At 63.1% G+C, this 219,662-nt stretch carries 227 protein-coding genes, 1 tRNA gene and 2 pseudogenes (1 of these 230 only partly in view); 92 read left to right on the top strand and 138 right to left on the bottom strand.

Annotated elements, in window-relative coordinates; translation table 11 throughout:
• From G6N74_RS17495 to G6N74_RS17480, 4 genes are all read right to left on the bottom strand, one after another.
• The coding region (locus G6N74_RS17495; RefSeq protein ID WP_165119208.1) for a hypothetical protein at positions 1-439 on the bottom strand (439 nt) is incomplete at its 3' end.
• Positions 440-702: 263 nt separating this feature from the next.
• Positions 703-1,329 carry a phosphonate metabolism protein/1,5-bisphosphokinase (PRPP-forming) PhnN gene (gene phnN / locus G6N74_RS17490; RefSeq protein ID WP_165119207.1) on the bottom strand — a complete coding sequence of 209 codons (627 nt, stop codon included), beginning with the start codon at positions 1,327-1,329 and terminating at the stop codon, positions 703-705.
• Entirely contained in the window at positions 1,326-2,465 is a 1,140-nt protein-coding gene (locus G6N74_RS17485) for an alpha-D-ribose 1-methylphosphonate 5-triphosphate diphosphatase (RefSeq protein WP_165119206.1), read from the bottom strand. Before G6N74_RS17485 ends, phnN begins: the two co-directional genes overlap by 4 nt.
• 1 nt (position 2,466) lies before the next feature.
• Positions 2,467-3,174: a DUF1045 domain-containing protein gene (locus G6N74_RS17480; RefSeq protein ID WP_165119240.1), complete on the bottom strand. Its 708-nt coding sequence runs from the start codon at positions 3,172-3,174 to the stop codon at positions 2,467-2,469.
• 246 nt (positions 3,175-3,420) lie between these two features.
• Between G6N74_RS17480 and G6N74_RS17475 the strand changes: the two genes are divergently transcribed.
• From G6N74_RS17475 to G6N74_RS17450, 6 genes are all read left to right on the top strand, one after another.
• Positions 3,421-4,641 (top strand): ABC transporter substrate-binding protein, encoded by a 1,221-nt coding sequence (locus tag G6N74_RS17475; protein ID WP_165119205.1) that lies wholly within the window; start codon positions 3,421-3,423, stop codon positions 4,639-4,641.
• A 313-nt stretch (positions 4,642-4,954) separates the two neighbouring features.
• On the top strand, positions 4,955-6,634 hold the full coding sequence (locus G6N74_RS17470) for an ABC transporter permease (protein WP_165119204.1): 1,680 nt from the start codon (positions 4,955-4,957) through the stop codon (positions 6,632-6,634).
• A gap of 16 nt (positions 6,635-6,650) precedes the next feature.
• Complete coding sequence (locus tag G6N74_RS17465; protein WP_165119203.1) at positions 6,651-7,298, top strand: ATP-binding cassette domain-containing protein; 648 nt, start codon at positions 6,651-6,653, stop codon at positions 7,296-7,298.
• Entirely contained in the window at positions 7,295-9,910 is a 2,616-nt protein-coding gene (gene hrpB, locus G6N74_RS17460; RefSeq protein WP_165119202.1) for an ATP-dependent helicase HrpB, read from the top strand. The genes G6N74_RS17465 and hrpB overlap by 4 nt, the downstream gene beginning before the upstream one ends.
• Positions 9,911-9,949: 39 nt before the next feature.
• A complete protein-coding gene (locus G6N74_RS17455; RefSeq protein WP_165119201.1) occupies positions 9,950-11,275 on the top strand; it encodes an ActS/PrrB/RegB family redox-sensitive histidine kinase in 1,326 nt (441 codons plus the stop codon).
• 113 nt (positions 11,276-11,388) lie between these two features.
• Positions 11,389-11,952: an ActR/PrrA/RegA family redox response regulator transcription factor gene (locus G6N74_RS17450; protein ID WP_091911768.1), complete on the top strand. Its 564-nt coding sequence runs from the start codon at positions 11,389-11,391 to the stop codon at positions 11,950-11,952.
• Between the two features lie 224 nt (positions 11,953-12,176).
• Here G6N74_RS17450 and G6N74_RS17445 read toward each other — a convergent pair whose 3' ends face one another.
• Positions 12,177-12,677 (bottom strand): MmcB family DNA repair protein, encoded by a 501-nt coding sequence (locus tag G6N74_RS17445; protein ID WP_091911657.1) that lies wholly within the window; start codon positions 12,675-12,677, stop codon positions 12,177-12,179.
• A gap of 280 nt (positions 12,678-12,957) precedes the next feature.
• Here G6N74_RS17445 and G6N74_RS17440 point away from each other — a divergent pair, with 280 nt between their 5' ends.
• Complete coding sequence (locus G6N74_RS17440; RefSeq protein ID WP_165119200.1) at positions 12,958-13,881, top strand: BstA C-terminal domain-containing protein; 924 nt, start codon at positions 12,958-12,960, stop codon at positions 13,879-13,881.
• Between the two features lie 167 nt (positions 13,882-14,048).
• Positions 14,049-14,669, top strand: coding sequence for a L,D-transpeptidase (locus tag G6N74_RS17435; protein WP_165119199.1), 621 nt, complete (start codon positions 14,049-14,051; stop codon positions 14,667-14,669).
• Positions 14,670-14,838: 169 nt separating this feature from the next.
• Here G6N74_RS17435 and G6N74_RS17430 read toward each other — a convergent pair whose 3' ends face one another.
• The 3 genes from G6N74_RS17430 to trpS all read right to left on the bottom strand — a co-directional run bounded on the left by G6N74_RS17430 (position 14,839) and on the right by trpS (position 17,224).
• Positions 14,839-15,414, bottom strand: a complete 576-nt coding sequence (locus tag G6N74_RS17430) for a NifU family protein (protein WP_165119198.1) — start codon at positions 15,412-15,414, stop codon at positions 14,839-14,841.
• 106 nt (positions 15,415-15,520) lie between these two features.
• Positions 15,521-16,012, bottom strand: a complete 492-nt coding sequence (locus G6N74_RS17425) for a universal stress protein (RefSeq protein ID WP_165119197.1) — start codon at positions 16,010-16,012, stop codon at positions 15,521-15,523.
• 144 nt (positions 16,013-16,156) lie between these two features.
• On the bottom strand, positions 16,157-17,224 hold the full coding sequence (gene trpS, locus G6N74_RS17420; protein WP_165119196.1) for a tryptophan--tRNA ligase: 1,068 nt from the start codon (positions 17,222-17,224) through the stop codon (positions 16,157-16,159).
• Between the two features lie 183 nt (positions 17,225-17,407).
• Here trpS and G6N74_RS17415 point away from each other — a divergent pair, with 183 nt between their 5' ends.
• The 4 genes and pseudogenes from G6N74_RS17415 (at position 17,408) to G6N74_RS17400 (ending at position 18,683) form a co-directional block, all read left to right on the top strand.
• Positions 17,408-17,653, top strand: a complete 246-nt coding sequence (locus tag G6N74_RS17415) for a type II toxin-antitoxin system VapB family antitoxin (RefSeq protein ID WP_165119195.1) — start codon at positions 17,408-17,410, stop codon at positions 17,651-17,653.
• Positions 17,650-18,057 carry a type II toxin-antitoxin system VapC family toxin gene (locus G6N74_RS17410; RefSeq protein ID WP_312857886.1) on the top strand — a complete coding sequence of 136 codons (408 nt, stop codon included), beginning with the start codon at positions 17,650-17,652 and terminating at the stop codon, positions 18,055-18,057. Before G6N74_RS17415 ends, G6N74_RS17410 begins: the two co-directional genes overlap by 4 nt.
• Positions 18,058-18,120: 63 nt before the next feature.
• Positions 18,121-18,394 (top strand): annotated as a pseudogene (locus tag G6N74_RS17405) (type II toxin-antitoxin system RelE/ParE family toxin).
• Entirely contained in the window at positions 18,369-18,683 is a 315-nt protein-coding gene (locus tag G6N74_RS17400; protein ID WP_165119194.1) for a HigA family addiction module antitoxin, read from the top strand. Before G6N74_RS17405 ends, G6N74_RS17400 begins: the two are co-directional and overlap by 26 nt.
• A gap of 338 nt (positions 18,684-19,021) precedes the next feature.
• On the opposite strand, the gene murJ is transcribed toward G6N74_RS17400, so the two are convergent.
• Together murJ and G6N74_RS17390 are read right to left on the bottom strand one after the other, a co-directional pair.
• Entirely contained in the window at positions 19,022-20,608 is a 1,587-nt protein-coding gene (murJ, locus tag G6N74_RS17395) for a murein biosynthesis integral membrane protein MurJ (RefSeq protein ID WP_165119193.1), read from the bottom strand.
• A 166-nt stretch (positions 20,609-20,774) separates the two neighbouring features.
• On the bottom strand, positions 20,775-23,579 hold the full coding sequence (locus tag G6N74_RS17390; protein ID WP_165119192.1) for a [protein-PII] uridylyltransferase: 2,805 nt from the start codon (positions 23,577-23,579) through the stop codon (positions 20,775-20,777).
• 185 nt (positions 23,580-23,764) lie between these two features.
• Between G6N74_RS17390 and G6N74_RS17385 the strand changes: the two genes are divergently transcribed.
• Together G6N74_RS17385 and G6N74_RS17380 are read left to right on the top strand one after the other, a co-directional pair.
• Complete coding sequence (locus tag G6N74_RS17385; RefSeq protein ID WP_165119191.1) at positions 23,765-25,027, top strand: Hsp70 family protein; 1,263 nt, start codon at positions 23,765-23,767, stop codon at positions 25,025-25,027.
• A gap of 9 nt (positions 25,028-25,036) precedes the next feature.
• Positions 25,037-26,008 (top strand): small ribosomal subunit Rsm22 family protein, encoded by a 972-nt coding sequence (locus G6N74_RS17380; protein ID WP_165119190.1) that lies wholly within the window; start codon positions 25,037-25,039, stop codon positions 26,006-26,008.
• A 334-nt stretch (positions 26,009-26,342) separates the two neighbouring features.
• Here the strand turns inward: G6N74_RS17380 and mutS are convergent, their stop codons facing one another.
• Positions 26,343-29,063 carry a DNA mismatch repair protein MutS gene (gene mutS, locus G6N74_RS17375; RefSeq protein ID WP_376767721.1) on the bottom strand — a complete coding sequence of 907 codons (2,721 nt, stop codon included), beginning with the start codon at positions 29,061-29,063 and terminating at the stop codon, positions 26,343-26,345.
• 115 nt (positions 29,064-29,178) lie between these two features.
• Here mutS and G6N74_RS17370 point away from each other — a divergent pair, with 115 nt between their 5' ends.
• The 4 genes and pseudogenes from G6N74_RS17370 to G6N74_RS17355 all read left to right on the top strand — a co-directional run bounded on the left by G6N74_RS17370 (position 29,179) and on the right by G6N74_RS17355 (position 32,846).
• The gene (locus G6N74_RS17370) at positions 29,179-31,467 is read left to right on the top strand and encodes an NADP-dependent malic enzyme (RefSeq protein WP_165119189.1); all 2,289 of its coding nucleotides are present in this window, start codon (positions 29,179-29,181) and stop codon (positions 31,465-31,467) included.
• A gap of 99 nt (positions 31,468-31,566) precedes the next feature.
• Complete coding sequence (locus G6N74_RS17365) at positions 31,567-32,244, top strand: isochorismatase family protein (protein ID WP_165119188.1); 678 nt, start codon at positions 31,567-31,569, stop codon at positions 32,242-32,244.
• 13 nt (positions 32,245-32,257) lie between these two features.
• A pseudogene (locus G6N74_RS17360) lies at positions 32,258-32,599 on the top strand (phosphate acyltransferase); the annotation flags it as partial.
• 16 nt (positions 32,600-32,615) lie between these two features.
• Positions 32,616-32,846: a hypothetical protein gene (locus G6N74_RS17355; protein WP_165119187.1), complete on the top strand. Its 231-nt coding sequence runs from the start codon at positions 32,616-32,618 to the stop codon at positions 32,844-32,846.
• A gap of 5 nt (positions 32,847-32,851) precedes the next feature.
• Here the strand turns inward: G6N74_RS17355 and G6N74_RS17350 are convergent, their stop codons facing one another.
• Positions 32,852-33,205 (bottom strand): hypothetical protein, encoded by a 354-nt coding sequence (locus tag G6N74_RS17350; protein WP_165119186.1) that lies wholly within the window; start codon positions 33,203-33,205, stop codon positions 32,852-32,854.
• 348 nt (positions 33,206-33,553) lie between these two features.
• Here G6N74_RS17350 and G6N74_RS17345 point away from each other — a divergent pair, with 348 nt between their 5' ends.
• Positions 33,554-34,432 carry an alpha/beta hydrolase family protein gene (locus G6N74_RS17345; protein ID WP_165119185.1) on the top strand — a complete coding sequence of 293 codons (879 nt, stop codon included), beginning with the start codon at positions 33,554-33,556 and terminating at the stop codon, positions 34,430-34,432.
• A 116-nt stretch (positions 34,433-34,548) separates the two neighbouring features.
• Positions 34,549-35,847 (top strand): PQQ-dependent sugar dehydrogenase, encoded by a 1,299-nt coding sequence (locus G6N74_RS17340; RefSeq protein ID WP_165119184.1) that lies wholly within the window; start codon positions 34,549-34,551, stop codon positions 35,845-35,847.
• Positions 35,848-35,870: 23 nt separating this feature from the next.
• Here G6N74_RS17340 and G6N74_RS17335 read toward each other — a convergent pair whose 3' ends face one another.
• Positions 35,871-36,863, bottom strand: a complete 993-nt coding sequence (locus G6N74_RS17335; protein WP_165119183.1) for an adenosine kinase — start codon at positions 36,861-36,863, stop codon at positions 35,871-35,873.
• Between the two features lie 237 nt (positions 36,864-37,100).
• Here G6N74_RS17335 and G6N74_RS17330 point away from each other — a divergent pair, with 237 nt between their 5' ends.
• Complete coding sequence (locus G6N74_RS17330) at positions 37,101-37,805, top strand: sulfate transporter family protein (RefSeq protein WP_165119182.1); 705 nt, start codon at positions 37,101-37,103, stop codon at positions 37,803-37,805.
• Between the two features lie 76 nt (positions 37,806-37,881).
• Here G6N74_RS17330 and tolA read toward each other — a convergent pair whose 3' ends face one another.
• From tolA to G6N74_RS17300, 6 genes are all read right to left on the bottom strand, one after another.
• The gene (tolA, locus tag G6N74_RS17325) at positions 37,882-38,262 is read right to left on the bottom strand and encodes a cell envelope integrity protein TolA (protein WP_165119181.1); all 381 of its coding nucleotides are present in this window, start codon (positions 38,260-38,262) and stop codon (positions 37,882-37,884) included.
• Positions 38,259-39,263 carry a proline racemase family protein gene (locus tag G6N74_RS17320; protein WP_165119180.1) on the bottom strand — a complete coding sequence of 335 codons (1,005 nt, stop codon included), beginning with the start codon at positions 39,261-39,263 and terminating at the stop codon, positions 38,259-38,261. The genes tolA and G6N74_RS17320 overlap by 4 nt, the downstream gene beginning before the upstream one ends.
• Positions 39,260-40,069: an isocitrate lyase/PEP mutase family protein gene (locus G6N74_RS17315; RefSeq protein ID WP_165119179.1), complete on the bottom strand. Its 810-nt coding sequence runs from the start codon at positions 40,067-40,069 to the stop codon at positions 39,260-39,262. The genes G6N74_RS17320 and G6N74_RS17315 overlap by 4 nt, the downstream gene beginning before the upstream one ends.
• Positions 40,070-40,139: 70 nt before the next feature.
• Positions 40,140-40,790, bottom strand: coding sequence for an HAD family hydrolase (locus G6N74_RS17310; RefSeq protein ID WP_165119178.1), 651 nt, complete (start codon positions 40,788-40,790; stop codon positions 40,140-40,142).
• Positions 40,787-41,260, bottom strand: a complete 474-nt coding sequence (dut, locus tag G6N74_RS17305) for a dUTP diphosphatase (RefSeq protein ID WP_165119177.1) — start codon at positions 41,258-41,260, stop codon at positions 40,787-40,789. The genes G6N74_RS17310 and dut overlap by 4 nt, the downstream gene beginning before the upstream one ends.
• 54 nt (positions 41,261-41,314) lie before the next feature.
• Positions 41,315-41,785: an Lrp/AsnC family transcriptional regulator gene (locus tag G6N74_RS17300; RefSeq protein ID WP_091911615.1), complete on the bottom strand. Its 471-nt coding sequence runs from the start codon at positions 41,783-41,785 to the stop codon at positions 41,315-41,317.
• A gap of 106 nt (positions 41,786-41,891) precedes the next feature.
• Here G6N74_RS17300 and G6N74_RS17295 point away from each other — a divergent pair, with 106 nt between their 5' ends.
• Positions 41,892-42,110, top strand: coding sequence for a DUF6356 family protein (locus tag G6N74_RS17295; protein WP_165119176.1), 219 nt, complete (start codon positions 41,892-41,894; stop codon positions 42,108-42,110).
• A gap of 57 nt (positions 42,111-42,167) precedes the next feature.
• Positions 42,168-42,986 (top strand): class II glutamine amidotransferase, encoded by an 819-nt coding sequence (locus G6N74_RS17290; protein WP_165119175.1) that lies wholly within the window; start codon positions 42,168-42,170, stop codon positions 42,984-42,986.
• Here G6N74_RS17290 and G6N74_RS17285 read toward each other — a convergent pair.
• Positions 42,983-43,969 carry an NAD-dependent epimerase/dehydratase family protein gene (locus G6N74_RS17285; RefSeq protein WP_165119174.1) on the bottom strand — a complete coding sequence of 329 codons (987 nt, stop codon included), beginning with the start codon at positions 43,967-43,969 and terminating at the stop codon, positions 42,983-42,985. The genes G6N74_RS17290 and G6N74_RS17285 overlap by 4 nt on opposite strands.
• Positions 43,970-44,138: 169 nt before the next feature.
• Here G6N74_RS17285 and G6N74_RS17280 point away from each other — a divergent pair, with 169 nt between their 5' ends.
• A complete protein-coding gene (locus tag G6N74_RS17280; protein WP_165119173.1) occupies positions 44,139-44,642 on the top strand; it encodes a hypothetical protein in 504 nt (167 codons plus the stop codon).
• Positions 44,643-44,716: 74 nt separating this feature from the next.
• Positions 44,717-46,309, top strand: a complete 1,593-nt coding sequence (locus G6N74_RS17275; protein WP_165119172.1) for a peptide chain release factor 3 — start codon at positions 44,717-44,719, stop codon at positions 46,307-46,309.
• Positions 46,310-46,325: 16 nt separating this feature from the next.
• Here the strand turns inward: G6N74_RS17275 and G6N74_RS17270 are convergent, their stop codons facing one another.
• Positions 46,326-47,375: a LacI family transcriptional regulator gene (locus G6N74_RS17270; protein ID WP_165119171.1), complete on the bottom strand. Its 1,050-nt coding sequence runs from the start codon at positions 47,373-47,375 to the stop codon at positions 46,326-46,328.
• A 395-nt stretch (positions 47,376-47,770) separates the two neighbouring features.
• On the opposite strand from G6N74_RS17270, the gene G6N74_RS17265 reads away from it, so the two are divergent.
• From G6N74_RS17265 to mgrA, 7 genes are all read left to right on the top strand, one after another.
• A complete protein-coding gene (locus G6N74_RS17265; RefSeq protein WP_165119170.1) occupies positions 47,771-49,009 on the top strand; it encodes an ABC transporter substrate-binding protein in 1,239 nt (412 codons plus the stop codon).
• Positions 49,010-49,084: 75 nt separating this feature from the next.
• Complete coding sequence (locus G6N74_RS17260) at positions 49,085-49,984, top strand: carbohydrate ABC transporter permease (RefSeq protein WP_312857885.1); 900 nt, start codon at positions 49,085-49,087, stop codon at positions 49,982-49,984.
• Between the two features lie 16 nt (positions 49,985-50,000).
• On the top strand, positions 50,001-50,912 hold the full coding sequence (locus G6N74_RS17255) for a carbohydrate ABC transporter permease (RefSeq protein WP_165119236.1): 912 nt from the start codon (positions 50,001-50,003) through the stop codon (positions 50,910-50,912).
• Positions 50,912-52,015: an ABC transporter ATP-binding protein gene (locus G6N74_RS17250; protein WP_376767720.1), complete on the top strand. Its 1,104-nt coding sequence runs from the start codon at positions 50,912-50,914 to the stop codon at positions 52,013-52,015. Before G6N74_RS17255 ends, G6N74_RS17250 begins: the two co-directional genes overlap by 1 nt.
• 29 nt (positions 52,016-52,044) lie before the next feature.
• On the top strand, positions 52,045-52,791 hold the full coding sequence (locus tag G6N74_RS17245; RefSeq protein WP_165119168.1) for a sugar phosphate isomerase/epimerase family protein: 747 nt from the start codon (positions 52,045-52,047) through the stop codon (positions 52,789-52,791).
• A 12-nt stretch (positions 52,792-52,803) separates the two neighbouring features.
• A complete protein-coding gene (locus tag G6N74_RS17240; protein WP_165119167.1) occupies positions 52,804-53,946 on the top strand; it encodes a Gfo/Idh/MocA family protein in 1,143 nt (380 codons plus the stop codon).
• 58 nt (positions 53,947-54,004) lie between these two features.
• Positions 54,005-55,054: an L-glyceraldehyde 3-phosphate reductase gene (gene mgrA / locus G6N74_RS17235; RefSeq protein ID WP_165119166.1), complete on the top strand. Its 1,050-nt coding sequence runs from the start codon at positions 54,005-54,007 to the stop codon at positions 55,052-55,054.
• Positions 55,055-55,395: 341 nt separating this feature from the next.
• Here the strand turns inward: mgrA and gnd are convergent, their stop codons facing one another.
• Together gnd and G6N74_RS17225 are read right to left on the bottom strand one after the other, a co-directional pair.
• Positions 55,396-56,817, bottom strand: coding sequence for an NADP-dependent phosphogluconate dehydrogenase (gnd, locus tag G6N74_RS17230; protein WP_165119165.1), 1,422 nt, complete (start codon positions 56,815-56,817; stop codon positions 55,396-55,398).
• Between the two features lie 174 nt (positions 56,818-56,991).
• Positions 56,992-57,423 (bottom strand): Fur family transcriptional regulator, encoded by a 432-nt coding sequence (locus G6N74_RS17225; protein ID WP_165119164.1) that lies wholly within the window; start codon positions 57,421-57,423, stop codon positions 56,992-56,994.
• A gap of 221 nt (positions 57,424-57,644) precedes the next feature.
• Here G6N74_RS17225 and deoC point away from each other — a divergent pair, with 221 nt between their 5' ends.
• The 4 genes from deoC to G6N74_RS17205 all read left to right on the top strand — a co-directional run bounded on the left by deoC (position 57,645) and on the right by G6N74_RS17205 (position 62,821).
• Positions 57,645-58,703, top strand: coding sequence for a deoxyribose-phosphate aldolase (gene deoC, locus G6N74_RS17220; protein ID WP_165119163.1), 1,059 nt, complete (start codon positions 57,645-57,647; stop codon positions 58,701-58,703).
• 26 nt (positions 58,704-58,729) lie between these two features.
• Positions 58,730-61,105, top strand: coding sequence for an aldehyde dehydrogenase family protein (locus G6N74_RS17215; RefSeq protein WP_165119162.1), 2,376 nt, complete (start codon positions 58,730-58,732; stop codon positions 61,103-61,105).
• Positions 61,106-61,218: 113 nt separating this feature from the next.
• A complete protein-coding gene (locus G6N74_RS17210; RefSeq protein WP_165119161.1) occupies positions 61,219-61,953 on the top strand; it encodes an SDR family oxidoreductase in 735 nt (244 codons plus the stop codon).
• Between the two features lie 22 nt (positions 61,954-61,975).
• Complete coding sequence (locus tag G6N74_RS17205) at positions 61,976-62,821, top strand: fumarylacetoacetate hydrolase family protein (protein WP_165119160.1); 846 nt, start codon at positions 61,976-61,978, stop codon at positions 62,819-62,821.
• Positions 62,822-62,842: 21 nt separating this feature from the next.
• Here the strand turns inward: G6N74_RS17205 and G6N74_RS17200 are convergent, their stop codons facing one another.
• The 7 genes from G6N74_RS17200 to G6N74_RS17170 all read right to left on the bottom strand — a co-directional run bounded on the left by G6N74_RS17200 (position 62,843) and on the right by G6N74_RS17170 (position 69,719).
• A complete protein-coding gene (locus G6N74_RS17200; protein ID WP_165119159.1) occupies positions 62,843-64,060 on the bottom strand; it encodes an adenylate/guanylate cyclase domain-containing protein in 1,218 nt (405 codons plus the stop codon).
• 50 nt (positions 64,061-64,110) lie between these two features.
• Positions 64,111-65,112, bottom strand: a complete 1,002-nt coding sequence (locus G6N74_RS17195) for an ABC transporter ATP-binding protein (RefSeq protein ID WP_165119158.1) — start codon at positions 65,110-65,112, stop codon at positions 64,111-64,113.
• Between the two features lie 21 nt (positions 65,113-65,133).
• Positions 65,134-66,201, bottom strand: a complete 1,068-nt coding sequence (locus tag G6N74_RS17190; protein WP_165119157.1) for a Gfo/Idh/MocA family protein — start codon at positions 66,199-66,201, stop codon at positions 65,134-65,136.
• Positions 66,198-67,037 (bottom strand): carbohydrate ABC transporter permease, encoded by an 840-nt coding sequence (locus tag G6N74_RS17185; RefSeq protein WP_119813917.1) that lies wholly within the window; start codon positions 67,035-67,037, stop codon positions 66,198-66,200. The genes G6N74_RS17190 and G6N74_RS17185 overlap by 4 nt, the downstream gene beginning before the upstream one ends.
• Before the next feature lie 10 nt (positions 67,038-67,047).
• Positions 67,048-67,980 carry a carbohydrate ABC transporter permease gene (locus tag G6N74_RS17180; protein ID WP_165119156.1) on the bottom strand — a complete coding sequence of 311 codons (933 nt, stop codon included), beginning with the start codon at positions 67,978-67,980 and terminating at the stop codon, positions 67,048-67,050.
• Positions 67,981-68,211: 231 nt separating this feature from the next.
• Positions 68,212-69,471 carry an ABC transporter substrate-binding protein gene (locus tag G6N74_RS17175; RefSeq protein WP_165119155.1) on the bottom strand — a complete coding sequence of 420 codons (1,260 nt, stop codon included), beginning with the start codon at positions 69,469-69,471 and terminating at the stop codon, positions 68,212-68,214.
• A gap of 107 nt (positions 69,472-69,578) precedes the next feature.
• Positions 69,579-69,719, bottom strand: a complete 141-nt coding sequence (locus G6N74_RS17170) for a hypothetical protein (RefSeq protein WP_165119154.1) — start codon at positions 69,717-69,719, stop codon at positions 69,579-69,581.
• 197 nt (positions 69,720-69,916) lie between these two features.
• Here G6N74_RS17170 and G6N74_RS17165 point away from each other — a divergent pair, with 197 nt between their 5' ends.
• The 4 genes from G6N74_RS17165 to nagA are packed head-to-tail and all read left to right on the top strand — an operon-like array spanning position 69,917 to position 73,779.
• Positions 69,917-70,801 (top strand): glucosamine kinase nucleotide-binding domain-containing protein, encoded by an 885-nt coding sequence (locus G6N74_RS17165; protein WP_165119153.1) that lies wholly within the window; start codon positions 69,917-69,919, stop codon positions 70,799-70,801.
• A complete protein-coding gene (locus tag G6N74_RS17160) occupies positions 70,794-71,561 on the top strand; it encodes a GntR family transcriptional regulator (protein ID WP_165119152.1) in 768 nt (255 codons plus the stop codon). Before G6N74_RS17165 ends, G6N74_RS17160 begins: the two co-directional genes overlap by 8 nt.
• Positions 71,562-71,596: 35 nt before the next feature.
• Positions 71,597-72,607 (top strand): SIS domain-containing protein, encoded by a 1,011-nt coding sequence (locus tag G6N74_RS17155; protein ID WP_165119235.1) that lies wholly within the window; start codon positions 71,597-71,599, stop codon positions 72,605-72,607.
• A complete protein-coding gene (nagA, locus tag G6N74_RS17150; RefSeq protein WP_165119151.1) occupies positions 72,604-73,779 on the top strand; it encodes an N-acetylglucosamine-6-phosphate deacetylase in 1,176 nt (391 codons plus the stop codon). The genes G6N74_RS17155 and nagA overlap by 4 nt, the downstream gene beginning before the upstream one ends.
• Positions 73,780-74,218: 439 nt before the next feature.
• Here nagA and G6N74_RS17145 read toward each other — a convergent pair whose 3' ends face one another.
• Positions 74,219-75,046, bottom strand: a complete 828-nt coding sequence (locus tag G6N74_RS17145; RefSeq protein ID WP_165119150.1) for a ferredoxin--NADP reductase — start codon at positions 75,044-75,046, stop codon at positions 74,219-74,221.
• Positions 75,047-75,256: 210 nt separating this feature from the next.
• Here G6N74_RS17145 and G6N74_RS17140 point away from each other — a divergent pair, with 210 nt between their 5' ends.
• The 3 genes from G6N74_RS17140 to G6N74_RS17130 all read left to right on the top strand — a co-directional run bounded on the left by G6N74_RS17140 (position 75,257) and on the right by G6N74_RS17130 (position 80,150).
• Positions 75,257-77,329 carry a hydantoinase/oxoprolinase family protein gene (locus G6N74_RS17140; RefSeq protein WP_165119149.1) on the top strand — a complete coding sequence of 691 codons (2,073 nt, stop codon included), beginning with the start codon at positions 75,257-75,259 and terminating at the stop codon, positions 77,327-77,329.
• A 199-nt stretch (positions 77,330-77,528) separates the two neighbouring features.
• The gene (locus tag G6N74_RS17135) at positions 77,529-79,271 is read left to right on the top strand and encodes a hydantoinase B/oxoprolinase family protein (protein ID WP_165119148.1); all 1,743 of its coding nucleotides are present in this window, start codon (positions 77,529-77,531) and stop codon (positions 79,269-79,271) included.
• A gap of 114 nt (positions 79,272-79,385) precedes the next feature.
• On the top strand, positions 79,386-80,150 hold the full coding sequence (locus tag G6N74_RS17130) for an ABC transporter substrate-binding protein (protein WP_165119147.1): 765 nt from the start codon (positions 79,386-79,388) through the stop codon (positions 80,148-80,150).
• Between the two features lie 4 nt (positions 80,151-80,154).
• Here the strand turns inward: G6N74_RS17130 and G6N74_RS17125 are convergent, their stop codons facing one another.
• From G6N74_RS17125 to G6N74_RS17095, 7 genes are all read right to left on the bottom strand, one after another.
• Complete coding sequence (locus G6N74_RS17125) at positions 80,155-80,385, bottom strand: hypothetical protein (protein ID WP_165119146.1); 231 nt, start codon at positions 80,383-80,385, stop codon at positions 80,155-80,157.
• A 219-nt stretch (positions 80,386-80,604) separates the two neighbouring features.
• A complete protein-coding gene (locus G6N74_RS17120; protein ID WP_165119145.1) occupies positions 80,605-81,063 on the bottom strand; it encodes a MarR family winged helix-turn-helix transcriptional regulator in 459 nt (152 codons plus the stop codon).
• A complete protein-coding gene (locus tag G6N74_RS17115) occupies positions 81,060-81,644 on the bottom strand; it encodes an amino acid synthesis family protein (protein WP_165119144.1) in 585 nt (194 codons plus the stop codon). The genes G6N74_RS17120 and G6N74_RS17115 overlap by 4 nt, the downstream gene beginning before the upstream one ends.
• Positions 81,637-82,581 (bottom strand): UPF0280 family protein, encoded by a 945-nt coding sequence (locus G6N74_RS17110; protein ID WP_165119143.1) that lies wholly within the window; start codon positions 82,579-82,581, stop codon positions 81,637-81,639. Before G6N74_RS17110 ends, G6N74_RS17115 begins: the two co-directional genes overlap by 8 nt.
• Positions 82,578-84,119, bottom strand: a complete 1,542-nt coding sequence (locus tag G6N74_RS17105) for a 6-hydroxynicotinate reductase (protein WP_165119142.1) — start codon at positions 84,117-84,119, stop codon at positions 82,578-82,580. The genes G6N74_RS17110 and G6N74_RS17105 overlap by 4 nt, the downstream gene beginning before the upstream one ends.
• 181 nt (positions 84,120-84,300) lie before the next feature.
• Positions 84,301-87,285, bottom strand: coding sequence for a molybdopterin-dependent oxidoreductase (locus tag G6N74_RS17100; protein WP_165119141.1), 2,985 nt, complete (start codon positions 87,283-87,285; stop codon positions 84,301-84,303).
• Complete coding sequence (locus tag G6N74_RS17095) at positions 87,282-88,142, bottom strand: FAD binding domain-containing protein (protein WP_165119140.1); 861 nt, start codon at positions 88,140-88,142, stop codon at positions 87,282-87,284. The genes G6N74_RS17100 and G6N74_RS17095 overlap by 4 nt, the downstream gene beginning before the upstream one ends.
• A 195-nt stretch (positions 88,143-88,337) precedes the next feature.
• On the opposite strand from G6N74_RS17095, the gene pncA reads away from it, so the two are divergent.
• From pncA to G6N74_RS17070, 5 genes are all read left to right on the top strand, one after another.
• Positions 88,338-88,937 (top strand): bifunctional nicotinamidase/pyrazinamidase, encoded by a 600-nt coding sequence (gene pncA / locus G6N74_RS17090; protein ID WP_165119139.1) that lies wholly within the window; start codon positions 88,338-88,340, stop codon positions 88,935-88,937.
• Positions 88,938-89,325: 388 nt separating this feature from the next.
• Complete coding sequence (locus G6N74_RS17085; protein ID WP_246245796.1) at positions 89,326-90,138, top strand: metal ABC transporter substrate-binding protein; 813 nt, start codon at positions 89,326-89,328, stop codon at positions 90,136-90,138.
• Positions 90,135-91,052, top strand: a complete 918-nt coding sequence (locus G6N74_RS17080) for a manganese/iron ABC transporter ATP-binding protein (protein ID WP_165119137.1) — start codon at positions 90,135-90,137, stop codon at positions 91,050-91,052. Before G6N74_RS17085 ends, G6N74_RS17080 begins: the two co-directional genes overlap by 4 nt.
• Positions 91,049-91,909: a metal ABC transporter permease gene (locus G6N74_RS17075; protein WP_165119136.1), complete on the top strand. Its 861-nt coding sequence runs from the start codon at positions 91,049-91,051 to the stop codon at positions 91,907-91,909. Before G6N74_RS17080 ends, G6N74_RS17075 begins: the two co-directional genes overlap by 4 nt.
• Positions 91,906-92,757, top strand: coding sequence for a metal ABC transporter permease (locus G6N74_RS17070; protein WP_165119135.1), 852 nt, complete (start codon positions 91,906-91,908; stop codon positions 92,755-92,757). The genes G6N74_RS17075 and G6N74_RS17070 overlap by 4 nt, the downstream gene beginning before the upstream one ends.
• 79 nt (positions 92,758-92,836) lie before the next feature.
• Here G6N74_RS17070 and G6N74_RS17065 read toward each other — a convergent pair whose 3' ends face one another.
• From G6N74_RS17065 to G6N74_RS17045, 5 genes are all read right to left on the bottom strand, one after another.
• A complete protein-coding gene (locus tag G6N74_RS17065; RefSeq protein ID WP_165119134.1) occupies positions 92,837-93,949 on the bottom strand; it encodes an ABC transporter ATP-binding protein in 1,113 nt (370 codons plus the stop codon).
• Positions 93,950-93,979: 30 nt separating this feature from the next.
• Complete coding sequence (bglA, locus tag G6N74_RS17060) at positions 93,980-95,644, bottom strand: beta-galactosidase BglA (protein ID WP_165119133.1); 1,665 nt, start codon at positions 95,642-95,644, stop codon at positions 93,980-93,982.
• Between the two features lie 6 nt (positions 95,645-95,650).
• A complete protein-coding gene (locus tag G6N74_RS17055; RefSeq protein WP_165119132.1) occupies positions 95,651-96,805 on the bottom strand; it encodes a carbohydrate ABC transporter permease in 1,155 nt (384 codons plus the stop codon).
• 1 nt (position 96,806) lies between these two features.
• A complete protein-coding gene (locus G6N74_RS17050) occupies positions 96,807-97,820 on the bottom strand; it encodes a carbohydrate ABC transporter permease (RefSeq protein WP_165119131.1) in 1,014 nt (337 codons plus the stop codon).
• Between the two features lie 100 nt (positions 97,821-97,920).
• Complete coding sequence (locus G6N74_RS17045) at positions 97,921-99,276, bottom strand: ABC transporter substrate-binding protein (RefSeq protein ID WP_165119130.1); 1,356 nt, start codon at positions 99,274-99,276, stop codon at positions 97,921-97,923.
• Positions 99,277-99,631: 355 nt separating this feature from the next.
• Between G6N74_RS17045 and G6N74_RS17040 the strand changes: the two genes are divergently transcribed.
• Both G6N74_RS17040 and rpe read left to right on the top strand, forming a co-directional pair.
• Positions 99,632-100,654 carry a substrate-binding domain-containing protein gene (locus G6N74_RS17040; protein WP_165119129.1) on the top strand — a complete coding sequence of 341 codons (1,023 nt, stop codon included), beginning with the start codon at positions 99,632-99,634 and terminating at the stop codon, positions 100,652-100,654.
• Positions 100,655-100,732: 78 nt separating this feature from the next.
• Positions 100,733-101,407 carry a ribulose-phosphate 3-epimerase gene (gene rpe / locus G6N74_RS17035; RefSeq protein ID WP_165119128.1) on the top strand — a complete coding sequence of 225 codons (675 nt, stop codon included), beginning with the start codon at positions 100,733-100,735 and terminating at the stop codon, positions 101,405-101,407.
• A gap of 35 nt (positions 101,408-101,442) precedes the next feature.
• On the opposite strand, the gene G6N74_RS17030 is transcribed toward rpe, so the two are convergent.
• The 10 genes from G6N74_RS17030 to gcvA (G6N74_RS16985) form a co-directional block, all read right to left on the bottom strand.
• Complete coding sequence (locus G6N74_RS17030) at positions 101,443-102,150, bottom strand: ABC transporter ATP-binding protein (protein WP_165119127.1); 708 nt, start codon at positions 102,148-102,150, stop codon at positions 101,443-101,445.
• Positions 102,147-102,875: an ABC transporter ATP-binding protein gene (locus G6N74_RS17025; RefSeq protein WP_165119126.1), complete on the bottom strand. Its 729-nt coding sequence runs from the start codon at positions 102,873-102,875 to the stop codon at positions 102,147-102,149. Before G6N74_RS17025 ends, G6N74_RS17030 begins: the two co-directional genes overlap by 4 nt.
• Positions 102,872-103,837: a branched-chain amino acid ABC transporter permease gene (locus tag G6N74_RS17020; RefSeq protein WP_165119125.1), complete on the bottom strand. Its 966-nt coding sequence runs from the start codon at positions 103,835-103,837 to the stop codon at positions 102,872-102,874. The genes G6N74_RS17025 and G6N74_RS17020 overlap by 4 nt, the downstream gene beginning before the upstream one ends.
• The gene (locus G6N74_RS17015) at positions 103,834-104,715 is read right to left on the bottom strand and encodes a branched-chain amino acid ABC transporter permease (RefSeq protein ID WP_165119124.1); all 882 of its coding nucleotides are present in this window, start codon (positions 104,713-104,715) and stop codon (positions 103,834-103,836) included. The genes G6N74_RS17020 and G6N74_RS17015 overlap by 4 nt, the downstream gene beginning before the upstream one ends.
• On the bottom strand, positions 104,715-105,011 hold the full coding sequence (locus G6N74_RS17010) for a type II toxin-antitoxin system RelE/ParE family toxin (RefSeq protein WP_165119123.1): 297 nt from the start codon (positions 105,009-105,011) through the stop codon (positions 104,715-104,717). Before G6N74_RS17010 ends, G6N74_RS17015 begins: the two co-directional genes overlap by 1 nt.
• A gap of 2 nt (positions 105,012-105,013) precedes the next feature.
• On the bottom strand, positions 105,014-105,304 hold the full coding sequence (locus G6N74_RS17005) for an antitoxin of toxin-antitoxin stability system (protein ID WP_205826718.1): 291 nt from the start codon (positions 105,302-105,304) through the stop codon (positions 105,014-105,016).
• 65 nt (positions 105,305-105,369) lie between these two features.
• Positions 105,370-106,674, bottom strand: coding sequence for an ABC transporter substrate-binding protein (locus G6N74_RS17000; RefSeq protein ID WP_165119122.1), 1,305 nt, complete (start codon positions 106,672-106,674; stop codon positions 105,370-105,372).
• Between the two features lie 168 nt (positions 106,675-106,842).
• A complete protein-coding gene (locus G6N74_RS16995) occupies positions 106,843-108,147 on the bottom strand; it encodes a hypothetical protein (protein WP_246245786.1) in 1,305 nt (434 codons plus the stop codon).
• Positions 108,148-108,605: 458 nt separating this feature from the next.
• Entirely contained in the window at positions 108,606-109,910 is a 1,305-nt protein-coding gene (gene pncB / locus G6N74_RS16990) for a nicotinate phosphoribosyltransferase (RefSeq protein WP_165119121.1), read from the bottom strand.
• Positions 109,911-110,033: 123 nt separating this feature from the next.
• Complete coding sequence (gcvA, locus tag G6N74_RS16985) at positions 110,034-111,002, bottom strand: transcriptional regulator GcvA (RefSeq protein ID WP_165119120.1); 969 nt, start codon at positions 111,000-111,002, stop codon at positions 110,034-110,036.
• Positions 111,003-111,211: 209 nt separating this feature from the next.
• Between gcvA (G6N74_RS16985) and speB the strand changes: the two genes are divergently transcribed.
• From speB to G6N74_RS16940, 9 genes are all read left to right on the top strand, one after another.
• Entirely contained in the window at positions 111,212-112,273 is a 1,062-nt protein-coding gene (gene speB / locus G6N74_RS16980) for an agmatinase (protein WP_165119119.1), read from the top strand.
• A gap of 89 nt (positions 112,274-112,362) precedes the next feature.
• The gene (locus G6N74_RS16975; RefSeq protein ID WP_165119118.1) at positions 112,363-113,166 is read left to right on the top strand and encodes a transporter substrate-binding domain-containing protein; all 804 of its coding nucleotides are present in this window, start codon (positions 112,363-112,365) and stop codon (positions 113,164-113,166) included.
• A 3-nt stretch (positions 113,167-113,169) separates the two neighbouring features.
• Complete coding sequence (locus G6N74_RS16970; protein ID WP_165119117.1) at positions 113,170-113,838, top strand: amino acid ABC transporter permease; 669 nt, start codon at positions 113,170-113,172, stop codon at positions 113,836-113,838.
• Positions 113,835-114,482: an amino acid ABC transporter permease gene (locus G6N74_RS16965; RefSeq protein ID WP_165119116.1), complete on the top strand. Its 648-nt coding sequence runs from the start codon at positions 113,835-113,837 to the stop codon at positions 114,480-114,482. The genes G6N74_RS16970 and G6N74_RS16965 overlap by 4 nt, the downstream gene beginning before the upstream one ends.
• A gap of 58 nt (positions 114,483-114,540) precedes the next feature.
• Complete coding sequence (locus tag G6N74_RS16960; protein ID WP_165119115.1) at positions 114,541-115,629, top strand: ABC transporter substrate-binding protein; 1,089 nt, start codon at positions 114,541-114,543, stop codon at positions 115,627-115,629.
• A gap of 303 nt (positions 115,630-115,932) precedes the next feature.
• Positions 115,933-116,970, top strand: coding sequence for an ABC transporter ATP-binding protein (locus G6N74_RS16955; RefSeq protein ID WP_165119114.1), 1,038 nt, complete (start codon positions 115,933-115,935; stop codon positions 116,968-116,970).
• Positions 116,967-117,821 (top strand): ABC transporter permease, encoded by an 855-nt coding sequence (locus G6N74_RS16950; protein WP_165119113.1) that lies wholly within the window; start codon positions 116,967-116,969, stop codon positions 117,819-117,821. The genes G6N74_RS16955 and G6N74_RS16950 overlap by 4 nt, the downstream gene beginning before the upstream one ends.
• The gene (locus G6N74_RS16945; RefSeq protein WP_165119112.1) at positions 117,818-118,621 is read left to right on the top strand and encodes an ABC transporter permease; all 804 of its coding nucleotides are present in this window, start codon (positions 117,818-117,820) and stop codon (positions 118,619-118,621) included. The genes G6N74_RS16950 and G6N74_RS16945 overlap by 4 nt, the downstream gene beginning before the upstream one ends.
• Entirely contained in the window at positions 118,618-119,394 is a 777-nt protein-coding gene (locus G6N74_RS16940) for a carbon-nitrogen hydrolase family protein (RefSeq protein WP_165119111.1), read from the top strand. The genes G6N74_RS16945 and G6N74_RS16940 overlap by 4 nt, the downstream gene beginning before the upstream one ends.
• Before the next feature lie 223 nt (positions 119,395-119,617).
• Here the strand turns inward: G6N74_RS16940 and G6N74_RS16935 are convergent, their stop codons facing one another.
• From G6N74_RS16935 to G6N74_RS16890, 10 genes are all read right to left on the bottom strand, one after another.
• A complete protein-coding gene (locus G6N74_RS16935; RefSeq protein ID WP_165119110.1) occupies positions 119,618-121,027 on the bottom strand; it encodes an MATE family efflux transporter in 1,410 nt (469 codons plus the stop codon).
• 11 nt (positions 121,028-121,038) lie between these two features.
• Entirely contained in the window at positions 121,039-121,230 is a 192-nt protein-coding gene (locus tag G6N74_RS16930; protein ID WP_165119109.1) for a hypothetical protein, read from the bottom strand.
• 218 nt (positions 121,231-121,448) lie between these two features.
• On the bottom strand, positions 121,449-123,029 hold the full coding sequence (locus G6N74_RS16925) for an FGGY-family carbohydrate kinase (RefSeq protein ID WP_205826715.1): 1,581 nt from the start codon (positions 123,027-123,029) through the stop codon (positions 121,449-121,451).
• Positions 123,030-123,135: 106 nt separating this feature from the next.
• The gene (locus G6N74_RS16920) at positions 123,136-123,927 is read right to left on the bottom strand and encodes an SDR family NAD(P)-dependent oxidoreductase (RefSeq protein ID WP_165119108.1); all 792 of its coding nucleotides are present in this window, start codon (positions 123,925-123,927) and stop codon (positions 123,136-123,138) included.
• 32 nt (positions 123,928-123,959) lie between these two features.
• Positions 123,960-125,438 (bottom strand): mannitol dehydrogenase family protein, encoded by a 1,479-nt coding sequence (locus tag G6N74_RS16915; protein ID WP_165119107.1) that lies wholly within the window; start codon positions 125,436-125,438, stop codon positions 123,960-123,962.
• Between the two features lie 192 nt (positions 125,439-125,630).
• Positions 125,631-126,407: an L-iditol 2-dehydrogenase gene (locus G6N74_RS16910; protein WP_165119106.1), complete on the bottom strand. Its 777-nt coding sequence runs from the start codon at positions 126,405-126,407 to the stop codon at positions 125,631-125,633.
• Positions 126,404-127,402, bottom strand: a complete 999-nt coding sequence (locus G6N74_RS16905) for an ABC transporter ATP-binding protein (protein ID WP_165119105.1) — start codon at positions 127,400-127,402, stop codon at positions 126,404-126,406. Before G6N74_RS16905 ends, G6N74_RS16910 begins: the two co-directional genes overlap by 4 nt.
• Before the next feature lie 31 nt (positions 127,403-127,433).
• A complete protein-coding gene (locus G6N74_RS16900) occupies positions 127,434-128,258 on the bottom strand; it encodes a carbohydrate ABC transporter permease (RefSeq protein ID WP_165119104.1) in 825 nt (274 codons plus the stop codon).
• A 9-nt stretch (positions 128,259-128,267) separates the two neighbouring features.
• Positions 128,268-129,140, bottom strand: a complete 873-nt coding sequence (locus G6N74_RS16895; RefSeq protein ID WP_165119103.1) for a carbohydrate ABC transporter permease — start codon at positions 129,138-129,140, stop codon at positions 128,268-128,270.
• 195 nt (positions 129,141-129,335) lie between these two features.
• The gene (locus G6N74_RS16890; protein WP_165119102.1) at positions 129,336-130,646 is read right to left on the bottom strand and encodes an ABC transporter substrate-binding protein; all 1,311 of its coding nucleotides are present in this window, start codon (positions 130,644-130,646) and stop codon (positions 129,336-129,338) included.
• A 368-nt stretch (positions 130,647-131,014) separates the two neighbouring features.
• Between G6N74_RS16890 and G6N74_RS16885 the strand changes: the two genes are divergently transcribed.
• On the top strand, positions 131,015-132,445 hold the full coding sequence (locus G6N74_RS16885) for an adenylate/guanylate cyclase domain-containing protein (RefSeq protein WP_165119101.1): 1,431 nt from the start codon (positions 131,015-131,017) through the stop codon (positions 132,443-132,445).
• A gap of 106 nt (positions 132,446-132,551) precedes the next feature.
• Here G6N74_RS16885 and gcvA (G6N74_RS16880) read toward each other — a convergent pair whose 3' ends face one another.
• The gene (gene gcvA / locus G6N74_RS16880) at positions 132,552-133,457 is read right to left on the bottom strand and encodes a transcriptional regulator GcvA (protein ID WP_165119100.1); all 906 of its coding nucleotides are present in this window, start codon (positions 133,455-133,457) and stop codon (positions 132,552-132,554) included.
• Between the two features lie 119 nt (positions 133,458-133,576).
• Here gcvA (G6N74_RS16880) and G6N74_RS16875 point away from each other — a divergent pair, with 119 nt between their 5' ends.
• Complete coding sequence (locus G6N74_RS16875) at positions 133,577-133,765, top strand: hypothetical protein (RefSeq protein WP_165119099.1); 189 nt, start codon at positions 133,577-133,579, stop codon at positions 133,763-133,765.
• Positions 133,766-133,797: 32 nt separating this feature from the next.
• Here G6N74_RS16875 and G6N74_RS16870 read toward each other — a convergent pair whose 3' ends face one another.
• Positions 133,798-134,433, bottom strand: coding sequence for a LysE family translocator (locus G6N74_RS16870; RefSeq protein WP_165119098.1), 636 nt, complete (start codon positions 134,431-134,433; stop codon positions 133,798-133,800).
• Positions 134,434-134,566: 133 nt separating this feature from the next.
• Here G6N74_RS16870 and G6N74_RS16865 point away from each other — a divergent pair, with 133 nt between their 5' ends.
• A complete protein-coding gene (locus G6N74_RS16865; RefSeq protein WP_165119097.1) occupies positions 134,567-135,268 on the top strand; it encodes a helix-turn-helix transcriptional regulator in 702 nt (233 codons plus the stop codon).
• Between the two features lie 14 nt (positions 135,269-135,282).
• On the opposite strand, the gene G6N74_RS16860 is transcribed toward G6N74_RS16865, so the two are convergent.
• On the bottom strand, positions 135,283-135,567 hold the full coding sequence (locus tag G6N74_RS16860; protein WP_165119096.1) for a hypothetical protein: 285 nt from the start codon (positions 135,565-135,567) through the stop codon (positions 135,283-135,285).
• A 5-nt stretch (positions 135,568-135,572) separates the two neighbouring features.
• Complete coding sequence (locus G6N74_RS16855) at positions 135,573-136,529, bottom strand: sugar-binding transcriptional regulator (protein WP_165119095.1); 957 nt, start codon at positions 136,527-136,529, stop codon at positions 135,573-135,575.
• 232 nt (positions 136,530-136,761) lie between these two features.
• On the opposite strand from G6N74_RS16855, the gene G6N74_RS16850 reads away from it, so the two are divergent.
• Positions 136,762-137,397: an HAD family hydrolase gene (locus tag G6N74_RS16850; protein ID WP_165119231.1), complete on the top strand. Its 636-nt coding sequence runs from the start codon at positions 136,762-136,764 to the stop codon at positions 137,395-137,397.
• Positions 137,398-137,401: 4 nt separating this feature from the next.
• On the opposite strand, the gene G6N74_RS16845 is transcribed toward G6N74_RS16850, so the two are convergent.
• The 9 genes from G6N74_RS16845 to ureC all read right to left on the bottom strand — a co-directional run bounded on the left by G6N74_RS16845 (position 137,402) and on the right by ureC (position 144,780).
• The gene (locus tag G6N74_RS16845; RefSeq protein ID WP_165119094.1) at positions 137,402-138,169 is read right to left on the bottom strand and encodes a class II aldolase and adducin N-terminal domain-containing protein; all 768 of its coding nucleotides are present in this window, start codon (positions 138,167-138,169) and stop codon (positions 137,402-137,404) included.
• Positions 138,170-138,243: 74 nt separating this feature from the next.
• On the bottom strand, positions 138,244-138,882 hold the full coding sequence (gene ureG, locus G6N74_RS16840; protein WP_165119093.1) for an urease accessory protein UreG: 639 nt from the start codon (positions 138,880-138,882) through the stop codon (positions 138,244-138,246).
• Positions 138,883-138,897: 15 nt separating this feature from the next.
• Positions 138,898-139,629, bottom strand: a complete 732-nt coding sequence (locus tag G6N74_RS16835) for an urease accessory protein UreF (RefSeq protein ID WP_376767725.1) — start codon at positions 139,627-139,629, stop codon at positions 138,898-138,900.
• Positions 139,562-140,113, bottom strand: coding sequence for an urease accessory protein UreE (locus G6N74_RS16830; RefSeq protein ID WP_165119092.1), 552 nt, complete (start codon positions 140,111-140,113; stop codon positions 139,562-139,564). The genes G6N74_RS16835 and G6N74_RS16830 overlap by 68 nt, the downstream gene beginning before the upstream one ends.
• A complete protein-coding gene (locus tag G6N74_RS16825) occupies positions 140,110-140,715 on the bottom strand; it encodes a glutathione S-transferase family protein (RefSeq protein WP_165119091.1) in 606 nt (201 codons plus the stop codon). Before G6N74_RS16825 ends, G6N74_RS16830 begins: the two co-directional genes overlap by 4 nt.
• A gap of 47 nt (positions 140,716-140,762) precedes the next feature.
• Complete coding sequence (locus tag G6N74_RS16820; RefSeq protein WP_165119090.1) at positions 140,763-141,356, bottom strand: hypothetical protein; 594 nt, start codon at positions 141,354-141,356, stop codon at positions 140,763-140,765.
• Between the two features lie 125 nt (positions 141,357-141,481).
• Positions 141,482-142,027: a peroxiredoxin gene (locus G6N74_RS16815; RefSeq protein ID WP_165119089.1), complete on the bottom strand. Its 546-nt coding sequence runs from the start codon at positions 142,025-142,027 to the stop codon at positions 141,482-141,484.
• 214 nt (positions 142,028-142,241) lie between these two features.
• On the bottom strand, positions 142,242-143,036 hold the full coding sequence (locus G6N74_RS16810; protein ID WP_165119088.1) for a PhzF family protein: 795 nt from the start codon (positions 143,034-143,036) through the stop codon (positions 142,242-142,244).
• 34 nt (positions 143,037-143,070) lie between these two features.
• Positions 143,071-144,780 carry an urease subunit alpha gene (gene ureC, locus G6N74_RS16805; RefSeq protein WP_165119087.1) on the bottom strand — a complete coding sequence of 570 codons (1,710 nt, stop codon included), beginning with the start codon at positions 144,778-144,780 and terminating at the stop codon, positions 143,071-143,073.
• 167 nt (positions 144,781-144,947) lie between these two features.
• Between ureC and G6N74_RS16800 the strand changes: the two genes are divergently transcribed.
• A complete protein-coding gene (locus G6N74_RS16800) occupies positions 144,948-145,325 on the top strand; it encodes a hypothetical protein (RefSeq protein WP_165119086.1) in 378 nt (125 codons plus the stop codon).
• A gap of 222 nt (positions 145,326-145,547) precedes the next feature.
• The gene (locus G6N74_RS16795) at positions 145,548-146,039 is read left to right on the top strand and encodes a hypothetical protein (protein WP_165119085.1); all 492 of its coding nucleotides are present in this window, start codon (positions 145,548-145,550) and stop codon (positions 146,037-146,039) included.
• Positions 146,040-146,091: 52 nt separating this feature from the next.
• Here the strand turns inward: G6N74_RS16795 and G6N74_RS16790 are convergent, their stop codons facing one another.
• The 5 genes from G6N74_RS16790 to G6N74_RS16770 are packed head-to-tail and all read right to left on the bottom strand — an operon-like array spanning position 146,092 to position 148,485.
• On the bottom strand, positions 146,092-146,397 hold the full coding sequence (locus tag G6N74_RS16790) for an urease subunit beta (protein WP_165119084.1): 306 nt from the start codon (positions 146,395-146,397) through the stop codon (positions 146,092-146,094).
• 11 nt (positions 146,398-146,408) lie between these two features.
• On the bottom strand, positions 146,409-147,014 hold the full coding sequence (locus G6N74_RS16785; RefSeq protein WP_165119229.1) for a HupE/UreJ family protein: 606 nt from the start codon (positions 147,012-147,014) through the stop codon (positions 146,409-146,411).
• 33 nt (positions 147,015-147,047) lie between these two features.
• On the bottom strand, positions 147,048-147,305 hold the full coding sequence (locus G6N74_RS16780; protein WP_165119083.1) for a DUF1272 domain-containing protein: 258 nt from the start codon (positions 147,303-147,305) through the stop codon (positions 147,048-147,050).
• Between the two features lie 21 nt (positions 147,306-147,326).
• The gene (locus G6N74_RS16775; RefSeq protein ID WP_165119082.1) at positions 147,327-147,629 is read right to left on the bottom strand and encodes an urease subunit gamma; all 303 of its coding nucleotides are present in this window, start codon (positions 147,627-147,629) and stop codon (positions 147,327-147,329) included.
• A gap of 16 nt (positions 147,630-147,645) precedes the next feature.
• Positions 147,646-148,485: an urease accessory protein UreD gene (locus tag G6N74_RS16770; RefSeq protein WP_165119081.1), complete on the bottom strand. Its 840-nt coding sequence runs from the start codon at positions 148,483-148,485 to the stop codon at positions 147,646-147,648.
• A gap of 219 nt (positions 148,486-148,704) precedes the next feature.
• Between G6N74_RS16770 and G6N74_RS16765 the strand changes: the two genes are divergently transcribed.
• The 3 genes from G6N74_RS16765 (at position 148,705) to G6N74_RS16755 (ending at position 150,979) form a co-directional block, all read left to right on the top strand.
• Complete coding sequence (locus G6N74_RS16765; protein ID WP_091911462.1) at positions 148,705-148,959, top strand: acyl carrier protein; 255 nt, start codon at positions 148,705-148,707, stop codon at positions 148,957-148,959.
• Between the two features lies 1 nt (position 148,960).
• Positions 148,961-150,172: a beta-ketoacyl-[acyl-carrier-protein] synthase family protein gene (locus G6N74_RS16760; protein ID WP_165119080.1), complete on the top strand. Its 1,212-nt coding sequence runs from the start codon at positions 148,961-148,963 to the stop codon at positions 150,170-150,172.
• 102 nt (positions 150,173-150,274) lie between these two features.
• Complete coding sequence (locus G6N74_RS16755; RefSeq protein WP_165119079.1) at positions 150,275-150,979, top strand: glutathione S-transferase N-terminal domain-containing protein; 705 nt, start codon at positions 150,275-150,277, stop codon at positions 150,977-150,979.
• A 94-nt stretch (positions 150,980-151,073) separates the two neighbouring features.
• Here the strand turns inward: G6N74_RS16755 and G6N74_RS16750 are convergent, their stop codons facing one another.
• Both G6N74_RS16750 and G6N74_RS16745 read right to left on the bottom strand, forming a co-directional pair.
• Complete coding sequence (locus G6N74_RS16750; protein WP_165118881.1) at positions 151,074-151,637, bottom strand: histone; 564 nt, start codon at positions 151,635-151,637, stop codon at positions 151,074-151,076.
• Positions 151,638-151,715: 78 nt separating this feature from the next.
• Positions 151,716-152,324, bottom strand: coding sequence for a nucleoside triphosphate hydrolase (locus G6N74_RS16745; protein WP_165119078.1), 609 nt, complete (start codon positions 152,322-152,324; stop codon positions 151,716-151,718).
• A gap of 200 nt (positions 152,325-152,524) precedes the next feature.
• Here G6N74_RS16745 and G6N74_RS16740 point away from each other — a divergent pair, with 200 nt between their 5' ends.
• Entirely contained in the window at positions 152,525-153,406 is an 882-nt protein-coding gene (locus tag G6N74_RS16740) for a D-alanyl-D-alanine carboxypeptidase family protein (RefSeq protein ID WP_246245784.1), read from the top strand.
• 17 nt (positions 153,407-153,423) lie between these two features.
• On the opposite strand, the gene G6N74_RS16735 is transcribed toward G6N74_RS16740, so the two are convergent.
• From G6N74_RS16735 to G6N74_RS16720, 4 genes are read right to left on the bottom strand one after another with little or no spacing between them, the layout of a single operon-like run.
• The gene (locus G6N74_RS16735) at positions 153,424-154,071 is read right to left on the bottom strand and encodes a CDP-alcohol phosphatidyltransferase family protein (protein WP_312857888.1); all 648 of its coding nucleotides are present in this window, start codon (positions 154,069-154,071) and stop codon (positions 153,424-153,426) included.
• A complete protein-coding gene (locus tag G6N74_RS16730; protein WP_165119227.1) occupies positions 154,055-154,453 on the bottom strand; it encodes a hypothetical protein in 399 nt (132 codons plus the stop codon). Before G6N74_RS16730 ends, G6N74_RS16735 begins: the two co-directional genes overlap by 17 nt.
• 2 nt (positions 154,454-154,455) lie before the next feature.
• On the bottom strand, positions 154,456-155,403 hold the full coding sequence (locus tag G6N74_RS16725) for a phosphatidate cytidylyltransferase (RefSeq protein WP_165119076.1): 948 nt from the start codon (positions 155,401-155,403) through the stop codon (positions 154,456-154,458).
• The gene (locus tag G6N74_RS16720; protein WP_165119075.1) at positions 155,400-156,044 is read right to left on the bottom strand and encodes a lysophospholipid acyltransferase family protein; all 645 of its coding nucleotides are present in this window, start codon (positions 156,042-156,044) and stop codon (positions 155,400-155,402) included. Before G6N74_RS16720 ends, G6N74_RS16725 begins: the two co-directional genes overlap by 4 nt.
• A 292-nt stretch (positions 156,045-156,336) precedes the next feature.
• On the opposite strand from G6N74_RS16720, the gene G6N74_RS16715 reads away from it, so the two are divergent.
• From G6N74_RS16715 to G6N74_RS16705, 3 genes are all read left to right on the top strand, one after another.
• A tRNA-Arg gene (locus G6N74_RS16715) sits at positions 156,337-156,413 on the top strand.
• Positions 156,414-156,785: 372 nt separating this feature from the next.
• Entirely contained in the window at positions 156,786-158,153 is a 1,368-nt protein-coding gene (gene hemN / locus G6N74_RS16710) for an oxygen-independent coproporphyrinogen III oxidase (protein ID WP_165119074.1), read from the top strand.
• 4 nt (positions 158,154-158,157) lie between these two features.
• Entirely contained in the window at positions 158,158-158,529 is a 372-nt protein-coding gene (locus G6N74_RS16705; RefSeq protein ID WP_165119073.1) for a YbaN family protein, read from the top strand.
• A 37-nt stretch (positions 158,530-158,566) separates the two neighbouring features.
• Here the strand turns inward: G6N74_RS16705 and G6N74_RS31185 are convergent, their stop codons facing one another.
• The 18 genes from G6N74_RS31185 to G6N74_RS16630 all read right to left on the bottom strand — a co-directional run bounded on the left by G6N74_RS31185 (position 158,567) and on the right by G6N74_RS16630 (position 170,452).
• A complete protein-coding gene (locus G6N74_RS31185; RefSeq protein ID WP_281353991.1) occupies positions 158,567-158,695 on the bottom strand; it encodes a hypothetical protein in 129 nt (42 codons plus the stop codon).
• A gap of 130 nt (positions 158,696-158,825) precedes the next feature.
• Positions 158,826-159,386 carry a cytochrome-c peroxidase gene (locus G6N74_RS16700; protein WP_281353990.1) on the bottom strand — a complete coding sequence of 187 codons (561 nt, stop codon included), beginning with the start codon at positions 159,384-159,386 and terminating at the stop codon, positions 158,826-158,828.
• A complete protein-coding gene (locus tag G6N74_RS31180) occupies positions 159,329-159,742 on the bottom strand; it encodes a cytochrome c peroxidase (protein ID WP_281353989.1) in 414 nt (137 codons plus the stop codon). Before G6N74_RS31180 ends, G6N74_RS16700 begins: the two co-directional genes overlap by 58 nt.
• A gap of 13 nt (positions 159,743-159,755) precedes the next feature.
• Positions 159,756-160,112, bottom strand: a complete 357-nt coding sequence (locus G6N74_RS16695) for a metal-sulfur cluster assembly factor (RefSeq protein ID WP_205826714.1) — start codon at positions 160,110-160,112, stop codon at positions 159,756-159,758.
• Entirely contained in the window at positions 160,109-160,615 is a 507-nt protein-coding gene (locus tag G6N74_RS16690; protein ID WP_165119226.1) for a DUF2249 domain-containing protein, read from the bottom strand. The genes G6N74_RS16695 and G6N74_RS16690 overlap by 4 nt, the downstream gene beginning before the upstream one ends.
• A gap of 10 nt (positions 160,616-160,625) precedes the next feature.
• A complete protein-coding gene (locus G6N74_RS16685) occupies positions 160,626-161,984 on the bottom strand; it encodes a hypothetical protein (protein WP_165119071.1) in 1,359 nt (452 codons plus the stop codon).
• Between the two features lie 19 nt (positions 161,985-162,003).
• The gene (locus tag G6N74_RS16680; protein ID WP_165119070.1) at positions 162,004-162,282 is read right to left on the bottom strand and encodes a DUF2249 domain-containing protein; all 279 of its coding nucleotides are present in this window, start codon (positions 162,280-162,282) and stop codon (positions 162,004-162,006) included.
• Between the two features lie 150 nt (positions 162,283-162,432).
• Positions 162,433-162,558, bottom strand: coding sequence for a hypothetical protein (locus G6N74_RS31175; RefSeq protein ID WP_281353988.1), 126 nt, complete (start codon positions 162,556-162,558; stop codon positions 162,433-162,435).
• 24 nt (positions 162,559-162,582) lie between these two features.
• Positions 162,583-162,771 (bottom strand): cbb3-type cytochrome oxidase assembly protein CcoS, encoded by a 189-nt coding sequence (gene ccoS / locus G6N74_RS16675; RefSeq protein ID WP_165119069.1) that lies wholly within the window; start codon positions 162,769-162,771, stop codon positions 162,583-162,585.
• The gene (locus tag G6N74_RS16670) at positions 162,768-164,933 is read right to left on the bottom strand and encodes a heavy metal translocating P-type ATPase (protein ID WP_246245782.1); all 2,166 of its coding nucleotides are present in this window, start codon (positions 164,931-164,933) and stop codon (positions 162,768-162,770) included. The genes ccoS and G6N74_RS16670 overlap by 4 nt, the downstream gene beginning before the upstream one ends.
• A gap of 82 nt (positions 164,934-165,015) precedes the next feature.
• The gene (locus G6N74_RS16665; RefSeq protein ID WP_165119068.1) at positions 165,016-165,834 is read right to left on the bottom strand and encodes a DUF2189 domain-containing protein; all 819 of its coding nucleotides are present in this window, start codon (positions 165,832-165,834) and stop codon (positions 165,016-165,018) included.
• Positions 165,835-165,847: 13 nt separating this feature from the next.
• Positions 165,848-166,042 (bottom strand): hypothetical protein, encoded by a 195-nt coding sequence (locus tag G6N74_RS16660; protein WP_165119067.1) that lies wholly within the window; start codon positions 166,040-166,042, stop codon positions 165,848-165,850.
• Positions 166,039-166,920: a cytochrome-c oxidase, cbb3-type subunit III gene (gene ccoP / locus G6N74_RS16655; RefSeq protein WP_165119066.1), complete on the bottom strand. Its 882-nt coding sequence runs from the start codon at positions 166,918-166,920 to the stop codon at positions 166,039-166,041. The genes G6N74_RS16660 and ccoP overlap by 4 nt, the downstream gene beginning before the upstream one ends.
• Positions 166,911-167,084, bottom strand: coding sequence for a cbb3-type cytochrome c oxidase subunit 3 (locus G6N74_RS16650; RefSeq protein WP_165119065.1), 174 nt, complete (start codon positions 167,082-167,084; stop codon positions 166,911-166,913). Before G6N74_RS16650 ends, ccoP begins: the two co-directional genes overlap by 10 nt.
• Before the next feature lie 3 nt (positions 167,085-167,087).
• Positions 167,088-167,840, bottom strand: coding sequence for a cytochrome-c oxidase, cbb3-type subunit II (ccoO, locus tag G6N74_RS16645; RefSeq protein ID WP_165119064.1), 753 nt, complete (start codon positions 167,838-167,840; stop codon positions 167,088-167,090).
• Between the two features lie 3 nt (positions 167,841-167,843).
• Complete coding sequence (gene ccoN, locus G6N74_RS16640) at positions 167,844-169,481, bottom strand: cytochrome-c oxidase, cbb3-type subunit I (protein WP_165119063.1); 1,638 nt, start codon at positions 169,479-169,481, stop codon at positions 167,844-167,846.
• A gap of 19 nt (positions 169,482-169,500) precedes the next feature.
• A complete protein-coding gene (locus G6N74_RS16635; RefSeq protein ID WP_165119062.1) occupies positions 169,501-169,956 on the bottom strand; it encodes an Rrf2 family transcriptional regulator in 456 nt (151 codons plus the stop codon).
• Positions 169,957-170,008: 52 nt separating this feature from the next.
• Entirely contained in the window at positions 170,009-170,452 is a 444-nt protein-coding gene (locus tag G6N74_RS16630; protein WP_165119061.1) for a group III truncated hemoglobin, read from the bottom strand.
• 149 nt (positions 170,453-170,601) lie between these two features.
• Here G6N74_RS16630 and G6N74_RS16625 point away from each other — a divergent pair, with 149 nt between their 5' ends.
• Genes G6N74_RS16625 through G6N74_RS31530 form a run of 3 tightly spaced genes read left to right on the top strand, consistent with a single transcriptional unit; the run spans position 170,602 to position 171,126 of the window.
• Complete coding sequence (locus G6N74_RS16625; protein ID WP_312857884.1) at positions 170,602-170,889, top strand: hybrid cluster protein-associated redox disulfide (seleno)protein; 288 nt, start codon at positions 170,602-170,604, stop codon at positions 170,887-170,889.
• Positions 170,880-171,032, top strand: a complete 153-nt coding sequence (locus G6N74_RS16620) for a hypothetical protein (protein ID WP_165119060.1) — start codon at positions 170,880-170,882, stop codon at positions 171,030-171,032. The genes G6N74_RS16625 and G6N74_RS16620 overlap by 10 nt, the downstream gene beginning before the upstream one ends.
• The gene (locus tag G6N74_RS31530; protein WP_376767724.1) at positions 170,968-171,126 is read left to right on the top strand and encodes a DUF6455 family protein; all 159 of its coding nucleotides are present in this window, start codon (positions 170,968-170,970) and stop codon (positions 171,124-171,126) included. The genes G6N74_RS16620 and G6N74_RS31530 overlap by 65 nt, the downstream gene beginning before the upstream one ends.
• A 22-nt stretch (positions 171,127-171,148) precedes the next feature.
• Here the strand turns inward: G6N74_RS31530 and G6N74_RS16615 are convergent, their stop codons facing one another.
• On the bottom strand, positions 171,149-171,847 hold the full coding sequence (locus G6N74_RS16615; RefSeq protein WP_165119223.1) for a Crp/Fnr family transcriptional regulator: 699 nt from the start codon (positions 171,845-171,847) through the stop codon (positions 171,149-171,151).
• A gap of 134 nt (positions 171,848-171,981) precedes the next feature.
• Here G6N74_RS16615 and G6N74_RS16610 point away from each other — a divergent pair, with 134 nt between their 5' ends.
• Positions 171,982-172,425: a pseudoazurin gene (locus G6N74_RS16610; protein WP_165119059.1), complete on the top strand. Its 444-nt coding sequence runs from the start codon at positions 171,982-171,984 to the stop codon at positions 172,423-172,425.
• Positions 172,426-172,642: 217 nt separating this feature from the next.
• Positions 172,643-174,724, top strand: coding sequence for a putative bifunctional diguanylate cyclase/phosphodiesterase (locus G6N74_RS16605; protein WP_165119058.1), 2,082 nt, complete (start codon positions 172,643-172,645; stop codon positions 174,722-174,724).
• On the opposite strand, the gene G6N74_RS16600 is transcribed toward G6N74_RS16605, so the two are convergent.
• From G6N74_RS16600 to nirK, 9 genes are all read right to left on the bottom strand, one after another.
• Positions 174,709-175,446, bottom strand: a complete 738-nt coding sequence (locus tag G6N74_RS16600; protein WP_165119057.1) for a NapC/NirT family cytochrome c — start codon at positions 175,444-175,446, stop codon at positions 174,709-174,711. The genes G6N74_RS16605 and G6N74_RS16600 overlap by 16 nt on opposite strands.
• The gene (locus G6N74_RS16595) at positions 175,447-175,944 is read right to left on the bottom strand and encodes a nitrate reductase cytochrome c-type subunit (RefSeq protein WP_165119056.1); all 498 of its coding nucleotides are present in this window, start codon (positions 175,942-175,944) and stop codon (positions 175,447-175,449) included. It abuts the gene before it with no gap.
• The gene (gene napA, locus G6N74_RS16590; protein ID WP_165119055.1) at positions 175,917-178,418 is read right to left on the bottom strand and encodes a periplasmic nitrate reductase subunit alpha; all 2,502 of its coding nucleotides are present in this window, start codon (positions 178,416-178,418) and stop codon (positions 175,917-175,919) included. The genes G6N74_RS16595 and napA overlap by 28 nt, the downstream gene beginning before the upstream one ends.
• A complete protein-coding gene (locus G6N74_RS16585) occupies positions 178,415-178,708 on the bottom strand; it encodes a chaperone NapD (protein ID WP_165119054.1) in 294 nt (97 codons plus the stop codon). Before G6N74_RS16585 ends, napA begins: the two co-directional genes overlap by 4 nt.
• A gap of 5 nt (positions 178,709-178,713) precedes the next feature.
• Positions 178,714-178,878 carry a periplasmic nitrate reductase, NapE protein gene (gene napE / locus G6N74_RS16580; protein WP_376767723.1) on the bottom strand — a complete coding sequence of 55 codons (165 nt, stop codon included), beginning with the start codon at positions 178,876-178,878 and terminating at the stop codon, positions 178,714-178,716.
• Positions 178,879-179,025: 147 nt separating this feature from the next.
• Positions 179,026-180,168 carry an NnrS family protein gene (locus G6N74_RS16575; protein WP_246245781.1) on the bottom strand — a complete coding sequence of 381 codons (1,143 nt, stop codon included), beginning with the start codon at positions 180,166-180,168 and terminating at the stop codon, positions 179,026-179,028.
• A gap of 92 nt (positions 180,169-180,260) precedes the next feature.
• Positions 180,261-180,623 (bottom strand): hypothetical protein, encoded by a 363-nt coding sequence (locus G6N74_RS16570; RefSeq protein ID WP_165119051.1) that lies wholly within the window; start codon positions 180,621-180,623, stop codon positions 180,261-180,263.
• Between the two features lie 23 nt (positions 180,624-180,646).
• The gene (locus tag G6N74_RS16565) at positions 180,647-181,540 is read right to left on the bottom strand and encodes an SUMF1/EgtB/PvdO family nonheme iron enzyme (protein WP_165119050.1); all 894 of its coding nucleotides are present in this window, start codon (positions 181,538-181,540) and stop codon (positions 180,647-180,649) included.
• A 67-nt stretch (positions 181,541-181,607) separates the two neighbouring features.
• Positions 181,608-182,711, bottom strand: a complete 1,104-nt coding sequence (gene nirK / locus G6N74_RS16560) for a copper-containing nitrite reductase (RefSeq protein WP_165119049.1) — start codon at positions 182,709-182,711, stop codon at positions 181,608-181,610.
• Positions 182,712-182,952: 241 nt separating this feature from the next.
• Between nirK and G6N74_RS16555 the strand changes: the two genes are divergently transcribed.
• Positions 182,953-183,480 (top strand): YcnI family copper-binding membrane protein, encoded by a 528-nt coding sequence (locus tag G6N74_RS16555; RefSeq protein WP_165119048.1) that lies wholly within the window; start codon positions 182,953-182,955, stop codon positions 183,478-183,480.
• A gap of 193 nt (positions 183,481-183,673) precedes the next feature.
• Here the strand turns inward: G6N74_RS16555 and G6N74_RS16550 are convergent, their stop codons facing one another.
• The 10 genes from G6N74_RS16550 to G6N74_RS16505 all read right to left on the bottom strand — a co-directional run bounded on the left by G6N74_RS16550 (position 183,674) and on the right by G6N74_RS16505 (position 192,058).
• Positions 183,674-184,318: a helix-turn-helix domain-containing protein gene (locus G6N74_RS16550; protein WP_165119047.1), complete on the bottom strand. Its 645-nt coding sequence runs from the start codon at positions 184,316-184,318 to the stop codon at positions 183,674-183,676.
• Between the two features lie 81 nt (positions 184,319-184,399).
• Entirely contained in the window at positions 184,400-184,756 is a 357-nt protein-coding gene (locus G6N74_RS16545) for a response regulator (protein ID WP_165119046.1), read from the bottom strand.
• 88 nt (positions 184,757-184,844) lie between these two features.
• A complete protein-coding gene (gene fixJ / locus G6N74_RS16540) occupies positions 184,845-185,462 on the bottom strand; it encodes a response regulator FixJ (protein WP_165119045.1) in 618 nt (205 codons plus the stop codon).
• Positions 185,452-186,945, bottom strand: coding sequence for a PAS domain-containing sensor histidine kinase (locus G6N74_RS16535; protein ID WP_165119044.1), 1,494 nt, complete (start codon positions 186,943-186,945; stop codon positions 185,452-185,454). Before G6N74_RS16535 ends, fixJ begins: the two co-directional genes overlap by 11 nt.
• Before the next feature lie 375 nt (positions 186,946-187,320).
• Positions 187,321-188,121: a class I SAM-dependent methyltransferase gene (locus G6N74_RS16530; protein ID WP_165119043.1), complete on the bottom strand. Its 801-nt coding sequence runs from the start codon at positions 188,119-188,121 to the stop codon at positions 187,321-187,323.
• Between the two features lie 110 nt (positions 188,122-188,231).
• Entirely contained in the window at positions 188,232-189,587 is a 1,356-nt protein-coding gene (locus G6N74_RS16525; RefSeq protein WP_165119042.1) for a tyrosine-type recombinase/integrase, read from the bottom strand.
• A gap of 104 nt (positions 189,588-189,691) precedes the next feature.
• Positions 189,692-190,021 (bottom strand): hypothetical protein, encoded by a 330-nt coding sequence (locus G6N74_RS16520; protein ID WP_165119041.1) that lies wholly within the window; start codon positions 190,019-190,021, stop codon positions 189,692-189,694.
• A gap of 141 nt (positions 190,022-190,162) precedes the next feature.
• Positions 190,163-190,426 carry a hypothetical protein gene (locus G6N74_RS16515; RefSeq protein WP_165119040.1) on the bottom strand — a complete coding sequence of 88 codons (264 nt, stop codon included), beginning with the start codon at positions 190,424-190,426 and terminating at the stop codon, positions 190,163-190,165.
• A gap of 31 nt (positions 190,427-190,457) precedes the next feature.
• Complete coding sequence (locus G6N74_RS16510) at positions 190,458-191,015, bottom strand: flavodoxin (RefSeq protein WP_246245780.1); 558 nt, start codon at positions 191,013-191,015, stop codon at positions 190,458-190,460.
• Between the two features lie 53 nt (positions 191,016-191,068).
• The gene (locus G6N74_RS16505; RefSeq protein ID WP_165119038.1) at positions 191,069-192,058 is read right to left on the bottom strand and encodes an aldo/keto reductase; all 990 of its coding nucleotides are present in this window, start codon (positions 192,056-192,058) and stop codon (positions 191,069-191,071) included.
• Positions 192,059-192,203: 145 nt separating this feature from the next.
• On the opposite strand from G6N74_RS16505, the gene G6N74_RS16500 reads away from it, so the two are divergent.
• Positions 192,204-193,094: a LysR family transcriptional regulator gene (locus G6N74_RS16500; protein WP_205826712.1), complete on the top strand. Its 891-nt coding sequence runs from the start codon at positions 192,204-192,206 to the stop codon at positions 193,092-193,094.
• Here the strand turns inward: G6N74_RS16500 and G6N74_RS16495 are convergent.
• From G6N74_RS16495 to G6N74_RS16470, 6 genes are all read right to left on the bottom strand, one after another.
• On the bottom strand, positions 193,059-193,772 hold the full coding sequence (locus tag G6N74_RS16495) for a DUF4405 domain-containing protein (protein WP_165119037.1): 714 nt from the start codon (positions 193,770-193,772) through the stop codon (positions 193,059-193,061). The two genes, G6N74_RS16500 and G6N74_RS16495, sit on opposite strands and share 36 nt — an antisense overlap.
• 17 nt (positions 193,773-193,789) lie before the next feature.
• Positions 193,790-194,278 carry a cytochrome P460 family protein gene (locus G6N74_RS16490; protein ID WP_165119036.1) on the bottom strand — a complete coding sequence of 163 codons (489 nt, stop codon included), beginning with the start codon at positions 194,276-194,278 and terminating at the stop codon, positions 193,790-193,792.
• An 84-nt stretch (positions 194,279-194,362) separates the two neighbouring features.
• Positions 194,363-194,833 (bottom strand): (R)-mandelonitrile lyase, encoded by a 471-nt coding sequence (locus G6N74_RS16485; RefSeq protein WP_165119035.1) that lies wholly within the window; start codon positions 194,831-194,833, stop codon positions 194,363-194,365.
• A gap of 38 nt (positions 194,834-194,871) precedes the next feature.
• Positions 194,872-195,300 carry a carboxymuconolactone decarboxylase family protein gene (locus G6N74_RS16480; RefSeq protein ID WP_205826711.1) on the bottom strand — a complete coding sequence of 143 codons (429 nt, stop codon included), beginning with the start codon at positions 195,298-195,300 and terminating at the stop codon, positions 194,872-194,874.
• A 98-nt stretch (positions 195,301-195,398) separates the two neighbouring features.
• Entirely contained in the window at positions 195,399-196,421 is a 1,023-nt protein-coding gene (locus tag G6N74_RS16475; protein WP_246245795.1) for an alpha/beta hydrolase, read from the bottom strand.
• Positions 196,422-196,581: 160 nt separating this feature from the next.
• Positions 196,582-197,613, bottom strand: coding sequence for an alpha/beta hydrolase (locus G6N74_RS16470; protein ID WP_246245779.1), 1,032 nt, complete (start codon positions 197,611-197,613; stop codon positions 196,582-196,584).
• A gap of 443 nt (positions 197,614-198,056) precedes the next feature.
• Between G6N74_RS16470 and G6N74_RS16465 the strand changes: the two genes are divergently transcribed.
• From G6N74_RS16465 to G6N74_RS16410, 12 genes are all read left to right on the top strand, one after another.
• Positions 198,057-198,656 carry an ANTAR domain-containing response regulator gene (locus tag G6N74_RS16465; RefSeq protein ID WP_165119033.1) on the top strand — a complete coding sequence of 200 codons (600 nt, stop codon included), beginning with the start codon at positions 198,057-198,059 and terminating at the stop codon, positions 198,654-198,656.
• A gap of 2 nt (positions 198,657-198,658) precedes the next feature.
• Entirely contained in the window at positions 198,659-199,897 is a 1,239-nt protein-coding gene (locus G6N74_RS16460) for a CmpA/NrtA family ABC transporter substrate-binding protein (RefSeq protein WP_165119032.1), read from the top strand.
• Positions 199,898-200,252: 355 nt separating this feature from the next.
• Positions 200,253-201,569, top strand: coding sequence for a CmpA/NrtA family ABC transporter substrate-binding protein (locus tag G6N74_RS16455; protein ID WP_165119031.1), 1,317 nt, complete (start codon positions 200,253-200,255; stop codon positions 201,567-201,569).
• A gap of 52 nt (positions 201,570-201,621) precedes the next feature.
• Positions 201,622-202,515 carry a nitrate ABC transporter permease gene (gene ntrB / locus G6N74_RS16450; RefSeq protein ID WP_165119030.1) on the top strand — a complete coding sequence of 298 codons (894 nt, stop codon included), beginning with the start codon at positions 201,622-201,624 and terminating at the stop codon, positions 202,513-202,515.
• A 9-nt stretch (positions 202,516-202,524) separates the two neighbouring features.
• Complete coding sequence (locus G6N74_RS16445; RefSeq protein ID WP_165119029.1) at positions 202,525-203,322, top strand: ABC transporter ATP-binding protein; 798 nt, start codon at positions 202,525-202,527, stop codon at positions 203,320-203,322.
• Between the two features lie 4 nt (positions 203,323-203,326).
• A complete protein-coding gene (nirB, locus tag G6N74_RS16440; protein WP_165119028.1) occupies positions 203,327-205,777 on the top strand; it encodes a nitrite reductase large subunit NirB in 2,451 nt (816 codons plus the stop codon).
• A 5-nt stretch (positions 205,778-205,782) separates the two neighbouring features.
• Positions 205,783-206,112 carry a nitrite reductase small subunit NirD gene (nirD, locus tag G6N74_RS16435; RefSeq protein WP_165119219.1) on the top strand — a complete coding sequence of 110 codons (330 nt, stop codon included), beginning with the start codon at positions 205,783-205,785 and terminating at the stop codon, positions 206,110-206,112.
• Between the two features lie 4 nt (positions 206,113-206,116).
• On the top strand, positions 206,117-208,933 hold the full coding sequence (locus G6N74_RS16430; RefSeq protein ID WP_165119027.1) for a nitrate reductase: 2,817 nt from the start codon (positions 206,117-206,119) through the stop codon (positions 208,931-208,933).
• Positions 208,905-210,011: a siroheme synthase domain-containing protein gene (locus G6N74_RS16425; RefSeq protein WP_165119026.1), complete on the top strand. Its 1,107-nt coding sequence runs from the start codon at positions 208,905-208,907 to the stop codon at positions 210,009-210,011. The genes G6N74_RS16430 and G6N74_RS16425 overlap by 29 nt, the downstream gene beginning before the upstream one ends.
• Before the next feature lie 121 nt (positions 210,012-210,132).
• On the top strand, positions 210,133-210,720 hold the full coding sequence (locus G6N74_RS16420; RefSeq protein ID WP_165119025.1) for a hypothetical protein: 588 nt from the start codon (positions 210,133-210,135) through the stop codon (positions 210,718-210,720).
• On the top strand, positions 210,717-211,295 hold the full coding sequence (locus G6N74_RS16415; RefSeq protein WP_165119024.1) for a hypothetical protein: 579 nt from the start codon (positions 210,717-210,719) through the stop codon (positions 211,293-211,295). Before G6N74_RS16420 ends, G6N74_RS16415 begins: the two co-directional genes overlap by 4 nt.
• Positions 211,296-211,307: 12 nt before the next feature.
• Positions 211,308-211,883 carry a hypothetical protein gene (locus G6N74_RS16410; protein ID WP_165119023.1) on the top strand — a complete coding sequence of 192 codons (576 nt, stop codon included), beginning with the start codon at positions 211,308-211,310 and terminating at the stop codon, positions 211,881-211,883.
• Here G6N74_RS16410 and G6N74_RS16405 read toward each other — a convergent pair whose 3' ends face one another.
• The 7 genes from G6N74_RS16405 to G6N74_RS16375 all read right to left on the bottom strand — a co-directional run bounded on the left by G6N74_RS16405 (position 211,884) and on the right by G6N74_RS16375 (position 218,662).
• A complete protein-coding gene (locus G6N74_RS16405) occupies positions 211,884-213,161 on the bottom strand; it encodes a hypothetical protein (RefSeq protein ID WP_165119022.1) in 1,278 nt (425 codons plus the stop codon). It abuts the gene before it with no gap.
• A gap of 74 nt (positions 213,162-213,235) precedes the next feature.
• The gene (locus G6N74_RS16400; protein ID WP_165119021.1) at positions 213,236-213,454 is read right to left on the bottom strand and encodes a hypothetical protein; all 219 of its coding nucleotides are present in this window, start codon (positions 213,452-213,454) and stop codon (positions 213,236-213,238) included.
• 299 nt (positions 213,455-213,753) lie between these two features.
• A complete protein-coding gene (locus G6N74_RS16395; RefSeq protein ID WP_091911425.1) occupies positions 213,754-214,536 on the bottom strand; it encodes an ABC transporter permease in 783 nt (260 codons plus the stop codon).
• A 1-nt stretch (position 214,537) separates the two neighbouring features.
• Complete coding sequence (locus G6N74_RS16390; RefSeq protein ID WP_165119020.1) at positions 214,538-215,398, bottom strand: ABC transporter permease; 861 nt, start codon at positions 215,396-215,398, stop codon at positions 214,538-214,540.
• Positions 215,395-216,453: an ABC transporter ATP-binding protein gene (locus tag G6N74_RS16385; RefSeq protein ID WP_165119019.1), complete on the bottom strand. Its 1,059-nt coding sequence runs from the start codon at positions 216,451-216,453 to the stop codon at positions 215,395-215,397. Before G6N74_RS16385 ends, G6N74_RS16390 begins: the two co-directional genes overlap by 4 nt.
• 115 nt (positions 216,454-216,568) lie before the next feature.
• Positions 216,569-217,606: an ABC transporter substrate-binding protein gene (locus G6N74_RS16380; protein WP_165119018.1), complete on the bottom strand. Its 1,038-nt coding sequence runs from the start codon at positions 217,604-217,606 to the stop codon at positions 216,569-216,571.
• A gap of 90 nt (positions 217,607-217,696) precedes the next feature.
• Positions 217,697-218,662, bottom strand: a complete 966-nt coding sequence (locus G6N74_RS16375) for an isopenicillin N synthase family dioxygenase (protein WP_165119017.1) — start codon at positions 218,660-218,662, stop codon at positions 217,697-217,699.
• A 283-nt stretch (positions 218,663-218,945) separates the two neighbouring features.
• Here G6N74_RS16375 and G6N74_RS16370 point away from each other — a divergent pair, with 283 nt between their 5' ends.
• A protein-coding gene (locus tag G6N74_RS16370; RefSeq protein WP_165119016.1) for a carbohydrate kinase crosses the window boundary here: on the top strand, positions 218,946-219,662 show its 5' portion. The gene runs 393 nt beyond the window's last position; the window shows 717 of its 1,110 coding nt (coding positions 1-717); it begins with the start codon at positions 218,946-218,948; the stop codon falls past the right edge of the window.

Here is a 219,662-nt window from a genome sequence, read left to right as displayed (position 1 = left end):
CCGTTGGTTGAGGCTGACTAGCCAAGGCTGGCGAACTGATTGCAGCGTCCTCGGCCGGCGACGTGGAAGAAGCATCGGAAGACGCTAAATGCGACTTCCGATTGGCGATGCGCGCGAGAGAATCGGCCATGTTGGCCAGCGGTGTCCAGAAGTCAGGGATCGGAATGAAGGCAAGCAACAATGCTGCGACCCAGAACGCGTTGTTGTGGGTGAACAGCGCAAGCAACGACAGAACCCCAACCAACTGGAACTGCAGATTGCTGGCGCCGTGAGCCATTCGCTCCGGCAACGCATGGAGCCAGAAATACAGGCTCCCGATCATGAGCACTATGATGACAAGGGCTACAACCGAGCCCACGAACAGAACGTCCGTTTCCCCGGGAGCGGTTATGAACCCCGGCAGATAGTGAGGTGCCAGCGGATGCATCGCCTCGGACATTTCCGGTAATCCCATAGCCGGTTACATCGATCTTGGTCGATTTACTCGTTTGGCGGGTGGATTTCCAAATAATGAACTACATTAGCACCGAAGTACAAATTTATACTAACTTTTTTTGACGTGCGTATTCCTGATACATTTAAGTATATTTTGCGAAATATTGCCTCTCGCGCCTGTTGTGAAAATCCAAACCACCGTCCGCCGCAGGGAACGCGTATGCGGTACCGGCGCGAGGCCGATCCCGATCAGCAAAAGGAGTTGTGCTAGAACCGCCCGACATCGGCGAAGGCGATCGCTTTGCGGATGATGGCGACGAACTGTTCGCCGGCGATCTCCTTGGGGCCGCTATTGTCGATGGTCGAGATGCCGGGGCCGGTGAGTTCGACCTTCACCGTGCGCGCCAGCCGCGCCATCACCTCGCCGCGCGATTCGCGGCCGCGTGCCGCCAGCCGCTCGGCCAGGATCTCGGGGGCCGCGGTGATCTCGACGACGGCGACATTCTCGTAGCGTTCGCGAAGGGCTGGTATGGCATTGCGCGAGCCGTTGGCGATGGCGATGTGGCCGTTGGCGATGGCCTCGTCGACGCTCGCCGGGATGCCGTATTTCAGCCCATGCGCTTCCCAGGAAAGCGCGAAGGCGCCCTCAGTCGCGGCTTCAACGAATGCCGCGTCTTCCAGCGTATCATGGTCTTCGGTCGCGCCGTCGCAGGGGCGGGTGATGACGCGGCGGACGAACGCAACCGTATCGTCTCCGGCGAAATGCTCGCGCGCATAGGCAATGACCGTGTCCTTGCCGGCGCCGCTCGGGCCGACCACGGCAATGAAGACGCCATGGCGAACCGGGAAAGCAGCGCTTGCCTGCTCACGCTCGATGAGGGCTGAGACCATCATGCGACGCGGCGCCCTTCGCGCCAAACCGTGCGGACCACTGGCACATGCTCGTCGACGCGCACGCGCACCAGGTCGGCGCGGCGGCCGATCTCGATGACGCCGCGGTCGCTCAGCCCGACGGCTTCGGCAGGTGTCTTCGACACCATGGCGACCGCCTGTGGCAGCGAGATCGTATCGACGACTTCGCCAAGGAAGAAGGCCGACTGGATCAGGCTGAACGGGATGTAGTCGGACGAGAGGATGTCGAGCAGCCCGTCCTCGGCCAGCGCGCGGGCCGAGACATTGCCCGAATGCGAGCCGCCGCGCATGACGTTGGGTGCGCCCATCAGCACGCCAAGGCCCGCACCTTTGGAGGCTTTCGCCGCCTCCATCGTGGTCGGGAATTCGGCGACGCGAATGCCTTGCGAGATCGCCTCGTCGACATGGGTGATTGTCGCATCGTCATGGCTGGCGAGGATGATGCCGCGCGCGTTGCAGGCCTCGGCGATTGCGGCGCGGTTGGGCGCGGAATTTTCGGCCGATTGCGCCATGCGCTTCTGGCAATAGGCGCGGAACTGTTCTTCGTTCATCTTCAGCTTGCCCATATAGTAGACTGCATAGGCGTCGAAGCTGGCGAACTGGCGCTGGCCCGGCGCATGATCCATCAGCGAGGCCATTTTCACCCGCTCGTCGCCGTCAAAAAGCGCGAAAGCCTCGCGGCAGTCGGGCGCCGAAACCTCGCAGCGCAGATGGATGAAGTGGTCGGCGCGCAGCCGGTCGTTGACGACGCTGTCTTCGATCGCGTCGGCGAGCTTGCGCATGTCGGCGGCGTTGATGTCGGAATCTGTATCCATGCCGACCCGCAGCGCGTCGAACACGGTGGTGATGCCGGCGGTGGCGACCTGCGCATCATGGGCAAGCACCGAGGCGATCGGGTTCCAGCGCACTTTCGGGCGCGGCGCATAGTGGCCTTCGAGATGGTCGGTGTGGAGTTCCACCAGCCCGGGAATGATGTAGTCGCCCTGCATGTCGTCGCCAGTGGCGCTCGGGCCGGCGGAGATGCCGGCGATCTTGCCGTCGCGGATCAGGATCGAGCCGTTGACGATTTCGTCGGCAAGCACGATGCGGGCATTTGTCAGTGTCGTTTCGGTGGTCATTTCAAGCAGTCTTTCTTTCGCGCATGCGGCCAAGCGCGTGATACGAATGCACCATGAAGGGTGCGCCGGGTTCGCGCTCTACGAACAGGGCCAGCCCGTCTATGGCAAAGGGTGCAGCAACGGCGTTGCTGAACAATTCTTCGATGGTCGCACGCAATTTTGGGCTTTCTTCGGCGCTGACGCGGCCCGTCAGCGTCATGTGGAAGCGGAACGTGTCGAACACGTAAGGGTAGCCCCACTGACAGAGGTTGCGGAACTCCGTCTGGCTCAGCGCGTCGGGGTTGCGGCGCTCGATCTCGGCGTCGGTCAATGGCGCGCGGAAGCGATCGAATTTTTCCACCACGTCGCCGGCAAAGCGGTTGAGTTCGGGCGATACTTCGCCCGGGACGAGCGCGAAGAAACGGTCGATCTGGCCCAGCACCAGACGCGGGATCAGGACTGGCTCGGTGGTTGCCGCGTAAGTGGCCAGTGCCTTGTCGAGCGAGGCTTCGCTCTCGCCCTCGGCGAGCCGGAACGGCGCCTTCAGCGTTGCGTGAAAACCGTAGCGGCGGGCGGCTGCGGTGTGGAAGGCGACTTCCGTCGGCGTCAGCAGCGACGTTGCCGGCGCGGTGCTGGCAGCACCCGTAAACGGGTTGCGGCCGAGCCAATTGGCAGCGATGCGGGTCAGCGCGTCGTCGGGTCCGGGGGTGAAGTAAATGGCGTAGCGCATCGTATGGTCCTGGTCAGCCTCGCTGCCATAGGCGATTTGCATGACGGATTGACGAAGCTTTTTGATTTGTCGGTAATATCAGACAAGTTTCTTTGCGTCATCAGCCAGAAGCTGTCGGCCGCTGGTGCTGTGGCGGCACCGTCTGTCACAGCGAAGTGACCGTTGGCCGGGCGAGCGTGCATTGACCCGGTTTGGCCAAGAATGCTCAATCGCGGCGACGAAAAGACCGGGGAGGATGGGGTGCCCATGAAAAGATTTTTGCTTGCTGCGGCCGCGCTCGCGGCCATGATCTTTCAGGTTTTCGCCCAGGATCCCGATCCGGCGAAGTGGGACGACGTGCTCAAGGAGGCCAGAGGCGAGACGGTCTATTTCAACGCCTGGGGTGGCGCCGAAAACATCAACGCCTATCTCGAATGGGCAGGCAGCGAGATTGCGAAGCGCTATGGCGTCAAGCTGGTGCATGTGAAGCTCGACGATACCGCCAATGCGGTGGCCAAGGTGGTGGCCGAAAAGGCCACCGGCCGCAATGACACCGGCACGGTCGATCTCATCTGGATCAATGGCGAGAACTTTTCGTCGATGAAGCGGCAGGACCTTTTGATGTCGCCGGGCTGGGCCGAAAAGCTGCCCAACTGGAAATATGTCGACGCCGATGACAAGCCGACGATCCGCACCGATTTCACCATTCCCGTCGATGGACTGGAAAGCCCATGGGGCATGGCCAAGCTGGTGTTCTTCTACGACCAGGCCAAAACCGATGCCGCGAGCCTGCCGAAATCGGCCAGGGAATTGCTGGAATGGGCCAGGAAAAACCCAGGCCGCTTCTCCTATCCGCAGCCGCCGGACTTCATCGGCTCATCCTTCCTCAAGCAGATATTGTCGGAATTGGTCACCGACCGCGCTGCGCTGCAGAAGCCGGTGGATGACGCTTCCTTCGAGGCGGTGACCGCGCCGCTGTTTGCCTATCTCGACGAGCTCAACCCGCTGCTGTGGCGCGGCGGAAAAGCCTTTCCGCAGAATTATCCGGCGATGAAGCAGCTTCTCGCCGATGGCGAGGTCGACATCATCTTCGCTTTCAACCCGGCGGAAGCCTCGGGCGCCATCGCCAATGGCGAACTGCCGGGCACCGTGCGCTCCTTCACCTTCCCGGCGGGCACGCTCGCCAACACCCATTTCGTCGCCATCCCCTACAACGCCGCCGCCAAGGCCGGCGCGCTGGTGCTGGCCGATTTCCTGATCTCGCCGGAAGCGCAGGCGCGCAAGCAGGACCCGAAGGTCTGGGGCGACCCGACCGTGCTGGCGGTGTCGAAGCTCGATGCGGAGGACAAGGCGCGTTTCGACGCGCTCGATCTTGGGGTTGCGACGCTGAAGCCGGATGAGCTTGGCCCCGCCATCGACGAGCCGCATCCAAGCTGGATGGAGCGGCTGGAACTGGAATGGAAGAAGCGCTACGGCGCGGCGAATTGAACAAGGTGATGAGGTTAGTGGTGACTGCGATTTGCAGTAATGGCGCTGCTGTCCTCTGTGAGGCTCCCGCTATTACCCCCTCTCCGTCGCGCTTCGCGCGCCACCTCTCCCCCATTTCATGGGGGCGAGGAACCTGGGTTCTGCGAGGCCGCGACATTTCAGGACTTGGGTTCCTCGCCCCTGCGAAGCGGGGGAGAGGTGGCTCGGCGAAGCCGAGACGGAGAGGGGGTTGCGTTCAAGGCGAAACCCTTCGCTCTCCAGAGGGCGTTTCTCCCGCGAAGCAGAGCGGAATGTTGCCGTCCGAACCTGTCCCATGCTCCCCCGCCTAGGCCCGCCGCTGGCGGTGATCCTCCTTACCGGCCCGATCCTCGCCGGCCTGCTCGGCACGCTGCTGCCGGCCTTCGGCTATCTGCCGGCGCTCGGCGGAACCGCATTCACGCTCGACCATTTTGCCGAACTGCTTGGCCGCCCCGGCATCATGATGTCGGCGCTGGTCAGCCTTGCCGCCGGGCTCGTCACAGCCGCCGTTTCGCTCGGCATCGTCGCGCTGTTCATCGCCGGCTGGGCAGGCACGAAAGCCCTCTCGCGCATCCAGCATCTCATCTCGCCGCTGCTGTCGGTGCCGCATGCAGCCGCCGCCTTCGGCTTCGCCTTCCTGATCGCCCCGTCGGGCATGATGTCGCGGCTGATCTCGCCCGAAATCACCGGCTGGCAGCGCCCGCCCGATCTGCTCATCGTCAACGATCCGATGGGCCTGTCGATGATGGCGGGGCTGATCGTCAAGGAAATACCCTTTCTTCTCCTGATCGCGCTGGCGGCACTGCCGCAGATCGACCTTACCCGCACGCGGGCGCTGTCGGCTTCGCTCGGCTATGGCCGCATTGCCGGCTTCGTGCATGGCGTGTGGCCGCCGCTTTACCGCCAGATCAGGTTGGCCGTATTCGCGGTCATCGCCTTCTCGTCGTCTGTAGTCGATGTCGCCGCCATCCTCGGCCCGACGACGCCGGCGCCGCTGGCGGTGCGGCTGGTCGGCTGGATGAGCGACCCGGAACTGTCGATGCGTTTCTTTGCGTCGGCCGGTGCGCTGCTGCAGCTGTGTATAACGGCGCTGGCGATCATCATCTGGATCGGGCTTGAGCACATCGGCGCGGCCCTGCGCGACCACATCCGCGATTGCGGCCTGCGTTTCCGGCGCGACAGATGGCTGGCACGAACGGCCTTGGCGGCAATGGTTGTCTCGGCACTGGCGATCTTCGCCGGCCTTGCCACGCTGGCCCTCTGGTCCTTCGCCGGGCTGTGGCAATTCCCCAACGCGCTGCCCGACAGTTTTACCGCCAACGCCTGGATGAAAACCGCGCCGCGCATTGCAGCACCGCTTGCGACGACGCTGCTTGTGGCGACACTCTCGACGCTGCTTGCCGTGGCGCTGACGCTGCTTTGCCTGATCCGCGAGGACGAGACCGGCAAAAGGGCGGGCCGGCGCGCGCTGTTCCTGATCTACCTGCCGCTGCTGGTGCCGCAGGCGGCGTTCCTGTTCGGACTGCAGCTGATCTTCGTCGGCACCGGCACGGTGGCGAGCCTGCCGGCGCTGGTGCTGGCGCATCTGGTCTTCGTCATGCCCTATGTCTTCCTGTCGCTGGGCGACCCATGGCGCGCCTTCGACCGGCGCTACGAGGCGGTGGCGGCGGGGCTTGGCAAATCGCGTGCTTCGACGCTCCTGCGCATCCGCCTGCCGATGATGCTGCGCGCCATTCTGGTTGGGGCGGCCGTCGGCTTCGCCGTCTCCATCGGCCAGTATCTGCCGACCGTGCTGATCGGCGCAGGCCGGCTCGAAACCATCACCACCGAGGCGGTGGCGCTGGCCTCCGGCGGCAACCGCCGCATCATCGGCGTTTACGCCTTTCTCCAGATGCTGCTGCCCGTGATCGGCTTTGCGGTTGCCACGCTCCTGCCGGCGCTGATATTCCGGCATCGCCGCGCCATGCGGGTGTGAAGCAAGCGGTTGGGTGATGGCCGAGAACGGGCTCTTTCTGGACGATGTGTCGATCGCGCTGAACGGGCACAGGCTCGTGGCGCTGGCGCATAGCGTCGCACCCGGCGAAGTGCTGACGGTGATGGGACCGTCCGGCTCGGGCAAGTCGACATTACTTGCCTATATCGGCGGTTTTCTTGCGCCGGCTTTCGAAGCCTCCGGCAAGGTGTTTTCAGACGGGCTGGAGCTGACGGCGCTGCCGGCAGAGGACCGTCATGTCGGCATATTGTTCCAGGACCCGCTGCTGTTTCCGCATATGTCGGTCGGCGGCAATCTCATCTTCGCCATTCCGGCAAGTGTGAAGGGCAAGGCGGCGCGCTACGCGCTTGCCGAGGCAGCGCTCGAGGGCGTCGGCCTTGCTGGCATGGCGGCACGCGATCCAGACACCCTGTCGGGCGGGCAGAAGGCGCGGGTGGCGCTGGCGCGCGCGCTTTTGTCGGCGCCGCGCATGCTGCTGCTCGACGAACCCTTTTCCAAGCTCGATGCCGAATTGCGCGGCCAAATGCGCGAACTGGTTTTTGCCAAGGCGCGCGATAGTGCGCTGCCGGTGGTGCTGGTGACGCATGATGCGGCCGACGCTGAAGCCGCTGGCGGGTCGATCGTCCGCATCGGGAATGCGCAATGACTGCCTTGCCCGAACTTCCCGTCACGGCAGTGCTGCCGGCGCTGCTTGATGCTCTGGACAAAGGTTCAAGCGCCGTGCTGGTCGCGCCGCCCGGTGCCGGCAAGACGACACTGGTGCCGCTGGCGCTGCTCGATGCGCCGTGGCGGGGCGGTGGAAAAATTCTGCTGCTGGAGCCGCGCCGGCTTGCCGCCCGCGCCGCCGCGCGGCGCATGGCGCAATTGCTCGGCGAGGAGCCGGGCGGCACGGTCGGCTACGCCATGCGCATGGAAAGCCGGCAGACGGCGCGGACAAAAATCCTCGTCGTCACCGAGGGCATTCTGGCGCGCATGATCCTCGACGATCCGGAACTGCCGGGTGTCTCGGCAGTGATTTTCGATGAGTTCCACGAACGCTCGCTCGACGGCGATTTCGGACTGGCGCTGGCGCTCGACGTGCAGGGCGCGCTGCGGCCGGAACTGCGGCTGCTGGTGATGTCGGCGACGCTGGACGGCGCGCGCGTCGCGCGGCTGCTTGGCGAGGCCCCGGTGATCGAAAGCGAGGGCCGCAGCTTTCCCGTCGATGTCCGCTATCAGGAGCGCGCCGCCGGCACGCCGGTCGAGGATGCCATGGCGAAAACGATCCGCGAGGCGCTGGTGGATGAGCCCGGCAGCGTGCTCGCCTTCCTGCCCGGCCAGCGCGAGCTCGAGCGCACGCGCGAACGGCTCGAGGGACGCATAGGAGCCGACACCGACATCGTGCCGCTCTACGGCATGCTCGACGGCAAGGCGCAGGACGCGGCGATCAAGCCCGCGCCGGCGGGCCGCCGCAAAGTGGTGCTGGCGACGGCGATTGCGGAAACTTCCATCACCATCGACGGCGTGCGCGTGGTGATCGACTCCGGCCTGTCGCGCCTGCCGAAATTCGAGCCGGCAAGCGGCTTGACGCGGCTGGAAACGGTGCGCGTTTCCCGCGCCTCCGCCGACCAGCGCGCCGGCCGCGCCGGGCGCACCCAGCCGGGCGTCGCGATCAGGTTGTGGCGGGCCGAGCAGACGGCGGCATTGCCTGCCTTCACGCCGCCGGAAATTCTTGAGGCCGATCTTTCCGGCCTCGTGCTGGATTGCGCTGCCTTCGGCGTTGCCGACCTCGCAAGCCTCGGCTTTCTCGACCCGCCGCCGGCGCCAGCACTGGCCGAGGCCAAGGCGCTGCTCTGCGCACTTGATGCCATCGATACGGACGGTCGCCTGACGTCGTCGGGCGAGGCGATGCGCAGGCTCGCTTTGCCGGTGCGGCTGGCGCATATGGTGGCGGAAGCGGCAAGCGACGGTCATGCCGGCGAGGCGGCCCAGCTCGCCGTGCTCCTGACCGAGCGCGGCCTTGGCGGCGATGGCGCTGATCTGGAGCGGCGGCTATCGCGGTTTCGCGGCGAGAGATCGCCGAGGGCGACTGCGGCGCGGCAATTGGCGGAGCGGCTGGCGCGGGCCGCGGCAAATGCAAAAGTCGCCCCTCACCCTTACCCTCTCCCCGTGAAGAACGGGGAGAGGGGGTCGTCAACGTTGGATCCGTCACCCCTCCCGCTTGCAGGGAAAAGAAGGACTGCCGCAACGCTGACGCCCCCCTCTCCCCGTACTTCACGGGGAGAGGGTAAGGGTGAGGGGCAATCAGGCGCAACTTCCGCCGGCGCTCTCCTCCTCCACGCCTGGCCCGATCGCGTCGCCAAGGCGCGCGGCGAGCGCGGGCGGTTTGTCCTTGCCAATGGCAGCGGCGCGGCGCTCGATGCCGCCGATCCGCTGGCCGGCGAAACCTTCCTTGTCGTCGCCGACCTGCAGGGCAAGGCCCAGAACGCGCGCATTGCCGCCGCCGCTCCGGTCTCGGAAGCCGATATTCGCGCCGCGCTCGGCCACCGCATCGAGAAGAGACTGGAGACGGCCTTCGACCGCGACAAACGCGCCGTGCGGGTGCGCGAGATCGTGCGGCTCGGCGCGATCCTTCTTTCGGAACGCATGCTGCCGCCACCAACGGGTGCGGATGCCGACCGCGCCATCATCGACGCGCTGCGCGAGCATGGGCTGTCGCTGCTCAACTGGGGCAAGGAAGCGGAAATCCTGCGCCATCGCCTGCAATGGCTGCATCAGGGCCTCGGCGCGCCTTGGCCGGATGTCTCCGACGAGGCGCTGATTGCCGCGCTGGACGACTGGCTGCTGCCCTTCCTGATCGGCGAGGCGAATTTCGCGCGCATCCCGTCGAGCGTGCTTCAGGCCGGACTGATGTCGCTGGTGCCACACGACCTGCAACGGAAAATCTCAGCACTTGCCCCGACGCATTTCGATGCGCCTTCGGGCAGCCATGTGCCGATCGACTATGAGGGCGAGTGGCCGGTTCTGGCGATCCGCGTGCAGGAACTGTTTGGGCTGGACAAGCACCCTTCCATCGCCAACGGCACGGTGCCGCTGACGCTGGAACTGCTGTCGCCGGCGCATCGGCCGATCCAGACGACGCGCGACCTGCCCGGCTTCTGGCGCGGCTCCTGGGCCGACGTACGCTCCGATATGCGCGGGCGCTATCCTAAGCATGTCTGGCCCGACGATCCGTTGACCACGGCAGCCACCGCGCGGGCAAAACCCCGCGTCAAATAGCGCTTGGCGCACAACGCCTCTCCAGCGCATAAAGCCGGCATGATCAAGAAGCTGCAAACGCCCGATTTCCAGCAGACCCATCGGCTGAGGCTGAACACACTGATCCGCCTGCGCTGGCTGGCGATCATCGGCCAGAGCGTCACCGTCGTCTTCGTCGCCTACTGGCTCGATTACCCGTTGGCGGTGAGCCTGTGCTTTGCGCTGATCGCCTGTTCGGCATGGCTCAATCTGCTGCTGACCTTCCGCTTTCCGTCCGCACACCGGCTGCAGCCGCTGGCAGCACTCGGCATCCTCACTTTCGACGCGCTCCAGCTTGCCGGCCTGCTCTACATGACAGGCGGCCTGACCAACCCGTTCTCGCTGCTGATGACGGTTCCGGTGGTCATTTCGGCGACTTCGCTGCCGCTGCGCATGACCGCGCTGCTTGGCGGCTTCGTCATGGCGATGGCGACGGCTCTCGTCTTCGTTCATCTGCCGCTGCCGTGGACGGCAGGTGCTGAACTGGCGATGCCCTTCGTCTATGTCGCCGGCATGTGGACGGCGGTCATGTCCAGCATCGCCTTCACCGCCATTTACGCCTGGCGCGTCGCCGAGGAGGCGCGGCTACTGGCCAACGCGCTCGCCGCCACCGAACTGGTGCTGCAGCGCGAGCAGCACCTGTCGGCGCTGGACGGGCTTGCCGCTGCTGCCGCGCACGAACTCGGCACGCCGCTGGCAACCATCGCGCTGGTGGCCAAGGAGATGGAACGCGCGCTCGGCAAGGATACGAAGTTCCATGAGGATGTGACGCTGCTGCGATCGCAGAGCGAGCGTTGCCGCCAGATCCTCAAGCGTCTAACAAGCCTGTCGTCGGAAAGCGAGGAGCATCTGGCGCGGCTGCCGCTGACCTCGCTGGTCGAGGAGGTGATCGCGCCGCATCGCGATTTTGGCATCTCGATAAAGCTGGAACCGGGCGAGCGCGTCGGCGCGGAGCCGGTCGGCCGCCGCAATGCGGGCGTCATTTACGGGCTCGGCAATCTGGTCGAGAACGCCGTCGATTTTGCCGCCAGCGCCGTCACCATCCGCTGGCGCTGGGATGACCGCAGCGTCGTTTTCGAGATCGTCGATGACGGGCCGGGCTTTCCGCCCGAGATCATAGACCGTATCGGCGAGCCCTATATGTCGACCCGCCAGGGGCCGGAGTCGGGCGGCGGCCTCGGGCTCGGCCTGTTCATCGCCAAGACGCTGCTGGAACGCTCCGGCGCCACGCTTGCCTTCTACAACGCCAATGAGCGCGGCAAGGGCGCTGTGGTACAGATCGACTGGCCGCGCGAGGTGTTTTTGAATCCCGGGTCGGCGTCGTCCTCGATGTTTGATACCGCTTAGAGACCGAGCGAAATAAGCCTGTTTCGAAGAGACGCAGGCGCAAAGCGGCTTCATGCTGGAAAAACAGGCATTTGACGCTTATATTCGCTGAAAAATAAGATGGATGGACGATGATGATCGCGGAAGAAACAGTTGATGGCAGCATTACCGGCGGCGACACCTCGCTGCTGATCGTGGATGACGACAAGCCGTTTCTGACCCGACTGGCCCGCGCGATGGAAACACGCGGTTTTCAGGTCGAGACCGCCGAGAGCGTCGAGGAAGCCGTCGCCAAGGCGCGCGCCCATGCCCCGGCCTATGCCGTGGTCGACATGCGGCTGGCCGACGGCAACGGCCTCGACGTGGTGGCGGCGATCCGCGAGAAGCGCGACGACGCCCGCACCATCATCCTCACCGGCTATGGTAATATCGCCACCGCCGTGACGGCGGTGAAGCTCGGCGCCATCGACTATCTGTCGAAGCCGGCCGATGCCGACGACGTCTTTGCAGCCCTCACCCGCACCGGCGGCGAGCGCGCCGCCCCGCCGGAAAATCCGATGTCGGCCGACCGCGTGCGCTGGGAACATATCCAGCGCGTCTACGAGATGTGCGAGCGCAACGTGTCTGAGACTGCACGGCGGCTCAACATGCACCGGCGTACGCTGCAGCGGATACTGGCCAAGCGCGCGCCGCGGTAGGCCGTTTAGCGCTTAGCAACTGACGGCCTCAAGAACCCCCTCTCCGTCGCGCTTCGCGCGCCACCTCTCCCCCGCTTCGCAGGGGCGAGGAACCGGCACTCGCCGAGGTCGCAACTTTGCAGGACTTGGGTTCCTCGCCCCCATGAAATGGGGGAGAGGTGGATCGGCGAAGCCGAGACGGAGAGGGGGGCGGCGGTGCAGAACCATCGCTCCCGCGAGAACTTCTACTCACTCTCACCCTCAAGCGCCGGCACCGAAACACCCGCAAGCTCCGCCGCCAGCAGCCGCGCCGCACCGGCCCGCGCAATGCGCAGCATCAACGCCTTGCGCGTCGCCGCCGCCATGCGGTGCTCGGGCGCGTCGCGCATGATCTCCGCGCCATAGCCGTCGGAGAGGATAAAGCCGCATTCCTCGGGAAAGATTTCGGCCGGCACGTCCGGATGCGTGGCGAAGAAGAAGCGGTCCGAATGCAGCCGGTAGTCCGGCCATTTGCGGTCGACGCGGAAATCCTCGATCGACGACTTGATCTCGATGATCCAGATATCGCCCTGCCGCGTCAGCGCGACGAGGTCGGCGCGCCGCCCGGTCGCCAGCGACAGTTCGGGCAGCACATGCATGCCCATCTGCATCAACAGCCGCTGCACACCCCGCCGCACGATCATCGCGCGCTCGGACTGGCGGCCATCGACAAGCGGATTGACGGGAATCGGCAGGACAATAGGCATGCGCCTAGCATGCCACCGAATGTTCTCGTTTTGAACCCATTTTAATGAAGCGACTATATGTTAACAAACCTAATCCCCCTTCATTATAAAAACGCCGCGACCAGAACGGCCTGCTTTCCATAAGGTTGGGTGTTCTCGTTTTGATCTGCGAAACTTGGGTACGGAAGCGCTCCCTACATTAGGAATCGCTGCGGTTGTGTTACCTTCGGGTAATGCGAATCATGGGTTGCTGATTCCTTAAAGTCCGGCCACCCAATTTGTTAAAAGGATCAATGGCTTAATGGTAAAGTCACCTCAAGTTCCGGCCGCCCACAAACAACTCAAACTCGACCTTGGAATCGAGATGGAGCGCGACGTAAACGGCATTGAAATGGGCGTGCTCGAAAACGGCATGACCTATCTCACGCAACGCGGACTTTCTGCAATCTGTGGTGCGGCCCGTTCTACGATCCAGGAAATTTCCAAAGAGTGGGAAGACAACTTCGGTCTCGACTTTCAGCGCGGACGGGCGCTCTATTTCTCTGATTATCTTAGGCAAGCGGGCTATGATGATCCGGCCCTCTACATGGAAATAGAGCACAATGGGTCCACTCATTATGCTTATCCCGAGATCGTCTGCATGGCCTTCATTGAGTTCTTCGCCTTCGAGGCTCAAAGAACGAACGACACCGCGCAACGGAATTTCCGCAAACTTGCTCGATATGGCCTAAATCAATTCATCTATGATGCCCTTGGATACAGGCCGGCCGACAAGTGGGTCTATTTCAATGACCGTGTGTCCATACTGCAAGACAGTTCGCCGGACGGCTATTTCATAGTCTTCAAGGAAACCACGGGCATGGTAGTTGATCTCATCCGAGCCGGGCTGCCCGTCAACGACAAGACAATCCCGGATATCAGCGTCGGCAAGTGCTGGAGCAAGCACTGGGACGACAGCGGTCTTAGCGAAGACCACGATGCTCGTATCAAGTTTGAGCATAACTATCCCAACTACTACCCGCAGTCGGTTAGCAATCCGCAACTGCCGTGGGCATATCCTGATAGCGCACTGGCCGAATTCAGGCGGTGGTTCAAGCATGAATATCTGCTGACTAAATACCCATCATACATATTGAGAAAGGCAAATGCCCTTTCGGGCGGCATGAATAACGCAGAACAGATTGCGGCGCTGTACGAGCCGAAGAAGATCGCTGGCAAAAAATAGGCGCCACTTCTGTTGCAAAAGCGCCACAGCCTCAACTTACCCGTGCGTCATGCCCACACTGGCAGGACCAGCCTCTTGGCAATGGTTAAAAACGCCCGTTAAGAATGAAGGCGAAAATGCGGCCCGAATCGGGCTGGCGTGGTCGGGTTGGAGCAGCGGATTTATTCATGCGCATGAAACCACTTTTCGTCGCGGCAGCCCTGGCGCTGACGACAGCTCTGGCAGGCTGTACTTTCGACGGCGGGCTCAGGACTTTCTCCGGCGACTATGGCACGCGCACCGACGCAGGCTACCAGCTTCCGACGATCCCGATCTACAAGGTTCCCAAGCAGTTCCATCGCCAGGTCGTGCGCTATGATACGGCGGAAACGCCCGGCACGATCGTCGTCGATACGAACAACAAGTTTCTTTACTTCGTGCTGCCGGAAGGCAAGGCGATGCGCTACGGCATCGGCGTCGGCCGCGAAGGGTTTGAATGGAAAGGCTCGGCGCGCGTGGCGCTGAAGCGCGAATGGCCGGTCTGGACGCCGCCCTCGCAGATGATCGGCCGCCAGCCTGAACTCGCCAAGTGGCGCCAGGGTATGCCGCCGGGGATTACCAATCCGCTCGGTGCGCGTGCGCTCTATCTGTTCAACAAGGGTGGCGACACCGGCTATCGGCTGCATGGCACGCCGGAATGGTTCTCCATCGGCAAGGCCATGTCATCGGGCTGCATTCGCCTGATGAACCAGGACATCATCGATCTCTACAACCGTGCCGAGGTCGGCGCGAAGGTGGTGGTGCTCTAATCTAGTTAGGGGGCCGTCCGGAAAGTTGCAGGCTTTTCGGATGGTGAAAGTGGCGACAGACTGCACACGGACCGTCTCGGCAACACGGACGTCCAAAAACAGGAAACCGGGCTTTTGGCCCGGTTTTTTGTTTGGTGCGTCAGAAATGCGTGCCCGAAGCGGCCAAAAATCAGCTGATCTGCTCGACCTGCTGAACCTCTGGCACGAAATGGCGTAGCAGGTTCTGGATGCCGTGCTTCAGCGTCGCGGTGGATGACGGGCAGCCGGCGCAGGCGCCCTTCATGTGCAGGAACACGGTGCCGTTCTCATAGCCGCGGAAGGTGATGTCACCGCCATCCTGCGCCACGGCCGGGCGAACCCGCGTGTCGAGCAGTTCCTTGATTGTCGCAACGATCTCTGTGTCTTCCTCGCCAAAAAACTCGCCGCTCTGGTCGGCCTTGTCGGTGGCCGCCTGGCCGCCGACGGCCATCACCGGCGCGCCAGACATGAAATGCTCCATGATTGCGCCGAGGATTGCCGGCTTCAGGTGCTGCCAGTCCGGGCCGTCCTTGGTGACGGTGACGAAGTCATAGCCGAAGAACACGCCGGTCACGCCCGGAATGTCGAACAGGCGGCCGGCCAGTGGCGAAGCCTCGCGCGCGGCGTCCGCATCGCGGAAATCGGCCGTGCCGTCGAGCAGGACTTCCTTGCCGGGCAGGAATTTCAGCGTGGCGGGATTGGGGGTCGCCTCGGTCTGGATGAACATGGCCGCATCTCCGTGCGTATAGTTTGGAATAATTCTAAATAGGCTTTATGCCGGCGACATTCAAGCAAAACCGGTCGGCGGCAGCCCTGCCGGACAGATGATTTGCTTAGGCCAGGCTTTCAAGGTCTTCGTCGGAAAGATTCTGCGGCACGACGGTGACCGGAATGGGGAAGGCCGCACCCTTGCCGGCGATCGACGCGACCAGCGGCCCCGGGCCTTCCTTGGCCGCACCCGCTGCCAGCACCAGAATGGCGATATCCTGGTCCTCTTCAATCAAAAGGTGGATCTCTTCGGCGGGCTTGCCCTCGCGCACCACCAGTTCCGGCTCGATGCCCAGCGTCTCGCGCACCTTCACCGCATAGGTGTCGAGCGCTGCCTTCGCCGTGGCCATCGCCTCGTCGCGCATGATCTTCTCGACGCCAAGCCAGTGCTGGAAATCGCCGGGCTCGATGACGTAGAGCAGCACGACCACGCCGCCGGTGCTTTTCGCGCGGCGCGAGGCGTAGGCCACGGCGCGCTCGCATTCGGGCGTGTCGTCGATGATCGCGAGGAATTTGCGCCGGTGTCCGGCTTCCCGGCTGAGACGTTTAGAGACCATTTTCCAACCCTATCGCGGGAAAGCCTGTTTCGGCGCAATCTGCCATTCGCGCCCGTTATCGGCAAGCGCCAGCATATGGCCCCGAAATGCTGCTGACATTTCGGGGATCACATGACGGTTTGGAAGCAAGGCGCAGGCGGCTCGTCAGCTGCTGACGAGCCCGATGATCTCGCGCACCGTCTTCATGGTGGTCTCGGCAAGCTTGCCGGCGCGCTCGCCGCCGTCTTTCAGGACACTGTCGATATAGGCGGTGTCGGCCGAAATGCGGCGCATCTCGGTGGCGATCGGCGCAAGCTTGGCCACCGCAAGATCGGCAAGTGCCGGCTTGAAAGCGGAAAACTGCTGGCCACCGAACTCGGCGAGCACCTGGTCCTTGCTGGTCTCGGCAAGGGCGGCGTAGAGCACGACGAGGTTTTCGGCTTCCGGCCGGCCCTTCAGCCCATCGGCTTCCGACGGCAGGCCCTCGGGATCGGTCTTGGCCTTGCGGATCTTCTTGGAGATCGTCTCGGCGTCGTCCGTCAGGTTGATGCGCGACAGGTCGGACGGGTCGGATTTCGACATCTTCTTCAGGCCGTCGCGCAGCGACATGACGCGCGGCGCCGGTCCCTCGATCAGCGGCTCGGTCAGCGGGAAGAAGCCGTTCACCTTCTCCTCGCCCGACATCATCTCCACGCCGACGCCGAGATCGGCGATGCGGTTGGAATAGTCGTTGTTGAACTTCTGGGCGATGTCGCGCGTCAGTTCCAGATGCTGCTTCTGGTCGTCGCCCACCGGCACATGGGTGGCGCGGTAGACGAGGATGTCGGCAGCCATCAGGCTCGGATAGACGAACAGGCCCGCCGAAGCGTTCTCGCGGTCCTTGCCGGCCTTTTCCTTGAACTGGGTCATTCGGTTCAGCCAGCCCATGCGGGCAACGCAGTTGAACACCCAGGCCAGCTCTGCATGCTGCATCACCCGGCTCTGGTTGAAGACGATGTGCTTCTTCGCGTCGATGCCGGCGGCGAGGAACGCCGCGGTCACTTCGCGCGTCGCCTTCATCAGCTCGACCGGATCGGGCGCGATGGTCAGCGCGTGCAGGTCGACGACGCAGTACATGCAGTCATGGCTGTCCTGCAGCATGACGAAGCGGCGAATGGCGCCGAGATAGTTGCCGAGATGGAGATTGCCCGTCGGCTGGACACCGGAAAAGACGAGCGGCTTGAAGGCGGTCATTATGTGTTCCTCGTGGCTTGTGGAGGGCCGTTTCGCGCGCGGCGAAAATCGATGCGCGCTTATGAACGAAGGCGCGGGCGCGATCAAGATGCGACTTCAAGAGCGCAGAACAGAAACGGCTCAAAACTTACCATGTTGGTAATTCCATATAGATTGAGCTATATAGAGAAAGAGGTGTGTAGCATGACGATCAACATCACCAACAAGGATGCCGACAAGCTGACGCGGACCTTCGCGCAGATGGAGGGCGTCGGCCTTACCGAAGCTATCGTCATCGCCATGACCGAGGCGCTGGCACGCCGGCGCAACAGCGAAAGCCCCCTCGACACAGCAGCAAGGCTTAGGGCCGAGTTCGGGATCGAACTGAGCGACGAGGCGCGAAAGCCGCTGCCGCGCTCGGTCTATGACGAATTGTCCGGCGAGGAATGATGTTCATCGATGCCGCCGCGATAGTGGCAATCCTCAGTGACGAGATGGAGGCTCGCCGTTGCGCGGACGCGATAGTCGGAGCAACCGACCCCTTCACCTCTGCGATTGCCGTCTGGGAAGCCGCGATGGCGCTTTCGCGCCCGGAGAAGCTTGCTGTGCCGGTCGATCAAAGCGCGAAGATCGTCACGCGGTTTCTGGAAGAGCGCGGGATTGCGGTTAGGGAGCTTCCGCCTGGCGAGGAGTCGATATCCTTGTCCGTCGAAGCGGCATCGCGCTTCCGCAGCAACGCCATTCGCCTCAACATGGCCGACTGCTTCCACTACGCCTGTGCCAGATATTACGCCGCCCCAATGCTATCCACGGCCGACGAGTTCCGGCTTACGGATCTGGAGACGGTTCCGTAGCGTCGCGGTCGAGTTTCCGCCTTTGCGTTGCACCTTATAACGTTATGCGTTATACATTGGGTGATGATTGCAAGCTTCGCTGATCCCGAGACAGAGAAGATATGGAATGGTCTGCGAAGCCGTAGGTTGCCGCCCGATATCCAGAACAAGGCGCTGATCAAACTGAGGCTCATCAATCAGGCGCGTCAGCTCGACGATCTGCGGGTGCCGCCAGGCAACCGGCTTGAAGCCCTGAAGGGAGATCGGAAAGGGCAGTTCTCGATCAGGATCAACGAGCAGTGGTTTCCACTGGAAGGAAGGGCAGCCGAGCGATGTCGAAATCACCGATTACCACTGACGAGCATCTGCACAATCCGCATGCCGGCGAGATCCTGCTGTCCGAGTTCCTGGAGCCTATGCATCTGAGCCAGAATGCGCTGGCGCGCGCCATCGGCGTTTCGCCGCGTCGGATCAACGAGATCGTCCTGGGCAAGCGGGCGGTGACTGCCGATACCGATCTGCGGCTGGCCCGCTATTTCGGCATGTCGGAAGGGTTTTTCCTCGGTCTTCAGCATGATTTCGAGCTCATGGAGCAAAAGCGCCGGCTCGGTGACGAACTTGCAAAGATCCAGCCGCGCGCTACGTGAGGCCTATCCAGCAAAACCCTTGCGGCTTATGACGAATTGCGCTTTCGTCTCTCGGTTATGAGGATGGCTATACCCATCCCAGCCCATACGCATCCATGCAACAAAGCTGCTAAATAAAACCATATGCCGTCGGCGACCTGTTCGGCACAGAGATATCCCCCGCGACGGCACATCTGATACGTTCCGGTCAGAACTTCAATCGAGGCGGTAGCTACGCCAATCGCAATAAAGAAAGCCCCGGCTAGGCTAATGCCATATATTGAAATCCAATCGTCTAATTTCTTCAGCCACCCCTTCATGCAAGAAGCATAACGGGGCTAGGTCGTAGTGGCGAGGTGTCAGTCGCGATTTTCTACCTTCTTCTGACCCCGTTTGATACTCCGCCGCAGCATGCCGATATCGGCGCCGCCGGTCCCGAAAGCGACGATGAAGTAGATGAGCGTGCCGACGCCGACCAGAACGGCAAGCGTCGCGGCTTGCGTGTAGACCGGCGAGGAGGAGGCGAGGTAGGGCGCGAGCCATTGTATGGCGAAATAAAGCGCAAAGCCCATCACGACCGCCGCCAGCACCAGCCTCGGGATGCGGGTCAACAGCGGAATGTCGGTGCCCCAGTGACCGCGCCTGATCAGCACGCCGAAGAGCATGGCCGCATTGACCCAGCCGGCAATTGCCGAGGCAACCGCGATACCGGGCGCCCCCATTTCGGGAAACAGCGTCAGCGCGACAGCGATGTTCACCGCCACCGAGATCGCCGCAAATATCATCGGCGTGCGTGTGTCCTCGCGAGCGAAATAGCCGGGCGTGAAGGCCTTGATCAGCACGAAGGCCGGCAGGCCGAGGCCGAAGATCGCAAGGATCGCCGCCACGGTCGGCGTGCTGTTGGTGGCGGCGAACTGGCCGCGCTCGTAGAGAACGCGCACGATGGGTTCCGACATGACCAGCAGGGCGGCCGTCGCCGGCAAGGTCAGGAACAGCGTGAACTCGACCGAGCGGTTCTGCAGGTTCGATGCCTCGTTGAGATTGCCCGACTTCAGGGCGCGCGCCAGTTCGGGCAGCAGCACGATGGCGACCGCGACGCCAACGACGCCGAGCGGCAGCTGGTAGACGCGGTCGGCCAGCGCCAGCGAGGAGACGGCGCTGTTCTGCCCGGAAGCGATGGCTGTGCCGATGAGCTGGTTGATCTGGGTGATGCCGCCGGTGATTGCGGCGGGCAGTGCGAGGATCAGCAGGCGCTTGACGTTGGGTGTCAGGCGCGGGCGGCGAAAGCCGATCGAGATGCCGGCATGGCGCACGGCGATCCAGACGATGGCGAGCTGCACCAGTCCTGCCGCCAGCACGCCCCAGGACAGCGCATAGCCGACGGTCAGGCCGTCATGGCCCTTGTGCCAGGCATTGGCCAGCACGCCGATGAGGATGAAATTGAGGAAGACCGGGGCGATCGCGGCAGCGAAATAGCGGCGCAGCGAATTCAGCATGCCGCTCATCATCGCCGCCAGCGACATGCAGATGAGATAGGGGAACATGATGGTGGCGAGCGCCACGGTGAGATCGTATTTCTGCGCGTCGTCAGCAAAGCCCGGCGCAATCACGAAACGCACCAGCAGCGGCATCGCCAGTTCCATGACGATGGTCAGCGCCAGCAATGCGGTGAACAGGACACCGAAGACTTCTTCCGAAAAGCGCTTGGCGCCTTCGGTTCCGTTGGCCTCGATCTCCTTGGCGAAGAGCGGCACGAAGGCTGCATTGAAAGCGCCTTCGGCAAACAGCCGGCGAAACGTGTTGGGAAACTGGAAGGCGGCATAGAAGGCATCGGCAATCGGCCCGGTGCCGATGGCGGCGGCCATCAGCATCTCGCGGATGAAGCCGAAAGCCCGGCTCATCAGCGTTCCAGACGCGACGGTGGCGAATTTCTTGATGAGGCTCATGGGGTGGTCACCCTCCCCCTCGCGGGGAGGGTGGCCGCGTAGCGGGCGGGTGGGGTCAGTGCGGCTGCGCTCGACGTTCCTTTGCGCCGGGCGCGGCATGAGCCGACCCCCTCTGTCGCCTTTGGCGACATCTCCCCCTCGAGGGGGGAGAATAGCGGCGCGGCCCTCATTCCGCTGCTGCCTTGGCCTTGGCGGCGCGCTGGACGGCAGCCTCGCCGCCGAGCGTGGCGATCAGCCTGGTGCGGATGGTCTGGAGCCGGGTCGGGTTATCGATCTTCTGGCCAGTCAGGTCGGTCACATAGAAGGTGTCGATCACCTTCTCGCCGAAAGTGGTGATGTGCGCCGACGCAATGTCCAGCGACAGGTCGGACAGCGCGCCTGTGATTTCCGACAGCAGGCCGGGGCGATCAAGTCCCGACACGTCGATGACGGTGAAGCGGTTCGAAAGCGTGTTGCGGATATCGACGCGCGGCTCGCGGCGGAAGGCCTTGGCGCCACGCTTCGGCTTGGTCCGCTTCTCGATCATTTCCGGCAGCCAGCTCTTGCCGGATAGCACGTCCTCGATCAGCCGGCCGACGCGCTCGGCGCGGCGGCGCTCATCCTCGTCACGGTCGAATTCGCGGGAAATAAGGATCGTGTCCAGCGCCCGCCCGTCGGAGGTGGTGAAGATCTGTGCGTCGACGATGTTGCCGCCGGCGGCAGCACATGCACCCGCAATCACCGAAAGCAGGCGGGGATGGTCCTGCGCCAGAACGGTGATTTCGGTCACCGCCTCGAATTCATGGGTTTTCACCATGGTAGAGAGCTTTTTCTGTGCCGCATCGGCCTCGCGGATGAACTGGGCGTGCCGCACCTGATCCTTGAGATCGACGGCCAGAAGGTAGTTCTCGTAAGGCAGCCCGACGATGCGCTTGCGCTCATTCTCCGGCCAGTCGGCAAGGGCCTCCGCAAGTCTTTCGCGCGCCTGTCCGGCGCGCTGCGCCCGCGACACTTCGGAAAATCCGCCGGTCAGAAGCAACTCGGTCTCGTAATAGAGCGTGCGCAGCAACTGGCCCTTCCAGCCGTTCCACACGCCCGGCCCGACGCCGCGAATGTCGCAAACCGTCAGGATCAGCAGCAGCTTCATGCGCTCGACCGATTGCACCAGGTCGGCGAAATCGGCGATCGTCTTGCGGTCGTTGAGGTCGCGGGTCTGCGCCGTCATCGACATGACGAGGTGGTTTTCCACCAGCCAGGCCACGGTCTCGGTGTCGGCGGCCGACAACCCCATATGCGGGCAGAGACGGCGGGCGATCCGTGCGCCGGCCTCGGAATGATCCTCGGGACGGCCCTTGGCGATGTCGTGCAGCAGCACGGCGACGTAGAGCGCCTCGCGCTTGTTCTTCAGCCCCGCCATCAGAGAGTGCGACAGCGGATGGATTTTCTCGCCGTCGCCGCGTTCGATTTCCGACAGCACGCCGATGCAGCGCAGCAGATGCTCGTCGACCGTGTAGTGATGATACATGTTGAACTGCATCATCGCGACGATGCGGCCGAAATCCGGGATCAGCTTGCCGAGCAGGCCGGCCTCGTTCATGCGGCGCAGATTGAGTTCGGGGTTGCGGTCCGAGGTCAGGATATCGAGGAACAGCCGGTTGGCTTCCTTGTTGCGGCGCAGGTTCTTGTCGACCAGCGACAGCGAGCGCGTCAGAAGCTTCAGCGCGTCGGGATGGAATTCCAGCCCGTGCCGGTCGGCGAACCAGAACAGGCGCAGCATGTTGACCGGGTCACGCTCGAAGACATGGTCGTCGGCGACGTTGATGCGGTGATTGTCGACGATGAAGTCGGTGGTGCCGGCAAGCTTGCGGCGCCGGCGCGAGAAGGTCAGGAAGATGCGGTTGAAGCCCGGCACATGCTTGGCCTGCTCCTCTTCCAGCCCGGCGCAGAAGATGCGCGTCAGGTCGCCGACGGTCTTGGCGATGAGGAAGTAGTGCTTCATGAAGCGCTCGACCGCCGACAGGCCGGGATGGCTTGTGTAGCCGAGCCGTTCGGCGATATCGCGCTGTATGTCGAAATGCAGCCTTTCCTCGGCCTTGCCGGTCAGGAAATGCATGTGGCAGCGCACCGCCCAGAGAAAATCCTCGGCCTTGAGGAACTGGTTGTATTCGGCACGGGTGAAGACGCCCTGATCGATCAGCTCGTCGCCATTGCGGACGCGATAAAAGTATTTGCCGATCCAGAACAGCGTCTGCAGGTCGCGCAGGCCGCCCTTGCCGTCCTTGACGTTGGGCTCGACGAGATAGCGGCTTTCGCCGGCCTTGGCATGGCGGTCGTCGCGCTCGGCAAGCTTGGCCTGGACGAATTCGGGGCCGGTGTCCTTCACCACTTCCTTGTCGAAGCGCGAAAGCAGTTCGTTGAACAGCTTTTCCTCGCCCCAGATGAAGCGGGCTTCGAGGATGGCGGTGCGGATGGTGATGTCGCCGCGCGACAGGCGCAGGCATTCCTCGATGTTGCGGGTGGCGTGGCCGACCTTCAGGCCGAGGTCCCACAGCATGTAGAGCATATACTCGACGATCTGCTCGCCCCACGGCGTCTGCTTGTAGGGGAGGAGAAACAGGAGATCGATGTCGGAGCCGGGCGCCAGCGTGCCGCGGCCATAGCCGCCGACGGCCACCACCGCCATGCGCTCGGCCGATGACGGGTTTTTGGCGCGGTAGACATGGGTGACGGCGAAATCGTAGAGCGCGCGGATGATCTCGTCCATGAGATGGGAAATCCGCGCCGCACAGGCCGTGCCGCCGCCATCCTCCATCAGCAGCTTTTCGGCGACCGCGCGCCCTGCAACGCTCGTCTCCTTCAGCAGCTGCAGCACCTTGCCGCGCACCGCCAGCGACGAGCCGTCGCCGCCGGTCTCGGCAGTCAAGGCCGTCAGGTTCCGACGCAGGGTTTCGCCGTCGACCATCTCTTCGAGCTTGAGGGGAATCTTTGCCATGTGTGAGTAGAAGACTCGCTTTCCGGGCGGCGTCTATACCGCGTTTTTCCTTATGTGGGTATGGGGTGCGAAATCGTGGCGGGGCAAGCAAAAAAACCGGCTTGCAGCCTCGACATTGTCGCCCGCCTTGTGTAACCGCCTGTCTCCCCGCGCCGCGGCCGCAATCAAAGACAAGGAAGCACCCCATGAAACCGATCAGCGGTGGCATCGACTTTGGCACGTCCAACTCGACGGTGGGCGTCATGGAGCAGGGCCGGCCGCGGCTCGTGCGGTTGGAGAACGAGCATGTGACGATGCCGAGCGCGGTCTTCTACAATTTCGAGGACAACGGCACCTATTTCGGCCGCCGCGCCATCGCGGACTATACCGAACATGCCGAAGGCCGCCTGCTGCGTGCGCTGAAAAGCGTGCTCGGCTCGTCCCTCATCCACGAAAAGACCCGCATCAAGGCACGCTATCTCGCGTTCTCCGACATCATCGGCACCTTCGTCGGCTATCTCAAACAGCGTCTGGAACACGCCGCCGATGGCGAAGTCGGCAGCGTCGTGCTCGGGCGGCCGGTGCATTTCGTCGATGACGACGAGGCAGCCGACCGTGACGCGCAGGGCCAGCTCGAAAAGGCCGCCCGCGCGCAAGGGTTCCAGCACATCGCCTTCCAGTTCGAGCCGATCGCAGCCGCCCTCGACTACGAGCAGAGCGTAACCCGCGAGGAACTGGCGCTGATTATCGACATCGGCGGCGGCACGTCGGACTTTTCCATCGTGCGCGTTTCGCCCGAGCGCGCTCGGGCGGCCGACCGCAAGGACGATATCCTGGCCAACACCGGCGTCCATATCGGCGGCACCGATTTCGACCGGCTCTTGTCCATGGCGCATCTGATGCCGGAGCTCGGCTACAAAACGCAGACCAAGGACGGCAAGCGCAACCTGCCCGCCGGCTATTTCTTCGACCTGGCCACCTGGCAGCGTATCAACCAGCTCTACACCGCCAAGGCTGCGACAGATCTGCGCCAGATCCGTTACGAGGCGGCGCGGCCCGAACTGGTCGAGCGCATGATCGACATCGTCAGCCACAGGCAGGGCCATGCTCTGGCCAGCAAGGTCGAGCGGGCCAAGATCGAACTGACCGACAGCGCTGAGACGATGATGGACATTCGCCTGACCCACGAGACGCTGAGCGTGCCGATGACGCGCATCGGGTTGGATCGCGCGATCGAGGAGGCAGTGGGCCGCGTCACCGACACGGTGTCGAGAACGCTCGAGGACGCCGGGGTGAGGGCGGAGCAGATCACCACGCTGTTCCTCACCGGCGGCTCGACCGGGATACCGCTGCTCAAGCAGAGCGTGCTTGCGCTTTTTCCGGGTGCAACGGTGGTGGAAGGCGATATGTTCGGCTCGGTCGGGCTCGGCCTCGCGCTCGACGCGACACGCAAATTCGGCACCGCCTGAGAGGCAAGTATGGAACTTCCCGCGCCGCTGCGGCAGGCGGTCGATCAGCTGCTGGAAGGCATCCCGCTGCCGAAGCTGAAGCAGGCGGCGGATACGCTGTCGCGCCGTTATCGCGCCGAGACGCGCGACGGCCGGCTGCACCTTTCCGACGATCTCGCGGCAAAAGCCTATCTGGCGACACGGCTGCCGGCGACTTTTGCCGCTGTCCGCGCCAGCATGGATATGGTGGCGCAAAGCCTGCCGAACTTTTCGCCCAAAACCCTGCTCGACGTCGGTGCCGGTCCCGGCACGGCATTCTGGGCGGCGCGCGACTGTTGGGACGGCCTGGAAGAGGCGGTTCTGGTCGAGACTAGCCCGGCCATTCGTGCCGTCGGTGCCGGGCTTGCCAGTCATGCTGCACCGACTGCCGCGCGCTATATCGCTGCCGATGTCGGCGGCGGTCTGCGCGATTTGAATGCCGCTGATCTGGTGACGCTCGCCTATGTGCTGGACGAGCTCGATCCGGCGAAGATCGATGCGCTTATCGACCGGCTGTGGAGCCTGACGATCGGCACGCTGATCATCGTCGAGCCGGGCACGCCAGCCGGCTGGCAGCGCATATTGCGCGTCCGCTCGCGGCTGATCGAAGCCGGTGCGTATCTGGCCGCCCCCTGTCCACATCAGGCCGCCTGTCCGCTGGTCGCGCCCGACTGGTGCCACTTCTCCCGCCGCGTCGCCCGCTCGCGTCTGCACCGCCTTGCCAAGGGCGGAGAGGTGCCGTGGGAGGACGAGAAGTATATTGTTGTCGCTGCATCGCGTGTGCCGGCTGATGCGCTGGAGGCGCGCGTGCTGGCTCCGCCGCAGGCGAGCAGCGGCATGGTTCGGCTGAAGCTGTGCGAGGCGGATGGGACGGTTGCGGATCGGGTGGTAACGCGCCGCGAGGGTGCAGCGTTCAAGGCGGCGCGGAAGTTGGACTGGGGCGATGGGATGTGGGGTGAGTAGGCTCGGACATCATAAGCCGAACCCTTGTCAGTTGTGTGCTTCCCCCTCTCCGTCGCGCTTCGCGCGCCACCTCTCCCCCACTTCGTAGGGGCGAGGAACCGCTGCCGCGATGCAGGCGCTCACCTTCCAAAGCTTGGGTTCCTCGCCCCGCTTGCGGGGGTCCGAAGGACGGGCGAGACCCGCGGCTCGCCCAGGCAAGGTGTCGAGCGCAGCGAGACGGAGAGGGGTTTACCGCGCAGGAAATCGGGAACGGGGATAACTGTCTATCTTTCGTCCCCACCCGCCACTTCGTAGCGAATTCCTTATCAGGGGGAAGTTGGCGCGCTGCACCGCCTCACCCCTTCCCCAGCATCTCCTTCAGCCGATACAACGCCTCCTGCGCCTGGCGCGGCGTCATCTCGTCGAGATTGAGCGCCGCCAGCGCGCCGCCCAGCGCGTCGTTCTTGGCCGGTGCGGGCGCTTCCTTTTTCACCACCGCTGAAAACAGCGGCAGGTCGTCGACGAGGCGGTCGGCCTTCCCGGATGTCTCGCCGGCTTCGAGCTGGTGCAGCACGTCCTTGGCCCGTTGCACCACGGCATCGGGCAGGCCGGCAAGGCGGGCCACCTGCACGCCGTAGGAACGGTCGGCGGCACCCTTGCCGACCTCGTGCAGGAAGACGACGTCGCCCTCCCATTCCTTGACCCGCATGGTGACGTTATGCAGCCGCTCGAGCTTGCCGGCGAGTGCGGTCATCTCGTGGAAATGGGTGGCGAAGATCGCACGGCATCGGTTCTTCTCGTGCAGGTATTCCACCGCCGCCCAGGCGATCGACAGGCCGTCGAAGGTCGCCGTGCCGCGCCCGATTTCGTCAAGGATGACCAGCGCGCGCTCGCCGGCCTGATTGAGGATCGCGGCGGTCTCGACCATCTCGACCATGAAGGTCGAGCGCCCGCGAGCCAGATCGTCGGATGCGCCGACGCGTGAGAACAGCCGGTCGACCACGCCGATGCTGGCCGATTTCGCCGGGACGTAGGAGCCCATCTGCGCGAGGATGGCGATGAGCGCATTCTGGCGCAGGAAGGTCGATTTACCGCCCATGTTCGGGCCGGTCAGCAGCCAGATCGCGCCGGCCTTGGCGCCGTCTTCCGGCGACAGGTCGCAGTCATTGGCGACGAATTCATTGGCCGCCGCGCGCCGCAGCGCCTGCTCGACCACGGGATGACGCCCGCCGACGATTTCGAAGGCAAGGCTGGCATCCACCACTGGCCGGCACCAGGCTTCAGCAAGCGCCAGCACGGCGAGTGCTGCCGACACGTCGAGCACGGCAAGAGCCGCAGCACCTGAACGGATCACTTGCGCCTGGCCGACCGATTCCGCCACCAGCACGTCGAACACGCCAAGCTCGATCGACAGCGCGCGCTCGGCGGCATTGGCGATCTTGGTTTCCATCTCTGCCAGTTCGGTGGTGGTGAAGCGCATGGCGTTGGCCATGGTCTGGCGATGGATGAAGCGGCCCTTGGCTTCGTCCGATCCCATCATGATCGCCTGATGGTTGGCGGTCACCTCGATGTAGTAGCCCAGCACATTGTTGTGCCGGATTTTCAGCGAGCGGATGCCGGTTTCCTCGATCAGGTCGCGCTCCATGCCGGCGATCACCCGGCGCGATTCGTCGCGCAGCGCTCGCATCTCGTCGAGTTCGGCATGATAGCCCGAGCGGACGAAGCCGCCGTCGCGCTTGAGCAGAGGCAGCTCGTCGCCAAGGGCAGCCGTCAGATGGTCGGCGAAGCGTATCGGCAGCGCCGAGATCGCCTCGAGTGCCGCAGTCACCTCGGCGGGGGCGATGACGTCGGTGAACAGCGTGCGCAGGGCAAGCGCTGCCTCGAAGCCGGAGCGCAGCGCGCCGAGATCGCGCGGGCTGCCGCGGTTGAGCGCCAGCCGCGTCAGCGCGCGCGGCATGTCGGCGACGCCCTTCAGGCAGGCGCGCAGGCTTTCGGAAAGGCGGCGCTCGGAGAGGAAGAAGGCGATGGAATCGAAGCGCTGGTTGATCGTCTTGGGGTCGGTCAGCGGGGACATCAGCCGGTCGGCCAGCATCCGCGCGCCGGCGCCTGTCACGGTGCGGTCGATCGCCTTGAACAGCGAGCCGTCGCGGCTGCCGCCCATGGTGCGCAGCAGTTCCAGATTGGCCCGCGTCGCCGGGTCGATGAACAGCGTCGAGCCCGACTGCTCGCGTTCGGGCCGCGACAGCGGCGGGCGCTCGGCCTTCTGCGTCTTCTCGACATAGGCGACGATGCCTGAAATCGCCGACAGCTCCGCGCGGGAAAACGTGCCGAAACTGTCCGGCGTCGCCACCTCGAAGAACCGGGCGATGCGGGCCGGTGCCGAGGCCGAATCGAACAGGCTCGGCGGCTGCGGGCTGGCGACACGGCCGACCAGATCGAAAACTGGCTTCAGCTCCTCGTCGTAGAAGACCGGCTCGGCGATGATCAGCTCGCGCGGATCGACGCGAAAGATGTCGGCGAGCAGATTGTCGGCTGAGGTTTCCGCCACACGAAAAATGCCGGTCGAAAGCTCGATCCAGGCCAGCGCGTAGGTGTTGTCGGCTCCACCCTTCACGCGCCCCAATGCCATCAGGAAACTCGATTCCGACGGCGCCAGCAGTTTTTCCTCGGTGATCGTGCCGGGAGTGACCAGCCGCACGACATCGCGCTTGACCACCGATTTCGAGCCGCGCTTCTTGGCTTCGGCCGGGTCCTCGATCTGCTCGCAGACGGCGACTCGAAAGCCGAGCCCGATCAGCTTCTGCAGATAGTCGTCGGCCGCATGTACCGGCACGCCGCACATCGGAATGTCGTGGCCCTGGTGCTTGCCGCGCTTGGTCAGAACGATGCCGAGCGCGCGCGAGGCAGCTTCCGCGTCGTCGAAGAACAGCTCGTAGAAATCGCCCATGCGATAAAACAGCAGCGAATCCGGGTTCGCCGCCTTTATCTCGATAAATTGCTCCATCATCGGCGTGGCGGCTGCCGCGTTCAAAGCGGGCGAGCTGCCTTCGATGCGGATCGGCGTTTCGTCGTTCACTGTGTCATCCAAAAAAGAGCTTTGTCCTGCTTGGCGGTTTACAGGGCGGAAGTGTAGCCTTAATCCCGAACACTCCACAAAAAGAAGCACGTTAGGGAAGGGACTGCGCTTAATCATGGCATCCGGCAAGAAATCCGACAACGCAGGCCCCTCCGTCAGCGCCGAGGAGGCGCTCGATTTCCACGCGTCCGGCCGACCCGGCAAGCTGGAGATCAATCCGACCAAGCCGATGGCCACCCAGCGCGATCTGTCGCTCGCCTATTCGCCGGGCGTCGCCGTGCCGGTTCTGGCCATCGCGGAAGACCCGAGCCGCGCCTTCGACTATACGACGCGCGGCAACATGGTCGCCGTCATCTCCAACGGCACCGCCATCCTCGGCCTCGGCAACCTCGGCGCGCTGGCCTCCAAGCCGGTGATGGAAGGCAAGGCGGTGCTATTCAAGCGTTTCGCCGACGTTGATTCCATCGATCTCGAGGTCGATACCGAGAATGTCGACGAGTTCATCAACTGCGTCCGCTTTCTCGGGCCGTCCTTCGGCGGCATCAATCTCGAGGACATCAAGGCGCCGGACTGCTTCATCATCGAGCAGCGCCTGCGCGAGCTGATGGATATCCCGGTCTTCCACGACGACCAGCATGGCACCGCGATCATCGCCGCCGCCGGCCTCATCAACGCGCTGGAGATCACCGGCCGCGACATGAAGACGGCCAAGCTCGTCTGCAACGGTGCCGGCTCGGCCGGCATCGCCTGCATCGAACTGATCAAGTCGATGGGCTTCACGCCGGAAAACGTCATCCTCTGCGACACCAAGGGCGTGGTCTATCAGGGCCGCACCGAAGGCATGAACCAGTGGAAGTCGGCGCATGCCGCCAAGACCGATGCGCGCACGCTGGCCGACGCGCTCGACGGCGCCGACATCGTCTTCGGCCTGTCGGCCAAGGGGGCGCTGACCACGCCGATGATCCAGTCGATGGCGAAAAACCCGATCATCTTCGCCATGGCCAATCCCGATCCGGAAATCACGCCGGAGGAAGTGGCGGAAATCCGCACCGATGCGATCATGGCGACCGGGCGCTCGGACTATCCGAACCAGGTCAACAATGTGCTGGGCTTCCCCTACATCTTCCGCGGCGCGCTCGATGTGCGGGCGACCACCATCAATGACGAGATGAAGGTTGCTGCCGCCCAGGCGCTTGCCGCGCTGGCACGGCAGGATGTGCCCGACGATGTCGCCGCCGCCTATCAGGGCATGCGGCCGAAATTCGGCCCCAACTACATCATTCCGGTGCCGTTCGACCCGCGCCTCATCTCGGCCATTCCGGTGGCTGTGGCCAAGGCTGCGATGGAAAGCGGCGTCGCCCGCCGTCCGATCCTTGATCTCGGCAAATATGCCAACGAGCTTTCGGCCCGACGCGACCCGATCGCTTCCACCCTCCAGCGCATCTACGACCGCGTGCGCCGCCAGCCCAAGCGCGTCGTCTTCGCCGAGGGCGAGGAGGAGCAGGTCATGCGCGCGGCGGTGTCCTACGCCAACCAGAAGCTCGGCACGGCGATCCTCGTCGGACGCGACGATGTCATCAAGGAAAACGCCCGCCATGCCGGCGTCGATCTCGACAAGCCGGGCATCGAGATCATCAATGCGCGTCTGTCGCGCCGTAACGCCGTCTATGCCGACTATCTCTACGAGCGGCTGCAGCGCAAAGGCTTCCTGTTCCGCGACTGCCAGCGCCTGATCAACAACGACCGCAATCACTTCGCCGCGACCATGGTGGCGCTGGGCGACGCGGACGCGGTGGTGACGGGCGTGACGCGCAACTATTCGACGGTGCTGGACGATATCCGCCACGTCATCGACGCCAAGCCGGGCCACCGCGTCATCGGCGTGTCGATCGCGCTGTGCCGTGGCCGCACGGTGATCGTCGCCGACACCGCCGTCCACGACATGCCCAATGCCGAGCAGATCGCCGACATCGCCGAGGAGGCGGCGGGCTTCGCGCGGCGCATGGGTTACGAGCCGCGCGTCGCCATGCTTGCCTACTCCACCTTCGGTCACCCGCAGGGTGAGCGCTCCGAGCGGGTGCAGGAGGCAGTAAAAATCCTCGACAAGCGCCGCGTCGATTTCGAATATGACGGCGAAATGGCCGCCGACGTCGCGCTGAACCACCGGCTGATGCAGCAGCAATATCCGTTCTGCCGCCTGTCGGGTGCTGCCAACGTCCTGGTCATGCCGGCGTTCCACTCGGCCTCGATCTCGACCAAGATGCTGCAGGAACTTGGCGGTTCCACCGTCATCGGGCCGCTGCTGGTCGGGTTGAACAAGCCGGTGCAGATCGTGCAGCTCAACGCCAAGGATTCCGACATCGTTAATATGGCCGCGATCGCGGCGTATAACGCGGGGGCGTGAGAGGCTAAAAACCGCTCGACAGCGTCGCTGCAGGGATAGCGGACAATAGCGGAGCAGGCTGTTAATCCGCAGCAGATATTGCTGCGGAGAATTGCCTGCATGAAAGCCTTCTTGTCCCTCGATCCGTCGAAGGCGGCGTTGCTCTGTATCGACCTGCAGGAGGAGCATCGCGGAGATCCACGCCTGCTCGCCGTGGACTACGACCGTGTGCTCGCCAATGTGGTGCGGTTGCAGGAGGCCGCGCGCGCTGCCGCCTTGCCGGTTCTGCATTTCGCCTATGTCGTCGATGCAGCGGCAAGCCGGCCGTTTCACCCGGTTCTTAGCGATGGCCGTTCCTATTTCAGCGACAAGGACGATCCGCTCACCGCGATCTGCCCCGAGGTTGCGCCGCTGGGCGATGAGCCGTTGCTGATAAAATCCGAGGCGAGCGCCTTTGGCGACGGCCGGCTGGCAGCGCTGCTTGGCGCGCGCGGTGTTGAATGGGTTTTCGTTGCCGGCGTCTGGACGGAAGCCTGCATCGACGCGACCGTCAAGCATGCGGTGGCAACCGGCCTGCGCGTCGTGCTGGTCAAGGATGCCTGCGGCAGCGGCAGCGTCGCCATGCACCAGACCGGTATTCTCAACCTCGCCAACCGGCTCTATGGCGGTGCGGTTGCCGATACCACCAACGCCTGCCGGCTGATGGCCGGCGAGACGGTTCAGGCGTGGATGGTCGAGGGCGCGGTGCCTCTGCGCTTCACCTACGAGAATGCGGCGGAGCTTTACGCCAGCCTTTGAAGCCGGGGCGCTCGAGCTCTCCGAGCGCGTGCAGGAGGCGGTGAAGATCCTCGACAAGCGCCGCGTCGATTTCGAATATGACGGTGAAATAGCCGCCGACGTTGCACTGAACCACCGGCTGACGCAGCAGCAATATCCGTTCTGCCGCCCGTTGGGCGCGGCCAACGTGCTGATCATGCCGGCGTTCCACTCGGCCTCGATCTCGACCAAGATGCTGCAGGAACTCGGCGGCTCCACCGTTATCGGGCCGCTGCTGGTCGGGCTGAACAAGCCGGTGCAGATCGTGCAGCTCAACGCCAAGGATAGCGACATCGTCAACATGGCGGCGATCGCCGCCTATAACGCGGGGGCGTGAGGGCGATTAGCAATTGATGATGAATTTGCAACGGCTAAAAGTCGATTTCAATGAGCGCGAAGATATCGACCTGATTGAGGTCAGAGAGGATTGGAACGCTGCTTATCAAGAACTTTCTCTCGGGGAGAAAGTAATATTGTTCGACGACGAAATGGAGGTGGCAGCGCTCCTCAATCGTGGAACATATTGCCATTATGTTGGGAAGATAGACAGGGAAACGATTAGAGATCTCTCGTTTGCTGATTGAGTATTTTAATTCTCGCTTTGCGGGCGATGGTAGATATTGATGTCGCTAAATAGGTTTTCGACGTATCCGCTCAGTTCGTGCGCTTCCCGATAAGGAGAAAGCTTCTTCGCCACCACATCGAGATCCAGCCGACCATGAAGCCTGACTACATGGCTTAGCCCGATGAGGCCTGCACGTTTAATGACAAAGTTCGCGTGGCCGAGTCCTTTCAGGCAAATATTCTGGGCCCACAACCAATCGTCATCGTGCAGAGCCGCACTTAATATGGCGAGAACTATGTTCTCTTCATTTTCATTCCCGCTCTTAAGTTGACGGAGTATTTCTTCGCGATCAAACTCGGGGATCGGTTCGTATTTCATAAAGCATTCCTTCTGACACAAATGAAACGCGACCTGTGATTGTTTTGCATCCACGGATGGCCACCTGAATAAGCGGCCTCGTTTCGAATCGTCAACATAGCGGCGATCGCGGCGTATGGCGTATAATGCGGGGGCGTGAAGGCTTTTAGGCGTCTGCCTTGCGGCGGACGCCATCCTTTGTCCCGCGCTTCTTCAATCCGAAGTAGCGACAATGTGAACGCCGTAGCCACCGCAACTGGCGTTGCAGGCAGTTGATTTCCGTCGCGTGGCGCTCAAGATTAGATAAAGCCGTGAAATTGGCTTATTAACCGGCGATGGCTTCGCTGGTCGAAACAGGACGCGCTCCTCATGAAGATGGACCGCCGGGCTTTTCTCTCCCATGCAGCCGCTGCCGGGTTGCTTCTTCCTGCAACCGCCGCCAGGGCCGAGCCGAAGCTTGTTCGCGAGGACTATGCGGTGGCGCGCGAGCGGTTTCGTACGCATTTGACCCAGACCGGCCCTTCGCCCGATCCGCCGCAGCCGCTTTCGCCGCCGCATGGCGCCCGGCGGGTGGACTACAGGTCCGGCCCGCTCAAGCTTGTCGCCTGGGTATCGGAGAACGCCGATGCGTCAAGGCCTCGGCCGGGCGTGCTCGTCCTGCATGGCGGCAATGCATTGTGGCCGGGCCATTGGGACGATCTTGCGCATCCCTTCGTGAAAGCGGGCTATGTGGCGATGATCCCCGCCATGCGCGGCGAGAACGGCTTGCCGGGCAGCTTTTCGGGCTTTTATGACGAGACGGCGGATGTTCTTGCGGTAGCCGACGTCCTGCGGGCCTATCCGGGGGTCGATCCGGCCCGCCTTTACATCGCGGGGCACAGCGTCGGCGGAACGCTCACCTTGCTTGCGGCCATGAGCAGGCATCCTTTCCGTGCCGCCGCCGCTTATGCGGGCAACCCGGACGCGCGGGCTTTCTTCCGCCATTTTCCCGAGGACATCCGCTTCGATGTCGACGATCCGCAGGAGTTCGACATGCGCTCGCCGGTCTGTTTTGCCGGCAGCTTCAAGTGCCCGGTGCTGATGCTCCATGGCAGCAAGGAGATGAACAGCGATCACGCCGTCCGCCTGACGGTATCGCGGGCGCGGGCGGCCGGCCTGGATGTGCGCCGCGCCATCGTCGAAGGCGATCACTCCTCGGCCATACCCGGCGAAAGTGCGGAAGCGCTTCGCTTTTTCGAGACCATCTGACGATCCTGGCGGCAGAACTACAGGGCTCTGTACGGCTGGCTTCGCGATGCCGGGTTTCAACCCGCGTTCGACTTGTGTATTCCTGCAGCCATCATTCATGAGCGGGAATATCATCAATGGCCTTTTCGGACATCTTCGCGCGGCTGGTTGCAATGGTTGGCGCGGGCGTGATCCTGTTGCGTCATCGGGGTGACCAGACCTTGCCGCAGGCGGTCGGCGACACACCCGCGATCCCGCCGGCAAGGCCGCAAGGCATTCCGACGCTGAAGATGCCGACGGCACGGGGCTGGGATGAGGGGCGGACGCCGGTTGCCGCGCCCGGCCTCAAGGTCAACGCCTTCGCACGGGGATTGCAGCATCCTCGCTGGATCGAGGTTCTGCCGAACGGCGACGTGCTGATCGCCGAGGCATTGAGCACGCCCGGCGGCATACGCTCGGCATTCGACTACGCGATGTACAGCACCATGAAGCGGGCCGCCGCCGTCGGCGTCAGCGCGAACCGCATCACGCTGCTGCGCGACGCGGATGGCGACGGTGTGGCCGAGACGCGGGAAATCTTTCTCTCCGGCCTCAACCAGCCTTTCGGCATGGCACTGGTCGGCGACACTTTCTACGTCGGCAACACCGACGGGCTGGTGGCCTTCCCCTATCGCTCCGGCGAGACACGGATTTCGGCTGCCGGCCAAAAAATCTTCGACTTCAAGCCGGGTGGCCACTGGACGCGCAGCATCCTTCCCAGCAACGACGGCACCAGGCTCTATGTCGGCGTCGGATCGCAGAGCAATATCGGCGATGAGGGCATGGAGGCCGAGGAAGGCCGCGCGGCGATCTACGAATATGACATCGCCACCGGTCAGGGCCGCATCTTCGGCGCTGGCCTGCGCAATCCGGTCGGGCTCGCCTGGGAGCCGCAGACGAACGCGCTCTGGACAGTCGTCAACGAGCGCGACGGCCTCGGCGACGAGACGCCGCCGGACTATCTCACCTCGGTGCAGGATGGTGGCTTCTACGGCTGGCCCTACTGCTACTGGGGCCAGACGGTGGATGATCGCGTGCCGCAGGATGCAGCTTTGGTCGCGCGCGCCATCCAGCCGGATTTCGCGCTCGGCGGCCACACGGCGTCGCTCGGCCTGTGCTGGATGCCGGCGGGCACGTTGCCGGGGTTCCCCGACGGCATGGCGATCGGCCAGCACGGCTCATGGAACCGCAGCAAACTCTCGGGCTATCGCGTGGTCTTCGTGCCGTTCGAGGGAGGAAAACCGTCTGGCCCGGCGCGGGATATCCTCACCGGCTTCCTCGCCCCGGACGAAAAGGTTTCCTATGGCCGCCCGGTGGGCGTCGCCATCGGGCCGGATGGCTCGCTACTGGTGGCCGACGACGCCGGCGATGCAATCTGGCGTGTGACGGGAGCCTGAGAGCTCCGGAACTTGGAGCGGCGTTAGATCAGCCCGACCTGCTCGGCTGCCTCGCGCAAATTCTTGCGCGGGCGCGGGCCGATCTGCTGGATGACCAGTCCTGCGGCGAGCGAGCCGAGCTTGCCGCAATCGGCGAGGCTGCGGCCTGCCGTGTAGCCGAACAGGAAACCGGCGGCGTAGAGGTCGCCGGCGCCGGTGGTGTCGACGAGTTTTTCAATCTCGATCGCATCGACAGCAACGGTCTCGTCGCCGCGCACGATCACCGAGCCGAGCTCGGAGCGGGTGACGGCAGCAATCTTGCAATCCTTGCGGATCAATTCCAGCGCCTGCTCGAAGGATTCGGTCTGATAGAGCGATTTCGCCTCGCTCTCATTGGCAAAGACGATATCGACCGTGCCGGTCCGCATCAGGTCGAGGAATTCGTCGCGGTAGCGGTCGACGCAGAAGGGATCGGACAGCGTCATCGATACTTCGCGGCCGGCGGCATGGGCGTGGGCCGCGGTCATGCGGATCGCCTCCTTGGCCAGTGGCGGATCCCAGAGGTAACCTTCGAAGTAGGTGACTTTTGCGCCGCTCGCCTTGTCGACCTCGACATCGTCCGGGCCGAGTTCGACGCAGGCGCCGAGATAGGTGTTCATCGAGCGCTCGCCGTCGGGCGTGACGAAGATCATCGAGCGCGCTGTCGGCGGAGTGCCCGTCAGCGGGCTGGTGTCGAAGGCGACGCCCTGGGCGTGGATATCATGGGTGAAGATCTGGCCGAGATGATCCCGCGAGACCTTGCCAAAATAGGCCGAGCGTCCGCCGAAGCTGGCAACGCCCGCCGCCGTGTTGCCGGCGCTGCCGCCCGAAGCCTCGATCGCCGGGCCCATGCGGCTGTAAAGCAGCTCGGCGCGTTCGGCGTCGATCAGGTTCATCGCCCCCTTGATGATGCGGTTTTCCGTGAGAAAGGCGTCGTCGCATTGGGCAATGATGTCCACGATGGCATTGCCGATGCAAAGCACGTCATACTGGCTCATGAAAAACTCCGCAGAACCGCGCAGGAAAGACCAATTCCTTTGGCACGCCGGCCGCGCGTGGGTCTAGACCATGATCTTGAAAAGTGGAACCCGGTTTTCGCAAAAGATCATGGTCAGGCAAGAAAACGGGGTGGTTTTGCAAACCGCGCCGAAAGCGCGTTCTTGCGGTCGGCTGAAAGCCTGCCTATCTCTCGGCGGTTGCAAGCGGCCCTTCGGACGCGAAAGGAACTGTTGCCGATGATCCTCGACGCCGCCCGCGCCGCAGCCAGCAAGCTCTTCACCGCCGAATTCCGCACGGTGTTTTTCAAGACGATCGGCATCACGCTGCTGGCGCTGGCCGCACTGTGGTTCGGCCTGCATCAGGCATTCGATGCGCTGGCCCTGCCGTGGATCGATGCGCTGCTGCCCGGATTTCCATCCTGGGCCGGCTGGCTCAGCCTGATCGCTGCGATCCTTGCTGGCATCGGGCTTGCGCTGGGGTTGGCGCTGCTGATCGCGCCTGTGACGGCGGTGATTGCGGGGCTGTTTCTTGACGATGTCGCCGAGCTTGTCGAGAGAAGCGACTATCCGAATGACAGGCCTGGCCGCGCCGTACCGACCATTCCGGCGCTGATCATGTCGCTGAAATTCTTCGGCATCGTCGTGCTGGGCAATCTGTTCGCCCTGCTTTTGCTGCTGGTGCCGGGGGTCAATATCGGCGCCTTCTTCGTCGTCAACGGCTACCTGCTCGGGCGCGAATTCTTCGAATTCGCCGCCATGCGCTTCCGGACGGAAACCGAGGCCAAGGCGCTGCGGCGCAAATATGCCGGCACGGTGTTCATGGCAGGTCTGGTGATAGCCGCGTTTCTGGCCGTGCCACTGCTAAACCTGCTGACGCCGCTCTTTGCCGCCGCCATGATGGTGCATCTGCACAAGATGGTGTCAGTGCGGGAAGGCGCCTGACAGGCCGGGTAGGTCTAGGGTATTGATTTTTAAGCATGATCTTGTCCGAAAGTCTGCAGCTTTTCGGGATCATGCTTTAAAACTCGGGCGCTACGAAACGCAGCTTCAGCTGGCGCCATTTGTCATAGGGAACATGGTTCTGCCGCACGCTTTCGAAAGGCGCGCAGCGCTCGATGGCGCGGATGGCGCTGTTGGCCATCACTTTGAAATTCTCGTTGCTGGAGCGATTGGCGAGCACTGGTGTGCCGTCGAGCGAGCCGTCGCGATTGAGGCGGACGGAAATCACGGCCGGTCTTGGCCGCTTGCCGGTAAGCATAGGTGGCGCCCAACAGCGTTGCACCTCGCCCCGAAGCGCGCTGACGAGATCGGAAACAGCGCTGTCCTGTGCCTGCGCATTGCTTGAAATGCCCACGAGGCAGAGAAGGAGCGCCAGAAAAATCTGATTTGCCAATTTCATAGAACCAGAAACCCTCGACCCAATTCGTCTTCCTCTTCGCGGAAGAACTCGCCTTTCCCAGAGTAAAAGGCCCTGCCGCCGACGCGTGCGACGATGGCGTCGTGCGCCCCAGTCTTCGTCGTCCGTGCCACCGAGCCGGAAAATTGCGAGCCGACGATGCTTTCGAACAGCCGTGTCTCGCCCACTGCCAATTCACCCTTGGCATGCATGGCGGCCAGCCGCGCAGTGACGCCCGAACCCGTTGGCGAGCGGTCGACTTCGGCCTCGGCAAAGACGCAGACGTTTTTTGTCGCTTGGCCCTTCGAGCCGTCGCCGCCATCCGTCAGGATCGTGCCGTAGAGAAAGGCGAGGTCTTTGTGGTCGGGGTGCGACAGCGGAAAATCACGCTTCAGCGTTTCGGTCAGGGCTGTGGCCGCATCGACGAAATCGCGGGCGCGGTTCCTGCCGAATTCCAGCCCGAACTGGCGGCAGTCGGCAAGCGCGTAAAAAGCGCCGCCATAGGCGATGTCGAAGGCGATACTGCCATGGCCGGGCAGGTCGATGCTCTGGTCGCGCGCAAACAGAAATGCCGGCACGCTTTCGAACGAAACAGCGCCCGACTTGCCGTCCTTCACCTCGACCGAGGCGAGGACCATGCCGCAGGGGCATTCGATGTTGACGGTGGTCACCGGTTCCTGCGCCGCGACGATGCCCTGATCGATCGCGTAACGGCCAAGCGCGATGATGGCGTGGCCGCACATGGTCGAATAGCCTTCATTGTGCATGAACAGCACGGCGAGGTCTGCGCCCGGCAGATCGGGCTCGACCAGCAGCGCGCCATACATGTCGTAATGGCCGCGCGGTTCGAACATCAACAGCTTGCGCAGATGATCGAGATTGTCGCGCACGTAAGCCCGCTTCTGCAGGATCGTTTCGGCGGGAATTCTGGGATAGCCGCCGGTGACGATCCGGAGCGGCTCGCCACCAGTGTGCATGTCGACGACGGTGATGTTTTCGATCATGCGTCGGCGGTCGAGAACATGGTCTGCAATGCGCCGAAGGCCATGCCGTCCCGCGAGAATTCGAAAGTGCCCTTGTCCAGCATTTCACGCGATGCCTTCTGCAGCATGCCGAAGGCATAGGTCGTCAGCTTCGAGCCGAGCGAGATGCGTTTCGCGCCGGCCTGGGCAAGCCCGTCCACGGTGAAGCCCGGAACGACCAGCACATTGACCGGCTTGGACACTGCCGAGCAGATCTTGCGGACCGTCTCGATGTCGGTGAGGCCCGGCGCGTAGAGAACGTCGGCACCTGCCCGCTCGAAGGCTTGCAGCCGCGCGATGGTGTCGTCGAGATCGGGGTTGTCGCGCAGGAAATTTTCTGCCCGCGCGGTGAAGACGAAATCGTGCCGCAGCGCGCGCGCCGCCTCGACGGCTGCCGTCACGCGCTCGACCGCATGCGAGAACTCGTACACCGGCTTGGCCGGATCGCCCGAAAAATCCTCGATCGAGCAGCCGGCAAGGCCTGCCGCTTCGGCGGCGAAGATGGTTTCGGCAGCACTTTCTGGGCTGTCGCCCTTGCCCTTTTCCAGGTCGGCCGAAACCGGCAGGTCGGTTGCGCCGGTCAGTTCCTTGCAGTGGGCGATCATGACGTCGAAGGGCACGCCGCCATCGGGCAGGCCGCGCGAAAAGGCAAAACCGGCGCTGGTCGTCGCCAGCGCCTTGAAGCCTGAGGCCGCCAGCAGCTTGGCCGTGCCGATATCCCACGGGTTGGGGATGACGAAGGCGCCCGGCGCCTCATGGAGCTTGCGAAAAACCGCGCCCTTGTCCATTGCAGATGACCTCGATCAGGGTGAATTGAAGCCAAGTCTACGCTGGAGATTGTGGCACCGCAAATCCGATTCAGGCGATCGGAATCAATCCTGACAGCGCGCGCATGTCGTCGAACAGGATGCCGCCGGCAGCCGCCATTCCGTCACGGTCGGAATGCGGGTCGCCATGATAGGCAAAGACGCGCATGCCAGCCGAGACTCCCGCCGTGACGCCGGCGACGGTATCCTCGATGACGATGCAATCAGCAGGCGCAAAGCCCATCTGTTTGGCCGCATGAAGGAACAGGTCGGGGAAAGGTTTGCCGCGCTCGACCATCGTTGCGCTGAACATGGCATGCTCGAAATATGGCAGAAGCCCGGTGCCGCCGAGCGTCATCTGCATCTTTTCCGGCTTGCCGGAGGAGGCCACGCAGAAGGGAATGCCTGCTGCTTCAACAGTCTGGATGAAAGTCTCGACATGGGGAATGGCCTGCACGCCGTCTAGAATGCGCGGCAGTTCGGCATAGATGTCATCGACGAAATTGCCGATCGTAATACCTGTCGCCTCGATCTCCTGCTGGACCGAGACGAGCGAGCGGCCGACGAAACGCCGCCGGCACTCCTCATAGGTGACCGGAAAGCCCCGTTGCGTGAGCACGGAAGCCATGAACTCGTTGGCCGGCCGCTCGGTGTCGACCAGAATGCCGTCGCAATCGAAGATGACGAGCTTTGGCGTCGTCACGCGCTGCCTGTCGAGCCAAAGCCACCCGCGCCGCGCTCGGTCGAACCGGCAAGGCTGCGTTCCTCGATCGCGGCCCGCGTCACCGGCGCAAAGACGATCTGCGCGATACGCATGGCGCGGGTCACGACAAAGTCCTCGTCGCCGAGATTGACCAGCAGCACCTTGACCTCGCCGCGATAGTCGCTGTCGATCGTGCCGGGCGTGTTGAGGCAGGTGATGCCGTGCTTGAAGGCAAGGCCGGAGCGCGGACGTATCTGCCCTTCGAAACCTTCCGGGATTTCGAGGATCAGCCCGGTTGGCACCAGCGCCCGCTTTCCGGGCAGGATCAGCAGCGGCCGGTCTTCAGGCACCGCCGCGCGCAAATCCATGCCGGCAGCACCTGCCGTCTCATAGGCCGGCAGGTCGAGGCCGTTGCTGTGGGGAAGCCGGACGACGCCGACGATGGGAGAATTTTGAGGAGCCGTTTTCATGGCGCGATCTATCGTCCGGCTTGAGCGTTTCGTCAATTATCGACGTGGTCTCATTCAACGGATTTCGACAGGAACGACCGTCGTTTCCTTGATCTCTTCCATGACGAAGGAGGCGGAGACATCGGACAGCGGCACCCGGGCGATCAGACGCTGATAGAGGCGGTCATAGGCTTTCACGTCCGAGACACGGGCGCGCAACACATAATCGAGGTCGCCCGACATGCGGTAGACGCCGGTGATTTCCGGGAATGCGGTGACCGCACTGCGAAACTTCACCAGCCATTCGGGATCGTGATTCGAGGTGCGCACGATGATGAAGACCGAGAGGCCGAGCCCGAGCTTTTCGGCGTCGACCAGCGCCACGCGCCCGGTGATGAAGCCGTCGTCCTCCAGCCGCTTGACCCGCCGCCAGCAGGCATTGCGCGAAAGGGCGACGCGTTCGGACAACTGATCGACCGAAAGCGTGCCGTCACGCTGCAGTTCGGCTAGCAATCTTCGATCAATCGTATCTATTTTATCGCTCATTTGGGATGAATGTCCCAAAATTATCTCTCAGGCAAGGACGAATTGGGACGAATCGCCATATTGGGCGGGTTAATCTTCACGTCACGGTCAAAAATGGGAGACAGACATGAACCGCGTCGCAAGGATTTTCACTGATCACCCGGCCTCCGTCGATGAGAGCTATCTCGAGCACATGGCCTTTGCCGGCAAGTTTTCGGGAAAACTGTTCCTGGCCGCCTTCGCAGCCCTCATTCACGCTTTGTTACCCTTCCTGTTCGAATCTACGGCGAGCGGAATCATTCGCCAGCTCTACGAGCGGACGCATAATCGCGCGAAGAACGCATGACCTTCATCCGAAAAGTCTGGAACTTTTCGGGGCTATGCTTGAGGGGCAAGTAAATCGATGTGCCGATGGGCGGCCTATCTCGGACCGGAAGTCTTTCTCGAAGACATCGTCGCCGCGCCCTGCCATTCGCTGATCGCCCAGAGTCATCATGCGCTCGAAGCCAAGTCGCCGACCAATGGCGACGGTTTTGGCGTTGCCTGGTATGGCGCGCGGCCTGAACCCGGCCTTTACCGCGACATCCTTCCGGCATGGTCCGACCCGAACCTGAAAAGCCTGTGCAGGCAGATCAGGTCCGGCTTGTTCCTCGCCCATGTCCGCGCCGCCACCGGCGGCGCCACCAGCCGCATGAACTGCCACCCCTTCGTGTCGGGCCGCTGGTCCTTCATGCATAACGGCCAGATTGGCGGCTTCGAGCGGGTGCGCCGCGGCCTCGAAAATTCGATCAGCGACGCGCTCTACGACCAACGCGAAGGCACGACCGATTCCGAATTGTTTTTCCTGATGATGCTTCAGGAGGGGTTGGCCGAAGACCCGCAAGGCGCGTCGGAGCGAGCGACCGTGCGGGTACTTGAAGCCTGCCGCCGTGCCGGGCTGGAACCGGCGCTGAAGTTGACCGCCGCCTTTTCCGACGGCGAGACGCTTTATGCGATCCGCTATTCCACCGACGCCCATGCGCCGACGCTCTATGCTGGGTCTTTTCGCGGTTCCGGTGGGCGCTGCCTCGTCTCGGAACCCTTCGACCGCGAAGGCCCGAACTGGCAGCCGATCCCGCCGTCGAGTTTCGTCACGATGACGACGGACGCGATGACGATTCGGCCGTTTGAGCCGGAAGCACCGGCAGTGGCCTCAGCACCTCGCCAGCGTATCCCGGCCTAATTCACCGGGTAGGGGCCGTCGGCAAAAACCTCGTCGTGATAACCTTTCGAGCCGATGGCCTGTGCCAGCGGGCTGCGCGGATCGTGCCCGGCCTTGAGGCGATCGAGGATCGAGGCGAAATCGTAGCGTGGCTGCCAGCCGAGGTCGCGCCGCGCGCGTTCGTTGACGTAGACGCGACCGATGCTCGGAAACATCGTCCAGCCCAGCCGCCGGTATTCGGCCTCGTAGCCCGGCACTCGCCGCCGCACGACGCTCGGCGCGTCGGTGCGCAGTTCGGCCAGGTCTTTTGGCAGGAAGGGCGTGGTTGCGCTGATGATGTATTTGCCGAAGCCGATCGCCGGCGCGCGCTCGATGGCGAGCAGATGCGCATCGACGATATCGCTGATGTCGACGCGCCGGTTCAGGAACTCGTTGACCTTGACATTGGCGTCATCTGGATAGGCTTCGCGCACATCGCTGTCATCGTCCTCCTCGGGAAAGAAGCGCGAGGTGCGCAGCACGATTGCCGGCAGCTTCTGGTTCCGCGAAAAGAGCTGGCACAGATCCTCCGCCGCTGCCTTGGTCACGCCGTATATGTTTTTGGGAACGGGCATAATGTCTTCGGTGATCCAGGCGGCGGGAGCACCTGCCGGCGGCACCAGAGCGTCGCCGAAGACGCTGGTCGTGCTGGTATAGACGAAGGCGCTCACGCCTGCAGTGGCAGCCTCTTCCAGCAGGTTCAGCGTGCCGCTGATATTGGTGTCGACGAAATCCTGCCGGCTGTGAGTGGCGACATGCGGCTTGTGCAGCGTAGCAGCATGGAGCACCGCCTGCACGCCGTACATGTGGCGCCGAACGAAGTTGCGGTCGGTGATTGAACCGACATCGTTGGTGGAGGGTGAAGCCAGAACGTCGAGCCCGATGGCCTCGTGCTCCTGCTCGTGCAGGCTGCGCACCAGCGCCTCGCCGAGATGGCCTGCACTTCCCGTCACCAGAACTTTCATCGCGGTTAGGCCTCAAGTTCGAACATCGCGCAGTGATTTCAGATTCGCCGTCGATGGCAAAGGGCCAGACGCTCTCTCTGGTTGGCCGCGGTTCTTTACTTAATGGAGGTCTTTACAAACTCACGGCACCGTAGTTCCGTAGGGGAAGTTTGTTTGAGGGAACAAAGCTATGCTGCTCGGTATGTCGCTTTCCACATTCACTCTTCTTCATGTCATAATCAGCCTGATTGGTATCGTAACAGGACTGGTCGTTCTCTACGGGCTTCTGAAGTCCCAGCGCATGGACAGCTGGACGTCTATCTTTCTGCTCACAACGGTGCTGACCAGCGTCACCGGTTTTCTCTTTCCGTTCAACGGGTTCACGCCGGCTATCGCTTTCGGGATCCTGTCGATGATCTTGCTGATTGCGGCAATAGCGGCGCGCTACGCCTATCACCTCGCCGGCTCGTGGCGCTGGATCTATGTCGTCACGGCGGTGATCTCGCTCTACCTCAATTGCTTCGTGCTGGTCGTGCAGTCGTTCCTGAAGGTACCGGCGCTCAATGCGCTGGCGCCCACCGGCTCCGAGCCACCCTTCGCGATCGTGCAGGGCATCGTGCTGCTGTTCTTCCTTATAACCGGCTTTCTCGCAGTCAGGCGGTTTCATCCGCTCGGCAGCCTGCAGCTGGCCTAGCTGCGTCGCCATTTCGCATTCGACAGCCTGTCGATGTGCTGCTAGAAGCCCGCGCATCAACAGGATCATCGTAAATGGCTGAAGACATAGCCAAGGCGGTTGCCAGGCGCCGCACATTCGCGATCATCGCGCACCCGGACGCCGGCAAGACGACGCTGACCGAAAAGCTGCTGCTGTTCGGCGGAGCCATTCAGCTTGCCGGTGAGGTCAAGGCCAAGAAGGACCGCATCCAGACCCGTTCGGACTGGATGAAGATCGAGCGCGAGCGCGGCATTTCAGTCGTCACCTCTGTGATGACCTTCGAATATGGCGACAACGTCTTCAACCTGCTCGACACGCCCGGCCATGAGGACTTTGCCGACGACACCTATCGCACGCTGTCGGCGGTCGACTCGGCCGTTATGGTCATCGACGCCGCCAAGGGCATCGAGCCGCGCACGCTGAAGCTTTTCGAAGTCTGCCGCATGCGCGACATCCCGATCGTCACTTTCGTCAACAAGATGGACCGCGAGGCCCGCGATACCTACGAGATCCTCGACGAGATCGAGCAGAAGCTGGCGCTCGACACCGCGCCGATCACCTGGCCGATCGGCCAGGGCAAGACCTTTGCCGGCACCTACCATCTCGCCCAGAATGCGGTGCGCCGCGGTGACGACGAGAAGGAACGGACGCCGGTCAGCGGGCCGGATTCCAACCGCGCCGCCGGCCTGTTGCCCGACAATGACCGGCCGGCCTTCATCGAGGAACTGGAACTGGCGCGCGAGGCTTGCCGGCCCTTCGATCTCAAGGCGTTCCGCGAGGGCCACCTGACGCCGGTCTATTTCGGCTCGGCGCTTCGCAATTTCGGCGTGCGTGACCTGATCGAGGCGCTGGGCGATTACGGTCCCGCGCCGCGCGCCCAGGAGGCAGACACGCGCAAGGTCGAGGCGACTGAGGAGAAGATGACCTCCTTCGTCTTCAAGATCCAGGCAAACATGGACCCGAACCACCGCGACCGCATCGCCTTTGTGCGCGTCTGCTCCGGCACGCTTCAGCGCGGCATGAAGGCCAAGCTGGTGCGCACGGGCAAGCAGATGAGCCTGTCTGCGCCGCAGTTCTTCTTCGCCCGTTCGCGCATCACCGCCGACGAGGCCTATGCCGGCGACGTGGTCGGCATTCCCAACCACGGCACGCTGCGCATCGGCGACACGCTGACCGAGGGCGAGGATATTCTGTTCCGGGGCGTGCCGAATTTTGCACCGGAAATCCTGCGCCGCGTCCGCCTCGGCGATGCGATGAAAGCCAAGAAGCTGAAGGAGGCGCTGCAGCAGATGGCCGAGGAGGGCGTCGTCCAGCTGTTTCAGCCGGAGGACGGCTCGCCGGCCATTGTCGGCGTCGTCGGTGCGCTGCAGATCGACGTGCTGAAGGAACGTCTGTCGGCGGAATATACGCTGCCGGTCGATTTCGAGATGGCGCGTTTTTCGATCTGCCGCTGGATCGATGCCGATGACAAGGAAGACCTGCTGCGCTTCATCGAATCGCATCGCGGCGACATTGCCCGCGACCTCGACGGCGACCCGGTGTTCCTCGCCCAGCACGAATTCTCGCTGAACTACGAGGCCGAGCGCTGGAAGGCGATCCACTTCGCCGCGATCAAGGATTATCAGGTCCGCGACAGGGCGGCTTGAATTCGAAGCTTTGCCGTCAGCAGGTTTCCACGGCCTCCGGCACGCTGAGGCTCTGCAATGAACTCACCGCCCTGCGGTCGATCGCCCCGATGACGGAGCGCGCCAGTTCGCGGCCGGCGAGCCGGACGTCTTCGTTGACGACGTAGATCTTCGGCCGCAGCAGATGCAGCAGCTTCGAAGACTGCTTCGAGACGATGTCGACATCGGCGCCGACCGCAAGCCCTGCATCTTCCGTGCCGGCGACCAGGGCGAAGGTCGCCGCGCCGCTGCCGCTGACGATGCCGTCGGGCGGCGTGCGCCGGCGCATCAGTTCCCTGGTGTGCTCGCGGATTTCGTCGATCGACTGATCCAGATTGGCCGTACCGAAGGAAATCTCGTCCAGCTCGCATTCGGCCAAAGCTGCCAGAAAGCCTTCGCGCATGTGCCGGTAATAGCTGAGGTTGGGCGTCGGAGCGAGCAGCGTGATGCGCTTGCGTCCCAGCGCCTTCAGCTTGCGCACGGCCTGAACGGCATAGGCGCGATTGTCGAAGTCGTGGAACGGATGCTCGATCCCCATATGGGTGCGGCCATGGGTGGTGAAGGGAAAGCCGTGCTCGACCATGTAGCGCACGCGGGCATCGTTGGGCTCGGTGCGTGAGATGATGATGCCGTCGGCCGAGCCTGTCTCGAGCACGTAGCGCACCGGCTCCAGCGGATCGTTGGTGCGCGAATAGGGCGTGACGATGAAGTGGTAGGGCGTCTGCGCCAGATGCTCGGAAATGCCGTAGATCATGTCGGAGACGAAGCCGCCAACCTGCTCCTCGGTGTTGAGCACCAGGCTGATGACGTTGGTCTTGCCGGTGCGCAGCCTGACGCCGGCGCGGTTCGGGCGGTAGCCGACCTGGCGGGCGACGAGCTGGACGCGCTTGCGCGTCTCCACGCCGATTTCCGGCGCATCCTTCAAGGCGCGCGAAACCGTGGTGACGCCGAGCCCGGTCATGAAGGCGATCGTCTTCAGCGTCGGCCGCTCGTCCGTTCTGGAAGAGGCCGGGCCTGCCGGATCGTCGGTTTGTGGTCTGTCATTCATTGCCGTTGCCTGCGGCTCCCCAGAGTGACCGCATATCGCACTCTAACATTGGACCTTGCAAGTGTTTCCCGCAATACCTGTAACGTTTCAGAAATTGTGCGGTGCGAAATCGATTGCCCCTGAACTGTGGGTTGAGGTTGGCCGCGCTGCGCATCGGAAGACTAGCCGGCTATCGGTGAAGGGAATAATCGAAACCTTGATTTTTAACGCAAATTTCTGCTGATTTATTGCAATGCAGCACGGATTTTTGCGCCTGCGATCCAGGCTTGGCGCTGCGTGATATTTATTCGGGGCGCGAAAAAATCATGGCGACAGGCCACTCTTCTGTTGCGAAGTCATTTTTCTTCGCATAGCGTGCCGGGCTGTAACGTTTCAGATTTCAGGGAGGAGTGACGATGCGTTATTGTCTCACGACCGCTGCGCTTGCAGCTGGGGTTGCATTCATGACTGCCGCCGCCGCTTCGGCGACCGATCTTGAAGTAACGCATTGGTGGACCTCCGGCGGCGAAGCAGCCGCGGTTGGCGAGCTCGCCAAGGCCTTCGACGCGACGGGCAATCACTGGGTCGACGGCGCCATTGCCGGTTCCGGCGGCACCGCCCGCCCGATCATGATCAGCCGTATTACTGGCGGCGATCCGATGGGCGCCACCCAGTTCAACCACGGCCGCCAGGCCGAGGAGCTCGTGCAGGCCGGGCTTATGCGCGACCTGACCGACATCGCCACCAAGGAAAAATGGACCGAGATCGTTCGGCCGAAGAGCCTGCTCGACAGCTGCACCATCGACGGCAAGATTTACTGCGTGCCGGTCAACATCCATTCATGGCAATGGCTGTGGCTGTCCAACGAAGCCTTCGAGAAGGCCGGCGTCGCCGTGCCGAAGGACTGGAACGAGTTCGTGGCTGCTGCTCCCGCCCTCGAGAAAGCCGGCATCGTGCCGCTGGCAGTCGGCGGCCAGCCCTGGCAGGCATCCGGCGCGTTCGACGTTCTGCTCGCCGCAGTTGGCGGCAAGGACACTTTCCTGAAAGTCTATCAGGACAAGGATGCGGCGTTTGCCGCCGGGCCAGAGATCGGCAAGGTCTTCAAGGCCGCCGACGACGCCCGCAAAATGTCGAAGGGCACCAATGTGCAGGACTGGAACCAGGCCACCAACATGGTCATCACCGGCAAGGCCGGCGGCCAGATCATGGGTGACTGGGCGCAGGGCGAGTTCCAGGTTGCCGGAAAGGTGGCCGGCAAGGATTATTCCTGCCTGCCCGGGCTCGGCCTCAATCCGATGATCGCGACCGGCGGCGACGCTTTCTATTTCCCGCTGCTGAAGGACGAAGCCAAGTCCAAGGCGCAGGAAGCGCTGGCGACGACGCTTCTCGATCCCAAGACGCAGGTTGCGTTCAACCTCAAGAAAGGCTCGCTGCCGGTACGTGGCGACGTCGACCTGAACGCCGCCAATGACTGCATGAAGAAAGGCCTCGACATCCTGGCCAAGGGCAATGTCATGCCCTGGACCGACCAGCTCATGTCGCAGGACACCCAGAAGCAGAAGGAGGATCTCTTCTCCGAGTTCTTCTCCAATCAGGGCCTGACCGTCGAAGACGCCCAGAAGCGTTTTGCCGACATCGTCTCGAGCGCCGACTGATCTTGCTGCCGATACTGCACACCGGCCCGTCTGAACGGGCCGGTGTGTTCCGGCCTCATATCCAAAAGGATTGCTGTGAGCGAAACCTATCCCAAGCGCCCCAGCCAGCTGTTCAGGAACCTGAGCGCCAAGATCGCCTCCGTACCGATGATCCTTACGGCGGTCGTGGTCTTCGCCGGCGGCACCGCCTGGACCGTGCTTTATTCCTTCACCAATTCGAAGCTTCTGCCGCGCTTCAGCTTCGTCGGGCTCGACCAGTATTACCGGCTCTGGGCGGCACCACGCTGGGGCGTGGCCGTCGAGAATCTTGCAATCTACGGCGTGCTCTCGCTCATCTTCTCGCTGGCGATCGGCTTTCTGCTTGCGGCCCTGCTCGACCAGAAGATTCGCTTCGAGGACACGTTCCGCACCATCTTCCTTTATCCCTTTGCCTTGTCCTTCATCGTCACCGGGCTGGTCTGGCAATGGCTGCTTAACCCGGATTTCGGCGTGCAGGCCGTGGTGCGCGGGCTGGGTTGGGAAAGCTTCACCTTCAACCCGCTCTATGATGCCAGCATCGTCATCTACGGCATCCTGATCGCGGCACTCTGGCAAGGCACCGGCCTTGTCATGTGCCTGATGCTGGCGGGCCTGCGCGGCATCGACGAGGACATCTGGAAGGCGGCGCGCGTCGACGGCATCCCTATGTGGAAGACCTATCTCTTCATCGTCATTCCGATGATGCGGCCCGTCTTCATCACCACCATCGTCATCATCGCCTCTGGCATCATCAAGGTCTACGATCTCGTCGTCGCGCAGACCAGCGGTGGCCCCGGCATCGCTTCCGAAGTGCCGGCGAAATATGTCTACGACTACATGTTCTTCGCCCAGAATCTCGGCCAGGGCTTTGCCGCCTCGACCATGATGCTGCTCAGTGTGATCATCGTCGTCGTGCCATGGGCCTATCTCGAATTCGGGAGGGCGCGGCGTGGCTGATACGGCAACCCTCGACATGGCGCCCGCCGCAACCGCAACCCGGATCGAAACCGGGCCGCGCGGAGCAAAGCCGCGAAAAACCTTTTCCCGCCGCAACATCTTTCTCTACGGCACGCTCATCGTGGTGGCGGTCTATTACCTGCTGCCGCTCTATGTGATGGTCGTAACGTCGCTGAAGGGCATGCCGGAAATCCGCCTCGGCAACATCTTCTCGCCGCCGGTGGAGATCACTTTCGAGCCCTGGGTAAAGGCCTGGTCGCAGGCCTGCACCGGCCTCAATTGCGACGGCCTTTCGCGCGGCTTCTGGAACTCGGTGCGCATCACCGTGCCGTCGGTAATCCTGTCGATCGCGCTCGCCTCGATCAACGGCTACGCGCTCGCCAACTGGCGCTTCAAGGGCGCCGATCTCTTCTTCACCATCCTCATCGTCGGCGCCTTCATCCCCTATCAGGTGATGATCTACCCGATCGTCATACTGCTCAGGGAAATCGGCCTCTATGGCAGCCTGTGGGGTCTCGTCATCGTTCATTCCATCTTCGGCATGCCGATCCTGACGCTGCTTTTCCGCAATTACTTTACCTCCGTTCCCGAAGAGCTGTTCAAGGCAGCCCGCGTCGACGGGGCAGGTTTCTGGGGCATCTACTTCCGCATCATGCTGCCTATGTCGCTGCCGATCTTCGTCGTCGCGATCATCCTGCAGGTCACCGGCATCTGGAACGATTTTCTCTTCGGCGTCGTCTACACGCGGCCGGACACCTATCCGATGACCGTACAGCTCAACAACATCGTCAATTCAGTGCAAGGCGTGAAGGAGTACAACGTCAACATGGCCGCAACCATCCTGACCGGCCTTGTGCCGCTGATCGTCTACTTCGCTTCCGGCAAGCTGTTCGTGCGCGGCATCGCCGCTGGCGCGGTCAAGGGTTGATGGTTATGGCGGCAGGCAAGCCCAGCGTCTCGATCAAGGATCTGTCGCTCAATTTCGGCAACGTGCAGGTGCTTCAGGCGCTGAACCTCGACATCGCCGAAGGCGAGTTCCTGGTGCTGCTCGGGCCGTCCGGTTGCGGCAAGTCGACCTTGCTCAACTGCATCGCCGGCCTGCTCGATATTTCTGACGGACAGATCTTCATCAACGGCAAGAACGTTACCTGGGAAGAGCCGAAAGACCGCGGCATCGGCATGGTGTTCCAGTCCTATGCGCTCTACCCGCAGATGACTGTCGAGGGAAATCTTTCGTTCGGCCTGAAGACGGCCGGACTGCCAAAGGACGAGATCGCCAAGCGCATCGCGCGGGCTTCGGAAATATTGCAGATCGAACCGTTGCTGAAACGAAAGCCTTCCGCGCTCTCCGGCGGCCAGCGCCAGCGTGTCGCCATCGGCCGGGCGCTGGTGCGTGACGTAGATGTGTTCCTGTTCGACGAGCCGTTGTCCAATCTCGATGCCAAGCTGCGCTCGGAACTGCGCGTCGAGATCAAGCGCCTGCATCAGCGGCTTGCCAACACCATGATCTATGTCACCCACGACCAGATCGAGGCGCTGACGCTCGCCGACCGCATCGCCGTGATGAAGGGTGGCGTCATCCAGCAGCTTGACGCGCCGCAGGCGATATACAATCGTCCGGTCAATCGCTTCGTCGCCGATTTCCTTGGTTCTCCGAGCATGAATTTCATAAGTGGCCAGCTCGAAGGCGGCGAGAAGCCACACTTCAAGGCGGACGGTGTTTCGGTGCCGCTCGACCGCTATGCCTTCGACAAATCCAGTGCCGCCACCGGCGCTTGCATATTCGGCATCAGGCCCGAGCATATCGCCCATGGCGAGCAGGCGGCGGCACTGCCTTTCTCCCGCGAAATCGAGGTCGAGATCATCGAACCGATGGGCTCCGACATGCTCGTCTGGACCAAGCTTGGCGGCAGCAATCTCACATTCCGCGCCGAGGCGGAAAAGCCCCTGAAAGTCGGCGACCGTGTGATCGTCGGCTTCGACCCGGCGCGCGCTTCGCTGTTCGACGCTCCCACCGGAAACCGCATCTGAACTCCCAACATCAAACACGGACAATCGGCATGAACTGGTCATTTCAACTTTACAGCGCCCGCAATTTTCAGCCCTGGAACGATGTCGTCAAAACACTCGGCTGGATCGGCTACCGGGAAGTCGAAGGCTTTGGCGGCGTCTATGACGATCCGGCCGGCCTGCGCGCCGAGCTCGACAAGAACGGCCTTGCCATGCCGACCGGGCATTTTTCCATCGACATGCTGGAGAACGATTTCGCAGCCGCGGAAAAAATCGCAACGGCGCTCGGCATGAAGGTTCTGGTTTGTCCCTATCTGGTGGCCGAGCAGCGTCCGACCGACAGCGCCGGCTGGCAGGCATTCGGCAAGCGCCTGGCTGCGGTTAGCGATAAGGCCAGGAAGGCCGGCTTCGGTTTCGCCTGGCACAATCACGATTTCGAATTCGCGGCCCTGTCCGACGGCTCGGTGCCACTGACGCATATTCTCGAAGCGGCTCCCGATATCGGCTGGGAGGCCGACATCGCCTGGATCGTTCGCGGCGGTGCCGATCCCATGGCCTGGATCGAGAAATACGGCTCGCGCATCATTGCTGTGCATGTGAAGGATATTGCCCGCAGCGGCGAGGGGCTGGACGAAGACGGCTGGTCGGATGTCGGCCACGGCACGATCGACTGGAGGGCGCTGACCGCCGTGCTGCGCGACCGGACGCCGGCGAAATACTTCATCATGGAACAGGACAATCCGAACAATTTCGAACGCTTCGCCCGGCGCTCGCTTGAAGCCGCCAAGAGCTTCTAGGAGACGACGATCATGGCAAAGAAACTCGGGATCGGCGTCATCGGCTGCGGCAACATCTCCAAGGCTTACTTCAAGCTATCGCCGCTGTTTCGCGGCATGGAAATGCGCGCCTGCGCCGACATAAACGAAGAAGCGGCAAAGGCGCGCGCCAAGGAGTTCTCCCTGCGCGCCGAGAGTGTCGACGGATTGCTCAAGTCCGACGACATCGACATCGTCGTCAACCTCACCATTCCGGCAGCGCATTATGAAGTGTCGAAGCAGGTGCTGGACGCCGGCAAGCATGTCTATTCGGAAAAGCCCTTCGTGCTTTCGGTCAAGGAAGGGCTCGACCTGAAGAAGCGGGCCGAAAAGAAGGGGCTGCGCATTGGTTCGGCGCCCGACACTTTCTTCGGCGGCTCGCACCAGCTTGCCCGCCACATGATCGACGACGGCAAGCTCGGCAAGATCACCAGCGGCACCTGCCATGTCATGAGCCACGGCATGGAGCACTGGCATCCCAACCCGGACTTTTTTTTCCTGCCCGGCGGCGGACCGATCCTCGATCTCGGGCCTTATTACATCACCAACCTGGTCCAACTCATCGGACCGGTGAAGCGGGTGGCCGCACTGACCGCGATCCCCGCCAGGGAGCGGACGATCAGTTCCAAGCCGCGTGCCGGCGAAAAAATCCCGGTCTCGACGCCGACGACCATCCATGCCCTACTGGAATTCGAGAACGGCGCGGTGATCACCTTCAATGCGAGCTGGGATGTCTGGCACAGCGGCCATGCCCCGATGGAACTCTACGGCGAGAACGGCACGCTCTACATGCCCGATCCCAACTTCTTCGGCGGCGACCTGCGCTACACCAAGGGCAGCAAGCCGGCCAAGAAGCTGCCGAAATGGGACCATCCTTTCCAGAAGGCCAATGAAGTCCATTCGCAAGGGCCGATGGCCAATTACCGTACGGCCGGCCTTGCCGATATGGCGATCGCCATCCGGGAGGGACGGCCGCATCGCTGCTCGCTCGACCTCGCGCTGCATGTCGTCGACATCATGACCGGCATCCTGAAATCCGGGGACAGCGGCAAGTTCGTTGACATGCGGACGACCTGCGAGCGGCCTGCCGCACTCGGCATAAAGGAAGCCAAGGCGCTTCTCGCCAAAACAAAATAGGTCTATCGGGAGGGAGCAAATCCAAATCCCTCCCGACAGATTCTTCGAGGAAATCACCATGGCCTGGCATCCCGCCGACAACCGTTACGAGACGATGCGCTACAACCGCTGCGGCCGCTCCGGCCTGAAGCTGCCGGCGATCTCGCTCGGGCTCTGGCACAATTTCGGCAACGATACGCCGCACCAGACCAAGCAGGCGATCTGCCGCAAGGCCTTCGACCTCGGCATCACCCATTTCGACCTCGCCAACAATTACGGTCCGCCGCCCGGTTCTGCCGAAACTGCCTTCGGCGAAATCCTGCGCGCCGACTTTGCCGGCCTGCGTGACGAGCTGATCATCTCCAGCAAGGCCGGCTACGACATGTGGCCGGGGCCGTATGGCGAATGGGGCAGCCGTAAATATGTGCTGGCAAGCCTCGACCAGAGTCTCAAGCGCATGGGGCTCGATTATGTCGACATCTTCTATTCGCACCGCTTCGATCCGGAAACTCCGCTGGAAGAAACGATGATGGCGCTCGACCATGCCGTGCGCTCGGGCAAGGCGCTCTATGTCGGCATCTCGTCCTACAATTCGCAGCGCACCCGCGAGGCCGCGGCGATCCTGCGCGAGCTTGGCACGCCCTGCCTTATCCACCAGCCGAGCTATTCCATGCTCAATCGCTGGGTCGAGGAAGACGGGCTGCTCGACACGCTGGACGAGCTCGGCGTCGGTTCGATCGTGTTCTCGCCGCTGGCGCAAGGCATGCTGACGACGAAATATCTGAAGGGCATTCCCGAGGACAGCCGCGCCGCGCAAGGCAAGTCGCTGCGCCAGGAATTCCTCAACGACAAGGCGCTCGCCAACATCAAGGCGCTGAACGCCATCGCCGAAAAGCGCGGCCAGACGCTGGCGCAGATGGCGCTTGCCTGGGTGCTGCGCGGCGGTCGGGTGACTTCTGCGCTGATTGGCGCCAGCCGGCCGGAGCAGGTGGAGGATTGCGTCGGTGCGCTGAAGAACCCGGATTTCTCGGATGCCGAGCTTGCCGAGATCGATCAGTACGCCCGCGAGGCCGACATCAATCTCTGGGCCCGCTCGGCCGAGCGGAAAGGGCCGGTGCGGAAGAAGTAATTTTCGGCGCATTCTGGTGTCTGTGCTCGAACCGCCTCTCACGTCCGCCAGGTTCAGGCATGGATTCCCGACACTCTCCGCTCGTTCCTCGCTCACGAGGTCGAGAATGACGAGTTGCGGTTTCGCCGCTTGCTAATCTCCAACGTCTCCGGTTGCAGAAGCGTTAAAATGAAGCTCGTCATTCTCGACCTCGTGAGCGAAGCGGAGAGTGTCGGGAATCCATGCCTCGACAGATCATGCAGTCAGAGGCGTTCAGAATAATATCCGCAACCACCGACCTGACGAACAACGCCCAGGTCGGTCAAGGCAACGATCAGATTGCGGAAACGGACCGAACGAGTTCAGCCGCCGCCGGCCCATGGACCGTGATGCGCGCCGGGTGCATCGATGCGCTCGAAGCCATGCGCGCCAAAATAATCGCGCTGCGCCTGGATCAGGTTTGAGGTGCCGCGTCCCTGGCGATAGCTGTCGAAATAGGCCAGTGCCGATGACAGCGCCGGCGTCGGCAGGCCGGCTTCGGCGGCCTGCGCCACGATGCGGCGCAGCGAGGGATGCGCCTCCTTCATCATCTCGATGAAGGCCGGCGCCATCAAAAGGTTTGCGAGCGCGCCGCTCTTCTCAAAAGCGTCGGCCAGCGTGCCGAGGAACTGCGAGCGGATGATACAGCCGGCGCGCCAGATCTTGGCGATGGTCGGCATCGGCAGGTTCCAGCCGAACTGTTTCGAGGCAGCATCCATCACTGCGAAACCTTGCGCATAGGCAGCGATCTTGCCGGCGAAGAGTGCGAGTTCCAGATCGTGCAGGACCTTGTCGCGGTTGCCCGAAAATTTCGAGACGCCGCCGGTGCCATAAGCCTTTTCCGCCGCCAGCCGCTCGTCCTTGAGCGATGAGAGAATGCGTGCCGAAACGGCAGCCTCGATCGCGGTGGCTGACACGCCGAGCGTCTGCGCCTCGATCACCGACCATTTGCCTGTGCCCTTCTGGCCGGCGCGGTCGAGGATCATCTCGACGATAGGCTTGCCGGTATCGAGATCGTCAGCAGCCAGAACGGTCGCGGTGATTTCGATGAGGTATGAATTCAGCCGGCCCTTGTTCCATTCGGCGAAAACCGCGCCGATTTCCTTGGGCTTCATGCCAAGCCCGTCGCGCAGCACGCCGTAGATCTCGGCGATCATCTGCATGTCGGCATATTCGATGCCGTTGTGGATGGTTTTCACGAAATGCCCGGCGCCACCGGTCCCGAGCCAGGCGGCACAAGGCTCGCCCTCGAACTTGGCCGAAATGTCGATGAGGATTTTTTCGACGCGCTTGTAGGAGTCTTCCGTGCCGCCGACCATGATCGAGGGGCCGTGCCGCGCGCCTTCCTCGCCGCCCGAAACGCCCATGCCGATGAAGGTCAGGCCGGAGCCGTCGAGTTCGGAAAAGCGCCGGATCGTGTCGCGGAAATTGGCGTTGCCGGCATCGATGATGATGTCGCCCGCCGAAAGCACCTCGCGAAGTGCTGCGATCTGCTCGTCCACCGGCTGGCCGGCCTGCACCATGATGATGACCGGGCGCGGCGGTTTGATCGCGTCGGCGAGTTCAGCCAGCGTCGTGCAGGGCACGATCATCTTGCGCAGGTCGCCCGCTGCCTCGAAGAATGTGCCGGTGCGGCTGGTGGTGCGGTTGAAGACGGCGATCGGGTGGCCGTTTTCGGCGATATTAAGGGCCAGGTTGGAGCCCATGACGCCAAGGCCAATCAGGCCGATTTCGGCTTTTTCCATTTTTGTATCCCGGATTGTTTTTGGTTTGAGAAGTGCCTCACCTAGATCCCGATGATCGACCGGCAGGCGGGCCGCGTCAACACGTCACGGCGCGGGTCTGCCCCTGCCATAATGCATGGCAGCGCAGTTTGCTCCCGGCGTCGCGCCGATGTGACTTTCGCAGACAGACAAGGTTCAGCGCCCGCGCCGCTTGCGGCCATAGAGTTCCAGACGGTGGTGGACGATGTCATAGCCCAGCGCCTCGGCGATTTCGTTCTGCAATTGCTCGATGCGGTCGGACTTGAATTCGATGACGTCGCCGGTGTCGAGATCGATCAAATGGTCGTGATGCTCGCCGCTGGCCTGTTCGAAGCGCGAGGGCCCGCCCTCGAAGGCATGGCGGTGAATGGCCCCCAGGCCTTCCAGCACTTTCATCGTGCGATAGACGGTCGACAGCGAAATGCCGGAATCGATCGCGGCCGCGCGCCGGAAGATTTCAAGCGCGTCGGGGTGATCATCCGTCGCCGTCAATATCTCCACGATGATGCGGCGCGGGCGGGTGATCCTGATCCCTGCCTTGCGCAGCATTTTCTCGTAGTCTGGTTTCTGATTCTTCTGCTTTGCCATGCCCGGAATATGCGCCAGATGACACCCAGTTGCAAAGAAGTAAGAGCCTTTCTCAACGGAAAGCCGACGTTGGACACCTCACGCGAGCCTCATGGTTTTGACCATACGGTCAAAAGTTAGCTGCATTGATGTGCTTTCTCCGCTATTACCGCTGACAGGACTCGTGAAGCGTCACTTCACGGGCTATCCTCCGCCAAAAGTGTGGAGTGAAAGGGGAGGTGATGAGCAGCAAGTTTCTTGAGGCCGGTCTCAGCACAGGAGAGGCGCGGGATTCCAGCGTGACCTCCCTGCCGACGCGCATTGCCGCCAATACGCCTGCCACGCATGGCATTGCCCGCAACCCCGGCATGGCGCTCGATCTCGGCTTTCTCGAATCGATGCGCAACGTCAACCGCTCGGCGCTTGAACGCCGCGTCGCCTCGCTCACCAAGCGCCGCTCGATCAAGGCCGACAACCAGGCGGCGTGGCTCCTGCGTTCCATCGCCTGCATGGACCTCACCACGTTGAACTCGAACGATACCGACGAGCGCGTGCGCCGGCTCTGCGCCAAGGCGATCAACCCGTTGCGCCGCGATATCGCGGAAGGCCTCGGCCTCGGTGACACGGTGATACGGCCCGCTGCCGTCTGCGTTTACCACCCCTTCGTCGCGACGGCTGTGGACGCCGTTAAGGGCACCGGCATTCATGTCGCCGCCGTCTCCACCGCCTTCCCGCATGGGCTGGCGCCGCTCGCCACCCGCCTTCAGGAGATCGAGGCCTCGGTGAAGGACGGCGCCGACGAGATCGACGTGGTCATCCCGCGCGGGCTGGTGTTCGGCGCCAAATGGCAGGAGCTCTATGACGAGATCGTCGCCATGCGCGCCGCCTGCGGCGAGGCGCATCTCAAGGTCATCCTCGGCACCGGCGATCTGGCGACCTTGCGCAATGTCATGCTCGCCTCGATGGTGGCGATGATGGCGGGCGCGGATTTCGTGAAGACTTCGACCGGCAAGGAAAGCGTCAATGCCACGCTGCCGGTCGGTCTCGCCATGGTACGCTCGATCCGCGCCTATTTCGAGCACACCGGCTATCTCATCGGCTTCAAGCCGGCGGGCGGCATTTCCACCGCCAAGGTCTCGCTCGACTGGCTGGTGCTGATGAAGGAAGAGCTTGGCCGGCCGTGGCTGGAGCCGGAGCTTTTCCGCTTCGGCGCATCCAGCCTGCTCACCGACATCGAGCGCCAGCTCGAGCACCATCTGACCGGCCGCTACTCGGCCAATCATCGCCACGCAATGGCGTGACGGCAAAGAATTCGGGAGATTTTTCAATGAACATTCTCGAACGCTACGCCGCGATGGAATATGACGCAGCCCCCGAGGCCCGCAACGAAGCCGACGCCTGGCTCGCTGGGCGCGATTTCGGCAAGGCGCTGTTCATCGGCGGCGAGTGGAAGGCGGCAGCCGGAGGAAAAACCTTCGAAACCAGCGAACCGGCGACCGGCAAGCTGCTGGCAAAAATCTCCGACGCGGGTGACGCCGATATCGATGCGGCAGTCGCAGCGGCGGCCAAGGCGCTGCCGAAATGGAGCGCGCAATCCGGCTACGCCAGAGCCAAGGTGCTCTACGCCATAGGCCGCGCCATGCAGCGCCACCAGCGTCTGTTCGCGGTGCTGGAATCGATCGACAACGGCAAGCCGATCCGCGAAAGCCGCGACATCGACGTGCCGCTGGCGATCCGCCATTTCATCCATCATGCCGGCTGGGCGCAGTCGCTGGACAAGGAATTCCCGGACCACAAGCCGGTCGGCGTCGTCGGCCAGATCATCCCGTGGAATTTTCCGCTGCTGATGCTGGCGTGGAAGATCGCGCCGGCTCTCGCTGCCGGCTGCACCGTGGTGCTGAAACCCGCCGAATACACGCCGCTGACGGCCATCCTATTCGCCGAAATCTGCGAGCGCGCCGGCGTGCCGAAGGGCGTCGTCAACATCGTGCCCGGCGGGCCGGAAGCCGGTGCGGCCATCGTCAATCATCCGGGCGTGCAGAAGATCGCCTTCACTGGTTCGTCGGAAGTCGGCAAGATCATCCGCAAGGCCACCGCCGGCTCGGGCAAGAAGCTGTCGCTGGAGCTCGGCGGCAAGTCGGCCTTCATCGTCTTCGAGGACGCGGATCTCGACAGCGCCGTGGAGGGGCTGGTCGATGGCATCTGGTTCAACCAGGGCCAGGTCTGCTGCGCGGGCTCGCGCCTGCTGGTGCAGGAGGGTGTTTCCGACGCCTTCATCGCCAAGGTCAAGACGCGCATGGGCCGTCTGCGCGTCGGTAGCCCGCTCGACAAGAATACCGATATCGGCCCGCTGGTCGACAAGACCCAGCTCGACCGGGTGAACGGGCTGGTCGCCGAGGGTGCAAAACAGGGCGCCGAATGCTGGCAGCCGGATTGCCCATTGCCTTCGACGGGCTATTTTTACCTCCCGACGCTGGCGATCGGTGTTTCGCCGGCTAATATCCTTGCTCAGGAAGAGGTATTCGGGCCGGTTCTGGCCGCCATGACCTTCCGTTCGACGGAAGAGGCGATCGAGCTTGCCAACAACACGCGCTACGGCCTCGCAGCTTCGGTGTGGAGCGAGAATATCAACCTCGCACTGCATGCAGCGCCGCAGCTCAAGGCCGGTGTGGTCTGGGTCAACGGCACCAACATGTTCGACGCCGCCTGTGGTTTCGGCGGCTACCGCGAAAGCGGCTTCGGCCGCGAGGGCGGCCGCGAAGGCATGCTCGAATATCTCTCGGTAAAGCTGCCGCTGGGCTCTGCGATCAAGCCGGCGACGGCAGAAAAGATCACCGAGCGCACTGAGACCGACGGCATCGGCATCGACCGCACGGCAAAACTGTTCATCGGCGGCAAGCAGGTTCGGCCAGACGGCAATTATTCGCTGCCTGTCGCTGATAGGAAAGGAAAACTTGCCGGCGAAGTCGGGCTGGGCAGCCGCAAGGACATTCGTGATGCGGTGTCGGCGGCGCGGGGCGCCAAGGCTTGGGCCGAGGCGACCGGCTACAACCGCAGCCAGGTGCTTTATTTCCTCGCCGAAAACCTCTCGGCGCGCGCCGACGAGTTCTCGGCGCGGCTGGTGCAGCTCACCGGTGTTAGCGCCAAGGCAGCGCGCGAGGAGGTCGAGCTTTCCATAGAGCGGCTGTTCTCCTTTGCCGGCATGGCCGACAAGTTCGAAGGCCGCGTGCATGCGCCGCCGGCACGGGCTGTGACGCTGGCGTTGCATGAGCCGGTCGGCGTCATCGGCATCGTCGCGCCAGACGAGGCGCCACTGCTCGGCCTGATCTCGCTGGCAGCACCCGCGCTTGCCATGGGCAACACGGTGGTGGCTGTGCCGAGCCAGAAGCATGCGCTGCTGGCAACCGATCTCTATCAGGTCATCGAATATTCCGACGTGCCGGCCGGCGCGATCAACATTGTCACCGGCAAGCATGCCGAACTGGCGGCCGTGCTGGCCAAGCATGACGATGTCGACGGACTGTGGTGCGTGGCTGATGCCGACACTTGCAAGCTGGTCGAAGCGGAATCGATCGGCAACCTCAAGCGTGTCTGGACCAGCAATGGCAGGAATGTCGACTGGCGCTCCGATCTGGTCGCCGGCGATGCCTTCCTGCGCCGCGCCGTCGAGGTCAAGAATGTCTGGGTTCCCTATGGCGATTGAGCGCTTTTCTCACACGGCAATCGGGCTTGACGCTTTCAGTCTTGTTCTTTACCGATAAATAAACATTTTGATAGGCTGGCCCGCCGAGGGCCAGCTTTGCGTCGGGAGGAAGCATGACGGGGACATTGGCGGGCAAGAGCGTGGTGATTACGGCTGCGGCGCAGGGCATCGGCCGTGCCACGGCTTTGGCCTTCGCGCGCGAAGGCGCGCTGGTGACGGCCACCGATATCAACGAGACGCTGCTCGCCGAACTCACTCGCGAAACCGGCATCGTGACGAGAAAACTCGACGTTCTCGACGATGTGGCGGTGGAAAAAGCCTTTGCCGAGATCGGGCCGGTCGATGTTCTGTTCAACTGCGCCGGCTTCGTGCATTCGGGCTCCATCCTCGAGATGAAGGACAGCGACCTTGACTTCGCCTTCAACCTCAATGTACGCGCCATGATCCGCACCATCCGCGCTGTGCTGCCCGGCATGATCGAGCGCGGTGGCGGCTCGATCATCAACATGTCGTCGGTCGCCTCGAGCATAAAGGGCGTGCCCAACCGCTTCGCCTACGGCACCACCAAGGCAGCGGTGATCGGGCTGACCAAGGCGGTTGCCGCCGACCATATCGGTCAGGGCATTCGCTGCAACGCCATCTGCCCCGGCACGGTGGAAAGCCCGTCGCTGGAAGGCCGCATGCGCGCCGGCGGCGATTATGAGGCGGCACGCGCTGCCTTCATCGCCCGCCAGCCGATGGGCCGGCTCGGCACGCCTGAAGAAATCGCCGCACTTGCCGTCTATCTCGCCGGCGCCACCTACACCACCGGCCAAGCCTATGCCATCGATGGCGGCTGGACAATCTGATTTTCACTAAGGGAGTTTTGACGTGAAATTGCTGCGCTATGGAGAAGCGGGACGCGAGCGCCCGGGCCTGATCGACAAGGATGGCGTGATCCGCGACCTGTCACAGCACATTGCCGACCTTGGCGGCGAGACCATCGATCCGAAGGAACTCGACCGGCTGGCGCGCATCGATCCGGCCTCGCTGCCCGTGGTCACCGGCAATCCGCGCATCGGCCCTTGCGTGCATGGCACAGGCAAATTCATCTGCATCGGCCTCAACTATTCCGACCATGCGGCCGAAACCGGCGCCACCGTACCGCCGGAGCCGATCATCTTCATGAAGGCCAGTTCGGCCATCGTCGGTCCCAACGATGACGTGCTGATCCCGCGCGGGTCCGAAAAGACCGACTGGGAAGTGGAACTCGGCGTCGTCATCGGGCGCAAGGCAAAATATGTCTCCGAGGCCGACGCGCTCGACTATGTCGCCGGCTACTGCACGGCCCATGACGTGTCCGAGCGTGCGTTCCAGACCGAGCGCTCGGGCCAGTGGACCAAGGGCAAGAGCTGCGACACGTTCGGACCGATCGGACCGTGGCTGGTGACCAAGGACGAGGTGCCGGACCCGCAGAATCTCAAGATGTGGCTCACCGTCAATGGCGAGAAGGTGCAGGATGGCTCGACCAGGACGATGGTCTATGGCGTGCGCTATCTCGTTTCCTATCTCAGCCAGTTCATGTCGCTGCATCCCGGCGACATCATCTCGACCGGCACCCCGCCCGGCGTCGGCATGGGCATGAAGCCGCCGCGCTATCTCAAAGCCGGCGACGTCGTCGAACTCGGCATCGAGGACCTTGGCCAGCAGCGGCAGGATGTGAAGGCCGACGCCTGAGGCAGGCCCGACCGGAAATCGTCAGCCGGCGATTTCCGGGTCGAGCGTGAACAGCTCCTGCGCCTTGCCGACGCCGCGCAGGGCGTAGCGTCCGACCGAGACGAGCTTTGCCCTTTCCGCGTCCGGCAAGGTGTCGCGAAATGCCGAAGAAAAGAGCGTGCCGCGCCCGGCCGAGCGGCACATCGTCTCGATGCGGCTCGCCTCGTTGACGGCCTGGCCGACCACGGTGAAGTCCAGCCGGTCCTTGCTGCCGATGTTCCCATAAAAGACATCGCCGATATGCAGCCCGAGACAAATGCCGGTGACCGGCTGGTTTTCGGCCGACCGCCGGCGATTGAGTGCTTCCAGCCTAAGCCGAAGATCGGCTTCGGCTTGAAGTGCGCAAACGCAGGCATTGGCAGGATCGTCGGCGGTGAAGATAGCCAATATGCCGTCGGCCATCAGCTTGAGCACGTCGCCGCCTGCACCCTGCACTGCCGTAATCACGATCTCCGCATAGTCGTCGAGAAGCGGAATGAGCTGGTCGGAATCGATCCTCTCCGACAGCGCAGTGTAGCCCTGCATGTCGGAAAACCAGATGACGGCGTTTATCCGCTCGACTATGCCGCGCGATATCCGGCCCTGCAGGACGCGCTGGCCGGCATCCCGTCCGAGATAGGCCTCCACCAGCGACTGAGCGATGCGCGCAAGGGATGTCGATTTGATCGCCAGGCAGAGCACCGGAACCAGACGCCGGAGCGCTGCGATGTCTTCTTCGCTGAACCCGCCGGCGCGCGCCGTCGTCCAGCGCGACAGGATGCAGTCCAGTTCGCCGATAACCGAGTCGCGGCTGAACCTGTGCACCATGGCCAGGTAATCGGTCTGACCTTCCTGCTGCAATTCGCTGAAAACGGAGAAGCCCTCGGTCTCGCCGTCGCAGAGCCGCCGCCGCATTTCGTTCTCGCCGCTTTGAAGCAGGTGATAGAACGGGCTCTTCTTCCACTCCTCCAGGCCTTCGCCCTGATTGCTCGGGCCGTATTCCACGAAAGGCGTTTCAAGCAGCTGGTCGCGCCGCCAGAAAAACGCCCTGCCCTCATAGACAGGGTGCAGCGTGTCGACGATGGCAACGCTGCGGGAGAGATCGAGCCCGGCCTCGACGCATCGATCGCAAAAGCCTTGCAGCAAATCGATCTCGCTGTCGCCCGCGAGACCCCGCTGGACGATCCAGTCTGCAAGGAGGTTCAGGCTTTCTTCGTTCATCGGCTCCGGCCTGTTCGCCAGTCACAGGATGCGACGGCCGGAGGCTGCTTTCAAGCCAGTGTCTTGCCGTCCGCGTCAAACCGATAGGTCTTCGCCGGGTTGGGCGTGGCATAGAGCGTGGCGCCCGGCTCGGCGTCATAAACGCCGAAGATACGGATGGTCAGCAGCCCGGCCTTTTCCGTGTCGATATAGAGATTGGTGTCGGCGCCGAGATGCTCGGCATGGATGACCGTGCCTTTCCAGGCGCCGGATTTGGCGTCGACAGTCAGATGTTCGGGGCGAACGCCGACGGTCTTGGCCTTTGGCTCGCCAAGATGCGCGCCGTCGATGAAGTTCATTTTGGGCGAACCGATAAAGCTGGCGACAAATTCATTAGCCGGCGAATTGTATAGCTCCATGGGCCTGCCGATCTGCTCGATGCGACCGCCATTCAACACGACGATCCTGTCGGCCAGCGTCATCGCCTCGACCTGGTCGTGGGTGACGTAGATCATTGTTGCCGACAGCCGACGGTGAAGCTGCGCAATCTCCAGCCGCGTGTTGACGCGCAGGGCTGCATCCAGATTCGACAAGGGTTCGTCGAAGAGAAAGAGTTTCGGTTCGCGCACCACGGCGCGGCCGATGGCGACGCGCTGGCGCTGGCCGCCGGAAAGCTCGGCCGGCCGCCGTTCGAGGTAGGGCTCCAGCGACAGCATCGACGACGCCGTGGCGACGCGGCGCGTGATCTCGTCAGTCGGCGTCTTGGCCTGCTTGAGGCCGAGGCTCATATTGTTGCGCACCGAGAGATGCGGATAGAGCGCATAGGTCTGGAAAACCATGGCAATGCCGCGATCGGACGGCGGCACGGCATCGACCTTGCGGCCGTCGATCAGCACATTTCCCGAGGTTGCGTCCTCCAGCCCTGCAATCACGCGCAGCAAGGTCGACTTGCCGCAGCCGGAGGGGCCGACGAAAACGACGAACTCGCCGTCGTTCACCTCCAGGTCGATGCCTTTCAGCACGTCGACACTGCCGAAGGATTTTTTGACGTTCTCGATTTTGAGCGAACCCAACTGGTCGTTCCCTTCCGTTTCCTACAGCGTAACAGCGCGGCCGGTGCGCACACTTTCATCCGCCGCAAGGCAGACGGCGAGCGATTTCACGGCGTCACTCATATGGCGGGTGAGGTCGATGTCCTCACGGACGGCCTTCAGCAGAAAGGCCTGCTCGAGGTCACACAAATCCTGATGGCCGGGCTCGCCGCTCATCGACAGGTTCTGGTCCGGCGCTGCAAAGCGGCCATCCTTGCCGGTGGCGGCGTGGTGCACGCGGATCATATTGGTCTTGGTATGGGCATCGACATCGTCGGATTTCGCCTTCTCGTCCATGACGATGGAGACGCAGCCATTGGGCGAGATGACATCCTTCACGAAGAAGGCGGTTTCGGAAATCATCGGGCCCCAGCCGGCCTCGTACCAGCCAACCGAACCGTCGTCGAACAGCACCTGCAGATGGCCGTAATTGTACATGTCGGAGGCGATCTCGTCGGACAGGCGAACGCCCATGCCGCGCACTTCGACCGGCCTGGCATCGGTGATCTGGCACATGACGTCGAGATAATGCACGCCGCAATCGACGATGGGCGAGATCGTCTTCATCAACTGCTTGTGCGTGTCCCAGGTATGGCCGCTCGACTGCTGGTTCAGGTTCATGCGGAAGACATAAGGCCCGCCAAGTTTACGCGCTTCGGCGATCAGCCTGATCCAGGACGGGTGATGGCGCAGGATGTAGCCGATCACCAGTTTTTTGCCATTGGCCTTCGCCGCCGCCACGACACGCTCGGCGTCGGCAACGGTTGTCGCCAGCGGCTTCTCGACGAAGACATGGCAGCCGGCTTCCAAAGCTGCGATCGCGTAGTCGGCATGGCTGTCGGAATAGGTGTTGATCGAGGCGACGTCCGGCTTCAGCTCGCGCAGCGCATCCTCGAAGGAGCGCCGGATTTCATAGCCGGACAGCTCAGCCGGAAGCGGAACGTCCGAGCGATTGACCAGCGATGCGATCTCGAAGCCGGGATTGTTGTGATAGGCCAGCGCATGGCTGCGGCCCATATTGCCGAGCCCGGCAACGACGACGCGCAGAGGCTTTTCACTGGACGCACTCACTTGACGGCTCCCGAGGTGATGCCGCGGATCAGTTGCCGCGAGAAGATGAGGTAGAGCACCAGCACCGGCAGGATCGCCAGCGAAAGCGCTGCCAGCACCGCGTTCCAGTTGGTGACGTACTGGCCGATGAAGAGCTGGGCGCCGAGCGTCACCGTCTTGGTCGCTTCGGACGGGGCGAGGATCAGCGGGAACCACAGGTCGTTCCATATCGGGATCATGGTGAAGACGGCAACCGTCGCCATGGCGGGGCGCACCAGCGGCAGCACGAGGCGGAAGAAAATGCGGTATTCGCTGAGCCCGTCGATGCGGCCGGCGTTCTTCAGATCGTCGGACACCTGCTTCATGAATTCGGACAGGATGAAGACGCAGAGCGGCAGGCCTTGCGCGGTGTAGACGAGGATCAGCGCTGTCAGCGTGTTGACCAGCCCGCTTGCCACCATCAACTGCAGGATGGCGACCGTTCCGAGCCGGATCGGGATCATGATGCCGAGCGCCAGATAGAGCCCCATCAGCGTGTTGCCCTTGAAGCGGTATTCGGCAAGCGCGAAGGCCGCCATCGCGCCGAACAGCAGCACGAAGAACAGCGAGGCGACGGTGACGATAAAACTGTTCTGGAAGTAGAGGAAGAAATCACCCTGCGCCAGAACCGTGGTGTAGCCGACGAGATCGAATGTCTCGGGCGTCGGCGGCGACAGCGGCGTGCGGAAGATCGCGTTGCGCGACTTCATCGAGTTGATGATGATCACCACGACCGGGAACAGCGCGATCACCGTATAGGCGATCAGCACCGCATGGGCGGCGATGGTGCGGGGGAGGGAGTGTGTTGCCTTGCTCATCGCGCCGCCCTCAGAATTGATACCGACGCAGACGCGTCTGGATGGCGAAGAGGTAGAGGCAGACGCCGGTGAGGATGATGAAGAACATCATCGAGGCGATGGTCGAGCCCATATAGGGATCGCCCGTCTGCAACTGGAAACCGAAGAAGGTGCGGTAGAGGAAAGTGCCGAGAATGTCGGTCGCATAGTTCGGGCCGGCGAGCGCGCCTTGCGCCGAATAGATCAGGTCGAAGGCATTGAAATTGCCGACGAAGGTCAGCACGGAGATGATGCCGATCGAAGGCAGGATCAGCGGCAGCTTTATCTTCCAGAACTGCGACATGCCAGTGATCCCATCGCATTCGGCGGCCTCGATCACCTCGTCCGGGATCGACAGCAGGGCGGCATAGATCAGCATCATCGGGATGCCGACAAACTGCCAGACCGAAATAAGACCGAGCGTGGTCAGCGCGTATTCCTCCTTGCCGAGCCATGGCACGAACAGGCTCTTCAGGCCGACGAGATCGAGCAGGTTCGGCGCCACGCCCCAGAGCGGGCTGAGGATCAGCTTCCAGGCAAAGCCGACGATGACGAAGGACAGCACCGTCGGAATGAAGATCGCCGTGCGGTAGAACGCCGAAAAGCGCAGTTTCGGGCTGGAAAGCAGGGCTGCCAGCGCGATGCCGATCGGGTTCTGCACCAGCATGTGGATGATGAAGAACCAGGTGTTGTTCCACAGCGCATTCCAGAAAGTGGCCGACCAGCGTGGGTCGAAGAACAGTCGGCGGAAATTGTCGAGGCCGGCAAAGATGCGCGACTGATGACCGTCGGCAGTGAACAGCGACAGCTGCAGCGTGCCGAACAGCGGCAGGATCATGATCGCCGTATAGACGAGCACCGCCGGCGCCAGGAAAACGGCGATATGCCAGCGGAATGGGCGCCTGTTTTCGGTGTCTCCGGCCATGGTCTAGCTTTCCAAACTTGGTGCTGGAATTGATAGGTGTGGTGCCGCCCCTCATCCCCCTGCCGGGACCTTCTCCCCGTATAGTGACGGGGAGAAGGGAGAAGCTCCAACGCTGACGCCTCCTCTCCCCGTCTTTCACGGGGAGAGGGTAAGGGTGAGGGGCAGCGCCAACAACTACAATTGTCTAAACCGGGCCGCGCATGACGCGCGACCCGGCCTGCTGCCTGAGCTTTATTTTGCCGGCTTGTACCAGCTGTCGAGGCCGTCCTGCAGCTTCTTGGCTGCAACGTCGGGCGTATCGGTGCCGTTGATGACGTTGGCCGATTCGACCCAGGTCTCGTTTTCGAGGTTCGGCGTGCCGCGCGACAGGATTTGATAGGTCGAGCGGATCGTCGGCTTGCACTTCTCGCGCCAGGACACGAATTCCTGCGCCAGCGGGTCTTCCATCTTCACCGGTGTCGAGGACAGGCTGAAGAAGCCCGGCAGCGCGTTCGCGTAGATGGTGGCGAACTCGGGCGAAGCGACCCAGGACAGGAATTTCTTCGCGGCCTCGGGGTTCTTGCTCTTGGCGTTCATGCCAATGCCGATGTCGTTATGGTCGGAGATGTAGCAGGTGTCGCCGGCCTTGCGCACCGGCGGCGGGAAGGCGCCCATCTTGAACTGGGCCTGCGTGTTGAACACCGAGATTTCCCACGAGCCGGCCGGATAGATCGCAGCGCGGCCGAGCGTGAACAGGTTCTGGCTGTCGGGGTAGCTCTGCGCCTCGAAGCCGTCGCCGAGATAGGGCTTCCACTTGGCAAGCGTTGCATAGGGCTCGACCCAATCCGGATCGGTCAGCTTCTGGTCGCCCTTGATGAGCGCCAGGCGACCTTCCTCACCCTTCCAGTAGGTCGGGCCGATGTTCTGGTAGCCCATGGTCGCGGCTTCCCAGAGATCCTTGGTGCCCATCGCCATCGGGACATAGGTGCCGTCGGCCTTGATCTTCTCAAGCGCTGCGAAGAATTCTTCCTCGGTTGCCGGCGGCTTGATGCCGAGCTTGTCGAAGGCTTCCTGGTTGTAGATGAAGCCGTGGATGACGGAGGCCATCGGCACGCAGAAGGTCGCCTTGCCGTCGTCGGTCGTCCAGGCAGACTTGGCGACGTCGGAGAAGTTTTCCATGCCGGGCAGGCTGGCGAGGTCGGCAAGCTGGCCCTTGTTGTAGAGTTCGAGCGAGGCGTCGAACGGGCGGCAGGTGATGAGGTCGCCGGCGGAACCGGCATCGAGCTTGGCGTTCAGCGCGGCGTTGTACTCGGTCGGCGCGGATGGCGCGAAGGTGACCTTGACGCCGGGGTTTGCCTTTTCGAAGGCGGGGATCAGCTTTTCCTGCCAGATGGCAAGATCGTCATTGCGCCAGCTTTCGACGGTAAGCGCGGCGTCCTGGGCGGCAGCGAACCCGGCCGAGCCGAGGATGCTGGTTGCCATCAGAAGCGTGGTTAGTGCCGTACGTTTCATTTTGGTTCTCCCTGTTGACCTGTTCAGGTTCGATTTTGATGAGAGCCCTCGCCCTCCTCCATTCTCGACAAGGCGGGCGAAATCTCGGCTCGCATTTTCGAGCAGTCTCAATGCTGCGCCGGCATTCGAATGCCGGTGGCAGGCAGGATCGCGTCCACGTCGGAGAAGAACTGATGCATGATCGCAGGCGGCTGCACTTGCAACGCGCCGGCCCTTTCGTGCACCATTCCGGTACGCGCTTCGACCATCAAATCTCCTCCCTGGATCGACAATACCAAAAAAATACCACTTGTCCAGCCGCGTTAACATTTTTGCTGGCTGCCGCAAGGTGAGGTCAGTAAAACGATTTAAATTCAATGATTTCGCAATTGCGACCCGGTGAAAAGAAATTAACCCTTGGCTATTGGTATTTTATTGGTATCATAGTCATTGAGGAGACTTCACAGTGAATCTGGTGCTCGGAATAGATGGCGGCGGCACAAGCTGCAGGGCCGCATTGGCGACGGCTTCCGGCGATGTCGTCGGCCGCGGCAAGAGCGGCCCGGCCAACATCATGACCGATCTGGACGGCGCCCGCCACAACATCGTCGAGGCGGCGCGGCTGGCCTTCGTCGAGGCGAGCATGGACCCCGGCCTCATCCCGGATACGTCTGCGGTACTCGGTCTCGCCGGCACCAATGTGGGCGGCTACAAGCAGCAGCTCGAGGCGATCCTGCCCTTCCGCCGCAGCTTCGTCGAAAGCGACGCGCTGATCGCCATGAACGGCGCGCTCGGCGACCATGACGGCGCCATCGCCATCATCGGCACCGGCTCTATCTTCATGTCGCGCAAGGGCAGCGCCATGCAGACCATCGGCGGCTGGGGTTTTCTGCTCGGCGATCTCGGCGGCGGGGCGCGCATCGGTCGCGACCTGCTGCAGGAAACGCTGCTCGCCCATGACGACATCCGCCCCGGCTCGGCGCTGACGCAGGCCGTGATGGAGAAATTCGCCGGCGATCCGCGCGACATCGTCAAGTTCGGCGCGGCTTCAAAACCGGCCGATTTTGGCACTTTCGCGCCGATGGTGTTCGACCATGCCGGCAAGGGCGACCCGGTTGCCGCGCGCGTGCTCCAGCGCGCCGTCGGCGATCTCGAGGAAGCGCTGGATGCGCTGAAGCTCGAGCCCGGCCAGCGGCTTTGCCTGCTCGGCGGGCTCGCCGGCCTCGTCGCGCCCTATATGTCGGCCCGCTATCAGGCGATGCTGCATACGCCGCTGCAGGATGCGCTGGGCGGCGCCGTGACGATGGCGGCGCGGCTGTTCGGCAATGCCGGAGCGCCTGCCCATGCCTGACGTCGCGGAACAGATTTTCTCGACCGTGAAGGCCTCGGCGCGCAACGGCGCGCCGCTCTACCTGCAACTGAAGAAGAGTATCGAGGACGCGGTGCAGCGCGGCGTCATCGGACCGGGCGATGCCTTGCCGTCCGAGCGCGATATCGCAGTGAAGGCTGATGTATCGCGCGTGACCGTGCGCAAGGCGGTGCAGGATCTGGTCAAGGGCGGCATTCTGGTGCAGCGCCACGGCTCCGGCACCTTCGTTGCGCCGCGCGTCGAGCGTGTCGAACAATCGCTGTCGCGGCTGACCTCGTTCACCGAGGACATGGCGCGGCGCGGCATGGCGGTCACGTCGACATGGCTCGATCGCGGCGTCTATCCACCGTCGCCCGACGAAATCATGGTGCTCGGCCTGTCGGCCAAGGAACTGGTCGCCCGCATCAGCCGCCTGCGCATCGCCAACGACACGCCGCTGGCGATCGAACGCGCTTCGCTTTCGGCGACCGTTCTGCCGGACCCGACCGCCATCGGCTCCTCGCTCTATGCGGTGCTGGAGCGCACGGGAAACCGTCCCGTTCGCGCCGTGCAGCGGATTTCCGCAGCCAATCTCGGCGACGCCGACGCAAAACTGCTCGACGTGCCGCCCGGTTCGGCCAGCTTGAACATCGAGCGGATTTCCTATCTGGCGACCGGCAAGGTCATCGAATTCACCCGCTCCATCTATCGCGGCGACGCCTACGACTTCGTCGCCGAACTGCGCCTGGCGGGTTCGGAATAGCATCTCGGAGACTGTAATTGACTGACACCACCCATATGCGGCGCGAAATCGTCGAAATACCCGACGCCGTGGCACGACTGCTCGACGGTTCGGGGCAGGCGCTGACCGAAGCCGGCCGCGACATCAGGGAGCGCGACCCGCGCTTCATCGTCACCGTCGCGCGCGGCTCTTCCGACCACGCTGCCTCGTTTCTCAAATATGCCATCGAACTCACCGCTGGTCTCGCCGTCGCTTCGGTTGGTCCCTCGGTTGCCTCGATCTATGGCGCGAAACTTCGCCTCGCCGGTTCCGCCTGCCTGGCAATCTCGCAGTCCGGCAAGAGCCCGGACATCGTCGCCATGGCCGACGCCGCCCGCAAGGCCGGTTCGCTGACAATTGCACTGACCAACACGCCGGACTCGCCACTGGCAAAAGCGTCCGACCACACGATCGACATTCTGGCCGGCGTCGAAAAGAGCGTTGCGGCGACCAAGACCTTCATGAATTCGGCTGTCGCCGGGCTGGCGTTGATGGCGCATTGCACCAATGACGACGCGCTGATGAATGCGCTGCGCGACCTGCCGGTGCATCTGGCAAAGGCGGTCGATTGCGACTGGATGGAACTGGCCGCAGCACTTGCCGATGAAAGCTCGCTGTTCATTCTCGGCCGCGGCCCGTCCTTCGCCATCGCCAACGAGGCGGCGCTGAAGTTCAAGGAAACCTGCGCCATGCATGCCGAATCCTACAGCGCGGCCGAGGTCATGCACGGCCCGCTGGCACTGGTGCGCCCCGGCTTTCCGGTGCTGGCGCTGGCGGCGCGGGATGCTTCCGAGCCGTCCATGGCCGATGTCGTCGGCCAGCTTGCCGAAAAACGCGCGGCGGTCTTCATGACATCGGAAAAAGCAGGTAAGGCAACGCGCCTGCCCTATGTCGCCACCGGCCACCCGCTGACCGACCCGCTGGCGCTGATCGTTTCCTTCTACGGCTTCGTCGAGGCCTTCGCCCGCCATCGCGGGCTGAACCCCGACGAACCGAGAAACCTGAGAAAAGTGACCGAGACCCTATGACCGACAGTTTTGCCATCGCCGGCGCACGCATTTTCGACGGACAGGCGTGGCATGAAGACTCCGCGCTTATCGTTCGCGACGGCAGTGTCGAGCGCATCGTGCCGCGCGGCAGCCTGCCTGCTGGCATCCGGCTGATCGAACTCGAAGGCGGCATGCTTGCGCCTGGTTTCATCGACCTTCAGGTCAATGGCGGCGGCGGGGTGATGCTGAATGACGGCCCCAGCGTGGAGGCGATCCGCACCATCTGCGCGGCCCACGTGCCTTTCGGCACCACGGCGCTGCTGCCGACGCTGATTACCGACACGCCGGAAATCACCGAGGCAGCAATTGCCGCCGGTGCGCAGGCAGCGTTGCAGAAAGTGCCGGGCTTCCTCGGCCTTCATCTCGAAGGCCCGCATCTTTCCAAGGCCCGCAAGGGGGCGCATGACCCGGCGCTGATCAGGCCGATGACGGACGGGGACGAAACCCGGCTGATCGCGGCACGCGAAAAAATGCCGGTGCTTCTGACCACGGTCGCGCCCGAATCGGTCGATGAACGCCGCGTTGCCGGGCTTACGAGTGCCGGCGTCATCGTCAGCCTCGGCCATTCCGACACCAGCTACTTGACGGCGCAATCCATGGCTGCCGCCGGCGCTACCATGGTCACGCATCTGTTCAACGCGATGAGCCAGATCGGCAATCGCGAACCGGGTCTCGCCGGCGCTACGATCGACACCGGCACGCTGTCGGCCGGATTGATCGCCGACGGCATCCATGTCGACCCCGCGACCATCAAAATTGCGCTGCGCGCCAAGCAGGGACCGGCGCGGATATTCCTCGTCACCGACGCCATGGCGACCATCGGCACAGACATGAAGTCATTCACGCTGAACGGCCGAACGATCCGCCGCGAGAATGGCCGGCTGACACTGGAGGACGGCACGCTGGCGGGCGCCGATCTCGACATGATTTCGGCGGTGCGTTTCATGCACGAGACCATCGGACTTGAGCTCGACGAGGCGCTGCGCATGGCCTCGCTTTACCCGGCCCAGAGTGTCGGGCAGGCCCATCGCCTCGGCCATCTCGGCGAAGGCACTGCCGCCAGCATCGTGCATCTGTCGGACGCGCTGGATGTGGAAGGCGTGTGGATCGAGGGCGAGAAGGTTTTCGGCGGCGCTTTCCCTCCCCGGTGAGGCGCGGTCGCCAAGGGCGGCAAATCGATAAATCGTTGTCGATTGGCCTGCTTTGATGGTTCTGCGCCCTTCCCTTTGCTCGTGCTGCGACCCGAGGATGACGAACTGGGTGTTTGGCTCTCGCTAATCGCCAACGCCTGAGATTGGCGGCAAGCCTAAATGCAATTCGTCATTCTCGACCTCGTGAGCGAGGAACGAGCGGAGAGTGTCGGGAATCCATGCCGGAATGGAGAAGAGCGTCGGCGGTGCAGAATTTAATACGAACAGAAACCGAGCCGTATTTGACGAGGCGCGGACCAATCGAGCCTACGCGGACTTCGCTCGCCTTAGGGACGACGACACCACGGACGTAACCGCCAGCTATCGATGCTTAAGCTTGCCGCCCAAGATTTTCGGAGGAAACGGGAAAAGCGAGCGACACCCGCCGCCCGCCAAAAACTCAGCCGACGAAAGCGCGTTCGACGACGAAGGTCGAGGGGTGGCTGAGGGAGCCTTCGTCGAAGCCGAGGCTTTCGGCGAGTTCCTTGACGTCCTTCAGCATATGCATCGAGCCGCAGATCATGATGCGGTCGGTTTCCGGGTTCAGCTTTTCGATGCCGAGATCGGAATAGAACTTGCCCGAGCCGATCAGCGCCGTGATGCGGCCCATGTGGGAGGATTCTTCGCGCGTCGTCGTCGAATAGAGCGTGACGCGGCCATGGGTGAGTTCGCCGATCAGCGGATCGTTCTCCAGCCCTTCGACCAGCTCCTTGCCATAGGCAAGCTCGGCCACATCGCGGCAGGTGTGGGTGAGGATGACCTGATCGAACTTTTCATAAGTGTCGGGATCGCGCAGCAGGCTGGCGAAGGGGGCCACGCCGGTGCCGGTCGAGATCATGAACAGGCGCTTGGCCGGGGTCAGCGCGTCGACCACCAGCGTGCCTGTCGACTTCTGGCGCATAAGCACGGTGTCGCCGGGCTGGATCTTCTGGAGATGCGAGGTCAGCGGGCCGTCCGGCACCTTGATCGAGAAGAATTCCAGTTCCTCGTCCCAGGCTGGGCTGGCGACCGAATAGGCGCGGAACACCGGCTTCTCGGCATTGGGCAGGCCGATCATGACGAACTCGCCCGAGCGGAAGCGCAGCGACTGCGGCCGGGTGATGCGGAAGGAGAACAGCCGGTCGGTATAGTGCTTGACCGAGACAACGGTCTCGGCGTGAACATTGGCCGGAATCGGGAAATCGAGCGGCTTGGCGCCGACGGTATTCAGGGCAGTCGCGGTGTTCATCGAAACCAAACCTTGTGCCTGCGGCGGCGCAAAAACATCGCCTTGCGAACCATGGCCTGACTGCCCGGCGCGCCACCACAAATCCCGAAACGGTATACTCTTGTGTCCGAAATTTATTAGTATACAAACGATATTGACGTCAAGATAGCGACGTGAAACACCTTTCCAATCTACTTCCCATCCTTAGGCCGTACATTTCGGGTTTCGAGCATGGTTGAGAATTATTCCTCAAATGCCGGAAGTGTGGTCGCCGGTATCGATGTCGGCGGGACCTTTACCGACCTGCTGATGATCGATGGCAGAAGCGGTGGCCGGGTGCACATCGCCAAGACGCCGACCACCGTCCACAACCAGGCTTTCGGCGTGGTTTCGGCCCTTGCCGACACCGGCTTTCCCATTCCCGAGATCGACCTGATCGTGCATGGCACGACCACCACCACCAATGCCGTGCTGGAGCGGCGGCTAGCGCGCACCGGCATGATCACCACGCGCGGCTTTCGCGACGTGATCGAGCTTGGCCGACGCACGCGGCCGCAGGCCTACGGCATGACAGGCGTGTTCGTGCCGGTCATTCCGCGCGACTTGCGGCTTGAAGTGTCGGAGCGCGTCGAGGCGTCCGGCGCGGTGCGGATCCCGCTCGACGAGGCTGAGATGCGAGAGGCCGTGCGGCGGCTGATCGAGGCCGGCTGCGAATCCCTCGTCATCCATTTTTTGCACGCCTACGCAAATCCAGAGCACGAGAAACGTGCAGCCGAGATCGCGAGGGAAAGCTGGCCGAACGGCTACATCACCACCGGCCACGCGCTGCTTTCGGAGGCGCGCGAATTCGAGCGCGGCGTGACAGCTGCCGTCAACGCCTCGGTGCAGCCGATCCTCGAGCGCTATGTCGAGCGGCTGCGCACGGAGCTGGAAGCGCGCGGCTATGGCCGCGATTTCCTGATCATGAACGGCAATGGCGGCATGATCTCGGCCCGCTTCGTCACACGTGAATCAGCCAAGACGGTGATGTCCGGTCCGGCCTCCGGCGTGATCGCGGCGGCATATACCGGCAAGCGCGCCGGCTATGAAAACCTCGTCACCTACGACATGGGCGGCACCTCGACCGACGTGGCGCTGATCCAGAACGCCGAGCCGGCGGTGTCGAACGAAACCGAGATCGAATATGCGATGCCGATCCATGTGCCGATGGTGGCGGTGCACACCGTGGGCGCCGGCGGGGGCTCGATCGCGCGCGTCGATGCGTCGGGACTGATCCAGGTCGGGCCGGAAAGTGCAGGGGCCAATCCCGGTCCGATCTGCTACGGGCGCGGCGGCACGGAACCGACTATCACCGACGCCAATCTTGTGCTGGGGCGGCTCGACCCGAAAAAGCTGCTGGCGGTGGAAAACCCGGTAACGGTCGAGCATGTGCGCGCGATCTTTGCTGACAAGATCGGGCGCGCGACCGGCCTTGACGGTGTGGCTGCGGCGGGTGCCGTCCTGCGGCTCGGCAACATGAAGATGGCGGGCGCGATCCGCATGGTTTCGGTGGCGCGCGGCCACGACCCGCGCGACTTCGCGCTGTTCGCTTTCGGCGGTGCAGGGCCCTTGCACGCAACAGCGCTTGCTCGCGAACTCGGCCTGCCGAAAGTGCTGGTGCCGGCGCGACCGGGCATCACCAATGCGCTCGGCTGCGTCGTTGCCGACCTGCGCCACGATTTCGTCAACACCGTCAACCAGCCGGTGGCGAGCGTGGACGAGGCCCGTATTGCGGAAATCCTGGAAAGGCATCGCGAGGAGGGTGCGGCGCTGATCGCCAAGGAGGCCGTGAAGCCGGAAAGCATTCGGGTGACGCATTCGGCCGACATGCAGTTCGTTGGCCAGACCCATATTCTCAACGTACCGCTGCCGTCGGCGCAAGTGGACCGCGCCACGCTGCAGAGCCTGTTTGAAAAAGCCTATTTTGCCCGCTTCAAGGTCGAGCTTCCGGAGATCCGCGCCAATCTCGTCAACCTCAACACCTCGGTCACCGGCGTGCGTCCGGCAGTCGATCTTTCGCGGCTGATCGACCCGGCGGGGCGGGCCGCGACATTGGAAGGCGCGCTGCGCGAGACGCGGCCGGTCTGGTATGATGGCGCATGGCACGACACGCCGGTCTACGCCCGCGAAAAGCTGCCGCTGGATGCTGAGATCGAGGGGCCGGCCATACTGGAGCAGATGGACGCGACGACGGTGCTGGAGCCTGGTGATAAGGCGCGGTCGGATGCGGATGGGAATATTGTGATCGAGGTGGGGAAGTTATGAAGCGGAACCCCCTCTTCGTCGCGCTTCGCGCGCCACCTCTCCCCCTTACAGGGGGCGAGGAACCCAAGCCTTGGCAGGTTCGAGAAAACGTTGCGGCAGCGGTTCCTCGCCCCCATGAAATGCGGGAGAGGTGGCGCGCGAAGCGCGACGGAGAGGGGGTGCTTGCCCCATCCTTGTTGTACTCGGCCGGAGCCTGATCATGTCGCTCGACGCCATCACCCTTTCCGTCATCCAGGCAGCGCTCCAACAAACCTGCGACGAGATGGACCTGACCTTCAGCCGTGCCGCCTTCTCGCCGGTCATCGCCGAGGCCAATGACCGTTCCGACGGCATCTATTCGGCCGAGGACGGCTCGCTGATCGCGCAGGGTTCGCAGGGCCTGCCGGTGTTCGTCGGCGTCATGCAGTATTCGACGCGCACGATCATCGAGATGATCCGCGACGGCAGATGCGCAGCCCCGGAAGAGGGCGACATCTATATCGTCAATGATCCTTATCTCGGCGGCACGCATCTGATGGATGTGCGCTTCGCCATGCCGGTGTGGCGCGGGGGCAAGATCTTCTGCTGGCTCTCCAACACCGGCCACTGGCCCGACATCGGCGGCTCGGTGCCGGGTGGGTTTTCGGCCTCGGCGACGGCGGTGGAGCAGGAGGGTCTGCGCCTGCCGCCGGTAAAACTGTTCAAGAAGAAGATGCTCGATCAGGAGATCTATTCGATCATCTGCTCCAACATCCGCGTTGCCGACCAGCGCATCGGCGATATTCGCGCCCAGGCAGCAGCGCTTTATGTCGGACAGGATCGGCTGTTTGCGATCCTGGATCGTTACGGTGACGAAACGGTGGTCGAGTCCATTGCCGAGCTGCGCAGGCGCGCTGCAGAGCAGATGCGCGCGTATATCGCGCCGATCCCGGATGGCACCTACCGCTCGAAGGCCTTCGTCGATTCCGACGGCGTGGTCGACCAGCCGCTGACGATCGCGCTGGCGATCGAGAAGAACGGCGATACGCTGACCTTCGATTTCGAGGGATCGAGCCCACCCTGCATCGGCCCGATGAACAGCGTGCTGGCGACAACCTTGTCGTCCGTCTATCTCGCCATGCGCCACATTTTCCCCGACGTGCCGATCAGCGCCGGGGCCTTCGAGCCGCTGGAGGTGAAGCGGCCGGAGGGAACGTTCCTCGACGCCAGATACCCGCGCCCGGTTTCCGGCTGTGCGGCAGAGGTGTCGCAGCGCATCGCCGAGGCGGTGTTTGCCGCCATGGTGCAGGCAGTGCCCGAAAAAGTGACGGCAGCACCCGCCGGCTCCAGCGGTAATTTCGCACTCGGCGGCAGCGACCCGGTGCGGGGCAGGGACTACGTCATGTACCAGATCTCCGGCGGCGGCTATGGCGGCAATCTTTCCCATGATGGCCTTTCCAATGGCTGCTCGACCATCGGCATTTCGAAATCGCCGCCGGTGGAAATCATGGAACAGGCCTATCCCGTGCTCTACCGCCACTATGCACTGCGCGAAGGCTCGGGCGGTGCGGGCGAGCATCGTGGCGGCTTCGGGCTGGCCTATGAGGTGGAACTGCTGCGCGGCGAGGCGCGCGCATCGTTCGTCATGGACCATGGCCGCGTCGGGCCGCAGGGCGCGCGCGGCGGCAGCGATGGCGCGGTCAATTCGGTGACTGTTTATCGTGGCGGCGAGGCGCATGTGCCGCCGCATCTGTCGAAGGAGCAGGACATTCCGCTGAAGGCCGGCGACCGCGTGCAGGTCGGCACGCCCGGCGGTGGCGGCTATGGCGATCCCTTCAGGCGCGATCCTGAACTGGTGCTGCGCGATGTCCGGCTTGGCTACTACACCGCCAAGCAGGCAGCGGCGATGTTCGGCGTTGCGGTGGTGGCAGATACGATCGACCGGGAGGCGACGCAGGAACTGCGGGAAACACCCGCTGCCTGACTTATCCTTGGCGGGGCACTGTCCCAAAAATCATAGCGAGCGTCGCATCCTTGCAGGCCCTGTTTCCTGTGTGGGATAAAATTCCCCGATAATCATAATGAGGGGAATTCAAGAATGCGCTGTCTTGTGCTTGCTGCTTCCGCCTTTGCGCTCATGCTCGGTTCTGCCGCCGCCGAAGGCGGAAAATTGAAGCTCGGCACCGAGGGCGCCTACCCGCCCTTCAACTACGCCACCGCCGACGGCAAGCTTGCCGGCTTCGATATAGATATCGGCAATGCGCTCTGCGAAGAAATGAAGGTCGAATGCGAATTCGTCGTCCAGGATTTCGACGGTTCGATTCCCGCACTTCAGGCCGGAAAATTCGACGCCATCATCAACATCACCATCACGCCGGAGCGGGCGGAGAAGGTCGATTTCACCCACAAATACTACCAGACGCCGCCGGCCATCGCCGTGCCGAAGGATTCGCCGCTTACAGGCGCCACGCCGGAAGACCTCAAAGGCAAGGTGCTGGGCGTGCAGAACGCCACCATTCACGCCAACTTCGCCGAGAAGGAATATGCCGGCTCCGAGGTCAAGTCCTACCCGACCGGCGATGATGCCCGCGCCGACATGGCCAATGGCCGCGTCGATGCGGTGATGGACGGCTCGATCATCCTGACCGAATGGCTGAAGACCGATGCCGGCGCCTGCTGCAAGCTGCTCGGCACGCTGACGCCCGACCCGGCTGTGCATGGCCCCGGTGTCGGCATCGCGCTGCAGAAGGGCAACAAGGAATTGACCGAAAAGCTGGACGCCGCAATCGACGCGCTGCGCGCCAACGGCAAATACAAGGAAATCAACGACCGGTATTTTTCCTTCGACGTCTACGGTGGCTAGAAGGCTAAATCTTCTGCGCCGTCTTCATGCCCTTCAGATGCGTGCATTTGATCTTCACATATTCGCCGGGACGCTGCCTGGCGAATGAGGTCGACGCGATCAGCGCCTGGCCCTGCATGCCGCAGGAAATGGCGCTGGCCGTTTGCGGGCCGCTGATGACGTCGAGGGCGGTTTCCATCTGGCAGTCGACCGGGGAAACATTGACCGAACAAACGAGGATCATGATCTGGAGCATGCATTCACGCCTTTCCGTGAAACGGTTGCTCCTCCCAGGGTTCTTACTCAGCCTATGCTGATTTTGTTGCGTTGCAACATAAAATATCGCACTGCAGCACACGCAAGTGTCGCATGCACCATACAGCGCATTAGCTATCTCTAATCTGGGCGCGGCGCTTTCAAAAATCGATTCCGATCTTTGGGGTATGCCTCAGCCTTTCGCGTGTCTGCAAGCGGCTCAAGCCATCTTGGCCAGCAGCTTCAGGAAGGTGCCGATTTCCTTCGGCGTCAGCGGCGCAAGCGTTTCCTCGGTTATTTTCTGCGCTAGGGGTATCAGCCGCTCCACCATGGCGCGGCCCTCCACCGTCAGGCTGACCAGCAGCCGGCGCTTGTCGACCTCGTGCCTGGAAAGCTCGACCAGCCCGCGCGCCTTCAGCCGGTCGATCACGCCCTTGACGGTCGCCGCATCCATGGCGATCAGCGTGCCGAGCTGGTTCTGCGAGGTCTCGCCGACGTCATGCAGCTTGGCGAGTGCCGCGAATTGCGGCGGCGTCAGGTCGCCGATATGCGCGGCAAAGATGGAGACATGGCGCTGATGCGCCTTGCGCAGGATGAAGCCGACCTGCTCCTGCAGATGATATTCGCCTTCTGTCTCGTCGGCTTCGACAAGCTTCAGGAGATTGTCTTCCCCGGTCATCGCTGCCCGTCCCAGACCTTGATGTCCTTGGCCTCAAGCCCGCCCATGCGGCTATGAATACGCGGACCGCAGGCCATGGCAAGGCAGAACAGGATTTCGTCCGGCCGTGGGCCGTCGGCGATGCCGACCTCCATGGCGTCGAAATGGCTGCGCACATAGGCGGCGTTGGTGTGGCCAAGCGGCAAGTCGAGGCGAGAGCCGAAAGCACCGACCTTCATCGCCGACGGCACGATGGCCTTCGCCTGGCCGAGCCGTTCGCGCATGGCATAGCCGCCCGGCACATGCCACAGCGCGCCATGCTCGATCTCGCCGGCGGTGCCGACGATGGCGCCCTTGCCGTAGCCGTCGATGGCCTTGATGTCGCGGCCCAGCGCCTCGATCATCCTGTCGGTCAGGAGCAGGCCGAGTGGCTTCAGATCGTCCATCGCGTTCTGCAGTTCCTCGGCATAGCGACCGGCGAAAGGGTTCTTCACGACGGCCAGCCCGGCCACGCGCCGGCGCGGTTCCTGGGAGACAGGGCCGCCCTCGTGAAAAATCTCTTCGGTCAGAATGGCGATCTTACGGATCGGGAATTCAGGCATGGTGGATGTCTTTCGATGTTTGTCGGGTGTGGCGATCGGGCAGTGTTTGCGGTCGTCCGGCAGGGTAGGGAGGGGCAACGTGGCGCGTCGATACTTCAGGATGAACTTCCCCGCAGAGGCGACTATCGCCACCCAGAAACAGCGCCGCCGCTTCGATCAATCCGCCGCGGCGAAAGTCTTCCGCAACATCAAGGCCGCGCGCAAGCGCAGCTTCCACCTCGGCAGAGTTGAGCGTCCCAACATCCACCGTCACAAGCCGGCCGCCAAGATCGCTGTCGGGAGCAAGCTCCCGCGCCGGTCGCCGCTCGATCGCGACATGCCCCGGCAAGTCGACTGCATTCGCGATCAGCGTCGCAGCCGCATCGGCTTCCGCCGCCGTGCGCGCCAGAACAGTCACCGCATCGGCGATGCCGAGCGAATGGCTGCGCCCGCGCCAGCCGGAGGTGGCGATGCCGCCTATCCCGTCTTCTGCGCAAATGGTGATGCGGTCGGCAAAGCCGTGGCCGGTACCGGCGATGGCCAGCGTCATCGTTTCGCCCGGGGCGAGATGCAGTGCAATGTCGCCGCCATTGTTGATATAGGCCTTTTGCAGCCTCCGCCCCGCAAGCATCGCGGCAAGGATTTCCTCGGCCACCGAGCCGGCGACGGCGGCCATCGGCGTGATGAAATTTTTCTCGGCAAGGCGGCTGACGGCGGCCTCCATGCGCCGGGCTACCGGGCTGGCAAAGGCGCGCGGCTGTGTGCTTGCAGGCCGGCGCAGCTCCGGCAGTTCGGCGACGAGTTCGGTCAGCACCGTCTGGAACCGAGAGACGGCCTGTTCATACGCGGCGCGCACCTCGGCCGCCTCACCAAACGCCTCGACGATCAGGTCGATCGGACCGTGATTGAGGTGAAGGCGCTTGCCGTCCACCAGCCAGGATGCCTGCGGACCGTTCATCGATCCGGGCTTTCGCCGGCGAGGCGCAGTTGCGCCAGCGGCGGCCATGGATTGTCAGTCGGCGCGTCTTTGCGGCCGCGGGCATTGAAATATTCGCCGCCCTTGGCGAGGACATCGTCGACGCTGCGGATTTCATCGGCATAGCCGCCAAGGCGAAGATAGTCGTCGCGCCGCAGCGTGAATTCGATCGGCGCGACGAGAGCTGGCGTCGGCACATAGCCGAAGGCGTTTTCCGGCACGCGCATGACATCGACCATCAGCGTGATGCCGCCGCCGGGCCAGACATAGACCGGCGCGCCACCGACCGTGACATAGGTTTTCAGGCCCTGCACCGAGCGGGTCAGGTTGACCGGATTTTCCACCACACCGGCGCGTAAGCTACCGCCGGCACCGCCGACGAACAGCACTGTGCACAGCGCCGGCTCGCAATTGTCCTCGATCAGCCCGACCGATTTGCGCAGCCGCTCGGGGAACGGTTTTTCGACTGGTTTCAAATCGTCGTTCAGTTCGAAATAGGCGAACTGCTCGCCGGTGGTCGAGACCATCAGCAGCGACAGGCCGGACCGCGCGCCCTTCTTCGGGTTCCATTCGCCGAGGATCGACAACGGGTCGGAAATCGTCGTGCCGCCCCAGCCGAGGCCGGGTTCCGAGACCTTGAAATAGCGGCCGGGCGTCGAGCGGCGGCCGAGGATTTTTATGCCCGTGTCCTCCCAGCCCAGCACCTTGCCGGCCTGATGCTCGGAGACGACGCCGGTGATGTGGTCGTCGACCACCACAACCTCGTCGACCAGCCCGCGCCACTGCGTGGCAAACATGCCGATGGTGGCCGAGCCGCAGCCGACGCGCATGCGGTGCTCGGCCTGGCCGTCGATCACCGGGGCCTTGCCGGCTTCGACAATGACGGTTGCGCCGCCGTCGATGGCAAGCTCCACCGGCTTGCGGTTGCAGAGGTCGAGCATGGTGGCGCAGGTGACGCGGCCTTCCGATTTGGAGCCGCCGGTCAGGTGGTGCACGCCGCCGAGCGATAGCATCTGCGAGCCATATTCGCCGGTGGTGACATGGCCGACCGCCTCGCCCTCGGCCCGCACAATCGCCGTTTCAGGGCCGAGGAAACGATCGGTGTCGATCTTTATCTTCACGCCGCAATAGGAAAAAATACCCTCAGTGACGACCGTCACCAGATCGACGCCCTCGACCTCCTGGCTGACGATGAAGGGGGCAGGCTTGTAGTCTGGATAGGTGGTGCCTGCGCCGATCGCCGTGACGAAGCGGCGGCCGCTATTGACCAGCTCGCCATTCCATTCTTCGCCTTCGCCAGCAAAGGGCACCACCGCGCCGCCGGTCCCGGCGCTGTGCTCGAGGATGGTCAACGGGTCGCAGCGCACGATGCGCCCGCCTGTATTACCGTAGCGGTCACACGCGCCGGTGCGACCCTCGGCGATGTAGCACATGACCGGGCAGGCATCGCAGCGGATCTTTTCCGCCACCTGCTTTTCGCCGGGATCATGGGTGTCGAAGCGTTCGGCAAGCTCGCTCATGGCGCGATGTTCCCGATTGTCGATAGACCCCCACCCCTAGCCCCTCCCCACAAGGGGGAGGGGGACTTTGTTGGGCTGCCGGCTGCCAGCAGATCACGAGTGAGATCGGCCTCGATATTCCCCTCCCCCTTGTGGGGAAGGGTTAGGGGTGGGGGTGCATCGCAGCGGTTGGATAAGACTTTCATGTCTCGGCCTCTGCCTCCCGGATCGCCGCGCGTATCCGGCTCGGCGTCGCCGGCACCTTGGTCACCAGAACGCCCGTTGCATGGCGGATGGCGTTGAGGATGGCCGGCGCGGTCGGGATCAGCACGTGCTCGCCCAAACCCTTGGCGCCAAACGGTCCTTCCGGGTCCGGAACTTCCACCAGGATGGTTTCGATCGGCGGCACGTCGCCGATGGTCGGGATGAGGTAGTCGTGCAGGTTCTCGGTGCGGCCGGGGATGTATTCCTCCATCAGCGCCATGCCGATGCCCTGGGCAATGCCGCCTTCGATCTGGCCTTCGACGAGCAGTGGGTTGATGGCGCGGCCGACATCGTGTGCGGCGGTGATCTTGATCAGCTTGACCGTGCCGAGCTTGAGGTCGACTTCGAGCTCGGCGATCTGCGCGCCATAGCCATATTGGGCGTAGGGCGTGCCCTGGCCTTTTTCGTCCAAGGGGAGCGTCGGCGGATCGTAGGTCTCCTGCGCGCCGAACACAAAACCGTCAGCGTCCGCGGGAAGGCTGGCGAGATCGATGCGGCGGGTGGCCTCGCCCTCGCGGATGACGAGTACCGCACCATCGAATTGCAGCGTCGCGCGCTCGGAAACATTGGCGAAACGCAGGATCTTTTCGCGCAAGCTCCGGCCCGACTTCTCCGCCGCCTTGCCCGAGACGAAGGTCTGGCGCGAGGCGGAGGTCTTGCCGGCGTCGGGCGTGATCGCGGTGTCGGCGCTGCGCAGCACGACCAGCGACAGCGGCACGCCGAGCGCATCGGCGGCGATCTGCGAGATCACGGTGTTGGAGCCCTGGCCGATATCGACAGCGCCCTGATGCAGCACGACCTTGCCGGCGGGCGAAATGCCGATCTTGATCGTCGAGGGGTTGGGCAGGGAAGTGTTGCCGCAGCCATACCAGCAGGAAGCAACGCCGACGCCGCGTTTTTTCGCGTCGTTTCCGGCGTTGAAGTTTTCGGCGTCGGCCAGCGCACGCGCCCAATGCAGCTTCAGGGCTTCGAGGCAATCGGCGATGCCGACGCCAGCCTTGAGGATCTGCCCCGTCACTGTTTCGGAACCGTTCCGAAGCGCATTTTTCAGGCGAAAATCCAGCCGATCCATGCCGAGTTTTTCCGCCAGCGCGTCGTAGAGTGTCTCCTGCATGATGGTCGCCTGCGGCACGCCGAAGCCGCGAAACGCGCCGGCAATCGGGCCGTTGGTGTGGATGGCGCGGCCAAGGGCGCGATAGTTCGGCGTGGCATAGGGGCCGGAAGCGTGGACGGGCACGCGGTTGGCCACCGTTGGGCCCCAACTCGCATAGGCACCGGTGTTGAAATCGCCGAAAAACACCATGCCGGTGACGCGGCCCTCGGCATTCGCGCCGATGGTCGCCTTCATCGAGGCGGGATGGCGTTTCGTGGTCGACATCATGGATTCGTTGCGGCTGTAGGCAAGGGCTGCCGGCCGGCCGGTCTTCATCGCGACGAGGCCGATCAGCGGCTGCAGCGACACGTCCAGTTTGGAGCCGAAACCGCCGCCGGTCGCAGTCGGCACGATGCGCACTTTTTCCGGCGCAAGGCCGAGCACTTTCGCCGTGTCGTCGCGGTCCATAAACGGCGCCTGCGTGCAGGCGGTGACGACCAATGTGTCGCCGTCCATGTACGCGAAACCGGCTTCCGGCTCGATATAGGCGTGCTCGACGAAGGAGGTTTCGATCTCGCCGGACACGGTATGCGCTGCCTTGGCGAGTGCAGCCTCCGGGTCGCCCCGTTCGACAAAACCTTGGGTGAGCAGATTGTGTTCGCGGTTCGGGTGGATCAGGTGCGCATGCTCCGCCTGCGCCTCGCAGGGCTGAAGCATGTGCGGCAGTTCGGTCCAGATGATGGGGAATTTCGTCAGGTCGAGCGAGGCGATTGCCTCCCGCTCGCCGGCAACCAGCGCCACCGCCTCGCCACGAAAGCGCGCGGTGGTCTCGGCAAGCGCGGGCTGGTCGGCAAAGGGCGGGATGACACCAAAGCAGTTTTTGCCGGGAATGTCCGCCGCCGTGAAGATCCCGACGATGCCGGGTTTTTTTGCCTTGTAGGCTTCGAGATCGCCGAAGGCGAAAGCAGCGTGGTAGTGTGGCGAGCGAATGACGGCGACGGCAAGTGCGTCGGCGGGAAAGCTGTCGCCGCCGAATTTTTCGGCCCCGGTTACCTTGGGGATGCCGTCGAGACGGATGGGGGAGGAACCGACGGCGTGGCCGGTTTCGGGGAGACGGCGGTTGAGGGTGCGCGGAAGCGCAATGTCTGCGGTAGCCTTCTGCGATGGCGCGCTCCGTGCACCACCCCCCTCTGGCCTGCCGGCCATCTCCCCCGCAAGGGGGGAGATCAGCAGCTCTGCGGTTTCACCCCCTCCTGCAATGTCGAAGATTGGCGAGGAGGCCGATGACCGAGTAATCTCCCCCCTTGCGGGGGAGATGGCCGGCAGGCCAGAGGGGGGTGGTTCAGAATCAGGTGAGGCGGGAATGAATCCCCCAGCCCCCATCACCGCCGCCACGATCTTCCGATACCCGGTGCAGCGGCAAAGAATGCCGCCGAGCGCATCCTGTACCTCCATCTCGGTTGGGTGCGGGTTCCTGTCCAGCAGCGCGGTGCCTGCCACCAGCAGCGCCGGCGTGCAGATGCCGCATTGGGCGGCGCCATGTTCGAGGAACGACGCCTGCAGCGCCGAGAGCTTTCCGTTGGCAAGCCCCTCGACGGTGCGCACGGACGCGCCCGCAACCGACGCCGCCGGCACGAGGCAGGCGCAGACCGGTTCGCCGTCGATGAGCACCGTGCAGGCGCCGCAATCGCCGGCATCGCAGCCGACCTTGGTGCCGGTCAGGCACAACTCGTCACGCAGCAGTGAGGACAGGCGCTGGACCGGCGGCGTCGAGACGGCGACGGCGGCGCCATTGACCTCGAAGGCGATGTCGATGCGCCCGGTGCTCATGCAGCCACCTTCGTCAGAGGATGGTGACCGGAAGCCGCAAGCACGGCGCGGGTAACGATTTCGCGCGCCGCCTCGCGCCGGTATTCGGCAGTGCCGCGCACGTCGTCGATGGGAGCGAGTTCGGGGAGCGACGTGGCAGCGACTGTCTCCGCCAGCGCCGGGCCAATGGGCAGGCCGCGCAAGGCGGCTTCAAGGCCGGTCAGCCGTTTGGCGACGAGCGAGCAGGAGCCGACCGCAACCGCTGCTTCCGCGACGATGCCGTCTTCCACGACGATGCGGGCGGCGGCCATGGCGATGGAGATGACGAGATAACGGCGCGCGCCGAGTTTTACGAAGGCGCTGGTGCCGGCAGTCGCGGATTTCGGGATGCGGATCGCCGTCACCATCTCGCCCGGCTGCAAGGCAGTGCGGCGGTTACCGAGAATGAAGTCCTCGAGCGGCAGGTGGCGCGTTAAACTGGCTGAGCGCAGTTCGACTTCCGCACCCAGCGTGAGCAATGGCGGCACGCCATCGGCGGCCGGCGAGGCGTTGCACAGATTGCCGGCGATGGATGCACGGTTCTGGATCTGCACCGAGCCGACTTCGCGTGCCGCAAGCTTCAGCCCGTCAAAGGCGGCGGGCAGGTCGCGTCGAATGATATCGGTCCAGGTCGTGCGCGCGCCGACGACGATATGCGAGCCAACCTCTGCTATGCCGCGAAGCTCGGATAGCCCATTGATATCAAGAACATTTTCGCTGAGCGGCCTGTTGCCGAGCGCCGGGTAAAAGTCCGTGCCGCCGGCCAGAATGCGCCATGGCCCATCGCTAAGCAGCGCCAGCGCCTCATCGACATTTTTGGGTTTCGCGTAACGGATCACGCAATGCCTCCCGGCGTGGCCGGCGCTCGAAAATTCATTCGCATGCAAATGATATCAAGGTCGCGGAAATTGTCAAAGCGGAGTTTGTAAGCCGTCGTACCGTGCCCGGAATTCGAGCTTTCAACACAATGCCGGTTGACGGCGCGGCAGCTTCCGGACAACGCTTAGCGCGATCATTTTCGGGCCGGAGGTCACATGAAGGAAGAAGCGCTTGTCGTCATCGACGTGCAGAACGATTTTTGCCCGGGCGGCAGCCTGGCGGTGGCAGGCGGCGACGAGATCGTGCCGCTGATCAACGAGATGATCGGCCGGTTCGAGCATGTCGTGCTGACGCAGGACTGGCACCCCGCCGGCCATTCGAGCTTCGCTTCGCAGCATCCCGGCAATCAGCCCTTCGAGACAACGAAAATGCCCTATGGTGACCAGACGCTGTGGCCGGACCACTGCATGCAGGGCACGGTCGGCGCGGCGTTCCACGGGGCGCTGGAATGGACCAGGGCCGAGATCGTCATCCGCAAGGGGTTCCGCAAGACGATCGACAGCTATTCGGCGTTTTTCGAGAACGACCATAAGACACCCACCGGCCTCGGCGGCTATCTGAAGGAACGCGGCATCGGAAGCATTACGCTGGTCGGCTTGGCGACCGACTTCTGCGTGGCCTATTCGGCGCTGGATGCGGTGAAACTGGGGTTCGACACGACCGTGCGGCTGGATGCTTGCCGCGCCATCGATCTCGGCGGCACGCTGGAGCTCATGACGGGGAAGATGCGGGATGCCGGGGTGAAGCTGATTTGAGCGCTGGCGCGCTTTGCCCACATCAGCGGCAGCAATAGCGTTGCGCTCGATCCTTACGACCGGTCTTGCGCAAATCCCGGCTCCGGCGACGTGGACATTCCATCCCTCGCGACAGGCATCAGAAGAATCCCAAAACAGTTGGATGTAAGCAATGCCCTCAAGGGGGAGCGTGACGCCTGTCATTTCACATTCTTCTTGCAAACGATTTGCAATTGCATTGACACCTGCGCAACGGTGCTTTATCTCGAGACATAAGGGCCGGGGCTTCCGCGCGCCCAAACTCCACCCGACAGGATTTTTCATGACAGGCATTCGAGCGTTTCTTGTTTCACTATCTCTCACGGTTCTTGCGGCTATCTCCGCCAGCAGCGCCCAGGCCGCCGACAAGATGAATGTCGTCACCACCTTCACCGTCATTGCCGATATGGCCCGCAACGTTGCCGGAGATGCCGCGACCGTCGAATCCATCACCAAGCCCGATGCCGAGATTCACAACTACCAGCCGACCCCCGGCGACATGATCAAGGCGCAGAAGGCCGACCTGATCCTGTGGAACGGCCTCAATCTCGAAATGTGGTTCGAAAAGTTCTTTGCCAATCTGAGCGAGGTGCCGAGCGTCGTGGTTTCGGAAGGCGTCGAGCCGATGGGCATTGCCGAAGGCCCCTACACCGGCAAGCCGAACCCGCATGCTTGGATGTCGCCCGAGGCAGCGCTGATCTATGTCGAGAACATCCGCAAGGCCTTTGCCGCGCAGGACCCGGACAATGCCGAGGCCTATGCGAAAAACGCTGCCGCCTATTCGGAAAAGATCAAGGCGACCGTCGAGCCGATCCGCGCCGAGATCGCCAGCATTCCGGAAGACCGCCGCTGGCTCGTCACCAGCGAGGGCGCGTTTTCCTACCTCGCCCGCGACTTCGGCCTGAAGGAGCTTTATCTCTGGCCGATCAATGCCGACCAGCAGGGCACGCCGCAGCAGGTTCGCAAGGTCATCGACGCCGTGCGCGCCAACAACATTCCGGCGGTGTTTTCCGAAAGCACCATCTCGGCCTCGCCCGCCGAGCAGGTCGCCCGCGAGACCGGCGCCAAATATGGCGGCGTGCTCTATGTCGACTCGCTGAGCAACGAAGACGGCCCGGTGCCGACCTATCTCGACCTTCTGCGCGTCACCACCGAGACGATCACGAAAGCACTCGTGAAATGAATGCTTTAGCCAGGGCGAACCCAGCCAACGGGACAGAAGACAGCAGCGGGCTTCGCGTCGACAACATCACCGTCACCTACCGCAACGGCCAAACCGCCCTGCGCAATGCGAGCTTCGCCATCCCGACCGGCACCATTACGGCGCTGGTCGGGGTCAATGGCAGCGGCAAGTCGACGCTTTTCAAGTCGATCATGGGCTTCGTGCCGCTGGCCGCCGGCACGGTCGAGATTTTTGGCCAGCCTGCCGCCTACGCCCTGAAGCGCAATGCCGTTGCCTATGTGCCGCAGAGCGAGGATGTCGACTGGAACTTTCCGGTTCTGGTCGAGGATGTCGTGATGATGGGCCGCTACGGCCACATGAACTTTCTGCGCATGACACGGCCGGTCGACCGGCAGGCCGTCGACGAGGCGCTGGAGCGGGTCGGCATGAGCGACTACCGCAAGCGCCAGATCGGCGAGCTTTCCGGCGGCCAGAAGAAGCGTGTCTTCCTTGCCCGCGCACTGGCGCAGGAAGGAAAAATCATCCTGCTCGATGAGCCGTTCACCGGTGTCGACGTGCGCACCGAAGAGGCGATCATCACGCTGTTGCAGGCGCTGCGCGATGAGGGCCGCGTGATGCTGGTTTCCACCCACAATCTCGGCAGCGTGCCACGCTTCTGCGACCGCGCCGTGCTGATCAACCGCACCGTGCTTGCCGCCGGACCGACTGCGGAGGTGTTCACGCAGGCCAATCTCGAAAAGACGTTCGGCGGCGTGCTGCGTCAGTTCATCCTCGGCGGCGCCGATCTCCATGACGATGCCGACAAGCGCCGCGTCACGGTGCTGACCGATGACGAGCGCCCCTTCGTCATCTATGGCGACGGCGAAGACCCGCGCGATGCTGCCGTTCCCGAAGAAACAGGTGCGGAGAAATGATCGCAACGCTCCTCGAACCCTTCGGCTATGGCTACATGGTCAATGCCATGTGGGTGTCGGCACTGGTTGGCGGCGTCTGCGCCTTTCTCTCGGCCTATCTCATGCTGAAAGGCTGGTCGCTGATCGGGGACGCGCTCTCGCACTCCATCGTGCCGGGCGTGGCCGGTGCTTATATGCTCGGCCTGCCCTTCGCGCTTGGCGCGTTTCTCTCCGGCGGGCTTGCGGCTGCAGCCATGCTGTTCCTCAACCAGCGTACCAAGCTGAAGGAGGACGCGATCATCGGCCTGATCTTCACCTCCTTCTTCGGCCTTGGCCTGTTCATGATCTCGCTGTCGCCGGCATCGGTGAACATCCAGACCATCGTGCTCGGCAACATCCTCGCCATCACGCCAAGCGATACGTTGCAGCTCGTCATCATCGGTGGCGTGTCGCTCGCGATCCTGCTGGCGAAATGGAAGGACCTGATGGTCGCCTTTTTCGACGAGAACCATGCCCGCTCCATCGGTCTCAACCCGGACTGGCTGAAGGTGCTGTTCTTCACGCTGCTTTCGGCCTCTACGGTTGCTGCCTTGCAGACGGTCGGCGCATTCCTCGTCATCGCCATGGTGGTGACGCCCGGTGCGACGGCCTATCTGCTCACCGACCGGTTTCCACGGCTGATCGCCACCAGCGTTGCCATAGGTGCTGCCACGAGCTTCGTCGGCGCCTATGCCAGCTATTTTCTCGACGGCGCGACCGGCGGCATCATCGTCGTGCTGCAGACGCTGATCTTCCTCACCGCCTTCGTCTTTGCCCCCAAACACGGCATGCTGGCGGCGCGGCGCAAGGCGCGCGAAGCGCTGGAGGCGGGGGTATGACCGAAACCCTTCTCATGCCCTTCGCATTCCCCTTCATGCAGCAGGCCTTCGTTATCGCCGTGCTCGTTGCCATCCCCATGGCCATGCTGTCGGCGTTTCTGGTGCTGAAGGGCTGGTCGCTGATGGGCGATGCCATCAGCCATGCGGTGCTGCCCGGCGTCGTACTGGCCTATATCGCTGGCATCCCGCTCGCCATCGGCGCTTTCGCCGCCGGCATGGTCTGCGCGCTCGCCACCGGCTTCCTGAAGGAGAACAGCCGGGTCAAGGAAGACACGGTCATGGGCATCGTCTTTTCCGGCATGTTCGGCCTCGGCATCGTGCTCTACACCAAGATCCAGACCGACGTTCACCTCGACCACATATTGTTCGGCGACATACTCGGCGTCACCTGGGGCGATGTCGTGCAAACCGGCATCATCGCGGTGATTACTGTAGGCACCATCGGCATATTCGGACGCGACCTGCTGCTGCACGCTTTCGACCCGCAGCATGCGCAGGCGATCGGCCTGCCGGTGAGATTACTGCATTACGGGCTGCTGGCGATCCTGTCGCTGACCATCGTCGGGGCGCTGAAGGCTGTCGGCATCATCCTAGCCATCGCCATGCTGATCGCGCCAGGCGCCATCGCTTTCCTGCTGACCGACAGGTTTTCGCGGATGATGCTCGTCTCCGTCATTATCGCGGTGACGGCGTCCTTCCTCGGCGTCTATCTCAGCTTCTTCATCGACAGCGCACCGGCCCCGACCATCGTGCTCCTGATGAGCATCGCCTTCGTTGCGGCCTTCATCTATTCGCGCTGGAAAACTGCCCGCGCCGAACGCAGGCAGGTGGATGCGGGAGCGGGATGAACTATCCGCCGCACAATCCAGTTTTGCTGACACAACAACGGCGGGGCAAAACCCCGCCGTTGCCATGCGCGTCTTGGGATCAGGCCGCTTTCGCAGCCAGGCGGTCGCGCGCGAAGGAGCGTCCATCGGCATCGAAGATATGCAGGTCGCCGGGATCGGCGGTCAGCCGCAAGACGCCGCCGCGCTGGATCTCGGCATTGCCGGGCAGCTTTGCCACCAATGGTTCGGTGACGCGGCCGACCTGGATATAGGCCATCTGCACCTCACCGAGCTGTTCGATGTAATCGACGACGCCCTCGAAGAGAAAATCCTTGCCTGTCGCGATGTTGAGGTCTTCCGGGCGCACGCCGAAACTGACCTTGGTGCCTGCGGCGTCTGCCGGCGTTGCCACGGGAACGGACACGTTGTGTCCGCCGACGTGGCTGACGATCGTCGGCTGGCCCGTCTTCTCGATCGTTGCCGGCAAGATGTTCATAGCCGGCGAGCCGATGAACTGGGCGACGAACAGGTTGCCGGGATGCCGGTAAAGCTCCATCGGCGAGCCGACCTGCTCGATGCGGCCGTCCTTCAGTACAACGATGCGATTGGCCAGCGTCATCGCCTCGACCTGATCGTGGGTGACGTAGATCATCGTCGTTTCCGGCATGCTCTCCTTGAGCTTTGCAATCTCGATGCGGGTCGCGACCCGGAGGGCTGCGTCGAGGTTGGACAGCGGCTCATCGAACAGGAACACCTTCGGATTGCGCACGATGGCGCGGCCGATGGCGACGCGCTGGCGTTGTCCGCCGGAAAGCGCCTTGGGCAGGCGTTCGAGATATTTGGTGAGCTGCAGGATTTCGGCTGCCTGCCGCACGCGCCGGTCGATCTCGGTCTTGTTTTCGCGGCCGATCCTCATGCTGAAAGCCATGTTGTCGTAGACGGTCATATGCGGATAGAGCGCATAGGACTGGAACACCATGGCGATGCCGCGCTTTGATGGCGGCACGTCGTTGACCTTCTCGCCGGCGATCTCAAGCGTGCCGCCGGTGATTTCCTCCAGCCCGGCGATGGTGCGCAGAAGCGTCGACTTTCCGCAGCCCGACGGTCCGACGAAGACGATGAACTCGCCGGACTTTATGTCGAGATCGATGCCGTGCAGGATGTTGAGGTTGCCATATGCTTTCTTGACGCTGGTCAATGTGAGATCGGCCATAATATCCTCCCGATTTCCTTTGTTCCCCGATCAGGCGAGACGCCCGAACCAGGCTTCATAAGCTCCAAGCCGGATCGCGCCGGCGCCGGCATTTCCCGAAAATCCATGACCCGACAGCGGCTGCGCCGTGCCGTTCCCACCAAGATCGATCACCGCAGGCGCCGAGCCGAGATTGAAGGCGCAGACGATCTCCTCGTTGCCCTCGCGGCGGGTAAAGGCAACCGCATCGCCATCTGCCGCAAGGAAGGAAATGTCGCCCTTGGTCAAAGCAGGATGCGTGCGGCGGAAGTCGAGGAAGCGCCGGTAGTGCTCAAGCAGGGATGCTTCGTCGCCCTGCTGGTTGCTAACCGACAGCGGCAGATGGTCCTTCGACACCGGCAGCCATGGCTTCGCGGTCGAGAACCCGCCATTGGCAGCACTTCCGTCCCACACCATCGGCGTGCGGCAACCGTCGCGGCCCTTGAATTCAGGCCAGAAGCGGATGCCGTAGGGGTCCTGCAGATCCTCGAAAGCGAGATCGGCTTCGCCAAGGCCCAGCTCCTCGCCCTGATAGATGCAGACCGAGCCGCGCAGCGACATAAGCAGAGCCGAGAGCACTTTCAGATAGGCGGTGCGGTCGGCCTCGCCCCCGCCCCAGCGCGAGGCATGGCGCATCACGTCGTGGTTGGAGAAGGCCCAGCACGACCAGCCGTCGCTGGCGACGTCGCCGAATGTTTCCAGCACGGTCCGCACGCGGGCAGCGGTGATCTTTTCCGGTGCGAGGAAGTCAAAGGCGTAGCACATCTGCACGCGGTTATCGCCGGCGGTGTAGGCGGCAACGATGTCGAGGCCGCGCTGTGCATCGCCCACTTCGCCGACTGCGGCAGCCGCCGGATATTCGTCCAGCAGAGCTCGGAAACGCTCAAGGAAGCCGAGATTGTCGGACTGGCTCTTGTCGTAGAGATGGTCCTGGTAGTTGTAGGGATTGACTGCCGGCGCGATGGAATCGTTGCGCTGTTCCTTCGGCAGCGGCGGATTGTCTTCGAGACCGGCCGAGTGGAAATAGAAATTGATCGTATCGAGGCGGAAGCCATCGACGCCGCGCTCCAGCCAGAAGCGGGTGGCGTCGAGCACAGCGTCCTGAACCTCGACGTTATGGAAGTTGAGATCCGGCTGCTCGGCCAGGAAATTGTGCAGGTAATATTGCAGACGCCGCGCGTCCCACTGCCAGGCCGAGCCGCCGAAGATCGACAGCCAGTTGTTCGGTGGCGTGCCGTCGGGCTTGGCGTCGGCCCAGACGAACCAGTCGGCCTTCGGGTTGGTGCGCGAGGCGCGGCTTTCCCTGAACCATGGGTGCTCGTCGGCAGTGTGCGAGATGACCTGGTCGATCATCACCTTGAGGCCCAGCCGGTGCGCCTCGGCAATCATCGCGTCGAAATCGGCCAGCGTGCCGAACATCGGGTCGACGTCGCAATAGTCCGACACGTCATAGCCGAAATCCTTCATCGGCGACTTGAAGAAAGGCGAAATCCAGATCGCGTCGACGCCGAGCCCGGCGATATAGGGCAGGCGCTGGATGATGCCTTTCAGGTCGCCGATGCCGTCGCCGTTCGAGTCCTGGTAGCTGCGCGGATAGATCTGGTAGATCACCGCGCCACGCCACCAGTCGCGGTCGACCGCCGGTTCAGGATGTTCGATTATGCGTGCAGCATGCATGGGCGGTCAGCCTCCTTTGACGGAGCCCGCGAGCAGGCCGCGGACGAAATAACGTTGAAGCGAGAAGAACACGGCCAGCGGAACCAGAATGGTGACAAAGGCCGAGGTGGTAAGGATTTCCCAGTTGCCACCGCGCGAGCCGAGCAGGGCATTGAGTTTTCCCGTGAGCACGAGCTGGTCCGAGCCGGAGCCGAGGAACACCATCGCCACCAGAAGGTCGTTCCAGACCCAGAGGAACTGGAAGATGGCGAAGGAGGCGAGCACCGGGAAGGACAGCGGCAGCACGATCTTGATGAAGATCTCGAAATCGCTGGCGCCGTCGATGCGCGCCGATTCCATGATCTCGCGCGGCAGGCCGGCGATGTAGCTTCTGAGGAGGTAGATGGCGAAGGGCAGGCCGAAGCCGGTATGCGCCAGCCAGATGCCGAGATAGGTTTTTGCCGGCACGCCGAAGAACAGGCCGACGCCATTATAGAGCTTGAGCAGCGGGATCAGCGACATCTGCAACGGAACGACGAGCAGGCCGATGATGGTGGCGATCAGCAGCGCACGGCCGGGAAAGCGCATCCAGGCCAGCGCATAGGCCGCAAAGGCCGCGATCAGGATCGGGATGATGGTGGCCGGTATAGTCACCGTCAGCGAGTTGATGAAGGAGCGCCCGATGCCTTCCGAAAACAGCACCGTTTGATAGTTGTCGGTGGTGAAGCGCGGCGGCATCGAGGAGGCGAAATAGATGCGGCGGCCGCGATCGCCCTCGAAGGCGACCGGCGAGGATTGCACGTAGAAGCCGTCGTCATTGACCTGGAGCGTCACGCCATCGCCGAGGTCGGCAACGGCACCCGCGGCAAACTCGGTGGGGGCTTGCGACTTGATGCCGAACGCGCTGATCGTGCGGTTGTCGCCGGCCTTGAGCAGATTGCCCATAATCAGGAACTTGCCGTCCTTCTCGACCTGGTCGGCGGCAGTGCCCAGCCGTCCATCGTCGTTCTGGGAGGAGGTGACCAGCGCCGTCCACCAGCCGGTGACTGCGAGCTGGTTCTTGTCGCGCAGCGAGCTGACGAGGATGCCGAGCGTCGGGATCGTCCAGATCGCGACGAAGATCAGAACCGCAATGTGGACGCCGAAGCGGCCGAGGAAGGATTTTCCGGTGGAGCTGGCCATCTCAGTGTCCTCCGCCTTCGCGATTTGCCTGACGAATGTTCCAGATCATGATCGGAACGACGGCCAGCATGATGATGACGGCGATTGCCGCACCGCGGCCAAAATCACCGCCGCCGCGGAACATCCAGTCGAACATCAGATTGGCCAGCGTGTTGGAATTCCACTGGCCGTTGGTCATGGTCAGGACGATGTCGAAGACCTTCAGCACGAGGATGGTGATGGTCGTCCACACCACGGCGATGGTGCCCCATATCTGAGGGATCATGATCTTCCAGAAAATCTGGAAGCCGCTGGCGCCGTCGATGGTCGCCGCCTCGATGGTCTCGTCAGGAATGCCGCGCAGCGCCGATGACAGGATGACCATGGCAAAGCCTGTCTGGATCCAGATCAGGATGACCATCAGGAAGAAGTTGTTCCAGAACGGCGTCGATATCCAGACCTGCGGATTACCGCCGAAATACTGGACGATGGCATTGAGGATGCCGATCTGCGCCTGGCCCTCGCCGCGATACTCGTAGACGAATTTCCAGATGACGCTGGCGCCGACGAAGGAGATGGCGAGCGGTGCGAAGACCAGGCTCTTGGCGATGTTGCCCCACCAGATCTTGTCGGTCAGCACCGCGATGATGAGGCCGAGGAAGGTGCAGGCGGCTGGCACGACGGCAAGCCAGAGGATGTTGTTGAAGATAGCCTGCAGGAACTCCCGGTCGCCGAAGGCCCAGCTGTAATTCGCCATGCCGACGAAGTTCTGCCCGGTGCGGTCGTGAACGGAGAGGATCAGCGTCGCGACAACCGGATAGATCAGGTAGACGGCGAGAATGAGCATCGCCGGGCCAACGAACAGCCATGGCCGGATATAGCCCTGCCGGCGAAGGTTATCGATGGCAGCCGCGCCCGACACACCGCGCGAGGGAAAGATAACATCGAGGAGTCGGTTTGCGGTCCAGAAATAGACGACACAGCCGCCGACGCCGATGATGATGGTAAAAACCGCTGAGAGAATCTGTGCCGTCATGGGAGTGTTCCCCGATCAGACTTGCGATAATTTTCCTTGGGCAGGGCCGCCGGAAGGATCCGGGCCGCCGGCCCGAATCCTGTTTTCGGCCTGATTGGCCCTACTTGATCGCGTCCCAGCTCTTCTGGACGTCTGCTGCCACGTCGGCAGCCGGCTTGCCGCCGACCAGATCGATCATGCCGGTCCAGAAGGCGCCGGCGCCGATCTTGCCGGGCATCAGGTCCGAACCGTCGAAGCGGAAGGTCGAGGCGCCGGACAGGATTTCGCCCTGCTTCTTCAAAGCGTCGCTGGCATAGGCATCGTTATTGACCGATTTGAACGGCGTGACGAAGCTGCCCTGCGCCATCCACAATTCATGCGCCAGCGGCAGCTTCAGGAACTCGATGAAGGCACGCGAGGCCTTGGTGTCCTTGGTGATCATCGCCAGCGTGCCAGCGCCGAGAACCGGTGTGCCGAGTTCAGGCTTCGAGGCATAGGTAGGATAGTAGAAGAAGTCCGCGTCCTGGCCGAGTTTCGTGCCTTCCGGGAAGAAGGACGGGATGAACGACGCCTGATGATGCAGGTAGCATTTCGGCGGCACCGAGAAGAGACCCTTCGGGCTGTCGCGGAAATCGGTTGCGGACACTGCCGCCGCACCGCCACTGACCATCTTGTCGTCGGTGGCGATCTTGGCGAAGATATCGAGCGCGCCGACTACGGCCGGATCGTTGAACGGGATCTCGTTCTTGACCCATTTGTCATAGGTTTCCGGCGGCTGCGTGCGCAGCATGATGTCTTCGACCCAGTCGGTCGCCGGCCAGCCGGTGGCGCCGCCCGAACCGAGGCCGATGCACCATGGCGTGCCGCCATCGGCAATGATTTTTTCCGACAGAGCCTGCAGTTCTTCCTGGGTCTTCGGAACTTCGTAGCCGGCTTCCTCGAAATTGTCCGGCGAATACCAGACCAGCGACTTCACGTCGGCCTTGTAGGGAAAGGCGAAATAGCCGGCCTTGCCGTCCTTGTCCTTGAAGGTGCCGAGGTCGACCCATGACTGGCCGGCGCCGTAATTGTCCTTGACCCAGGCGGCCGTCTCGTCGCCGAGCGGCGTCAGCAGGCCCTTGGAGGCCAGGTCCTGGATCAGGCCCGGCTGCGGCAGGATGGCGATGTCGGGCGGGCTGCCAGCCTGCGTGTCGATGACGATCTGCTGTTCATAATTCTCGGACGAGGAGTATTTGAGATCGACGCCGGTGGCTTCGCTGAAATATTCGAGCACGCTGCGCACCAGCGCTTCGTCCTCACCGCGCCACGGTCCGAAAATGGAGAGCGTCTGGCCCTTGAGGTCGACTTTCTTCAACGTCTCGAAATCGGCCCAGTGGAAACGGGCGTCCTCGCCCGGCTTGAATTTCAATTCCGCCTGAGCGGGCGCACCGAGCGCCACTGCTGCCAGCGCCACGCCTATGAAAAGGCTCTTTCTCATCGACTTTCCTCCCAGTGGTCACAGGTCATCGGCGAAACCTCCATTTCGCCGTGCCGATGTCGCCCTGGTCGCGTCCGCCTTGCGGAACCGTCAACTTCCGACCATGTCGGTCGAAAGTCTTCCAAAGCGCTTTGGCTGCTTTTATCATCGCCGCCGAAGCGGGTCAGAGTCAAGCATCATGTTACATAAACCGATTTAAATTGCAAATTTGCTGCGTCGCATCATCGTTTTTTGCGCCGCAACAGCGAATTTCGCTTCTGAAACGAGCTTTCTGCACCTAAACTGATAATTCCGGATTTGGGTATGGGCAAAGGAAAATACCGATGTTTAAAAGCGCTTTGAGGATAAAGCGGCTGTGAACCTCAAGCAGCTCTCGCTTATGCTCGACCTGTCGCAGACCACGGTCAGCCGGGCGCTCAACGGCTATCCGGAGGTCAGCGAGGAGACGCGCCGGCGCGTGGCCGATGCCGCCAAGCGCCATGGCTATCGTCCCAACCCCAGCGCACGCCGACTGGCGACCGGCAAGGCGGGCATGATCGGCTACGTCATGCCGACTGGCGCCAGCGTCGACATCGATCCGCATTTCGTCGAATTCCTGTCGGGTCTCGGCGACTACGCCCGCGCGCATGATTTGGACCTGGTGCTAAGCCCGGCCGATGCCCGCGACGAGGAAACCACCTATCGCCGCATCGTCGCCAACAAGCAGGTCGATGCGGTCTATGTCTCGGCACCATGCCATGGCGACAAGCGGGTCGCGCTCATTCATCAGCTCGGCATGCCCTTCATCGTCCATGGGCGCAGCGAGGGGCTGGATTTCGACTATCCCTACCTCGACATCGACAATGAGGCAGCCTTTCACGAAGCGACGCGGCTTCTCGTGCAGCTCGGCCACAAGCGCGTCGCGCTCATCAATGGCGACGACACGCAGACCTTTGCGATCTTCCGCGAGCGGGGCGTGCGGCGGGCGCTGGCAGCGAGCGGCATTGCCTTGCCGCCGGTCTTGCTGCGATCGGTGGCGATGACGGAGGAGAACGGCTACCGCGCCGCCCGCAGCCTGCTTGAGCAGAGTGAGGCGCCGACCGGCATCGTCTGCTCCAGCCTGATCATGGCGCTGGGCGTGGTGCGCGCGGTGCGCGATCTCAAGCTCACCATTCCCGGCGACCTGTCGCTGATCGCCCATGACGACGTTTTTCCATGGCTGAAGCCGGAAAACTTTTCCGTGCCGCTGTCGACGACGCGTTCCTCGATCCGCGCGGCGGGCCAGCGTATTGCTGAGCGGCTGGCAGCACGGATTTCGGGTCTGGAAACCGGCGCACGCGGCGAAATATGGCCGGTCGATCTCGTCGTGCGCGGCTCGATCGCCGGCGCGCCCGTTTAAGCGACTTTCTTCTATCGACAATCGCGAGGCTTGGCTTTACGGGGCGAGGAAATTGTTCACGACCCTGAAAGGCCCGGCATGCGCACAAAAACCCTGATCGCCCCCTCGGTGCTGGCGTCCGACTTTTCGAAGCTCGGCGATGAGGTCGCAGCCGTCGCAGCGGCCGGCGCCGACTGGATTCATCTCGATGTCATGGACGGCCATTTCGTGCCGAACATCACCTTCGGCGCACCGGTCATCAAGGCCATTCGCGACCGCACCGACAAGGTGTTCGACTGCCACCTGATGATAACGCCGGCCGACCCCTATCTCGCCGCCTTTGCCGACGCCGGTTGTGACATCATTACGGTCCATGCCGAGGCAGGCCCGCATCTCGACCGCTCGCTGCAGGCGATCCGCAATCTCGGCAAGAAGGCCGGCGTTTCGCTCAACCCGTCGACGCCAGAAAGCGTCATCGAATATGTACTCGACCGGCTCGACCTCGTCCTGATCATGACGGTCAATCCCGGCTTCGGCGGCCAGGCCTTTATTCCGGCGATGGTCGAGAAAGTGAAGCGGGTCAAGGCAATGATCGGCGACCGTCCGATCGATATCGAGATCGACGGAGGCGTCAGCGCAGAGACCGCGCCGCTGGTCACGGCTGCCGGCGCGAATGTGCTGGTGGCGGGCGCTGCGATCTTCAAGGGCGGCTCGGAGGCCGCTTACCGCGCGAATATCGAGGCGATCAGGACGGCGGCTGACGGGGCTGTCTAATCTCTCCTCAAAGGGACGGCAGGCCGCCCCCAAGTCTATCCGACCCCCACATATCTCTGCACGAACGCCGGATCGGCGCGCAGGGCCTCGACGCTGACGGTCTCGCGGGCGCGGCCGTTCTCGATGAACGTCACGCGGTCGGCGACCGACAGCACTGCGTCGACGCGCTGCTCGACCAGTATGGTCGAGACGCCGCGCTCGCGCAGCTTGGCCACCGTCTCACGGATTTTCGCGATCATCGACGGCATCAGGCCTTCCGTTGGTTCGTCGAGCAGCAGCACTTCGGGTTCCAGGCAGAGCGCGCGGGCCATGGCCAGCATCTGCTGCTCGCCGCCCGACAGCGTGCCGGAGCGCTGGCCGAGCCGGTCGCGCAGCAGCGGGAAGAGGTCGAGTACGGCGTCGCGCGTCGCCTTGCCCTTGGCGCGCGTCATCAGGCCGATCTCGATGTTTTCGGCCACCGTCATTTCGGCAAACAGCCGTCGTCCCTGCGGCACATAGGCGACGCCCGCCTTGGGCACGTCATGGGCGGCAAGGGTCGTCAGTTGGCGCTCGCCGAGCTTGATCGAGCCGGCACGCGCCGGCACCAGCCCCATGATCGCCTTGAGCGTCGTCGTCTTGCCGGCGCCGTTGCGGCCGAGAAGACAAAGCACCTCGCCCTTTTTCAGTGTCAGCGACAGGCCATGCAGCACCTGCACTTCGCCGTAGAAACAGTTGAGCCCGGAGATGGTCAGCGCGTCGCTCATGCCGGCTCCGTTCCGAGATAGGCGCGCTGGACCTCGTCATTGGCGCGGATGTCTGCAGGCGTGCCCTCGGCGAGAATCCTGCCGGCGTTCATGACGGTGATGCGGTCGGCCAGCCCCATCACCACCTGCATATTGTGCTCGATCAAAAGCACGGTGGCGTCCTGTGCGATCTCGCGCACGAGGTCCATAAAGCCGGCGATCTCGCCATCGGAAAGGCCCTGTGTCGGCTCGTCGAGGATCAGCAGGCGCGGCTTCAGCGCAAGTCCCATGGCGACTTCGAGAAGCCGCTGATGGCCGTAGGACAGCGTGCCGGCAAGGCTGTTGGCACGGCCGGCCAGGCCGGTGCGCTCGAGCGCGTTCATGACGCCGGCATGGAGTTTTGCGCGCGAGCGGCCATCGGTCAGGGTGCGCTGCATCGGGAGGGCGACATTGTCGTAGGCGCTGAGATGAGCGAACACGCTGGTGATCTGGAACGTATAGGCAATGCCTTGGCGAACGCGCCGATAGGCCGGCAGATCGGTGATGTCGTCGCCGTCGAAGATGATGGTGCCCGAACTCGGCATCACCCGGCCGCAGACGAGGCTGACGAAGGTCGTCTTGCCTGCCCCGTTGGGGCCGATGATGGCGTGGATCTCGCCGGGCAGCAGCGTGAAATCGACGCCGTCGACGGCGCGCAGACCGCCATAGTTTTTCCGGAGATCGCGCGTGGTGAGCAGCGGCGTCATGGCAGCCACCGTATCCAGCGTTCGCGGATGGTGCCGAGAATGCCCTTCGGGAAATAGAGCACCAGCAGGATGAGGGCGACGCCGACGATCAGCAGATAGGCCGAGGTGTAGCTGGAGGTGATGTCGACGACGTAATACATGAACAGCGCGCCGACGAAGGGGCCGAGCGTGGTGGCGGCGCCGCCGAGCAGAACCCAGAGCAGCGGCAGGATCGAATACTGCACCGAGGCGAAGCTCGAGCCGACATAGCCGAACAGCAGCGCATAGGCAGCACCCGCCGAGGCGCAGATGACGCCGGAGACTACGACTGCGACCAGCTTGTTGGCAAAGGTGTCGTAACCGAGCATCTTCGTGCGCTCCTCGTTTTCGCGGATGGCCACCAGCACGCGGCCATGGGCGGAACGCACGATGAAAAGCGTTATCAGAAGCACGACGGAAAACAGCGCAAGCGCCGCCATGTAGCGCGTCGCAGGATGCGTGAGGTCTAGGTAAAAGTCGCCGATGAAGAGGCGGCGGGTTTCCTGGCCGAGAACGAGGCCGTCGTCGCCGCGCGTCCATTCGCTGAAATAGAAGGTCAGGAGATAGCAGACCTGCGCGAACATCATGGTGACGATCATGAAAGCGACGCCGGTGGTGCGCAGCGCCAGCAGGCCGATGGCGAGCGACAGCACCGCGCCGGAGACAAGCCCGGCGGCAAAGGCTGCCGGCATGGCCCAGCCGAAATGATAGGCGGTCAGCCCCGCGCCATAGAGCCCGGCGGCGAAGAACATGGCGTGGCCAAGGCTGAGCAGGCCGGCATAGCCGAACAGCATATTGTAGCCCATGGCAACGACGGAAAGCACCATGACGCGCGCAAGCACGCCATGGTGATATTCGGGCAGGATGAAATTCAGCGCGAACAGAATCCCGATGACGGCGATGTGCAGCAGGAAGACCTTGGCCGACGAATTGCCTCCCCTCATCGGCTGGCCGTCCCGAACAGGCCTTGCGGGCGGAACACCAGCACCATGGCGACCAGCAGCGTGGCGATGATCTTGGCCAGTGTCGGCGAGAAAAAGGCCGAAATGATGCCGTCCGAAAGGCCGATCAGCACGGCGGCGACCACCGTGCCGCGCAGCGAACCAAGGCCGCCGATGATGACGACGATGAAGGAGAGTAGCAGCGGGTCCATGCCCATCAGGTAATGGGCCTGGGTTATCGGCACGATCAGCACGGCGGCGATTGCCGCCAGCATCGCGCCGAGCGCAAAGACGCCGGCATAGACGCGGTCGACCGGAATGCCGAACGCCTGCGCCGTTTCGCTGTCATATTGCGTGGCGCGCATGACGAGGCCGATTTTCGTGCGCGTCAGCACGAACCATGTCGCCGTCAGCAGGACGATGGACGCGGCGATGATCGACAGCTTGTAGCCGGAATAGCCGAACCATGGGAACAGGATGCGATAGGTGAACGGCGCATCGACCGGCCGCGCCTGCGGACCGTAGAAGGTGAGCGCGAGCTGCTGGATGATGTAGAGCATGCCGATGGTGGCGACGATGGTGGCTTCGGGATTGTAGTTCAGCCGGCGCAGCACCAGCCGTTCGGCCACGAGCGCCACGGCCCCGACGATCAGCGGGCTGATGACCAGCGCCAGAAGGAAGCCTATCGCCGGATGCCCGGTGACCAGCGAAGCGATCCACCAGGCCAGCACAGCACCGAGCATGAAAAACTCGCCATGCGCGACATTGACCACGCGCATGACGCCGAACACCAGCGACAGGCCAAGTGCCATCAACGCAAGAACCGCACTTGTGACGAGGCCTTCGAGGGCGGCGAGAAGTAGGTGGGGTCCGAAGGCCATTAGTGATCGCCCTCGTGTTCGACCGGCGGCCATTGGCGGGAGGTGTGGACTACCGCAAGAATACGGACCATCCCGGCATCAAAGTCGTAGACGATCCGATAGCTTCTGTGGGGAAGCAATTCGCGTGTGCCGGCAAGAAGGCCTTGCCGCCCGGAATTGGGAAAATCAGCGAGCCTACCGGTGGCGCCGGACAGCAGTTCGTCCATTTGTATCGCGGCACGAGGGTTATCAATGGCTATGAAATCAACAATCTCGGCAAGATTTAGTTTTGCGGCGGTTGACCACCTGACTTTCACGGCTAGGCCTCTTTAGTGCGGGCTAGCAGTTTCTTTCGCCTTGCCGCAACTTCTGCCTCGACCTCCTCCTGAGAAAAACTCAAGCCGGCTTCGAATTGCTTGCGCGAGATTTCAACCTTGCGGCGCAGGAATTCCACATAACTGCGTTCTTCTTCCTCTCGCGTTCGGACAAAATCACGCATCATTTCGCGCACGATCTGGGAAGCGGGGCGATCTGCCGCCTCGGCTGCAGCCATGAACGCATCCCGCAGTTCGGGCTCCAGCTTCATCGTGAATACAGCTTCTTTCGGCATAACAGCCTCCTTTGCGGTACTGACGATGTATATACGCCGTCAGTACCTTTCCGGCAACTTTCAGCTTACAGCGACTGCGTCGTATAATCGCCTTCGGCCTCGTACATGCCGTCCTCGATCGAGGTGCGGTGCACGACCTTCAGCTTGCCGCCTTCCACCTTGGAAATGTTCTGGTGGCCGAAGCACTGGTGGATCTTGCCGTTGAAGGTCTTGTCGCCCTGCGGATGCTCGGGGCCTTCCTTGAACTCGGTCAGCGCCTCGGTCGCCTCGACCAGCTTGCCGCGGTCTTCCGGCCCCTTGTAGCCGGCGTCTTCCATCGCCTTCTTGATGACATAGAGCGTCTCCCAGCAGCCGAACATGTGGGCGGCGGTGGAAACGTCCTTGGGGTCGCCGACGGCAGCACCGTTCTCGTCGATGCCGACGGCGGCGCGATAGGCTTTCTGCGCGTCGGAGTCGTTCTCCTGGGCGTAGCGCGGCGAGCCTTCCCAGAAATGGCTGCCGTCGAGGAATTCGAGGCCGGGGCTGTTGATGTCGACGGCCTCGAGCGAGTCGATGAAGCCGAAAAGCTGCGGCCGGTTGGAGCCGTAGAATTCGCCGAGTTCCTTGACGAAGGTCAGCACCGCAGGCCCGACCATGACATGGTAGATGACCTCGGTCTCAGCCGGGATCTGCGGGAAATAGCGGGTGAACGAGCTTTCCGTCGGCGGAATGGCGATCTGCGCGATGACTTCCGCGCCCTGCGCCTTCAGCGCCGGCGGCAGGTAGTCGCGATGGTCGTAGCCGAACGCAAAATCCGGATAGATCATCGTGACCTTCTTGCCGGCATTGGCCGCGATCCACGGGGCAACCGATTGCACCTGGCTTTTCACGTCGGTGATGCCAGGCTGGAAGCAGTAGCGGTTGAGTTTTGTGGAGGCGACGTGGTGGCCTTCGCTGACCACGTAATAGGGAATTTTCAGTTCGCCCGCCGTGGGCGCCGAGCCGATGACGACGTGGGAAAACAGCGTGCCGAAGACGATGTCGGTCTTGTGCTGGCTGGCGAATTTGGCGACCACTTCGGCGCCGCGCTTTGGGTCGGTGCCATCGTCCTCGATGACGATCTCGACCGGACGGCCGGTGATGCCGCCGGCATCGTTGATGAGTTTTACGGCTGCTGCGGTTGTCTTTTCATACCAGCGGCCATAGGCGGCGCCGATACCGGTGCGATGCGACTGGAAGCCGATCTTGATCGGCGCCGAGCTCTGCGCCTGCGCATAGCGGACGAAGCCGGGCGCGGCGGCGAGGCCGGCGGTGGCGGCAAGCCCCTTCAGCGCGGTGCGGCGGTTTAGACGAAGGCCATCCGGCCCCAGAATCCTGCTTTTATCGGTCATGTCGGTTCCCCTTGTCTTATGACTTATAACCGCTGATCAACATCAAACGCCTCGCCCATTTTCGAGGCGGAAAATTGCATGTGTACAAACTAAATCACCAAAGTTCCGGCATGGCAATAGCTGCTCCCCAAGGGGAAGCACGCGCCGTGTTTCAGTCCGAAAACAGCGTCAGCCGGCGGTCGGCGTCGACAGCAGCCACAGGCCGAAAACGGTGTAGCCGATCATCAGGATCGTGAGCGGCAACTGGCTGAGCGCAGCCTGTCTTGCTGTCGGATGGAGCCGGTAGGCCAGCCCATGCGCTATGAGCACTGCCAGCACATGCCCGCCGATGATTGCCGCAGCCTGTGCGTTCCAAAGCGCCCAGGCCGACTGATAACCGGCGACGATGCCGGCGCCGACCTGAAAGCCAGCGGTGCCGAACACGTCCCAGCCGCTGGAGAACGGGTCGGAGATTGCCACCAGCGCATACTGGCCGTTGACGAGGAAGGCGGTGAGGTAATGCGAGAAATGATAGGCGAGCGCGATCGGCACGATCGACCAGACCAGAAGCCCGGCGGATCTGGCGAAGGGCAGGCGGCTGCCGGCGAGACGCTCGCCGAGGAGCACGGCCAGCAGATAGACGGCTGAAAGGGCTGCGAATATCAGCACCAGCCCTATCGTGTTCGTTGTCATGACGGCCGAGCGGCCTGGAAATTCCAGCGGATTGATGCCGTTGAGGCCGAGCCAGAAGAAGGTTTTCGACAGGCCGTCGAAGGACACGGAGCTAAGTGACAGCAAGAGAAAGAACATGCCGCTAGCCGGCAAAGGATTTGCGGCCCAAAGCTTCGCGCCGGGCAGGCAGAGTGATGTCCGGTTTTCTGGACGTGCAGCCTCCACCATCCCAAACCGCGACACCATCCGAAAGAACACGGACAGGAATTCGCCGCGCCGGCTCCAGTCTTCATAGCCGAAGGCGATCACAGCCAAGAAGCTCATCAGCCAGTAGATGCCGGCAGCCCACGCAAGCCGCGCCGGATCGTCGGGCGCGGGGTCGATCAGCTCGAACCACGCGAAGGCGAAGAACAGTATGAGTGCTGGCCAGTAGCCGGCCCATTGGGGCAATCGTCTGTCGCGCAGCGCCGGAAAGATGGCAGTCGCTACCCGCCATGGCCCGTACCAAGGATTGATCCATGCCCAGAGATTGCCGAACACGCCCTGCACCAGCGTCAGCCCGACCCACAGCAGCGTCCAGATGGTCAGCGGCAGAGGGTTGGAAAGCGGATCGCGGCTGCCGAGAAAGCCTGCGGCGATCAGAGTGGCGAAGATGGCAAAGGCGATGAGGCTGGTGAGGAGCCGCAGGCCGTTATTGACCGCGAAAAGCGCAAGACGTTTGGCAGCGATGCGCTTCAGCAAGGCTGGCGGCAGAATGGCCAGCACCAGAAAACTTGCGGCAACCGCTATGGCGCCTCCGGTGAGGTAATAGCCGGTCGGCATGAGCAGGACATAGCCGCGATCGGAAGCGTGAGCGAAAGCGGGGGACGTGTTTAGAAAGGTGGCTATGCAGGCGAGGAATATGAGGGTGAGTAAAAGGGAGGTCGGCCTTCGCCCCGCGTCACCACCCCCCTCTGTCCTGCCGGACCCGGCCCTTCGCTTATGCTTCGGGCGTTCGTCGTTCGAAAAGGCAAATCGTTGGCTTTTCGTCCGCTGCGCGGACCACTTCTCACCCCCCGCAAGGGGGGAGATTGGCAGCTTCAACGCCGACTCATCTCTCGCAAAGCTGGAGATTGGCGAAACCGTAGATGAAAGTCTGATCTCCCCCCTTGCGGGGGAGATGTCCGGCAGGACAGAGGGGGGTGGTGATGTAGTGGGTTGTCGGATCAAGATCTGCTCCTGGCCATCCACGTCATCTCAGCCCGGGGCATGAGTATCCACACCCGGCGAAGCCTCTCCCCTCACACCTTGACCAGATGCTCCACCCGGTCCTTCTCGCCAAAGATCCGCAAGTACCGTTCGATCTCGCGTTTGTCGCCGGTCGCCTTGGCCGGATTGTCGGAGAGTTTCACCGCCTCACGGCCGTTGACCTTGGTGACCTTGCAGACCAGCGAGATGGCGTTGAGGCCGCGGGTTTCCATTGGTGCGCAGCCTTCGAAGTCATTGGTCAGGTTGGTGCCCCAGCCGAAGGACATGCGCACCTTGCCCTTGAAATGGCGGTAAGTCTCCTCGATCGTCTCGACCTCCAGCCCGTCGGAGAAGATCAGCAGCTTCTTCTTGGGGTCGACGCCCTTCTCGCGCCACCAGGCCATGATCTTTTCGCCGGCCTCGATCGGCGGCGCGCTGTCGGGGCGGAAGCCGGTCCAGTCGGCGATCCAGTCCGGCGCATCGCGCAGGAAGGCGGTGGTGCCGAAGGCGTCGGGCAACACGATCAGCAGGTTGCCGCCGTAATAACGCTGCCAGTCCTGCAGCACCTTGTACGGCGACTTGCGCAGCTCCTGCTCGCTGTTGGTCAGCGCCGCCGCCACCATCGGCAGTTCATGCGCGTTGGTACCGAGCGCTTCGAGGTCGTTGTCCATGGCCAGCAGCACGTTCGACGTGCCGGTAAAGGCCTCGCCGATGCCTTCCTTCAGCGCTTCCACACACCAGCGCTGCCACAGGAAGCTGTGGCGGCGACGGGTGCCGAAGTCGGAAATCTTCAGGTCCGGCAAAAGCCGCAGCCGCTCGGTCTTGGTCCAGAGCTTGGCCTTCGCGCGGGCATAGAGAACATCGAGTGCGAACGGCGCGAATGGCTTCATCGCCGAACGCGAGCGCAGCTCGTTGATGATGGCGAGCGCCGGGATTTCCCACAGCGTCGTGTACATCCACGGCCCGTGGAATTCGAGCTCGTACTGGCCATCGCGCTTGGTCAGCTCATATTCGGGAAGCTGGAAATCTTCCAGCCAGGCCAGGAACTCCGGCTCGAAAATCTGCTTGCGGCCATAGAAGGTGTTGCCGCCCAGCCAGATCATCTCCTTCTTGCTGAAGCGCAGCGTGCGGGCATGGTCGAGCTGGTCGCGCAACTCCTGCTCGTCGATTTCCTCGCCGAGCTTGACCGATGTGGTGCGGTTGATCAGCGAGAAGGTGACGTCGACGTTCGGATACATGCCCCAGATCATCTGGAGCATCAGCAGCTTGTAGAAATCGGTATCGAGCAGGCTGCGCACGATGGGATCGAGCTTCCATGCGTGATTGTAGACGCGCCGCGCAATATCGGTTTTTGCCATTCACCCAGGAGCCTTTTCATGCCGCTTCGGACTGTCCGACAGCGCTAATATCATTGAATTTGGCGTTACGCTTCATGATTGCCGCTCTGGACCGACAAAAAATGAGCCGGCGACAGAGATCGGTTACGGCTCCACGGCGGTATTTACCTTCTGCGAGCGGCGCTTGCGGATGCTGATCTGGCCGGCGACGGCGGCCTCCGTGCGTCCCGCCGCCTCCTCGCCTTCGCCGTAGAGCCAGTCGATGAAGACCTGCGCCACGGGGGCCGAGCGCACCTCGTTGCGGCATATGACGTAGAAGGCGTAGCTGGCGGGTACCGACAGGTTGAACGGCGTCACCAGCTGGCCCTTGGCGAGCAGGCCGCTGGCGGTGACGGAATCGCCCAGCGCCACGCCATGGCCGCTGATAGCCGCCTCGGTGGAGAGCCGCGCGTCGCTGAAATGGTGTTCTCGCCCGCGGTTCAGGTCCAGCGCCTCGGCTGCGGCAAGCCATGTGTGCCATTCGCGGCCATCGTCGCCATGCAGCATGACGTGGTCGGCAAGGTCGCGGATGGTGCGGATCGGCCGGTTGTTGATCAGCGTCGGGCTCACCACCGGAAAGAGTTCCAGGTTGAGCCATTTCTTGAGCCAGCAATCGGCCCAGTTGCCATCGCCATAGTGCACGCAGATATCGATATCGGGCGAGCGGATGTCTTGCGGGTCGTTGGAGGCGATCAGCTTGAGCCTTATGTCGGGAAAGCGCGCCATGAAGCTGCCGAGCCGCGGGATCAGCCACAGCGACAGCAGCGCCGGCACGCAGCTTATGGTCAGCGTGCCGGAACTCGTCGGCCGCGTCATGCGTGCGGTGGCCGCCGCGATGCCGTCGAAGGCGCTCGACACCGCCGGCAGAAGCTCGGCACCCTGCGGCGTCAGCTTGAGCCGCTGGCCGGCGCGCTCGAACAGCTTAACCCTGAGCGAAAGCTCCAGCGCGCGGATCTGGTGGCTGATGGCGCCGTGGGTGACGTTTAGCTCGCCGGCGGCCTTGCTCAGGGAGCCGTGCCGCGCCGTCGCCTCGAAGGCGCGCAGTGGGTTCAGGGGCGGCAGGCGCTTGCTCATTTGCGGTTTCCGGTAGCACTCGCATGTGAGAAAATCTCACAATCGAAGCTTTAACAATATCAATTGATTTTTCAACGCGCCTGCCCAAGAATTCAGACGGAACAGAAGGTGCGGGATTGCACTTTCACGCAGGAGCGAGACGGCGAAAACGCCGCGAGGGACTCCGGCAGACCACCGTCCAGTACGGCTTAATCAGGGAGACTACCGGCATGGGTTTCGATCGTGGCAAGCTCGACGCGTTGCGCCGCAAATATGGTGAGAGCCATGGCGGCGAACTGTTCAACCCCCAGTTCCGGCGCGTCGCCGACAAGATTTTCTCCAAGAGCGGCACGCGGCTGGCTCCCTATTCGGGTGTGCCGACCTTCCTGACCGCGCCTTATGTGCAGGTCGACAACGACAATCCCGATTTCGGCGATCTCCAGGTCGCGATGATCGGCGTGCCGATGGATCTCGGCGTCACCAATCGTCCAGGCTCCCGCTTCGGTCCGCGCGCCCTGCGCACCATCGAGCGCATCGGGCCGTATAATCACGTGCTCGACTGCGCCCCGGTGCAGGATCTGCGCGTCGCCGACATTGGCGACGTGCCGTTCCAGAGCCGCTACCGTCTCGAACTCAGCCATGACGACATCGAGCGGCGCATCAACCAGATCGTCGATGCCGGCGTGCTGCCGCTGTCGGTCGGCGGCGATCATTCGATCAGCCATCCGATCCTCAAGGCGGTCGGCAAGAAGCGCCCGGTCGGCATGATCCATATCGACGCGCATTGCGACACCGGCGGCGCCTACGATCTGACCAAGTTCCATCACGGCGGCCCGTTCCGCAATGCGGTGCTGGACGGCGTGCTCGATCCGACGCGCACGATCCAGATCGGCATTCGCGGCTCGGCCGAATATCTGTGGGAGTTCACCTACGAGTCCGGCATGACGGTCATCCACGCCGAGGAGGTGACGGGCATGGGCATTTCCGCCGTCATCGAAAAGGCGCGCAAGATCGTCGGCGATGGCCCGACCTATCTTTCCTTCGACATCGACAGCCTCGACCCGGCGTTCGCGCCCGGCACCGGCACGCCGGAAGTCGGTGGGCTGACGACGCGCGAGGTGCTGGAAATCCTGCGTGGGCTGAAGGGGCTTAATCTCGTTGGCGGTGACGTCGTCGAGGTCGCGCCGCAATATGACTCGACCACCAACACCGCACATGCCGGCGCGCAGGTTCTGTTCGAGATCCTGAGCCTGATGGTGTTCAGTCCCGCCGTCAAAGACAGGACGGCCTGATCCAGTTTTAGCCATCGGCCTGGAACCGATGGCAGGGCGGCCCGCCTGGGCCGCACCGACAATAATGATTTTCCAGAAGGGGAACCAAAATGACCATGCATTCGCATCTCAAATCGTCCTTTGCCGCCTTGCTGCTGCTCGGCAGCGCCGCCATCGCCACGCAGGCGGCCCATGCCGACGCCCTTGAAGACATCGCCAAGGCCGGCGTCATCAATGTCGGCGTCTTCGCCGACTTTCCGCCCTTCTCCTCGGCCAGCGCCGATATGAGCCTCAAGGGCTACGACATGGAAGTCGCGCAGTTCATCGCCGACTCGCTGAAGGTAAAGCTCAACACGGTCGCCGTGACCGGCCAGAACCGCATTCCCTACCTGACCGATCATCGCGTCGACCTGTTGATGAGCGTCGGCTACAGCAAGGAGCGCGAGCAGGTCATCGACTTCGCCGTCGCTTACGCGCCTTACTACATCGCGGTGATCGGACCCGCCGCCCTTGAGGTCAAGGACAAGGCCGCGCTGGCCGACAAGAGCATCGCCGTGAACCGCGGCACGCTGGAAGACACGTCACTCACGGAAGCGGCCCCGGCGACAGCCGACATCAAGCGCTTCGACAATTACAACGCTGTGATCCAGGCCTTCATCTCGGGCCAGACCCAGCTGATGGTCGTCGGCAACGATGTCGGCGCGCAGGTTCTGGCGCGCCAGGAGGCGCTCAAGCCGGAGCAGAAGTTCCAGTTGCTGACCTCTCCCTCGCATATAGGATTGAACAAGAACGAAGAGGGACTGAAGAAGGCGGTCAACGACGCCGTCGCCAAGATGCTGGCAGACGGACAGTTGAACAAGGCATCGGAGGAATGGCTGAAGACGCCGCTCAATCCTGAAAACCTCAAGGATTGATCTGTGGGCTACAGCCTCGATTTCGGCTGGCTTTACGAGGCCTCGGGCGCAATCGCCCGGGGTGCTGCCGTAACGGTCATGCTGATCGTGGTGACGACGCTGGCCGGGACGTTCATCAGCGTCCTTGCCGCCGCCGGGCGGCGCAGCGGCTATCGCTGGCTCCGCCTGGCGATAACCGCCTATGTCGAGGTGGTCCGCAACACGCCGTTTCTGGTGCAGCTCTTCTTCATCTTCTTCGGCCTGCCCAGCCTCGGCATCAGGCTAGACCCTATCCTCGCCGCGATTTTGGCGATGACGCTCAACATGGCGGCCTATACGACGGAGATCGTCGGCGCCGGCCTTGATGCGGTGCCGGCCGGGCAGAAGGAAGCGGCACTGTCTTTGGGCTTGCGGCCGCGCCAGGTGTTCGTCAAGATCGTCCTGCCGCAGGCGCTGAAGGTCATCTTCCCGGCGCTGACGAGCCAGATCGTGATCATGATGCTCGAATCCGCAGTCGTATCGCAGATCGCCGTCCGTGAACTCACCTATGAAGCCGATATGCTGCAGGCCAGAACCTTTCGCGCCTTTGAGACCTATTTCGTCGTGACGATGGTCTATCTCGGCCTTTCGATCGCGCTGCGGCGCATGCTGGTTTCGGTCGGACGCCGCACACTCTCGGCAGGTGTGACATGATCGAGTTCACCTTCTGGGATATTCTGCGAAACCTGCTGTTTGCCACGCGCTGGACGATCCTTTTGTCGATCGCAGCATTTGTTGGTGGCGGCGCGGTCGGCATAGTCATCCTCTTCCTCAGAATATCCAAGGCGAAATGGCTTCGTCGCTTTGCCAGCGGCTACATCGCGCTGTTCCAGGGAACGCCGCTTCTGATGCAGCTTTTCCTGATGTTTTTCGGCCTGCCGATGCTCGGCTTTCGCATCGAGCCGTGGACGGCGGCCGTGCTTGCGCTGACCTTCTTTGCCAGCGCTTATCTCGCCGAGATATGGAGAAGCGGCGTCGACGCCTTGCCGCGCGGCCAGTGGGACGCCGGCGCCAGCCTCGGGCTGCATTATGTGCAGGAACTGCGCCTCATCATCCTACCGCAGGCGTTTTCCATCACGCGGGCGCCGATCGTCGGTTTCCTCGTCCAGCTCATCAAAAGCACGGCGCTGACCTCGATCATCGGCTTCGAAGAGCTTCTCAGAACCTCGAATGCGATCAACAATGCGACGTTCGAACCCTTCACCGTCTATGGGCTGGTCGCGCTGATCTTTTTCGTGCTGTGCTATCCGCTCACCCAATATGCCAGAATGCTGGAGAGCCGCGCCGCTGCACATTGATTTCGCTTGAACAACCGTGGGAACAGCCGCAACGTCGGCAAAAAACAGGAGAACGAAAATGACCGAATTTCTGAAAACCAGTCTCAGCCGCCGCAGCGTGTTGGGCGCGGGCGTTGCGGGTGCCGCGTTGCTTGCCATGCCTGCCGTGCTGCGCGCGCAGGACAAATCATTGAAGGTCGGCGTCTATGGCGGCTACTTCAAGAAGTCCTTCGACGAGCACATCTTCCCGGAATTCACCAAGGCGACCGGCATTGCCGTCGAATCCATCGCCGAGCCAACGGGCGAAGCCTGGCTGGTCCAGCTCGAACAGGCAGCCAAGGCAGGCCAGGCCCCGGCCGACGTTTCGATGATGTCTCAGGTATCGACACTGAAGGGCCAGGCGACCGAACTGTGGACGCCGATCGATATCGCCAAGATCAAGCATGGCGGCGACCTGCTCGACCGCTTCGTCAACAAATATCCGGACGGCCGCATCGCCGGCATCGGCGCGGTGGCGTGGTACATCACGCTGGTCACCAACACCGATGTCTACAAGCAAGCGCCGACTTCCTGGGAAGCCCTGTGGGACCCGGCCAATGCCGACAAGCTCGGCCTTCTGGCCCTGGTTTCCAACTCCTTCCTGCTCGAAGTGACGGCCAAGACCTTCCTGGGCGGCACCAATGCGCTCGACACTGAAGAAGGCCAACTGAAGGCTTTCGAAAAGCTTGCCGAAGTCAAGCCGAATGTCCGCCTCTGGTATCGCGACGAGGCGCAGTTCGAGCAGGCGCTGAAGTCGGGCGAAATCCCGATGGGTCAGTATTACCACGACGTCACCGGCCTTGCTGCCGCCGACGGTCAGCCCGTGCGCTCGACCTTCCCGAAGGAAGGCGGCATTCAGGATTCCGGCAACTGGGTCATCTCGCGCGCCTCCAAGAAGGCCGACGAGGCCCATGTCTTCATCGACTATATGAGCCAGCCTTCGGTCCAGGGCCTGATGTCGCGCAAGGTCGGCACTGCGCCGACGCTGAAGAAGGAAGTGCTCGACCTGAAGCCGGAGGAATTCGCCGCCGTGTCGTCGGAAATCGAGCCGATCATCCCGCGCTACGACCTCTACACGACCAAGTCCGACTGGCTTAACCAGAAATGGACCGAGCTGATCGCGGGGTAAAATTCTTTCTTTCCTTCTCCCCGTTCACGGAAGGGCAATCGCATACAGAGTTCGACCCCCACTCCGTCTCGGCTCCGCCGAGCCACCTCTCCCCCGATCGACGGGGGAGAGGAAACGCCGTCCGCAAACCTGGCGCCCTTCCTCTCCCCTTTTGAGGGGGAGAGGTGTCGAGCGTAGCGAGGCGGAGTGGGGGTCGGCTGTGCCATCGGCGATTGCCTTGCCGTAAGGAAGAAAACCGACACGGCGGCCTTTTCGCCTGACCCCCTACCCGCATATGATAAGCAAAAGAGCAGGGTAACCAGTATGTCCGGCCTGTCACTGAACGACATCACCAAGGAATTCGGCGATTTCAAAGCCGTCGACAATGTCGCGCTGAACGTGCCGCACGGCACCTTCGTCTGCCTGCTCGGGCCGTCGGGCTGCGGCAAGACCACGCTGCTTCGTATGATCGCCGGATTGGAGGAGCCGACCAGCGGCAGGATCGTCATCGACGACGAGGACATCACCGCCGTCCCGACCCACAAGCGCAATCTCGGCATGGTGTTCCAGTCGCTGGCGCTGTTTCCGCATCTGTCGGTGGGTGACAACATCGCATATTCGCTGCGCATTCGCGGTGCTTCGAAGCAGGACCAGCAGAAGCGCGTCGATGAGTTGCTGAAGCTGATCCATCTGCCGGGTTTTGCTGACCGGCCCGTCGCAAAATTGTCTGGCGGCCAGCGCCAGCGCGTCGCCATCGCCCGTGCACTTGCCCTTTCGCCGCGACTGTTTCTGCTCGACGAGCCGATGTCGGCGCTCGATGCCAAGCTGCGCGAATCCATGCAGGTCGAGTTGCGCCAGTTACAGCAGAAGCTCGGCATCACCACCATCGTCGTCACCCATGACCAGCGCGAAGCGATGACCATGGCCGATCTGGTCGTGGTGATGGGCGAGGGCCGCATCCGCCAGGCCGCCGCCCCGGTCGAAATCTACCGCAAGCCGGCGGACGCCTTCGTCGCCGACTTCATCGGCTCGACCAACCTTCTGCCGGTCTCCGCCGACAGCGCCGGCCGCGCCACGGTTCTGGGATCAGCCATTTCCGGCCTGACGCTTCCTTCCGGCGGCTCGAAAGCCTCGATTTCGGTACGGCCTGAGGACGTGCATCTCACCGCCCCCGGCAACGGCGCGATCGATGGCACGGTCACCTTCGTGCGCGACCTCGGCGGCACCATCGAGACCTTCGTCGAGGCCGGCGGCAAGACGATCATCGCTGTCGCCACGCCGCGCGAACGGCCCGAGGTCAAGGTCGGGCAGAGCGTCGGCATCGTGCTGCCGCCCGAAAGCTGCGTGGTTCTGAAGTCATGAGACGCGAGGCGCCGCGTTCCATTGGCGACTACACGCCGCTGTTCTTTCCGGCGCTGATGCTGATCGTCTTCTTCGTCGTGCCGTTCTCGACGATGATCGCGGTGAGCTTCTTCAAGCGCGATCCGGCCGGCTTCTACAAGACCGATTTCGTCTTCGACAATTATGCGCGCTTCCTGTCAACCTTCTTCGGCAGCGTGCTCGGCTTCTCGCTGATGCTGGCGGTGCTGGTCGCCATCTGCTGCATCGCCATCGCATTCCCCTTCACCTATCTGCTGACCAAGCAATCGCGCAAGGTGCAGACGGTGTGGCTGGTCTGCCTGCTGTCGGTGCTGTCGCTGTCGGAAGTCATCATCGGCTTTGCCTGGTCGACGCTGTTTTCGCGCACAGCCGGCATCACCAATCTGCTGGTCGCGGTCGGTCTGATGTCCCAGCCGCAGGCGCTGCTGCCGGGCTTTGGCGCGGTGCTGACAGGCATGGTCTATCAGGCGCTGCCCTATACGATCCTCGTGCTTTATCCCGCCCTCGTGCGGCTTGACCCGACATTGCTCGAGGCTGCGCGAACGCTAGGCGCCTCACCGGTGCGCGCCTTCTTCAACGTGGTGACGCCGGCGCTGCGCAACACGCTGGTGGCGACGCTGATCATGGTCTTCGTCTTCGCGCTTGGTTGCTATTTGCTGCCGCAGATCCTCGGCCGGCCGTCGCAATGGACGCTGTCGGTGCTGATCACCGATCAGGCGATCTACCAGTCCAACATGCCTTTCGCGGCAGCCATGGCCGTGTTCCTGGTGCTGATGTCGCTGGCGCTGGTCGGGCTTACCCTGCTGGTGGGCAGGCGGGAGAATGCGGGATGACGGACAGATTGCTTCGCCGGCTCTATTTCGCCCTTGTCGCGCTGTTTCTCGCAGCACCGCTGATCGTCGTGCTCGGCGTCTCGGTCAACGAGAAACAGGATCTGTCCTTCCCGCCAAAAGGCTTTTCGCTCGCCTGGTACGCGCAGATTTTTACCGACCCGGAATGGCGCAGCGCGCTGATCGCTTCGCTGCTGCTGGCGGTTTCGGCGGCAGCACTTGCGGTGGCGATTGCGCTGCCGCTGGCATGGTTCCTGTGGCGTCGTCATGCGCCCTGGGCGCATATCTTCCAGCTTCTCGGGGTCGCCCCCTTTATTCTCCCGCCGGTCATCACCGCCTTGGGTTTCCTGACCTTCTGGGCGACAACGGGCTTCTACGGCCAGCCTTGGACGGCGGCGATCAGCCACGCGATCTTCTTCGTCACGCTGCCGCTGGTGACGCTGTCGCTCGGCTTCGCCTCCATTGACCGCTCGCTGGTGGAAGCCGCCGCGACCATGGGCGCCGACGACCGCACCATCGCCAAAACCGTGGTGCTGCCGCTGATCCTGCCCTATCTCGTTTCCGGTTATGCCTTCGCCTTCGTGCTGTCGCTCAACGAATACATCGTCGCCTATATGACCATCGGCTTCACCATGGAAACGCTGCCGATAAAAATCTTCAACGCGCTGCGCTACGGCTATACGCCGACCATGGCGTCCGTGACGGTGTTCTTCGTGGCGATCGCAGCGCTGGTCTTCGGGCTGATCGCCAGGTTCGGCGACATCAGGCGGCTGCTTGGTGCCATGGGTTCGGAGGGCAAGTGATGAAACTGGCGGCACTCCAGATGCAGGCCGTGGCCGGCGATGTCGCTGCCAATCTTGCGCGCATCGAACGGGCGGCGCGCGAGGCGGCGAAGGGCGGTGCCGATCTGCTCGTCACGCCCGAACTGGCCGTCACAGGTTACGGTGCGGGCGAGGCGACGAAAGCACTGGCCGAGCCTGCCGACGGCGATCTTGCCGCCCGGCTATCAGCGCTGTCGGCTGAAACCGGAATCGCGATGGTCGTCGGTTTTGCCGAACGCGCCGGCGAGACGATCTACAACAGCGCGCTTTATGTCGATGGCTCGGCGGCTCCTGTCGTCTACCGCAAATCTCATCTCTATGGCGCCTACGAGCGCGGTCTGTTCCTGGCGGAAAAGCCGGCTGCCTGCGTGGTCAACCATCGCGGCGCGAAGATCGGCCTGCTGATCTGCTACGATGTCGAGTTCCCCGAAAATGTGCGGCGGCTTGCGCAGGCAGGTGTCGATGCGGTCATCGTGCCGACGGCGCTGCCGGCAAGTGATCATGACGAATTTATCGCCCGCAAGCTGATCCCGGTGCGCGCCTTCGAGAACCAGATTTTCGTCGCCTATGTGAACCATTGCGGCGCGGATGCGCTGTTTTCCTATGCCGGTCTTTCAGGCATTGCCGCACCCGATGGCACGTTGCTGGCCGAAGCGGGCCGGGGCGAGGAGGCGCTGCTGCTCGCTGAAGTCCGTCCCGCCGATTACGCGGCTTCGGCGGCGACGAATTCCTATTTGGCCGATCTCAGGGTTTAACGCCGCAGAGTTACATTTCGCTCTGTCGAACGCGCTCTACGGCGCCCCCCTCTGGCCTGCCGGCCATCTCCCCCGCAGGTGGGGAGATCAGCCTTCAGATTGACTTTCGCCAATCGTCAACGTTGCAGAATAGGCGGCACGAGCGACATAGCTAATCTCCCCACCTGCGGGGGAGATGGCCGGCAGGCCAGAGGGGGGCGCGAAGGAACGCAACCGTGAAGGTTCAGTTCGTAACTGTAGCCATTCCCGTCAACCCAAGCTGATCGCGCCGTAGCCAGCGCCACATCAGCAACACCGCCACCACCGCAAGGCCCACTGACAGGCCGATCCAGATGCCGACGCCATGGAAGCCGAAATGGAAGGCCAGCGCCACGCCGAGCGGCAGGCCGACACCCCAATAGCCGATCGCCGCATAGATCATCGGTATCGTGGTGTCGTGCAGGCCGCGCAGCATGCCGGCAGCCACCGCTTGCGCGCCGTCGACGATCTGGAACAGCGCTGCCAGCGCCAGGAACGACACGGCAAGCCCAATGACGACCGCGTTGGCCGGATCATTGAGATCGATGAAAGCGCTGATCAACAGGCGCGGCCACAGGATCATCGCGAGCGCGGTCAGCGCCATGAAGGAAACGCCCATGACGAAGGCGGTCCAGCCGGCGCGGCTGATGCCTTCCGGGTTCTGCGCGCCATAGGCCAGGCCGACGCGTACCGTCACCGCTTGGTTGAGCCCCAGCGGCACCATGAAGCTGATCGAGGCGATCTGTATGGCGATGGCGTGTGCTGCCAATGACGGCGAATCGATCAGGCCCATGAACAGCGCAGCAGCATTGAAAATGGTGACCTCAAAAGCCAGGATGCCGGCGATCGGCAGGCCGAGCTTCAGAAGCCCGACGAAACGCGGCCAGTCCGAGCGCCAGAAGCGGCCGAACAGGCGGTAGCGCCGGAATTTCGGTTCCATCATCACCACCGCCGCCATGCCGATGAACATCAACGCGCTGGACAGACTCGTCGCCAGCCCGGAGCCGGCGATGCCCATGGCCGGGAAGCCGAGATTGCCGAACATAAGACACCAGTTGGCGAGCACGTTGAAGGCCACCGCGACGAAGACGATGATCAACGCCCAGCCCGGACGCTCCAGCGCCGAGATGAAGGAGCGCAGCACGATATAGCCGTAGAAGGGCAGCACCGCCCATTGCAGCCAGCGCACATAAATGCCGGCCTGCGCGGCGAGCGCCGGTTCCTGCCCCATGGCGGCCAGAATGGCTTCAGCATTCCACAGCACGATCCAGATCGGGATCGAAACAAGGATGGCGAGCCACAGCCCCTGGCGCACGGTGCGGCGCAGGTCGCGCACCGAATGGCGCCTGCGGCCGAGTTCGGTAGCGATCATCGGCGAGGTTGCGAGCATCAGGCCGAGCCCGAAGATCAGCGGCGCGAAATAAAGATTGGCGCCCAGCGCGCCGGCAGCCAGCGTGTCGGCACTAAGCCGGCCCATCATCATAACGTCGGTGGCCGTCATCGCGGTCTGGCCGAGATTGGTCAGGATCATCGGCCAGGCCAGCGCCAGCATTGCGCGAATTTCGAGACGCCAAGGGTTTGCCGGAGCTCTCGCTTCGACCTGTATCGCAGACATTTTTCTAACTTTCAGGGGCGAACCGCGGCGAAAATCATGCCATCAGTCGCGTTTTTACGGAAAAACGAACGGTTTTTCCGATTTTGAATGCCTTTTGAACGAAATGCTCTCGTTAGGCAAGCCACCAGCGTGGTCGACAATTGAGCCAGGGTGATGGCAACGCCGTCTCTTCCACGGTGGAAGCGGCACAGTTTGCCGTTCAACCTCGTCATCCCGGCCAAGGGAGCGAAGCGACCGCGAGCCGGGACCCATTGACCGGCACGGCCGGATACTGAGTTCGCACATCGGGATTGAAGCGTGCCAAGTCGAGGACCGGGCCGCGCTCGACGATGCCCTGACCAATGGGTCCCGGGTCCCTTCGCTACGCTTCGGTCGCACGGGATGACGCCTACGAGTAACGCTTCGAAGGATGCCGCGTCGCCTACAGCCTCTCCAGCACCTGCCGCTGGCGGTGCATTTCGAGGAAAATCCGGTAGTCGCGCTCGAAGCTTTTTCGTGCGGCCGGGTTGGGTTTGCGCTCGCGTCCGCCCTGCTGCATGGCCGCTGCGGCTTCGGCAAGCGTCGGATAAAGGCCGCCCGCCGCCGCCGCCGCCATGCCGGTTCCGAGCAGGACTGCTTCGTCGGCTAAAGGTTCTATCACCATGCAACCGGTGGCATCGGCATAGAGTTCCATCAGTAGCGGGTTCTTAGTGTGGCCGCCGGTGACATGCAGCGTGTCGATGACATAGCCGTTTTCGTTCAGCGTCTCGAGAATGTGGCGCACGCCGAGCGCGATGCCGACGGCGGTGCGCCAGTAGAGCCGGCACAGGCTGTCGAAGGAGGCGTCGAGCGTCAGCCCGGAGATGACGCCGACCGCATGCGAGTCGGCCAGCGGCGAGCGGTTGCCGTGAAAATCCGGCAGCACATGGAGCCGCGACGCAAACGCCTCGCCTTCTTCGGTTCGCAACGCCATGACGCGCTCGGCGATTCTGCCATGCATGGCGGCATCCGGTTCGCCGCCGGCGCCGTGCCAGCGGATGATGTGGTCGAGCAAAGCGCCCGTCGCCGACTGGCCGCCTTCGCTCGTCCAGCAGTCCGCCAGCGTGACGCCGAAATAGGGGCCCCAGCCCCCGGTGAAGGGACGTGGCTCCGGCGACATTGCCATGACGCAGCTCGACGTGCCGGCAATCAGCGCCATATGCCGCTCTATGCTGGCGAAATCGCCGACGAAGCGGCCGAGCACGCCAAGCGCGCCGGCATAGGCATCGATCAGCCCGGAGCCGACGCGGCAGGCTATGGTGAGGCCGAGTGCATCTGCGGCCTGCGGGGTAAGCGGGCCGAGGTCGGCGCCGACGGGGCTCGCCCGCTCGGGCAGGTTTCCGCGCGCCAGAAGATCGCCGAGTGCTACCGTGTTGAGAAAATCGTCCTGCCAGCCGGGTGTCTCATGGGCGAGATAGGTCCATTTGCAGGTCAGCGTGCATTGCGAGCGCGCCATCGAGCCGCAAGCCTTCCAGGTCAGGAAATCGGCCAGATCGAAGAAATAACCGGTCTTCTGCCACTGGCCGGGCAGATGCCGCTTCAGCCACATCAGCTTGGGAATTTCCATCTCCGGCGACATCACGCCGCCGACATGGTCGAGCACATGATGCCCTGTGGCGGTGCATTCGTCGGCCTCGGCCAGCGCCCGATGGTCCAGCCAGACGATGGTGTCCCAGCGATCGTCGCCGTCGCCGGAAACGCCGAGCTGGTTTGCATCCACATCGCGCACCACCAGCGAGCAGGTGGCATCGAAGGAAATGCCGACGATGTCTTCCGGTTTCACCGCGGCCTTCTCGCGCGCCGCCTTCACGGCCGCGCAAACTGCCGACCAGATGTCTTCCGAATCATGCTCGGCATGGCCGGGTTTCGGCTGGCGCATCGCTATTCTGTGGTCGGCGCGGCCGAGCAGATTGCCGTCACGATCGAGAATGCCGGCGCGCGCGCTGCCGGTTCCGACATCGACGGCGCAGACGAACCCCGCCATCAGCGGGCGGACTTTCTGGATTTCGGGGAGCGAGGGCGAAGCATCATGGCAGGCAGAATAATGCCCATCGGATAGGGCGCAAGGTCTCTCCTGCGATCGCGAGGAATCAGATCGTCTTCAGCATGCCGCCGTTGACATGATAGGTGGCGCCGACGCAGTAGCTAGCGCGGTCGGAACACAGGAATACGAAGAAATCCGCCAGTTCCTCGACGGTGCCGAAGCGCTTGATCGGCGCATGTTCGTCGGCGACTGTCTGCAGATAGCTTTGCCAGTCGCCGCCGCTGCCTGCGGTCAGTTTCTTCGCCGTATTCACCCAGTCCGGCGTGAGGATCAGGCCGGGATTGATCGTGTTGACGCGGATATTGTCCTTGATCACCTCATTGGCGAGGTTCTTGGAAAACATCAGCAGCGCCGCCTTGGTGACATTGTAGATCGGCTCATACCACAGCGGCTGCACCGCGCAGATCGAGGCGTTGTGCAGGATCGCGCCACCGCCGCGCGCCTTTATCATCGGCACGAAGCCGCGTGCCAGCCGCACTGCCGCCATGACATGCAGTTCCCAATAGGCCTGCCACTTGTCGTCGGACGCCTCCATGATCGTCTCGTTGGAACCGGTGCCGGCATTGTTGACGAGGATGTCGGCGCCGCCGAAATGCTCCTTCGCCGCAGCCACGAACTGTTCCGCGCCCTCGGCTGTTGCGATGTCGCCGGCAACGGGCACGGCCCTGATGCCATAGGTCGAGGCCAGCCGATCCGTCTCGGCAGTCAGGCGCTCCTTCTGCCGCGCACCGAGAACGAGATGCGTGCCCTCGCGCGCGAAAGCCTCTGCGACGCCGAGCCCGATACCGATGCTGCCGCCGGTAATCGCGGCAACCTTGCCCTTCAGTCCGAGGTCCATGCAGTTCTCCGGTTACGGGAATTTTTCGAATGTCAGAGCGTCCCGCCGAGATAGCGCTTCAGAGTTTCCGCGGTGCCGATCTTCCAAAGTGTCCGAAGCGCATGAGCGAAGGCGGCGGCAAAGACCGGCGAGCGCCCGACCTTGCCATAGATATCCTCCATCGCAAGCCATGCCGAGGGATCGTCCTTGGCCGCACGCGCGGTTTTCTGCAGGCGCTCCCAGTTCGGGTCGTTGGGTTCGATGAGCGCTCCTGAATCCGTGGTGCCGAAGCAATAGCGGCACCACAGCGCCGATTCGAGCGCGAGGCCCGAGACGTCCTTGCCCGCCTTCAGCCGGTCGGCGATGGTCGGGATGATGAATTTCGGCTGGCGGTTGGAGCCGTCGAGGCAGAGCCGCCGCACGGTGTCGCCGATCTTGGGGTTGGAAAAGCGTTTTTCGATCAGCTTGAAATAGTCTTCCAGCACCACGCCGGGAACGGGCGGCACGGTCGGAATGATCTCGTCGCGCTCCAGCTTGGCGAGGAAATCGCGCACCAGCGGCTCCTGCATCGCCTCATGCACGAAATGGATGTCCATCAGCCCGGCCGGATAGGCGATCGTCGCGTGTCCGCCATTGAGGATGCGGATCTTCATCAGCTCGAAGGGAGACACGTCCTTCACGAAGGTCACGCCGACGGCCTCAAGCGCCGGCCTGCCGGTCGGGAAATTGTCCTCCAGCACCCATTGCCTGAACGGCTCGCAGAACACCGGCCAGTTGTCCTCCAGGCCGAATTCTTGCACCAGGAGCTTGCGCTCGCGGTCAGTCGTTGCCGGTGTGATGCGATCGACCATGCCGTTCGGAAAGGCGACGTTCTCCGCCACCCAGCGGGCGAAATCGGGATCGCTGAGCTGCGCCAGCCCGATCACCGCATCGGCAGTCACGTGCCCATTGTGGGGGATGTTGTCGCAGGACATGACAGTGAAGGCCGGCGTGCCTTCGACGCGCCGTCGCGCCAGCCCGGCCAGGATCAGGCCGAAGACGGTTTTTGGCGCTTCCGGATTGCTCGCGTCGCTGACGATGTTGGGGTGCGCGGGATTGAATTTTCCGGAGGCCGGATCGATGAAATAGCCGCCTTCGGTGATGGTCAGCGAGACGATGCGAATCTTCGGATCGGCAAGCCGGCTAATAATAGCATCGGTGTCGCCGGGGACAAGAAAATCCGTCATCGCCGCGGTCACGCGCGCTGCCATGTGACCTTCATCCTGCTCGACAACAGTCGTGAGAAAATCCTGCTCGGCAAGCTTTTCGCGCCCGACCTTCTCGCCCTCGAAAACGCCCGCGCCGACCAGTGCCCAATCATGGTCGCGGCCTTCATTGAAGAGGTCGTCGAGATAGACGGCCTGATGGGCGCGATGGAAATTGCCGACACCGAAATGCAGGATGCCGGGGGTGAGCGCGGCGCGGTCGTACTTTGGGCCGGCGACGTTGGCGGGGAGGTGCCGGAGGGTCGTTTGGGAGAGTTTTACGGGCATGTTTCGACGCTTTCTCTTTTGGGCGCCGAAGTTCGCGACACCTTCTCCCCTTGTGGGAGAAGGTGGATCGGCGCGCAGCGCCGAGACGGATGAGGGGTGTTGGAAGAAATGAGACGCTGGCGATCCTGCCAGCACCCCTCATCCGACCTCGCTCCGCTCGGCCACCTTCTCCCACAAGGGGAGAAGGGAAAATCAACTCATCCAGTTGCCGCCGTCGACATTGTAGGTCTGGGCGACGATGTATTCGGCTTCCGCGCTGGCGAGGAAGATCGCCATGCCGGTGAGATCCTGCGCCGTGCCCATGCGGCCGAACGGCACCGCCTCGCCGACGAGCTTTTTCTTCTCGCCCTTTGCCAGTTTCTCGTGCTTGGCAAACAGCGCATCGACGCCGTCCCAGTGATCGCCATCGACGACGCCCGGCGCGATGGCGTTGACGTTGATGCCGTGCTTGATGAGGTCGAGCCCGGCCGATTGGGTCAGGCTGATGACGGCGGCCTTGGTGGCGCAGTAGACGGCGACCAGCGCCTCGCCTCGCCGTCCGGCCTGGCTTGCCATGTTGATGATCTTGCCGCCCTTGCCCCGCGCGATCATCGAGCGGGCGGCGGCCTGCATGGTGAACAGCGTGCCGGCGACATTGACGGAAAACAGCTTGTCGTAGCTCGCCCGCGTGATGTCGACGATCGGCGCCAGGTCGAAAAGTGCAGCATTGTTGATCAGGATGTCGAGCCCACCTGCCTTCTGTTCCACGGCTTTGATCGCCGCCTCGATCGAGGTTTGGTTGGTCACGTCGAGGCTGACGGCATAGGCCGATGGGCCGATCTCGTCAGCGGTCTTCATCGCCGCATCGAGATTGATATCGCCGATCGCAACAGTCGCACCCTCGTGGATATAGGCCTCCGCGAAGGCGCGGCCGATGCCGCGCGCAGCACCCGTGATCAGGGCGGACTTGCCCTTCAGTCTTTGTGTCAAATTGCTCTCCCGTCGGCACCGAAGCGGTGCAATTTCGAGGGGTCGGGCGTCAGGAAGATCGTGTCGCCATGCTTGACCGAGATTTCGCCGTCACCGCGCACGGTGAGCGGGCCGACGCCGTCGGAATGGACATGCAGGAAGGTGTCGGAGCCGAGATGCTCGGCAACGCCGACGGTTGCCTTCCAGTCGCCGGAGGTTTTCGAGATGGCGAGGTGCTCGGGGCGGACGCCGACGGTCGTCGCGCCGACCTTCGCAGCCGGCGCGCCGGTAATGAGGTTCATCTTCGGCGAGCCGATGAAGCCGGCGACGAACAGGTTCTTCGGCGTCTTGTAGAGCTCCATCGGCGAGCCGACCTGCTCGATATTGCCGGCGTTCAGCACCACGATCTTGTCGGCCATGGTCATCGCCTCGACCTGATCGTGGGTGACGTAGATCATCGTCGTCTTGAGCTGGTGATGGAGCTCGCTGATCTCCAGCCGCATCGTGCCGCGAAGGGCGGCGTCGAGGTTGGACAGCGGCTCGTCGAACAGGAAGGCGGATGGCTGGCGCACGATGGCGCGGCCGATGGCGACGCGCTGGCGCTGGCCGCCGGAAAGCTGGCCTGGCCGGCGCTCGAGATAGTTGGTGAGGTTCAGAACGCGCGCTGCGTCCTGCACCTTCTTGTCGATGCTGGCCTGGCTCTCGCCGGCCATCTTGAGCGGGAAGGCGATGTTCTTGGCCACCGTCATATGCGGGTAGAGCGCGTAGGATTGGAACACCATGGCGAGCTTGCGCTTGGCCGGGGCCTCGCCGGTCACGTCGCGCCCGTCGATGTTGATGGTGCCGCCGCTGGTGTCTTCCAGCCCGGCGATCAGCCTGAGCAGCGTGGACTTGCCGCAACCCGAGGGGCCGACGAAGACGACGAACTCGCCGTCTTCGATGACGAGGTCGATTTTCGGAATGATGACCGTCGCCCCGAAGGACTTCGACACTTGCTTGAGCGTGATGTTTCCCATGATTTCCTCCCCCGAAGGGCTTTTGTCTTCGTTACTTCACAGCACCGAATGTCAGGCCGCGGACCAGCTGTTTCTGGCTGAACCAGCCCATGATCAGGATCGGCGCGATCGCCAGCGTCGAGGCCGCCGACAGCTTGGCCCAGAACAGGCCTTGTGGGCTGGAGAACGAGGCGATGAAGGCGGTGAGCGGCGCTGCGTTGGTCGTCGACAGCCGGATCGTCCAGAAGGCCTCGTTCCAGGCGAGGATGATGTTGAGCAGCATGGTCGAGGCGATGCCGGGGATAGCCATCGGCGTCAGCACATAGACGATCTCGCCCCAGAGGGTCGCTCCATCCATGCGCGAGGCCTCCAGGATCTCGCCCGGGATTTCACGGAAGTAGGTGTAGAGCATCCACACCACGATCGGCAGGTTGATCAGCATCAGCATCACGGTCAGGCCGATGCGGCTGTCGAGAAGTCCCCAGTCGCGGAAGATCAGATACATCGGAACCAGAACCGCGACCGCCGGCATCATCTTGGTGGAAAGCATCCACATCAGGATGTCCTTGGTCCGCTTGGTCGGCGAGAACGCCATCGACCAGGCCGCCGGTATCGCAATGAGCAAGGCGAGGATGGTCGAGCCGACGGAGATCACCACCGAGTTCATGAAGAACTTGAAGTAGTTGCTCTGCGACTGAACCTCGGCATAGCTCTCCAGCGTTCCCGACGGGATCAGCTTGAAGCCGGCGATCGCCTCGGTCTCGGATTTGAACGAGGTGATGATCGTGTAGAGGATCGGAAAGAAGATCAGCAGGGCGATCACCCAGGCGGCGATGGTCCATCCGACCTTGGTCTGTGTCGAAACTGCGCGTGCCATGGGTCTCTCCTATTTGTCGAGGTTCTTGCCAACGGCGCGCATCAGGAAGAAGGCGACGATGTTGGCGAGGATGACCGCGATGATGCCGCCCGCCGATGCCCCGCCGACGTCGTAGCCGAGGAGCGCGGTGCGGTAGATCAGGAAGGGCAGGTTGGTCGATGCGTAACCCGGGCCGCCATTGGTGGTGACGAGGATTTCGGCATAGACGCCAAGCAGGAAGATGGTCTGGATCAGGATGACCACCGTAATCGCCCGCGACATATGCGGGATGGTCAGATGGATGAAGCGGCTGACGAAGCCGGCGCCGTCCATCTCGGCGGCCTCCTTCTGCTCGCCGTCGAGCGATTGCAGCGCGGTGAGCAGGATCAGGGTGGCAAAGGGCAGCCACTGCCAGGCAACGATGATGATGATCGAAAACAGCGGGTATTGCGCGAACCAGTCGACCGGTTGGAAGCCGAGCGATTTCGAGATACCGGCGAAGACGCCGTAGCCCGGATGCATGATCATGTTCTTCCACACCAGTGCCGCCACCGGCGGCATGACGAAGAAGGGCGAGATCACCAGGATGCGCACGATGCCCTGGCCGAACATCGGCTGGTCGAGCAGCAGCGCCAGCGCGGTGCCGCCGATGACGGTGATCAGCAGAACGCCGACGACGATCAGCAGAGTGTTCCAGATCGACTGGAAGAAGGCCGGATCGGTGTAGAAGAACTGGTAGTTGAACAGCCCTGCGAAACTGACATTGGCCGGGTTGAGCAAATTGTAGTTCTGGAACGAGAACCACAGCGTCATTGCCAGCGGCACGATCATCCAGATCAGGAGCAGGAACACCGACGGCGCCATCATGAAGCGCGCAAGCGTGCGGGTTTGTTGAGTAGCCATGGTTTCACCCTCGGTTTGAATGAACCGTTCCGGTTGTCTTCACCACAGGCGGCGCCTGGCGCCGGTCGAATGAGTTGAGCATGCCCAAAAACAGGGCGAACTCGGCAGTCACGCTGTCTGTACGCGGACGCCAACATGGTTGGGGCGGGCCGCCCGGACTGGGAACCGGACGGCCCAAGGCATCGAGATGATGCCTTATTTGATGTAGCCGGCCCGGGTCATTTCACGCACCGAGGCGGTTTGAGCTGCCGCAAGCGCGTCATCGACGCTGGACTGGCCGGCAAGTGCTGCCGAGAACAGCTGGCCCACCGTCGTGCCGAGACCCTGGAATTCGGGGATGGCGACGAACTGCACGCCGACATAAGGCACCGGCTTGACGGTCGGCTTGGTCGGATCGGCCGAGTTGATCGAGTCGAGCGTCATCTTGGCGAAGGGCGCGGCCTTCTGGTATTCTGCGTTTTCATAGAGCGAGGTGCGCGTTCCCGGGGGAACGTTGGCCCAGCCTTCCTTCGAGGCGACGAGGTCGAGATAGCCCTTGCCGGTTGCCCAGGCGACGAATTTTTCAGCCGAGGCAGCCTTCTGCGTGCCGGCCGGAATGCCGAGCGACCATGCCCACAGCCAGTTGCCGCGCTTGCCGAGCCCGGTGTCGGGCGCCAGCGCATAGCCGACCTTGTCGGCAACGGTGGAGTCCTTTGGGTTCGAGACGAAGGAGGCGGCGACGGTGGCGTCGATCCACATGCCGCACTTGCCCTGCTGGAACAGCGCCAGGTTCTCGTTGAAACCGTTGGAGGAGGAACCGGCCGGGCCGGCATCCTTCATCAGGTCGACATAGAACTGAAGCGTCTTCTTCCATTCGGGCTGGTCGAACTGCGGCTGCCACTTTTCGTCGAACCAGCGCGCGCCGAAGGAGTTCGACATGGCGGTGAGGAAGGCCATGTTCTCGCCCCAGCCGGCCTTGCCGCGCAGGCAGATGCCGTTGATGTCATTGGCGCGGTCGGTCATCTTGCGGGCCGCGTCGGCGATGAAGTCCCATGTCGGCGCGTCGGGCATCTTGAGCCCGGCTTTCTCGATCAGGTCCTTGCGGTACATGACGAAGGAGCTCTCGCCGTAGAAGGGCGCGGCATAGAGCTTGCCGTCGGCTGAAAGGCCGCCGGCAATCGCCGGAATGATGTCCTTGGCGTCATAGTCGGCGCCGAGATTGTCGAGCGGCAGGAGCCAGCCCTGCTTGGCCCAGATCGGAACCTCGTAGGTGCCGATGGTCATGACGTCGTACTGGCCGCCCTTGGTGGCGATGTCGGTGGTGACGCGCTCGCGCAGCACGTTCTCCTCGAGCGTGACCCATTCGAGCTGGATGTCGGGGTTCTTGGACGTGAAGTCTTCCGTCAGCTTCTGCATGCGGACCATGTCGCCATTGTTGACGGTGGCAATGGTGATGGATTCGGCATGCGCGGAAAAAGCAAGCGCGCTGGCCGAACACAGGCCCAGAATGAGCGTGGTCAGTTTCATCGATATTCCTCCCTAGGACCAAGTTGAGCATTTGCCTTGGCTGTGGGCAATTATTCACTTACCGTGATTTATGTCAACCCGGATTCGATGCTGCGCCGCAGCACCTGGATCGCCGTGCGTCCATTCGGACGCACAAGGGAACGATTCAGCGCTGAGAATGAGCTCTAGGCTCTTGCAGGTTTCGATCCGGCTCCCCAAATTCGGCGCCAGTCGCGTGAACATGTTTCAATGAGGGAAACACGGTTGAAAATTTTCACGCCTGTAATCGAGGGTTTTGCTAAAACTGGCAGGAATCAACGGACCGTGCGGGCGCAAAGCAGCCGCGCTCGCGAGGCCCCGTTGCCTGCTTCTGAAAGCGGTGGGATTGGATGACGCTCTTGCCGTCGATCGATAGTCAGACAGAGCCGAAGGCAGATGTGCCGACCATTTCGCTTGAGGCTATCCAGGCTGCGACTAGCCTAAGTAAGCGGCGGCGGTTTCGGCTGTCGGCCATGCTGGCGCGCGCGGAGCGCGAGGGTGCGCGGCTGCAATACTGGGCGCGTTCGGCAGCCCTCGTCGCCATCGCCCTGTTCTTTCTGGCCTTTGCCAAATGGGGCGCTGCGCTTGCCTTCACGCTTTCGAGCCTGGGCCTTTTTTACATTATCGGCCTGATCAACTACCGGCTGGTGAAACGGCGGCTGAGCCCACCCTGGCTAAGCGCGGTGATCGGAACGCTGGACATTGTGCTGCTCACCTTCCTGATCGTAGGCCGGAATCCATTCGGCACAGACATAATTCCGCCGGCAATGCATCTGCGCGAGGGCACCTTCGCCTATCTGCTGATCTTCGTCAGCCTTGGCGCGTTGACGCTTTCGCCGCGCCTTGCCTTGTGGCTCGGGCTTTCGGCTGCACTCTCCTGGACGGGGGCGATAGTCTGGGTCATCTCGCGGCCGGGCACCTATATCGCCAGCAAGATACGATCCGACATGGAGCTTGTTGACCGGCTGCATTTCGCGCAGGATCCGAACTACGTCGACATCATCGCCCAATCGGCCAATGTGGTGTTGATCCTGATCGTCACCGGCATCCTGGCGATCGTCGTTTCGCGCTCCCGAAGGCTGGCCGACGACTACATCGCCGCGGAGCGGTCGCGCATCAATCTGGCGCGGCACTTCTCGCCCAATGTCGTCGACGAACTGGCATCGGCCGACGAGCCGTTCGGTCCCGTCCGGCGTCAGGAGGTTGCGGTGGTGTTTGCCGATATCGTCGGCTTCACCAATTATTCCGAAGACCACCCGGCCGAAGAAGTGTTTGAACTGCTGCGGCAATTCCATCGCCGCATGGAACAGGTCGTGTTCGACCATGGCGGCACGGTCGACAACTATATCGGCGACTGCATCATGGCGACGTTCGGCGTACCGCGGCCGACCGAGACGGACGCGACGCGGGCCATGCGCTGCGCATGGGCGATGATGAATTCGATGAACGAATGGAACGCCCGGCGCATTGCCGCGGGCGAGGAGCCGATAGAGGTCGGCATCGGATGCCAGTACGGCCCGGTCGTTCTCGGCGCTGTCGGCAGCGAGCGCAATTTGTCGATCGCGGTGGTGGGCGACACCTGCAACGTCGCCAGCCGCCTGCAGGCCCTGTGCCGCGAACTGGACGCCGGCATCTGCGTCGGCGCCTCGCTCGTCAAGGCGGTCGGGCGCGAGGACGGGATCGACGCGCTGTCGGGACTGGTCGACCATGGCCTCGTCACGCTGCGCGGGCGCGACGAACCGGTCAATGTCTGGGCGATCCCCAGGGTTGGCAAGGCCTGAGCGTCCAGAGCATGATCCCGAAAAGTTGCAGACTTTTCGGACAAGATCATGCTTCAAAATCAATATTCTAGAGTGGGATAACGATTCAAGGAAACGTCGTCCCGCTCTAGGGCTCGGGCTTGCCGAGTGTGGCTTCCACCGCGGTAAGCAGCCAATCGCGAAAGGCGCGGATCTTGGGCACGTTGCGGCGTGCCTCGGGATAGACCAGCCAATAGGCGTTGCCGTCCCAGGCAACCAGATCGAAGGGCTGGATCAGGCGGCCATCGGCGAGTTCCGCCGAAAACAGCGCCCGCGTCAGTATCGCTACGCCATTCCCGGCCATGGCGGCATTCGCCTCATAGGCCTGGGCGCCCAGGCTGTTGCGCGGCCGCGATTCCAGCGAGTCGGTCGGCAGGCCGGCAGCGGTGAACCATTCCTTCCACCAGTAGTCGCCCGGGTCGAGCACCGGCAGGCGCAAGAGGTCGGCAGGCTCCTTCAGGCCGCCGATGCTTTCGGCAAGCTTCGGGCTGAGCATGGGCGTGAAGTCGGCTTTGAACAGGAAGTGCTTGGTGAGTCCCGGCCAGTTGCCGGGTCCCGCCCGGATGGCGACGTCGACGTCCTCGCGGGCGAAATCGATCAGCCGGGTTGAGGTGTCGAGGCGAACGGCGAGATTGGGGTGTTCGATCTGGAAGGCGCCGAGATGCCGGGCGAGCCAGTTGGAGGCGAAGGTGAGGATGGTGGTGACACACAGCACGCCTTCCGCTCCGGTGCGCGCGGCGGCATAGGCCTCGCTGATGATCCCGAAGGCTTCGGTGATCGATGGCGCCAGCCGCTGCCCGGCTTCGGTGAGCGTCACCTGGCGCGGCTTGCGCAGGAAAAGCGGCGCGCCGACGCGCTCCTCCAGCAGCTTGATCTGGTAGCTGACGGCGGCCTGCGTCATGCCGAGTTCGCCCGCCGCCTTGGTGAAGCTGGCGTGGCGGGCGGCGGCCTCGAAGACGCGGATCGCCTGGAGCGGCGGAAGCTGGGACACCATGATGGATAAAGCCACCTTATGTATGATGATCGACGTTCGATTGGAAAATAGCGCATTTCAGGCGCAAATAAAGGGTCGACGCATCAAACAGGAGCGGTCTTCAAAAAGACCGGACCAACATGTCACACGTTCACGCCAAGTCGAACCCCGCATATTCGTCCAGCCAGTTCCTGCGGGCATTCCGGCAGTTTTCCTGGCCACGCTCCACCAGCCATGCTGCCTCACTCGACGTCCGGACCCTGCCTGATCACCTTAAGCGCGACATGGGCATCCTCGACGGCAACGACCCGAGCGGCAGGCGCAAGTAGCGCCTGCGCAGCCTCCCAAGAGCCTTTGACCTTCAGCTCGCCGCCCAGCCATGCCAGGCGGTGAGCCCTGCCACGACGATGAAGATGGCGCCGGCAGCGCGTCCCGCCAGCATGGTTGCCTGCGGGCTCGAGACGAGAAAGTCGCGGCTCCTGCCGGCGGCAAGCGCCAGCCCGCCATAGACGCCAAGCTGCATCAGCACGGTCATGATGCCCATGACCAGCGCCTGCGACCAGATCGCGCCATATTGCGGCTTGAGGAATTGCGGATAGACCGCCAGCACGAACAGATAAGCCTTCGGGTTGAGCAGGCAGGTCACCGCGCCCTGGCGAAACGCCACCCACAATGACCTTGCCGTGGCCGTGCCGACTGCGTCGATGGCAATGGAACTGCGCATCAGCGTTATGCCGATCCACGCCATATAGCCCGCCCCGACAAAAAGCATGACGGTGAACACCGAAGGCGCCAGCGTCGTCAGGATGCCGACGGCAAGGGCTCCGAACAGCGTGTGGATCGCGCCACCGGCCATGACGCCGGCGGTGGCGGACAGGCCGGCGTTGCGCCCCCGCGTCAACGAGTTTGCCAGCACGAACAGCATGTCCATGCCCGGCACGATGATGATGCCGAAAAGCAGCGTCAGGAACAGCCAGAGATTTTCCGTGTAAGTCATGTCAGTTGCCCCGCCGCATTTCGCGGCTTCCCGCGTCGATATCGTTGTTTTTCAAGCCGATGACGGGCCGTATACAGAAGGCCAATGGCCAGGGTATTGTCAGTTGCGATCAGGAGCGCGACAGGAAATCGGCATGCGCAAGGCGTCCCGCCTATTCGAGATCATCCAGATACTGAGGCTCGCACGAAAGCCCGTGACGGCTGCGCAGATCGCCGAGCAGCTTGAGGTCACACAGCGTTCCATCTACCGCGATGTGGCCGCACTTCAGGCCATGCGCGTGCCGATCGAGGGCGGGCGCGGCATCGGCTACATCCTGCGCCCCGGCTTCGACCTGCCGCCGCTGATGTTTTCCATCGAGGAAACCGAGGCGATCGTGCTGGCGCTGGCGCTTCTTGAGCGCACCGGCGACGTCGAGCTGAAGCAGGCGGCCAAGCGCGTGAACCAGAAGATCGCCGCCGCCATGCCGGCACCGCTGCGCCAGACGCTCACCGGCAATGCCCTTCACGCCTGGGGCACGGTAGCGCCGCCGCCCGAGGGCGTCGATTTCGCACTGGTCAGGCGCGCCATCCGCGATGAGCAGAAGATCGAGATCCGCTACCGCGACGAATATGGCCGCGCGACCGAGAGGATCATCCGGCCGATCGCGCTGATCTATTATTCGGAAGTCGCAAACATCGTCGCCTGGTGCGAGCTGCGCCAGGATCTGCGCAATTTCCGCAGCAACCGGGTCGAAGACAGCGCGCTACTCGACGACTTTTTCCATGGCGAAGGTGAAATGCTGCGCAGGCAGTGGGTCGCCGGCTGGAAGGTACAGGAGGAAGCGGCGATCAGCTGAGTCTCGCTCAAACGCTATCTGCGCAGATCACTGCCATCCCAGCGCTCAGCCAGCAGTTCACGCGAGCGGCTGACGATTTGTCTGTAGTCACTGCGCAACGGCGCGACCAGTTGTGTCTCCAGATCGCTCAGCACGCCATGCAGAACCGCACACTCGCTTCGATCTTCGAAGCACGCGCGGTCCGGCGTTGGACGATCGTTGTCGTTGCACCAGCGCGACAGCAACTCGAACAGCACCACCGCCTGCTCACTGCTCAGGCGGACTGCTATTTCCCCGGTCTCTTCGTAAGGAATTGTCATTCGTCTCACCCCGCCAGCAACGCCGCCGCCGTGCGCTCGTCGGTGATAAGCCCGTTGACCAGCCGGCGGGTGACGGCGGCCAGTATGCCGGGCAGCTTGCGGTCGCCCATGGCGAGCGCCACGACAAGTGATTTCTCGCGCGACGGCAGCGGTGCCGAGGCGACGCGGTCATTGGTGATGCCGTCGATCTGCTTGCCGTCGCGGTCGAACACCCAGCCGACGATCTCGGCTACGCCGCCTGCTTTCTGCAAGGCTTTCAACTCGGTCTCCGAGATAAAGCCGTCTTCGTAGAGCGGCGCCTTCGGCCCGAGGTCGCCTATGCCGACGAAAGTCACGTCGGCGCGCGCGGCCAGCGCCAGCGTCGGCTGGATCATCGGCTGGCCGAGCAGCATCTCGCGCTCCTCGGGCGACGAGGCAATGACCGGCAGCGGCATGGGAAAGCTGCGCGCCTTGATCCTGTCGGCCATGGTGAAGATGACGTTGTAAAAGGCGGCGGAACCGTCCGGCGAAATGTTGCCGGTCAACGACACCACCTTGTGCTGCGTACACTCCATCGGCGGCAATTGCTCGATCGACGCCTTCAGCGTACGCCCCGTTCCGATCGCCATGACGATGGGCTCGGTCTTGCGCAGCCATTTCTCGATTTCGGCCGCCGCTGCACCCGCTATGCCGATCGTCGTCGAGGTCGAATCCGGGTCGCTAGGCACGACCTCGACCAGATCGAGCGCGAAGCGCGATTTCAGCCTGGCCGCGAGATCGAGGCAATTGGCAATGGGGTGATCGACCCGCACCTTGATCAGCCCTTCGGAGACGGCGAGCGAAACCAGCCGCTGCGCGGTCTGGCGCGACACGCCGAGCTTGCCGGCGATCTGGTCCTGCGTGTTGCCGGCGACATAATAGAGCCAGCCGGCGCGCGCCGCATCGTCGAGCCGTCCGCCACCGGTTTCCTGCCGGGTGTTCATGATGCCTGCCGTGCCTCCCGGGCCATTCTTGGCCGAAGCGATCACTTTCGCAGGGAATTTGCCTGGGCGCAATTGTCTATTGGTGGCGTCAATTGCTCGCATGTGGGATCGGGAGGCTTTTCCGATTCTCGCGGGCTAATGCCCGTGACCCCGAGCCGCGGGGAGATATCGCCTTCGACCGGTTTATCTCCGGCGGCAAACGCTCTATGACCGTTTTGGAAGGATTTTTATGATGATGCCGCAAGCCGTATTCTGGGACATGGACGGAACGCTGATCGACAGCGAGCCGCTGCACGAGCAGGCGCTGATCGCCGTCCTGAAAAGCCTCGGCATCAACCCGCCGGCCGACCTGCACGATCGCGTGCTCGGCATCGCCGCTCTGCCGGTCTACGAAATGCTGCATGACGAGTTCGGGCTAAAGCTCGCCTTCGACGATTGGATCGTGCGCAAATACGTCTACTACATGGAACATGTCGGCAATCTGAAACCGCGCCCCGGTGCCGTTGAAGTCTTCCGCGACCTGCGCGCGCAAGGCACGCAGCAGGCGGTAGTATCGAATTCCGACCGGCTGATCGTCGAGGCCAACATGCGCGTCATCGGCATTGACCGTCCCGGCATAAAGACCGTCACCCGCAACGATGTACGCCTGGGCAAACCCGATCCCGAGCCGTTCCTGCGCGCCGCATGGCTGGCTGAGGTCGATCCGTCAGGGGCTTGCGTGGTCGAAGATAGCTGGACGGGCGCATCCGCCGGCGTTGCCGCCGGCATGCGCACCCTGTTCTGGCCGCAGCAGCCGGCTGAAGCCCCGCCCGGCGCGATCTATGTCGCCAGCGCGGAAGAATTGCGCGGCCATCTCGGCCTGGATTGATCCATCAATTCCGATATGCCGGTTCCTGCTCATCCAGGATCGCCTTCAGCTCCGCAAGATGGCGCTCGGCCTGGCCGGGATAGCCGTCCATCTCGCTCGCCGTCTTCTCGGCGATCTCGTCGGAAAGCAACCGCAGCGGCCGCCCGGTCCACAGCGCCTTGATGTAGGTCTCGGCGGCGCGCTCGAAATAATAGAGCTGGTTGAAGGCATCCGCCACGCTGTGGCCGATGACCAGAACGCCGTGGTTGCCCATGACCATCACCTTGACCTTGGGATCGGCCAAAAGCTGTGAGCAGCGCTCGCCCTCTTCCTCGAAGGCCAGCCCGCCATAATGCTCATCGACGACATGGCGGTTGAAGAACATCGCCGAATTCTGGTCGACCGGCGGCAGTTTGGAATCGGCCAGCGAAGCCAGAACGGTGGCGTGGATGGAATGGACATGCAGCACGCAGCGCGCATGGGCGCAGTTGCGATGCACCGCGCCATGCAGGCCCCACGCGGTCGGGTCGGGTGCATCCGGCCGGTTCATGGTTTCCGGGTCGTTGGCGTCGATCAGCAGAAGGTCGCTCGCCTTGATGCGCGAGAAATGAACCTGGTTCGGGTTCATCAGGAACTGCGAGCCGTCATCGTTGACGGCCAGCGAGAAATGATTGGCAACGGCCTCATGCATGTTGAGCCGCGCCGTCCAGCGGAAGGCGCAGGCGAGGTCGACGCGCTCCTCGTAGAAGGGCAGGTTGGTGCGGCTCTTCGCGGTCAGTTGCGTCACGCTCATGGCTTTCCCCTTTTTCGATTTTGCCTGAGGATGCCTTTACGCGCCCTGCGCGGCAACCTGAATCCGGCCCTGCCTCAAGCGCTGCGGCGCTGCTGGTCTATTTGGAGACCGCCATTCTCGACGATGAAATCGATGACTTTCTGCAAGCCGGCGCCGCGCGACAGATCGGTGAAGCCGAAAGGCCGCTTGCCGCGCGCCTTGGCAGCATCCTGTTCCATCAGTTCGAGATCGACATTCACGTAGGGCGCAAGATCGCTCTTGTTGATGATGAGGAAGTCGGAACGCGTGATCGCCGGCCCGCCCTTGCGCGGTATGTCGCCGCCTTGGCAGACCGAGATGACATAGAGGCTGAGATCGGCAAGGTCGGGCGAGAAGGTCGCGGCCAGATTGTCGCCGCCGGACTCGATGAAGATGATATCGAGATCGGGGAAGCGCTTGTTCATCTCGGCGATGGCCGCGAGATTGATCGAGGCGTCCTCGCGGATCGCGGTGTGTGGGCAGCCGCCGGTTTCGACGCCGATGATACGCTCTTCCGGCAGGGCCTGGAGCCGCGCCAGCATCATCGCGTCTTCGCGCGTGTAGATGTCGTTGGTGACGACGGCGATGGAATAGTGGTCGCGCAGCGCCTTGCACAGCTTTTCCGTCAGTGTCGTCTTGCCGGAGCCGACCGGGCCGCCAATGCCGATGCGAAGCGGGCCGTTTTGCGATTTCATGGGACAAAAATCCTTTCAGGAGCGGAACAGCCGCGAATGCATGGTTTCGTGCCGCATGGCCATGACGTCGGACAGCAGCGTGGCGGTGCCAAGATCGTCCAGCGTCGAATTTTTGGCGCGCGCGGCGGTCGCGGTGGTCAGCGTTTCAAGTGCGGCGATGATCTCGACGCCGCCGCTCTGCCCAGTGACGCCCAGCCGGATCGAGGCCTGGACGAGATTGGACGCAAAGGTTTGCAGCCATGCGCCAAGCGCGTCTTCGAGCGGTATGCCGTGCGCACCGGAAACCGCGCCGACGGCGACGCAGTAGGGGCAGCTTTCCGGCAGGTTTGCGAGCAAAGGATGCGGCCATGATTGGGCGGCGCTGACGAAGGCCTGGCCCTGCAGCATAGTTTCCATATGCCGCTCCTGCGAACCGGCCAAAGCTTCCGCGAGTTCGGCCAGCTCCGCTAGGTCGCCGCCATCGCGCGCGCGCCGCCAGCTCTCGGCGAAAAGCACGGCGTCGTTCCAGCCGGAGCCGATCTCGATCAGTTGCGACAGCCAGTCGAGCAGCGTCTCGCGGCTGTTGATCAGCCCGCCATGAACCGCCTGCTCCAGCCCGTGGCTGTAGGAGAAGCCGCCGACCGGGAAGACCGGCGAAAGCCATGTCATCAGGCGCAGCAGCGCCATCTGTCGCGGCTGTTCAGTCATGGTGGTGATGATGCCCGTCGTGATGATGGTGATCATGCCCATGGTCATGATCGTGGCCATGCGAATGGCCATGGCCGGTTTCGCCCGAATAGGCACCACGCACCGGCTTGAAGGGTTCCGACACATCCGTCACCGTCGCGCCCAGCCCTTCCAGCATCGCCTTGATGACGTGGTCGCGAAGGATGAGGATACGGGCCGCCTCGATGCCTGCCGCGAGATGGCGGTTGCCGATGTGCCAGGCAAGCTCGGACAGATGTACCGCGTCGCGGGCGCGGATGTCGTAGAGCGGCTCGTCGGCGGCGATGATTTCGATTTGGCGGCCGTCCTCCAGCACCAGCCGGTCGCGGTCGCCCAGCGCAATCGGCTTTGGCAGGTCGACCAGCACCTTGTCGCCGCCTGTCAGTTCGATGACACGCCGGCGCAGATGCCGCTCGTCATGAGCGAGCGCGGCGCTACCAAATGGCTCTCCCGACGCCTCACCGGCGGCAAGAACCGAGACGGCGCGGGGCAGCTTGGTGAAGTCGGTGCGTATGTCGAGCTTCATCGGAATGATCCTCCATTGGCGTCGGCGCGGGCACGGGCGGGCCGTGACAGGACACGATCGAAATAGGCGTTGACCGTATCGGACGCGACCTTGAACTTACCGCCGCGCGCCCAGCCGCCGATATCGCCTAGCAGCACGTCGACGGCGCTGAAACGATCGCCCAGCGCGAATTCCTTGCCAGTGAGACGGCGATCCAGCGCCTCGACCTCGCTTGCAAAATCATGGGCCGCCGCTGGCCCGACATCCACCCGCACGTCCTTGGGCAGAAGAAAGCGGTGGCGGAGCTTGTTCCACAGCGGCGCTTCGAGTTCGGACTGCGCGAAATGCATCCAGGAATCCATCTCGGCACGCCCAGTGATGCCCGGATTTGCGCCCATGCCTTTGTCGGCGTGCTTGTCGCCGAGATAGACGCAGATGGCAGCCGAATCGGTCACCACCAGATCATCGTCGATCAGCACCGGCACCTTGCCGGAGGGGTTCAGCGCATAGGCTTCCGGCGAGCGCAGAGCGACCTCGACGAATTCGTAAGGCAGCCCGAGTTCCTCCAGCATCCAGAGGACGCGGCTGACCCGCGACCCGCGCGAACCGACGGCTTTATACATGATAAGAAAGATGCCTTTCCGAATTCGGTTTTCCGTCGCCTGCCCGATCACACGATGTCGTCGAACAGGCGCAGGATCCACGACGCCTGATAGATCAATGCCGTCGCCACGAACAGGATATGAAACGTCCGGTTCGTCGTGAAGATGGCGATGATGGATAGCGCGAAGAAAATTGGCGTGCGGATCATATACTCGTTGCCGAAACGCGCGAAATGTTCCTGGCCCTTGAGCAGCGTGTCGATGACATCGAGCAGATAGGTCGAGGCCAGCAGGCCGAAGAACCACGCTCGCCGCGATATGAAGAAATCCTCGTAGCTCTTGTAGTCGAGCATGCTGTCGGGAAACAGCAGCGCGCACATGAGAAAGAGGATGACGGCGTAGCCGATGAGGAAGAGATATTTGCCGAAGGTCCAGTGCTGGATCTGAAACAGGCCGAATTCCCACCACCAGAAATGGATGAGCATCAGAAGCAGCATAGCCACCCAGGCGAGATGCACCGGGTAGAGCGCATAGCCGCGCGGGTGCTGAACGATGCGCGCCACACCCGAAAGCAATCGGGTCACGCCAAGGCCGATGACCATGCCCATGACGATGCGGATATGGGGGAAGACTTCCGCGACGGTGTGTGTGTCTGCGTCCATGAGCCTGTCGTCGAAGTGACATCGGTTGGGGGCAGCCTAGAGCACCGCTTTGCTACCGGCAACAAAAAGCCCCGGCGCGAAAACGCTGCCGGGGCTAATCATAGTCGGGCTCGCCGCTGTCAGGCTCAGGCGGCCTCGGCCACGTCGTCGGCCTTGAGTGCCTCAAGAATGTTCTGCGGCGAGGAGACGCCATAGGGGTCGCTGTCGCAGTTGTCGGAAAAGCCTTCTTCCTCGAACCATTTTTCGATGCGGCCATTGTTGATGACGGCGGCATAGCGCCAGGAACGCATGCCGAAGCCGAGATTGTCCTTGGCCACCAGCATGCCCATCTTGCGGGTGAACTCGCCCGAGCCGTCCGGGATGAGCTTGACGTTTTCGAGGTTCTGCGACTTGCCCCAGGCGTTCATCACGAAAGCGTCGTTGACCGAGATACAGTAGATCGCGTCGATGCCCTGCTGCTGGAATTCGCCGTGCAGTTTTTCGAAGTCAGGAAGCTGGTAGGTCGAGCAGGTCGGGGTGAAGGCGCCCGGCAGCGAGAAGAGAACGACGCGCTTGCCCGAGAAGTAGTCGGCCGAAGCCTTGTCTTCCCAGCGGAAGGGATTCGGGCCGCCGATTGACTCATCGCGGACGCGGGTGCGGAAGGTGACGGAAGGAACTTTCTTCCCGATCATGACTGTGCTCCTTGTTGATGGCGAGCCCGCGCCTTTTGGGAGGAAAAGGGGACTCAAAGGCCATTGTGCGGTGCACAAAATACCGATTGATCGAGGCCTGTCCAGCCTTGACCGCGTGGCAAGCCGTCGCGGTCCACAGGCAGAAATCGGCACTGCCCGCCTGCCGTGCAGATGCTTGCAAAGCAGGCATCCGGAGATGCCTTGCCCGACCGGATCAGGCTTGGGAAACGTAAATCTGCGCGTCCATATAGATCACCGCGCCACCCGTCAGATAGACGCGTTCCGGAGCGACCTCGCAGGCGAGCGTTCCGCCACGTGCTGATAGTTGGCGCGCGGTGAGGTTCTTCTTCCCGAGCTTCTCCGCCCAGTAGGGAGCGAGCGTCGCATGGGTCGAGCCGGTCACCGGGTCTTCGGCGATGCCCGCGCCGGGCGCGAAATAGCGCGAGACGAAATCGCTCGTTTCGCCGCGCGCCGTGATGCAGAAGCCGAAGGAGCCGAGTTTGGCGATCACCGGCAGATCGGGCTGGTAGGCGAGCACATCAGCCTCTGAAGCCAGTTCGGCGAAGAAATTCTCCTGATTGCGGAAGGTCTTTACCCAGGCATCGCTGCGCAGGCTGTTGACGAGGGCGTCTGCGGGAATGTCGAAATTCGGGTCGAAGCGTGGAATGTCCATGCGGTAGCCGTCGCCCTCAGGTGTCACGACGATGTCACCGACCTTGCGCGTCGAAAACCGCATCGGCCGCTCGATGCCCTTGCGGCGATGCAGGGCGCAGGCCGAGGCGAGCGTGGCATGGCCGCAGAAGGGCACTTCGTCGGTCGGCGTGAACCAGCGTATGTCCCACTGGTCGTCGCGCGGCTTCAGGAACGCCGTTTCGGCCAGATTGTTTTCCAGCGCGATTCCCTGCAGCACCGTGTCGGGCAGCCAGTCGTCGAGAAACACGACGGCAGCCGAATTGCCGGAAAACACCGTGTCGGTGAAGGCGTCCACCTGGACCATTTCGAGCTTCATGATGTCTCCGAGAAAGCCGTTTGCGAAGCTATCCCTAGAACAGGAAATACCTCTGCGCCATCGGCAGCACGGTCGCCGGCTGGCAGGTCAGCAATTCGCCGTCGGCGCGCACTTCGTAGGTTTCGGGATCGACTTCGACATGCGGCGTGGCGTCGTTCAGCACCATGGAGTGCTTGCCGATGCCGCTGCGTGTGTTTTCCACCGCGATCATCTGCTTGTCGATGCCGAGCTTTTCGCGAAGCCCGGCATCCAGCGAAGCCTTTGAGACGAAGGTGACGGAGGAATTCGTCATCGCCTTGCCGTAGGCGCCGAACATTGGGCGATAATGCACTGGCTGCGGCGTCGGGATCGACGCGTTCGGGTCGCCCATTGGGGCAGCCGCGATCATGCCGCCGATCAGCACCATGTCCGGCTTGATGCCGAAAAAGGCCGGGTTCCACAGCACCAGATCGGCGCGCTTGCCGACTTCGATCGAGCCGACTTCCTTCGACAGGCCATGCGCGATCGCCGGGTTGATCGTGTATTTGGCGATGTAGCGGCGCACCCGGAAATTGTCGTTGTCGCCGGTTTCCTGAGGCAGGCTGCCGCGCTGACGCTTCATCTTGTCGGCGGTCTGCCAGGTGCGGATCGCCACCTCGCCGACGCGGCCCATGGCCTGGCTGTCGGACGAGATGATCGAGAAGGCGCCGATGTCGTGCAAAATGTCTTCCGCCGCGATCGTTTCCTTGCGGATACGGCTTTCGGCGAATGCGATGTCTTCCGGGATCGACGGCGACAGATGGTGGCAGACCATCAGCATGTCGAGATGCTCGGCAATCGTGTTGACCGTATAGGGCCTCGTCGGATTGGTCGACGACGGGATGACGTTGGGCAGGCCGCAGACTTTTATGATGTCGGGCGCATGGCCGCCGCCTGCACCCTCGGTATGGAAGGCGTGGATGGTACGGCCCTTGAAGGCGCCGACCGTGTCTTCGACAAAACCGCTCTCGTTCAGCGTGTCGGTGTGGATCATCACTTGCACGTCGTATTCGTCGGCGACAGACAGGCAGCAGTCGATCGCGGCAGGCGTAGTGCCCCAATCCTCGTGCAGCTTCAGCGAGCAGGCGCCGCCCCGCACCATTTCCTCGATCGCCGCCGGCAGCGAGGCGTTGCCCTTGGCCGACAGGCCGATATTCATCGGGAAGGCGTCGAAGGACTGGATCATGCGTGCAAGGTGCCACGGGCCGGGCGTGCAGGTCGTTGCCAGCGTGCCGTGCGCCGGGCCGGTACCGCCGCCCAGCATGGTGGTGATGCCGCTCATCAGCGCTTCCTCGATCTGCTGCGGGCAGATGAAGTGGATATGCGCGTCCATGCCGCCGGCGGTCAGGATCTTTCCTTCGCCAGCTATGATTTCCGTGCCGGGGCCGATGATAATGGTGACGCCGGCCTGCGTGTCCGGGTTGCCGGCCTTGCCGATGGCCGCGATGCGTCCGCTCTTCAGGCCGATATCGGCTTTGAAGATGCCGGTGTGATCGACCACCAAAGCATTGGTGATGACGGTGTCGACGGCGCCCTGCGCGCGCGAAACCTGGCTCTGGCCCATGCCGTCGCGAATGACCTTGCCGCCGCCGAATTTCACTTCCTCGCCATAGGTGGTGAGGTCTTTTTCAACTTCGATGAAGAGCTCGGTGTCGGCCAGCCGCACCTTGTCGCCGACGGTAGGGCCGAACATCCGGGCATAGGCGGCGCGGGAGATTTTTGTCATCGGAAATTCCTGCAGGCGAGAGGGCTGGCGAAGGGCACGGTCCACATTCCTGCCACCGTATCGCCTCGCAATGACCCGATGAACGGCAGGTTCTGGGCCCATTCGGCAGGTGAGGTGGCCGAGTCATCGTGAGATGACGTTTTGCAAAACGATGGAAAGGGAAATCCATGCGGAAAATAATGATTCTTGCGGCGAGTGCTGCGATGATGGCCGCTACCGCTGCCAGTGCGCAGCAGCAGCCTGCCCAGCCGCCGGCTGCCGCGCCCTCGGCTCCGGCAGCACCCGAAGGCCAGTCGGCCGCTCCGACGATCCAGAGCGTCACCGTCGTCGACATCAACGAGCTGCCGAAGGAGACCCAGACGCAGGTCAACACCGTCGTGGCGCAGCGCAGCGACGACGATCTCAAGCAGTTGCGCAGCTCGATCGACGCGACGCCGCAGATCAAGTCGGCGCTCGAAGCCAAGGGCCTGACCTCGGCTCAGGTGATTGCCGCCAGCATGGCCAAGGACGGCGCGCTGACGCTGATCACCAAGAAGGCGAGCTGACGCCTTTTTCGGGCGGGCATGCCCGCCAGATATTGCGGCGGGGGGCACTTCGGTGTTGCCGCAAACAGGCTTATGATTGCGCGATACGCTGCGATCGGGGATGACAAAAAAGCGCGAGTTGCAACAAACCGTCGCATTCACGGAACCGCCGCCGTAGACTAGCCGTTTGGATGGCGACGCCCGTTGAGGACCGGGCTCGAAATGGAATTCAAGGAGCACCGAATGACGCTTACGATGACCCGCGACGCGAAATGGATGCATGTTATCGCGGTCTTCGCTTTTTTTCTTGCCGCCTGCGCGCCCAACATGGCGCTGATGGCGCAAGGCCTCGAAAGCCAGAAGGCTATCGACACGATCATCGGTTCTGACGTCCAGGAAGAACAGGCCAGCGCCGAAGCGCAGCCGGAGCGGATCATCGCGGCCATCGAGAACACGCTCGCCACCACCAGCGAGGTGCGCAAGACCTCCAACCTCGACAAGGTCGATATCGTCTTCCTGCCGGATGCTGCCGAAAACGGCCTGCCGCCGGAAATCGATGCCAAATTCAAGGAACATGAGAAGGAAGTCGTCGACCTGCGCAAGGAGCTGGAAGGCAACGCCATGCTGTTCCACGCCATCGATTCGCGCGCCGTGCTGATGCGCGACGTGGTCGCGGTCGAGTTCGACGGCGGCAAGAGCGTCATTATCTACGCTGCCGCCAAGCCGAGCCGCTAAGGACTGGCATCCTCTTCCATCAAAACGGATAGAAGCAGCGGCGCGCTGCATTTCAGAGCGCGCCCATGATCTTCTGCCGAAACCCATAAACCTCGCGCTTGCCGCCGAGCGGGATCAGCGTGACGTCGCGTTCCTGGCCGGGCTCGAAGCGCACTGCGGTGCCGGCGGCAATGTCGAGCCGCATACCTCTCGCGCTCTCGCGGTCGAAGCGTAGCCCTTCGTTGGTTTCGAAGAAATGATAGTGGCTGCCGACCTGGATGGGGCGGTCGCCTGTGTTCGCCACTTTCAGCGTCACCGTCGGCAGCCCCTTGTTCAGCTCGATATCGCCCTCAGCCGTGATGATTTCGCCGGGTATCATAAAATGTCCCCTTAACCGGCGACCGCGAGCCACACGCCGCCGAGCGCGGTGGCGGCACCTGCTAGGCGCGTGACGATCCGGCCGGTTTCTCCGCCGAGCAGGCGGCCAAAGCCTAGGCCGATGCCTATGCCTGCCGCATGAAGCAGTGCCGTTGAGAGCGCGAAGCCGATGCCGAAGGAAAGAGCACCCGCCGAGCCGAGCTCGCCGCCATGCGCGTGGCCGTGGAAGAATGCGAAGAAGCCGACCATGACCATGCCGGCCCAGGTCGGCACGTTCAGCGACATCGCCGCGAGCAGGCCGATGACCACGACCGAGGCCAGGATCACCGGCTCGACGAAGGGGAGGGGCGCGCCGCTAATTGCTGCTGCAAAGCCGAGCGTCATCGTGCCGACGAAGGCGGCAGGAACCAGCCAGAACGCGCTTTCAAAGCCCTTGCGCGTGCCGAGCTGCGCCGCCCAGAGACCGACCGCAACCATTGCCAGGATATGATCGACGCCGAACAACGGATGCGAAACGCCGGCCATGAAGGAGCCGTGCTCTGCCGGGTTGAGATGTGCGAAGGCCGGGGCGGCACTGGCAGCCAATGCCAGCGCGGCAAGGGAAATTTTCCTGAGCATCATTTTTGGTTCCTGATCGTTCTCGATGAAATCTCACGCGACCTTGCGGGCCGGGCCGCAGCCTTCGGCCTTAAGCACGCGCTTGGTCGAAGCCGGATATTTCTTCAGCATCGCGGCGGGGCGGATAGGTCTTGGGGAAAAATTGCCGCCGCAGTTCGGACAGGTGCCGCCGAGCACATTTTGTGCGCAACCGGCACAGAAGGTGCATTCGAAGGTGCAGATCACGGCCTCGCCGCTCTCCGGCGGCAGGTCCTTGTCGCAGCATTCGCAATTGGGGCGAAGTTCCAGCATCGCGGCCTCCCTGCCGTGGTTTCAGCGTATCGGTTCGTGCACGGTCACCAGCTTGGTGCCGTCGGGAAAGGTCGCCTCGACCTGTACGTCGTGGATCATCTCGGCGATGCCTTCCATGACCTGCGCCCGCGTTATGACGTGGGCGCCGGCATCCATCAACTCGGCAACCGAGCGCCCGTCGCGCGCGCCTTCGACGACGAAATCGGTGATCAGGGCGATGGCTTCGGGGTGGTTGAGCTTGACGCCGCGTTCCAGTCTTTTGCGGGCCACGATCGCCGCCATGGCGATCAGCAGCTTGTCTTTTTCGCGCGGCGTCAGGTTCATGCTGTTTCGAAATTCCCTAAAGTGACCAAACTTTTGGCAAGCCTGCCTGCCCGTTGAGCAATTCGATGAGCGGCACCAGCCGCTTGCGCAGGCTGTAGCCGTCCCCAGCGTGAAGCCTCGCAAGAAACTTGCCAGTTTTGCCGACCCGCCAAGCGCTGGCGCCGCCCTGATCGCCGATGATGGTGCGGGCGGGTTCCACGAGCCGTTCCGGCTCCGGCGTGATCAACAGCACGGCGGCGACTGCGATGTCCCCGCCGGTCACCGCCGAGCGCGCCAGCGTATCTGCGATCTTCGGCCCGATCGAAAAATCCTCGGCATGAACCATTCGTCCGCCGCTTCTGATGCGCCAGCGGTCATGAAAACTGCCGTTTTCAGCGCTTTCGCCCATGGCCAGCCGCCCGAAGATCGTCGCTTCGACGATCAGCGCCTCGGCGTCGTCGGCAAGCTCGACGTCGAGCCTGCGCATGAAGGCCGCACGTTCGAAGACGATCGTTTCCTGCGGCAGCCAGGCGATTCTTCCGCCGGCCGCCACCGTGAGCTTCACAGTGGCTTCGGCCCGGCCGGAATTCGCCTTGTAAATCTTCTCGCAGGCCTGCGTGGTGATGGTTGCGCTGGCGCCCGCGCCGATGGCGATCTCCCAGCCGATCCGGTCGCCGCCGGTCAACCCGCCGGCCGTGTTGATCAGGATCGCTTCCAGCGGGCCGCCATCGGTCTGCGGCATGCGTATCTTGGCGGCACCATCCTGATAGAGCCGGGCAAGGCGCGTGCGCCCGTCGATAAAACTGGCCGACAGCCGGGCGCTGGCTGCGACGCGCTGAAGGGAACGATCGACGGGTTCTATCGTTTCTGATGGCATGAGGTTGCTCTTTCGCAGTACAGCCTAACGGTCGCAATGGGTTTGTCGAGATATGACTTGTTGCCTGATGGGCTTTCGCTTTCTATAGAGAGAAGCAGCTTCTTGCCGTTTTTGCCTGTTTTGGCATTTGCAGATGCTTGCGGTCGCTTATTTCGAAGCGCAACGACATAAATAGGCGTTTTGACTTGGGCAAGCGCCGGGAATTTGGGGAGAGGCGTGTTGGCGGATCAGCTGGCCCAGGACATTATCGACAAGATCAAGGTTCATGCGGAGCCGGATGGTGGCGAAGTAACGCCCCAGACCGAACTCACCGCGCTGGGCATCCATTCGCTCGAGCTGACAGAGATCATCTTCGATCTCGAGGAAGCCTATGGCATCGATATCGAGATGAATACGGTCGAGGCGTGGAGCAATCTCAAGAATGTCGGCGACATGGTCGAGGCCGTGCGCGAACTGATCGCAAAAAAAGCCTGACATGGCGCGCCCGCGTATCGTCATCACCGGTCTGGGCGGGCTCTGTGCGCTTGGCACCAACGTGCCGGCGATATGGGGCGAGATGCGGGCTGGCCGCTCGGGCATCGGCGAGATCACCACGGCGCCGCTTCACGAACTGAAGGTTCGCATCGGCGCCGAGATCAAGGAACTGCCCGACCACGACCTCGACAGGAAGCGCCTCGTCACCATGGATCGCTTCAGCCTGCTGGCGGTGATCGCCGCCGGCGAGGCCATTCGCCAGGCCGGCCTCGTGGTGGATCAGGCGAACACGGCGCGCATTGGCGCCATTGTCGGCACCGGCATTTACGGGGCCGAAACGGCCGAAGAGAATTATCGCGCCGTTCTGCTCGAAGGTAAATCGCGGGCAGCTATCTTCACGGTTCCGAAAATCATGCCGGGGGCACCTGCCGGCCAGGTCAGCATGTCCTACGGCCTGCGCGGACCGGTGTTTGGCGTAACCTCCGCCTGTGCCTCCTCCAACCATGCCCTTTCCGCGGCTGTCGATCAGCTTCGCCTCGGCCGCGCCGATGTCATGATCGCCGGCGGCACCGATGCCCCGCTCGTCTATGGCGTTCTGAAGGGTTGGGAGGCGCTGCGCGCGCTGGCCCGCGAGACCTGCCGGCCGTTCTCGGCCGACCGTGACGGGCTGGTGATCGGTGAGGGCGCCGGCATGGCCGTGCTTGAGACCTATGACCATGCCGTGGCGCGCGGCGCGACCATTCTGGCCGAGCTTGCCGGCGCCGGCATGTCCGGCGACGCGAGCGATATCGTTGCCCCGACTGTCGAAGGTCCGGTCTCGGCGATGCAAGCCTGCCTTGCCGATGCCGGACTGAAGCCTGAGGATATCGATTACATCAACGCCCACGGCACCGGCACCAAGGCCAATGACGAGATCGAAACAATGGCCATCCGCCGGGTATTCGGAGCGCATGCCGACAGGCTTTCGGTTTCATCGACCAAATCCATGCACGCCCATTGCATGGGCGCATCGGGCGGGCTTGAAATGATCGCCTGCGTCATGGGCATCCGCGAGGGCATCGTGCCGCCGACCGCCAATTATCGCGAAAAGGACGCCGCCTGCGATCTGGACGTGACGCCGAATGTAGCGAAGGAACGCGAAGTGCGCGCGGCAATCAGCAACGGCTTTGCCTTTGGTGGCACCAATGCTGTTCTGGCCTTCAAGGGCGCGTGACGGCTTGCGCCCCGAAATCAACGTCACCGTCGCATTGATGAAGTGATAGCGAAGGCCTATTTGCCAACTCCGTCTCCTGAGCCACCCTCCCAAGGATCTCCCATGACCGATCTTTCCGCTTTCCCGATCACTGCCCGCTGGCCGGCAAAACATCCTGATCGCATCCAGCTTTATTCCTTCCCGACGCCGAATGGCGTTAAGGTTTCCATCGCGCTCGAAGAACTCGGGCTTCCCTACGAGCCCCACGCCGTCAACATCGGCAAGGACGAGAGCTGGACGCCTGAGTTTCTGTCGCTCAATCCGAACGGCAAGATCCCGGCGATCATCGACCCGAACGGCCCGGATGGGAAGCCGATCGGCCTGTTCGAATCCGGTGCGATCCTGCTCTATCTCGCCGAAAAGACCGGCAAGCTGATCCCCGCCGATGCGATCGGGCGCTACGAGACGATTGAGTGGGTGTTCTTCCAGATGGCGAGCATCGGGCCGATCTTCGGGCAGCTCGGCTTCTTTCACAAATTCGCCGGCCGGGCGATCGAGGACAAGCGCCCGCTGGAGCGCTACCGCGACGAATCCAAGCGCCTGCTCGGCGTGCTCGACAGGCGTCTCGCCGGCCGCAAATGGGTCATGGGCAACGACTACACCATTGCCGATATTTCCATGCTTGGCTGGGTGCGCAACCTGATCGGCTTCTATGAAGCGCGCGAGCTTGTCGGTTTCGACGATTTCTCGAATGTCGCGGCCTGGCTGGAGCGTGGTCTCGCACGCCCTGCAGTGAAGGCGGGCCTCGAAATACCTGCCAGAGGCTAGAACAAAACAATATTGTGGCGGCGTTTCTTTCGAAAGCCGCTGGTGAAATTGATTGAAGCGTCGGCGCCAGCCGGTTCCGACGCGAAGCGGAAAGCTACCTGGCTTTTGCCTTCGTCTTTCCGGTGACTTTGCCGGCCACGACGGTTGCAAGCCCGACGGCAACGGTCGCCGTGTCCTTGACCCCACGCAGAACCTTCGTGCCGATGGATTCGGCCCCTGCCTTGGCCTTCGCAACGGTCGACTTCGCTTTTGCTGCCGGCGCCTTGGGCTTTGCTGCTGCTGGCTTCCTAGCCGCCGCTTTTGCCACTGCGGGGGCCTTGGCTTTTACAGTTGCAGCCGCTTTGGCTGGAGCAGCCTTTACCGCCGCCGGTGCCTTGACGCTTGCTGCCTTGCTGCTGGCCTTGGCGGTCGCTTTCTTGGCCGCCGCCTTGGTTGCCGTCACTGCCTTGGCAGCCTTGCTGCCTGTGGTTTTGACAGCTGCGGCTTTGGCGGTTGCAGGCTTCTTCGCCGCTGCTTTTGGCGCCGCCGGCGCTTTCGCAGCAGGCGCCTTGGCCGACTTCTTGGTGTCCTTCGTGCGTTCGGCAAGGGCTGCTGCCGCGCCCGTCTTGGCCGCTGCTGGCTTGCCGGTCTTTGGAGATGCCTTCTTGGTCGCCATCATTCCAGTCCTCTCACACGGCACGGTTGCCGCGAACGCAGAATGAACGAAGCCGGCTTTTGTTCCAGTAGGCAGTTTTCTCTAGATCACCAGATCGGCGGCGCGGCGGCTTTTCAGCACGCGATCGACATTCGGCATGTCGTTGGAGGCGACCCATGCCCGGGCGTCCTCGTCCGATTTGCCGTGCTCATGCCAGCGCTGCAGCAGGCGGCGTTCCAGCTCCTGGCGCGCAACGTCGATGAAGATGCCGAAATCGAAAAGTGGGGCAAGGCCGCTCCATGGCGCTTCGTCGAGAAGAAGGTAATTGCCTTCCACCAGCACGAACTTGACGTCCGAGCCGATGATGGACGCGGCGGCGCGCGAAAGCTCCATGCTGCGGTCGAAGACGGGAATGGCGATGTCCGGTTCCGCCGCATGGATGCGCCGCAGCAGCACCTCGAAGCCTGCATAGTCGAAGGTTTCCGGCGCGCCCTTGCGCGACCGCAACCCGCGCTGATGCAGAATGACGTCGTCATAGTGAAACCCGTCCATCGGCACCACGACCGCTGACCCCTCGGGCAGAAGATCGCGCAACTGTTCCGAGATCGTCGATTTGCCCGCGCCCGGCGCGCCGGCGATTGCCACGACGAACCGTTTGCCCTTGGCCGCGCGCTTGAAGATCGTGGCGGCTATCGTCGCTATTTCGGACATCTTGCCTCCATTTGCCTGGAAGGTCCTATTCTGCTGCGTTATCGGCAAAATTTCAAACCTTCGCGTGATGCAATATGCCTGCGGCGACAGGTCCGCTCGGGGTTAATGGACCGGAAACCTTGATTGCGATAATTTGGGCAAGGCTGTAACGCGAGGGGTTCGTCGTCTCAGTCGTCCTCGCGTTCAATCAGGTAGCCTTCTTGCCGATCGCATCTCATCACCTTTCATCGCCTCTGCGGATTGCTGCAGTCCTTTTCCTCGCACTGGGCCTGCTCGCCGGCTGTTCGACCACCGGCACGCTGAACACGGTGCAGACGCCGCAGCAGAACCTTTCACCAAAGCACGCTGCAATCGTCGTCGACGGCAGCACCGGCAAGGTTCTCTACGAGCAGAATTCGGAGGCCGCGCGCTACCCGGCCTCGCTCACCAAGATGATGACGCTCTACATGCTGTTCGAGGCGCTGGAGAGCGGCAAGCTGTCGAAATCCTCTCAGATACCGGTGTCGGCCTTTGCCGCCTCGCGCCCGCCGTCGAAGATCGGCCTGAAGCCGGGCCAGTCGATCGATGTGGAATCGGCAATCAGCGCGCTTTGCACCAAATCGGCCAACGACGTGGCCGTGGCCGTTGCCGAAGCGCTCGGTGGCACGGAAGAGCGTTTCGCCTCGATGATGACGGCCAAGGCACGCCAGCTCGGCATGCGCGGCACCTTCTTCAACAACGCGTCGGGCCTGCCTGACGAGGCGCAACGCAGCACCGCGCGCGACATGGCGCTGCTCGGCATCGCCCTGCGCAAGCGCTTCCCGCAGCACTATGGCTATTTCTCCGCCACGTCCTTTGCCTTCAACGGCAAGACGATCCGCGGCCACAACGACCTGCTCGGCCGGGTCAGCGGCGTCGACGGCATCAAGACCGGCTATATCCGCGCTTCCGGCTTCAACATCGTCACGTCGGTGAATTCCGGTGGCCGCAAGCTGGTGGTCGTCGTGATGGGCGGCGACACGGCGCGCAGCCGCAATGCCGAAGTCGAGCAGCTGATCGACCGTTACCTGCCGCAGGCAAGCCTGGGCGTCGCGACGCAATAGCGCAAGGCGACGTTTAATTACGCCTTGCGTTCCTTCAGCCATCGTACCTGCCGTCGGGCCCGGCGAAGCGCGGTCAAGGCAGCGCCGATCGCCACGATCGAGAGAGCAAGCGTCAGGACCTCGTTCCTGCCGTTCCAGAGGAATTCCACGGCGGAAAACAGGGCTGCGGCGGTGATGACGGCCATGCGGTGCTGCTTGGCCATCGGGCCGGAAAAATCGCTCGGTGCGCCATTGGCGCGGCCAAGTTCACGGACATAGGCAGTCAGCACCGCAAAGGCCGCCGCTGCCCAGCCCAAGCTTGGTGCGCCGATGCCGTAGCCGATCCCGGCCAGGATCAGTATGTCGGCGATCCGGTCGGGAAACTCGTTCCAGAACGGCCCGTCCGCCTCGGCCTTGCCGCCTTCCATGGCGACCATTCCGTCGAACAGATTGCACAGCAGGCGAAGCTGGCAAAACAGCGCGGCCGCGACCAGCAGCAGGCTGCGCACGGTGCCGCTGGTTTCCCCGGCAATCCAGAAGGCCAGGCCAGCCGCCGCAGCAGCGGCAATGCTTGCCTGCGAAATGGCATTGGGGGTGATCGAAAGTGCGGCCATGCGCTTGGCGATCGTCTGTGCCCAGCGCGTGTTGCGGCTTGCCAGCGGCCTGCGGTCACCCTTGTCCAAGATTATCTCCTCTCCGGAAGATCGAATAGTTATAGGTCGCCGCATAGGTCGTGGAGACGATCAGCGGCACGGCGATGGTCTGCAGAATTTCGGGCGTGCCGCTCAAGGCATGGACGGTGACGAGTATGCCGGTCGTCGCGAGACAGGCGATGAGCGGAGGCACCCACAGGCTGGTGGAGCCACTGAACCGCCGCGACAGCGCGTCGATGATCGACTTCAGGCAGAGCGTCAGCACGGCGGAAAGCGTGCCCTGAACCACGCCGGCGAAGAGCGGGCGCGGCATGGGGTATGCGCGATTGGCGAAAACGGCCCAGCCGCCCATCGCCACGAAGGCGAAGATGACGTGAACCACACCGCTGCCGGCAAGCGCGCGCAGCCGCGCCATCGTCACGCGGCCCACCAGTAGCGGGTGAGGTGGAAGAAGATCGGGGCGGAAAAGACGACCGAATCCAGCCGGTCGATGAGGCCGCCATGGCCTTCGATCAGATGCCCCCAGTCCTTGACGCCGCGATCCCGCTTGATCGCCGACATGACCAGCCCGCCGAAGAAACCCATCAGGGTGATGACCAGCGCCATCACGCCGGCCTGGATGGGTGTGAACGGCGTTATCCACCACAGGCCGGCGCCGATCAGCGTCGCGCTGGCAACGCCGCCGACGAAGCCCTCGACGGTTTTCGACGGCGACAGGTTGGGAGCGATCTTGGTGCGCCCGAACAGCTTGCCCCAGACATATTGCAGGACATCGCTGAGCTGCACGACGATGACAAGGAAGGCGATCAGCAGCACGTTTCGGCCTTCGTAGCCGGGGATATGCAAGGTCAGCAGCGCCGGCACATGCGAGGCGCAGAAGACGCAGATCATCAACGCCCATTGCACTTCGGAGATACGGATGAGGAAATGCTGGGTGTCGCCGCGCATGACGGCGATGATGGGCATCAGCAGGAAGGCATAGACGGGGATGAATATGGAGAAGATGCCGTAATCCTCGGTCCACAGCAGAAAATACTGCACCGGCAGGACAACGAAGAAGGCGGTGGCCAGCGCCCAGTGATCGGCGCGCCGCGTATTGGTCAGGGTCACGAATTCGCGCAGGGCCGCAAACGAGCAGAAGGCGAACAGGATGAGCACGCCGATGCGGCCGGCGACGAATGCGATGGCGATCAGGATCGCCATGACCCACCAGGCATTGATGCGGGAATTGAGATTTTCGATGGCCGCGTTCGACCCATCCGGCGACAGCCGCCTTTGCAGGACGTAGCCGACGAGCGAGGCGACGAGCAGGACCCCGAATATGCCGAGGACCAGAAGGAACATGTCGTACTGGGTCGCGCTCATTCGCTGCCGCCTGCCTGTTTCGGGGAAAGCGCAAGCAGCGCCGCATGCGCCCGCTCGATGAATGCTTCCTTCGCCTCGCCGCTCGCCAGGCGCATCGGCGCGCCGAAGGTCACCGTGCAGATCAGCGGTATGGGCACGAACTCGCCTTTCGGCATCACCCGGTTGAGATTGGCGATCCAGACCGGCACCAGATCGACATCCGGCTTTGCGGTCGCCAGATGGAACAGGCCGCTCTTGAAGGGCAGCAACTGCGCATCCGTCTGGTTGCGCGTGCCTTCGGGAAAGAAGATGAGAGACGAGCCTTCATCCAGGGCCTGTGCCATCATCGCGACGGGATCGTCCTTGCGTTCATCGCGGTCGCGCTGGATCAGCACGGCGTTGAAAACGTCGCGGCCGATGAAGCTGGTGAGCTTCGATCTGAGCCAGTAATCGGCCCCGGCAACCGGCCGCACCCGCCGGCGCAGGCGCGGCGGCAGTACGGTCCAGATCAGAACGAAATCGCCATGGCTGGAATGGTTGGCGAAATAGACGGACCGGCGACGCGGCAACCCGCTTTCATGCCAGGTCGCCCTGACAGCTGTTACGGCGCGGGCAAACAGGAGAACGACCTCCGCCGCAAACTTCGCGATCAGCGCCCGCATTCAGCCTCCCCCTGCACTTCAGTCCAATCCGAATAGCCGAAGCGGCGGGCGCTGAACACCCTCCCATACGTGTTGCGCCCTCCATCATAAGGCTCAGTGCCATCTGACGGCATACCAATTGCAAAGACCAGCGTGCGTATCGCCGGACCGGCCTCGAACCTGTGACTTCTGCGATCGGAGGCCGCGCAGTTTCATTTGCCCGTTGAAGCCTGCCAGCGCTTCGGCTATGAAGCGGTCAGCCGGGCGTTGCCCGGCCGGGAATTTCTGAAACGAAGGTCTTCGTTTCAGCCAGGCACCCGTAGCTCAGCTGGATAGAGCGCTGCCCTCCGAAGGCAAAGGTCACAGGTTCGAATCCTGTCGGGTGCGCCAATTTTTTGTTGTGTAGCAAGCAGTTAGCCTTAGTCTGCACTTGCCTAAGGGGCTTCAGGGCTGAGTGGCGTAAGCACTGCGGACCTCGAGTCCAAGCTGACCATGTCGCTACATTCCTCAGATTTGCGGGAAAAACGCCAATTTGCAGCGGATGAGCATCAAGAACGAAAGTTGAGCGCTGCCCACGAAGGCAGCACTCTGATTAAGGGCACCTCGGGCCCGAACCGGACCTTTGGCTTAGGCACTTATGTCCGTGTCAGACAGCGAATTGTGCTGCAGAAATGAGTGCTTCTCGTTTGCGCTAGCTCAACGAGGCTGTTGAGCATGCCGTGTACACGAGAGGTCGCGCCACGCAGATCCGGAGCACATTCGATGACGAATACGCACCGACGGCAGGAGGATTATGATCTCCTGACGCTCGCAACGAGAACGATCCCTCGCTACACATCCTATCCGACCGCCCCCCAGTTCACCGCCGACGTCGATGCTGCGATCTATGGGAGTTGGCTGGACATGGAAGCGGATCGCGATGCCCCTGTATCGATCTACCTCCACGTCCCGTTCTGCAGGTCGATCTGCAACTACTGCGGTTGCACGACAAAGGCGGCACTTCGCGACGATCCCGTCCGCGCCTATGCCGAAGTGCTCAAGGACGAAATCCGTCTGGTGGGAGCCAGAACCGGACGCGTTGCGGTCTCGCACCTGCACTGGGGCGGAGGCACACCGAACATCCTGCCGCCGGACTGCATGGCGGAACTGGTAGGGCTCCTCTCGGAGACGTTCCGCTTCAGGGACGATATGGAACACGCGATCGAACTCGATCCCCGGCATGTTACCGTGGACGGCATGGCATGCCTCGCTGGTCTGGGCGTGAACCGGGTGAGCCTCGGCGTGCAGACCCTCGATGACAGGGTCCAGAAAGCGATCGCGCGCGTTCAGCCCCTGGCCATCGTCGAGGACGCGATGCGTGCGATATCGCAGGCAGGCATCGCAGACGTTAACTTCGACCTGATGTTCGGCCTGCCCTTCCAGACGGAAGCGTCCATCAAGGCAACCGTGGAACAGGCGGTCCGTCTTGCTCCCTCACGGTTCGCGGTCTTCGGCTACGCGCACGTCCCCTGGATGAAACCCCACCAACGCCTGATCGCCGACGAGACTCTCCCCGACGCTGGCGCGCGGATCGCTCAGGCGCGGCTCGCGCGCCGTCTCCTCGTGACGGCCGGCTATCACGGCGTGGGCATCGACCACTTCGCCCGCGGAAGCGATCCGCTTGTGGCGGCGATGCGGAATGGCACGATGCGGCGGAACTTTCAGGGCTACACCACCGACACCGCGTCCACCCTCATAGGTCTGGGAGCGTCATCCATCAGCCGGACCCCCTCCGGCTATGCGCAGAACCTGCCCGACAACGCTGGCTGGCAACGCCGCATCAGGGCCGGCGAACTGCCTGTGGCCCGGGGGAAGGCGATCGATGCCGTGGACCGGATGCGGGGAGATATCATCGAGTCGATCCTGTGCTTCTTCGAAGCCGATCTCGCCGTGATTGCAAAGCGCCATGGCATCCCAGTCGATCTGTTCGGTCCGGACATCGTCAGGCTGCGCACTGAGATGGGAACACGCGTCCGGATCGACGACTGGCGGACCGGGATCGAACGGGACCCCCACGAAACAGCGCGTCTGGTCGCCAGCCACTTTGATGGCTACCTCCATTCGAACGGCCGCTACTCGGTGGCGGTCTGAAAGCATGCGTGTCCTCTGGAACGCGGTCGGCTTTTCTTCGCTGGCGGCCGGCGCGGCTGGAACGGTCCTGCCGCTCCTACCCGCAACGCCGTTCTTCATCCTGGCGGCATATGCGTTCTCGCGCGGCTCTCCAAAGGTCGAGTCCTGGTTGCTGGAGCATCCGCTGTGGGGTCCCATGATACTGGACTGGAGACGCAACCGTGCGATCTCGAAGAAGGCAAAGGCGGCGTCTCTGTCGTTGATCTGCGCGACGCCCGTGTTGTCGTGGGCCATCGGTTTCGGGCCAGTCGTCCTGGGAATTCAGGTGGTCGTCCTTGCCATGGTGGCCGTCTTCATCGCGACGAGGCCCAGTCCTTTGACCGATGCCGAGCCATGAGGCTTCCGGTAGCCGGTTCGCCTTTGTCCGGAGACCGTCAACGATCCAGCAGCGGCTCGTAGCGTGCATCGGTCAGCGTCCTGAGGAAGGCGACGAGCGCCTCCACGCGCCTGTCGTCGAGTGCCGGACCATGAGTGAGTTCCTTGACCGCAAGCGTCTCTGGCACGCTCGGAAACCCGAAGGGCTGTCCGGTCTCCGGATTCACCCCGTGGCATCGGCCCCTGAGTTGTACCTGTTGTAGAACCTGACGACCGTGTGCAAGCTCTTAAATACGCCGTTGTGCATGTAGGGTCCCGTCACCGCGACGTTGCGAAGGGTCGGCGTGCGGAACTTTCCGCGCTCGTCCTGGGAGCCGACGGCCGGGTCGCCCCCGAGACCGGGATCGACCGTCCCAGTGCAACGCCGTTCGCCTCGCGCAGCGCCTTGTTCTCGGGCACGCCGATGTTGTGGTAGCGGTTGTCGGTGAAGGTCTCCCTCGGATCCATCGGGCTGAGGGCGAGCCGATGGCACTGGCTGCAGTTCGTGAACTGCTCGGAGAAGAAGAGCACCCGGCCCAGTTCCTCCTCGTCGCTCAGCGTCGCCTCGCCGCGCAGGAAGCGGTCGTATTTCGAGTCGAACGGCGCGAATGCATCGGTGCGCTCGAACGCGGCTACCGCCTGCGCCAGCGCGTCGAAGGCAGCTTCGGGATCGTCGAGGATTCCCGGCCCGAACGTCTCCGGAAAGGCGGCCCCGTAGGATTCGTTCTCCCGCAGCCGCGCCGCCACCGACGCCTTGTCCGGCATGCCCATCTCGGCGGGGTTCAGCGGCGGCCCGCCGGTCTGCTCTTCGAGCGCGGCCGCGCGCCCGTCGTGGAACAAGCCTCCTTTCCACCTGCCGTCCGCATCCCTGTGAGAGGCGGCACGAGGGCGGCGTAGGATGCGGTCGGGGCGTTGCGGTCACCCACCGAAGTACCGTCGTCGCCGAGCGACGCGGCGAGACCGCGGGGATCGGCGAACCCCCGGCCCGGATCGTGGCAGGTGGCGCAGGACTGGGTCCGGTTGGCGGACAGGTCGGGATCGAAGTAAAGCGCCTGGCCGAGAGCGGCCAGGGCCGCGGGATCGGCCGCCGCGACGGGATCCACGCGCTCCCGCGAGGCGAACATCATCGCGCCGCCCGAGACCAACGCGGTAGTCACCGCAGCCAGCAGGCCCATCGCCAGCGCGTAGCTCCTCATCCAGGGCGCTCCGTCACCACGGCCGCCAGAACCGCGGCTTCTCGGGGCAATGCCGTTGCCCTGACCGTCCGGACATCATGTCGGGCGACCACGGGGGTTCGTACGTCACCGCCACCTCCGCAGCCGCCACGCCGGGTACGGCGCAGGCCGCGCGCTCCACTCCGTCCTTCAAGTAGCCGACGGCCGGGCACCCCCGCGTGGTGGTGGTCATGACCACGTGCGCCGTCGAAAGGTCATTCACCGCAACGAAATAGATCAGCCCGAGGTCGACGACGTTCTGGCCCAGTTCGGGATCGATGACCGTGCGCAGCGAATCCCTGACTCTGTCCGCCAGCGTCCCCCGGTCCGTCGGTTCAGGTGCGGTCGTCATGACCCCGTTCCGATGCGCACCAGCAGGCGATAGGCGGCACCGTCCGGATCGAAGCCGCCCCGCCATTCGTGTCCGCGCTGCGCGAGCTGCGGAAATAGGAAGGTCGGCTCGCGGTCGAGAAGGGCTTCCATCACCTCGCCCCGCTGCATGGCCTCGGCGGCGCCCAGCACCTTCACCATGGGCTCGGGCGGCATCAGCCCGCGGTTGTCGAGATGCATCAGGGGGATCGGCCAACGATCGTTGGCAGCCTCGGTCGTGGAAACAGCAGGACCGGCCGTCGGAGTGAACAGCACCTCCCAGTCCCCGCCGCCGATCTCCCGGTCCTGATGCGTGAATCCTCTCGCTCCCAGCGCCCCGAACAGCGGCACGGGCCGGAACGGCGCCAGCAGGCGAAGCCCCTCGCCCGGTCCGAGCGCTGCCACCGCCTCCATGATTCGGCCGAACGGCTCGCCTCCTGCCGCAAGTATCGGCCGGACGTCCAGTTCCAGGTATTCGGTCATGATCGTGCTCCGTTCACCGCCCGCCCGGCGCAATAGAGTAAAGCAGGGAAGGCCGCAGCGCTCCCTCGGGAAACCTCTGGCTTGCGGCGACGTCGGAAAGCATCCGTGCCCGCACCAGATGGACGATGATGGCGGCGGTCGCGGCCAGCGTGCCGAATGCGGCGACCCGGAAGCTCGCGGCGCTTGCAAACGCCAGGGCCGCCGTCCCCGCCCAGACCGAAGCGAAATAGAGCAGGAACCATGGCCGTGCCGCTGCCTCCGAGACGAGGTCCTGGACTCGGGGTGTGGGCGTGCGGCCAAGTACCGGGCCGTAGCATTCGAGCCAGGTCATGAACGGCACGATCTTGTAGAGCTTCGCCAGTCCGAGGCCGGACAGCCACCCGAAGGCGACGAGGTAGATCGATGCCGCGATACCCCTCTCGCCCCCGGCCAGTGCCGCCAGGGGCGCTGCCAGCACCACCGCAAGCCCCAGCGAGGCGAAAGCGAGCACGGCGATCTGCATGTTGAGTTCCAGTTCCCTGCGTCTGCGACCGCGATAGAAGTTCACCACGTCCCGGCCATAGAGGGCAGCCGCGCCCGCGGCGGCGAGCCCGGCGACGAGCAACACGCCCGGCACTGTCCAGCCCGCAAGAAGGGCGGCCATCCCTCCACCGACGGCCACGGTCGCCGCGCCTGCGGACAGCATGAATGCCAGACGGGTGCCGTTCCCTTGCGGGTCGGGTGAAAGAAGGAACATGGGAAACAGGCGATAGGAAACGCCCGCCGCGCACATGGTCAGCCATCCGCCGAGTCCGGCAGTTGCATGGACGGGAACGCCCCGGGCGGCGATGCCCATGAGCGCGGGTGTCGACAGCGTTCCTCCGAGGACCTGCGTGAACACGAGGCCCAGCGAGGCAGCCGCCAGAAGCCCGGCCAGCCCAACGGCTACGTAGGCTGCCGGGAGCGGAAGCGGCCGGGACCGCGCAAGCGTCAGGCCGATCGCCACCGCCGCCATGGCGAAGCCAAGGCAGAGCAGAAAGCCGCCGATGGGAAGGAACGGCGCGGCCGTCTCCAGGAGTCCGTCTATCGCCAAGAAACCCGACAGCAGCGAAACGAGACCCACCACGATGGACAGGAGCGCGGGCAGCGTCAGGCCGGCACCCGCGAGCGGGCGGTTCACGAGAACCGGAACGAACTGGAACAGCGCTCCGCACATCAGGAGGCTCAGCCAGCCGATCGCCGCGAGATGGACTACAACCAGCGTGCCCGGGTCTCTCAACCCGTCGGCTGGATAGCCGTAACCTGCCGCCATCAAGGCCTCTGCCCCCAGCAACGACAGAAGCGCCGCGGCGAAGTAGCCCATGGTCCATCTCGAGAGCGAGGCTCCGGTCATCTGGGTTGCCGTCGCCGACTCAGGAGCCGCAGCAGCATTCACAGCCGCTGCCTGCCTCCCGGGAGATGAGGACGCGCCAGACTTCCGGGCCCTGCTCGACATATGTCCAGTCGAAGAGACCTGGGAACCTCGCCTGGATCTGGTACTGCAGCGGGCGCGGCTCGTGATCGCTGACGATCGCGAAGGACTGGCTCGGCTTCAGCGCCTCGAGCACCGAGAATATCCGCGGGTGGCGCTCGTAGGGCGGGATGGTGCGGACGTCGATGGTGGGGATTTCGGCGAGTTCGTCGGTGGTCATGCGCGAGGCTCCAGGTTCAACCGCAGGCGGGCATGACGCGAAGCGCGCCGCCAACTCCGGGGAAATCTAGCGAACCCGGAGCCATGCTTGTTTGTCGAAGCGCAAACTGAGGAGACGTCGAAGTTGAGATCCGTGCAGGGCTGCGTTCGCTCAGAACAGCCCGATCGCGACCGCGGCCAGGTTCACGGCCAGCGCCGCAAGCGCCGGGATCATCACCGCCGCTCCCGCAGCGACGGAGAGCGCCGCGATCCAGTCGAACTTTTTGTCGGCCGTCATTCCCATGATCGTTCCTTAATGTCCTCAACGCCCGTTCTGCGGAAGACGTTCCGGCGCGGGGAGCGGGGCGTCCTTGCCCTGATGGAGGACACGCTCCGCCGCGCCATCGAGATCTTCGAGCTGTCCACTCTTCATCGACCAAAGGAAGGCAAGCAGGCCTGCAAGGCCCATGCCCAAGGCGACCGGAACCAGCCACGCCAGGAGCCCGGTCATGCCGTCGCCGGACGCAGGTCGTCCGCCCTCGATTTCGGCGAAGGCTCGCGCCGATCGGAAAGCACCCGCAGTGAGTTGGCCACGACCAGGATCGACGAGGTCGACATCGCCACGGCAGCGACGAGCGGCGTTACGTAGCCGGCCACGGCGAGCGGCAGCGCCAGCGCGTTGTAGGCGATCGAGATCGCGATGTTCTGCCGGACGAGGCGCATGGACTTGCCAGCCACGGATATCGCCTCCGGCACGCTGCGGAGGCTGGAACCCAGGAAGACGAGATCGGCCGCGCTGCGTCCGACATCGGCTGCCGTCGACGGTGCCATGGAGACGTGTGCCGCTCCAAGGGCAGGCGCATCGTTGATGCCGTCGCCAACCATCAGCACCCGTCTCGCCTCGCGGCGGAGCACTTCGAGGCGGCTGGCCTTGTCTTCTGGACGCTGTCTGCCCGACAGTTGCCCGATGCCCGTCAGCTTCGCGACCCGCCAGGTCTCTTCCTCGGCGTCGCCCGACAGCAGTTCCACCGACAGCCCGGAATCCTTCAAGGCCGCCACCGCCGCGGCGGCTCCCTCGCGCAGCGTGTCCGACACGTCGAAACGGCCGACGAAGATACCGTCGCGGGAAAGCCAGGGCCCGGAGCCGCTCCGGTCGCCGTCTCCATTGACTGCCCAGCCGGGCCTGCCGAGCCGCCAGAGGCACGCTCCGATCCGGGCTTCGATTCCGTTGCCCGGGATCTCCCGTGCCTCGGATACCTCGACGCCTTCGCCGCTGCCAAGCGCCGCGACCGCAAAGGCCGCCGGATGGCGTGACAGGCGCGCCAGAGCGGCAGCGACAGGCAGTTCGGCCTGGGGCACGTCATGCGAGGAGACCCGCATCCGTCCGGTCGTCAGCGTTCCGGTCTTGTCGAGGACGACGTGATCGATCTCCGCAAGCCGCTCGAGCGCACTGCCGTCCTTCATGGTGACGCCGATTCCGAAAAGACGGCGCGCGGCGGCCGCCTGGACCATGGGGACGGCGAGGCCGAGCGCGCAGGGACAGGTGATGATGAGGACGGCGATCGCCAGCGTCAGCGAACGGTGCCAGTCGCCCGTTGCCAGGAGCCAGCCAACGAACGTCGCCAGCGCGACCGCATGGACGACGGGCGAATAGAGGGCGGCGGCGCGATCAGCGATCCGGCGGTAGCGTGCGCGGCTGCCTTCGGCGGCCTCCATCAGCCTGACCATGTCGGCCAGGAAAGAGTCGGCGGGGCGACGGTCGATGCGCAGTTCGATCGGACCGCTGAGATTCAGCGCTCCCGAGAGCACCCGCGACCCCGGCGCGATGCTCTCCGGCGAGGTCTCCCCGGTGACGATGGATAGGTCCAGCGTTCCAACGCCCTTCAGCACGGTGCCGTCGGCCGGGATCCGCTCGCCGACGGCCACGAACACGGTGTCTCCCTCGCGAAGCGACTGAACGTCCCGGAAATCGCGCCCGCCGTCCTTGTTCAGCACGCTCGCCCCGCGTGGCATCATGCGGGCCAGCGACCGCACGGCGGCCCGGGCCTTCCCGCGCATGGAGTGATCGAGCGCGCGCCCGGCAAGCAGGAAGAACAGCAGCGAGGTCACCGCGTCGAAATAGGCGTGCGTTCCGCCCGTCAGCGCGTCGTAGGCGCTGAGCGCGAAGGCGAGCAGGATGCCCGCGCTGATCGGCACGTCCATGTTGGTCCGCCCGACGCGCAGCGCGCTCCAGGCGGATGCAAAGAAGATGCGACCCGAATAGGCCACCGCGGGCAGGGCCAGGGCCGCAGAAATCAGGTGGAAGGCATGGCGCGTGTCCTCCTCCGCCCCGGACCAGATCGAAACGGACAGGAGCATGATGTTCATCGCGGCGAATCCCGCGACGGCCGTCGCCCGGAGCAGCCTCCCCATTTCCGGGTCGCCGATCGGATCTGGCTCGGCCAGCGTCGCCGCGTAGCCGACCCGGCGCACCGCGTCGATCATGGGCGGCACCGGACCGTCCGTCCGCCACTTAACGGCTGCCCTCCTCGCGGTCAGGTTCACGCGTGCGGCGGTCACGCCCGGAAGCCTTCCCAGCGCGCCTTCGATCGCACCTATGCACGCGCCGCAGTGCGCACCGGGAACGCTCAGGTCGGTCTGCATGATTCCGTCGCCGAGGTCCCGGCTGGCCATCCGGATTTCCTCTGACGGCACGTCCCGGCCCGGCCCTGCCATCAGGGCGGCCTCCGCTCCGGGGGCGCAGCAGCTCATCGCGTCAGGCCCCCGGCCGCGCCACGGCGACATAGGCATGCCAGGTCGCATGCCCGAGCAGCGGAAAGATCACGATCATGCCCAGCAGTCCGGTCGCGACGCAGAGCGCGAAGAGCGCGATCACCATCGCTCCCCATCCGATCATCGCCGGAAGGTTGTTCCACACCAGCTTCATGCTGGTCCCCATGGCCGTCAGCGCGTCGACCCTGCGGTCGAGCATCATCGGCACGGAAAACACGCTGATCGAGAATGCGAAGGCCGCGAACAGGCCGCCGATGGCCGTCCCGACGGCGATCATCGCCCACCCGTAGGCGGAGCCGACCAGCACGCCGATGACGTTATCCAGGCCCGGGAAGGCGGTGACCCCGAAGAACAACGCCCAGAGAAGCACCGCCGCCCTGGTCCAGAGCAGCATGAGCAGGCTGAGCAGCAGTCCCGCGAAGAACACCTGCGGCCCGGCGTTCGGGCGCGTCCTGAGCATGGAAGCAAGCCCGACCGTCCTGCCCTCGCCGAGAGCGCGGCTCTTCGCGTAGAGGCCGATCGCAAGGAACGGCGCGACGATCAGGAAGCCCGCGAGCGACGGGAAGAGGATGTAGTCCCGCCCGAACTCGAACAGCGTCCAGACGAAGGCTGCCGACAGCAGGAACACGCCGACCCCATAGGCGATGCTGGTCGAAGGCCCGCGCCAGAAATCGCGCCACCCAAGCGCCAGCCAACGCAGTCCAGCCGTCGCGGGCAGGCCTCGCTGCAGCGCGCGATCCCGCGTCTCGCCGATCCCGGAGGTCTCGCTCAAGAGCCAGTAGGACTTGTCGGTCTCGTTCATCGAAACTCCTCCCTCAGCACGCCGATTTGGCGGCCCGGTAGCTGCCGTCCGTACCCGCCTCCTTGAGATGAGGCACGCAGTCCGGCTGAGACGTGACGGCCACGTAGACGAGGTGGGCGTTCGCCGCCGCGACAAGCAGCAGCCCGGCCGGAACCAGCAGCCATGCGGACGTCCAGCGCCGGCGTCGAGCTGTGGCTTGGGTCGTCATGGCTGGTTCGTCCCGAGATCGTGGACGAAGAGCGACAGGGTCCGGATTTCCGCGTCGGTCATGCGCTCGTCCCACGTCGGCATGTGGCCCTGCCTGCCGCCATGGACGGAGGCGATGATCGTCTGCAGGTCGCCGCCGTAGACCCAGCGCGCGTCCGCCAGGTTCGGAGCGCCGACCTCGCGGTTGCCTTCGGCGTTCTCGCCGTGGCATGCCGCGCATGTCGTCGCGAAGACCTCGCGTCCGGCTTCGATCCGCTCCAGGTTCTCCTCGGTCGAGTAGTCGGGATTGCTCAGCGAATACACATAGGCCGCGACGCTTCGAACCTGGTCTCTCTCCAGCATTCCGTCGCGTCCGAAAGCAGGCATCTGCGCGATCCTCGTGTCCGGATGGGCAGTGTTGATGCCATACCGCAGCGTCTGCTCGATCAGTTCGGGACCGCCGCCCCACAGCCAGTCATCGTCGGTCAGGTCCGGGTAGCCGGCGCGTCCGCGGCCATCGCGCCCGTGACAGGCGGCGCAGTTGTCGCCGAAGAGCTGCCGCCCGGTACCGCGAACGGTCTGCATCAGCGCCTCGTCGGCGAGGATGGCGTCGTAGGGTTCGGATTCCAGTCGCGTCATCCACGCCGAACGGTCCTGCTGGCCCTCGACGATCCGCTCTTCGACCGTCGTGCGCTGGTCGACGCCGAGAAGGCCCTTGGTGTACGTCGTGCCGAGCGGCCAGGCGGGCACGAAGAACCACCAGGCGATGGCCCAGATATGGGTCACGATCAGGAACATCAGCACCCCGCGCGGCACGGGCGTGTCCAGTTCCTTGATGCCGTTCCACTCGTGTCCGGTCGTTTCCCTTCCGGTGACGGGATCCCGCTCGTTCACTTCCATGGCTTGTCCTCCCGGTCGAGGATGCTGGTCTTCGCCCTGTCGAAACGCATCCGGTTCGAGGGCCAGAAGGCGTAGGCGATGACACACAGGAAGAAGCCCATCAGGTAGAACAGGCCCCAGCTCTTGGAGAAGGCGACAAGGGTCTCGTGGCTGATCTCGAACATGGCTCAGTCCTCCGCATCGGGAGCTTGTTCGGTCGCGGCCGTGTCGCGGAACGCGGCGTCGGTGAGCCTGCCCAGCACCTGGAGATAGGCGACGAGCGCGTCCATCTCGGTCAGGCGCGTCGCCACCCCGTCGAATGCGCTCACCTGGGTGGCCTCGCCATAGCGCTCGGAGACGCCGGACGCCGCCTCGCTGTCGGGGAAAGCCTGACCGTAGGCGTCGCGGGCGGCATTGGCGACCATCTCGTCGGTGTAGGGAACGCCCAGGGCCTGCTGGGCGGCAAGATGCTCCTTGAGGTCGCTCGTCCGGAGCTCGGTCCGCGCCAGGAAGGCGTAGGCTGGCATGTTGGATTCCGGCACGACGTCGCGCGGATTGATCAGGTGCGCGACGTGCCAGAAATCGGAATACTTGCCGCCGACGCGCGCCAGGTCCGGACCCGTCCGCTTCGACCCCCAGAGCATCGGGCGGTCGTACTGGGACTCGACCGCCAGCGAATACGGCCCGTAGCGCTCGACCTCGTCGCGCAGCGTGCGGATCATCTGGCTGTGGCAGGCGTAGCAGCCCTCGCGCACGTAGATGTTGCGACCCGCCAGCTCCAGCGGCGTGTAGACCCGCATGTCCGGCGCTTCCTCGACCGTCTCGTCGATGGTGAAGAGCGGCGCGATCTCAACGATGCCCCCGACGCTCGCGGCGGCGATGATCGCCAGCACGAACCCGATCGCCGAGCGCTCGAGCTTGCGGTGGAAGAGTTCAGGCATCGGTCATTCTCCCGGGACGGCGATGGCCGCGGGGACATCGCTCTCGCGACGCTCCGCCAGCGGCACCGAGCGTACCGTCATCCAGATGTTGTAGCAGCACACGACCGCGCCGATCAGGAACAGAAGGCCGCCGAAGGCGCGGGCAATGTAGTAGGGATACATCGCGACGAGAGAGTCGACGAAGGAGTAGGCGAGCGCGCCGTCTTCCGTGTAGGTCCGCCACATCAGCCCCTGGATGATGCCGGAATTCCACATCGCGAAGACGTAGAGCAGCGTTCCGGCGATCGCGAGCCAGAAGTGGACCTCGACGAGCCTCGCGGAATACATGCGCTCCCGGTTCCAGAGGGTCGGCACCAGCGTGTAGAACGAGCCAAAGGTGATCAGCGCCACCCATCCAAGCGCGCCTGCATGCACGTGGCCCACCGTCCAGTCCGTGTAGTGGCTGAGCGCGTTCACCGGACGGATCGCCATGAACGACCCTTCGAACGTCGACAGTCCGTAAAAGACCGCCGCCGCCATCATGAAGCGAAGCGTCGCGTCGTCGCGGACACGGTGCCAGGCGCCGTTGAGCGTCAGCAGCGCGTTGCCTGCCGAAGCCCATGACGGCACCAGCAGCATGACCGAAAAGGTCATGCCGAGCGTCTGCACCCAGTGCGGCAGCGCCGTGTAGTGGAGGTGATGGGAGCCCGCCCACATGTAGAAGAAGGTGATCCCCCAGAAGCTGAGGATCGAGAGGCGGTAGGAGAAGATCGGCCGCTGCGCCCGCACGGGAAGATAGTAGTAGAGCATGCCGAGGAAGCCTGCCGTCAGGAAGAACGCGACCGCGTTGTGCCCGTACCACCACTGGACCATCGCGTCCTGGACGCCGGGCCAGATCGTGTAGCTCTTGGCATGGCCCCACGAGACGGGGACGGCGAGGTTGTTGACGATGTGGAGGATCGCGACGACCACGATGAAGGCCATGAAGTACCAGTTCGCCACGTAGATGTGGGGCTCCCGGCGGCGTGCGATGGTGCGCAGGAAGAGGATGAAGTAGGTGACCCAGACCACGACCAGCCAGAGGTCGGCATACCACTCGGCCTCGGCGTATTCCTTCGACTGCGTCACGCCGAGCAGGTAGCCGGAGACGGCGAGGACGCAGAACAGGTTGAAGCCGAAAAGCACGAACCACGGGCTGAACTGTCCGGCGAGCCTTGCGCGGGAGGTTCGCTGCACGACATGGAATGACGTGGCGATCAGGGCGTTTCCGCCGAAGCCGAAGATGACCCCGGACGTGTGCGTCGGCCGCAGCCTTCCGAAGGTCGACCAGGCCGCGTCGAAGGCGAGGTCGGGCCAGGCGAGCTGGGCCGCGACCCAGACGCCCATGAACATGCCGAACACGGCCCATGCCATCGACAGCACGATGCCCACCTTGATCGGATCGTCGTAGTAGGACGCCTCGCGGTCCTCGGTCGGCTCGGGCTCGTAGAACCCGGACAGGACCGGGTAGAGCAGTCCTCCCGCGAAGAGGATCACCAGCAGGCCGTGAACGCCAAGCGTGTCGCTCCTGCCGAGCGCGGCCATCGCGATCCCGGCGGCGGCCAGCATGACGAGGACGACCGCCGCGTACTGCCGTTCGGTGGAACTGAGTTTCCCGATCATGATGCCCTCTGCAAGTCGATCATGCTGGCTCCGCAGTCTTGCCCGTGAGCCCGAGCAGCTCTGCAAGAACTTCCCTGTTCCCGGCGATGTCCGCCAGCGAATACTCGTCGAAGACGGATAAGAACGCCTCGACAGCTTTCCTGACAACCCCCTTCAGCCGGCAGGCGGCGGATATCACGCAGGTGCCGCCCTCCGGGCGCATGCACTCGACCAGCCCGAAATCGTCTTCGATCTGCCGCACGACGTCGCCGAGGTTGATGTCCTCCGGCTTCCTCGCGAGCGCGATGCCGCCGGAACGCCCGCGCACGGTCGTCAGGTAGCCGAGCCGGCCCAGACGAAGGGCCACCTTGAGAAGATGGTTGCGGGAGATGCCGTAGCTTTCGGCGACATCGACGACCCGTGATGGGCGGCCCCGGTTCAGCGCGAGGTAGACCAGCATGCGCAGCGCGTGATCGGTGTGATAGGTCAGGCGCACGGCTGCCTCCCTGGCTCGGAAGGCGCGACGGCCGGGTTGCAGCTGACGGCCGTCATCGTTCGGCGCCCGAAGGGCGCTCGAGGCGAAAGAACATCGCGAGCCTCAGGCTTTTCGCGATGCGCTCGGCCCGATCGATGAAGGCCTGAGCCACACCGTCAGGGCAGAGCTCCACCGCGACAGCGCGGAAATGTCCGAGCCAGACATCGAAGTCGGCTTCGCGCACCTGTTCCAGCTTCGTGTGGGCGGGCACGGGGCGTCCGCTGTACGAGCCGTCCTTCAGGATCACCGAGCACCAGAAATCGGTCATCTTCTCCAGATGCGGCTCCCAGCTTCCCGCGATCTCGGCCCCGAAGATGGGCCCCAGCCGTTCGTCCCGGCGGACGCGTCCGTAGAACTCACGCACGAGGCGGCCGATGAACGCCCGGTCGACCTCCGGATGGACGACGGCTCGTTCCTCGGGAGGGCGTAGCAGCTGCGCGGAGGCTGGAAGGGGCAATGTGGTATCTCCAATACCACTTTCTAGCGTCGGCGCGCCGAGAAGGAAAGCTCCTGGATGTCGCAGCCTGCTTTCCTCACGCTCTTTGCGCCGGAACAACGAGTGACCGGGTGTAGCTGACTAGGCATCTGGCTTGAGGAGACAGCCGGATGATGCCTTCAGCGATAGACCCCGACATGTCGGTCGACGAGATCATGCGCAGATGGCCCGCGACCATCCGGGTCATGATCCGCCATCGGATGCTGTGCATCGGCTGCCCGATCGGCATCTTCCATACCGTGGCGGACGCGGCCGCCGCCCATGCGATGGAAGAGGCAACGCTCGTGGCCGAGCTGCTCGCCGCGATGAGGTCGGACCCGTCGGCAGATGCCCCGTCCGCCTTCGAAGCGAACGCTCACAACCCGGAACCTCGTAAAGGAGAACAATCATGCGCGTGATCGAAGCCGTCGCCGACCCGACTCGACCAGTCGGTCAGGATGGCGGCCAACCTCGGGATCGATCTGCCGACCTCGAGCCTGTCGTCCGAGAACCAGATACGCAACGCGATCTGGCGCTGCATTTTCTGCAGGCACGGGTCTGAATGCGGCGAGTGGGTTAATGCTGGAACGCGGGGCGTTCCGGGCTTCTGCAGGAATCGCGAGTTCTATCTGGGACGCACCCGCGACGCAGCCTAGCCTCGGCCGGACGTCCGGCGGGTTATTTCTTGCGTCGATTCTCGGCGACCAGCATGAGCGCGTGCGGATCGGTGACGGTCACCTTCTGGCGGCCGCTGCGCACGATGCCTTCGTCTTCCCACGCGCTCATCAGCCTGCTGACCGTGTGAAGCGTGCTCCCGGTCATTTCGGCGATGTCCTGCCGGGTGATCGGGAAGTCGATCTCGACGCCCTCTTCGGTCTTGCGACCGGACTGCTGGACCAGACGCATCACCGCACCGGCGATGCGCTGTTCCACCTGGCGCGTCGACATTTCCACCACGCGTGACTGCGTGTCCTGCAGGCGGGCGCCTATCGTCTGGTAGGCGTTCGCGCCGAAGCCAGGGAACCGGGACTGGAGGTCCTGCCAGACGCTGTTCGGCCAGGACAGCACGACGCAGTCCACCGCCGCGACCGCGCTTGCCGGATAAGCCGTCCGTCCCATTGCGACGGCAATGCCGAACAGCTCCCCCTCGTTGATGTAGCGGGCGATGACCTGTTCGCCCTCGGGCGTGGCCTTCACCACCCTGACGTGGCCCGACAGCAGCAGGAAGAACTGCCTTGCTTCCTCGTCCTGGGAGAAGACCTCGGAGTCCTTCGGGAAACGCGACGAGCGCGCCGTCGAAAGGACTGCGTCGACGTCCTCGCCGCTCAGGCCGGCGAAGGCGGGCAGTCCCGATACGAGCGATCTGTCGAGCGGCATGCTGGAAGTCTTCCGGAAGTCGAAGCTTCCCAAGTTTCTACCCTTTGTTTGCGCTTGCGCAAACTGCCTTCCCGCGTCGCGGGCTATTGGTGGGTCAACGGCAGATCAAGCCGCAAATACGAAAGGACAGAAAAATGAAACGCATCCTCGCAGCACTCGCCCTTGGCGCGGCAATGATCGCAGCCGGCGCCGCCCAGTCGGCCGAGATCGAAGTCCACATGCTCAACAAGGGCGCGAAGGGCGCGATGGTGTTCGAGCCCGACCTTATCGTCGCGACTCCCGGCGACACGATCCGCTTCGTCCCGACTGACAAGGGACACAACGTCGAGACCATCAAGGGCATGCTCCCGGAGGGCGCGGAGCCCTTCAAGAGCAAGTTCAACGAGGAATTCACGGTCACCGTCACGGCGGAAGGCGTCTACGGCGTGAAGTGCGCGCCGCACTACGCCATGGGAATGGTCGCACTGATCAGGGTCGGCGAACCCGCCAATGCGGAAGAAGCCAAGGCCGTGAAGCAGACAGGCAAGGCCAAGGCCGTCTTCGCCGAACTCTTCGGCCAGGTCCTGGCTGCCAACTGAACGAGGAGGCCCGTCTCCCGGAGAGGGGGCCGCCCGGCGGCCGGGGAGCGAGGCGGCGCTCCCCGGCCGCGTTTTCATCCAGCTTTCCCGATTTACCTCCCGGCAACCATGGGGAGAGGTCCTTGGCTCAGCTGCAACCAGTTTGACGAAGCACAAAGAGCGCCAGCCCCGCCTGTGAGAAACAACGCCCAGACGACGTCATGCCCGGAGCCAAGCATTGATCGACTTCCTCACCTGCATCGCCGTGGATCACGACCCGGCGTATACCGTGCTGGCAGCGCTCGCCTGCGTGATCGGCGCTGCGGTGACCGTCGGCGTGAACGCCCGCGCTACTGCGACACGAGGCTATCGGCACGCGCTGTGGGTGTTCTTGGCTGGTCTCGTGGGCGGGGCGACGGTATGGACCACCCACTTCGTGGCGATGCTTGGTTACAGGACCGACCTGATCGACGGTTACGATCCGGCGCTGACAGCGCTGTCGCTCGGCCTCGCCGTCGCCGGCAGCGCTGCAGGCGTGCATGCCGCGATCGGCCGCTGGAGCCATGCCCCGGCGCTGGGTGGGCTCATTGCGGGATTGGGAGCCGGAGCCATGCACTACGTCGGCGCCTCGGCGATGCGGATCAGCGGAACCGTTGAATGGAGCGGGACTGGCATCGCGCTGTCGCTGGTATTCGGCGCCTCACTTTTCTGCGCTTCCGTTTTGCGCGCCAGGGGAGGAACTGCGTCGTCGCGCCTTCAGGCCGCGCTGCTGATGGCGGGAGGAATCCTTTCCCTCCATTTCATGGGCATGGGCTCCATGGCCGTCAGTCCAGGCGTCGCCGTTGCCGATGCTGCGTCGTCGATCCCGAACGGCGTGCTCGCGGGCTTCATCCTCGCCATGTCGGGGACCCTCGCCGCCATGGCGGCCGCGACCTTCATGATCGATTACGATTCGGAACGGACCGCCAAGAGCCATTTTCGCTACCTCGCGCTGCACGACGAACTGACCGGTCTGCCAAACCGCGCCTGCGTACGTGCCCGGGTCGAGGAACTCGCGGCCGACCCCGTCGCGCGCGGACGGCAGATTGCGGGCGTGCTGTTTGATCTCGACCGTTTCAAGGAAGTGAACGACGTCCACGGCCATGCCGCTGGCGACCACGTGCTCCGCTCCGTCGCGGAGCGGATCTCGGCGGCGATGGTCGAGGGCGAATTCGTCGGGCGCTTCGGCGGGGACGAGTTCGTCGCCATCAAGGTCCCGGTTTCCGGACGCGCGGAGGCGGCACGCTTTGCCGAGAAGATCCGTCGCCTCGTGGCCGAGCCAGTGCAGTGGCGGGACAGCGCCTTGACGGTCGGGGCCAGCGTGGGTCTCGTCGTCTACCCCGAGGACGGGCTGTCGCCGGCGGTCCTTCTTCAGCGCGCCGACGTGGCGATGTATGCCGCCAAGCAGGCGGGACGCAACAACGTGACGACGTTCCAGCCGGACATGGAGGAGACCGCCAGGACGCGCAGCGAACTCACGATGGACCTCAGGCACGCGGTCTTCAACCGGGAGCTGTCTCTGGCCTATCAACAGCAGAACGACACGGTGACCGAAGAGGTCGTGGGCTTCGAGGCGCTGCTGCGCTGGAGCCATCCGAAGCACGGCAACGTGTCCCCGGCCGTGTTCATCCCGATCGCCGAGGAAGACGGCCTGATCGGATCGATCGGCGAGTGGGTCCTGCGCGAGGCCTGCCGTGAGGCCGCCTCATGGCGCAAGCCGATGCGGATCGCGGTCAACGTCGCCCCGTCGCAGCTGTCTTCGATGGAGCTTCCCTCCCTGGTTCATTCGATCTTGCTCGAGACAGGACTGAAGGCGTCGCGGCTGGAACTGGAAGTGACCGAGACCGGAATAGTCGCCGACCAGCAGCTCGCGCTCCACGTCATCAGGCAGTTGAAGGCCCTCGGCGTCCGTATCGCCATGGACGACTACGGAACCGGATATTCGTCCCTTTCGATGCTGCAGCGGTTCCCCTTCGACAAGATCAAGATCGACCGAGAGTTCACGTCCGCGATCGGAACCACACCCGAGGCCGAGGCGATTATCCTCGCCACCGTGGCGCTGGGCCGCGCGCTTGGAAGGCCCGTTCTGGCAGAGGGCGTCGAGACCGCCGCGCAGCTGGCCTTCCTCCGCAAGGCCGGATGCCGAGAGGTCCAAGGCTTCCTGTTCGGAATGCCGACAGGCAAGGCCGGAGCCGCGCGGATTGCCGGGATCAGGCGGCCCGTCAGCCGTCTACGGGTCGCGGACGCAGCCTTGATTCCTGCGCTTCAGTCCGTGGCGTGACCGACTGCCACCGGGAGGGACATAGGGATGTCCAGGTCGGCGTGCATCCGGTTGAACCGCTCGAGCCTGTCGAACACCGATGCCTGCGGCAGTTCCTTGCCCTGCAGTTCCGGCGGCACCTTCCAGCCCGGATCGACGCCCTCCATGTTCGGAAGCTCGTGCGCGATGCCCTTGTGGCAGTCGATGCAGGTCGTCTCGCCGGACAGCAGGTAGCGGGTGTGGATCTCGGCCGCGCGCGGAGCCTGCTTCGAGAGGTCCATGGCGACCGATGAATGGCAGTTGCGGCATTCGAGACTGTCGTTGGCCTTCAGCCGCGCCCACTCGTGCTGGGCGAGTTCGAGGCGGTGCTCGAGGAACTTCTTGCGCGTGTTGATGGTACCGAAAATCTTGCCCCAGACCTCCTTCGAGGCCTGCATCTTACGGGCGATCTTGTCGGTCCATTCATGCGGGACGTGGCAGTCCGGGCAGGACGCGCGCACGCCTGACCTGTTGGAGAAGTGCACCGTGCGCGTCAGCTCCTCGTAGACATTGGCCTCCATCTCGTGGCAGGAAATGCAGAACTGCTCGGTGTTGGTCACTTCGAGCGCAGTGTTGAACGCGCCCCAGAAGATCACGCCCCCGAGGAACCCGCCGAGCGTCAGGAAGCCGAGGCTGAGCGTCGCCGCCGGCGTGGAGACGATCCGCCAGGCCCACAGAGCGGCCGCCTTGAGCCGCGTCCACATCTATTCGTCCCCGGCGTGGCCGACGCCAAGCTCGAGCATGTCCACGAAGGTGTTGTCGATCAGTGCGGGCGTGTCGGCCTGCGGAACGTGGCAGGCGGTGCAGAAGTAGCGGCGTGGTGACACGTCGGCGAGCGTCTGACCCTCCCGGTTCATGTAGTGCGTGACGCTGATCATGGGCGCGCCGGACCCTTCCGTGAACTCGCGCTTGTGGCACGACAGGCAACGGTTGGTGTTGACAGACAGCTGGTAGCCCTCGATCGAATGCGGAATTATCGGCGGCTGCTCAGGGTAGGCGCGCATCTTTCGGATGTCGTCGACGACCCAGCGCGGAACCGGATCGGCGGGCGCGCTCTCCATCGGCTGGCCCGTTCCTGTCAGCGGCGGCACGATCTCGGCCGACATCTGGGCAAGGGCTGCCGTTCCGGCCAGGGCAAGAAGCCCCGCGGCGACGGAGACGCGCGCCCGGCGCGTCAGACTGGGACGACCTTGACCGCGCATTTCTTGAAATCCGTCTGTTTCGAGATGGGATCGGTCGCGTCGAGGGTGACCTTGTTGACGAGCTTGCTGGCGTCGAACCAGGGAACGAACACCACGCCCCGCGGCATTCGATTGCGGCCTCGCGTCTCCACCCGGACACGTAGTTCTCCGCGTCGCGACACGACCCGCACCTCTGCGCCCTGGTTGATGCCCCTCCGTCGCGCGTCGTCTGCATTCATGAAGCAGACCGCGCCGGGGAACGCCTTGTAGAGTTCCGGCACGCGCATGGTCATGGAACCCGAGTGCCAGTGCTCGAGCACCCTGCCCGTCACCAGCCAGACGTCGTATTCCTCATCCGGCGATTCCGCCGGGGGTTCGTACGGCACCGCCAGGATCACCGCCTTGCCGTCCGGCCTTCCATAGAAGCGCACGCCCTCGCCCGGCTTCACGTAAGGATCGAGGCCCTCGCGGTAGCGCCACTTCGTTTCCTTGCCGTCGACGACGGGCCAGCGCAGGCCGCGCACCTCGTGGTAGGTGTCGAAGGGCGCGAGGTCATGGCCGTGGCCCCTGCCGAACTCGGCATATTCCTCGAACAGGCCCTTCTGCAGGTAGAAGCCGTATTCGCGGCTCTCCCTGTTCTCGTATTCCGCGTCGAGGTCGGCGAGCGGAAAACGATCGACCTTGCCGTTCCGGAACAGCACGTCGAACAGGGTCTTGCCCTTGTATTCGGGATGGGCGTTCAGGATGTCGGCAGGCCAGACCTCGTCGGTCGTGAACCGCTTCGAGAACTCGGTCAGCTGCCAAAGGTCGGAGCGGGCTTCGCCGGGGGCGTTCACCAGCTGTCGCCACACGTGCGTGCGGCGCTCGGCATTTCCGTAAGCCCCTTCCTTCTCCACCCACATCGCCGCGGGCAGAATCACGTCGGCCGCCAGCGCCGTCACCGTCGGATAGGCGTCGGAGACCACGATGAAGTTGTCGGGGTTACGGTAGCCAGGATACGTCTCGTTGGAGTTGTTGGGCGCCGCCTGGACGTTGTTGTTGACCTGCACCCAGTAGAAGTTGAGCTTGCCGTCCTTGAGCATCCGGTCCTGCTGGACGGCATGGAAGCCGACCTTGTCGGGCAGCAGCCCGTGCGGCAGCCGCCAGATCTCCTCGGCATGCTCGCGATGTTCGGGATTGGTCACCACCATGTCGGCGGGCAATCGGTGTGCGAAGGTGCCGACCTCGCGCGCGGTGCCGCAGGCCGAAGGCTGGCCCGTCAGCGAGAACGGGCTGTTGCCGGGCTCGGAGATTTTCCCGGTCAACAGGTGGATGTTGTAGACCATCTGGTTGGCCCACACGCCGCGGACGTGCTGGTTGAATCCCATAGTCCAGAGCGACATCACCTTGATGCCTGGATCGGCATAGAGTTCGGCCAGCTGCTCCAGGAAGCCCGGCTCCACGCCGGAGAGTTCCGACACCATCTCCAGCGTGTAATCGGAGACCATCGTCCGGAACGCCTCGAAGTCGATCGGCTCCATCCTGCCTGGATCGGCAGCACCCTTGGCTGCCATCTCCACCGGATTGTCCGGCCTCAGCCCGTAGCCGATATCGGTCGCCCCGCTCATGAACACGGCGTGGTCGCGGACGAACGCCTCGTTGACCCGGCCCGTCTGAATGATGTGGTTGGCGATGTAGTTCAGTATCGCGAGATCCGTCCCCGGCTTGAACACGATCGGGATGTCGGCGAGGTCCATCGAGCGGTGCGTGAAGGTCGACAGCACCGCGCAGCGGACATGCGGATGTCCGAGCCGGCGGTCGGCCAGCCGGGTCCACAGGATCGGATGCATCTCCGCCATGTTCGAGCCCCAGAGCACGAAGGCGTCGGCATGCTCGAAATCGTCGTAGCAGCCCATCGGCTCGTCCATGCCGAAGGTGCGCATGAAGGCGACGGCCGCCGACGCCATGCAGTGGCGCGCGTTCGGATCGAGATTGTTGGACCGGAAGCCCGCCCGCATCAGCTTGGTGGCGGCGTAGCCCTCAAAGATCGTCCATTGCCCGGAACCGAACATGCCGATGGCTTCCGGTCCCTTCTCGCGCAGCGTCGCCTTGCACTTCTCCGCCATGACGTCGAACGCCTCGTCCCATGACACGGGTTCGAACTCGCCGTCCTTGTCGTAGACCCCGCCGGATTTCCGCATCAGCGGCGTGGTCAGGCGGTCCTGGCCGTACATGATCTTGGAGAGGAAGTAGCCCTTCACGCAGTTGAGGCCGCGGTTGACCTCGGCCTGCATGTCGCCGTGGGTGGCGACGACATGGCCGTCCTTCACCCCGACCATCACCCCGCATCCGGTGCCGCAAAAGCGGCAGGGCGCCTTCGACCACTTGATCTCCAGCGCGTTCACGCCGCCCGGAACGGGCTGGGCGGCGGCGGGTAGCGCGACGCCCGCAGACGCGGCCGCAAGCGCCGCCGCATGGGCCTTCAGCAGGTCGCGCCGGTTGATGGTTGCCGTCATGACCGCGCCTCCTGGTCCTCGGCATGTTCGAACACCATGTTGGCGGCAAGCACGCCGTCTATCGCCGAAATCGTCGTCAGTGTTTCTCCCAGCATCCCGCTGGTCGGACCTTCGATGGTAACGACGATCCGGCTCCCTTCGCTGGCGTGCACCTCGACGCCACGCATGTCTGCGAGCCGTTCAGCCACGTCGGCACGCCGCTCCGGGAGCGCCAGCACGACCGCGCTCGATATGTGATGTCGGTCGCCTGCGCCGGCGGTGAGCAGGCCTCGTCTGGTAAGTTCGCGCATGCCAGTCAGCCTCCCGGAGGCCCGGGCGGGCCGAAGACGATCTGATACATCCAGACGAGGAAGCCGTAGCCGCCGACGACGCCCACGGCGACGACGGGCCAGATGCCGAATGCCAGGACCAGGAAGGTCAAGAATTCCCTCCGCCGCGTCTTCGCGGCCGGGATCTCCATGGAAACTGTCGCCTCTCCGCTGTCCTGGGTCATAACCTCCTCATCATGGGCCTGGGACTCGGCATTATGCCGATACGTAGAAAATACTAACCCAGCATTCTCAGATGTCCATCGTTATACGATCGGAATGGAAGCATGACCTGCCGCTCAAGCCCGCCGTCCCCAGAGGATCGGGGCGTAGCGGATCGCGAAGAGCAGGAAGGCCCCGGCCCATAGCGCGCCGCCGCAGGTTAGCACATGGGCGTACCAGTCTCCCGCGAACGGGGCGGCGACGCGCAATGTGGCCCCGGCCGAGACTATGCCATACATCGCGACGACGAAGCGGTCTGCGACGATTGCTCGCCCCGTGTGGCCGAGGCTCGCCCTCGTCATGACGGCCAGCGTCATGGTTCCCACCGCCCCTGCGGTCAGAGCGTGCAAGGCGGACGAGTGGGGAACCGCATCGGGCAGCATGATCGCTAGACCGAGAAGTGCGAAGGAGGCGGCGAGCCAGCCGTAGCCGAGATGCAGCACGAGCAGGATCGGCTCGCGCACAGTGGACAGGCCGCGCCATCGGAAGAGGCGCACCGCGAGGAGCGCTCCGGCGGCGAACATGAACGCCCCGACGAGCGCGTTGTGGGGCATCACAACCCACCCGAGCATCGCGGCGGCCGTGGCCGCAAGCGCTGCCTTGTCTGGCTGGCCGAAGGGCGCGGGAAGCGCGGTGGAGCCTTCCTTCACGAGCCAGTTCCGGGTGAAGCTGGGCACGATGCGCCCGCCGATGAGCGCGATCAGCATGCCGGACACGGCAAGGGCGAGACGCTGCCCGAGATCGTGGTCGACTAAACCCGCATTGGCCAGATGGTCAGCCGCGTTGGCGACGCCGAACAGCGTGATCATCACGGCCACTGGCGCGTTCTTCCAGTTCTTGCCCGCCGTGACCTCGCGCCAGATCGCGAAGGCGAGCGTGGCCGGAAACGCCAGGTCGACCGCCATCGCGAGCCACGGATCGGGCGAAGCCAGGCACGCCGCCCGCCCCGCAAGCCACAGCCCGACGAGGAAGGCGAGCGGCCACCCACTCAGCGGCAGCCGCCCGGTCCAGTTGGGAATGGCAGTGAGGATGAAGCCCGCGATGACCGCGGAGAGATAGCCGAACAGCATCTCGTGTGCGTGCCAGTGCATGCCGCCGAACGGGCCGCCGACGTCGAAGCCGCCGAAGTAGGCGCCGAGCCAGAGCGGGATCGCCAGTCCGGCGTGAAGCGCGGCGAGAAAGAAGAACGGCCGGAAGCCGTAGTGGAGGATCGGCGGCATCGCGCGGATCCTCCCCCGGCCGTCCCTCGTGACGTCTCCGGACTTACGCGCGGCCCTTGGAACCGAACGGTCGGAAACGCTCGCCGTGCCCATCACGCATTCCCCTGTCCGGCGGCCCGGATCGCAGCCGTCGCCCCATAGGCGGCGAAGTCGGCGACATCCTGGAACAGGCCCTCGATCTCGTGGAAAGCGCTGCGGTCCGGTTCGTCCGGCATGAGTTCGTCCAGCTCCCCCAGCAGGGCAAGCACGATCACGATCGCGTCGCGCATCTTCCTCGCGTCGGCGAGACCGCCTGCGCGCCGCACGAGTTCCTCTTCCAGGCCTGCCCGGTCGAGCATGTCGTTGGCGGCCTCGCGGCAGTTGCAGTCGAAGCCTGCCTCGGCGATGCCCCGCCGCAGCCGCTCGACCACGGTTTCGTTGCCCGCGGGCAAGGTTGCGGCGAGCGTGGCCCGCATTCTCGTTCTCATGACATGTTCCTTCAGACGGTGTCCGCCATCGCGGAGCGGAAGGCGCCGCGCAGCCAGTTCCTCGCCCTGGCGATCATCGAATCCTCGTCGCGAACGAGACGGAAGCCGAGGTTTTCCGGCGGCGTGCCGACGGCGCAGCCGCCGCTCTTCCCGTCGCGGACGAAATTCGACATGTAGGCGCGGTGCCGTCCTTCGAGCACGTGCACCCCGCAGTTGTCGGTGACGCTTTCGATAGAGCCGTCGGCGGCAAGCGTGGTCCGCGCGTAGCATGTCGACGTCCATTCCCAGACGTTGCCGCCGAAGTCTTCGATGCCGCGCGTGTTCGGGCCGTAGTGGCCGCGCGGCTTCGGTTCCGGATCAGCGGGCCGCTTCACCGCCGCCTCCTCACGGTAGCGCCGCAGCCACCGCACGGAAGGATTGGCCGCATCGTCGGCTGCGGCCGAAAAGGATTCCCCGCCGAACCGTTCGGCGGCCGCGGCAGCGGCTTCGACCGCCGACGGCAGCCGCCAGGTCTGACCCCTGGCTTTCGAATACCAGCGCGCATAGGCCTCGGCGTCGAGGAAGCTGACCCCGGTGACGGGCACATCCGCTCCTGTCGGAGCGGCGTCTGCCGGATCGCATGCGCCATCGGCGACGCAGAGGCCATAGTCGGCCAGGCTCACCTGCTGCTTCATGACGTGGAAAGCCGGCACAGCCCTATTCTCGACGGGGGCTGCTGCCGGAGTTCCGCCCGCGAGGAATTCGCCGGGCAATGGATAGTCGAGGACCGTCTCCACGATCGCTACCGTGGGGCGCACCTCGTGCAGGGATGGCCCCCGGGGTTCGCCGCTGATGCCGATGATGGCCGCAGGCAACGCAAGGGCTGCCGCCGCACCGACGGCCGCTTCGTAGAGGTGGAGATGCATGGCCTTGTCCTCGACGGGCGGCCCGGGTATCCGGACCGCCGCTCCCTTGAGGTTCAGTTGGCGAGGCTCAGTTCACCGGGATGGGCCCCGGGGCTTCGACCTGCTTCATCAGGTCGTCGTCCCACTCGCCCTCGACCAGGAAGTGCGCAGTGGCTCCCAGCTCCACAGCCTCGATGAGGTTGTGGTTCACGTAGGCGTAGACCCCCGGCTGGAGGAAGGTGTAGAGCGCCGCTCCTGCCGATCCGCCACGGATGAACCAGGTCTCCAGATCCTTGGCTGGCGGGTTGGCGAACTTGCCCTCTTCCCAGACATAGTCGCCGTGGCCGCCGATCAGGTGGGGCCGCGTGTCGCGGTTGGCCTGGCTGTGGACGATCAGCACGGTCTCGCCGACCTTCAACTTCATGGCGTTGTCGCCCGTCAGCGCGCCCTTCGCGCCGTTGAAGACGACGTGGGTGGGGATCAGGCCCTTCATGACTTCCAGCGTGTCGGCATAGCTGTCGCCGTGGCTCTCGTAGGTCTTGAAGTTGCCGTCCTCGTCGCGGGGAACGTAGAAGTCGTTCTCGCCGATGTAGAACGCCTGGTCGTAGCGGACCGGCTCGCCCTTTTCGTTCTTCAGGCCGTCGCGCGGCAGCACCATGATAGTGCCGCTCATGCCCGACACGACGTGCCAGGGAATCATCGCGCCTTCGGGGGCGCAGTGGTAGACGAAGGTGCCCGTGCGTGTCGCCTTGAAGCGCAGCTTCACCTGCTCGCCGGGATTGATCAGCGTCAGCGCGCCGCCGCCCAACGCCCCGGTCGCGGCGTGGAAGTCGATGTTGTGCGGCATCGAATTCGTCTCGAGGTTGATCAGCGTCAGCTCGACGTAATCGCCCTCGTGCACGACCATCATAGGGCCGGGCATGGAACCGTTGAAGGTCATGGCCTGGAACTCTGTGCCCTCGTCGTCGATGACGACCTTCTTCTCGACGATGGGCATCGTGAACTCGACGACCTTCGGCCCGCTTGTGGCAACCTGCTCGTGGGCATGCACGAAGGGCGGCGCGACGAGCGTCACCTTCTCACGCGGTAGCGCTGCGACTTCGGCTTCGTTGGCCGCGGCTGCAAGCGGCGGCATCGCGGCCAGCATGGCGGCAGCGGCCGCTCCCAGAAGTGCCTGGCGACGCGTGAACATGGCGGTTCTCCTTTTCGATCCTTCGTTGTCGATGAGGAGAGGCTACGCCCGGGCATGGGCGCGATCTTTGCGCTTCGACAAACTGCGTGCGCTTTTCAGGACGGTCATACGTCGGAAAATTTGTCGCCGCGCAAAGACGCGTTCCTGCGACGCGGTAAGTTGGCCACGGAAGCGGACGGATCGACCGGACGCTCACCACAGAACGCGGCACCTCCGCCCTGCAACCCCCGGGGAGACTCCCATGAACAAGATACTTTCGCTCGCGGCCGCATTGGTGCTGGCAGCGGGCCCCGCCTCCGCCCACGTCACCTTCGAAACTGCCACGGCAGCGGTCGGAACGACATACAAGGCGGTCCTGCGCATTCCGCATGGCTGCGGCGGCAAGGCCACGGACTCGGTGCGGGTCCGGATTCCCGAAGGGGTGGTGTCGGTCAAGCCGATGCCGAAGCCCGGCTGGACGATCGACAAGGTCGTCGCCCCCTATGCGGCGGAATACGAACTTCACGGACGGAAGGTCGCAGAGGGCGTGACTGAAATCTCATGGAGCGGCGGCAGCCTGGCTGACGACGAGTATGATGAGTTCGTTTTCCGCGGGACGCTCGACGCCAGCATGGAAGGCGGGAAGACCATCTACTTCCCGGTGATCCAGTCCTGTGGGCAGGACGTCGCACGATGGATCGAAGTGCCTGCGGAAGGACAGGATGCCCATGAGCTCGAATTTCCGGCTCCGGCGCTGGAACTGACGCATGGCGAGCACGCGGGTCACTGAAGACCCGGCGGCGCTTCATCTGGGTCGCGGGCCATCAGGCCCGCAGCCACCATCTCGGTAAGGATAGAATCTTGAAAGCGAAGTGTTCACGCAACTGTGCGGAATGGTTCGGAGCTGCGGCGGAGGGGCCGTTCGTGCGCCTGGCTTCTGCCCCGCGCCCTGACGCGCGGCGGCGAGCGGGAGAGCTGCCGTGCTACTGGCAGATCGCTTCCAGCAGACTCGGCTTGCAGACCTCGACGCTGCGAAGCCCGTGGAACTTTATCACGCCCTTCTCCCGAAGCTTGGACAGGGTCCGGGACACCGTCTCGATCGTGAGGCCAAGATAGTCTCCGATGTCCTGTCTGGACATCGGCAATTCGATCTGTGGAAGGCCTCCCTGCCGTTCGACCATGTCGAGCAGGAAGGCGCCTATGCGCTCGGTCGCGTTCTGGCGGCCCACGACCAGCAGGTGCTGCTGTGCGCGCATCATTCCCTCCAGCGCGAGTTGCAGGAGTCCTTGCATCGATTCCAGAGCGGGGAGCGTCCGGACCTTCCTCAGTCCCGTGGCGCAGACGGCCTCGGCGAAGAACTGATGACGGTCACCGGGTTCCAGACCGAACGATTCTCCTGCCATGTGGAAGGCGCTGATCTGCCGCCGGCCGTCGGCCAGGAGGCGATAGATGCGCACCGCTCCGAAGGCGATATGATAGTGGCCGTTCGCTTCGTCGCCCGGGCCGTAGATTTCGTTGCCCGCAATGTAGACCGTCAGGGGCCGGTGGCCCTCCTCGCCTCTGCCGGGAGGCGCGACCATCGGCGCGCTGTTGATTTCGATCGGACGAGCAAGGGTGGCGGCGTGCATGGCTTTGGTTCCCCGGACTGGTTGGATCGGAGAATCCCCGAAAACGGGGGCCAGCGAAATTCGGTTGTATCCTAGGTGGAACTACGTAGCCTCGCGCTTGCGAAGGCGTTCGATGCTGTCGAAGAGTTCGTTTCCCCGCAGCGGCTTTGTCAGGATTTCTCCCGGGCCGTCTAGCCGGGAAGGCATGTCGCCGAACCCGCTGACCAGCAGGACGACTGGAATCCCTAGCAGTTCCAGTCGGTCGCGTCGCATGTCCGGCCCTTTCAAGGCGCCTTCGTCGACAAGCGCGCATATCGCATCGCCGCCGTGCCGGGACGCTGCCGATGACACGGACGCGTGAACTTCGACCGCGAATCCTCCCGCCTGCAAAGCGAACTCGTAGCTCCGACGCAGGCCCCCTTCGGGGGCGACTACCAGAATGATTCCGCCTTGTTTCACGCACCGACACCCATTGCCGCCTTGGCCGTGTGCCAGGCGGTCGAACGGTGAAGTAAAACGACTGGAAGAGGGCGCGCCTTGCGTCAGATCAATCGGGCGCGAAACCTGCCGACAGCGCCATACGGACAAGATGCGGCAGGCTGCGGGCCTGCATCTTTGACATGACGCTGGCACGATGGACCTCGACGGTCCGCGGGCTGATATCGAGATCGTAGGCGATCGCCTTGTTCGGCAATCCGGCCACCACGCCAGTCAGAACCTGCCGTTCGCGCTCGGAGAGCTGCGAAAGGCGGCTCTCTATCGCTGCGATGTCCGCCCGCTCGGTCGGCTGTGCGGCAACCCTCTGCGCCGCCCGTTCGATGGCGTCGATCAGCACGGCGTCCTCGAACGGCTTCTCGATGAAATCCAGCGCGCCTGCCTTCATTGCTTCGACGGCCATGGGAACGTCACCGTGACCTGTAATGACGATGGCAGGCATCAGCGCCCCCGCCGCCTCAAGGCTGCGCAGCAGTTCGACCCCGGTCATGTCCGGCATTCTCAGGTCCGTCACAAGCACGCCATTGGAAAGGCCCGCGGCAGCGGCGAGGAACGCCGTTGCGCTTTCGTGCAGGCGCACCGCGAACCCGGACATCGTCAGCAGGAATGCCAGCGACTTGCGGACCGGTTCCTCGTCGTCAACGATGTGGACGATGTAGTTAGCGCTCATCCTGTCCGCCTCCTTCGATCGCCGGCAGCGTGAACCGGAACGTCGCGCCCCCGGCCTCGTTTCTGCGCACCGTCATTTCGCCGCCATGCGCTTCGACGATACGTTTCGAGATCGATAGTCCGACTCCCATGCCGCCCGGCTTCGTCGTCACGAAGGGCCGGAACAGCTGCGACTGCATCTCCTCTGCGATTCCAGGCCCGGTGTCCTCGACCTCGACTGCCACTTCGCCCGACTGCGCCGAGAACGTCCGTATGGTCAGGTCGCGGCGATCGCTGTCCCGCATGGCTTCCATCGCGTTCCGCATCAGGTTGGTCAACACCTGCTGAATCTGGATGCGGTCGGCCATGACGATATCGGCGCCCGGAGAAAACTCGAAGATCGACCTGATGCCGCGTTCGCGCGAGCCTACAAGGGCAAGAGCGCCGGCTTCCTCGACCAGCTTGCGGATATCCTCGGGAGCCTTCTCGGTCTCGCCCTTGGTCACGAATTCCCGCAGGTGCCGGATGATCTGCCCCGCACGAAGCGACTGCCTCGCTGTCTCTTCCAGCGCTTCGCGCAAGCGCGATGCCAGGTCTTCGTGCATTCCCGCGAGCAGGCGGACGCAGCCCTGAGCGTAGTTGGCGATGGCCGACAGCGGCTGGTTGAGCTCGTGAGCCAAGGTGGACGCCATTTCGCCTAGCTCGTTCAGCCGCGCGAGGCGCGCCAGTTCGCCCTGGATCTCCTGAAGGCGGGCCGCTGATTCCTCTCGTTCCGTCAGGTCCCGGATGAAGCCGGTGAAGTAGGTCTTGTCGCCGGATTTCATCTCGCCCACGGCAAGCTTCATCGGGAACGTCGAACCGTCCTTGCGGCGACCGACCACCACGCGATCGACGCCGATGATGCGCCTCTCGCCTGTGGCAAGGTAGCGGTGAATGTAGCCGTCGTGCTCATGGCGATAGGGTTCCGGCATGAGAAGCCGGACGTTCTGTCCCGAGACCTCGGCTTCGGCGTAGCCGAACTGACGGACGGCGGCCGCGTTGAACGATACGATCGTGCCGTCTTTCTCGATGACCACGGTCGCATCAAGGACCGTGTCGAGGATCGAGCGGAGATGCGCTTCGCGGGCACGAAGACTGCCCTCCGAACTCCGTGCGGTTTCCTGCGATGTTCTGAGCGTCGCACCTACCAGCGTCAGCGTCCCCCCGACGAAAACGAAGATCAGGATTTCTGCGGCCGCTCCCGCCATGTCTGGAGACAGCCCGCCCAAATACAGCGCCCCCAAGATCGCCAGCAGCGATGCCAAGGTCCCGGCACCCGCTCCTCCCATGAGCGACGACAAGAGAATCGCCGGGACGAAGAGCGCGAAGGCTAGACGGTCATCTAGAGCCCCTGCGAGCGCCAGACGCAACAAGAACGCGATCAGCGACGCCGCAACGGCGACTGCATACCCCGCAATCCCGTGGGCGCGGACGGAAAGGAAAAGCTGGAGTGGCGCAAAGTTCATGGAGCCGACACTACGGAAGTTATCTCATAGAGCAACGCCCGTTTACCTTCGGCGATCCAGCATTTCCACGGCGGATGCGGCTAACCTCAAGAGAAGCTTGCAGGTCCTGGAAATGGGCGCGCTGCAGATTCTGCGTGGCGCTCTCTAGGCTGGGATCGTCTAAATCAATCTTCAAGCGGCACTTGTCACAAAGACATCTGAGGCTGGAACGATCGATGTTACCTGCGTTTTTGGCTGACAAAGTGCCGTACGCACGCCGGGTCGAATTCCTGCCGGCCTTTTCACGAAGGTAATCAAAGGCCTTATCGACAGACTGGGCGGCTTTGTAGGGGGGTCACGAGCCCCCGGCGGGTTCTTTCCGCAATCGGCGAACCCCTAGTGCACGCGACCCTTGACGGCCCAGGCTCTTATCGCCAGCAGAATCTCTCCGTCCGGACCCGTGGGAAGTCGCTGCTGAAGTTCGCGACTGAGGCGATCTCGTGCGTCATCGTCAAGCGAGCCGCAATACTTAGGTGCCGATCCGGTGCCACCCAGGAAAGGCCACCAATAGTCGTCAAAGCTATCGAAGGCCGCAGGGATGTCGATCGCGCGCACCGCGACCTTCCCTAAGCCGCTCCGCTCAAACAGCTCTTTCAGCGGTCCGGACCGGCAGATGGGTGCCTTCACGCCATCGTCGTAGTCTACTGCGCCGGGGTCCAAGGCAGTTGCCACGTCGAAAAACGTTCGCATCACCTGCATATGCCCTGCATAGTCCCAGACATACAGTCCGACAGTTCCGCCGGGTCGGACGATGCGGGACATCTCACGAATGGCCGCATCCTTGTCCGGTAAAAAGTTGAGCACCAAGCCTGACACGGCTGCGTCGAAGCTATCGTCGCCCTGGGCTAACGCCTGCGCGTCGCCTTGGGTGAAGCTCACGCGCGGGTCTGACAGCGAGGTGCTGGCCGTCTCCAGGAATGCGTCAGAGCTGTCGACGCCGAGCACCCCGGCAGGTTCGCAACTGGCGAGTATGCTCGAGGTGAGGACACCAGTCCCGCAGCCCACGTCAAGCCATTGCGCGCCAGGAGCCAGATCGAGCCACTTCGTGAAGATGGGAGCAATCTGGCGGCTCCACCGACCCATATAGCGTTCGTAGGCGTCGCTCGCACCCCAGAGATTTCGATCCTGCGTAGGCATTGCCAAATTCCATCGCGAGTGCCTGGCTCATCTTGCAACAGGGAAGCAGGGGTGTCACGTCGCAATGTCAGCTTTCAGGCGCGAAGCCGACGCTCGGTAGGGAAGCCCAATCATGCTGCTGCCGAGCGTTCATTGGCCCTTCCTCCCGGCGTCGGCTCGCCCAGGAAATGAGCGAGAGCCGCCTTCCTGGAATCTCGATCGAGCGCATAGGCGGTGTGGGTGAAGGCGACCCCGTCGAGCATACCCTGAATGTAGCCAGCGATGCTGTCGGCCGCCATGATGAGCGCAGTGTCCACAGTATGGATGTAGCGGCTCGTCACCGTTCCTCGCGAGTGTCCAACCAAGGCTGCGATGGTCGCCTCCGTGAACCCGAGATCATTCCCGATACTGGCGAAGCTGTGTCGGAGAACATGTGGTGTGATGCCGACCAGTTCGGTATCCTTGAACAGCTTCGTCCACTGTCTGGGGAAACTCCCGAATGGGGTGCCATCCACCCCGCCAGGAAAGACGTAGTCCTCAGCGCTCTGTTCTTCATCGAGGCGACCCTCGAGACAATCCAGGACCGGCAAGCCAATGGGACGCACTGATGCTCCCTCCTTGCTGTCGGTGAGGCGCAGGCAACTGCCCCCAATATCGACTTCGCCCCAACGCAGACCGATGACCTCGCTACGCCGGCACCCTGTCAGGGCAATCACCCGGATGATCTCTGCGGTGGTCTCGTAGTGTCTGTTCTCGATCGCTTTCCGCAGGATATCGCCGAGCGTGCGATATTCCTGTTCGCTCAGACGACGAGCGTTGACCTGGTCCTTCGGCTTGCGAACGCCGTGCACTGGGTTCTGCTCGATGATGCCGAGTTCTACCCCGTAGGTGAGAATACCGCCGAAGAGCCCTATCGTACGTGCCGCCGTGCCGGCCCCGCCTCGCACGATAGCGCGCCCGCGCAGCTTGTCCGTCTTGACGTTCGCGCGTGTCTTGCCCGCCATGATGTCTTTCATGGCCTGAGTGATGTCGGACTTAGCTAAATCCCGCACCCGTCGACTGCCAAGCAGAGGAACGATGTGGCGCTCGATGCGTCCGACATCGGTGGAGATCGTGGTGGCCTTCTTGGGACGGCCTCGCTTGCCCAGCACAAGGCCGTTGCTCAGATCTTCGAGATAGCGAGTGCAGAGTTCCTTGACGGTGATCGCTTCGCGATCGAGTTTGCGTTCCTCAGCGGGGTTGCCGCCTTTTGCGACCTGGCCGAGCAGCACTTTCGCTTCGCGTCTGGCTTCCTCCGGAGTCCAAACTCCGTGCAGGCCGATCGTGTAGCGACGCGACCGGCCGGCGGCGCGATACTGCACGACATAGCTTCGCTTTCCGGAGGCGAAAACGCGTAGCCCGAAGCCGGGCAGTTCGTCGTCCCAAATGACATAGTCCGCGGAACGAATTTCAGTGGTATCGACGGTTCGCTTGGTTAGCTTAGTCATGTTCGGCGTCTCATTGAAGGATTCCGCGCGTAAGCAGAGCGTAAGCACGGCAGGGTAGGTTTTCGGCCGCCCTGTCGTAGCCTCGACGTTGATGGAACTCAAATTTATTTTGCGAATTCAGTAGCATAGCGCGCAATCGGATAGAAATGGATAGTTTCGGCGAAACCGACTATCCATTCTCCGAAGGCAGAGGTCACAGGTTCGAATCCTGTCGGGTGCGCCAAATCTGCCATTTCCTCCACGCCAACACCGAATTTGCCTTCTATAGCCGCCGGAACCACACTTTTCGGCCGCAGGCGTAGTAACGGCGGCAATTGGCGGCAAAAAGTTCGAATCGCTTCGGGGTGAAATGACGGATTCTGACCCTTCCCGGACCTTGCCGTGTCGGACTTTTTCCCAAATCTGACATTTGCAGGAGCCACAAGCTCGGCCACGCGCGCTTCCCCGGGGGGCCTTCCGGCGGGTATGATGCCTTTGGCGCCGTCAGCACCCGTACTAACGTTTGCTTGCATGAATGAATTTCTCCCAAAACCGAACCGCCTCGCTAACCTACCCTTGCGCACTTGTATTCGACCCTACACCGAAGCTATGGCCGACGTTTTTATATTTGCGGTATTCGACCTCCACGCCGGCTCGACAAGACGGCTTTCCGGCTTCAGGTGCGCGTGCCGTTCTCTCTTCTCGGCTCTCGCCGCGACGCGCTCGCTGCCTGCAGGTGATGAAACGGTCTTGTCTTCATTCGCCTCGACCGGAGCTGTCAGGAGGAGAGAAAAGGCCAGGCAGGTGGGGCGCAATGCGGCTCTTTCCAATGATGTTCCCGACGATCGTTTCGCGGTCATTGGCTTCATCCCTATTGCGGGCGCTCTGAAATCACCGCGCGATCTTCAAGTCGTCCAACCAATCGGTAACTCGCTCTATGGTCTGCCGCTCCTGGGGAGCCTGCATGGAGAACCCTCGGACGAGATTGGCCTGGCGCGCATGGGTGGCGACAACATCCAGGCTATCGCCCAGCCCGTACCCGCCATGCGTGATGAGCGGGATGATGGTTTTGCCCGAAAGATCATGGGCGGCGAGAAATGATCGGACCGCGGGCGGCGCTGTCATTCCCCAGATCGGAAAGGCAAGAAATACCGTTCTGTATTGGGCGATGTCGGCAAGTTTCGCCTTCAACGGCGGTTCGTAGCCACGGTCGGTTTCCTCTTTCGCTTGCTTGACCGTCTCGAAATAGTCGGCGGGACAAGGCCGCTTTGGCTCGATCTCAAACAAGTCGCCTTGCAAAGCACGGCTTACTTGACCCGCGACGACGCGTGTGTTCCCGCTTCGCGAAAAATACGCAACGAGTATCTTGCCTGCCGGGAGCTGCGCCGCTGCGGCCGAAGTGACCGGCGCTGCTCCTGCCGCCGTAAGAGATAGGAGCAGCGAGGTCATGAGGAGTTCCCTTCGCGTTGGAGTGTCAGCCATTGCCTTCTCCGAAACGTCGATCAAAGGCCCGTCATTTTGAGCACCGCTTCCGGCAGGCGCTCGCCTTGAACCTCGATCTTTGAAAGCGCTGTCGCGATCTCGCCCAGGTCTTCCGCTGTCAGCGTCACGTGGACCGCGCCGAGATTTTCTTCCAATCGATGGAGTTTGGTGGTGCCGGGGATCGGCACGACCCACGGCTTCTGCGCCAATAGCCATGCGAGCGCGATTTGGGCTGGCGTCGCGCCTTTGCGCTCGGCAACAGCCTGTATGATGGCGACCAGCGCCATATTGGCTTTGCGGGCTTCTGGAGAGAAGCGCGGCACGCTGTTGCGGAAGTCCGAGGGATCGAACTTGGTGTTCTCGTCGATCTTGCCGGTGAGAAAACCCGCGCCAAGAGGGCTGAACGGCACGAAACCGATACCAAGCTCCTCCAGCGTCGGCAGAAGCTCGCTTTCGGGTCCACGCCAGAACAGCGAATATTCGCTTTGCACCGCCGTCACCGGCTGCACCGCATGGGCGCGACGGATCGTCTGAACGCCAGCTTCGGAGAGGCCGAAATGCTTGACCTTGCCCTCCGCGATCAACTCCTTGACCGCACCAGCAACGTCCTCGATCGGCACGTTAGGATCGACGCGATGCTGATAGAAAATATCGATGCGGTCGCTTCTCAGCCTCTTGAGACAGGCGTCGGCCACCGCCCTGATATGTTCGGGCCGGCTGTTGGTGCCGCCGCTGCGCGCGCCGGTATCAAGATCGATGTCGAAGCCGAACTTGGTGGCGATGATAACTTTGTCACGGATCGGCGCGATCGCCTCGCCGACCAGCTCCTCATTGACGAAGGGGCCGTAGGCTTCGGCCGTATCGAACAGGGTCACGCCGCGATCATGAGCAGCACGAATGAGTTTGATCATCTCGTGCTTATCAGCAGCAGGCCCATAAGCAGAACTCATGCTCATGCAGCCAAGACCAAGGGCCGATACTTTCAGGGTTCCAAGATTTCGGGTTTGCATTGTGGTTTCCAATGGACTGTTCGGACGCTTGGCTCACATTGCAGACAAGCTTTTGAGGGTGATGACCGTAAATTTAGCGCCTGCCGCAGCTTGTGATAAGATGCCATAATCCGCATGAGCCTTTTAGATGAGCTAACAAATCCGTATGGAAAACTTCAACGATCTCGCCGCATTCGCCGTCGTCGCCAAGGAGCGCAGCTTTACGAGAGCCGCTGCACAACTTCGCGTTTCGCCCTCGGCCCTGAGCCAGACCATCCGTAATCTCGAAGAACGGTTGGGTCTACGACTCTTGGCGCGCACGACACGCAGCGTTGCCTCGACCGAAGCCGGCGAACGTCTGCTGCGCACGATCGCGCCGCGTTTCGAGGAGATCGAAGCTGAACTTGCTGCTTTGAGCGAACTTCGAGACAAGCCGGCTGGCACGGTCCGTATTACGGCCGGCGAGCATGCTGCCATCTCGGCTCTACAACCGGCGCTCAAACGGTTCCTGCCGGACTATCCGGATATTCAGGTCGAGATCATCGTCGATTACGGTCTGACCGACATCGTCGCGGAGGGATTCGACGCGGGGGTCCGCATGGGTGAGCAGGTCGCGAAGGATATGATCGCCGTGCCCATCGGGCCGCAGATGCGAATGGCCGTCGTGGCGTCGCCGGCCTATTTCGAGCGGTATCCGCCCCCGAAGACTCCCCAGGATATGACCGCACACAAATGCATCAATACCCGCCTGCCGACATATGGCGGCGTGTTTAGCTGGGGCCTCGAGAAGAAAGGCCGTGAAGTGAAGGTGCGGGGCGAAGGACAGCTCATCTTCAACAGTCTCGCCATGCGGCTGTCCTCGACTTTGGATGGCCTCGGTGTGACCTACATGCCCGAAGATCAGGTTCTTCCTTACATTGCTGACGGGCGGCTGGTCCGGGTTCTGGAGGATTGGTGCCCCTTCTTTCCCGGCTATCACCTCTATTACCCCAGCCGGCGGCAACAATCGCCGGCGCTGGCCTTATTGGCGGACTTCCTCCGGTATCGCAGTCGGTGATGCGGTCTTGCGCATGCTCTTCTGCAGCCATTTCATGATGTAGTAGGTCAGGCACATATAAAGCCCTGCTATCGCCATGCAGTGGACGAAGAAGCTCGCCACGGATGCTTCAAAGTTCCACCAGTCGAGTGTCATCTGCATGGAAAGCTTTGTGCCGATCGCCAGCTCAAACGAACTCCAAACACCAAAAACCGCGATGGCGAGGGCAATCAACCGGAGCACCAGTGTCCGGATAGCGCTGGGCTGTGAGATGCCGGTCAGCTTGCACGACACGCCCATGAGCATCGGCCAGCGCAGGCCGAGATGAACGGACACAATCACGAGAACCCAATAGGCCGCCAAGGTGTGAAGCTGCCGCACCGTGAAGCCGGCATACGCCGACATGACACCGGACAGCGCATTGGAAATGAGCACGCTGGTGACGAGCAAGGCCAGCATCGCCAGGATCAGCAGGAACGTCACCGCGATGTTGAACAGAGCGCGTGCCTCGCGACGGGCTTTCGGAACCGTGCCATACCAGCGGCGGTTGAACCCATTATGCACGATGACGAGCACAAACATGGCGGTCCCCGCCAGTTCGTGCGCGACGTTACCGAGCCACCAATAGGAAAAGCCGAACAGCAATAGCCCGGCGGCACCGAGATCGAAAACCAGTCGGGATAGGAAAACAGGGGTCAACGTCAGACCTTTCGAACTCAATCGACGGGCGTGCCGTTGAATCGGGGAATGCGATAACCCGTGAACAGGAAGTCGCTGCTTTTCTGGCTGCTGTGACAGGACTGACAGCGCGCCGTATTCTCGTCCATGTTGATCGACTTGTCCGGCCAGAACCATTGGAACTGCCAGTCGGCTGTGCGCCGGCTCTCGCCATAGTCCGCACCCCATCCTTCGCCCTTCTCCATGACGAAGTAGCGGTAGAGTTTCATATCGTCGCGATAGTCGACGAGGACGAACTGCGTGCCCGCCGGAATCGGCCGGCCGTTCCTGACGGCCTCAATGGCCGCAGGCGTGGTCATGATGTGTTCCGTCACGTTGCCGCGCCGGACGGTCGTGTAGTGGACCAGCTCATCGAGGTTGGGAAACTGAACGCGGTTGGTTTCGGCATGCACCTGCCAGTTGACGAGAAGGACAAAGGTTGCAGCCAGTGCCGTTAAGGCAGAGAGATAATATGCAGATTTCGTCATAAACGACCTCGCTTGGGAATTCGGAAAAATTGGGAGTGGCGAACGGTTCGGTCCGCCTTTGCGTCTCGCGGCGCCTTCATTCGGTCAGCGCTGGTACTGCTCGTCCGAGACCTGCTCCATCCACTCGACCGACTTGCCCCCGAGAGCTTCCGAGAAAGCGATGTGCGACATGCCGTTCTCCGCGCTGGCGCCATGCCAGTGCTTCACACCCGGCGGAATCCACACGATGTCGCCCGGTCTGATTTCCTGAACCGGGCCATCCCACTCCTGGACAAGGCCGACGCCTACCGTGATGATCAGGGTCTGACCGAGCGGGTGGGTATGCCAGGCGGTGCGTGCGGCGGGCTCGAATGTCACGATGCCACCACCGATCTGGGCCGGTGCGCTTCCCTGAAATCGGGAATCCACTCGCACCGAGCCGGTGAAGTTCTCGGCAGAGCCCACGCTGGATGGCTGCGATCCGGGGCGGGTAACGGTGATCATCTGGTTCGACTGGTCCGATGCCGCGGAGGCGCACAGGACGATGGTGAGGATTGCTGTAACACGGGGCTTCATTTCACTCCTTCGATTTGCTGGTAAGCTCGGTTACCTCGTCAATTTTTGAAGACCTCGCGGGCAACGCCGACAGCGGTGATCGCGTTGGGCCAGCCCGAATAAAAGGCAAGCTGGGTGATCGTTTCGACGATCTCCTGTTCGGTCACGCCATTGCTGCGCGCGCGCGCAATATGGGAACGGAGCTGTTGGGGACGGTTAAGTGCCACCAGCGTCGCAACCGTGATCAGGCTCCGGTCGCGCTTTGCGAGGCCGGGCCGCTCCCAGATATCGCCGAACAGCACCTCATCGGTCAGCTCGGCGAGCTTGGGCGCGACGTCGCCCATCAGTTGCTGCGCGCGCGACTGCTGCTGGGCAGGCGCCGCATCGGACGTGGTGGGGATCTGGCTTTGGGCAATGGCCACGGTGGAAATTCCTCCGCATAGAAGCAGGCTGGCTGCGACGAACAGATTTTTGGCGAACTTCTTCAACGAATGACTCCTCGGCGATTGGGGGAACGGCGCCAGCGAACAGAGGCCGGACGCCGTATTGCTGAAACCGCCTGTTGGATGGCTCGTCGGAAAACGAGTTACGAACGGTCGGATGACAAGGTTCTGGCGAAGAATGGCGTCAGCTTGCCGATCGCGGCTTCCACATATTCGGGAACCCAATAGGTCTCGATGTGGGTTGCACCGTCGATCTTGAATAGTTCCTTGTCGTTGGTGCCGGTTGCCTTGGCGAAGGTGTCCTCGGTCATGTACAGACTGTCGGCCTTGCTGCCGGCGATCATCAGCAGCGGCTTGTCGATGAGGTCGATCTGATCGGTGGCATCCCAGCGCATCAGGTCGAGCAGGCTGCTTGTGGTGTACTTGAAGGTCGAGCCGGGGTGGGCGTGGGTCTTCCAGTAATACTCGTAGCCCTGCCGATAGAGATCGAACGGCAATGTAGCAATCTGCTCATCAGTCAGGTTGGCATCGCCCGAATAGAAGATTTCTCCGCCGGCCACTTCCTGGGCGTGGGCGTTTGAAGCCTGCTGCAGGCGGTCTTGGATGGTCGCCAACTGCGAATCCACATAGCCATTGCGGCGAACGCGGCCGGAGTTGAACATGCTCAAAGTCGCAATCGACTTGAAACGCTTGTCGGTTTTCGCCGCGGCCAGCGAATATCCACCGCCGCCGCAGACGCCGAGCAGGCCCAGCCGCGTAACATCAACTCCCGGATAGCGGGTGATGAAGTCCGCCATGCCGTGAATGTCCTCGACGCGGTTAGCGGGTTTGTCCACGCTGCGCGGCTCGCCGCCACTTGCGCCCTGATACGCGGCATCCGCGGTGATCGTGATATAGCCCTGTTCCGCCAGATGCTGAGCATACCGGCCCGCGACCTGTTCTTTTACACCGCCATTCGGATGCGCAACCACAATCGCAGGATATTTCTGGCTCGGATCGTAATTTGCCGGGGTGTAGACGTTAGCGACGATTTCCAGGCCATTGAGCTTGTAGGCGACCGGGTGGATATTGACCTTGCCCGGCTCGTTCTTCGTGATCGCACCGTCATAGACGAGGGTGAATGGATTCTGCCTGTAATCGGCGGCGATGGCCGTTGCGCTGGTCATTGCTGGAACTCCTAACATCGCACCTGAGAAAACAAGCGCCGAGGCTCCGAGGAACTCGCGCCTTTTCTTGTCGATGACTTCGTTGTTCATTTCGAACTCCAGTCTTTGATCCGGGAAGGGGTAGGATGCGCGCGCAGTGCGAAGCGTCCGCGCAGTCGGATCAGTCCAGTTTTTTCTCGGCAAGGAATTGCGAGACCTGATCGGCGATCTGGACATTGTTCATGTCGGACATCGGGAAGTGCGTGTTGCCCCGGATGCCGATCTCGGGCAGGTGCACGAGCCGGGCGTCACCGCCATACTTGTTGACGGCCTCGACCCAGAGCTTCGCCATGGCGAGGCGCACACGCCAATTGTCCTGGCCGCGCTCCGTAGTCGGCTCGGTCGGGAAATTATCGCCGTAATAGATGACGATCGGGATGCGGGTGAGCTTCTCGAAATCGGCCATCGGCACCGCCTCTGGCGTCAGAGTTCCGGCCGCGCTCGGCATCGCTTCGGGCAGTTCGCCTTCCGGGAAGATGAAGCCGCTGCCCGGCTCAAAGGCGACGATCGCTTTGACGTTGGGGTTCTTGATCGCCGTCAGCCAGCCCGGACCGCCGCCCTGCGAATGGGTGAACAGGATTGCCGGTCCGGACCGGTCGATCAGCGCCGACATGGCGTCCGAGATCACGCCAGCATCATACGGCCCCGTGTTCGGAGTGACCGACCGGAAGAACTGGTCGAGCGTCTCAGGCTTGCGATCGAACTGGACGTTGTCGAAGTAGTCCGGCCATCTGCCGAGCCGGAACTGATCGAAGAAAAGCTGATCGTAGGGAGTGGGTTCGATTGTCGTGGCCACAGTGCTGTTGCCGGCGCGGCCACGCCGCGGCTGATCGACCAGATAAACTGGAAAGCCGCGGCGCAGGAAGATGGTCTGGAAGCCCTCGCGGCCGTCAGACGTGGTCTCCCAGCTGCGTGCTGACTGGAAAGCACCATGCAGCATGACGATGGGCAGCGCTTTGGGGTTCTGCGGTACTTGGTAGAAGGCGTAGAGATGATCGCCGTGGAGGCTCTGCCCTTCTGCGGTCGGCGCGTTGTTGTAGGTGCCAGCGGTGTTTAAAATCGTCCCGCCGACCGCGAAGCTCCCTTGCTCCTGGATCATCAGCGGCTCCGGTGTGGCCTTTTGATCGGCCAACGCGCCCGCAGGGGCGATCATGATCCCCGCTGCCAACAAGAACGCAACGTATCGGTGCAGCGAGTTCATGGTCTTCCCTTTGTCTCAACTATTCGTTCATTGAGGAAGGTAGATCTGATTTAATTGCTTGATTAGACGCTGATATCGGAATGGGCCTTTAAGGCTTGCTTCATAATTGCCCTTGCTTCATTTCTGAATGAAGGTTCGCTGCCGGCAGCAGTCCGCACCAAAATTATACCGCTAATTCAGTATGTTAAAATCAATTCCCAGGCGCCATTTTAGAGGGCTATAGCGCAAACGAAGTTATCATCATCGCCCGGTACGGCGCGCCAATAAATTCATCGACTTATGTTGCATGCAGGCACGGACTTTAGGTTCATTTGAACCAAAGGCTCCGCGACGGACGGCTCACGTCCGTTCATGATGCCGCATTGCACAATCGCGGCAACTGCGCAAAATGCGGCATGGTCCGAAAACCCCTCGCCGTCCTTGTGATCGACGAAAACCGCATCCGCGCTTCCATCATCGAGGCGGGACTGCGGGAGGCCGGGCATGAGCAGGTTACGGTCGTTCATGATGTGACCGGCATCGCCCGGCGGATCGCCGAGATCGAGCCGGACGTCATCGTCATCGATCTCGAAAATCCCAACCGCGATATGCTGGAAAACATGTTCCAGCTTTCGCGCGTGGTGAAGCGGCCCATCGCCATGTTCGTCGATCGCTCCGACCAGGCTTCGATCGAGGCGGCGGTCGATGCCGGCGTGTCCGCCTATGTCGTCGACGGTCTGCGGCAGGAGCGGGTGAAGCCGATCCTCGACATGGCGGTGAGCCGTTTCAATGCCTTTTCGCGCATGTCGCGGGAGCTGGAGGAAGCCAGGAACGAACTCGAGAACCGCAAGGTCATCGATCGCGCCAAGGGCATCCTGATGAAGTCGCGCGGCCTGTCGGAAGACGCCGCCTACACGCTGCTGCGCAAGACCGCCATGAACCAGAACCGCAAGATCAGCGACATCGCCCAAAGCCTTGTCACCGCTGCCGACCTCTTGGGTCCGGGGGAGAGTTGAAGATGGGGTTTGAACACCAGATCAATGCCGGCTTCATGCCGCTCTTCGACAGTGCGGTGCTCGTCACTGCCAAGGAGATGGGCTTTGCCGCGCGCGAAGACGTCGACCTGACGCTGAACCGCGAAACCTCGTGGGCCAATATCCGCGACCGTATCGCGATCGGGCATTTCGATCTGGCACATATGCTGGGCCCGATGCCGATCGCATGCAATCTCGGGCTGTCGCCGCTGGCCTCCGACACCATCGTGCCCTTCGCGCTTGGGCTCGGCGGCAATTGCGTGACGGTTTCGAACGAGGTCTGGGCCGGCATGGCCACGCATGGCGCACAGCCTGACCTCGATCCGGCGCGAACCGGCAAGGCACTGGGCGGACTGATCCGCGAGCGCGTCAAGTCCGGGCGCGATCCGCTGCGCTTCGCGGTCGTCCACCCGCATTCGGGGCACAATTACGAGCTTCGCTACTGGCTCGCCGCCTGCGGCATCGATCCCTCGCGCGATATCGAGATCGTCATCGTGCCGCCGCCCTTCATGGCCGATGCGCTCGCCGCCGGCCGCATCGACGGCTATTGCGTCGGCGAACCCTGGAACAGCGCCTCCGTCGTCGCCGGCACCGGCCATATCGCAACGGTCAAGGCCAGGATCTGGCGCAACAGCCCGGAGAAGGTGCTGGGCGTGCGCAGGGCATGGGCCGAAAAGCAACCGGAGGCGCTTGCTGCCCTGCTGCGTGCCTTGCATCACGCGGCGCGCTGGTGCCAGGACCCGGCAAATCGCGGCGACCTGGCCGCGCTGATGGCGCAGCCTGCATTCCTCGGCCTGTCGCCGGAGTTGCAGATGCCGGTCCTGACCGGACGTCTCGCGCTCGGCGGTGGTGCCGAACTGACCGTCGACGACTTTTTTCTGCCGTTCGACAAGGCAGCAAGCTTTCCGTGGAAGAGCCACGCTCTGTGGTTCTACACGCAGATGGTGCGCTGGGGCGATATCGCCCACACACTTGAGAACGCTGAGATTGCCCGCAACTGCTATCGCCCCGATCTCTACCGCGCGGCTCTCAAGCCGCTTGGAGTCGCACTACCGGGGGCGAATGCCAAGGTCGAGGGGGCGCTGACCACAGCCACACCGGTCGGCTCGGCCGGCGCCAGTCTTATCCTTGGCCCCGATGGCTTCTTCGATGGCGGCATCTTCGATCCCGATCGCATCGACGAATATCTGGCGACGCAGAAATTTGCAGTCGCGCACGCCTGAGCATTTCTTGCGCATGATGATGCACTGCACAATTTTTGTGCGATTGCACATTCCGTGTGGCTAATGCGTGAACGGCGTAATTTGCCGCCGCATTCACCTGCTGAATAAATTTCCTTGATTCCATTGCTGAATTAGCTGGTCCTCAAAACTGGCACGGTTCCTGCTTTACTAACAACAGGCCCTCGGGTCACGGAACAGGCGTCCAATGACGGGCGCCACAGGCAAAGCTGCCGATCAGGAAGACGCGATCCCGGATGTACGGACGCGGCGACTTGGCCGGCAGCTTTTTTGTTTTTGACCGAACCGAACACGCAATCGATGGCGCGATCCTCCCCGCGCCCAGCCGGAGACACCGATGACGAAACGGATCGAGACTGGATCACCCCTGAAGGCGCTGACGCGCCGCGACTTTCTCGTCAGCAGCGCAACCACGGCGGCCATGTTCATAGCTGCCCGCAAGCTTTTCCCGTCGGGCGCCTATGCGGCGACCTCCGCTCCGGAAGTGACCGGCGCCAAGCTCGGCTTCATCGCGCTGACGGACGCCGCGCCGCTGATCGTCGCCAAGGAAAAGGGCTTCTTCGAAAAGCACGGCATGCCCGATGTCGAAGTGCTAAAGCAGGCCTCCTGGGGTGCGACGCGTGACAATCTCGTTCTCGGTGGCGCAGCCAACGGCATCGATGGCGCGCATATCCTGACGCCGATGCCCTACCTCATGCACACCGGCAAGGTGACGCAAAACAACCAGCCGCTGCCGATGGCGATCGTGGCGCGGCTCAATTACGACTGCCAGGGTATCTCGGTCGCGCAGGAATATGCCGAAACGGGCGTGACGCTGGACTCCTCGAAACTCAAGGAAGCCTTCGCGAAGAAGAAAGCAGAAGGCAAGGACGTGAAGGTCGCCATGACCTTCCCGGGTGGCACGCACGACCTGTGGATCCGCTACTGGCTGGCCGCCGGCGGCATCGACCCGGACAAGGATGTCTCCACCATCGTCGTGCCGCCGCCGCAGATGGTCGCCAACATGAAGGTCGGCAATATGGACGCCTTCTGCGTCGGCGAGCCGTGGAACGAGCAGCTCGTGCATCAGGGCATCGGCTTCACCGCCGCCACGACGGGCGAGCTGTGGAAGGGCCATCCCGAAAAGACCTTCGGCCTGCGCGCCGATTTCATCGAAAAGAACCCGAACGCGGTGAAGGCCATGCTGATGGCCGTCATGGAAGCCCAGCAATGGTGCGATGCCATGGAAAACAAGGAAGAGATGAGCGCCATCCTGGGCAAGCGGCAATGGTTCAATGTGCCGCCAGCCGATATCATCGGCCGCCTCAAGGGCGATATCAATTATGGCAATGGCCGCGTCGCCACCGGCACCGACCTCTACATGAAGTTCTGGAAGGGCGGCGTCTCCTACCCGTTCCGCAGCCACGAAAGCTGGTTCCTCGCCGAGAACATCCGCTGGGGCAAGTTCGCACCGGACACCGACATCAAGGCGCTGGTCGGGCAGGTCAACCGCGAGGATCTGTGGCGCGAAGCGGCCAAGGAACTTGGAGTGGCCGAAGCCGATATCCCGGCCTCGGCGTCGCGTGGTCCGGAAACCTTCTTCGACGGCAAGGTCTTCGATCCCGAAAACCCGTCCGCCTATCTCGAATCGCTATCGATCAAGGTCGCGTCCTGATCCCGTCGGCGCGGCTGCCCGCCGCGCCGCAACGATCCCTGGAGTTTTTCGTATGACCGTACACGCTCTCAAGGAGCATGCCGCCGAAATGGCCGCGCCGTCCCGGCCGTCCGAAGTGGTCGCGTTGCCGGCGAAGCCATCGTCGCGCTTCGATGCCGCCGCACTCGCCCGTCGCGTCGCATCCGCGGTTCTGCCGCCGGCCATCGTCGTGCTCGCCATCCTGCTGGTCTGGGAGGCAGCCTGCTCGTCGCCGGGCGCCAGTCTGCCGCCGCCCACGCAGGTGTGGAGCGAGGCCTATGACCTGATCGTCCATCCCTTCTTCAATTTCGGCCCGCAGGACGTCGGCCTCGGCTGGCGCATCCTTGCCTCGCTGCAGCGCGTGGCGGTTGGTTTCGGGCTGGCGGCAGTCGTCGGCGTGGCGATCGGTGCCTTGATCGGCCAATCGGTCTGGGCCATGCGCGGGCTGGACCCGGTGTTCCAGATATTGCGCACGGTGCCACCGCTTGCCTGGCTGCCGCTCGCGCTCGCAGCTTTCCGCGACTCCAATCCGGCAGCTCTCTTCGTCATCTTCATCACCGCCATCTGGCCGGTCATTATCAACACGGCGGTTGGCGTCAGGAACATCCCGCAGGACTATCGCAACGTCGCGCAGATCCTGCGGCTCAACCCGGTCGAATTCTTCTTCAAGATCATGGTGCCGGCTGCTGCCCCTTACATCTTCACGGGCCTCAGGATCGGCATCGGCCTCTCCTGGTTGGCGATCGTCGCCGCCGAGATGCTCACCGGCGGCGTCGGCATCGGCTTCTTCATCTGGGATGCGTGGAACTCCTCGCGCCTGCCCGACATCATCGTGGCGCTCGTCTATATCGGCGTGGTCGGCTTCATGCTCGACCGGCTGGTTGCGGCGGTCGGCGCCTTCGTCACACGCGGCACATCCGCGAGCTGAGGAAACATCATGAAGCCCTATCTGAAGCTCGACCACATCGACAAGTCCTTCACCCGTGGTGGCACCCGCACCGAAGTGCTGAAGGGCATCACGCTCGGCATTGACCAGGGCGAGTTCGTGTCCATCATCGGCCATTCCGGCTGCGGCAAGTCCACGCTGCTCAACCTCATTGCCGGCCTGACCAAAGTTTCGGCCGGCGCCGTGCTGCTCGAGGACAAGGAGGTCGACAGCCCCGGTCCCGAGCGCGCCGTGGTGTTCCAGAACCACAGCCTGCTGCCCTGGCTCACCGTCTACGAAAACGTCAATCTCGCGGTCGCCAAGGTCTTCGGCTCGACCAGGACCAGGGCCGAGCGGCATGACTGGATCATGCGCAATCTCGACCTGGTGCAGATGGCGCACGCCTCGGATAAGCGTCCGGCCGAGATTTCCGGCGGCATGAAGCAGCGCGTCGGCATTGCCCGCGCGCTTTCTATGGAACCGAAAATCCTGCTGCTCGACGAGCCTTTCGGTGCGCTCGACGCGCTGACGCGGGCGCATCTGCAGGATGCGGTGATGGATATCCATGCCCGTCTCGGCAACACGATGATCATGATCACCCATGATGTCGACGAGGCCGTGCTGCTCTCCGACCGGATCGTCATGATGACCAACGGGCCGGCGGCGCGCATTGGCGAAGTGCTCGACGTGCCGCTCGACCGGCCACGCAAGCGCGTCGAGCTCGCTTCCGATCGGACCTATCTACGCTGCCGCGAGGCGGTGCTGAAATTCCTTTACGAGCGTCATCGCTTCGTGGAAGCGGCGGAGTAGAATCATGACCGAGAAACTCGTCATCATTGGCAACGGCATGGCGCCGGGCAGGATGCTGGAGCATCTGTTCGAGAAGGCGCCGGGCCAATTCGACGTCACGATCTTCAACGCCGAGCCGCGCGTCAATTACGACCGCATCATGCTCTCGCCCGTTCTGTCGGGCGAAAAAACCTTCGAGGAAATCGTCATCCACGGCGACGGCTGGTACGTCGCCAATGGCGTGACGCTCTATAAGGGCCACAAGATCGTCGCCATCGATCGCGCGGCCAGGACCGTGACCTCCGACCACGGCGTCACCGAAAGCTACGACCGGCTGGTTATCGCCACCGGCTCGGTGCCCTTCATCATCCCCGTTCCCGGCCACGATCTGCCGGGCGTTCTGTCCTACCGCGATCTCGACGATGTTCAGGCCATGCTGCTGGCGGCGCAATCGCGGGCCAAAGCGGTGGTGATTGGTGGCGGCCTGCTCGGGTTGGAGGCGGCGGCAGGGCTTTCCATGCAGGGCATGGACGTCACCGTGCTGCATGTCATGCCGACGCTGATGGAACGCCAGCTCGACCCGGCGGCCGGCTATCTCTTGCAGAAGGCGGTGGAGGAACGCGGCATCAAGGTGATGACCAAGGCCAACACCAAGGCGATCGTTGGCAACGGCAAGGTCGAGGGCATCGAGCTTGCCGACGGCACCATTGTCCCGGCAACGCTGGTGGTGATGGCGGTTGGCATCCGGCCCAATGCGGCTCTGGCAAAGGATGCCGGGCTGACGGTCAATCGCGGCATCGTCGTTGATGCCGGCATGCAGACCTCCGATCCCGATATCTTTGCGCTCGGCGAATGCGCCGAGGTCGGCGGGCAGGTCTATGGCCTCGTCGCGCCGCTCTATGAGATGGCGCGCGTGACGGCGGCACGGCTTGCGGGTGAGGAGGGAACGGGCTTCGTCCATTCCGACACGCCGACCAAGCTGAAAGTGACCGGCATCGACCTGTTCTCGCTCGGCGATTTCGCAGATGGCGACGACCGGCAGGAGATCGTGCTGCGCGATGCCTCTGCCGGCGTCTACAAGCGCCTCGTGCTGAAGGACAACCGCATCATCGGCACCGTGCTCTATGGCGAGACGGCCGATGGCGCGTGGTTCAACGACCTCAAGAAGAAGGGCACCGACATCTCGGAGATGCGCGAAACGCTCATCTTCGGCCAGGCCTATCAGGGAGGGTCGCCGCTGGACCCTATGGCGGCCGTTGCAGCCTTGCCGGATGATGCGGAAATCTGCGGCTGCAACGGCGTCTGCAAAGGCAAGATCACCGGCACGATCACGGCGAGGAGGCTGACCTCTCTCGATGATGTGCGGGCACACACCAAGGCTTCCGCCTCCTGCGGCTCCTGCACCGGGCTGGTCGAGAAGCTGATGGTGCTGACGCTGGGCGACACCTATAACCCCGCCGCTGTGCAGCCCATGTGTTCCTGCACCACGCTCGGCCATGACGAGGTGCGCAGGCTGATCAAGGCGAAGGGGCTGAAGGCCATTCCGGCGGTGATGCAGGAGCTGGAATGGAAGACCTCCTGCGGCTGCGCCAAGTGCCGCCCGGCGCTGAATTATTATCTCGTGGCCGACTGGCCCGACGAATATGCCGACGACTACCAGTCGCGCTTCATCAATGAGCGCGTCCACGCCAACATCCAGAAGGACGGCACCTATTCGGTGGTGCCGCGTATGTGGGGCGGCGTCACCAATTCCCACGAGTTGCGCGCCATCGCCGATGTGGTCGACAAGTTCGACATTCCGATGGTCAAGGTCACAGGCGGCCAGCGCATCGACATGCTCGGCATCCGCAAGGAGGACCTGCCCGCCGTCTGGGCCGATCTCGGGCAGGCCGGTTTTGTTTCCGGCCATGCCTACGCCAAGGGCCTGCGCACCGTAAAAACCTGCGTCGGCTCCGACTGGTGCCGCTTCGGCACGCAGGATTCGACCGGCCTCGGCATCCGCATCGAGAAATTCATGTGGGGCTCGTGGACGCCTGCCAAGGTCAAGATGGCCGTTTCCGGTTGCCCGCGAAACTGTTCGGAGGCGACCTGCAAGGATGTCGGCGTCATCTGCGTGGACTCGGGCTTCGAAATCCATTTCGCCGGTGCCGCCGGTCTCGACATCAAGGGTACAGAGGTTCTGGGTCAGGTGAAGACCGAGGACGAGGCGCTGGAACACATCGTGGCGCTGACGCAGATGTACCGCGAACAGGGGCGCTATCTCGAACGCATCTACAAATGGGCCAAGCGCGTCGGCCTCGACGAGATCCGCCGCCAGATCATGGACGACGGCGAAAAGCGCCGCGCCTACTACGAGCGCTTCGTCTTCTCCCAGAAATTCGCCCAGGTCGATCCGTGGTCGGAACGCGTTTCCGGCAAGGACAAGCATGAGTTCCGGCCGATGGCTTCGGTGGGTTTTGCGGAGGCCGCGGAATGAGCACCATGAACTGGATCGCCATCGGCACCATCACCGACATCCCCCAGCGCGGCGCGCGCTGTGTGGCAACGCCGCAGGGCAAAATCGCCGTGTTTCGCACGGCGGAGGACCGGGTCTTCGCCATTGAGGACCACTGCCCTCATAAGGGCGGCCCGCTTAGCCAGGGCATCGTGCATGGCGCGGCGGTCACCTGTCCGCTGCACAACTGGGTGATTTCGCTCGAAACCGGCAAGGCACTCGGTGCGGACGATGGTGCGGTGAAAACCATTCCGGTGCGGGTCGACGGCGAACGGCTGTTCATCGCGCTGGAAGCGCTGGCAGACCGGGCGGCGTGAGGACATGCAAACGGAGGAAGCGCGCGAGGTGAGGACCACCTGCCCATATTGCGGGGTGGGTTGCGGCGTGCTGGCCGAGGTCGCCGCGGACGGGGAGATAGCCGTTCGCGGCGACCCCGACCATCCGGCCAATTTCGGCCGCCTCTGCTCCAAGGGTTCCGCGCTGGCCGAGACCCTCGATCTCGACGATCGCCTGTTCTATCCGGAAATCCACGGCCGTCGCGCCGGCTGGAATGAAGCGCTCGATCTCGTCGCCTCGAAATTCTCGCAGGCTATCGCCGAGCACGGGCCGGATTCGGTGGCGTTCTACGTCTCGGGACAATTGCTGACCGAGGATTATTACATCGCCAACAAGCTGATGAAGGGCTTTGTCGGTTCGGCCAACATCGACACCAATTCCCGGCTGTGCATGGCCTCGTCGGTTGCCGGCCATCGCCGCGCCTTCGGCTCGGACACGGTGCCCGGCACCTATGAGGATCTGGAGCTTGCCGACCTGATCGTGCTGGTCGGCTCCAACCTCGCCTGGTGTCACCCCGTGCTTTACCAGCGCATCGTCGCAGCTAGAGAAAAGCGGCCCGCCATGAAAATCGTGGTGATCGACCCGCGCCGCACCATGACTGCCGACTTCGCCGACCTGCATCTTGCCATCGCGCCCGACGGCGATACGGCGCTCTTCACAGGCCTGCTTGCGTTTCTGGCCGACAACGGGCGTCTGGATCGCGATTATATTAGCCGGCATACGAATGGTTTTGACGGCGCGCTTTTGGCGGCCCAAACTCTCGATCTTGACAGCGTCTCCGATCGCACGGGCATCTCGGAAGAAACACTCGCGCGGTTCTATTCCCTGTTCGCGAACACGCAGCGCGTGGTCACGGTCTACAGCCAGGGCGTCAATCAGTCGACCTCCGGCACCGACAAGGTCAACGCCATCATCAACTGTCATCTGGCTACGGGCCGCATCGGCAGGCCGGGCATGGGACCGTTCTCGGTCACCGGCCAACCCAACGCCATGGGCGGGCGCGAGGTCGGCGGGCTCGCCAACATGCTGGCCGCCCATATGGAGATCGAGAACCCGCAGCACCGCGACCGCGTGCAGCGTTTCTGGAAGTCGCCGGCAATCGCCGAAAGGCCGGGCCTGAAGGCGGTCGACATGTTCCGCGCTGTCGCCGATGGCCGCATCAAGGCGCTGTGGATCATGGCCACCAACCCGGCAGATTCCATGCCCGATGCCGACGCCGTGGAAGCTGCGCTGCGCGCCTGTCCCTTCGTCGTCGTCTCGGACATTGCAGCCAATACCGACACCATCCGCCACGCCCATGTGAAATTGCCGGCCACCGGCTGGGGCGAGAAGGACGGCACGGTCACCAATTCGGAGCGCCGCATCTCACGCCAGCGCGCCTTTCTGCCACCGCCCGGCGAGGCGCGGCCGGACTGGTGGGCGATGGCGGAGGTCGCGAAGCGCATGGGCTTTGCCGAGGCGTTTTCTTATGACGCGCCCTCGGAAATCTTTGCCGAGCATGCGGCGTTTTCGGCCTTTGAGAATGGCGGCGAGCGCGATTTCGATATTGGAGTTTATGCGGCGGTCGATGGTGACGGTTATGAGGCGCTTGCGCCATTTCAGTGGCCAGCACCAGCTGGTGGCACAACCCCCCTCTGGCCTGCCGGCCATCTCCCCCTCAAGGGGGGAGATCAGGCAGTTGCTCAGCTTTCGCCTACATCCAACGTTGCAGAAACGCGCAAGGGGTCCGAACTGCTAATCTCCCCCCTTGAGGGGGAGATGGCCGGCAGGCCAGAGGGGGGTGGGTTTCGCTTCTTCGCCGATGGCAATTTCTTCACGCCCGACCGCAAGGCTAGATTCGTTGCGGTAACGCCCCCTGAGCAAAGAGCGATCAATAACAACTTCCCGCTCACTCTCAACACCGGCCGCGTGCGTGACCATTGGCACACCATGACCCGCACCGGTAAAAGCCAGCGCCTGTCGCAGCATCTGGCCGAACCCTTCGCCGAAATCCATCCTTCGGACGCCCGCCAGTACGGCATATCTGACGCCGACATCCTCCGTGTCTCGACCGCTCACGGCGAAGTGCTGCTGCGCGCGCTGGTGATGCCTCGCCAGCGGCCAGGCTCGATCTTCGTGCCGATGCACTGGACCGATCAGTTCGCGTCGAAGGCGCGCGTCGATGCGCTGGTCACCTCCATCACCGACCCGGTGTCCGGCCAGCCGGCGTCCAAGAATGTCCCGGCGCGCATGGAGCGCTTCGCCGCCCATGCGTTCGGCTTTGCCGTGCTGGCGGAACGACCCACAGCCATAGACGCCGACTATTGGGCGCTGGCCCGATGTGCCGGCGGCTGGCGTGTCGAATTGGCGCTTGAAGAGGAAAGAGACTGGACGGGCTTTGCCGCCACGCTTTTCGGCCATGAGGAACAGGGCGAGACGCTCGCCTATCACGACACGGCAAATGGACAGCACCGCTTCGCCCACTTCATCGGTGAACGGCTCATCGGCGCACTCTATCTGGCCCGCGAGCCGGTGGCGGTGTCGCGCGGCTGGGCAGTGGAGCAGCTAAGCGCGGTCCATGCGGACCGCCGCATGCGTCTGGCGGTGGTGGCTGGACGGCCGGGCGGCAACCAGGCGGATCGCGGCGCCATCGTCTGTTCCTGCTTCGGCGTCGGCGCCAACCAGATTGCCGCAGCCGTCCGAGGCGGCTGCGCCAGCGTCGAGGCGATAGGTGCGGCCCTTCAGGCCGGCACGAACTGCGGCTCCTGCCGCGCCGAAATCAAGGGGATCATCGATGCACGGCGTCTTCAAGCAGCAGAGTGAACGTGCTCCAGCGCGCATGGGCAGGCTTTCCGTCCTGCCGGTCTTTTTCAACCTCGATGACAAGCGCGCCCTGGTCGCCGGCGGCTCGGAGGCAGCACTTTGGAAAGCCGAGCTTCTTGCGGCGGCGGGGGCAGAAGTGCATGTCTTTGCGCCAGCGAGCGAGTTGTGCGCCGATTTCGTTCCACTTATCGAGAACGGAAGCTTCGTCCACCACGACGAGGGCTGGAGTGCAGAGGTTCTCGAAGATATGGCGATCGCTGTGGCCGATGCTGCCTGCGAAGACGAGGCAATGGCGTTTCATGCGGCGGCAATCGCGGCCGGCGTCCCCGTCAATGTCATCGACAGGCCCGAATTCTGTCAATTTCAATTCGGCTCTATCGTCAATCGTTCGCCCGTCGTTATCGGCATCTCGACGGCCGGCGCTGCACCCATTCTTGCTCAGTCCATTCGTCGCCGGATCGAGACGCTGCTGCCGGCATCGCTTTCGGCATGGGCGCATTGGGCGCAGATGATGCGCGCTTCCATCAACGCGCGGCTCACCGCAGGCGCGCCGCGGCGCGACTTCTGGGAGCGCTTTGTCCGGCGTGCTTTCGACAGGCCGTTCACGCAGCGCGAGGCGAGCGGCCTCTTTCGCGAGGCAAACAGCATCGCCGCAAATCCCGATCAGGCGGCTGGCCGCATCACGCTGGTCGGCGCCGGGCCGGGCGCGGCAGAGCTGTTGACGATCAAGGCCGTCCGCGTCCTGCAGGCGGCTGATGTCATCCTGTTCGAAAATTCCGTGACAGGGGAAGCGCTGGAGCTTGCCCGCCGCGAAGCGCAGCGTATCCGCGTCGACGGCAGTCAGAGCGTATGCGAACAGATGATCGCACTCGCCAAATGCGGCAAGCATATCGTCTGGCTCATGGCAGGTGATCCGATGCACGATAGACATGCGGATGCTGTGATCGACCGGATCGAAGGCGCGGGCATTCCGGCCGATCTCGTCCCCGGCGTAGCGGTCGACATGGCTGTAAGGCTTGCGTTCAATGCCGCCTCGGCTGAGCGTATGCGCTCAGAATCCATGCGTTCGGTTGCCTGACGCAATACGTTCGGCCCCAATCGCGGCGGTTGTGTTCGCGCTGGCGGTTCCATCTGAAGGATTTAGCTCTTAAGTTATAGCTGGCGGGGCGCTTATCGATTCGAAATAGGGAACGGAACCCATGTTCGGCGCGATACGCGGCAAAGTGAGGGCCTGGTTCACCGTTGGTGCGGGAACCTTGGCGGCAGTCACGGTGGCGGGCCTGCTCGGCGCCTTCGGCGCACTGCCGCAGGCGCAGACACCGGTGCTGGCACGCGACAGCCAGATCGAGACGGGCCAGTGGCTTGTGCGGCCTTTGCGGGCCTATATCGGCACGGACCGGGTCTACGACCTGCCGGTCAAGCCGGACCAGCAGGCGCTGGTGCTCGAGGTCGAGATGACCAACCGCACCGCTGAATCGGCGAAGGACTATTTCACGCTGTTCCAGCTTGCGCCGCCGCTTGGCGGGCAGACCGAACAGCCCGCCGTCATCCTGACCCGCGACGCGAGCATGACGCCGGCACTCCATCCCGGCATGACGGAGCGCATGGCCTATGTCTGGACCTTTCCCAAGGCGGTTGCCTTGCCGGGTGAGCTTCCTCTTGTCGTGAACACCAAGACCTACAAGCCACAAGACAATCTCTACGGCACGCCAGGCTGGTTCAACGAGCGTGAACTGGGCAGCATTGAAATGCCGGTCGAGGCGAAAGCCGCGGAAGGCCAGTCATGATGCGCTGGGTCTTCAATGTCGCAGCACTCGGTGCGGCGGCGGTCGTCTGCTACGGCATGCAGTCGTCAAAGCCGCGCTACAAGAATCTCATCGCGCCGATACCTGTCCATGGCTCTATGGTGGACAAAGTCGAGACGCGTCTCTTCGATGTGCATATCGGCAAGGTCGTGTTCGCGCGTGAGCTGAAAGTAACCGAATTCGGCAAGCAGAAGACGTTGACCACCGACGGGCTGTGGGCCGTGGTGGCCGCGGATGTTGCCGCCCGCGACAGGACGACGAGGGTGGGCGCTGCCACCTGGCTGGGGCCAACCGGCTTGCGCTTTCACCAGACCGAGAGGTTTTCCTCCCGCTCCGACCTGCCTCCGATTTCGGTTTCTCCCGGCTTGCCGCAGCGCGGCCTCTTCCTGTTCGAACTGCCGCCCGGCGAGGTGGAAGGCGCGACGCTGGTCTTCTCGCATACTGTCTTTTCGGCGCTGGATTCGCAGGCAAATATCGCGCTCGACCGCGTGCCGCTCGATTCTGACGGAACGCCGCTAAGCGTGGTCGATGTCTATGACCTTGATCGGCCCATCTGAGGAGGAAGCGTGATGAGCGTGTCCGATGCTGCAGCACTCGATCCCCAAGATGGCGGACCGGAACGGAAATGGCGCCGCCGCGCGCTTTGGGGGCTCGTCATCCTCCTTCCTGCCGCCATTTTGGAGATGGGCTACCAGCAGACGAGTTTTTATCTCCAGAACAACGATCTCGTTGCGCGCGATGCGGAGCCGCTCACGGACGTGCATTTCGGCGGCAGCGACTGGCGGCTGGAAAACATGCAGACGATGAAGGACACGAGCTCGCTGCGCATTCCGCGCGATTCCGCGCCGGTCTTCGTCGATTTCACCGTGAAGATCGGCGACGCCGATCTCGAACAGGCCTGGCTCGGCTGCAAGATCGGGCTGGTCGATGAGTCCGGGCGCTCGTGGCTGCCGTCCTATGTCCGCAATTCGCGGGTGGACGACATGGCGACCTGCAATTCGACGGTCTTTTCCGGGGCCAAGACCGGCGACACCGTGAAGATCCGGGAAACCTTCGTCATCCCGAAAGACGCACTCGAAACCGTCGTGCCGACGGTCGGCCTGGGCAGCGAGCGGCCTTACTATCTGCGCTTCAAGCGCTCCTGATCATTCCGCCGGCTGCGGCACCGCTGCCTGCGCGCGCTTCGGCAGCGAGAAGGCTGTCTCGAGGATCGCGGCGAGAAAGCAGATGCGTAGCGGCTCGATCAGGATGCCGGTAGATGAATCCTGAAAGGGACTGCCGAAGAGCAGCGTCAAGCCCTTGGCCAGTATCTGCCACAGGTCGAGGTCGTGCGGGCCGATCAGCCGCGCCGAGCCGAGCCAGAGCCAGGCAGCGGCCCAGTCGATGAAGCGATAGCCGACGATCAGGATGACGATCAGGATAACGCCCGAGCTCAGCGTAATCCGCACGCCATTGGCGATCGGCAGATAGCGGGAGCGGTAGCCGCTGATGAAATGTTCGACGAAATCGCGCAGGAAAGCCGGCACCGCCTTGTAGCGCTCGCCGAAGCGCTCGACGCGGCGATGGATGCGCATCAGTTCCTTGTCGTCGCGCACGTCGTAGCCATAGACCAGCGCGGTCATGACCAGCCAGATGACCGGCAGCATCATGTACCAGAACAGATTGTTGAGCGTCGTCGCCAGTCCGATCGACGACACTTCCACCGGCACCATCGAGGCGGCGTGTGCCGAGGAGACGACCGCGTCGTTCATCGCCTGGAAATAGCTCCAGAAATTGCGGCTCATGATCCAGGCCAGCCAGTCGTCCTTCCAGCGGCTGAGCACATAGAGACCGACGAAAATCCAGTTGGTCTCGCAGATCACGACGACGATCTGCCAGAAAGAGTAGGCCGACCTTTTCTGCATGGTCTGCGCCAGCTTTCGCACCGCCCATGAGATCGCCACCGATACCAGCAGCCAGCGCGAATCCAGAACGTCGAGAACGTTGGCGCGCTCGCCGAAGGGCGCCATGTCGAGCGCCATGCGTGAATATTGCCGCACCGTATCGCCGAGAAAACCCCAGGTGGCGTAGTAGGCGAAGAAGGGCAGGAGCGCGATGGTGATCATCGAGGCGAATCGCGCCTTGCCGCGGTCTTTCGACGGCCCGGCCGCTTCGCTTTCGGCCTCGGTTTGCGCCGAACTGATTTCCGGCAGTCCTGGCCGCAGCACCTGGAACATCGCGACGGTGACGATCAGTTGGGTGAGCGCCACGAAAGTCAGCAGCGCCAGTCCCAGCATGTGGTTGAGAAAGGCGGCCTTGGCGGCGAGCAGCATAAGCAGGTCGCCGGCGATAATGCCTATGAGCACGAGTGCGACAAGCTGCGGCCAGAAACGCCACAACAGGCGGAAGGTCAGCGCAAACGGCGCTGCGACGTCAGCAAGCATGCGAATCTCTCACGACGCCCCCGCATGCTTTTTTAAGGGGGTTCCCGTCAGGATTGAAGTGCCGATGGCGATTTTTAGCGCAGCCGTTGTCCGTCGCCGGCCATATCTTTACGGCTGGCGGCTCTTTTTACCCGACGCGCGCCGTTCAATTGCGCCTGTTTCACCCATATTGGCGGAAACTGCCGCAACTTGATGATCTCGGTGGCGGCAAGCATCACCATTTCCGCCAGGTCGTCCTTGGTGAAGGTGGCGGGGTCCCGCGCCATGCCCAGCATTTCGTCAACGATGTCCATTCTTTCGCCCATCTTTCACGGTTCATGAGGCTCGGCGAGCTTCACGAGTGGATTCAAAAAGTGTCGCCGAGCCTCTTGCTGACCTGTTGCCTGTTATTGGCCAGAACCCACCATCATTCATGGACGGTGCTTATTGGCAGATGGGAAAAGGTGGTTATGCGCTCGCCCGTTGGCGGTAGCATGGGCCTCCTACGAACTGACTGTCCGCAGGCGCTTTTTGCACCGGACGAGCTAGATGGTTTGGCGGGGGGCTCGCTGCATTGCTCTGCGGCGATACTGTTTTGCCGGCGAAAAGCCCCTCAGAAGCGGTGAATGCGCAGGCCGAGCACCTTTTCCGAGACGATCACCACCACCAGCGTCAGCACGATCGACACGGTCGAGACGGCTGCCGCCTCCGGCGTGAAGTTGGTGCGCAGATAGTCGAAGAGCTGGATCGGCAGCGTCGACGTTCCGATGCCCTTCAGCATGAAGGAGATGGTGAAGATGTCGAAGGAGATGATGAAGGCAAACAGCGCGCCGCCGATGACGCCGGGCTTGATCAGCGGCAGCATGATGCGGCGAAAGCGCGTGAAGCGCCCGGCACCCAGGCTGCGTGCCGCCATATCCCAGGCCGGATCGAAGGTTTCCAGCGAGGCCGAGACGTTGATGAAGACGAAGGGCAGCGTGATCAGCACATGGCCGACGATCATGGCGAACATGGTCTGCGTGCCGATGCCGACCGAATAGACGAAGAACAGCAGCGAGATGGCCGTCAGCACTTCCGGCAAAAGCAGCGGCGAGAGCATGGCGATGCGGATCGCTTCCTTGCCGCGGCCCGCATGCTGCACATAATAGAGCGCCGCAGCCGTGCCGATCAGTGTCGAAATGACCGTCGAGACCGCCGCCACCCACAGCGATGTTCTTATCGCCCGCATGAACACTTCATTGTTGAAGAAGGTCACGTACCAGCGCAGCGACAGGCCCTGCGGCGGGAAGGTCAGGAACGAGCCCGCATTGAACGACGCCCCGACGACCACGAGGATCGGGGCCAGCAGGAAGGCGTAGACGAGAAGGCAATAGACCGTGAGAACTTTTCTCGACATCTCAGGATGCCTTCCATTTCATGCGCGTCAGGCGGGCGAAGATGACCACCGCGATCGCGCCCGTCACCGACAGGCAGAGCGCCAGTGCCGAGCCGAACGGCCACTGGAACGTGTCGATCAGCGCATCGACCACCGTCACCGCCATGGTTTTCACGCGCAGGCCGCCGATCAGCGACGGCGTCACATAGGCGCTGAGCGACAGCACGAAGACGAGGATGCAGCCGGCCTGGATGCCCGGCAGCGACAGCGGCAGGATGATGCGCCGGAAAGCCGTGGTCTTCGAGGCGCCGAGCGAGCGGGCCGCCGCATGCAGCGAAGGATCGACGCCCTGGATCGCCGCCATGATCGGCAGGATCATGAAGGGCAGGAAGACATGCACCAGCGCAATGACGATGCCGAGTGCATTGTACATCAGCGGCAGCGGCCGCTCGATCAGGCCGATATTCAACAGCGTGCGGTTGATCAGGCCATTGTTGCCGAGCAGGATCGTCCAGCCGTAGCTGCGAATGACGATACCGACCAGCAGCGGCGACAGCACCAGCCCATAGGCCAGCCCGCGAAACTTCATGTCGGCCCTGGCGAGCTGCCAGGCGACGGGAAAGCCGACGACGAGGCAGATGGCGGTCGTCAGCAGGCCGATCCACAGTGTGTTGACCACCTGCAGGATATAAAAACTGTCGGTGAAGAATTTTACGTAATTGCCGGCGGTGAAGCCGACGCCATAGGGCGTGCCCTGGCCAGGCACGCGAAAGCTCATCAAGACGATGTTGAGATAGGGCAGCACAAGAAAGATGCCGAGCAGCAGAACCGCCGGCAATATCAGCAGATAAGGGCCCATGCCCTTTGTTCTACCCGGTGTCATGCGGCGGCTCCCAGCAGCCAGAAGCGGTCGGCGGGTGCGTATACGCCGACCCGTTCCTTGTCGGCGAAGCGGTTGTGGGGAAATGCCTGCGTGTGGATGATATCGCCGCCCTCGAGCTCGATGCGGTAGTCGATCAGGCTGCCGGAATAGTAGCTGGAAAGCACCGTGCCCTTCGCACCCTTGCCGGGGGCGCCAAGCTCGATGGCTTCCGGACGCAAGGTGAGCGTTACCGCGGTTCCCGGCGCATGCATCCGGGCACTATGGACTTCAATGACGCCGAAAGTCGTTTCCACGGCGCAACGGCCGTCGCTGCCGCCTTCGCGCACGGTGCCCTTGACCAGGTTCACCTGGCCGACGAACTGCGCGACATCCAGATTCTCAGGCCGCTCATAGATATCGGCGGGCACGCCGATCTGGGCGATGCGGCCGCCGAACATGACGACGACGCGATCGGACATGGTCATGGCCTCGGCCTGGTCATGCGTGACATAAACCGTGGTGATGCCGACGCGGCGCTGCAGGTCGCGGATGAAGACGCGCATTTCTTCGCGCAGCTTGGCGTCGAGATTGGCGAGCGGCTCGTCGAGCAGCAGGATTTTTGGCTCGATCACCAGCGCCCGGCCCAGCGCCACGCGCTGTTGCTGGCCGCCGGAAAGCTGGCGCGGGTAGCGCTCGGCATAGCCGGTAAGCTGCACCATCTCCAGCACGCGGGAAATGCGGCTGCGCATCTCGGGCTTGGCGACCTTGCGCATCTCCAGCCCGAACGCGAGGTTCTGCTCCACCGTCATATGCGGAAACAGCGCATAGTTCTGGAACACCATGCCGATGTCGCGCTTTTCGGCCGGCACGTTGACCACGTCCTGCCCGTCGAAGCGGATCGCGCCGCCGCTGACGTCCTCGAAGCCGGCAATCATCTTCAGCGTCGTCGTCTTGCCGCAGCCGGAAGGGCCGAGCAGCGAGATGAATTCACCGTTTGCAATGCGGACGGAAATGCCGTCGACGGCGCGCGCGCTGCCGAAGGTCTTGGTCAGCTTCTCGATGCTAACCTCTGTCATTGATCAATTCTCCACATCGCTATGCTGCCGGCGCGCGGCTTGGCTGCGCCCGGCGAATAAGGCAGCCGGCGCATCCCGTCGCCAGACGGAATGCGCCGGCTATGCTCCGGACTACCTACTGGATGGTCTTTGCCCAGCGTTCGGCGAGATCGCCCTGCTTTTCGTTCACAAAATCCCAGTCCCATGTCAGGATCTTGGACATGGCCTCGCCCGATACCGGAACATCGGCCTTCAGGTCGTCCGGAATGACAACCTTCGAATTGGTCGGTGACACAAAGAATTCCTTGGCCATCAGCGTCTGGACTTCCGGCGACAGAAGGTAGTTCGCATATTCATAGGCGAGCTCCTTTTCCGGGCCGTTCTTCAGGATGCTGATGGTCTGGTCGAACATGATCATGCCTTCTTCCGGCACGATGCAGTCGACCGGCAGTCCCTGCTTGCGCAGGCGCGCAATCTCGCCGAAATCGAAGGGCGCTACCACGATCTCGCCGGCTGAAAGCGCCGTCGAGAGGTTGAAGTCGACCTGCACCACCTGGCCGAGCTTGGCCAGCGCATCGAAGCCGGCGTCGACATCATACTGGTCCTTGCCGAACAGCTTGGAGGCAAGCAGCAGCTCCATCTTGCCGGCGCTGTTGGCGAAATTGTAGAGGCCGATGCGGCCCTTGAATTCCTCGTTGGTCCAAAGGTCTTTCCAGGCCTTTGGCGGCGTTTTGATCATATCGGTGCGGTAGCCGATGCCGATCGGCGAAATCGCGCCGGTGGCGCCAAAGCCGCCGGCGACCTGCGCCAGCGGGTAGAGGTCGTTGTAGTTGGGCATCTTGGCAATATCGAGCTTCTCGAAGAAGCCTTCCTTGCGCAGGCCCGAAGCGAAGACCTCGTTGGTCATGATGACCGAGTAGGGCGGCTTGTCGGCGCCGGCGGCACGAAGGTTGGCGCCGAATACGCGGCCGTTGCCGACATCCAGCGTCACTTTGGCGCCGGACGCCTTCTCGAAATCGGGCGCGACGGTGGAGCGCCAGAACTGTTCCCACACGCCGCCCAGCGTCGGCACGATCAGCGTGCGTGCCTGCGCGATCGCCGGCATTCCAAGTACGCCGGCAGCGCCAATCGCGCCCATTCCGGCCAATGTCTGTCGTCTCGTCAGTTTTGTCATGTCCAGTTCCCCTTGTTGTTCATGTGCGTCTTGGCAGTCCGATGGAGAAGGTTGCGTTTGTGCCCCGCCTTGCCCTCGCCCGGTATTTCGTCAGCGGCCGAAGGCCTGCTTCGTCTTCAGGTCGATATAGTCTCCGTAGCTGATCGGCTCGTATTTGGCCTGCTTGCCGTCAGCGCAGAACGGCTCCAGGCACTTGATCAGCGTGTCCTTGCTCGGATTGACGAAGAACGGGATCGACTGGCGGCGCGACGAGACTTTCTTCTCGCGCGGCGGATTGGCGACGCGGTGCGGCGTCGACACCCACTCGTCATTGCTCCAGCGCATGAAGGCGTCGGCGATGTTGATGACGTAGGCGCCATCGATCGACGGCGCGTCGAGCCAGCGGCCGTCGCGGCTCTGCACCTGCAGGCCACCCGACGATGCTTCCGAGCGCAGGATGGTCATGAAACCGTAGTCGGTGTGCACGCCGGCGCGCAGCTGGCCGGGCAGGGGGTCTTCCTCCTGCTCGGGATAGTTGATGACGCGCAGTGCCGAGAGATGGTTTTCGAAGGCCGGCTCGAAATAGTTGGCATCAAGCCCGATCGCCTGGCAGAAGATGCGGCGCAGGTGCCGCGCCAGCGTTTCCATCTCGGCGAAATAGTCATGGAAGGCCGCTTCGATGCCTTCGGGCTGACCGGGCCAGACATCGCCGGGCAGGCGCAGGCCAAAATTCAGGCTTTCCTTGTAGTCGCCGGGCGTCTTGATGCCCTTGGTGGCGGCCAGCGCCTCATCTGCCATCGGCGAAAAGGCAACGCCGCCGAGCACGCCGGTGCCGCGTCCATGGCTGCGCTTGTAGTTTTCCGACAGGTCGAAATAGGCGCGCGCCAGATTGTAGAGCTTCATCGTCTTTTCCGGCGAAACGCCGTGGCCGGTGACGAGGAAGAAGCCGGTGTCGCGGGCGGCCGTTTCGATTGCAGCAACCACTGCCGCAGCACCCGCCTCGTTTCGGATGAAAGGCCCGATATCGATTACGGGAATTTCCTGATCCACTGTCTGGGTCTGCGGCGCGGACTGCATGATCGCTGTCACCTTCCTGCTGATGGTATGAAATGGGAGAGGGCGAGAAAGCGAAGGCGTTGCATGGCCGCCTCAGTATTCTGAAGCAGCGAAAACGGACAGGGCGGATGACCTTGCAGATGCGTCACGATGCCTTCCTCTGTGCCTTGTTCTCCGCTTTCGAACAGGAAGCGGAAACGCCGGTTGACCAAACGTTATATGCACAAACACATGTTGACAAGATCATCTGTTGTTGTCCATATCGAAATTATTCAACGGCGATTTCAACCCTGCGGGTGGTGCGATGGACGACCTTGGAGCACAGGAGCAAGCGGTTCTCGAGCTCATCGCGGCGAACCCTTTCGCCGGTCAGCAGGACATCGCCACGGCACTTGGCCTCGCCCGCTCGACGGTGGCCGCGCACATCGTGCAGCTCGTCAACAAGGGCTACATCCTCGGTCGCGGCTATGTGCTGCCGGCCTCCAAGCGCATGATCTGCATTGGCGGCGCGGTGCTCGACCGCAAGTACCACGCCAAGAAGGAACTGATCTTCGAGACCTCGAACCCGGTCGACGGCTATCGCAGCTTCGGCGGCGTCGCCCGCAACGTGGCTGAAAACCTCGTCCGCCTCGGCGTCGATATCTCCTTCGTCTCAATCGTCGGCGACGATGAGACGGGCCGCTCGCTGGTTCGTCATCTGCGCGATCTCGGCGCCGATGTCAGCCAGGTCATCACCACCACGGAGCGACCGACCGCGGAATATGCCGCAATCCTCGATCCCAAGAACGACCTTGCCCTCGGCATCGCCGACATGGAGATATTCGATCTCTTCTCGCCGTCATATCTCGATCGCTTCTGGCCGCATCTGGCCGCCGCGACCTGGGTGTTCATCGACTGCAACCTGCCGGCGGCAACCATCGAATCCCTGCTCGCACGCAAGCAGGGCGCTCGCTTCAAGCTGGCCGTCGACACCGTTTCGTCTCCGAAATCAGCCAAGCTCCCCAAGGATTTGAGCGGCATC

Source organism: Mesorhizobium zhangyense (genome assembly GCF_011045115.1).
GTDB lineage: Bacteria > Pseudomonadota > Alphaproteobacteria > Rhizobiales > Rhizobiaceae > Mesorhizobium_M > Mesorhizobium_M zhangyense.
This window is presented reverse-complemented; position numbering and strand designations above follow the sequence as displayed.

Bases quoted from the DNA above. Each gene is read 5' to 3' on its own strand.
- phnN (WP_165119207.1), bottom strand. From the start codon at position 1,329: ATGATGGTCTCAGCCCTCATCGAGCGTGAGCAGGCAAGCGCTGCTTTC.
- G6N74_RS17485 (WP_165119206.1), bottom strand. From the start codon at position 2,465: ATGACCACCGAAACGACACTGACAAATGCCCGCATCGTGCTTGCCGAC.
- G6N74_RS17480 (WP_165119240.1), bottom strand. From the start codon at position 3,174: ATGCGCTACGCCATTTACTTCACCCCCGGACCCGACGACGCGCTGACC.
- G6N74_RS17475 (WP_165119205.1), top strand. From the start codon at position 3,421: ATGAAAAGATTTTTGCTTGCTGCGGCCGCGCTCGCGGCCATGATCTTT.
- G6N74_RS17470 (WP_165119204.1), top strand. From the start codon at position 4,955: ATGCTCCCCCGCCTAGGCCCGCCGCTGGCGGTGATCCTCCTTACCGGC.
- G6N74_RS17465 (WP_165119203.1), top strand. From the start codon at position 6,651: ATGGCCGAGAACGGGCTCTTTCTGGACGATGTGTCGATCGCGCTGAAC.
- hrpB (WP_165119202.1), top strand. From the start codon at position 7,295: ATGACTGCCTTGCCCGAACTTCCCGTCACGGCAGTGCTGCCGGCGCTG.
- G6N74_RS17455 (WP_165119201.1), top strand. From the start codon at position 9,950: ATGATCAAGAAGCTGCAAACGCCCGATTTCCAGCAGACCCATCGGCTG.
- G6N74_RS17450 (WP_091911768.1), top strand. From the start codon at position 11,389: ATGATCGCGGAAGAAACAGTTGATGGCAGCATTACCGGCGGCGACACC.
- G6N74_RS17445 (WP_091911657.1), bottom strand. From the start codon at position 12,677: ATGCCTATTGTCCTGCCGATTCCCGTCAATCCGCTTGTCGATGGCCGC.
- G6N74_RS17440 (WP_165119200.1), top strand. From the start codon at position 12,958: ATGGTAAAGTCACCTCAAGTTCCGGCCGCCCACAAACAACTCAAACTC.
- G6N74_RS17435 (WP_165119199.1), top strand. From the start codon at position 14,049: ATGCGCATGAAACCACTTTTCGTCGCGGCAGCCCTGGCGCTGACGACA.
- G6N74_RS17430 (WP_165119198.1), bottom strand. From the start codon at position 15,414: ATGTTCATCCAGACCGAGGCGACCCCCAATCCCGCCACGCTGAAATTC.
- G6N74_RS17425 (WP_165119197.1), bottom strand. From the start codon at position 16,012: ATGGTCTCTAAACGTCTCAGCCGGGAAGCCGGACACCGGCGCAAATTC.
- trpS (WP_165119196.1), bottom strand. From the start codon at position 17,224: ATGACCGCCTTCAAGCCGCTCGTCTTTTCCGGTGTCCAGCCGACGGGC.
- G6N74_RS17415 (WP_165119195.1), top strand. From the start codon at position 17,408: ATGACGATCAACATCACCAACAAGGATGCCGACAAGCTGACGCGGACC.
- G6N74_RS17410 (WP_312857886.1), top strand. From the start codon at position 17,650: ATGATGTTCATCGATGCCGCCGCGATAGTGGCAATCCTCAGTGACGAG.
- G6N74_RS17400 (WP_165119194.1), top strand. From the start codon at position 18,369: ATGTCGAAATCACCGATTACCACTGACGAGCATCTGCACAATCCGCAT.
- murJ (WP_165119193.1), bottom strand. From the start codon at position 20,608: ATGAGCCTCATCAAGAAATTCGCCACCGTCGCGTCTGGAACGCTGATG.
- G6N74_RS17390 (WP_165119192.1), bottom strand. From the start codon at position 23,579: ATGGCAAAGATTCCCCTCAAGCTCGAAGAGATGGTCGACGGCGAAACC.
- G6N74_RS17385 (WP_165119191.1), top strand. From the start codon at position 23,765: ATGAAACCGATCAGCGGTGGCATCGACTTTGGCACGTCCAACTCGACG.
- G6N74_RS17380 (WP_165119190.1), top strand. From the start codon at position 25,037: ATGGAACTTCCCGCGCCGCTGCGGCAGGCGGTCGATCAGCTGCTGGAA.
- G6N74_RS17370 (WP_165119189.1), top strand. From the start codon at position 29,179: ATGGCATCCGGCAAGAAATCCGACAACGCAGGCCCCTCCGTCAGCGCC.
- G6N74_RS17365 (WP_165119188.1), top strand. From the start codon at position 31,567: ATGAAAGCCTTCTTGTCCCTCGATCCGTCGAAGGCGGCGTTGCTCTGT.
- G6N74_RS17355 (WP_165119187.1), top strand. From the start codon at position 32,616: ATGATGAATTTGCAACGGCTAAAAGTCGATTTCAATGAGCGCGAAGAT.
- G6N74_RS17350 (WP_165119186.1), bottom strand. From the start codon at position 33,205: ATGAAATACGAACCGATCCCCGAGTTTGATCGCGAAGAAATACTCCGT.
- G6N74_RS17345 (WP_165119185.1), top strand. From the start codon at position 33,554: ATGAAGATGGACCGCCGGGCTTTTCTCTCCCATGCAGCCGCTGCCGGG.
- G6N74_RS17340 (WP_165119184.1), top strand. From the start codon at position 34,549: ATGGCCTTTTCGGACATCTTCGCGCGGCTGGTTGCAATGGTTGGCGCG.
- G6N74_RS17335 (WP_165119183.1), bottom strand. From the start codon at position 36,863: ATGAGCCAGTATGACGTGCTTTGCATCGGCAATGCCATCGTGGACATC.
- G6N74_RS17330 (WP_165119182.1), top strand. From the start codon at position 37,101: ATGATCCTCGACGCCGCCCGCGCCGCAGCCAGCAAGCTCTTCACCGCC.
- tolA (WP_165119181.1), bottom strand. From the start codon at position 38,262: ATGAAATTGGCAAATCAGATTTTTCTGGCGCTCCTTCTCTGCCTCGTG.
- G6N74_RS17320 (WP_165119180.1), bottom strand. From the start codon at position 39,263: ATGATCGAAAACATCACCGTCGTCGACATGCACACTGGTGGCGAGCCG.
- G6N74_RS17315 (WP_165119179.1), bottom strand. From the start codon at position 40,069: ATGGACAAGGGCGCGGTTTTTCGCAAGCTCCATGAGGCGCCGGGCGCC.
- dut (WP_165119177.1), bottom strand. From the start codon at position 41,260: ATGAAAACGGCTCCTCAAAATTCTCCCATCGTCGGCGTCGTCCGGCTT.
- G6N74_RS17300 (WP_091911615.1), bottom strand. From the start codon at position 41,785: ATGAGCGATAAAATAGATACGATTGATCGAAGATTGCTAGCCGAACTG.
- G6N74_RS17295 (WP_165119176.1), top strand. From the start codon at position 41,892: ATGAACCGCGTCGCAAGGATTTTCACTGATCACCCGGCCTCCGTCGAT.
- G6N74_RS17290 (WP_165119175.1), top strand. From the start codon at position 42,168: ATGTGCCGATGGGCGGCCTATCTCGGACCGGAAGTCTTTCTCGAAGAC.
- G6N74_RS17285 (WP_165119174.1), bottom strand. From the start codon at position 43,969: ATGAAAGTTCTGGTGACGGGAAGTGCAGGCCATCTCGGCGAGGCGCTG.
- G6N74_RS17280 (WP_165119173.1), top strand. From the start codon at position 44,139: ATGCTGCTCGGTATGTCGCTTTCCACATTCACTCTTCTTCATGTCATA.
- G6N74_RS17275 (WP_165119172.1), top strand. From the start codon at position 44,717: ATGGCTGAAGACATAGCCAAGGCGGTTGCCAGGCGCCGCACATTCGCG.
- G6N74_RS17270 (WP_165119171.1), bottom strand. From the start codon at position 47,375: ATGAATGACAGACCACAAACCGACGATCCGGCAGGCCCGGCCTCTTCC.
- G6N74_RS17265 (WP_165119170.1), top strand. From the start codon at position 47,771: ATGCGTTATTGTCTCACGACCGCTGCGCTTGCAGCTGGGGTTGCATTC.
- G6N74_RS17255 (WP_165119236.1), top strand. From the start codon at position 50,001: ATGGCGCCCGCCGCAACCGCAACCCGGATCGAAACCGGGCCGCGCGGA.
- G6N74_RS17250 (WP_376767720.1), top strand. From the start codon at position 50,912: ATGGTTATGGCGGCAGGCAAGCCCAGCGTCTCGATCAAGGATCTGTCG.
- G6N74_RS17245 (WP_165119168.1), top strand. From the start codon at position 52,045: ATGAACTGGTCATTTCAACTTTACAGCGCCCGCAATTTTCAGCCCTGG.
- G6N74_RS17240 (WP_165119167.1), top strand. From the start codon at position 52,804: ATGGCAAAGAAACTCGGGATCGGCGTCATCGGCTGCGGCAACATCTCC.
- mgrA (WP_165119166.1), top strand. From the start codon at position 54,005: ATGGCCTGGCATCCCGCCGACAACCGTTACGAGACGATGCGCTACAAC.
- gnd (WP_165119165.1), bottom strand. From the start codon at position 56,817: ATGGAAAAAGCCGAAATCGGCCTGATTGGCCTTGGCGTCATGGGCTCC.
- G6N74_RS17225 (WP_165119164.1), bottom strand. From the start codon at position 57,423: ATGGCAAAGCAGAAGAATCAGAAACCAGACTACGAGAAAATGCTGCGC.
- deoC (WP_165119163.1), top strand. From the start codon at position 57,645: ATGAGCAGCAAGTTTCTTGAGGCCGGTCTCAGCACAGGAGAGGCGCGG.
- G6N74_RS17215 (WP_165119162.1), top strand. From the start codon at position 58,730: ATGAACATTCTCGAACGCTACGCCGCGATGGAATATGACGCAGCCCCC.
- G6N74_RS17210 (WP_165119161.1), top strand. From the start codon at position 61,219: ATGACGGGGACATTGGCGGGCAAGAGCGTGGTGATTACGGCTGCGGCG.
- G6N74_RS17200 (WP_165119159.1), bottom strand. From the start codon at position 64,060: ATGAACGAAGAAAGCCTGAACCTCCTTGCAGACTGGATCGTCCAGCGG.
- G6N74_RS17185 (WP_119813917.1), bottom strand. From the start codon at position 67,037: ATGAGCAAGGCAACACACTCCCTCCCCCGCACCATCGCCGCCCATGCG.
- G6N74_RS17180 (WP_165119156.1), bottom strand. From the start codon at position 67,980: ATGGCCGGAGACACCGAAAACAGGCGCCCATTCCGCTGGCATATCGCC.
- G6N74_RS17175 (WP_165119155.1), bottom strand. From the start codon at position 69,471: ATGAAACGTACGGCACTAACCACGCTTCTGATGGCAACCAGCATCCTC.
- G6N74_RS17170 (WP_165119154.1), bottom strand. From the start codon at position 69,719: ATGGTCGAAGCGCGTACCGGAATGGTGCACGAAAGGGCCGGCGCGTTG.
- G6N74_RS17160 (WP_165119152.1), top strand. From the start codon at position 70,794: ATGCCTGACGTCGCGGAACAGATTTTCTCGACCGTGAAGGCCTCGGCG.
- G6N74_RS17155 (WP_165119235.1), top strand. From the start codon at position 71,597: ATGCGGCGCGAAATCGTCGAAATACCCGACGCCGTGGCACGACTGCTC.
- nagA (WP_165119151.1), top strand. From the start codon at position 72,604: ATGACCGACAGTTTTGCCATCGCCGGCGCACGCATTTTCGACGGACAG.
- G6N74_RS17145 (WP_165119150.1), bottom strand. From the start codon at position 75,046: ATGAACACCGCGACTGCCCTGAATACCGTCGGCGCCAAGCCGCTCGAT.
- G6N74_RS17140 (WP_165119149.1), top strand. From the start codon at position 75,257: ATGGTTGAGAATTATTCCTCAAATGCCGGAAGTGTGGTCGCCGGTATC.
- G6N74_RS17135 (WP_165119148.1), top strand. From the start codon at position 77,529: ATGTCGCTCGACGCCATCACCCTTTCCGTCATCCAGGCAGCGCTCCAA.
- G6N74_RS17130 (WP_165119147.1), top strand. From the start codon at position 79,386: ATGCGCTGTCTTGTGCTTGCTGCTTCCGCCTTTGCGCTCATGCTCGGT.
- G6N74_RS17125 (WP_165119146.1), bottom strand. From the start codon at position 80,385: ATGCTCCAGATCATGATCCTCGTTTGTTCGGTCAATGTTTCCCCGGTC.
- G6N74_RS17120 (WP_165119145.1), bottom strand. From the start codon at position 81,063: ATGACCGGGGAAGACAATCTCCTGAAGCTTGTCGAAGCCGACGAGACA.
- G6N74_RS17115 (WP_165119144.1), bottom strand. From the start codon at position 81,644: ATGCCTGAATTCCCGATCCGTAAGATCGCCATTCTGACCGAAGAGATT.
- G6N74_RS17110 (WP_165119143.1), bottom strand. From the start codon at position 82,581: ATGAACGGTCCGCAGGCATCCTGGCTGGTGGACGGCAAGCGCCTTCAC.
- G6N74_RS17105 (WP_165119142.1), bottom strand. From the start codon at position 84,119: ATGAGCGAGCTTGCCGAACGCTTCGACACCCATGATCCCGGCGAAAAG.
- G6N74_RS17100 (WP_165119141.1), bottom strand. From the start codon at position 87,285: ATGAGCACCGGGCGCATCGACATCGCCTTCGAGGTCAATGGCGCCGCC.
- pncA (WP_165119139.1), top strand. From the start codon at position 88,338: ATGAAGGAAGAAGCGCTTGTCGTCATCGACGTGCAGAACGATTTTTGC.
- G6N74_RS17085 (WP_246245796.1), top strand. From the start codon at position 89,326: ATGAATGTCGTCACCACCTTCACCGTCATTGCCGATATGGCCCGCAAC.
- G6N74_RS17080 (WP_165119137.1), top strand. From the start codon at position 90,135: ATGAATGCTTTAGCCAGGGCGAACCCAGCCAACGGGACAGAAGACAGC.
- G6N74_RS17075 (WP_165119136.1), top strand. From the start codon at position 91,049: ATGATCGCAACGCTCCTCGAACCCTTCGGCTATGGCTACATGGTCAAT.
- G6N74_RS17070 (WP_165119135.1), top strand. From the start codon at position 91,906: ATGACCGAAACCCTTCTCATGCCCTTCGCATTCCCCTTCATGCAGCAG.
- G6N74_RS17065 (WP_165119134.1), bottom strand. From the start codon at position 93,949: ATGGCCGATCTCACATTGACCAGCGTCAAGAAAGCATATGGCAACCTC.
- bglA (WP_165119133.1), bottom strand. From the start codon at position 95,644: ATGCATGCTGCACGCATAATCGAACATCCTGAACCGGCGGTCGACCGC.
- G6N74_RS17055 (WP_165119132.1), bottom strand. From the start codon at position 96,805: ATGGCCAGCTCCACCGGAAAATCCTTCCTCGGCCGCTTCGGCGTCCAC.
- G6N74_RS17050 (WP_165119131.1), bottom strand. From the start codon at position 97,820: ATGACGGCACAGATTCTCTCAGCGGTTTTTACCATCATCATCGGCGTC.
- G6N74_RS17045 (WP_165119130.1), bottom strand. From the start codon at position 99,276: ATGAGAAAGAGCCTTTTCATAGGCGTGGCGCTGGCAGCAGTGGCGCTC.
- rpe (WP_165119128.1), top strand. From the start codon at position 100,733: ATGCGCACAAAAACCCTGATCGCCCCCTCGGTGCTGGCGTCCGACTTT.
- G6N74_RS17030 (WP_165119127.1), bottom strand. From the start codon at position 102,150: ATGAGCGACGCGCTGACCATCTCCGGGCTCAACTGTTTCTACGGCGAA.
- G6N74_RS17025 (WP_165119126.1), bottom strand. From the start codon at position 102,875: ATGACGCCGCTGCTCACCACGCGCGATCTCCGGAAAAACTATGGCGGT.
- G6N74_RS17020 (WP_165119125.1), bottom strand. From the start codon at position 103,837: ATGAGGGGAGGCAATTCGTCGGCCAAGGTCTTCCTGCTGCACATCGCC.
- G6N74_RS17015 (WP_165119124.1), bottom strand. From the start codon at position 104,715: ATGGCCTTCGGACCCCACCTACTTCTCGCCGCCCTCGAAGGCCTCGTC.
- G6N74_RS17005 (WP_205826718.1), bottom strand. From the start codon at position 105,304: ATGCCGAAAGAAGCTGTATTCACGATGAAGCTGGAGCCCGAACTGCGG.
- G6N74_RS17000 (WP_165119122.1), bottom strand. From the start codon at position 106,674: ATGACCGATAAAAGCAGGATTCTGGGGCCGGATGGCCTTCGTCTAAAC.
- G6N74_RS16995 (WP_246245786.1), bottom strand. From the start codon at position 108,147: ATGCCGACCGGCTATTACCTCACCGGAGGCGCCATAGCGGTTGCCGCA.
- pncB (WP_165119121.1), bottom strand. From the start codon at position 109,910: ATGGCAAAAACCGATATTGCGCGGCGCGTCTACAATCACGCATGGAAG.
- gcvA (WP_165119120.1), bottom strand. From the start codon at position 111,002: ATGAGCAAGCGCCTGCCGCCCCTGAACCCACTGCGCGCCTTCGAGGCG.
- speB (WP_165119119.1), top strand. From the start codon at position 111,212: ATGGGTTTCGATCGTGGCAAGCTCGACGCGTTGCGCCGCAAATATGGT.
- G6N74_RS16975 (WP_165119118.1), top strand. From the start codon at position 112,363: ATGACCATGCATTCGCATCTCAAATCGTCCTTTGCCGCCTTGCTGCTG.
- G6N74_RS16965 (WP_165119116.1), top strand. From the start codon at position 113,835: ATGATCGAGTTCACCTTCTGGGATATTCTGCGAAACCTGCTGTTTGCC.
- G6N74_RS16960 (WP_165119115.1), top strand. From the start codon at position 114,541: ATGACCGAATTTCTGAAAACCAGTCTCAGCCGCCGCAGCGTGTTGGGC.
- G6N74_RS16955 (WP_165119114.1), top strand. From the start codon at position 115,933: ATGTCCGGCCTGTCACTGAACGACATCACCAAGGAATTCGGCGATTTC.
- G6N74_RS16950 (WP_165119113.1), top strand. From the start codon at position 116,967: ATGAGACGCGAGGCGCCGCGTTCCATTGGCGACTACACGCCGCTGTTC.
- G6N74_RS16945 (WP_165119112.1), top strand. From the start codon at position 117,818: ATGACGGACAGATTGCTTCGCCGGCTCTATTTCGCCCTTGTCGCGCTG.
- G6N74_RS16935 (WP_165119110.1), bottom strand. From the start codon at position 121,027: ATGTCTGCGATACAGGTCGAAGCGAGAGCTCCGGCAAACCCTTGGCGT.
- G6N74_RS16925 (WP_205826715.1), bottom strand. From the start codon at position 123,029: ATGGCGGGGTTCGTCTGCGCCGTCGATGTCGGAACCGGCAGCGCGCGC.
- G6N74_RS16920 (WP_165119108.1), bottom strand. From the start codon at position 123,927: ATGGACCTCGGACTGAAGGGCAAGGTTGCCGCGATTACCGGCGGCAGC.
- G6N74_RS16915 (WP_165119107.1), bottom strand. From the start codon at position 125,438: ATGCCCGTAAAACTCTCCCAAACGACCCTCCGGCACCTCCCCGCCAAC.
- G6N74_RS16905 (WP_165119105.1), bottom strand. From the start codon at position 127,402: ATGGGAAACATCACGCTCAAGCAAGTGTCGAAGTCCTTCGGGGCGACG.
- G6N74_RS16900 (WP_165119104.1), bottom strand. From the start codon at position 128,258: ATGGCACGCGCAGTTTCGACACAGACCAAGGTCGGATGGACCATCGCC.
- G6N74_RS16895 (WP_165119103.1), bottom strand. From the start codon at position 129,140: ATGGCTACTCAACAAACCCGCACGCTTGCGCGCTTCATGATGGCGCCG.
- G6N74_RS16890 (WP_165119102.1), bottom strand. From the start codon at position 130,646: ATGAAACTGACCACGCTCATTCTGGGCCTGTGTTCGGCCAGCGCGCTT.
- G6N74_RS16885 (WP_165119101.1), top strand. From the start codon at position 131,015: ATGACGCTCTTGCCGTCGATCGATAGTCAGACAGAGCCGAAGGCAGAT.
- gcvA (WP_165119100.1), bottom strand. From the start codon at position 133,457: ATGGTGTCCCAGCTTCCGCCGCTCCAGGCGATCCGCGTCTTCGAGGCC.
- G6N74_RS16875 (WP_165119099.1), top strand. From the start codon at position 133,577: ATGTCACACGTTCACGCCAAGTCGAACCCCGCATATTCGTCCAGCCAG.
- G6N74_RS16870 (WP_165119098.1), bottom strand. From the start codon at position 134,433: ATGACTTACACGGAAAATCTCTGGCTGTTCCTGACGCTGCTTTTCGGC.
- G6N74_RS16865 (WP_165119097.1), top strand. From the start codon at position 134,567: ATGCGCAAGGCGTCCCGCCTATTCGAGATCATCCAGATACTGAGGCTC.
- G6N74_RS16860 (WP_165119096.1), bottom strand. From the start codon at position 135,567: ATGACAATTCCTTACGAAGAGACCGGGGAAATAGCAGTCCGCCTGAGC.
- G6N74_RS16855 (WP_165119095.1), bottom strand. From the start codon at position 136,529: ATGAACACCCGGCAGGAAACCGGTGGCGGACGGCTCGACGATGCGGCG.
- G6N74_RS16850 (WP_165119231.1), top strand. From the start codon at position 136,762: ATGATGCCGCAAGCCGTATTCTGGGACATGGACGGAACGCTGATCGAC.
- G6N74_RS16845 (WP_165119094.1), bottom strand. From the start codon at position 138,169: ATGAGCGTGACGCAACTGACCGCGAAGAGCCGCACCAACCTGCCCTTC.
- ureG (WP_165119093.1), bottom strand. From the start codon at position 138,882: ATGAAATCGCAAAACGGCCCGCTTCGCATCGGCATTGGCGGCCCGGTC.
- G6N74_RS16835 (WP_376767725.1), bottom strand. From the start codon at position 139,629: ATGGCCACGATCATGACCATGGGCATGATCACCATCATCACGACGGGC.
- G6N74_RS16830 (WP_165119092.1), bottom strand. From the start codon at position 140,113: ATGAAGCTCGACATACGCACCGACTTCACCAAGCTGCCCCGCGCCGTC.
- G6N74_RS16825 (WP_165119091.1), bottom strand. From the start codon at position 140,715: ATGTATAAAGCCGTCGGTTCGCGCGGGTCGCGGGTCAGCCGCGTCCTC.
- G6N74_RS16820 (WP_165119090.1), bottom strand. From the start codon at position 141,356: ATGGACGCAGACACACACACCGTCGCGGAAGTCTTCCCCCATATCCGC.
- G6N74_RS16815 (WP_165119089.1), bottom strand. From the start codon at position 142,027: ATGATCGGGAAGAAAGTTCCTTCCGTCACCTTCCGCACCCGCGTCCGC.
- G6N74_RS16810 (WP_165119088.1), bottom strand. From the start codon at position 143,036: ATGAAGCTCGAAATGGTCCAGGTGGACGCCTTCACCGACACGGTGTTT.
- ureC (WP_165119087.1), bottom strand. From the start codon at position 144,780: ATGACAAAAATCTCCCGCGCCGCCTATGCCCGGATGTTCGGCCCTACC.
- G6N74_RS16800 (WP_165119086.1), top strand. From the start codon at position 144,948: ATGCGGAAAATAATGATTCTTGCGGCGAGTGCTGCGATGATGGCCGCT.
- G6N74_RS16795 (WP_165119085.1), top strand. From the start codon at position 145,548: ATGACGCTTACGATGACCCGCGACGCGAAATGGATGCATGTTATCGCG.
- G6N74_RS16790 (WP_165119084.1), bottom strand. From the start codon at position 146,397: ATGATACCCGGCGAAATCATCACGGCTGAGGGCGATATCGAGCTGAAC.
- G6N74_RS16785 (WP_165119229.1), bottom strand. From the start codon at position 147,014: ATGCTCAGGAAAATTTCCCTTGCCGCGCTGGCATTGGCTGCCAGTGCC.
- G6N74_RS16780 (WP_165119083.1), bottom strand. From the start codon at position 147,305: ATGCTGGAACTTCGCCCCAATTGCGAATGCTGCGACAAGGACCTGCCG.
- G6N74_RS16775 (WP_165119082.1), bottom strand. From the start codon at position 147,629: ATGAACCTGACGCCGCGCGAAAAAGACAAGCTGCTGATCGCCATGGCG.
- G6N74_RS16770 (WP_165119081.1), bottom strand. From the start codon at position 148,485: ATGCCATCAGAAACGATAGAACCCGTCGATCGTTCCCTTCAGCGCGTC.
- G6N74_RS16760 (WP_165119080.1), top strand. From the start codon at position 148,961: ATGGCGCGCCCGCGTATCGTCATCACCGGTCTGGGCGGGCTCTGTGCG.
- G6N74_RS16755 (WP_165119079.1), top strand. From the start codon at position 150,275: ATGACCGATCTTTCCGCTTTCCCGATCACTGCCCGCTGGCCGGCAAAA.
- G6N74_RS16750 (WP_165118881.1), bottom strand. From the start codon at position 151,637: ATGATGGCGACCAAGAAGGCATCTCCAAAGACCGGCAAGCCAGCAGCG.
- G6N74_RS16745 (WP_165119078.1), bottom strand. From the start codon at position 152,324: ATGTCCGAAATAGCGACGATAGCCGCCACGATCTTCAAGCGCGCGGCC.
- G6N74_RS16730 (WP_165119227.1), bottom strand. From the start codon at position 154,453: ATGGCGCGGCTGCGCGCGCTTGCCGGCAGCGGTGTGGTTCACGTCATC.
- G6N74_RS16725 (WP_165119076.1), bottom strand. From the start codon at position 155,403: ATGAGCGCGACCCAGTACGACATGTTCCTTCTGGTCCTCGGCATATTC.
- G6N74_RS16720 (WP_165119075.1), bottom strand. From the start codon at position 156,044: ATGCGGGCGCTGATCGCGAAGTTTGCGGCGGAGGTCGTTCTCCTGTTT.
- hemN (WP_165119074.1), top strand. From the start codon at position 156,786: ATGACGAATACGCACCGACGGCAGGAGGATTATGATCTCCTGACGCTC.
- G6N74_RS16705 (WP_165119073.1), top strand. From the start codon at position 158,158: ATGCGTGTCCTCTGGAACGCGGTCGGCTTTTCTTCGCTGGCGGCCGGC.
- G6N74_RS31180 (WP_281353989.1), bottom strand. From the start codon at position 159,742: ATGAGGAGCTACGCGCTGGCGATGGGCCTGCTGGCTGCGGTGACTACC.
- G6N74_RS16695 (WP_205826714.1), bottom strand. From the start codon at position 160,112: ATGACGACCGCACCTGAACCGACGGACCGGGGGACGCTGGCGGACAGA.
- G6N74_RS16685 (WP_165119071.1), bottom strand. From the start codon at position 161,984: ATGACCGGAGCCTCGCTCTCGAGATGGACCATGGGCTACTTCGCCGCG.
- G6N74_RS16680 (WP_165119070.1), bottom strand. From the start codon at position 162,282: ATGACCACCGACGAACTCGCCGAAATCCCCACCATCGACGTCCGCACC.
- G6N74_RS31175 (WP_281353988.1), bottom strand. From the start codon at position 162,558: ATGACGGCCGACAAAAAGTTCGACTGGATCGCGGCGCTCTCCGTCGCT.
- ccoS (WP_165119069.1), bottom strand. From the start codon at position 162,771: ATGACCGGGCTCCTGGCGTGGCTGGTTCCGGTCGCCTTGGGCATGGGC.
- G6N74_RS16670 (WP_246245782.1), bottom strand. From the start codon at position 164,933: ATGGCCAGCCGGGACCTCGGCGACGGAATCATGCAGACCGACCTGAGC.
- G6N74_RS16665 (WP_165119068.1), bottom strand. From the start codon at position 165,834: ATGAACGAGACCGACAAGTCCTACTGGCTCTTGAGCGAGACCTCCGGG.
- G6N74_RS16660 (WP_165119067.1), bottom strand. From the start codon at position 166,042: ATGACGACCCAAGCCACAGCTCGACGCCGGCGCTGGACGTCCGCATGG.
- ccoP (WP_165119066.1), bottom strand. From the start codon at position 166,920: ATGGAAGTGAACGAGCGGGATCCCGTCACCGGAAGGGAAACGACCGGA.
- G6N74_RS16650 (WP_165119065.1), bottom strand. From the start codon at position 167,084: ATGTTCGAGATCAGCCACGAGACCCTTGTCGCCTTCTCCAAGAGCTGG.
- ccoO (WP_165119064.1), bottom strand. From the start codon at position 167,840: ATGCCTGAACTCTTCCACCGCAAGCTCGAGCGCTCGGCGATCGGGTTC.
- ccoN (WP_165119063.1), bottom strand. From the start codon at position 169,481: ATGATCGGGAAACTCAGTTCCACCGAACGGCAGTACGCGGCGGTCGTC.
- G6N74_RS16625 (WP_312857884.1), top strand. From the start codon at position 170,602: ATGATGCCTTCAGCGATAGACCCCGACATGTCGGTCGACGAGATCATG.
- G6N74_RS16620 (WP_165119060.1), top strand. From the start codon at position 170,880: ATGCGCGTGATCGAAGCCGTCGCCGACCCGACTCGACCAGTCGGTCAG.
- G6N74_RS16615 (WP_165119223.1), bottom strand. From the start codon at position 171,847: ATGCCGCTCGACAGATCGCTCGTATCGGGACTGCCCGCCTTCGCCGGC.
- G6N74_RS16610 (WP_165119059.1), top strand. From the start codon at position 171,982: ATGAAACGCATCCTCGCAGCACTCGCCCTTGGCGCGGCAATGATCGCA.
- G6N74_RS16600 (WP_165119057.1), bottom strand. From the start codon at position 175,446: ATGTGGACGCGGCTCAAGGCGGCCGCTCTGTGGGCCTGGCGGATCGTC.
- G6N74_RS16595 (WP_165119056.1), bottom strand. From the start codon at position 175,944: ATGCGCGGTCAAGGTCGTCCCAGTCTGACGCGCCGGGCGCGCGTCTCC.
- napA (WP_165119055.1), bottom strand. From the start codon at position 178,418: ATGACGGCAACCATCAACCGGCGCGACCTGCTGAAGGCCCATGCGGCG.
- G6N74_RS16585 (WP_165119054.1), bottom strand. From the start codon at position 178,708: ATGCGCGAACTTACCAGACGAGGCCTGCTCACCGCCGGCGCAGGCGAC.
- napE (WP_376767723.1), bottom strand. From the start codon at position 178,878: ATGGAGATCCCGGCCGCGAAGACGCGGCGGAGGGAATTCTTGACCTTC.
- G6N74_RS16575 (WP_246245781.1), bottom strand. From the start codon at position 180,168: ATGCCGCCGATCCTCCACTACGGCTTCCGGCCGTTCTTCTTTCTCGCC.
- G6N74_RS16570 (WP_165119051.1), bottom strand. From the start codon at position 180,623: ATGCGGGCCACGCTCGCCGCAACCTTGCCCGCGGGCAACGAAACCGTG.
- G6N74_RS16565 (WP_165119050.1), bottom strand. From the start codon at position 181,540: ATGCATCTCCACCTCTACGAAGCGGCCGTCGGTGCGGCGGCAGCCCTT.
- nirK (WP_165119049.1), bottom strand. From the start codon at position 182,711: ATGTTCACGCGTCGCCAGGCACTTCTGGGAGCGGCCGCTGCCGCCATG.
- G6N74_RS16555 (WP_165119048.1), top strand. From the start codon at position 182,953: ATGAACAAGATACTTTCGCTCGCGGCCGCATTGGTGCTGGCAGCGGGC.
- G6N74_RS16550 (WP_165119047.1), bottom strand. From the start codon at position 184,318: ATGCACGCCGCCACCCTTGCTCGTCCGATCGAAATCAACAGCGCGCCG.
- fixJ (WP_165119045.1), bottom strand. From the start codon at position 185,462: ATGAGCGCTAACTACATCGTCCACATCGTTGACGACGAGGAACCGGTC.
- G6N74_RS16535 (WP_165119044.1), bottom strand. From the start codon at position 186,945: ATGAACTTTGCGCCACTCCAGCTTTTCCTTTCCGTCCGCGCCCACGGG.
- G6N74_RS16530 (WP_165119043.1), bottom strand. From the start codon at position 188,121: ATGCCTACGCAGGATCGAAATCTCTGGGGTGCGAGCGACGCCTACGAA.
- G6N74_RS16525 (WP_165119042.1), bottom strand. From the start codon at position 189,587: ATGACTAAGCTAACCAAGCGAACCGTCGATACCACTGAAATTCGTTCC.
- G6N74_RS16515 (WP_165119040.1), bottom strand. From the start codon at position 190,426: ATGACCGCGAAACGATCGTCGGGAACATCATTGGAAAGAGCCGCATTG.
- G6N74_RS16510 (WP_246245780.1), bottom strand. From the start codon at position 191,015: ATGACCTCGCTGCTCCTATCTCTTACGGCGGCAGGAGCAGCGCCGGTC.
- G6N74_RS16505 (WP_165119038.1), bottom strand. From the start codon at position 192,058: ATGCAAACCCGAAATCTTGGAACCCTGAAAGTATCGGCCCTTGGTCTT.
- G6N74_RS16500 (WP_205826712.1), top strand. From the start codon at position 192,204: ATGGAAAACTTCAACGATCTCGCCGCATTCGCCGTCGTCGCCAAGGAG.
- G6N74_RS16490 (WP_165119036.1), bottom strand. From the start codon at position 194,278: ATGACGAAATCTGCATATTATCTCTCTGCCTTAACGGCACTGGCTGCA.
- G6N74_RS16485 (WP_165119035.1), bottom strand. From the start codon at position 194,833: ATGAAGCCCCGTGTTACAGCAATCCTCACCATCGTCCTGTGCGCCTCC.
- G6N74_RS16475 (WP_246245795.1), bottom strand. From the start codon at position 196,421: ATGACCAGCGCAACGGCCATCGCCGCCGATTACAGGCAGAATCCATTC.
- G6N74_RS16470 (WP_246245779.1), bottom strand. From the start codon at position 197,613: ATGATCGCCCCTGCGGGCGCGTTGGCCGATCAAAAGGCCACACCGGAG.
- G6N74_RS16465 (WP_165119033.1), top strand. From the start codon at position 198,057: ATGGTCCGAAAACCCCTCGCCGTCCTTGTGATCGACGAAAACCGCATC.
- G6N74_RS16460 (WP_165119032.1), top strand. From the start codon at position 198,659: ATGGGGTTTGAACACCAGATCAATGCCGGCTTCATGCCGCTCTTCGAC.
- G6N74_RS16455 (WP_165119031.1), top strand. From the start codon at position 200,253: ATGACGAAACGGATCGAGACTGGATCACCCCTGAAGGCGCTGACGCGC.
- ntrB (WP_165119030.1), top strand. From the start codon at position 201,622: ATGACCGTACACGCTCTCAAGGAGCATGCCGCCGAAATGGCCGCGCCG.
- G6N74_RS16445 (WP_165119029.1), top strand. From the start codon at position 202,525: ATGAAGCCCTATCTGAAGCTCGACCACATCGACAAGTCCTTCACCCGT.
- nirB (WP_165119028.1), top strand. From the start codon at position 203,327: ATGACCGAGAAACTCGTCATCATTGGCAACGGCATGGCGCCGGGCAGG.
- nirD (WP_165119219.1), top strand. From the start codon at position 205,783: ATGAACTGGATCGCCATCGGCACCATCACCGACATCCCCCAGCGCGGC.
- G6N74_RS16430 (WP_165119027.1), top strand. From the start codon at position 206,117: ATGCAAACGGAGGAAGCGCGCGAGGTGAGGACCACCTGCCCATATTGC.
- G6N74_RS16425 (WP_165119026.1), top strand. From the start codon at position 208,905: ATGCACGGCGTCTTCAAGCAGCAGAGTGAACGTGCTCCAGCGCGCATG.
- G6N74_RS16420 (WP_165119025.1), top strand. From the start codon at position 210,133: ATGTTCGGCGCGATACGCGGCAAAGTGAGGGCCTGGTTCACCGTTGGT.
- G6N74_RS16415 (WP_165119024.1), top strand. From the start codon at position 210,717: ATGATGCGCTGGGTCTTCAATGTCGCAGCACTCGGTGCGGCGGCGGTC.
- G6N74_RS16410 (WP_165119023.1), top strand. From the start codon at position 211,308: ATGAGCGTGTCCGATGCTGCAGCACTCGATCCCCAAGATGGCGGACCG.
- G6N74_RS16405 (WP_165119022.1), bottom strand. From the start codon at position 213,161: ATGCTTGCTGACGTCGCAGCGCCGTTTGCGCTGACCTTCCGCCTGTTG.
- G6N74_RS16400 (WP_165119021.1), bottom strand. From the start codon at position 213,454: ATGGACATCGTTGACGAAATGCTGGGCATGGCGCGGGACCCCGCCACC.
- G6N74_RS16395 (WP_091911425.1), bottom strand. From the start codon at position 214,536: ATGTCGAGAAAAGTTCTCACGGTCTATTGCCTTCTCGTCTACGCCTTC.
- G6N74_RS16390 (WP_165119020.1), bottom strand. From the start codon at position 215,398: ATGACACCGGGTAGAACAAAGGGCATGGGCCCTTATCTGCTGATATTG.
- G6N74_RS16385 (WP_165119019.1), bottom strand. From the start codon at position 216,453: ATGACAGAGGTTAGCATCGAGAAGCTGACCAAGACCTTCGGCAGCGCG.
- G6N74_RS16380 (WP_165119018.1), bottom strand. From the start codon at position 217,606: ATGACAAAACTGACGAGACGACAGACATTGGCCGGAATGGGCGCGATT.
- G6N74_RS16375 (WP_165119017.1), bottom strand. From the start codon at position 218,662: ATGCAGTCCGCGCCGCAGACCCAGACAGTGGATCAGGAAATTCCCGTA.